This window comes from Pseudomonas sp. B12(2026) (genome assembly GCF_057767015.1).
The window spans coordinates 1,456,078-1,681,515 of the sequence record NZ_CM173430.1 but is presented as its reverse complement, the minus strand read 5'-3'; the positions used below and the strand labels follow the sequence as shown (position 1 = coordinate 1,681,515).

General features: G+C 67.5%; 195 protein-coding genes, 3 tRNA genes and 3 pseudogenes (2 of these 201 cut by a window edge). 91 read left to right on the top strand and 110 right to left on the bottom strand.

What is annotated here, in order from left to right; genetic code table 11:
* The 3 genes from AC3B6A_RS07825 to AC3B6A_RS07815 form a co-directional block, all read left to right on the top strand.
* Nucleotides 1-31 carry the final stretch of a Spy/CpxP family protein refolding chaperone gene (locus tag AC3B6A_RS07825; RefSeq protein WP_488401795.1) on the top strand. It extends 407 nt beyond the left edge of the window, so the window shows 31 of its 438 coding nt (coding positions 408-438); its start codon lies off the left edge, out of view; the stop codon is at nt 29-31.
* A 94-nt stretch (nt 32-125) separates the two neighbouring features.
* A complete protein-coding gene (locus AC3B6A_RS07820; RefSeq protein WP_488401793.1) occupies nt 126-1,460 on the top strand; it encodes a sensor histidine kinase in 1,335 nt (444 codons plus the stop codon).
* A gap of 27 nt (nt 1,461-1,487) precedes the next feature.
* Nucleotides 1,488-1,961: a hypothetical protein gene (locus tag AC3B6A_RS07815; RefSeq protein ID WP_488401791.1), complete on the top strand. Its 474-nt coding sequence runs from the start codon at nt 1,488-1,490 to the stop codon at nt 1,959-1,961.
* Here AC3B6A_RS07815 and AC3B6A_RS07810 read toward each other — a convergent pair.
* Nucleotides 1,942-2,502: a nitroreductase family protein gene (locus tag AC3B6A_RS07810; RefSeq protein ID WP_488401790.1), complete on the bottom strand. Its 561-nt coding sequence runs from the start codon at nt 2,500-2,502 to the stop codon at nt 1,942-1,944. The genes AC3B6A_RS07815 and AC3B6A_RS07810 overlap by 20 nt on opposite strands.
* A gap of 77 nt (nt 2,503-2,579) precedes the next feature.
* Nucleotides 2,580-2,951: a YkgJ family cysteine cluster protein gene (locus AC3B6A_RS07805; RefSeq protein ID WP_488401788.1), complete on the bottom strand. Its 372-nt coding sequence runs from the start codon at nt 2,949-2,951 to the stop codon at nt 2,580-2,582.
* A gap of 154 nt (nt 2,952-3,105) precedes the next feature.
* Between AC3B6A_RS07805 and AC3B6A_RS07800 the strand changes: the two genes are divergently transcribed.
* From AC3B6A_RS07800 to AC3B6A_RS07790, 3 genes are all read left to right on the top strand, one after another.
* Nucleotides 3,106-4,563, top strand: coding sequence for a TrkH family potassium uptake protein (locus AC3B6A_RS07800; protein ID WP_488401787.1), 1,458 nt, complete (start codon nt 3,106-3,108; stop codon nt 4,561-4,563).
* A gap of 858 nt (nt 4,564-5,421) precedes the next feature.
* Nucleotides 5,422-6,351 (top strand): IS110 family RNA-guided transposase, encoded by a 930-nt coding sequence (locus tag AC3B6A_RS07795; RefSeq protein WP_488398192.1) that lies wholly within the window; start codon nt 5,422-5,424, stop codon nt 6,349-6,351.
* 173 nt (nt 6,352-6,524) lie between these two features.
* Nucleotides 6,525-6,842 carry an Mpo1-like protein gene (locus AC3B6A_RS07790; protein WP_488401786.1) on the top strand — a complete coding sequence of 106 codons (318 nt, stop codon included), beginning with the start codon at nt 6,525-6,527 and terminating at the stop codon, nt 6,840-6,842.
* 24 nt (nt 6,843-6,866) lie between these two features.
* Here AC3B6A_RS07790 and AC3B6A_RS07785 read toward each other — a convergent pair whose 3' ends face one another.
* Together AC3B6A_RS07785 and AC3B6A_RS07780 are read right to left on the bottom strand one after the other, a co-directional pair.
* Nucleotides 6,867-8,387: a glycosyltransferase family 39 protein gene (locus AC3B6A_RS07785; RefSeq protein ID WP_488401784.1), complete on the bottom strand. Its 1,521-nt coding sequence runs from the start codon at nt 8,385-8,387 to the stop codon at nt 6,867-6,869.
* Nucleotides 8,388-8,441: 54 nt separating this feature from the next.
* A complete protein-coding gene (locus tag AC3B6A_RS07780; protein ID WP_488401783.1) occupies nt 8,442-12,749 on the bottom strand; it encodes an Lhr family helicase in 4,308 nt (1,435 codons plus the stop codon).
* Between the two features lie 110 nt (nt 12,750-12,859).
* On the opposite strand from AC3B6A_RS07780, the gene AC3B6A_RS07775 reads away from it, so the two are divergent.
* On the top strand, nt 12,860-13,231 hold the full coding sequence (locus tag AC3B6A_RS07775; protein WP_488401781.1) for a hypothetical protein: 372 nt from the start codon (nt 12,860-12,862) through the stop codon (nt 13,229-13,231).
* Nucleotides 13,232-14,339: 1,108 nt separating this feature from the next.
* Here the strand turns inward: AC3B6A_RS07775 and AC3B6A_RS07770 are convergent.
* Nucleotides 14,340-15,902, bottom strand: coding sequence for a sigma-54-dependent transcriptional regulator (locus tag AC3B6A_RS07770; protein ID WP_488401780.1), 1,563 nt, complete (start codon nt 15,900-15,902; stop codon nt 14,340-14,342).
* A 258-nt stretch (nt 15,903-16,160) separates the two neighbouring features.
* Between AC3B6A_RS07770 and phhA the strand changes: the two genes are divergently transcribed.
* From phhA to AC3B6A_RS07750, 4 genes are all read left to right on the top strand, one after another.
* A complete protein-coding gene (gene phhA / locus AC3B6A_RS07765) occupies nt 16,161-16,949 on the top strand; it encodes a phenylalanine 4-monooxygenase (protein ID WP_488401778.1) in 789 nt (262 codons plus the stop codon).
* Between the two features lie 99 nt (nt 16,950-17,048).
* Nucleotides 17,049-17,405: a 4a-hydroxytetrahydrobiopterin dehydratase gene (locus AC3B6A_RS07760; RefSeq protein ID WP_488401776.1), complete on the top strand. Its 357-nt coding sequence runs from the start codon at nt 17,049-17,051 to the stop codon at nt 17,403-17,405.
* A complete protein-coding gene (locus tag AC3B6A_RS07755) occupies nt 17,402-18,598 on the top strand; it encodes an amino acid aminotransferase (RefSeq protein ID WP_488401774.1) in 1,197 nt (398 codons plus the stop codon). Before AC3B6A_RS07760 ends, AC3B6A_RS07755 begins: the two co-directional genes overlap by 4 nt.
* A 769-nt stretch (nt 18,599-19,367) precedes the next feature.
* Nucleotides 19,368-20,261 carry a TauD/TfdA dioxygenase family protein gene (locus AC3B6A_RS07750; RefSeq protein ID WP_488401772.1) on the top strand — a complete coding sequence of 298 codons (894 nt, stop codon included), beginning with the start codon at nt 19,368-19,370 and terminating at the stop codon, nt 20,259-20,261.
* A gap of 134 nt (nt 20,262-20,395) precedes the next feature.
* On the opposite strand, the gene AC3B6A_RS07745 is transcribed toward AC3B6A_RS07750, so the two are convergent.
* Nucleotides 20,396-21,298, bottom strand: coding sequence for a LysR family transcriptional regulator (locus AC3B6A_RS07745; protein WP_488401770.1), 903 nt, complete (start codon nt 21,296-21,298; stop codon nt 20,396-20,398).
* A gap of 105 nt (nt 21,299-21,403) precedes the next feature.
* Between AC3B6A_RS07745 and AC3B6A_RS07740 the strand changes: the two genes are divergently transcribed.
* Complete coding sequence (locus AC3B6A_RS07740) at nt 21,404-22,474, top strand: AbrB family protein (protein ID WP_488401769.1); 1,071 nt, start codon at nt 21,404-21,406, stop codon at nt 22,472-22,474.
* A 24-nt stretch (nt 22,475-22,498) separates the two neighbouring features.
* Here the strand turns inward: AC3B6A_RS07740 and AC3B6A_RS07735 are convergent, their stop codons facing one another.
* A complete protein-coding gene (locus AC3B6A_RS07735) occupies nt 22,499-22,621 on the bottom strand; it encodes a TetR family transcriptional regulator C-terminal domain-containing protein (RefSeq protein ID WP_488401767.1) in 123 nt (40 codons plus the stop codon).
* A gap of 40 nt (nt 22,622-22,661) precedes the next feature.
* Between AC3B6A_RS07735 and AC3B6A_RS07730 the strand changes: the two genes are divergently transcribed.
* Nucleotides 22,662-22,880 (top strand): hypothetical protein, encoded by a 219-nt coding sequence (locus AC3B6A_RS07730; protein ID WP_488401765.1) that lies wholly within the window; start codon nt 22,662-22,664, stop codon nt 22,878-22,880.
* Between the two features lies 1 nt (nt 22,881).
* On the opposite strand, the gene AC3B6A_RS07725 is transcribed toward AC3B6A_RS07730, so the two are convergent.
* Nucleotides 22,882-23,676: a LysR family transcriptional regulator gene (locus AC3B6A_RS07725; protein ID WP_488401763.1), complete on the bottom strand. Its 795-nt coding sequence runs from the start codon at nt 23,674-23,676 to the stop codon at nt 22,882-22,884.
* Nucleotides 23,677-23,788: 112 nt separating this feature from the next.
* Between AC3B6A_RS07725 and AC3B6A_RS07720 the strand changes: the two genes are divergently transcribed.
* Nucleotides 23,789-24,514 carry an SDR family oxidoreductase gene (locus AC3B6A_RS07720; protein ID WP_488401762.1) on the top strand — a complete coding sequence of 242 codons (726 nt, stop codon included), beginning with the start codon at nt 23,789-23,791 and terminating at the stop codon, nt 24,512-24,514.
* Nucleotides 24,515-24,715: 201 nt separating this feature from the next.
* On the opposite strand, the gene AC3B6A_RS07715 is transcribed toward AC3B6A_RS07720, so the two are convergent.
* Nucleotides 24,716-25,948, bottom strand: a complete 1,233-nt coding sequence (locus AC3B6A_RS07715; RefSeq protein WP_488401760.1) for an NADH:flavin oxidoreductase/NADH oxidase family protein — start codon at nt 25,946-25,948, stop codon at nt 24,716-24,718.
* Between the two features lie 79 nt (nt 25,949-26,027).
* Between AC3B6A_RS07715 and AC3B6A_RS07710 the strand changes: the two genes are divergently transcribed.
* A complete protein-coding gene (locus AC3B6A_RS07710) occupies nt 26,028-26,462 on the top strand; it encodes a MerR family transcriptional regulator (RefSeq protein ID WP_488401758.1) in 435 nt (144 codons plus the stop codon).
* A gap of 150 nt (nt 26,463-26,612) precedes the next feature.
* Here the strand turns inward: AC3B6A_RS07710 and glcC are convergent, their stop codons facing one another.
* Nucleotides 26,613-27,383 carry a transcriptional regulator GlcC gene (gene glcC, locus AC3B6A_RS07705; protein ID WP_488401757.1) on the bottom strand — a complete coding sequence of 257 codons (771 nt, stop codon included), beginning with the start codon at nt 27,381-27,383 and terminating at the stop codon, nt 26,613-26,615.
* Between the two features lie 230 nt (nt 27,384-27,613).
* Between glcC and glcD the strand changes: the two genes are divergently transcribed.
* From glcD to AC3B6A_RS07680, 5 genes are all read left to right on the top strand, one after another.
* Complete coding sequence (glcD, locus tag AC3B6A_RS07700; RefSeq protein ID WP_488401755.1) at nt 27,614-29,113, top strand: glycolate oxidase subunit GlcD; 1,500 nt, start codon at nt 27,614-27,616, stop codon at nt 29,111-29,113.
* On the top strand, nt 29,113-30,153 hold the full coding sequence (gene glcE / locus AC3B6A_RS07695) for a glycolate oxidase subunit GlcE (protein WP_488401754.1): 1,041 nt from the start codon (nt 29,113-29,115) through the stop codon (nt 30,151-30,153). Before glcD ends, glcE begins: the two co-directional genes overlap by 1 nt.
* Nucleotides 30,153-31,445 (top strand): glycolate oxidase subunit GlcF, encoded by a 1,293-nt coding sequence (gene glcF, locus AC3B6A_RS07690; RefSeq protein ID WP_488401752.1) that lies wholly within the window; start codon nt 30,153-30,155, stop codon nt 31,443-31,445. The genes glcE and glcF overlap by 1 nt, the downstream gene beginning before the upstream one ends.
* On the top strand, nt 31,424-31,840 hold the full coding sequence (locus tag AC3B6A_RS07685; protein ID WP_488401751.1) for a heme-binding protein: 417 nt from the start codon (nt 31,424-31,426) through the stop codon (nt 31,838-31,840). The genes glcF and AC3B6A_RS07685 overlap by 22 nt, the downstream gene beginning before the upstream one ends.
* A 270-nt stretch (nt 31,841-32,110) precedes the next feature.
* Nucleotides 32,111-33,802: a lactate permease LctP family transporter gene (locus AC3B6A_RS07680; protein WP_488401749.1), complete on the top strand. Its 1,692-nt coding sequence runs from the start codon at nt 32,111-32,113 to the stop codon at nt 33,800-33,802.
* Nucleotides 33,803-33,979: 177 nt separating this feature from the next.
* Here the strand turns inward: AC3B6A_RS07680 and arfB are convergent, their stop codons facing one another.
* A complete protein-coding gene (gene arfB / locus AC3B6A_RS07675; protein WP_488401747.1) occupies nt 33,980-34,393 on the bottom strand; it encodes an alternative ribosome rescue aminoacyl-tRNA hydrolase ArfB in 414 nt (137 codons plus the stop codon).
* Between the two features lie 354 nt (nt 34,394-34,747).
* On the opposite strand from arfB, the gene AC3B6A_RS07670 reads away from it, so the two are divergent.
* Nucleotides 34,748-35,557, top strand: a complete 810-nt coding sequence (locus tag AC3B6A_RS07670; protein WP_488403541.1) for a nucleoside-binding protein — start codon at nt 34,748-34,750, stop codon at nt 35,555-35,557.
* 312 nt (nt 35,558-35,869) lie between these two features.
* On the opposite strand, the gene AC3B6A_RS07665 is transcribed toward AC3B6A_RS07670, so the two are convergent.
* The 3 genes from AC3B6A_RS07665 to hppD form a co-directional block, all read right to left on the bottom strand.
* Nucleotides 35,870-36,244 (bottom strand): MliC family protein, encoded by a 375-nt coding sequence (locus AC3B6A_RS07665; RefSeq protein ID WP_488401746.1) that lies wholly within the window; start codon nt 36,242-36,244, stop codon nt 35,870-35,872.
* Nucleotides 36,245-36,345: 101 nt separating this feature from the next.
* Nucleotides 36,346-36,987 carry a maleylacetoacetate isomerase gene (maiA, locus tag AC3B6A_RS07660; RefSeq protein ID WP_488401744.1) on the bottom strand — a complete coding sequence of 214 codons (642 nt, stop codon included), beginning with the start codon at nt 36,985-36,987 and terminating at the stop codon, nt 36,346-36,348.
* A gap of 52 nt (nt 36,988-37,039) precedes the next feature.
* Nucleotides 37,040-38,122: a 4-hydroxyphenylpyruvate dioxygenase gene (gene hppD, locus AC3B6A_RS07655; RefSeq protein ID WP_488401743.1), complete on the bottom strand. Its 1,083-nt coding sequence runs from the start codon at nt 38,120-38,122 to the stop codon at nt 37,040-37,042.
* A gap of 300 nt (nt 38,123-38,422) precedes the next feature.
* Between hppD and AC3B6A_RS07650 the strand changes: the two genes are divergently transcribed.
* Nucleotides 38,423-39,190, top strand: a complete 768-nt coding sequence (locus tag AC3B6A_RS07650) for an AraC family transcriptional regulator (protein ID WP_488401741.1) — start codon at nt 38,423-38,425, stop codon at nt 39,188-39,190.
* A gap of 256 nt (nt 39,191-39,446) precedes the next feature.
* Here the strand turns inward: AC3B6A_RS07650 and AC3B6A_RS07645 are convergent, their stop codons facing one another.
* Entirely contained in the window at nt 39,447-40,376 is a 930-nt protein-coding gene (locus tag AC3B6A_RS07645; protein ID WP_488399089.1) for an IS110 family RNA-guided transposase, read from the bottom strand.
* A gap of 450 nt (nt 40,377-40,826) precedes the next feature.
* On the opposite strand from AC3B6A_RS07645, the gene AC3B6A_RS07640 reads away from it, so the two are divergent.
* Nucleotides 40,827-41,968, top strand: a protein-coding gene (locus AC3B6A_RS07640) for an IS3 family transposase (protein ID WP_488397875.1) whose coding sequence is annotated in 2 segments (ribosomal slippage) — nt 40,827-41,079 and nt 41,079-41,968 — 1,143 coding nt in all. Because the reading frame shifts where the segments join, the coding sequence is not laid out codon by codon here.
* A gap of 625 nt (nt 41,969-42,593) precedes the next feature.
* Nucleotides 42,594-43,523 carry an IS110 family RNA-guided transposase gene (locus AC3B6A_RS07635; protein WP_488398192.1) on the top strand — a complete coding sequence of 310 codons (930 nt, stop codon included), beginning with the start codon at nt 42,594-42,596 and terminating at the stop codon, nt 43,521-43,523.
* Between the two features lie 129 nt (nt 43,524-43,652).
* Here the strand turns inward: AC3B6A_RS07635 and AC3B6A_RS07630 are convergent, their stop codons facing one another.
* The 5 genes from AC3B6A_RS07630 to recQ form a co-directional block, all read right to left on the bottom strand.
* Nucleotides 43,653-45,785 carry a FimV/HubP family polar landmark protein gene (locus tag AC3B6A_RS07630; protein WP_488401739.1) on the bottom strand — a complete coding sequence of 711 codons (2,133 nt, stop codon included), beginning with the start codon at nt 45,783-45,785 and terminating at the stop codon, nt 43,653-43,655.
* Nucleotides 45,786-46,081: 296 nt separating this feature from the next.
* Nucleotides 46,082-46,516 (bottom strand): transcriptional regulator SlyA, encoded by a 435-nt coding sequence (slyA, locus tag AC3B6A_RS07625; protein WP_488401737.1) that lies wholly within the window; start codon nt 46,514-46,516, stop codon nt 46,082-46,084.
* A 107-nt stretch (nt 46,517-46,623) separates the two neighbouring features.
* Nucleotides 46,624-47,640, bottom strand: coding sequence for a DUF2804 domain-containing protein (locus AC3B6A_RS07620; protein WP_488401736.1), 1,017 nt, complete (start codon nt 47,638-47,640; stop codon nt 46,624-46,626).
* Between the two features lie 156 nt (nt 47,641-47,796).
* Nucleotides 47,797-48,960, bottom strand: a complete 1,164-nt coding sequence (locus tag AC3B6A_RS07615; protein WP_488401734.1) for a GGDEF domain-containing protein — start codon at nt 48,958-48,960, stop codon at nt 47,797-47,799.
* A 318-nt stretch (nt 48,961-49,278) separates the two neighbouring features.
* Nucleotides 49,279-51,423 carry a DNA helicase RecQ gene (gene recQ / locus AC3B6A_RS07610; protein WP_488401732.1) on the bottom strand — a complete coding sequence of 715 codons (2,145 nt, stop codon included), beginning with the start codon at nt 51,421-51,423 and terminating at the stop codon, nt 49,279-49,281.
* 196 nt (nt 51,424-51,619) lie between these two features.
* On the opposite strand from recQ, the gene AC3B6A_RS07605 reads away from it, so the two are divergent.
* The 7 genes and pseudogenes from AC3B6A_RS07605 (at nt 51,620) to AC3B6A_RS07575 (ending at nt 59,110) form a co-directional block, all read left to right on the top strand.
* Nucleotides 51,620-52,207, top strand: a complete 588-nt coding sequence (locus AC3B6A_RS07605) for a UPF0149 family protein (protein ID WP_488401731.1) — start codon at nt 51,620-51,622, stop codon at nt 52,205-52,207.
* A gap of 149 nt (nt 52,208-52,356) precedes the next feature.
* Nucleotides 52,357-52,755, top strand: coding sequence for a YbaN family protein (locus tag AC3B6A_RS07600; RefSeq protein WP_488401729.1), 399 nt, complete (start codon nt 52,357-52,359; stop codon nt 52,753-52,755).
* Nucleotides 52,756-52,858: 103 nt separating this feature from the next.
* Entirely contained in the window at nt 52,859-53,560 is a 702-nt protein-coding gene (gene lapG / locus AC3B6A_RS07595; protein WP_488401727.1) for a cysteine protease LapG, read from the top strand.
* Between the two features lie 11 nt (nt 53,561-53,571).
* Nucleotides 53,572-55,527, top strand: a complete 1,956-nt coding sequence (lapD, locus tag AC3B6A_RS07590) for a cyclic di-GMP receptor LapD (RefSeq protein WP_488401725.1) — start codon at nt 53,572-53,574, stop codon at nt 55,525-55,527.
* 1,062 nt (nt 55,528-56,589) lie between these two features.
* Nucleotides 56,590-57,722, top strand: a pseudogene (locus AC3B6A_RS07585) (IS3 family transposase).
* A gap of 235 nt (nt 57,723-57,957) precedes the next feature.
* Complete coding sequence (locus tag AC3B6A_RS07580) at nt 57,958-58,119, top strand: DUF1427 family protein (RefSeq protein WP_488401723.1); 162 nt, start codon at nt 57,958-57,960, stop codon at nt 58,117-58,119.
* Nucleotides 58,120-58,153: 34 nt separating this feature from the next.
* The gene (locus tag AC3B6A_RS07575; RefSeq protein WP_488401721.1) at nt 58,154-59,110 is read left to right on the top strand and encodes a quinone oxidoreductase family protein; all 957 of its coding nucleotides are present in this window, start codon (nt 58,154-58,156) and stop codon (nt 59,108-59,110) included.
* Nucleotides 59,111-59,269: 159 nt separating this feature from the next.
* On the opposite strand, the gene AC3B6A_RS07570 is transcribed toward AC3B6A_RS07575, so the two are convergent.
* Nucleotides 59,270-60,058 (bottom strand): iron-containing redox enzyme family protein, encoded by a 789-nt coding sequence (locus tag AC3B6A_RS07570; protein WP_488401719.1) that lies wholly within the window; start codon nt 60,056-60,058, stop codon nt 59,270-59,272.
* A gap of 75 nt (nt 60,059-60,133) precedes the next feature.
* Nucleotides 60,134-62,527 (bottom strand): EAL domain-containing protein, encoded by a 2,394-nt coding sequence (locus tag AC3B6A_RS07565; protein ID WP_488401717.1) that lies wholly within the window; start codon nt 62,525-62,527, stop codon nt 60,134-60,136.
* Nucleotides 62,528-62,984: 457 nt separating this feature from the next.
* Here AC3B6A_RS07565 and AC3B6A_RS07560 point away from each other — a divergent pair, with 457 nt between their 5' ends.
* Nucleotides 62,985-63,827 carry a class I SAM-dependent methyltransferase gene (locus AC3B6A_RS07560; RefSeq protein ID WP_488401715.1) on the top strand — a complete coding sequence of 281 codons (843 nt, stop codon included), beginning with the start codon at nt 62,985-62,987 and terminating at the stop codon, nt 63,825-63,827.
* Here AC3B6A_RS07560 and AC3B6A_RS07555 read toward each other — a convergent pair whose 3' ends face one another.
* From AC3B6A_RS07555 to AC3B6A_RS07535, 5 genes and pseudogenes are all read right to left on the bottom strand, one after another.
* Nucleotides 63,828-65,621, bottom strand: a complete 1,794-nt coding sequence (locus AC3B6A_RS07555; RefSeq protein ID WP_488401713.1) for an ABC transporter ATP-binding protein — start codon at nt 65,619-65,621, stop codon at nt 63,828-63,830.
* Entirely contained in the window at nt 65,614-66,216 is a 603-nt protein-coding gene (locus tag AC3B6A_RS07550) for a DsbA family protein (protein WP_488403539.1), read from the bottom strand. The genes AC3B6A_RS07555 and AC3B6A_RS07550 overlap by 8 nt, the downstream gene beginning before the upstream one ends.
* Before the next feature lie 36 nt (nt 66,217-66,252).
* Entirely contained in the window at nt 66,253-67,188 is a 936-nt protein-coding gene (trhO, locus tag AC3B6A_RS07545) for an oxygen-dependent tRNA uridine(34) hydroxylase TrhO (protein ID WP_488401712.1), read from the bottom strand.
* Between the two features lie 146 nt (nt 67,189-67,334).
* Nucleotides 67,335-67,646, bottom strand: coding sequence for a BolA family protein (locus AC3B6A_RS07540; protein WP_488401711.1), 312 nt, complete (start codon nt 67,644-67,646; stop codon nt 67,335-67,337).
* 27 nt (nt 67,647-67,673) lie between these two features.
* Nucleotides 67,674-68,229 (bottom strand): annotated as a pseudogene (locus AC3B6A_RS07535) (DUF2059 domain-containing protein).
* 121 nt (nt 68,230-68,350) lie between these two features.
* Here AC3B6A_RS07535 and AC3B6A_RS07530 point away from each other — a divergent pair.
* From AC3B6A_RS07530 to AC3B6A_RS07520, 3 genes are all read left to right on the top strand, one after another.
* Complete coding sequence (locus AC3B6A_RS07530; RefSeq protein WP_488401709.1) at nt 68,351-69,364, top strand: DUF2804 domain-containing protein; 1,014 nt, start codon at nt 68,351-68,353, stop codon at nt 69,362-69,364.
* Between the two features lie 89 nt (nt 69,365-69,453).
* Nucleotides 69,454-70,848: a class II fumarate hydratase gene (locus AC3B6A_RS07525; RefSeq protein WP_488401707.1), complete on the top strand. Its 1,395-nt coding sequence runs from the start codon at nt 69,454-69,456 to the stop codon at nt 70,846-70,848.
* Nucleotides 70,841-71,464 (top strand): NAD(P)H-dependent oxidoreductase, encoded by a 624-nt coding sequence (locus AC3B6A_RS07520; protein WP_488401705.1) that lies wholly within the window; start codon nt 70,841-70,843, stop codon nt 71,462-71,464. Before AC3B6A_RS07525 ends, AC3B6A_RS07520 begins: the two co-directional genes overlap by 8 nt.
* Nucleotides 71,465-71,533: 69 nt before the next feature.
* Here AC3B6A_RS07520 and AC3B6A_RS07515 read toward each other — a convergent pair whose 3' ends face one another.
* The 11 genes from AC3B6A_RS07515 to AC3B6A_RS07465 form a co-directional block, all read right to left on the bottom strand.
* On the bottom strand, nt 71,534-71,953 hold the full coding sequence (locus tag AC3B6A_RS07515; RefSeq protein WP_488401703.1) for a DNA-binding protein: 420 nt from the start codon (nt 71,951-71,953) through the stop codon (nt 71,534-71,536).
* Entirely contained in the window at nt 71,925-72,542 is a 618-nt protein-coding gene (locus tag AC3B6A_RS07510) for a MarR family transcriptional regulator (protein WP_488401701.1), read from the bottom strand. Before AC3B6A_RS07510 ends, AC3B6A_RS07515 begins: the two co-directional genes overlap by 29 nt.
* Before the next feature lie 126 nt (nt 72,543-72,668).
* Nucleotides 72,669-73,625: a DMT family transporter gene (locus AC3B6A_RS07505; RefSeq protein ID WP_488401699.1), complete on the bottom strand. Its 957-nt coding sequence runs from the start codon at nt 73,623-73,625 to the stop codon at nt 72,669-72,671.
* A gap of 112 nt (nt 73,626-73,737) precedes the next feature.
* Nucleotides 73,738-74,157, bottom strand: coding sequence for an MAPEG family protein (locus AC3B6A_RS07500; protein WP_488401698.1), 420 nt, complete (start codon nt 74,155-74,157; stop codon nt 73,738-73,740).
* A 264-nt stretch (nt 74,158-74,421) separates the two neighbouring features.
* On the bottom strand, nt 74,422-74,637 hold the full coding sequence (locus AC3B6A_RS07495) for a TOBE domain-containing protein (protein WP_488401697.1): 216 nt from the start codon (nt 74,635-74,637) through the stop codon (nt 74,422-74,424).
* A 46-nt stretch (nt 74,638-74,683) separates the two neighbouring features.
* Entirely contained in the window at nt 74,684-75,496 is an 813-nt protein-coding gene (gene ssuB / locus AC3B6A_RS07490; RefSeq protein ID WP_488401695.1) for an aliphatic sulfonates ABC transporter ATP-binding protein, read from the bottom strand.
* Complete coding sequence (gene ssuC, locus AC3B6A_RS07485) at nt 75,493-76,287, bottom strand: aliphatic sulfonate ABC transporter permease SsuC (RefSeq protein ID WP_488401694.1); 795 nt, start codon at nt 76,285-76,287, stop codon at nt 75,493-75,495. Before ssuC ends, ssuB begins: the two co-directional genes overlap by 4 nt.
* A gap of 182 nt (nt 76,288-76,469) precedes the next feature.
* Entirely contained in the window at nt 76,470-77,618 is a 1,149-nt protein-coding gene (gene ssuD, locus AC3B6A_RS07480) for an FMNH2-dependent alkanesulfonate monooxygenase (protein WP_488401692.1), read from the bottom strand.
* A 156-nt stretch (nt 77,619-77,774) separates the two neighbouring features.
* Complete coding sequence (locus AC3B6A_RS07475) at nt 77,775-78,731, bottom strand: sulfonate ABC transporter substrate-binding protein (RefSeq protein WP_488401691.1); 957 nt, start codon at nt 78,729-78,731, stop codon at nt 77,775-77,777.
* Between the two features lie 154 nt (nt 78,732-78,885).
* Complete coding sequence (gene ssuE / locus AC3B6A_RS07470) at nt 78,886-79,479, bottom strand: NADPH-dependent FMN reductase (RefSeq protein ID WP_488401690.1); 594 nt, start codon at nt 79,477-79,479, stop codon at nt 78,886-78,888.
* A gap of 284 nt (nt 79,480-79,763) precedes the next feature.
* A complete protein-coding gene (locus AC3B6A_RS07465) occupies nt 79,764-80,402 on the bottom strand; it encodes a peroxiredoxin (RefSeq protein ID WP_488401688.1) in 639 nt (212 codons plus the stop codon).
* 279 nt (nt 80,403-80,681) lie between these two features.
* Between AC3B6A_RS07465 and AC3B6A_RS07460 the strand changes: the two genes are divergently transcribed.
* Entirely contained in the window at nt 80,682-80,891 is a 210-nt protein-coding gene (locus AC3B6A_RS07460; protein ID WP_488401687.1) for a DUF6316 family protein, read from the top strand.
* Between the two features lie 200 nt (nt 80,892-81,091).
* Here AC3B6A_RS07460 and AC3B6A_RS07455 read toward each other — a convergent pair whose 3' ends face one another.
* Both AC3B6A_RS07455 and AC3B6A_RS07450 read right to left on the bottom strand, forming a co-directional pair.
* Entirely contained in the window at nt 81,092-82,276 is a 1,185-nt protein-coding gene (locus AC3B6A_RS07455; RefSeq protein WP_488401685.1) for a thiolase family protein, read from the bottom strand.
* Nucleotides 82,277-82,455: 179 nt separating this feature from the next.
* Nucleotides 82,456-91,731: a retention module-containing protein gene (locus AC3B6A_RS07450; protein ID WP_488401684.1), complete on the bottom strand. Its 9,276-nt coding sequence runs from the start codon at nt 91,729-91,731 to the stop codon at nt 82,456-82,458.
* 536 nt (nt 91,732-92,267) lie between these two features.
* On the opposite strand from AC3B6A_RS07450, the gene AC3B6A_RS07445 reads away from it, so the two are divergent.
* The 3 genes from AC3B6A_RS07445 (at nt 92,268) to AC3B6A_RS07435 (ending at nt 97,257) form a co-directional block, all read left to right on the top strand.
* Nucleotides 92,268-93,557, top strand: a complete 1,290-nt coding sequence (locus tag AC3B6A_RS07445; protein WP_488401682.1) for a TolC family outer membrane protein — start codon at nt 92,268-92,270, stop codon at nt 93,555-93,557.
* Nucleotides 93,558-93,736: 179 nt separating this feature from the next.
* The gene (locus tag AC3B6A_RS07440; RefSeq protein WP_488403538.1) at nt 93,737-95,899 is read left to right on the top strand and encodes a type I secretion system permease/ATPase; all 2,163 of its coding nucleotides are present in this window, start codon (nt 93,737-93,739) and stop codon (nt 95,897-95,899) included.
* Between the two features lie 5 nt (nt 95,900-95,904).
* Entirely contained in the window at nt 95,905-97,257 is a 1,353-nt protein-coding gene (locus AC3B6A_RS07435; RefSeq protein WP_488401680.1) for an HlyD family type I secretion periplasmic adaptor subunit, read from the top strand.
* 417 nt (nt 97,258-97,674) lie between these two features.
* On the opposite strand, the pseudogene AC3B6A_RS07430 reads toward AC3B6A_RS07435, so the two are convergent.
* A pseudogene (locus AC3B6A_RS07430) lies at nt 97,675-98,807 on the bottom strand (IS3 family transposase).
* 332 nt (nt 98,808-99,139) lie between these two features.
* Nucleotides 99,140-99,601 carry a redox-sensitive transcriptional activator SoxR gene (gene soxR / locus AC3B6A_RS07425; RefSeq protein ID WP_488401679.1) on the bottom strand — a complete coding sequence of 154 codons (462 nt, stop codon included), beginning with the start codon at nt 99,599-99,601 and terminating at the stop codon, nt 99,140-99,142.
* 73 nt (nt 99,602-99,674) lie between these two features.
* On the opposite strand from soxR, the gene AC3B6A_RS07420 reads away from it, so the two are divergent.
* Entirely contained in the window at nt 99,675-100,037 is a 363-nt protein-coding gene (locus AC3B6A_RS07420; protein ID WP_488401677.1) for an antibiotic biosynthesis monooxygenase, read from the top strand.
* Nucleotides 100,038-100,244: 207 nt separating this feature from the next.
* Here the strand turns inward: AC3B6A_RS07420 and AC3B6A_RS07415 are convergent, their stop codons facing one another.
* Nucleotides 100,245-100,682, bottom strand: coding sequence for an acetyltransferase (locus tag AC3B6A_RS07415; RefSeq protein ID WP_488401675.1), 438 nt, complete (start codon nt 100,680-100,682; stop codon nt 100,245-100,247).
* Between the two features lie 175 nt (nt 100,683-100,857).
* A complete protein-coding gene (locus AC3B6A_RS07410) occupies nt 100,858-102,468 on the bottom strand; it encodes an ABC-F family ATP-binding cassette domain-containing protein (protein ID WP_488401674.1) in 1,611 nt (536 codons plus the stop codon).
* Nucleotides 102,469-102,721: 253 nt separating this feature from the next.
* Between AC3B6A_RS07410 and AC3B6A_RS07405 the strand changes: the two genes are divergently transcribed.
* Complete coding sequence (locus AC3B6A_RS07405; protein WP_488401672.1) at nt 102,722-103,084, top strand: hypothetical protein; 363 nt, start codon at nt 102,722-102,724, stop codon at nt 103,082-103,084.
* A gap of 93 nt (nt 103,085-103,177) precedes the next feature.
* Entirely contained in the window at nt 103,178-103,402 is a 225-nt protein-coding gene (locus AC3B6A_RS07400; RefSeq protein ID WP_488401670.1) for a hypothetical protein, read from the top strand.
* Between the two features lies 1 nt (nt 103,403).
* Here the strand turns inward: AC3B6A_RS07400 and AC3B6A_RS07395 are convergent, their stop codons facing one another.
* Both AC3B6A_RS07395 and AC3B6A_RS07390 read right to left on the bottom strand, forming a co-directional pair.
* On the bottom strand, nt 103,404-103,997 hold the full coding sequence (locus tag AC3B6A_RS07395) for a tRNA-uridine aminocarboxypropyltransferase (protein ID WP_488401668.1): 594 nt from the start codon (nt 103,995-103,997) through the stop codon (nt 103,404-103,406).
* A complete protein-coding gene (locus tag AC3B6A_RS07390) occupies nt 103,994-104,890 on the bottom strand; it encodes a LysR family transcriptional regulator (RefSeq protein ID WP_488401667.1) in 897 nt (298 codons plus the stop codon). The genes AC3B6A_RS07395 and AC3B6A_RS07390 overlap by 4 nt, the downstream gene beginning before the upstream one ends.
* A gap of 288 nt (nt 104,891-105,178) precedes the next feature.
* On the opposite strand from AC3B6A_RS07390, the gene speB reads away from it, so the two are divergent.
* The 6 genes from speB to AC3B6A_RS07360 all read left to right on the top strand — a co-directional run bounded on the left by speB (nt 105,179) and on the right by AC3B6A_RS07360 (nt 112,314).
* Nucleotides 105,179-106,138 (top strand): agmatinase, encoded by a 960-nt coding sequence (speB, locus tag AC3B6A_RS07385; RefSeq protein ID WP_488401666.1) that lies wholly within the window; start codon nt 105,179-105,181, stop codon nt 106,136-106,138.
* A 16-nt stretch (nt 106,139-106,154) separates the two neighbouring features.
* Nucleotides 106,155-106,559 carry a YybH family protein gene (locus AC3B6A_RS07380; protein WP_488401664.1) on the top strand — a complete coding sequence of 135 codons (405 nt, stop codon included), beginning with the start codon at nt 106,155-106,157 and terminating at the stop codon, nt 106,557-106,559.
* A 25-nt stretch (nt 106,560-106,584) separates the two neighbouring features.
* Nucleotides 106,585-108,099, top strand: a complete 1,515-nt coding sequence (locus AC3B6A_RS07375) for a purine-cytosine permease family protein (RefSeq protein WP_488401662.1) — start codon at nt 106,585-106,587, stop codon at nt 108,097-108,099.
* Between the two features lie 129 nt (nt 108,100-108,228).
* Nucleotides 108,229-109,608, top strand: a complete 1,380-nt coding sequence (locus tag AC3B6A_RS07370; RefSeq protein WP_488401661.1) for a sodium:solute symporter family protein — start codon at nt 108,229-108,231, stop codon at nt 109,606-109,608.
* Between the two features lie 84 nt (nt 109,609-109,692).
* Nucleotides 109,693-111,294: a 5-guanidino-2-oxopentanoate decarboxylase gene (locus AC3B6A_RS07365; protein ID WP_488401660.1), complete on the top strand. Its 1,602-nt coding sequence runs from the start codon at nt 109,693-109,695 to the stop codon at nt 111,292-111,294.
* A 294-nt stretch (nt 111,295-111,588) separates the two neighbouring features.
* A complete protein-coding gene (locus AC3B6A_RS07360) occupies nt 111,589-112,314 on the top strand; it encodes an MBL fold metallo-hydrolase (protein ID WP_488401658.1) in 726 nt (241 codons plus the stop codon).
* A 61-nt stretch (nt 112,315-112,375) separates the two neighbouring features.
* Here the strand turns inward: AC3B6A_RS07360 and AC3B6A_RS07355 are convergent, their stop codons facing one another.
* The 3 genes from AC3B6A_RS07355 to AC3B6A_RS07345 form a co-directional block, all read right to left on the bottom strand.
* Nucleotides 112,376-112,510 carry a PA1414 family protein gene (locus AC3B6A_RS07355; RefSeq protein ID WP_488401656.1) on the bottom strand — a complete coding sequence of 45 codons (135 nt, stop codon included), beginning with the start codon at nt 112,508-112,510 and terminating at the stop codon, nt 112,376-112,378.
* A gap of 169 nt (nt 112,511-112,679) precedes the next feature.
* The gene (locus AC3B6A_RS07350; RefSeq protein WP_488401655.1) at nt 112,680-113,624 is read right to left on the bottom strand and encodes a DMT family transporter; all 945 of its coding nucleotides are present in this window, start codon (nt 113,622-113,624) and stop codon (nt 112,680-112,682) included.
* A 170-nt stretch (nt 113,625-113,794) separates the two neighbouring features.
* Nucleotides 113,795-114,835 carry a histone deacetylase family protein gene (locus tag AC3B6A_RS07345; RefSeq protein ID WP_488401654.1) on the bottom strand — a complete coding sequence of 347 codons (1,041 nt, stop codon included), beginning with the start codon at nt 114,833-114,835 and terminating at the stop codon, nt 113,795-113,797.
* Between the two features lie 246 nt (nt 114,836-115,081).
* Here AC3B6A_RS07345 and AC3B6A_RS07340 point away from each other — a divergent pair, with 246 nt between their 5' ends.
* Both AC3B6A_RS07340 and AC3B6A_RS07335 read left to right on the top strand, forming a co-directional pair.
* Nucleotides 115,082-117,505, top strand: a complete 2,424-nt coding sequence (locus tag AC3B6A_RS07340) for a DUF3772 domain-containing protein (protein ID WP_488401652.1) — start codon at nt 115,082-115,084, stop codon at nt 117,503-117,505.
* Nucleotides 117,506-117,602: 97 nt separating this feature from the next.
* A complete protein-coding gene (locus AC3B6A_RS07335; RefSeq protein WP_488401651.1) occupies nt 117,603-117,998 on the top strand; it encodes a VOC family protein in 396 nt (131 codons plus the stop codon).
* A 4-nt stretch (nt 117,999-118,002) separates the two neighbouring features.
* Here the strand turns inward: AC3B6A_RS07335 and AC3B6A_RS07330 are convergent, their stop codons facing one another.
* The 4 genes from AC3B6A_RS07330 to AC3B6A_RS07315 form a co-directional block, all read right to left on the bottom strand.
* Complete coding sequence (locus AC3B6A_RS07330) at nt 118,003-118,215, bottom strand: DUF3079 domain-containing protein (protein ID WP_488401649.1); 213 nt, start codon at nt 118,213-118,215, stop codon at nt 118,003-118,005.
* Nucleotides 118,216-118,306: 91 nt separating this feature from the next.
* The gene (locus AC3B6A_RS07325; RefSeq protein WP_488401647.1) at nt 118,307-119,326 is read right to left on the bottom strand and encodes an AraC family transcriptional regulator; all 1,020 of its coding nucleotides are present in this window, start codon (nt 119,324-119,326) and stop codon (nt 118,307-118,309) included.
* Between the two features lie 410 nt (nt 119,327-119,736).
* Nucleotides 119,737-120,918, bottom strand: a complete 1,182-nt coding sequence (locus AC3B6A_RS07320; protein WP_488401645.1) for a vWA domain-containing protein — start codon at nt 120,916-120,918, stop codon at nt 119,737-119,739.
* 179 nt (nt 120,919-121,097) lie between these two features.
* The gene (locus AC3B6A_RS07315; RefSeq protein ID WP_151187902.1) at nt 121,098-121,943 is read right to left on the bottom strand and encodes an AAA family ATPase; all 846 of its coding nucleotides are present in this window, start codon (nt 121,941-121,943) and stop codon (nt 121,098-121,100) included.
* Nucleotides 121,944-122,238: 295 nt separating this feature from the next.
* On the opposite strand from AC3B6A_RS07315, the gene cysK reads away from it, so the two are divergent.
* The 4 genes from cysK to aceK all read left to right on the top strand — a co-directional run bounded on the left by cysK (nt 122,239) and on the right by aceK (nt 127,787).
* Complete coding sequence (gene cysK, locus AC3B6A_RS07310) at nt 122,239-123,213, top strand: cysteine synthase A (protein WP_488401644.1); 975 nt, start codon at nt 122,239-122,241, stop codon at nt 123,211-123,213.
* A 212-nt stretch (nt 123,214-123,425) separates the two neighbouring features.
* Nucleotides 123,426-124,532, top strand: coding sequence for a polyamine ABC transporter substrate-binding protein (locus tag AC3B6A_RS07305; protein WP_488401642.1), 1,107 nt, complete (start codon nt 123,426-123,428; stop codon nt 124,530-124,532).
* Nucleotides 124,533-124,974: 442 nt separating this feature from the next.
* Nucleotides 124,975-125,880, top strand: a complete 906-nt coding sequence (locus tag AC3B6A_RS07300; protein WP_488401641.1) for a DMT family transporter — start codon at nt 124,975-124,977, stop codon at nt 125,878-125,880.
* A 170-nt stretch (nt 125,881-126,050) separates the two neighbouring features.
* Nucleotides 126,051-127,787 (top strand): bifunctional isocitrate dehydrogenase kinase/phosphatase, encoded by a 1,737-nt coding sequence (gene aceK / locus AC3B6A_RS07295; protein WP_488401639.1) that lies wholly within the window; start codon nt 126,051-126,053, stop codon nt 127,785-127,787.
* A 444-nt stretch (nt 127,788-128,231) separates the two neighbouring features.
* Here the strand turns inward: aceK and AC3B6A_RS07290 are convergent, their stop codons facing one another.
* From AC3B6A_RS07290 to AC3B6A_RS07275, 4 genes are all read right to left on the bottom strand, one after another.
* Complete coding sequence (locus AC3B6A_RS07290; protein WP_488401637.1) at nt 128,232-128,756, bottom strand: DUF2937 family protein; 525 nt, start codon at nt 128,754-128,756, stop codon at nt 128,232-128,234.
* A gap of 112 nt (nt 128,757-128,868) precedes the next feature.
* Entirely contained in the window at nt 128,869-129,642 is a 774-nt protein-coding gene (locus AC3B6A_RS07285) for a class II glutamine amidotransferase (protein ID WP_488401635.1), read from the bottom strand.
* Nucleotides 129,643-129,645: 3 nt separating this feature from the next.
* The gene (locus tag AC3B6A_RS07280; protein WP_488401633.1) at nt 129,646-130,092 is read right to left on the bottom strand and encodes an HIT family protein; all 447 of its coding nucleotides are present in this window, start codon (nt 130,090-130,092) and stop codon (nt 129,646-129,648) included.
* 65 nt (nt 130,093-130,157) lie between these two features.
* Nucleotides 130,158-130,628 carry an MFS transporter gene (locus AC3B6A_RS07275; protein ID WP_488401632.1) on the bottom strand — a complete coding sequence of 157 codons (471 nt, stop codon included), beginning with the start codon at nt 130,626-130,628 and terminating at the stop codon, nt 130,158-130,160.
* 99 nt (nt 130,629-130,727) lie between these two features.
* On the opposite strand from AC3B6A_RS07275, the gene AC3B6A_RS07270 reads away from it, so the two are divergent.
* Nucleotides 130,728-132,788 carry a S9 family peptidase gene (locus tag AC3B6A_RS07270; protein ID WP_488401631.1) on the top strand — a complete coding sequence of 687 codons (2,061 nt, stop codon included), beginning with the start codon at nt 130,728-130,730 and terminating at the stop codon, nt 132,786-132,788.
* A complete protein-coding gene (locus tag AC3B6A_RS07265) occupies nt 132,788-133,129 on the top strand; it encodes a CPCC family cysteine-rich protein (protein WP_488401629.1) in 342 nt (113 codons plus the stop codon). The genes AC3B6A_RS07270 and AC3B6A_RS07265 overlap by 1 nt, the downstream gene beginning before the upstream one ends.
* A gap of 12 nt (nt 133,130-133,141) precedes the next feature.
* Here AC3B6A_RS07265 and AC3B6A_RS07260 read toward each other — a convergent pair whose 3' ends face one another.
* Nucleotides 133,142-133,591 carry a YcgN family cysteine cluster protein gene (locus AC3B6A_RS07260; RefSeq protein WP_488401628.1) on the bottom strand — a complete coding sequence of 150 codons (450 nt, stop codon included), beginning with the start codon at nt 133,589-133,591 and terminating at the stop codon, nt 133,142-133,144.
* Nucleotides 133,592-133,825: 234 nt separating this feature from the next.
* Between AC3B6A_RS07260 and AC3B6A_RS07255 the strand changes: the two genes are divergently transcribed.
* Nucleotides 133,826-134,419: a nitroreductase family protein gene (locus AC3B6A_RS07255; protein ID WP_488401626.1), complete on the top strand. Its 594-nt coding sequence runs from the start codon at nt 133,826-133,828 to the stop codon at nt 134,417-134,419.
* Between the two features lie 131 nt (nt 134,420-134,550).
* Here the strand turns inward: AC3B6A_RS07255 and AC3B6A_RS07250 are convergent, their stop codons facing one another.
* From AC3B6A_RS07250 to rnd, 3 genes are all read right to left on the bottom strand, one after another.
* Entirely contained in the window at nt 134,551-135,483 is a 933-nt protein-coding gene (locus AC3B6A_RS07250) for a D-2-hydroxyacid dehydrogenase (protein WP_488401624.1), read from the bottom strand.
* Nucleotides 135,484-135,730: 247 nt separating this feature from the next.
* Entirely contained in the window at nt 135,731-136,024 is a 294-nt protein-coding gene (locus tag AC3B6A_RS07245; RefSeq protein ID WP_488401622.1) for a YcgL domain-containing protein, read from the bottom strand.
* A 15-nt stretch (nt 136,025-136,039) separates the two neighbouring features.
* Complete coding sequence (gene rnd / locus AC3B6A_RS07240; RefSeq protein WP_488401620.1) at nt 136,040-137,173, bottom strand: ribonuclease D; 1,134 nt, start codon at nt 137,171-137,173, stop codon at nt 136,040-136,042.
* A gap of 136 nt (nt 137,174-137,309) precedes the next feature.
* Between rnd and AC3B6A_RS07235 the strand changes: the two genes are divergently transcribed.
* Entirely contained in the window at nt 137,310-138,371 is a 1,062-nt protein-coding gene (locus tag AC3B6A_RS07235; protein ID WP_488401618.1) for an SMP-30/gluconolactonase/LRE family protein, read from the top strand.
* 4 nt (nt 138,372-138,375) lie between these two features.
* On the opposite strand, the gene AC3B6A_RS07230 is transcribed toward AC3B6A_RS07235, so the two are convergent.
* The gene (locus tag AC3B6A_RS07230; protein ID WP_488401617.1) at nt 138,376-139,170 is read right to left on the bottom strand and encodes a lysophospholipid acyltransferase family protein; all 795 of its coding nucleotides are present in this window, start codon (nt 139,168-139,170) and stop codon (nt 138,376-138,378) included.
* Nucleotides 139,171-139,257: 87 nt separating this feature from the next.
* On the opposite strand from AC3B6A_RS07230, the gene AC3B6A_RS07225 reads away from it, so the two are divergent.
* The 4 genes from AC3B6A_RS07225 (at nt 139,258) to AC3B6A_RS07210 (ending at nt 143,066) form a co-directional block, all read left to right on the top strand.
* On the top strand, nt 139,258-140,112 hold the full coding sequence (locus tag AC3B6A_RS07225) for a sulfurtransferase (protein WP_488401615.1): 855 nt from the start codon (nt 139,258-139,260) through the stop codon (nt 140,110-140,112).
* Nucleotides 140,113-140,225: 113 nt separating this feature from the next.
* Nucleotides 140,226-140,879 carry a tetratricopeptide repeat protein gene (locus AC3B6A_RS07220; protein ID WP_488401613.1) on the top strand — a complete coding sequence of 218 codons (654 nt, stop codon included), beginning with the start codon at nt 140,226-140,228 and terminating at the stop codon, nt 140,877-140,879.
* 181 nt (nt 140,880-141,060) lie between these two features.
* Entirely contained in the window at nt 141,061-141,540 is a 480-nt protein-coding gene (locus AC3B6A_RS07215) for a hypothetical protein (RefSeq protein WP_488401611.1), read from the top strand.
* A 185-nt stretch (nt 141,541-141,725) separates the two neighbouring features.
* On the top strand, nt 141,726-143,066 hold the full coding sequence (locus tag AC3B6A_RS07210) for an outer membrane protein transport protein (RefSeq protein ID WP_488401609.1): 1,341 nt from the start codon (nt 141,726-141,728) through the stop codon (nt 143,064-143,066).
* A 125-nt stretch (nt 143,067-143,191) separates the two neighbouring features.
* Here AC3B6A_RS07210 and AC3B6A_RS07205 read toward each other — a convergent pair whose 3' ends face one another.
* On the bottom strand, nt 143,192-143,731 hold the full coding sequence (locus tag AC3B6A_RS07205) for a DUF2058 domain-containing protein (protein ID WP_488401607.1): 540 nt from the start codon (nt 143,729-143,731) through the stop codon (nt 143,192-143,194).
* 152 nt (nt 143,732-143,883) lie between these two features.
* Here AC3B6A_RS07205 and AC3B6A_RS07200 point away from each other — a divergent pair, with 152 nt between their 5' ends.
* Nucleotides 143,884-144,816, top strand: coding sequence for an aspartyl/asparaginyl beta-hydroxylase domain-containing protein (locus tag AC3B6A_RS07200; RefSeq protein ID WP_488401605.1), 933 nt, complete (start codon nt 143,884-143,886; stop codon nt 144,814-144,816).
* Between the two features lie 137 nt (nt 144,817-144,953).
* Here AC3B6A_RS07200 and mazG read toward each other — a convergent pair whose 3' ends face one another.
* The 6 genes from mazG to AC3B6A_RS07170 all read right to left on the bottom strand — a co-directional run bounded on the left by mazG (nt 144,954) and on the right by AC3B6A_RS07170 (nt 152,534).
* Nucleotides 144,954-145,787, bottom strand: coding sequence for a nucleoside triphosphate pyrophosphohydrolase (gene mazG, locus AC3B6A_RS07195; RefSeq protein WP_488401603.1), 834 nt, complete (start codon nt 145,785-145,787; stop codon nt 144,954-144,956).
* Entirely contained in the window at nt 145,780-148,038 is a 2,259-nt protein-coding gene (relA, locus tag AC3B6A_RS07190) for a GTP diphosphokinase (protein WP_488401602.1), read from the bottom strand. Before relA ends, mazG begins: the two co-directional genes overlap by 8 nt.
* Before the next feature lie 92 nt (nt 148,039-148,130).
* Nucleotides 148,131-149,483 (bottom strand): 23S rRNA (uracil(1939)-C(5))-methyltransferase RlmD, encoded by a 1,353-nt coding sequence (gene rlmD, locus AC3B6A_RS07185; protein WP_488401601.1) that lies wholly within the window; start codon nt 149,481-149,483, stop codon nt 148,131-148,133.
* 1 nt (nt 149,484) lies between these two features.
* Nucleotides 149,485-150,384: a cysteine synthase CysM gene (cysM, locus tag AC3B6A_RS07180; RefSeq protein ID WP_488401600.1), complete on the bottom strand. Its 900-nt coding sequence runs from the start codon at nt 150,382-150,384 to the stop codon at nt 149,485-149,487.
* 91 nt (nt 150,385-150,475) lie between these two features.
* A complete protein-coding gene (locus tag AC3B6A_RS07175) occupies nt 150,476-151,837 on the bottom strand; it encodes a HAMP domain-containing sensor histidine kinase (RefSeq protein ID WP_488401599.1) in 1,362 nt (453 codons plus the stop codon).
* Complete coding sequence (locus AC3B6A_RS07170; RefSeq protein ID WP_488401598.1) at nt 151,824-152,534, bottom strand: response regulator transcription factor; 711 nt, start codon at nt 152,532-152,534, stop codon at nt 151,824-151,826. Before AC3B6A_RS07170 ends, AC3B6A_RS07175 begins: the two co-directional genes overlap by 14 nt.
* A gap of 126 nt (nt 152,535-152,660) precedes the next feature.
* On the opposite strand from AC3B6A_RS07170, the gene AC3B6A_RS07165 reads away from it, so the two are divergent.
* The 4 genes from AC3B6A_RS07165 to AC3B6A_RS07150 are packed head-to-tail and all read left to right on the top strand — an operon-like array spanning nt 152,661 to nt 157,331.
* The gene (locus AC3B6A_RS07165) at nt 152,661-155,441 is read left to right on the top strand and encodes a response regulator (protein WP_488401597.1); all 2,781 of its coding nucleotides are present in this window, start codon (nt 152,661-152,663) and stop codon (nt 155,439-155,441) included.
* 12 nt (nt 155,442-155,453) lie between these two features.
* The gene (locus AC3B6A_RS07160) at nt 155,454-156,443 is read left to right on the top strand and encodes a 2-hydroxyacid dehydrogenase (protein ID WP_488401596.1); all 990 of its coding nucleotides are present in this window, start codon (nt 155,454-155,456) and stop codon (nt 156,441-156,443) included.
* A gap of 52 nt (nt 156,444-156,495) precedes the next feature.
* Nucleotides 156,496-156,936, top strand: a complete 441-nt coding sequence (locus tag AC3B6A_RS07155; RefSeq protein ID WP_488401595.1) for a hypothetical protein — start codon at nt 156,496-156,498, stop codon at nt 156,934-156,936.
* Nucleotides 156,933-157,331: an META domain-containing protein gene (locus AC3B6A_RS07150; protein WP_488401594.1), complete on the top strand. Its 399-nt coding sequence runs from the start codon at nt 156,933-156,935 to the stop codon at nt 157,329-157,331. Before AC3B6A_RS07155 ends, AC3B6A_RS07150 begins: the two co-directional genes overlap by 4 nt.
* 39 nt (nt 157,332-157,370) lie before the next feature.
* Here AC3B6A_RS07150 and dinB read toward each other — a convergent pair whose 3' ends face one another.
* Nucleotides 157,371-158,369: a DNA polymerase IV gene (gene dinB, locus AC3B6A_RS07145; RefSeq protein WP_488403537.1), complete on the bottom strand. Its 999-nt coding sequence runs from the start codon at nt 158,367-158,369 to the stop codon at nt 157,371-157,373.
* Between the two features lie 292 nt (nt 158,370-158,661).
* On the opposite strand from dinB, the gene AC3B6A_RS07140 reads away from it, so the two are divergent.
* The 3 genes from AC3B6A_RS07140 (at nt 158,662) to AC3B6A_RS07130 (ending at nt 159,125) form a co-directional block, all read left to right on the top strand.
* A tRNA-Met gene (locus tag AC3B6A_RS07140) sits at nt 158,662-158,738 on the top strand.
* Between the two features lie 116 nt (nt 158,739-158,854).
* Nucleotides 158,855-158,931, top strand: a tRNA-Met gene (locus AC3B6A_RS07135).
* Nucleotides 158,932-159,048: 117 nt separating this feature from the next.
* Nucleotides 159,049-159,125 (top strand) — tRNA-Met (locus AC3B6A_RS07130).
* A gap of 41 nt (nt 159,126-159,166) precedes the next feature.
* Here AC3B6A_RS07130 and AC3B6A_RS07125 read toward each other — a convergent pair.
* A complete protein-coding gene (locus AC3B6A_RS07125) occupies nt 159,167-160,117 on the bottom strand; it encodes a LysR family transcriptional regulator (RefSeq protein ID WP_488401593.1) in 951 nt (316 codons plus the stop codon).
* A gap of 136 nt (nt 160,118-160,253) precedes the next feature.
* Here AC3B6A_RS07125 and AC3B6A_RS07120 point away from each other — a divergent pair, with 136 nt between their 5' ends.
* The 6 genes from AC3B6A_RS07120 to AC3B6A_RS07095 all read left to right on the top strand — a co-directional run bounded on the left by AC3B6A_RS07120 (nt 160,254) and on the right by AC3B6A_RS07095 (nt 168,473).
* A complete protein-coding gene (locus AC3B6A_RS07120; protein WP_488401592.1) occupies nt 160,254-161,549 on the top strand; it encodes an MFS transporter in 1,296 nt (431 codons plus the stop codon).
* Nucleotides 161,550-161,566: 17 nt separating this feature from the next.
* Entirely contained in the window at nt 161,567-162,751 is a 1,185-nt protein-coding gene (gene rhmD, locus AC3B6A_RS07115) for an L-rhamnonate dehydratase (RefSeq protein WP_488401591.1), read from the top strand.
* 56 nt (nt 162,752-162,807) lie between these two features.
* Nucleotides 162,808-163,605, top strand: coding sequence for an HpcH/HpaI aldolase family protein (locus tag AC3B6A_RS07110; RefSeq protein ID WP_488401590.1), 798 nt, complete (start codon nt 162,808-162,810; stop codon nt 163,603-163,605).
* A 268-nt stretch (nt 163,606-163,873) separates the two neighbouring features.
* A complete protein-coding gene (gene mprF / locus AC3B6A_RS07105; RefSeq protein WP_488401589.1) occupies nt 163,874-166,498 on the top strand; it encodes a bifunctional lysylphosphatidylglycerol flippase/synthetase MprF in 2,625 nt (874 codons plus the stop codon).
* Between the two features lies 1 nt (nt 166,499).
* Entirely contained in the window at nt 166,500-167,774 is a 1,275-nt protein-coding gene (locus tag AC3B6A_RS07100) for a virulence factor family protein (protein ID WP_488401588.1), read from the top strand.
* Between the two features lie 135 nt (nt 167,775-167,909).
* Nucleotides 167,910-168,473 (top strand): cytochrome b, encoded by a 564-nt coding sequence (locus tag AC3B6A_RS07095; RefSeq protein ID WP_488401587.1) that lies wholly within the window; start codon nt 167,910-167,912, stop codon nt 168,471-168,473.
* Between the two features lie 133 nt (nt 168,474-168,606).
* Here AC3B6A_RS07095 and AC3B6A_RS07090 read toward each other — a convergent pair whose 3' ends face one another.
* Complete coding sequence (locus AC3B6A_RS07090) at nt 168,607-170,511, bottom strand: potassium transporter Kup (RefSeq protein WP_488401586.1); 1,905 nt, start codon at nt 170,509-170,511, stop codon at nt 168,607-168,609.
* Between the two features lie 244 nt (nt 170,512-170,755).
* On the opposite strand from AC3B6A_RS07090, the gene rimO reads away from it, so the two are divergent.
* From rimO to AC3B6A_RS07075, 3 genes are read left to right on the top strand one after another with little or no spacing between them, the layout of a single operon-like run.
* Nucleotides 170,756-172,078: a 30S ribosomal protein S12 methylthiotransferase RimO gene (rimO, locus tag AC3B6A_RS07085; RefSeq protein ID WP_488401585.1), complete on the top strand. Its 1,323-nt coding sequence runs from the start codon at nt 170,756-170,758 to the stop codon at nt 172,076-172,078.
* A 52-nt stretch (nt 172,079-172,130) separates the two neighbouring features.
* Complete coding sequence (locus AC3B6A_RS07080) at nt 172,131-172,592, top strand: YehS family protein (RefSeq protein WP_488401584.1); 462 nt, start codon at nt 172,131-172,133, stop codon at nt 172,590-172,592.
* Nucleotides 172,593-172,599: 7 nt separating this feature from the next.
* Complete coding sequence (locus AC3B6A_RS07075) at nt 172,600-172,968, top strand: DUF2784 domain-containing protein (protein WP_488401583.1); 369 nt, start codon at nt 172,600-172,602, stop codon at nt 172,966-172,968.
* Here the strand turns inward: AC3B6A_RS07075 and AC3B6A_RS07070 are convergent.
* Nucleotides 172,916-174,502: an ArnT family glycosyltransferase gene (locus AC3B6A_RS07070; protein ID WP_488401582.1), complete on the bottom strand. Its 1,587-nt coding sequence runs from the start codon at nt 174,500-174,502 to the stop codon at nt 172,916-172,918. The two genes, AC3B6A_RS07075 and AC3B6A_RS07070, sit on opposite strands and share 53 nt — an antisense overlap.
* Before the next feature lie 245 nt (nt 174,503-174,747).
* Here AC3B6A_RS07070 and tsaA point away from each other — a divergent pair, with 245 nt between their 5' ends.
* Nucleotides 174,748-175,461, top strand: coding sequence for a tRNA (N6-threonylcarbamoyladenosine(37)-N6)-methyltransferase TrmO (gene tsaA, locus AC3B6A_RS07065; protein WP_488401581.1), 714 nt, complete (start codon nt 174,748-174,750; stop codon nt 175,459-175,461).
* 70 nt (nt 175,462-175,531) lie between these two features.
* Here tsaA and fpr read toward each other — a convergent pair whose 3' ends face one another.
* Entirely contained in the window at nt 175,532-176,308 is a 777-nt protein-coding gene (fpr, locus tag AC3B6A_RS07060) for a ferredoxin-NADP reductase (RefSeq protein WP_488401580.1), read from the bottom strand.
* A 220-nt stretch (nt 176,309-176,528) separates the two neighbouring features.
* On the opposite strand from fpr, the gene AC3B6A_RS07055 reads away from it, so the two are divergent.
* Nucleotides 176,529-177,455, top strand: a complete 927-nt coding sequence (locus AC3B6A_RS07055; RefSeq protein WP_488401579.1) for a LysR family transcriptional regulator — start codon at nt 176,529-176,531, stop codon at nt 177,453-177,455.
* 166 nt (nt 177,456-177,621) lie between these two features.
* Here the strand turns inward: AC3B6A_RS07055 and AC3B6A_RS07050 are convergent, their stop codons facing one another.
* Together AC3B6A_RS07050 and erdR are read right to left on the bottom strand one after the other, a co-directional pair.
* Entirely contained in the window at nt 177,622-177,993 is a 372-nt protein-coding gene (locus AC3B6A_RS07050) for a diacylglycerol kinase (protein ID WP_488401578.1), read from the bottom strand.
* 86 nt (nt 177,994-178,079) lie between these two features.
* On the bottom strand, nt 178,080-178,730 hold the full coding sequence (gene erdR / locus AC3B6A_RS07045; protein ID WP_488401577.1) for a response regulator transcription factor ErdR: 651 nt from the start codon (nt 178,728-178,730) through the stop codon (nt 178,080-178,082).
* Nucleotides 178,731-178,970: 240 nt separating this feature from the next.
* Between erdR and AC3B6A_RS07040 the strand changes: the two genes are divergently transcribed.
* Nucleotides 178,971-179,855 (top strand): DMT family transporter, encoded by an 885-nt coding sequence (locus tag AC3B6A_RS07040; protein WP_488401576.1) that lies wholly within the window; start codon nt 178,971-178,973, stop codon nt 179,853-179,855.
* Between the two features lie 66 nt (nt 179,856-179,921).
* Here AC3B6A_RS07040 and AC3B6A_RS07035 read toward each other — a convergent pair whose 3' ends face one another.
* Entirely contained in the window at nt 179,922-180,647 is a 726-nt protein-coding gene (locus AC3B6A_RS07035) for a tRNA-uridine aminocarboxypropyltransferase (protein WP_488401575.1), read from the bottom strand.
* Nucleotides 180,648-180,893: 246 nt separating this feature from the next.
* On the opposite strand from AC3B6A_RS07035, the gene AC3B6A_RS07030 reads away from it, so the two are divergent.
* Nucleotides 180,894-181,301 carry a quorum-sensing-regulated virulence factor family protein gene (locus tag AC3B6A_RS07030; RefSeq protein WP_488401574.1) on the top strand — a complete coding sequence of 136 codons (408 nt, stop codon included), beginning with the start codon at nt 180,894-180,896 and terminating at the stop codon, nt 181,299-181,301.
* A gap of 9 nt (nt 181,302-181,310) precedes the next feature.
* A complete protein-coding gene (locus AC3B6A_RS07025; protein WP_017518005.1) occupies nt 181,311-181,526 on the top strand; it encodes a DUF3820 family protein in 216 nt (71 codons plus the stop codon).
* A 57-nt stretch (nt 181,527-181,583) separates the two neighbouring features.
* On the opposite strand, the gene xfp is transcribed toward AC3B6A_RS07025, so the two are convergent.
* A complete protein-coding gene (gene xfp, locus AC3B6A_RS07020; protein ID WP_488401573.1) occupies nt 181,584-183,989 on the bottom strand; it encodes a phosphoketolase Xfp in 2,406 nt (801 codons plus the stop codon).
* Between the two features lie 122 nt (nt 183,990-184,111).
* Between xfp and AC3B6A_RS07015 the strand changes: the two genes are divergently transcribed.
* On the top strand, nt 184,112-185,533 hold the full coding sequence (locus AC3B6A_RS07015; RefSeq protein ID WP_488401572.1) for an MBL fold metallo-hydrolase RNA specificity domain-containing protein: 1,422 nt from the start codon (nt 184,112-184,114) through the stop codon (nt 185,531-185,533).
* Nucleotides 185,534-185,696: 163 nt separating this feature from the next.
* Nucleotides 185,697-186,773: an LOG family protein gene (locus AC3B6A_RS07010; protein ID WP_488401571.1), complete on the top strand. Its 1,077-nt coding sequence runs from the start codon at nt 185,697-185,699 to the stop codon at nt 186,771-186,773.
* 66 nt (nt 186,774-186,839) lie between these two features.
* Here AC3B6A_RS07010 and recX read toward each other — a convergent pair whose 3' ends face one another.
* The 3 genes from recX to AC3B6A_RS06995 form a co-directional block, all read right to left on the bottom strand.
* Entirely contained in the window at nt 186,840-187,304 is a 465-nt protein-coding gene (gene recX, locus AC3B6A_RS07005) for a recombination regulator RecX (protein WP_488401570.1), read from the bottom strand.
* 5 nt (nt 187,305-187,309) lie between these two features.
* Nucleotides 187,310-188,365 (bottom strand): recombinase RecA, encoded by a 1,056-nt coding sequence (gene recA, locus AC3B6A_RS07000; RefSeq protein WP_488401569.1) that lies wholly within the window; start codon nt 188,363-188,365, stop codon nt 187,310-187,312.
* Nucleotides 188,366-188,450: 85 nt separating this feature from the next.
* Nucleotides 188,451-188,963: a CinA family protein gene (locus tag AC3B6A_RS06995; protein ID WP_488401568.1), complete on the bottom strand. Its 513-nt coding sequence runs from the start codon at nt 188,961-188,963 to the stop codon at nt 188,451-188,453.
* An 82-nt stretch (nt 188,964-189,045) separates the two neighbouring features.
* Between AC3B6A_RS06995 and mutS the strand changes: the two genes are divergently transcribed.
* Nucleotides 189,046-191,619 carry a DNA mismatch repair protein MutS gene (mutS, locus tag AC3B6A_RS06990; RefSeq protein WP_488401567.1) on the top strand — a complete coding sequence of 858 codons (2,574 nt, stop codon included), beginning with the start codon at nt 189,046-189,048 and terminating at the stop codon, nt 191,617-191,619.
* A gap of 67 nt (nt 191,620-191,686) precedes the next feature.
* Nucleotides 191,687-192,010 (top strand): ferredoxin FdxA, encoded by a 324-nt coding sequence (gene fdxA, locus AC3B6A_RS06985; RefSeq protein ID WP_488401566.1) that lies wholly within the window; start codon nt 191,687-191,689, stop codon nt 192,008-192,010.
* 417 nt (nt 192,011-192,427) lie between these two features.
* On the opposite strand, the gene rpoS is transcribed toward fdxA, so the two are convergent.
* The 8 genes from rpoS to AC3B6A_RS06945 form a co-directional block, all read right to left on the bottom strand.
* On the bottom strand, nt 192,428-193,432 hold the full coding sequence (gene rpoS / locus AC3B6A_RS06980) for an RNA polymerase sigma factor RpoS (protein ID WP_488401565.1): 1,005 nt from the start codon (nt 193,430-193,432) through the stop codon (nt 192,428-192,430).
* Nucleotides 193,433-193,527: 95 nt separating this feature from the next.
* Nucleotides 193,528-194,382 carry a peptidoglycan DD-metalloendopeptidase family protein gene (locus AC3B6A_RS06975; RefSeq protein WP_488401564.1) on the bottom strand — a complete coding sequence of 285 codons (855 nt, stop codon included), beginning with the start codon at nt 194,380-194,382 and terminating at the stop codon, nt 193,528-193,530.
* A 70-nt stretch (nt 194,383-194,452) separates the two neighbouring features.
* On the bottom strand, nt 194,453-195,088 hold the full coding sequence (locus tag AC3B6A_RS06970) for a protein-L-isoaspartate(D-aspartate) O-methyltransferase (protein WP_488403535.1): 636 nt from the start codon (nt 195,086-195,088) through the stop codon (nt 194,453-194,455).
* 22 nt (nt 195,089-195,110) lie between these two features.
* The gene (gene surE, locus AC3B6A_RS06965) at nt 195,111-195,869 is read right to left on the bottom strand and encodes a 5'/3'-nucleotidase SurE (RefSeq protein ID WP_488401563.1); all 759 of its coding nucleotides are present in this window, start codon (nt 195,867-195,869) and stop codon (nt 195,111-195,113) included.
* Nucleotides 195,857-196,915, bottom strand: a complete 1,059-nt coding sequence (truD, locus tag AC3B6A_RS06960) for a tRNA pseudouridine(13) synthase TruD (RefSeq protein ID WP_488401562.1) — start codon at nt 196,913-196,915, stop codon at nt 195,857-195,859. Before truD ends, surE begins: the two co-directional genes overlap by 13 nt.
* Nucleotides 196,912-197,385, bottom strand: coding sequence for a 2-C-methyl-D-erythritol 2,4-cyclodiphosphate synthase (ispF, locus tag AC3B6A_RS06955; protein WP_488401561.1), 474 nt, complete (start codon nt 197,383-197,385; stop codon nt 196,912-196,914). Before ispF ends, truD begins: the two co-directional genes overlap by 4 nt.
* 89 nt (nt 197,386-197,474) lie before the next feature.
* Nucleotides 197,475-198,326, bottom strand: coding sequence for an S-formylglutathione hydrolase (gene fghA / locus AC3B6A_RS06950; RefSeq protein ID WP_488401560.1), 852 nt, complete (start codon nt 198,324-198,326; stop codon nt 197,475-197,477).
* Between the two features lie 51 nt (nt 198,327-198,377).
* Nucleotides 198,378-199,490, bottom strand: a complete 1,113-nt coding sequence (locus AC3B6A_RS06945) for an S-(hydroxymethyl)glutathione dehydrogenase/class III alcohol dehydrogenase (protein ID WP_488401559.1) — start codon at nt 199,488-199,490, stop codon at nt 198,378-198,380.
* 213 nt (nt 199,491-199,703) lie between these two features.
* Between AC3B6A_RS06945 and AC3B6A_RS06940 the strand changes: the two genes are divergently transcribed.
* From AC3B6A_RS06940 to yedF, 3 genes are all read left to right on the top strand, one after another.
* Nucleotides 199,704-200,597, top strand: coding sequence for a LysR substrate-binding domain-containing protein (locus AC3B6A_RS06940; RefSeq protein WP_488401558.1), 894 nt, complete (start codon nt 199,704-199,706; stop codon nt 200,595-200,597).
* 69 nt (nt 200,598-200,666) lie between these two features.
* Nucleotides 200,667-201,893, top strand: a complete 1,227-nt coding sequence (yedE, locus tag AC3B6A_RS06935) for a selenium metabolism membrane protein YedE/FdhT (RefSeq protein ID WP_488401557.1) — start codon at nt 200,667-200,669, stop codon at nt 201,891-201,893.
* On the top strand, nt 201,859-202,107 hold the full coding sequence (gene yedF / locus AC3B6A_RS06930; protein ID WP_488401556.1) for a sulfurtransferase-like selenium metabolism protein YedF: 249 nt from the start codon (nt 201,859-201,861) through the stop codon (nt 202,105-202,107). Before yedE ends, yedF begins: the two co-directional genes overlap by 35 nt.
* Before the next feature lie 229 nt (nt 202,108-202,336).
* On the opposite strand, the gene ispD is transcribed toward yedF, so the two are convergent.
* The 21 genes from ispD to pyrH form a co-directional block, all read right to left on the bottom strand.
* Nucleotides 202,337-203,035 (bottom strand): 2-C-methyl-D-erythritol 4-phosphate cytidylyltransferase, encoded by a 699-nt coding sequence (gene ispD, locus AC3B6A_RS06925; protein WP_488401555.1) that lies wholly within the window; start codon nt 203,033-203,035, stop codon nt 202,337-202,339.
* Nucleotides 203,032-203,316, bottom strand: coding sequence for a cell division protein FtsB (ftsB, locus tag AC3B6A_RS06920; RefSeq protein WP_017521200.1), 285 nt, complete (start codon nt 203,314-203,316; stop codon nt 203,032-203,034). Before ftsB ends, ispD begins: the two co-directional genes overlap by 4 nt.
* A gap of 63 nt (nt 203,317-203,379) precedes the next feature.
* Complete coding sequence (gene eno, locus AC3B6A_RS06915) at nt 203,380-204,669, bottom strand: phosphopyruvate hydratase (RefSeq protein ID WP_488401554.1); 1,290 nt, start codon at nt 204,667-204,669, stop codon at nt 203,380-203,382.
* A 105-nt stretch (nt 204,670-204,774) separates the two neighbouring features.
* Nucleotides 204,775-205,620, bottom strand: coding sequence for a 3-deoxy-8-phosphooctulonate synthase (kdsA, locus tag AC3B6A_RS06910; RefSeq protein WP_488401553.1), 846 nt, complete (start codon nt 205,618-205,620; stop codon nt 204,775-204,777).
* A gap of 2 nt (nt 205,621-205,622) precedes the next feature.
* Nucleotides 205,623-207,251 carry a CTP synthase gene (pyrG, locus tag AC3B6A_RS06905; protein WP_488401552.1) on the bottom strand — a complete coding sequence of 543 codons (1,629 nt, stop codon included), beginning with the start codon at nt 207,249-207,251 and terminating at the stop codon, nt 205,623-205,625.
* A gap of 170 nt (nt 207,252-207,421) precedes the next feature.
* The gene (tilS, locus tag AC3B6A_RS06900) at nt 207,422-208,750 is read right to left on the bottom strand and encodes a tRNA lysidine(34) synthetase TilS (protein WP_488401551.1); all 1,329 of its coding nucleotides are present in this window, start codon (nt 208,748-208,750) and stop codon (nt 207,422-207,424) included.
* A 69-nt stretch (nt 208,751-208,819) separates the two neighbouring features.
* Nucleotides 208,820-209,770 carry an acetyl-CoA carboxylase carboxyl transferase subunit alpha gene (accA, locus tag AC3B6A_RS06895; RefSeq protein ID WP_488401550.1) on the bottom strand — a complete coding sequence of 317 codons (951 nt, stop codon included), beginning with the start codon at nt 209,768-209,770 and terminating at the stop codon, nt 208,820-208,822.
* A 114-nt stretch (nt 209,771-209,884) separates the two neighbouring features.
* Nucleotides 209,885-213,415: a DNA polymerase III subunit alpha gene (gene dnaE, locus AC3B6A_RS06890; RefSeq protein ID WP_488401549.1), complete on the bottom strand. Its 3,531-nt coding sequence runs from the start codon at nt 213,413-213,415 to the stop codon at nt 209,885-209,887.
* Between the two features lie 155 nt (nt 213,416-213,570).
* Entirely contained in the window at nt 213,571-214,182 is a 612-nt protein-coding gene (gene rnhB / locus AC3B6A_RS06885; protein ID WP_488401548.1) for a ribonuclease HII, read from the bottom strand.
* Nucleotides 214,182-215,324 (bottom strand): lipid-A-disaccharide synthase, encoded by a 1,143-nt coding sequence (gene lpxB / locus AC3B6A_RS06880; RefSeq protein ID WP_488401547.1) that lies wholly within the window; start codon nt 215,322-215,324, stop codon nt 214,182-214,184. Before lpxB ends, rnhB begins: the two co-directional genes overlap by 1 nt.
* A gap of 2 nt (nt 215,325-215,326) precedes the next feature.
* On the bottom strand, nt 215,327-216,103 hold the full coding sequence (gene lpxA, locus AC3B6A_RS06875) for an acyl-ACP--UDP-N-acetylglucosamine O-acyltransferase (protein WP_488401546.1): 777 nt from the start codon (nt 216,101-216,103) through the stop codon (nt 215,327-215,329).
* Nucleotides 216,100-216,540, bottom strand: coding sequence for a 3-hydroxyacyl-ACP dehydratase FabZ (gene fabZ, locus AC3B6A_RS06870; protein ID WP_488401545.1), 441 nt, complete (start codon nt 216,538-216,540; stop codon nt 216,100-216,102). The genes lpxA and fabZ overlap by 4 nt, the downstream gene beginning before the upstream one ends.
* A gap of 48 nt (nt 216,541-216,588) precedes the next feature.
* Nucleotides 216,589-217,650, bottom strand: a complete 1,062-nt coding sequence (gene lpxD, locus AC3B6A_RS06865) for a UDP-3-O-(3-hydroxymyristoyl)glucosamine N-acyltransferase (RefSeq protein ID WP_488401544.1) — start codon at nt 217,648-217,650, stop codon at nt 216,589-216,591.
* On the bottom strand, nt 217,650-218,153 hold the full coding sequence (locus tag AC3B6A_RS06860; protein ID WP_488401543.1) for an OmpH/Skp family outer membrane protein: 504 nt from the start codon (nt 218,151-218,153) through the stop codon (nt 217,650-217,652). Before AC3B6A_RS06860 ends, lpxD begins: the two co-directional genes overlap by 1 nt.
* Before the next feature lie 48 nt (nt 218,154-218,201).
* Complete coding sequence (bamA, locus tag AC3B6A_RS06855; RefSeq protein WP_488401542.1) at nt 218,202-220,556, bottom strand: outer membrane protein assembly factor BamA; 2,355 nt, start codon at nt 220,554-220,556, stop codon at nt 218,202-218,204.
* 73 nt (nt 220,557-220,629) lie between these two features.
* The gene (gene rseP / locus AC3B6A_RS06850; RefSeq protein WP_488401541.1) at nt 220,630-221,982 is read right to left on the bottom strand and encodes a sigma E protease regulator RseP; all 1,353 of its coding nucleotides are present in this window, start codon (nt 221,980-221,982) and stop codon (nt 220,630-220,632) included.
* Between the two features lie 16 nt (nt 221,983-221,998).
* A complete protein-coding gene (ispC, locus tag AC3B6A_RS06845; RefSeq protein ID WP_488401540.1) occupies nt 221,999-223,189 on the bottom strand; it encodes a 1-deoxy-D-xylulose-5-phosphate reductoisomerase in 1,191 nt (396 codons plus the stop codon).
* A complete protein-coding gene (locus tag AC3B6A_RS06840) occupies nt 223,186-224,001 on the bottom strand; it encodes a phosphatidate cytidylyltransferase (protein ID WP_488401539.1) in 816 nt (271 codons plus the stop codon). The genes ispC and AC3B6A_RS06840 overlap by 4 nt, the downstream gene beginning before the upstream one ends.
* On the bottom strand, nt 223,995-224,750 hold the full coding sequence (uppS, locus tag AC3B6A_RS06835; RefSeq protein WP_488401538.1) for a polyprenyl diphosphate synthase: 756 nt from the start codon (nt 224,748-224,750) through the stop codon (nt 223,995-223,997). Before uppS ends, AC3B6A_RS06840 begins: the two co-directional genes overlap by 7 nt.
* A gap of 16 nt (nt 224,751-224,766) precedes the next feature.
* The gene (gene frr / locus AC3B6A_RS06830; protein WP_488401537.1) at nt 224,767-225,324 is read right to left on the bottom strand and encodes a ribosome recycling factor; all 558 of its coding nucleotides are present in this window, start codon (nt 225,322-225,324) and stop codon (nt 224,767-224,769) included.
* Between the two features lies 1 nt (nt 225,325).
* Nucleotides 225,326-225,438, bottom strand: the 3' end of a protein-coding gene (gene pyrH / locus AC3B6A_RS06825) for a UMP kinase (RefSeq protein ID WP_488401536.1). Its footprint extends 625 nt past the window's final position; only the last 113 of its 738 coding nucleotides appear in the window; the start codon falls outside the window, past its right edge; the stop codon is at nt 225,326-225,328.

The following is a 225,438-nucleotide window of genomic DNA, read 5'->3' as shown; positions in this document are numbered from 1 at the left end:
GGCCCAGAAGGACGGCGCCAAGACCAACTGATCATCCGCTGACAGGCAGGCGCCGGGGTTCTCCCGGCGTCCTGCCGTAAGCGGCGCACCGACACGGACACCCCATGCGGCTGAACAGGAAGACCATGCGTTCACTCTTCTGGCGGATCCTCGCCGCCTTCTGGCTCGCCCTGCTGCTGGTGGCCGGACTGTCGATCCTGCTGGGCCGCGCGCTGAACCAGGACACCTGGGTCATCGCCCGCTATCCCGGGCTGCACGACATCGCCAGGCAATGGACCCAGCTCTACGAAACCAAGGGCCCGGAGGCCGCGCAACAGCTGCTGGAAAGCCGCCGGCAGCAGTACGAACTCTCGGTGCAGGTGCTTGACGAAAGCGGCCAGCGCCTGGTCAACGGCACCTACCTGCCGCGCCCGCCCCGGCCACGGGGCGCCTTCGACCGGGAAAACCTGCCACGCTTCCCCTGGCGCCAGCTGAGCCAGGAATACACCAGCCCGCGCACCGACGAGACCTACCTGTTCATCTACCGAATTCCCCACCCGGCGCTGCAGGCCTGGCACCGCGGCAGCCTGCTCTGGCCGCTCAGCGCGCTGGGCATCGCCCTGGTGGTGCTGACCGTGTTCAGCCTGCTGCTGACGCTCTCCATCACCCGCCCGCTGAACCGCCTGCGCCGCGCCGTGCACGACCTCGGCCAGACCGCCTACCAGCAGGACAGCCTGGCGCGCCTGTCACGCCGCGGCGACGAGCTGGGCGTGCTGGCCCGCGACTTCAACCGCATGGGCGCGCGCCTGCAGACCCTGATCAGCAGCCAGCGCCAGCTGCTGCGCGACGTATCCCACGAGCTGCGCTCACCGCTCGCGCGGCTGCGCATCGCCCTGGCCCTGGCCGAACGGGCCGACCCCGCGCAGCGCGCCGCCATGTGGCCGCGCCTGGAGCAGGAGTGCGATCGCCTGGAAGCGCTGATCGGCGAAATCCTCGCCCTCGCCCGCCTCGACGCCGACCCCGGCCCCGCCAGCCGGATCGAGCTGCTGCCGCTGCTCGAACGCCTGCGCAACGACGCCCAGCTGCTCGACCCGGAGCAGCGGATCGAGCTGGACGTCGCCCCGGAACTCGCCCTCGACGGCTGGCCGGACATGCTCGAACGCGCCCTCGACAACCTGCTGCGCAACGCCCTGCGCTTCAATCCGCCGGAGCAGCCGCTGGAAGTGCGCGCCCGGGCCGACGACGAGCGCCTGCACATCAGCGTGCGCGACCACGGCCCCGGCGCCAGCGAAGAGCACCTGGCGCAACTCGGCGAACCCTTCTTCCGCGCGCCCAACCAGAGCAGCCCCGGCCACGGCCTGGGCCTGGCCATCGCCCGCCGCGCCATCGAGCGCCACGGCGGCCGACTGCGCCTCGGCAACCATCCCGAGGGCGGCTTCCTGGCCAGCATCGACCTGCCGCTGCAGCGGCGGGCCGGTTGAGCGACGCCCCGTTTCCGGAGACCCCGCATGAGCCTTCCCGCCCTGGTCACGCCGTTCCCGCGAGCCCCGGTGCCACCCGCCGCCCGGCCATTCGGCGCGCCGCCGGACGATCCGCAAAGCCTGGTGCTGGCGGTGGAACTGGCGCGCCTGGCCGCGCAATGGCGCGAGCGCTGGCCCGGCCTGCGCCTGGACCTGCCGCAGTCGGGCACCTGGCCGCTGGAAAGCTGGCCCGAAGCCCTGCGCACCGCACTGGATACGTTGTTGCAGGCCGCGCTACAACGACAGCCGGACGCCGCGCTGGGACTGGCGCTCAGCTCGGCACGCGGACACCTGGGAGTGGATCTGCAAGGCCAGGACCCGCAGGCGCGGGCCTGGCTGCCAGACGCCCTGCGCCCGGCCCAGCGCCTCGCCGCCTGGCAGGGCGGGCGCCTGTTCTGGCGCGCCCACGGCGAGCGCTGGAAGATTCGCCTGGAGTTGCCGCTCAGCCCCGCCAGGCGCTGACGAAGGCCGCCGGATCGAGCGGCGCCGGGCGGCGCAGCTCGCCAACCGGCGTGCCCAGGTAGATGAAGCCGACGATGCGCTCGTTGGCCGCCAGCCCGAGCCCCTCGCGCACCCGCGGATCGAGCGCCATGGCGCCGGTCCGCCACATCGCCCCCAGCCCCTGCGCATAGGCGGCCTGGACGATGCCGTGGGCGGCGCAGCCGGCGGCCAGCCACTGCTCGCTCTCCGGCACCTTGGGATGTTCCTGCAGGCACGCCACGGCGACGACCAGCGTCGGCGCGCGCAGCGGCATGGCACGGGCCTTGTCCAGCACCTCGGGGCGGGCGTCGGGCTGCTCCGCCTGCAACGCGCGGGCGAACAGCTCACCCAGCGCCTTGCGCGCCTCCCCTTCCACCGTCAGGAACCGCCAGGGCCGCAGTTGGCCGTGATCCGGCGCGCGCAGGGCGGCGCGGAACAGGCCGTCCAGCTGCTCGGCGGACGGCGCCGGCTCCCCCAGGCGGGCGTGGGACACACGGTTGTGCAACGCGTCGAGAGCCTCCATGGGCTACCTCCAGACAGACTCGAAAGCCGCCATTGTAGACGCAAAGACTTCGCATTTGCCCAGCGCCGGCGGTGCCGTCAGGCCACCCGGTCCGGCGACAGGGTCGGCATCACCGGCGGCGTCAGCGGCGGCAGGCCATAGGCGGCGCGGGCCGCATCGCAGTTGGGGTTGTGCTGGCCATCGACCCAGGACGCCTCGAACTCCCGGCAGGTCGAGGAGCGCTGCTCGTACATCGTGCAGCGCACGCCGCAGCCGACCTCGCCGAGCAGGCCGACGCAGCGCACCGGGCGGACGTCGGTGCCGCGCATGGCGACCCTGTGCGGGCTGACCTGGACGACCTGCTCATCCGGCACTACACCTCCGGAAGAGCGGCACTCGCCGAAATAGAAGGACACACGGAAATGCGCGCAACAGGCGCCACAATTCAGACACGGATTGTTGTTGGACATGGATGCGGATGCACCAGAGAAACCGGCGAGCGCCGGCGGGCGAAGGCAGATTCTATCCATCCCGTTGCGCTTGTGAAGGGGGCGGATTCACGCGGTTTACACTTGCCCGACGGCAGGTAGAATGGCCGGTTCACCGACACCCGAGCCCCGCCGCATGGCCCTGCCGACCCTACGCACCCTTGGATTCATCATCGGCATCTTCGTGATCACCCTGGCGGTCGCGATGCTGGTTCCCATGGCCACCCTGCTCTACTACGGCCGCGGCAGCGAGCTGCATCCCTACATCTGGTCGGCGATCATCACCTTCACCTGCGGGCTGGGCATGGTCCTGCCCGGCCGCCCGGAACAGGTGCACCTGCGCCCGCGGGACATGTACATGCTCACCGTGTCGAGCTGGGTGATCGTCTGCTTCTTCTCCGCCCTGCCGTTCATGTTCGCCCGGCAGATCAGCTTCACCGACGCGATCTTCGAGAGCATGTCCGGCATCACCGCCACCGGCTCGACCGTGCTCAGCGGGCTGGACGGCATGTCGCCGGGCATCCTGATCTGGCGCTCGCTGCTGCACTGGCTGGGCGGCATCGGCTTCATCGGCATGGCGGTGGCGATCCTGCCGATGCTGCGCATCGGCGGCATGCGCCTGTTCCAGACCGAATCCTCGGACCGTTCCGCCAAGGTCATGCCGCGCTCGCACATGGTCGCCAAGTACATCGTCGGGGTGTACGTCGGCATCACCATCCTCGGCGCGCTGGGTCTGTGGTGGGCCGGCATGGGCCTGTTCGACGCGGTGAACCACGCCATGTCGGCGATCTCCACCGGCGGCTTCTCCACCTCCGACCAGTCGCTGGCCAAGTGGCACCAGCAGCCGGCCGTGCACTGGGTCGCGGTGGTGGTGATGATCCTCGGCAGCCTCCCCTTCGTGCTCTACGTGGCCACCCTGCGCGGCAACCGCAAGGCGCTGCTCAAGGACCACCAGGTCCACGGCTTCCTCGGCCTGCTGCTGTTCACCTGGGTGGTGATGGGCACCTGGTACTCGGTGAACGCCGACCTCCCCTGGCCGGACGCCTTCCGCATCGTCGCGGTGAACGTGACCTCGGTGATGACCACCACCGGCTTCGCCCTGGGCGACTACAGCCTGTGGGGGCACTTCTCGATCATGCTGTTCTTCTACCTGGGCTTCATCGGCGGCTGCTCCGGCTCCACCGCCGGCGGCATCAAGATCTTCCGCTTCCAGGTCGCCTACACCCTGCTGCGCGCCAGCCTCTACCAGCTGATCCACCCGCGCGCAGTGATCCGCCAGAGCTACAACGGCCACCGCCTGGACGAAGAGATCGTCCGCTCGATCCTGACCTTCTCGTTCTTCTTCGGCGCCACCGTCGGCGGCCTCGCGCTGGGCCTGTCGTTCCTCGGCCTGGACTGGATGACCGCGCTGACCGGCGCGGCCAGCACCGTGGCCGGCGTGGGGCCGGGCATGGGGCCGATCATCGGCCCCTCGGGCAACTTCGCCCCGCTGCCGGACGCCGCCAAATGGCTGCTCAGCGCCGGAATGCTGTTCGGCCGCCTGGAGATCATCACCGTGCTGGTGCTGTTCACCCCGGCGTTCTGGCGGCACTGAAAGCCGGCTTTACTGCAGCAGCGGCTTCCAGAGGAGTCTCCGCGCGCACCGGAGGTTTCTCTGGCAGTCTCCAAGAACCAAAGCCCAAAGCCCAAAGCCCAAAACACAGTGCTTAGGATCTGCTCTCGCAGGAGAGACGGGGGCGCCTGGCTCTTGTCCGCGATGCTCTTGAGCGGGGCCGATCGCGGACAAGGTCCGCTCCTACGAAAAGCACCTCGGCGCAGATCATCAATCACTCCCGTCGGGTGGATAACGCGCAGCGTTATCCACCGTGATGGGTATCGCTTCGCTCCACGCCATCCTACGAAGTGCAAATCCTGCAGCTCTGGCTCTGTCTGTCACACCGAAATATCCGGCGCGCGCAGGGTCCCGTCAGGAGGCCGAGTGGAGGTATTGCGCAGAGGGGCGAGCGGCATGGATGCCGCGAGAGGCTTGAAGGGCCATGGATGGCCCTTGCAAGCCGACCCTCGGAGCAATGCCGGAGCGAGGGCAGTCTGAGCGAAGCGAAGACCCGGATGCCGGGACGAGCCCTTTTGGTTCCTTTTGGGGCCCCAAAAGGGACTCGCCCGGGGGGCGAAACAAAAAGTCCCAGCACACGCCGAAGCGGCGCATGAACACCGTACGAAGAACAAGAGCATCGCGGACAAGGTCCGCTTGTGTCTGCTGACTTCGATAGGATCGAAGGTGAGAGCGGCGGGAAGCAAGCTGCAGGTCCGCAGTGTTAGTAGCACGAGTAGGAGCCCAAGCTGCCTCCCGCCGTCCTCTGACCAAAGCCCGAACAGTTGAACGAGCACAACCTCGAACCACAAGCGTGGGCAGTCAGAGCGCTCTCGCCATGCAGTTTACGAGGGTTGAAGCATGACGTGTTGGATCGGTATCGATGTTGCCAAGGACTCACTGGCCGTATGGTTCCGCCCACAGGGCAGGAGCTTGAGCGTTTCCAATGACGAAGCGGGACATCAGCAGTTAGTGACGCTCTTCGCCGAGGAGAAGCCCGGCCGCATTGTGCTGGAGGCTACCGGTGGATATGAGCGAGGCGTCCTGCATGCCTTGTCCCGAGCCGGCCACGCAGTCTCTCGCTTGAATCCCACACGGGTTCGGGCGTTTGCTACCGCCATGGGCAAGTTGGCCAAGACCGACCCCATCGATGCGGCCGTCCTGGCGCATCTGGCCCAAACGCTGGAGGAAGCCCCCAGTACGGTTCTTTCGCCGGAGCGCCAGCGGCTGCGAGAGCTGGTGCAACGTCGCGAGCAACTGGTTGGGCAGCGCGATGATGAGCGCCGGCGCCTGCAACAGGCCAACGACCCCTTTGTCCGCCAATGCCTGGAGGACGCCATCAAGGCCTTGAAGGCCAGAATTTGCAGCTATGACGAGCAAATCGCCGAGGCCATGGCTGCGGTGGACTCCGAGCAGGTCCAGCAACTCAGTCAGGTCAAGGGTGTAGGCCCGGTAACCGTCGCAGGATTACTGGCTTACCTGCCAGAACTGGGACAACTCAACCGTCGCCAGATCGCCGCCCTGGTCGGCTTGGCCCCTTACAACAGCGACAGCGGCCAGAAGTCGGGGCAACGCCGTATCCGCGGAGGGCGCGGCATGATTCGACGCATCCTCTACATGGCAACCTGGTCGGTCATTCGTTACCAGAAGAGCTTCGCTCTTCGTTATCACGGCCTACGCGAAAACGGCCGATGCGCCAAAGTCGCGTTGGTGGCCTGCATGCGAGTTCTGATCGTACGGCTCAATGCGATGGTCCGGGACGGCACTTGCTGGAGAACTGACTTCGAGTAAAAGACAGTTGCTCCTACGAAAGCGGGGCACCCCGCAGGGAGTAGGAGCGAACCTTGTCCACGCCCCGCTACACGTTGCCCTACCAGAAGAGACACCCGGCTGGCACCTTATGCCATCCACAAGGCCGAAAGGTCATGCCTACACTGAACCACCACAACAACAGGAGGTGCACCATGAGCACCCGGACCGCCGACCGATTCCAGAGCTTCGCCGAGTTCTACCCCTACTACCTGCAGGAACACAGCAACCCGGTGTGCCGCCGCCTGCACTACGTCGGCAGCCTGCTGGTGCTCGCCCTGCTCGGCTACGCCCTCACCAGCGGGCAATGGCTGTGGCTGCTGGCCCTGCCGTTCGCCGGCTACGGCTTCGCCTGGGTCGGGCATTTCGTGTTCGAGAAGAACCGCCCGGCCACCTTCAAGTACCCGCTGTGGTCGTTCATGGGCGACTGGGTGATGCTCCGGGACGCCTTCACCGGGCGCATCCGCTTCTAGACCCGCCGCGCGGACCATCAGCCCTCAGCGCGCGGCATTGCGCTGCGCCGGGCGCTCGAAGAGCATCGCCTGCACTTCCCCGCCGGCATGCCGCGCCACCCGGTGCCAGTTGGCCGGCACGTCGGGAATCTCGCTGTCGTTGTAGCGGCTCATCACCAACCAGACCCGCCCCTCGCCCTGCGGCAGGTCGGCCAGACGGTCGACGAAGCTGTGCTGGCGGTCGTCGATCAGCGAGCCGAAGCCATAGCCGGTCGGCCGCCCGGACGAGCCGTCCGCCGCCGGCGCGGTGTAGAGCAGCGGCTGGTTGCCGGTGTGGTTGTAATAGCGGAAGGCCAGGTACCAGAGGATATCGTCCACCACGATGCGGTCGCCGGCGTGGTAGTGCGCGTTGACGTAGGCGACCATGCCGTCGAACTGCTCGTCCGGGTCGATCGCGTAGGCCCGTTCCAGGCCGGTGGATTCCAGGCCCAGCAGGGTCGCCAGCAGCACCGCGCCCAGCGCGCGGCGCGACGCCAGCAGCCGGTCCAGCGCCAGCGCCAGGAGCAGCGGCAGGCCGAGGGCGAAGGCGGTCAGGTAACGCTCGATGAACACCGGCGAGACGAACGACACGCCATACAGCACCAGCAGCGGCACCCCGCAGTAGAGCGCCGCCAGCACCCCGCCGCGCAGGCGGCTGCGGTCCTGGCGCAGCACCAGCAGCAGCGCCGCCACCAGCAGCGCGGGCACGCCCAGCAGCAGCGGCCAGGGCAGCTCGTTGCCGTCCGACTGCGCCAGCCACTGCCAGAGCATCGACGGCAGCGACAGCGCATCCACCGGCGGCTCCCAGCCGACGTCGCCGCCGGCCACCAGGTCGGCCATGTGCCGGGCCAGGTCGAGCATTCCCGGCAGCCAGGGCAGGAACAGCGCAGCCACGGCCAGATTGGCCAGCCACCATGCACGTCGGCGCAACGGGCTGTCCGCCAGCGACGCCAGCCAGAGCCAGTGCACCAGCAGCCCGAACACGCTGAAGTAATGGGTATAGAACGCCGCCGTCATCAGCAGCGCATAGGCGACCAGATGGCGCCGCCGCCCGGAGTCCAGCCAGTAGAGCAGCGCCAGGGTCGCCGCCAGTAGCCAGCACCCCAGCAGCGAATACATGCGCACTTCCTGGCTGTAGCGCACCGCCGTGGGCAGCAGGGCCAGCAACAGGGTGGCGAGAAAGGCCACGCGGCGATTGGCCAGACGCCAGGCCAGCCAGCCGCCGAGGAACACCGCGAGCACGCCGAACACCGCGCTCAGCAGGCGCAGCGCGAGGACGCTTTCCCCGAATAGCCACACCCAGCCGTGCAGCAGCAGGAAGTACAGCGGCGGATGCACGTCGTGGGCGGCGTGGCGCCAGAGTTCCTGCGGCGAATAGAGGGCCAGCAGCAGGCTGGAACTCTCGTCGCCCCAGATCGCCAGCCCGGTCAGCTCGTGCAGGCGCAGCACGGCGGCGAGCGCCAGCAGCGGCAGGAACCACCATTGGCGCAGCAGTGCGGGCAGATTCGGCGGCTCGCGGGACGGCATCGCAGCCTCGCAGAAAAAGGTCGTGTCGCTGAGTGTAAGCCAGCCCGGGCGGGGTTACCGGCGGATCAGCAACTCCCGCGCGCGGGCCTGGTCCTCGGCGGCCAGTTCCGCCAGCAGCTCCACCTCGCCGGCGATCAGCGCACCCACCGGCACGCCGTCGCGGTAGAGCACCCGGTTGCCGGCCAGCGCCGGCACCCTGCGCCCCGGCAGCAGGGTGCCGGAGAGGTTCAGCGGGTCCACCGCCGAGACCACCAGCCACTCCCCGCCCGCCTCGCGGCGGCGCACCTCGCGCAGCAGGCCGACCGCTTCCGGCAGGGCGAACTGCTCGCCGGTGAGCCCGGCGACGAAGCGCCCGCCACGGATTTCCCCGCGCGCTTCCAGGCGGTGATAGACCCGCAGCAGGTCGCGCCACGGCGGCAGCCAGTCGGCCTCGCGGTCGAGCAGGCGCCAGCAGACCACGCCATAGCGGCGCAGCAGGGTCATGGCGACATGTTCCAGGGTTTCCGCCGGCAGCCGCGCGCCCGGCTCCAGCGTGGTCCGCCGCAGCAGCGCCCAGCGCCCGGCGTCGGCCATGCCGAACAGCGGCGTGCGCGCGCGCCGTTGCGGGTGACGACGGGCCGCCGGCATCAGCAGCGCGCGCAGGCCGGCGAAGCTGTCGGCGTTCACCCGCCCGGCCGCCACCAGCTCGCCCAGCACCGTTTCCAGCTCGGTGCGCAGCAGGTGGCTGTCGCTGGCCAGTTCGTCGAAGAAGGACGCGCCATGCTCCTTCAGCACCTCCAGCACCTTGCCCGCCTTGGCGGACAGCTCGGCCTCCGGCTGCGCCGCGCCCAGCGTGCTCCACAGCGCCATCTGCGCGCGCGGCAGGAGGACGATCGGCGTGCTCTTCAGCGGCCCACCCCGGCCGCGCGCCGAACCCCGGCTGGGCAGCCGCGCCCAGACCAGCCGGCCGGCGCGGCACAGGTCGTCCAGCCAGTTGATCCCGTAGTCGGCCACCCGCGCCGGCAGGATGTCGCTCTCCCACGCCGCGGCGGCGGCCTGGAAGCCTTCCAACTGGCTGAGCACGCCGGCCAGGGATTCCGCGCCGCGCACCCGCGATGCGCTGGAAACCCGCTGCCAGTCGAACAGGAAGCGCATGAAATCGGCGCGCGGCACCGGCTCGATCTCCCGGCGCAGGCGCTTGACCGTGTAGCGGTGGATGCGCGCCAGCAGGTGGCGCTCGCACCACTCCTCCTCGCTCGCCCCCGGGGTGAAGCGCCCGCGCAGCACATAGCCCTCGCGCTCCAGGCTGGCCAGGGCGAAGCCGGCGTCGCCGGTGGAAATGCCCAGGTCGTCGGCCAGTTCAAGTGGCAGGCGCGGGCCGAAGCCGGTCAGCCGCGCACGCACCAGTTCGACCTGCGCTTCATCCACCGCGCATGCCTCGCGCAACGCGGGCGGCAGGTCGAGCGGCGGTGTCATCGTCGCCTGCGGATGCAGCGCCAGCCACTGGCTGAGCCGCTCGGCCGCCACCCAGACGGCGCCAGCCGGCAGTTCCAGGCGCGTCGCCCGCCCCGCCCGGGCCAGCGACTTGAGCAGGAAGGGCCAGCCGTCGCTGGCCTGCGCCTCGCTGTCGCGGAGGCCGCCGAGGCCGGTCAGCGCCTCGTGCATCTCGTCGGCGTCGCGCGCCTCCGGCCAGGCTTCGGCGCGCACCGCGGCGATGGCCTCGGCATCCAGCGCGCCGAGGTCGTCGGCGCTTTCCGGGTCGGTCCAGCGGCGGTTCTGCACCGCCTGGGTGCGCCGCTCCTCCAGCGGCGCGTCGTCGAGGAAGGCGTAGGGGCTGGCCGTCAGCACTTCCGCCGCCAGCGGCGACGGCGCCGGCAGGTCGCGCGCCAGCAGGCTCACCTCGCCGCGTTCCATGCGCCGCAGCAGGGCCAGCCAGCCGTCGCAGTCCATCGCCTCGTGCAGGCAGTCGTCGAGGGTCTGCGCCACCAGCGGGTGATCGGGAATCTCGCGCTCGCCGACGATGTTCTCCAGGCACGCCACCTGGTCGGGGAACACCGAGGCCAACAGGTCCTCGCTGCGCATCCGTTGCAGCTGCGGCGCGACCTTGCGCCCGCCGGCGTAGCGCGGCAGGGCCAGCGCGGTGGTGGCGTTCCAGCGCCAGCGCACGCCGAACAGCGGCGCGTCGAGCAGCGCCTGGACCAGCACCTGCTCGGCGCTGTTGGCGTGCAGGTAGCGCCACACCTCGTCCAGCGGGAAGCTGTGGCTGGTGGACAGCGACAGGATGATGGCGTTTTCGGTGGCGGCGGCCTGCAGCTCGAAGTTGAAGGTGCGGCAGAAGCGCTTGCGCAGCGCCAGGCCCCAGGCGCGGTTGAGGCGGCTGCCGAAGGGCGAATGGATGACCAGCTGCATGCCGCCGGATTCGTCGAAGAAGCGTTCGAGGATCAGCGTCTGCTGGGTCGGCAGCGCGCCCAGCGCGTGGCGGGCGCGGGCCAGATACTCCACCAGCTGGCGCGCGGCGCCGTCGTCCAGCTCCAGCTCGTCCCGCAGCCAGCCGATGGCCCGGGCCAGGGGCTCGGCATCGCCCTCGCCCTGCGCCAGCAGTTCGTCCAGGCGGACGCGCAGGCGCGCGACGCTGAACGACAGCTCGTCGGTGCGCCCCGGCGCCTCGCCGATCCAGAAGGGAATGTTCGGCGGCCGGCCCTGGGCGTCCTCGACGCGCACCCGCCCCGGCTCGATGCGCAGGATGCGGTAGGAAATGTTGCCCAGCTGGAACACGTCGCCGGCGAGGCTTTCCACCGCGAAATCCTCGTGCACCGTGCCCACGGTCAGGCCCTGGGGCTCCAGCAGCACGCTGTAGTCGCCGGTGTCGGGAATGGTCCCGCCGGAGGTCACCGCCGTCAGCCGGGCCCCGCGCCGGCCGCGCAGGCGCTGGTGCACGGCGTCGCGGTGGAGGTAGGCGCCGCGCTGGCCGTTGCGGCTGGTATAGCCCTCGGCGAGGGTGCGCAGCAGCGCGTCGAAGCTGGCGCGGGTCAGCTCCGCGTAAGGCTCTGCGGCGCGGAATAGCTCGAACAGCGCGTCCTCGCCCCATTCCCGGCAGGCCACTTCGGCGACGATCTGCTGCGCCAGCACATCCAGCGGCGCGCGCGGAATCGTCAGCGCATCCAGCTCGTCGCGGCGCACGCTGTCGAGCAGCGCCACGCACTCGGCCAGGTCGTCCCGCGAGGTGGGGAACAGCCGCCCCTTGGGCGTGCCGCCGACGCTGTGCCCGGAGCGCCCGACGCGCTGCAGGAAGGCGGCGATGGAGCGCGGCGAGCCGAGCTGGCAGACCAGCTCGACGTCGCCGATATCGATGCCCAGCTCCAGCGACGCGGTGGCCACCAGCACCCGCAGCTGACCGGCCTTGAGCCGCCGCTCGGCGCCCAGGCGCAGCTCCTTGGACAGGCTGCCGTGGTGCGCCGCCACCCAGCCGGCGCCGATGCGCTCGGCCAGGTGCCGGGTGACCCGCTCGGCCTGGCGCCGGGTGTTGACGAAGACCAGGGTGGTGCGGTGTTCGTTGGCCAGCTCGGCGAGGCGGTCGTAGACCTTGTCCCAGACGTCGTGGGACATCACCGCCTCCAGCGGCGCCGGCGGTACTTCCAGGTTCAGGTCGCGGCGGCGGCTGTAGCCGATGTCGATGATCCGGCAGGCCGCGTGGCGCCCCACCAGGAAACCGGCGACCGCGTCGATGGGCTTCTGCGTGGCGGACAGGCCGATGCGCACCAGCGGCGCCTCGCACAGCGCCTGCAGGCGCTCCAGCGACAGCGCCAGGTGGCTGCCGCGCTTGCTCGCCGCCAGCGCGTGGATCTCGTCGACGATCACGCTGCGCGCCCCGGCCAGCATGGCGCGGCCGGAGTCGGAGCCGAGCAGCACGTAGAGCGATTCGGGGGTGGTGACGAGGATGTGCGGCACCCGCCGGCGCATCGCCTCGCGCTCGCTGGAGGTGGTGTCGCCGGTGCGCACGGCGGTGCGGATGTCCACCTCCGGCAGGCCCATCCCGACCAGCGCGGCGCGGATGCCGGCCAGCGGTTCTTCGAGGTTGATGCGAATGTCGTTGGACAGCGCCTTGAGCGGCGAGACGTAGACCACCGTGGTGCGCTCCGGCAGCGCGCCGCCGTTGGCCAGCCCCTCGCGCACCAGCGCGTCGATGGCGGCGAGGAAGGCGGTCAGGGTCTTGCCCGAACCGGTGGGCGCGGCCACCAGGGTCGAGTCGCCGGCCTGGATCGCCGGCCACGCCAGGACCTGCGCCTGGGTCGGCGCGGCGAAATGGGCGCGGAACCAGGCGGCCACCGCCGGATGGAAGGCGGCCAGCACGTCGGCCCGCTTGGCGCGGGAGGAAAGGGTCATGCGCATCAATATGGTGGTGCGCGAAGCCCGTCACAAGGACCGCCGATCGTGCCTCGCCGCCGCCTGTGCTTCCCGCTACGCTGCGTAGAACGGCATCCGGACACACCGACATGAGCGAAAAAGACCGCGACTGGTACTGGCAGCAGGTCAAGCAACAGAACCAGAAGCAGGCGGAGCAGGAGGCGGCGCCCCGGCGCAACTGGCGCCTGTGGATCAGGGCGTCGCTCTGGCTGCTCGTTCCGCTGCTGCTGATCGCCGCCTCGGCCCTCTGGCGCGATCCGGCCAGCCAGCGCTGGCTGCAGGAGCGCTGGGTGCTGCTGGAGAGCCGCCTGGGCCTGGCCAGCGAGGCGGACACCGCCGCTCCGATCCCGTCGCGCTACAGCGACAGCCCGCGCACGCTGTCCGAGTGCATCAAGCCGGGCAACGTGATCGACGACGAGGTGCGGGGGTGCGTGAAGGGGTATCGGCCGAAGACCTGGTGAGTCGCTTCGGCGCGCGTCCCCTGTAGGAGCGGAGCTTCTCCGCGATGCTTTTACTCTTCGTAGGGTGGATGACGCTAAGCGTTATCCACCGTCTTGTTCGGTGTGTATGTGCCGCTTCGGCGTGTGTTGGGAGATTTGGTTTCGCCCTCCCGGGCAAGTCCCTTTTGGGGCCCCAAAAGGAACCAAAAGGGCCCGTCCCGGCATCCGGGTCTTCGCTACGCTCAGACTGCCCTCCTTCCGGCATTGCTCCGAGGGTCGGCTTGCAAGGGCCGTCCCTGGCCCTTTACGCCTCTCGCGGCATCCATGCCGCTCGCCCCTCTGCGCAATACCTCCACTCGGCCTCCTGACGGGACTCTGCGCGCGCCTGCGATTTCGGTGTGACAGACAGAGCCAGGGTTGAAGGATCTCTCTTCGTAGGATGGCGTGGAGCGAAGCGATACCCATCGACAATCTGCGCCGAGATGCTTTTCGTAGGAGCGGACCTTGTCCGCGATCAGCCCCGCTCAAGAGCTTCGCGGACAAGGTCCGCTCCTACACGAGCAAATCCCGGGCGCGCTGTGCTTTGGGCTTTGGGCTTTGGTTCTTGAAGACTTCCAGAAAAACATCCGCGCGCACCGGAGCGCCCCTTCAGGAGGCCGAGTGGAATCGGAGTTTCAGGGGTCGAGCGGCATGGATGCCGCGAGAGCGTTGTCGGGCCAGGGATGGCCCGTCAACGCGGGCCCCTGAAACTTCGATGGAGCGAGGGAATTTTTCGCCTAAGCGAAAAACCGGATGCAGGGGCACAGACCTTTGCCTCCTTTGGGTCGTTTGCCAAAGGAGGTCGCCCGAGGGGGCGAAACAAAATATCCCAGCACACGCCGAAGCGGCGCAGAAACACCGAACAAGACGGTGGATAACGGAAGAACCAGAGCATCGCGGACGGAGTCCGCTCCTACGAAAGCCGCTCCGCCATAGAAGCGGTCCTTGTCCGCGATCCGCCGGCAAGGCCGACGTCAGGCGGGTTCGCGAGCAAGCTCGCTCCTACAGGCGTTCATCCGGCAGCATGGGTGCAATGGCGAGCCTTCGCGGACAAGGTCCGCTCCTACGATCGATCAGCCGCCGAGCCTGGTCATGGCTCCTCGTTATGCCCCAACCCATGCTGGCGCAACTTGTTGGCGATGGTGGTGTGCGACACCCCCAGCCGCTTGCCCAACTGCCGGCTGCTCGGGTGCTCCCGGTAAAGCCGCTCCAGCACCGCCTTCTCGAACCGCCCGACGATGGCGTCCAGCCCGCCCTCCAGGGAGAAGTCGCCCAGCGGATGCGCCGCGCCATAGTCCGGCAGGCGGATGTGCTCGGGCTTGATGGTGCCGCCCTCGCACAGCGACACCGCCTGGAACAGCACGTTCTCCAGCTGCCGCACGTTGCCCGGCCAGTGGTAGCGGCCGAGGCGGTCCAGCGCCTGCGGCGCGAGCCTGGGCAGGGCGCAGCCGATCTGCCGGCTGGCCTGGTCGAGGAAGTGCTCCGCCAGCGGCTCCAGGCCGTCCAGGCATTCGCGCAGCGGCGGGATGTGCAGCGACAGCACGTTGAGGCGGTGGTAGAGGTCCTGGCGGAATTCGCCCTTGGCGCAGAGTTCGGACAGGTCGACCTGGGTCGCGCAGATCACCCGCACGTCGAGGTACACCTCCTCGTCGCTGCCCACCCGGCGGAAGCAGCCGTCCTGCAGGAAGCGCAGCAGCTTGGCCTGCAGGCGCGGGCTCATCTCGCCGACGCCGTCGAGGAACAGCGTGCCGCCGGCGGTCAGTTCCAGCAGGCCGAGCTTGCCTTCCGGGCGCGCGCCCTCGAAGGCGCCGGGGCCGTAGCCGAACAGCTCGGTCTCGGCCATGGATTCGGGCAGGCCGGCGCAGTTCAGCGCCATGAACGGCGACTGCCCGCGCGGGCTGGCCAGGTGGCAGGCGCGGGCCAGCAGTTCCTTGCCGGTGCCGGTCTCGCCCTCGATCAGCAGCGGCGCGTCCAGCGGCGCCATGCGGCGCGCCTCGCGGACCACGGCGGCCATCACCCGCGAGCTCTGGAAGATGCTGTCGAAGCCGCGCAGCTCCAGGCGCCGCACGTTGTAGATGCGCTCGCCGACGCGGTCGGCGCGGTGCAGGGTGAGCACGGCGCCGGCCAGCGCCTCGCTCTCGTCATGCTCGGTCTGCAGCGGCGCGATGTCGGCGAGGAACACGTCGCCCTTCACCTTCACCCGCAGGCCGTTGATCCGCGCCTTGTTGGCCCGCACCAGCTCCGGCAGGTCGAGGTCCTCGACGTAGCGCGACAGCGGGATGCCCGGCACCTCGTCGACGCGCACGCCCAGCAATTGCGCAGCCGCTCGATTGCCCGCGACGATCTGCCCGGCCATGTCGATCGACAGCACCGGGAAGTCCAGCGCCGCCAGCAGCGCGTTCAGCTCCAGGTGGCGGCGCTCGCTGGGCATCAGGCCGACGCGCTTGACGCCGAACACGCCGGGCACCGCTTCGAGCTTGGGCTTGAGCGACTGGAACTGCAGGTTGATGAGGTTCGGGCAGAGCAGGTAGATGGCGTTGCCCTGCTCGCCGCCGACTTCGCCGCGATTGACGTTGATGCCGTAGTCGACCAGCAGGTTGAGGATGTCGCGCAGGATGCCGACGCGGTTCTGGCAGTGCACTTTGATACGCATGGCGCGGCCCGTGATTGTGGTTCTGATGGGCGTTCCGACGCGTATTTCGCAAGGCGCGCGGAAATTTTCGTAAAGAATATGTGACATTCGGCCGCACCTTCAAGCCGCGAGCGGATGACCGTGGCGCATGGCGTAATCTTTTCGTTACGGATTACCGGCCCGCCCGCCTCGCCGGGCCGCCGCCGGGGGGCTGTCCGGCGGCACGCATCGCGCTATCTGTTGGCTCATCACAACAACAATCTCGATGCCGGAGGACCCATGAAAGCAACGCAGTACGTGGCCCGCCAACCTGACGAGAACGGTTTCATCCACTACCCGGAAACCGAGCACCAGGTCTGGAACACCCTGATCACCCGCCAGTTGAAGGTGGTCGAAGGCCGCGCGTGCCAGGAGTACCTGGACGGCATCGAACAGCTCGGCCTGCCCCATGAGCGCATCCCGCAGCTGGACGAGATCAACCGGGTGCTGCAAGCGGCCACCGGCTGGCGCGTGGCGCGGGTGCCGGCGCTGATCCCCTTCCAGACCTTCTTCGAACTGCTGGCCAGCCAGCAATTCCCGGTGGCCACCTTCATCCGCAGCCCGGAAGAGCTGGACTACCTGCAGGAGCCGGACATCTTCCACGAGATCTTCGGCCACTGCCCGCTGCTGACCAACCCCTGGTTCGCCGAATTCACCCACACCTACGGCAAGCTCGGCCTGGCCGCCAGCAAGGAGGAACGGGTGTTCCTCGCCCGCCTGTACTGGATGACCATCGAGTTCGGCCTGCTCGACACCGCCCAGGGCCTGCGCATCTACGGCGGCGGCATCCTCTCCTCGCCGAAGGAGACGGTCTACAGCCTCTCCGATGTGCCCGAGCACCAGGCCTTCGACCCGCTGGAATGCATGCGCACGCCGTACCGCATCGACATCCTGCAGCCGCTGTACTTCGTCCTGCCGGAGCTCAAGCACCTGTTCGAACTGGCCCACCAGGACATCATGGCGCTGGTCCACGAAGCCATGCGCCTGGGCCTGCACGCGCCGAAATTTCCGCCGAAGCAGGCCGCCTGATCCGCTGCAATCACCCCCATCTGTGCCTAGGATGAGACGTGCCCGCGGGCCTAAGATGGTCCGCGAGCCCCTCCTCTGCCCACCGACAAGGAGAACCCCATGACCGCACTCACCCAAGCCCATTGCGAAGCCTGCCGCGCCGACGCCCCGAAGGTGTCCGACGAGGAACTGGCGGTGCTCATCAAGCAGATTCCGGACTGGAACATCGAAGTCCGCGACGGCCACATGGAGCTGGAGCGCGCCTTCCTGTTCAAGAACTTCAAGCATGCCCTGGCCTTCACCAACGCCGTGGGCGAGATCGCCGAGGCCGAGGGCCATCATCCGGGCCTGCTCACCGAGTGGGGCAAGGTCACCGTCACCTGGTGGAGCCACTCGATCAAGGGCCTGCACCGCAACGACTTCATCATGGCCGCCCGCACCGACGAGGTGGCGGCGAAGGCCGAGGGACGCAAATGAGCCATTTCGCCAAGGTCACCCGCGTGCCGGGCGACCCGATCCTCGGCCTGCTCGACGCCTACCGGGCGGACCCGAACCCGGCGCGGCTGGACCTTGGCGTGGGCGTCTACAAGGACGCCCAGGGCCTGACCCCGATCCCCCGCGCGGTGAAGCTCGCCGAGCGCCGCCTGGTGGAGACCGAGACCACCAAGGGCTACGTCGGCGGCCACGGCGACGCGCTGTTCGCCGCGCGCCTGTGCGAACTGGTGCTGGGCACCGATTCGCGCCTGCTGGCCACCCAGCGCGCCGACGCCACCCAGACCCCGGGCGGCACCGGCGCCCTGCGCCTGGCGGCGGACTTCATCGCCCGCTGCCTGCCCGGCAGGAGCATCTGGCTGAGCGACCCGACCTGGCCGATCCACGAAAGCCTGTTCGCCGCCGCCGGCGTGCGCGTGTCGCACTACCCCTACGTCGACGCCGACAACCGCCTCGACGTCGAGGCCATGCTCGCCGCCCTGGAGCGCGTGCCCCACGGCGACGTGGTGCTGCTGCACGCCTGCTGCCACAACCCCACCGGCTTCGACCTGGCCTGCAACGACTGGCAGCGCGTGCTCGACGTGGTGCGCCGCCGCGAGCTGCTGCCGCTGCTGGACTTCGCCTACCAGGGCCTGGGCGACGGCCTGGAGGAAGACGCCCGCGCCGTGCGGCTGTTCGCCGACAGCCTGTCGGAAGTGCTGATCACCAGTTCCTGCTCGAAGAACTTCGGCCTCTACCGCGACCGCACCGGCGCGCTGATCGTCTGCGCCGGCAGCGCCGCCAAGCTCACCGACGTGCGCAGCCAGCTGGCGCTGATGGCCCGCAACCTCTGGTCCACCCCGCCCGCCCACGGCGCCGAGGTGGTCGCCACCATCCTCGGCGACCCGGAGCTCAAGGCGCTCTGGCTGGAGGAACTGGACGGCATGCGCGCGCGCATCGCCGACCTGCGCCAGGGGCTGGTCGAGGCGCTGCGTCCGCACGGCCTGGCCGAGCGCTTCGCGCACATCGCCATCCAGCGCGGCATGTTCTCCTACACCGGCCTGACCCCGGAGCAGGTGCGCCGCCTGCGCGAAGACCACAGCGTGTACATGGTCGGCAGCGGCCGCGCCAACATCGCCGGGCTCGACGCCAAACGCCTGGACGACCTCGCGGAGGCCATCGCCAGCGTCTGCCGCTGACGGCTTGTCTACCCCTGGGCCGGCCTTCGGGCCGGTCTTTTTTTGCCCGGGCGGAAAGGTTCCCTCTCCCGCCTGCGGAAGGGGCCAGGCTTTGGCTCGCGTAGGAGCGGACCTTGTCCGCGATGCTTTTGTCTTGTTCGGTATTTCTGCGCCGCTTCGGCGTGTGCTGAGAGATTTTGTTTCGCCCCCTCGGGCAAGTTACTTCTTCCAAACGCCGGATGGCCGCCCCCAAAGAAGTAACCAAGAAGGCTTGCCCCTGCATCCGGTTTTTCGCCTAGGCGAAAAATTCCCTCGCTCCATCGAAGTTTCAGGGGCCCGCGTTGACGGGCCATCCCTGGCCCGACAACGCTCTCGCGGCATCCATGCCGCTCGACCCCTGAAGCTCCGATTCCACTCGGCCTCCTGAAGGGGCGCTCGGAGTGTGCGGATGTTTCTCTGGAAGTCTTCAAGAGCCAGAGCCAGTACAGCGCGCTCGGGATCGGCTCTCGTAGGAGCGGATCTTATCCGCGAAGGGGGCCACTTTCTGCCGGGCCGTCCCGGGCGCGCCGGTCGGGATTTCGCGGACAAGGTCCGCTCCTACGGGAGCCCCACCTCCCAGGCGCTTACAATCACCACGACGGCTGTTCGGTCCTGCGCTGTAAGGGCGCGGGGGCTCCTTGGCGGGCTCTCTTTGGCGGAGAAGGTCAATTTTTGGCGGACTTCACCATGGAAGAAAGCCCGCGCGCTGGCCATCCTTGAAGGGCCGACAACACCCACAAGAGGCTTCCCCATGTTCGAGTTCTTCTACGCCCTGCCGAGCCAGAACCGCGCCGCCGAGTACCGCCACTTCAGCATCGTCCCCGCCACCGGCGCCATCGGCGCGGACGTCACCGGCGTCGATCTCCGGCAACTGGGCGCGGACGGTTTCGCCGAGCTGCGCCAGGTCCTGCTGGCGCACAAGGTGCTGTTCATCCGCGGCCAGTCGCTCGGCGTGGAAGACCTCGAAGCCGTCACCCTGCGCTTCGGCGAATTCGGCCGCGAGCCCTACGTGGTCGGCATGGACGACCATCCCCACGTGGTGCGGGTGGTCAAGGAAGCCAACGAGAAGACCCCGGTGGTGTTCGGCGGCGCCTGGCACAGCGACTGGTCGTTCCAGGAGCGCCCGCCGGCCTTCACCCTGCTCTACGGCCACGACATCCCGCCGTTCGGCGGCGACACCCTCTACGCCAACCTGGCGCTGGCCTACGAGTGGCTGTCGCCCAAGCTGCGCGCCCAGCTGGAAACCCTCGACGCCATCCACAGCCCGGAACGCGCCTACGGCGCCGAGGCCAGGCACAACGACCTGATGGAAAACATGGCGGTGCGCTACGGCAGCCACGACGGCGAGGTGCGCTCCCATCCGCTGGTGACCCGCCACCCGGAAACCGGCAAGAAGGTCCTCTACGTCAACCCCGCCTACACCAGCGGCATCAAGGGCATGCGCCCGGCGGAATCGCAGCCGCTGCTGGACTACCTGTTCGGCATCGCCACCCAGCCCGCCTTCACCTGCCGCATGCGCTGGACCCAGGGCACCCTGGCGATCTGGGACAACCGCAGCACCTGGCACTACCCGGTGTCGGACTACCACGGCATGCGCCGGGAGATGTACCGCACCACGGTGGTGGGCGAGGTGCCCAGCCGCTGAGGGCGGCTGTTCTTCGTAGGAGCGAGCTTGCTCGCGAACCTCTCGGCACCAGCGCTGCCTGGAAATTCGTTCGCGGCGGATAACGCTGCGCGGTATCCCATGCAGAGCAAAAGCATCGCGGACGGAGTCCGCTCCTACGGGTCCGCGCCGAAGCGCTGCGCATGCTCGCGCAACATGCCGCGCAGCAGCTGCGCGGCGGGGGACAGGTAAGCGCCCTCCCGCACCGCCAGGCCGATGGTCCGGGTCAGCGTCGTTTCGCTCAGCTCCACCTCGCGCAGCTGGTCCATCCCGTGCCCGCCGGCCAGCGCCTCGCGGGTGACGAAGCTGAGCAGGCGGGTGCGGGCGATGAGGTTGGACAGCATGAGAATCGCATTGGTCTCGATCTGCACCCGCGGCGGCGGCAGTTGGTGGGCCTGGAAGGTGGCGTCCATCCAGCGCCGCGACGACACGCCGGTGGCCGGCAGCACCCAGCGGTAACGGCACAGGTCGGCCATGCCGATGGGGCCGTCGAACAGCGGATGGTCGCGGCTGGCGACCACCACCACCTGGTCCTGCAGCAACGGCTCGCTGCTCAGCTGCGGGTCGTCGACGATGCGCGAGCAGATCGCCATGTCCAGCCGTCCGCTGCGCAGCGCCTCGCGCAGCACGTCGTCCTGCCCCAGCACCAGGCTCATGGTGACGTCCGGCGCCCGCGCCAGCAGGTCCGCGGTCAGGCGCGGCAGCAGGTAGTCGGCCATGATCGCCGCGCAGCCCAGGCGGATATTGCCCACCACGCCACTGGCGAAATCGCGCACCTCGCGGCGGGTTTCCTCGATGTCCTGGCGCAATTGCCGGGCCCGCTGCAGCATCAACTCGCCCGCCGGTGTCAGGCGGATGCGCCGGCCGTCGCGCTGGAACAACCGCGCGCCGAGGGATTCCTCCAGGCGCTGGATGCTCTTGGTCAGCGCCGGCTGGCTGCGCCCCAGGCGCTCGGCGGCGCGACCCAGGTGGCCGAGTTCGGCGATGGTTTCGAAATAGGCGAGATCACGCAGGTCCATGGTGGCAACCGATAAATCTGGGGAATGGATTCATGACCATTAGAAAATAGACTTGATCGATCCGGCTGCCGATAATTTCCGCGTCTTCCCCGCCCGGAACCGTCCGTGTCCAGTCGTCCTGCCCTGTCCGTCGCCCGCATCCCCGCCAGTCTGCAATGGCTGGCCCTGGCGCTCGGAGCCGGCGGCGCCGGACAGATGCTGACCTGGCTCGGCATCCCCGCCGCCCTGTTCCTCGGGCCCATGCTGGTGGCCATCGCCTTCGGCGTCGGCGGCGCCCGGATCCGCCTGCCGCGCCCGGCCTTCCTCCTCAGCCAGGGCTGCGTCGGCCTGCTGGTCGCCCATGCCATGAGCGGGTCGGTGCTGCAGGCGATGGTCGCGTCCTGGCCGCTGATGCTCAGCGCCCCCCTGCTCACCCTGCTGCTTTCGGCCGCGGTCAGCTACGCCATGGTGCGCTTCGGCGGCATCCCCGGCAGTACCGCCGCCTGGGGCACCGCGCCGGGTGGCGCGGCGGCCATGGTGTCGATGGCCGAAGCCAACGGCGCCGACCCGCGCGTGGTCGCCACCATGCAGTACGTGCGGGTGGTCTGCGTGGTCATGGCCGGCGCGCTGGTGGGCCGCCTGCTGGGCATCGAAGGCGGCGGCTCGGCGGCGCACAGCACGCCGATCGTCGACACCGCCACCCTGCCCGACCTGATCGAGTGCCTGCTGCTGATCCTCGTCTGCACCACCGCCGGCGCGCGCCTGCCGGCCGGCCCGCTGCTGGTGCCGCTGGTGGCCGGCGCCGTGCTGCAGCTCAGCGGCGTGCTGCACATCACCCTGCCGCACTGGCTGCTGGCGACCGCCTACGGGGTGATCGGCTGCTACATCGGCCTGCGCTTCGACCGCGAAAGCCTCGCCTACGTCGGCCGCCACCTGCCGGCCATGCTGGTCAGCGCACTGGTCCTGATCGCCAGTTGCGCGGCATTCGCCTGGGCGCTGGCGGCCATCACCGGGATGGATTTCCTCTCCCTCTACCTCGCCACCAGCCCCGGCGGCCTGGACGCCATGGCGATCATCGCGGTGGACACCCACTCCGACCTCGGCCTGGTGCTGGCGATGCAGACGCTGCGGCTGTTCGCGGTGCTGCTCACCGGGGGGTCCGTGGCGCGCACGGTGATCCGCCTGAGCCGGGCCTGACGGCCTCGCGGACGGAGTCCGCTCCTACGACAACCCGTCCAGCGTCAGGTCGACCAGGCGCGCGACATACCCCGCCTCCAGCTCCTCGCCGGAAAACAGAATCCGGTACACCGGCGGCGCCATCAGCCGGTCGACGATCCGGTCCACCGCCGGCAGCTTCTCGCCGCGTCCCCTGGCGCGCAGCAGGATGCTGCGCTCGGTGCTGCCGCTGGCCCACGCCCGCGAACGCGGGGCGCTGATGGCGAGCTTCTACGTGCTCAGCTACCTGGCCTTCAGCGTGCCGGCGATCCAGCGTTACGGCCTGATCGCCACCACCAACGGCTATGCCAGCCTGCAGATTCTCGCGGCCTCGCTGGTCCTGCTGCTGTCCTTGCGCGCGCCCGCCGCGCAGAAGGCGCAGGCCTGAGTCAGGCCGCCTCGCGGGCTCGCAGGAAATCGTAGAGCCCGCGCACCGCCGGGTGCTCCAGCGCCTGGGCGGAATGGCAGAGGCCGATGCGACGGATCGGCAGCGGCAGGTTCAGCGTGCCGCTGCGCACCGCCGGCGCGCCGCTCAGCAGCGAAGCCGGCAGGATCGCCGCACCGACGCCCGCGCTGACCAGCCGCAGCGCCAGGTTCAGGGTGCTGGCCTGTGCGACGACCGGCGCGCTGCCGTAGGCGGTCATCAGCCGCTGGTGGGACGGATGCGTCGGGCAGGTGATCCAGCCGCCGCTCTGCGCATCCTCCACGCCCGGCGGCAACGCCAGCACGTACGGATCCTCCCAGACCGGCACGAAGAGTTCGTCCTCGCAGCAGAATTCCTCCGCCGCCAGACGTGCATCGCCCACGCAGCCCTCTTCCAGGTGCAGCAGCAGATTGGGCACGGCCTGCTGCGCCAGGGTGACGAAGCCTTCGACCTGTTCGGCGCTGACGTCGCCTTCCACGCCCAGGTGCAACGGCTGGCGCGCCGAGGCCTGGCGGAACATGTTGCGCAGGCCGTCGGCCTCGGCCAGCAATGCGCGGGCGCGCGGATACAGGGCACGCGCCGCTTCGCTGACCTCCACCCCGCGCGCCCGGCGCAGAAACAGCTCGGTGCCCAGCGCCTCTTCCAGCTGGCGGATGGTCACCGACAGCGTTGGCTGGCTGACGAACAGGCGCTGGGCGGCGGCGGTGATGTTGCGTTCTTCGAAGACCGCGACGAAGGCGGCGAGCTGTCGGATGTCCATAGGCAAACCCGATACCAGGCACAGGAATAAGCCATTTTTCAGGCGGAATAGCGCTCAATATACTTCACGGCATCGTTCAGCCATCCAGTTTTCCGATAGCAGGAGAATCTCCATGAGCAAGCCCCTGATCATCGTCACCGGCGCCAGTTCCGGTATCGGCGAAGCCACCGCCCGCCTCTTCTCCCAGCAGGGCCACCCGCTGCTGCTGCTCGCCCGCCGCATCGAGCGCCTGGAGGCGCTGCAACTGCCCAACGTACTGTGCCGCGCGGTGGACGTGACCGACCGCGAGGCTCTGCTGACCGCCGTGGACGAAGCCGAGAAACGCTTCGGCCCGACCGACGCGCTGGTGAACAACGCCGGCGTGATGCTGCTGGGCAACATGGTCGAGCAGGACCCGGCCGAGTGGGAGCGCATGCTCGACGTCAACGTGAAGGGCCTGCTCAACGGCGTGCACGCCGTGCTCAAGGGCATGGTGGAACGCAACCAGGGCACGCTGATCAACGTCAGCTCGGTGGCCGGGCGCAAGACCTTCCCCAACCACGTTGCCTACGTCGGCACCAAGTTCGCTGTGCACGCGATCTCCGAGAACCTGCGCGAGGAAGTCGCGGCGCACAACGTCCGCGTCGTCACCATCGCTCCTGGCGCGGTTGAGACCGAACTGCTCAGCCACACCACCGACGAGGCGATCAAGAGCGGCTACCAGGACTGGAAGCGCGAGATGGGCGGCAAGGTGCTCAGCGCCGAGGACGTGGCCAACGCCATCCGCTTTGCCTACGACCAACCGCAGGGCGTGTGCATCCGCGAGATCGTGCTGGCGGCGACTCGACAGCAGGCGTGATGGGTAAGCTCCAACGAGAGCAAGAGCCCCTCACCCTAACCCTCTCCCGCAAGCGGGAGAGGGGACCGTTCGGTGCAGGATGAAACCACTGCGTCAGCCGGTACGGACGGCTCCCTCTCCCTCTGGAGCGGGGCGCGCAGCCAGGGCTGGAGTGAGGAAAATCCCAGGAACGGGCTTTCAGGAATGGCAGAACCGGCTCGATCACCCCGCCTGCCGCGCCGCCCAGCGGCGGTACTGCCTGGCCCGGTGCAGCGTGCGCCATTGCTCCATGAGCAGCGCGCGCAATGGCGAAGCCTGCGGATCGGGCGCGCGGCGGGTGCCGATGCGCAGCAGTTGCAGCTTCACCAGCGCCATGTAGGCCAGCGCCGCCAGCGGCTTGGAACGCCAGCGGATCGGCGGCAGCTGCGGCTGGATCTGGCTGCCGCGCCGCCAGTGCAGCACCAGCTGCGGCTCCAGCGCCAGGGCGGTGCCGATGCCGACCATGTCCAGCCCGCTGTCCAGCACCTGTTCCGCCACCGGCAGACGGCGGATGCCGCCGGTGACCATCAGCGGCATCCGCGCTACCTCGCGCATCTCGCGGGCGAATTCGAGGAAATAGGCCTCCCGCGCCAGGGTGCGGCCGTCGCGGGCATCGCCCTGCATGGCCGGCGCCTCGTAGCTGCCGCCGGAGAGCTCCACCAGATCGACCTGCTCGGCGTTCAGCCACTCGATCACCTGGCGCGCGTCGCTGGCATCGAAGCCACCGCGCTGGAAGTCGGCGGAGTTGATCTTCACGCCCACGCAGAAGCCCGCCGACACCTCGGCGCGCACCGCCCGCACGACTTCCAGCAGCAGCCGCGCGCGGTTCTCCAGCGCGCCGCCCCAGCGATCCTGGCGCTTGTTGGCCAGGGGCGAGAGGAACTGGCTGAGCAGGTAGCCGTGGGCCGCGTGGATCTGCACGCCGCTGAAGCCGGCCTGCTCGGCGAGCTTCGCGGCGCGGACGAAGCGCCGGATCACCTCGGCGATATCGGCCTCGGTCATCTCCCGGGCGACGGCGAACAGCCTGGAGAACCTGCCCATCTGCAGCGGCACCACCGACGGCGCAATGGCGCCCTGGCCGAGGTTGGTCTGCACCTGGCGGCCGGGGTGGTTCAACTGCAGCCAGAACTGCGCGCCGCCAGAACGGCCGATGCGCGCCCATTCGCGGAAACGCTCCAGATGGCGCTCATTCTCCAGCACCACGCCACCGGGGCCGGTCATGGCGCGGCCGTCGATCATCACGTTGCCGCTGAGGATCAGGCCGGCGCCGCCGTCCGCCCAGGCCTGGTACAGGCGCAGCAGTTTGTCCGAGGGCGCCTGGTCGGCATCGGCCATGTTCTCTTCCATGGCGGCCTTGGCGATGCGGTTGGGGACTTGGCTGCCGTTGGGCAGGCGCAGGGGCTGGAAGGGCGACATGGCGCGGCTCCGTGGTTGTGGTGCCGGCGAGGGTAAGTTTAAAGTTCACTTCAAGGTCAAGCCCCCTTCGGAGCCCTCCATGAAAATCGGTGAACTGGCCAGCCTCAGCGGCCTCGCCCCCTCGCGCATCCGCTTCTACGAAGCCAGCGGGCTGATCGCCCCGGCGCACCGCCTGGCCAATGGCTACCGCGAATACCCGGCGCAGACGCTGGACCTGCTGGAGATCATCCGCAGCGCGCAGCAGACCGGTTTCAGCCTGGAGGAAATCCGCAACCTGCTGCCGCATTCCAATCCGCAGAAAGGCGGCCACGACGAGCTGCTCGCCAGCCTGCGCCGCAAGGTCGCGGAAATCGAGGCGATGGAGAAGCAACTGCGGCAGAACCGCAAGCACCTGCTGGCGGTGATCGACGACATCGAGAACAGGCCCGAAGGCATGGACTGCCAGGCCAACGCCGAGCGGATGGCGGCCGAGATGCGCGAGCGCAAGGCGCGCGCTGAAGAGCCGTCCCCGTAGGAGCGGATTCATCCGCGATCCGGCCGGCAGGCCGGCCTGTTCCGCCATCGCGGACAAGGTCCGCTCCTGCAAGAGCAGTGCCTCCCGGCAGGTCGGGAGGCATGCGCTTCGCGAGCTGGCTCGCGCCTGCGAAGAGCCGTCCGGGCGCGATTACTTCCAGCCTTCCAGGCGCAGCGTCGCGCGCACCAGGCGCTGCTCTTCCTGTTCGATTTCCCAGAGGTTGTCGCGCACGCTGTGGATGTGCTCGCGGGCGGCGCGCTGGGCCTGCTCGGGCTGGCGCTCGGTGATGGCGCGGTAGAGCCGCGCGTGCTGGCGGTCGATCTGGCGTTTCTGCGCCGGGCGGTTGTAGAGGTTGTTCACTGAGGCGAACACGGTGCTGAGCATCAGCTCGTTGAGCGATTGCAGGGTGTGCACCAGCACCGGGTTGTGCGAGGCCTCGCTGATCGCCTGGTGGAAGGCGTGGTCGCGCCGGGCGTGCTCGCGCGGGTCCAGCGGTTGCGGCTCGTCGAAGGCGGCGTGCATTTCCTCGAAGCGCCGGCCGATCAGCACCAGGTCGGCCTCAGTGGCGCGCAGGGCGGCCAGGCGGGCGGACTCCCCTTCCAGCAGCGCGCGCACCTCCAGCAGGTCGTAGAGCGTGCGCGGCTGCGAGCGGAACAGGTGCAGCAGCGGCGACACGTCCTCCGCGCCGGTCAGGTCGGCGACGAAGGAGCCGCGCCCCTGCTCGGTGTCGACGATGCCGCGCCCACGCAGCACGCGCAGCCCTTCGCGCAGGGCCGAGCGCGAGCAGCCGAGCTTCTCCACCAGGCGCCGCTCCGAGGGCAGCGCCTGGCCGACCTTGAGCACGCCGTCGACGATCAGCCGCTCGATCTTCTCCGCCACCTGGTCGGCGACGCGCTGCTTTCCCGGTTGGGAACCGTTCATGGACCTTCTCCGCAACTGGTAGGACCAGCAGGTCTTCACCTGCCCCGCAGCCGTCAACCCTAGCCGCTTGGGCACGGTCTTTCCAGGCGCCGGCCGGAGAAGAACTGGTAGGACCAGTGCCAATCGCGGTGGACGCCGGCCGGGCGCCGGCCGCATGTTCGGGGACGCTGTGGCTCCGGGAGCCCGCCCGCCGGGCTCGAACAAAAACAAGATCAGAGCACCGTCAGCCCATGAATATCCTCTACGACGAGCGCGTCGATGGCGCGCTGCCGGCCGTCGACAAGTCCGCCCTGCTGGCCGACCTGCGCGCGGCCCTGCCCGACCTCGAACTCCTGCACGCCGCCGAAGACCTCAAGCCCTACGAATGCGACGGCCTCTCCGCCTATCGCACCGTGCCGATGCTGGTGGCGCTGCCCGAGCGCATGGAGCAGGTGCAGGCGCTGCTCCGGCTCTGCCACGCGCGCAAGGTGCCGGTGGTGGCGCGCGGCTCGGGGACCGGCCTTTCCGGCGGCGCGCTGCCGCTGGAGAAAGGCATCCTGCTGGTGATGGCGCGCTTCAACCGGATCCTCGAAGTGAACCCGCAGGGCCGCTTCGCCCGCGTGCAGCCCGGCGTGCGCAACCTGGCGATCTCCCAGGCGGCGGCGCCCCACGGCCTCTACTACGCGCCCGATCCGTCCTCGCAGATCGCCTGCTCCATCGGCGGCAACGTCGCCGAGAACGCCGGCGGCGTGCACTGCCTCAAGTACGGCCTGACCGTGCACAACCTGCTCAGGGTGGACATCCTCACCGTCGAGGGCGAGCACCTCACCCTCGGCAGCGATGCCCTCGACAGCCCCGGCTTCGACCTGCTGGCGCTGTTCACCGGCTCCGAAGGGATGCTCGGCATCGTCACCGAAGTCACCGTCAAGCTGCTGCCCCGGCCGCAGGTGGCGCGGGTGCTGCTGGCCAGCTTCGATTCGGTGGAAAAGGCCGGCCGCGCGGTGGCCGAGATCATCGCCGCCGGCATCATCCCCGGCGGGCTGGAGATGATGGACAACCTGTCGATCCGCGCCGCCGAGGACTTCATCCACGCCGGCTACCCGGTGGACGCGGCGGCCATCCTGCTGTGCGAGCTGGACGGCGTGGAAGCCGACGTGCAGGACGACTGCGAGCGCGTCGACGGCGTGCTGCGCGCGGCCGGCGCCACCGACGTGCGCCTGGCCTGCGACGAGGCCGAGCGCGTGCGCTTCTGGGCCGGGCGCAAGAACGCCTTCCCGGCCGTGGGGCGCATCTCGCCGGACTATTACTGCATGGACGGCACCATCCCGCGCCGCGAGCTGCCGCGCGTGCTGCACGGCATCGCCGAGCTGTCGGAGGAATTCGGCCTGCGGGTGGCCAACGTGTTCCATGCCGGCGACGGCAACATGCACCCGCTGATCCTCTTCGACGCCAACGTGCCGGGCGAGCTGGAGCGCGCCGAGGCCATCGGCGGCAGGATCCTCGAACTCTGCGTGGCGGTGGGCGGCAGCATCACCGGCGAGCACGGCGTGGGGCGCGAGAAGATCAACCAGATGTGCGCGCAGTTCAACAGCGACGAGCTGACCCTGTTCCATGCGGTGAAGGCGGCCTTCGACCCGGACCGCCTGCTCAACCCCGGCAAGAACATCCCGACCCTGCACCGCTGCGCCGAGTTCGGCGCCATGCACGTGCACCACGGCCAGCTGCCCTTCCCCGACCTGGAGCGTTTCTGATGCACGACGCCAGCGCCGCCCTGCTCGACCAGGTGAACCACGCGCTCAACGCGAAGCTGCCGCTGCGCATCCGCGGCGGCGACAGCAAGGCCTTCCTCGGCCGCCCGGTGAACGGCGAGGAACTGGACACCCGCGCCCATTGCGGCATCGTCAGCTACGACCCGACCGAGCTGGTGCTGACCGCCCGCGCCGGCACCCCGCTGGCGGAGATCGAAGCGGCGCTGGACGCCGCCGGGCAGATGCTGCCCTGCGAACCGCCGGGGTTTTCCGCCGCGACCTTCGGCGGCATGGTCGCCGCCGGGCTCTCCGGCCCGCGCCGGCCCTGGTCGGGCGCGGTGCGCGACTACGTGCTGGGCACGCGGGTGATCACCGGCCACGGCAAGCTGCTGCGTTTCGGCGGCGAGGTGATGAAGAACGTCGCCGGCTATGACCTGTCGCGCCTGCTGGCCGGTAGCTTCGGCTGCCTGGGGCTGATCACCGAGGTCTCGATGAAGGTGCTGCCCAAGCCGCGCATGTGCGCCAGCCTGCGCCTGGAGATGGACGTCCACCAGGCCCTCGGCGAGCTGGCCGAATGGGGCAGCCAGCCGATCCCGATCACCGCCGCCTGTTACGACGGCGAGGCGCTGCGCCTGCGCCTGGAAGGCGGCGAAGGCTCGGTCTGTTCGGCGCGCCTGCGCCTGGGCGGCGAGGAGATCGACAGCGGTTACTGGCAGGACCTGCGCGAGCAGCGCCTGGACTTCTTCGCCGGCCCCGGCACGCTCTGGCGCCTGTCGCTGCCCAACGCCACGCCGGCCCTCGCGCTGCCGGGCGAACAGCTGATCGACTGGGGCGGCGCGCAGCGCTGGCTGAAGTCCGACGCGGACGCCGGGCTGATCCGCCACAGCGCCGCCGAGGCCGGCGGCCACGCCACCCGCTACGCTCCTGGCGACGACAGCTTCCACCCGCTGCCCGTGCCCCTGCTGGTCTATCACCGCCGCCTCAAGGAGCAGCTCGATCCCCAGGGCATCTTCAACCCCGGCCGGATGTACGCGGAGGTCTGATGCAAACCAACCTGAGCGAACACGCCAAGCAGCTGCCCCGCGCCGAGGAGGCCGAGCGCATCCTGCGCTCCTGCGTGCACTGCGGCTTCTGCACCGCCACCTGCCCCACCTACCAGCTGCTGGGCGACGAGCTGGACGGCCCGCGCGGGCGCATCTACCTGATCAAGCAGGTGCTCGAAGGCCACGAGGCCAGCGCGAAGACGCAACTGCACCTGGACCGCTGCCTGACCTGCCGCAATTGCGAGACCACCTGCCCCTCCGGGGTGGACTACCACAACCTGCTGGACATCGGCCGCGAGGTGGTCGAGCAGCAGGTGCCGCGCACCCTGGGCGAGCGCGTGATGCGCCGGGGGCTGCGCGCCGTGGTGCCGAATCCCGTGCTGTTCGGCGCCCTGGCCAAGGCCGGCCGGGCGCTGCATCCGCTGCTGCCGGAGAGCCTGCAGAACAAGCTGCCGCGCCATCCGCGCCCGCCGGTCGAGCGCCCGCAGCCGCGCCACGCGCGGCGCATGCTGATGCTCGAAGGCTGCGTGCAGCCGGCGCTTTCGCCCAACACCAACGCTGCCGCCGCGCGGGTGCTGGATCGCCTCGGCATCAGCGTGATCCCGGCGCCGGACGCCGGCTGCTGCGGCGCCGTGGACTACCACCTGAACGCCCAGGCACAGGGCCTGGACCGCGCGCGGCGCAACATCGACGCCTGGTGGCCGTCCATCGACGCCGGCGCCGAAGCCATCGTGCAGACCGCCAGCGGCTGCGGCGCCTTCGTCCGCGACTACGGCCACCTGCTGGAGCGCGACCCGCAGTATGCGGCCAAGGCCAGGCGGGTCAGCGAACTGTCCCGCGACCTGTCCGAGGTGCTGCGCGACGAGCCGCTGGAAGAGCTGCAGCTGCACGGCGACCGCCGCCTGGCCTTCCACTGCCCCTGCACGCTGCAGCACGCGCTGAAGCTCGGCGGCACGGTGGAAGGCGTGCTCGCGCGCCTGGGCTTCAGCCTCACCGGCGTGCCGGACGGCCACCTGTGCTGCGGCTCCGCCGGCACCTATTCGCTGACCCAGCCGGCCCTCTCGCGCCAGTTGCGCGACAACCGCCTGAAGGCGCTGGAGAGCGGCAATCCCGAAGTGATAGTCACCGCCAACATCGGCTGCCAGACGCACCTCGACGGTGCCGGGCGCACGCCGGTGCGGCACTGGATCGAACTGGTGGAGGAAGCGCTGGCCGATGCGCCGTCGCCCTCCCTCGGCACGACGAAAAACCCCAAGGGCGAGGTGGAAACATGCAGCACAAAGTCGTTCTGACCCAGCACGAAGTCGGCCGCATCCTTGCCGCCGCGCGTGACGAGGCGCAGCGCAACCAATGGGCGGTGACCATCGCCATCGTCGACGACGGCGGCCATCCGCTGGCCCTGGAGCGCCTCGACGGCTGCGCCGCGGCCAGCGCCTACATCGCCACCGAGAAGGCCCGCAGCGCGGCGCTCGGCCGGCGCGAGACCAAGGGCTACGAGGAGATGGTCAACGGCGGCCGCACTGCCTTCGTCACCGCGCCGCTGCTCACCTCGCTGGAGGGCGGCGTGCCGGTGCGGGTGGAGGGCGAGGTGGTCGGCGCGGTGGGCGTTTCCGGGGTCAAGGCCGACCAGGACGCCCAGGTGGCCAGCGCCGGCGCCACGGCCCTGGCCCGGGACGCCACGCCGTGACCCCGTACGCCGGCCGACACGGACGACAGGTGCCCCGCGCAGGCCGGGGCCCGGTCGTCGTCGCCCCCGGGCGAGCCGCCGGCAAAATCCTCCGACGCGCGCCCGCACCCGTGTTCAGAAGCCCCGCCACGCACCGTGTTCCGGGGCTTTTTCAATGGACGCCGGCGCGCCGCCGCCCGTCCTTCCGCCACCCGGCGAACGCACCGCCGGCCGCCCTCATCCACCGCTGACGCTTTGCCTCTGCATCCACAACAACAAGGGACAATCCCCATGCAAACCTGGCAGCAGCTCTACACCCCGCTTGGCAGCCTCGGCCTCTCGGCCCTGGCCGCCCTCGTGCCGATCGTGTTCTTCTTCCTCGCCCTGGCGGTGTTCCGCCTCAAGGGCCATGTCGCCGGCGCCATCACCCTGGCGCTGTCGCTGGCGGTGGCGATCCTCGTCTACGGGATGCCGGTCGGCATGGCCTTCGCGTCCGCCGTCTACGGCTTCTTCTACGGTCTCTGGCCGATCGCCTGGATCATCGTCGCGGCGGTATTCCTCTACAAGCTGACGGTCAAGAGCGGGCAGTTCGAGATCATCCGCAGCTCGGTGCTGTCGATCACCACCGACCAGCGCCTGCAGGTGGTGCTGATCGGCTTCTCCTTTGGCGCCTTCCTCGAAGGCGCGGCGGGCTTCGGCGCGCCGGTGGCGATCACCGCGGCGCTGCTGGTCGGGCTGGGCTTCAACCCGCTGTACGCGGCGGGCCTGTGCCTGATCGCCAACACCGCGCCGGTGGCCTTCGGCGCCCTGGGCATCCCGATCATCGTCGCCGGCCAGGTGTCGGGCGTGGACGCCTTCAAGATCGGCGCCATGGCCGGGCGCCAGTTGCCGATCCTGTCGGTGATCGTGCCGTTCTGGCTGGTGGCGATGATGGACGGCTGGCGCGGCGTGCGCGAGACCTGGCCGGCGCTGCTGGTGGCCGGCGGCGTGTTCGCCGTCAGCCAGTTCTTCACCTCCAACTTCATCGGCCCGGAGCTGCCGGACATCACCTCCGCGCTGCTGAGCATGGTCTGCCTGACGCTGTTCCTGCGCGTGTGGCAGCCCAAGGCCGTGCGCGAGCAGGAGGTTTCCGCGATCAACGCCGACGGCAGCGCGGTGCTCGGTGGCTTCGGCGGCAGCGCCGGCAATGGCGGCGAGTCGCGGTACAGCCTCGGGCAGATCCTCAAGGCCTGGTCGCCCTTCCTGATCCTCACCGTGCTGGTCACCATCTGGACCATGAAGCCGTTCAAGGCGATGTTCCTGCCCGGCGCCGCGCTGGAGAGCTGGGTGGCGGTGATCAACGTGCCCTGGCTCGACCAGCTGGTGCTCAAGGCGGCGCCCATCGTCGCCAACCCGACGCCGATGCCGGCCATCTACAAGTTCGACCTGGTCTCGGCCAGCGGCACGGCGATCTTCCTCTCGGCGCTGATTTCGATGGTGATCCTGCGCATCGACTTCAAGAGCGGCGCGGCGACCTTCCGCGACACGCTGGTGGAGCTGAAGTGGCCGGTGCTGACCATCGGCATGGTGCTGGCCTTCGCCTTCGTCACCAACTACTCGGGCATGTCCACCACCCTGGCGCTGGTGCTGGCCGGCACGGGCGCGGCCTTCCCGTTCTTCTCGCCGTTCCTCGGCTGGCTGGGGGTGTTCCTGACCGGCTCGGACACCTCGTCCAACGCCCTGTTCGGCTCGCTGCAGGCGACCACCGCGCACCAGCTGGGGGTCAGCGACACGCTGCTGGTGGCGGCCAACACCACCGGCGGGGTGACCGGCAAGATGATCTCGCCGCAGTCCATCGCCGTGGCCTGCGCGGCCACCGGGATGGTCGGGCGCGAGTCGGACCTGTTCCGCTTCACGGTCAAGCACAGCCTGATTTTCGCCGCGTTCATCGGCTTGATCACGCTGGCGCAGGCGTATGTGTTCACGGGGGTGTTGGTGCACTGACGCGGGTTTGGGGTTGCACCTGCCGGCACGCGTCCCCGTGTAGGAGCGAGCTTGCTCGCGAACTGATTCCGCGGCGGGGGTTGTTCGCGAGCAAGCTCGCTCCTACGAAAAGCGGATGCCCTCTCCCGGAAGGGAGAGGGCATCGTTCAAGCGGCGCTGTCCCACTCGGGCAGCACCTCAGAAATCCACCTTCCCCCGTCCCGCCTTGATCGCCCCGCGCTTGCTCTTGCCGTCGAGGCGGCGGGTCTTCGAGCCCAGCGTCGGCTTGGTCGGGCGGCGCTTCTTCTCCACTTTCGCCACGCTGCGGATCAGCTCCGCCAGGCGGTTCAGCGCGTCCTCGCGGTTCTGCTCCTGGGTGCGGAACTGCTGGGCCTTGATCACCACCACGCCATCGCCGCTGATGCGCTGGTCGCTCAGCGCCAGCAGGCGTTCCTTGTAGAACGCCGGCAAGGACGATGCGCGGATGTCGAAGCGCAGGTGCACGGCGCTGGACACCTTGTTGACGTTCTGCCCGCCGGCGCCCTGGGCGCGGATGGCGTTCAGCTCGATCTCGGCGTCGGGGATCTGCACGGCGTTGGAAATCTGCAGCATGGGGAAGATTCAGGAAGGAAATGATCGTCAGGATAGCGCGCACCGCCGAGCCTGTCGCGAAGCCATCCAGCCCGCCCCGGAGCGCCCGTTCCTGACTCTTGCGTCAATTTTTGTATACGTATTTGTGTACAAATTTTTCTTGCAATGTCTTCAATTCACCATTAGAACCCAGCCTGTCACCGACCGCAGTTCACCCTGCGGGACGCCGGCCCCTTGGCAGAAAAAACAAAAACAAGACAGAGGTGCAGCATGGTTTCATCCGCGATGACGGCCCTTGGCGCCGCCCGCCCCCAACCGCGTTCCCGCCGCCGCCCGAGCACCGGCCGCTGGATCGCCCTCGGTACCGCGCTGGTCATGGCCCCGCTGGGCATGGCGCAGGCCGAGGAAGATCGCTTGTTCGAGTGGACCAGCAACACCCTGGGTTTCCGCTACGGCACGGGCTTCACCAACCCGAACAACCCGCACGACATCAGCAAGCGCATCTTCAGCTTCAGCCACGCGAACGGTTACCGCTACGGCAGCAACTTCTTCCACCTCGACGTGCTGCAGTCCGACAGCGACGACCCGCGCAAGGGCACCGACCACGGCAGCAGCGAGGTCTACGGGGTGTTCCGCAGCCAGCTGTTCGCCTCGCGGGTGTTCGACCTGCCGCAGGGCAAGGGGCTGGTGAAGGATCACGCCTTCACCTTCGGCTTCGATGCCAGCCGCAACAACAACCTCGCCTCGGCGAAGAAGCGCGCCCTGGTGTTCGGCCCCACCCTCAAGTTCAACGGCCCCGGCGTGCTGGACCTCTCGCTGTTCTACTACCGCGAGAAGAACCACTCGGGCATCCCCAACGTGCGCCACCCGGACCACACCTTCGACACCACCTACATGGTCAACCTGACCTGGCTGCGGCCGCTCCAGCTGGGCGACCACGGGGCGAAGTTCCAGGGCTTCCTGAACTACACCGGGGAAAAGGGCGAGGACTACAACGACCAGGACACCGCGCCGGAAACCCTGCTGCGCACCTCGCTGATGTTCGCCACCCTGCCGGGCACCAAACGCCTGCCGAACCTGTGGCTGGGCGTGGGCTACGAGTACTGGCACAACAAGTTCGGCGTGGACGGCGGCCGCGGCAGCCGCACCTCGACACCGACGGTGAATGTGGAGTTCACCTTCTGACGCGGTGCGCACCCTGCGCGCGATCGCGGGCATGGCTCTCTCCCACGGAGGCAGCCCCACGCACGGGGCTGCTTTCGTAGGAGCGGATCTTATCCGCGATCCGGCCGCCAGGCCGGTCCCAGGCCATCGCGGACAAGGTCCGCTCCTACGAAAAGCTGTGCACCTGCAGGAGCGGACTCCGTCCGCGATATCTCGGCACAAGGGCTGATCGCGGACGGAGTCCGCTCCTGCGGGGTGTCAGACCTCGGTGTGAATCCCTCCATGAAAAAGCCCGGCATCAGCCGGGCTTTTTCGATCATGGCGCGGGAGAAATCACTTTTCCTTGCACGCCACGCCATCCGCCGGTTCGCCGCCCTTCCAGCCCTTGTACAGGGTGGCCTCCGGGCCCTTGGTCCACCACACGTACTGGCCGGCGACGTACTTGGCGCCGGAGGCGGAGATGACGTTGGCGAACACCAGGGTCGAGGCGTCGGTGACCGGCACCACGGCCAGGCTGTTGTCGCCCTTGTTCAGGTACTGGACGCCGAACGCGCGGCCGTCCTCGCAGGTGTACGAGACGCTGCGCGAGTCCAGCTTGGCGTCGCCGGGCAGGACCAGCGCGTCGACCTGCGGCGCCTTCTTCTCTTCGCCGCCACAGGCGACGAGCAGGACCGGCACGGCGGCGAGCAGCCAAAGTGCTTTTTTCATGAATATCCCTCTGACGAAAAATGGCCCGGTCACTCTAGGAAGGATCGGGCCGCGCGGTCAATCGAGCGCGGCCCGTCCCAAGGCCGGGCAACGCCGGGGGCTCACTGGGCGTCGGGCTGCACTTCCGGCGCGGCCTGCTGGAAGGCTTCGAGGGCCTCGCAGCGGGCGGCGATGGCGAGCAGGCGCGGGCAGCCGGACAGGTCGCAGCCGAAGCGCCGCGCGTTGTACAGCTGGGGAATCAGGCAGGCCTCGAAGTAGCCGGGACGCTCGCCGAGGGACAGCGGGCCGGGCCAGGCGGCGAGGCCCTCTTCCACCGCGCGCAGGCCGGTCTCGACCCAGTGGCGGATCCAGGCGTTCTTCGCGTCGTCCGCCACGCCCAGCGGGCCGCTGAGGTATTGCAGCACGCGCAGGTTGTTCAGCGGATGGATGTCGCAGGCGATGTGCAGGGAAAGCGCGCGCACCTGGGCGCGCTGCAGCGGGTCGCGCGGCAGCAGGCCGGGTTGCGGATGGGTTTCGTCGAGGTATTCGAGGATCGCCAGGGACTGGGCGATGCGCGCCTCGCCGTCGACCAGCAGCGGCACCAGTTCCTGCGGGTTGAGCGCCTTGTAGCCGGCGGCGTGCTGCTGGCCGCCGTCCTTGACCAGGTGCACCGGCACCTGGCGGTAGGCCAGGCCCTTCAGGCCCAGGGCGATGCGCACGCGGTAGGCGGCGCTGGAGCGCCAGTAGGAATACAGGGTGAGCATGGCGGTTCTCCGGGGGCGGCCGCGCCTCATGCGCAGCCGTCCCGCACGTGGGTCACTTCTCGGAGATCACGCCACGGCGAATCTGGTCTTCCTCGATGGATTCGAACAGGGCCTTGAAGTTGCCCTCGCCGAAGCCCTGGTTGCCCTTGCGCTGGATGATCTCGAAGAAGATCGGGCCGATCACCGTGTTGGTGAAGATCTGCAGCAGGATGCCGTCGTCGCCCGGCGCGCCGTCGATCAGGATGCTCAGCTCGCGCAGCTGGTCGAGCGGCTCGCCGTGGCCGGCGACGCGGCTGTCGACCTTCTCGTAGTAGGTGTCCGGGGTGGTCATGAAGTCCACGCCGTTGGCGCGCAGCTTGCGCACGGTGGCGTAGATGTCGTCGGTGGTCAGGGCGATGTGCTGGATGCCCTCGCCGTGGTATTCGCGGATGAATTCCTCGATCTGCGAGGTATCGTCGGCCGACTCGTTGATCGGGATGCGGATCTTGCCGCAGGGCGCGGTCATCGCGCGGGAGAACAGGCCGGTGAGCTTGCCTTCGATGTCGAAGTAGCGGATCTCGCGGAAGTTGGCGATGCGCTCGTAGAAGCCGGACCAGACGTCCATCTGGCCGCGCTTGACGTTGTGGGTCAGGTGGTCGATGGCCATCAGGCCGACGGCGTTGTCGGTGGCGCTGCGGCCCTCGATGAACTCGAAGTCGACGTCATAGATGCTGTGGCTGCCGTAGCGGTCCACCAGGTACAGCAGCGAACCGCCGATGCCTTCGACGCAGGGGATGTTCAGCTCGCCGAAGTTGGCGTGGCTGCCCACCAGTTTCGCGCCCTTGGACTCGACGTAGGCGGCGGCCTGGGCGGCATTCTTCACCCGGAAGGCCATGGCGCAGGCGCTCGGGCCGTGCTTCCTGGCGAACTCGTGGACGTGGCCGGTGGGGCTGCCGTTGAGCACGATGTTGATGTCGTTCTGCTGGAACAGGAAGACTTCCTTGGAGCGGTGCCTGGCCGTCTCGGTGAAGCCCATGCTGGTGAACAGCTGGCGCAGCTGCTCGATGCCCGTGGCGTCGGGGGCGGTGAATTCGACGAACTCGAAGCCGTCGGTACCGATGGGGTTGTGCTGGTCGATCTTGGACACGGCGTTCATCCGGCCTCCTCATTGTCGTTATCGGCTGGAGCGGCACGGGGCCTTCCAGGCTCTGGAATACCTCCATCTCATCCGTCCGCGCGGCCACGGACAAGCCACCCCGACGCCCCGGCGCCCGGCCTCGCCAGGGCCGCGCGGCAAGAAAACCTTACGCCGGCCGAAGCCCCCTGCGGCACGCCGCCGCACCGTAAAGGATTCGTGACAGGATGGTGCGCCGGCGTGCCAGCGCATGCGTCCCGGCTCGCCAGCGGGCGCGGCCAGCGGCTACCATGCGGCGCATCCCCACCGCCGAATCCCGCCATGGCCCGCGCCGCTCCCCCCGACTTCGACGCCACCCCCGCGTCCCTCCGCGCCCTGGCCCGCAGCTACCCGCGCGGCCTGCACATCGAGCCGCACGCCCACGACTGGGGGCAGGTGCTCTATGCGATGTCCGGGGTGATGTGGGTGGAGACGCCGCAGGAAGCGCTGCTGGTGCCGCCCAACCGCGCCGTCTGGCTGCCGCCGCAGGTGTCCCACGGCATCCGGGTGGTCAGCGAGCTGCAGATGCGCAACATCTACCTGCGGCCGGGCACGGCGGACGCGCTGGGCGAGCAGGTGCAGGCCTTCGAGGTCGGCGGCCTGTTGCGCGAGCTGATCGTGCACCTGGTCGAACATGAGGGCGAGCCGGACACCGATTACTACCAGGCGCTGTCGCACCTGGCCGTGCTGGAGCTGCAGCGCGCCCGCAGCCTGCTGCTGCGCGTGCCGCTGCCGGACGAGTCCGACCGCCGCCTGCTGAACCTGTGCCTGGCGGTGATGGCCGAGCCATCCCAGGAAATCCCCTTCGAGCGGCACGCCGCCGACGCCGGCGCCAGCGTGCGCACCCTCGCCCGGTTGTTCCAGCGCAGCCTGGGCATGGGCTTCGCCCAGTGGCGCCGGCAGGTGCAGCTGGCCACCGCCGTGGCGCGGCTTGGCGAGGGCGTCCCGGTGAACCGGATCGCCCATGCGCTGGGCTACCAGCCGGGGAGCTTCAGCGAGATGTTCCGCCGCGAGCTGGGGGTTTCGCCATCGGAGTATGGCGCCAGGTAGCCCGTGCTTCGCAGGAGCGAGCCTGCTCGCTGACCGGGGCTGATCGCGGACGAAGGCCGGGCGCCCCGTCGCTCCTGCAAGAGCCGCACGTTCCGTAGGAGCGGACCTTGTCCGCGAAGGCCCACCACCGTCCCCACGTTGCCGGATGAACACCTGTAGGAGCGAGCTTGCTCGCGAACCACGGCTGATCGCGGACAGAGGCTGGGCGCCCCGTCTCTCCTGCAAAAGCCACACGTTCCGTAGGAGCAACTGTCTTTTACTCGAAGTCAGTTCTCCAGCAAGTGCCGTCCCGGACCATCGCATTGAGCCGTACGATCAGAACTCGCATGCAGGCCACCAACGCGACTTTGGCGCATCGGCCGTTTTCGCGTAGGCCGTGATAACGAAGAGCGAAGCTCTTCTGGTAACGAATGACCGACCAGGTTGCCATGTAGAGGATGCGTCGAATCATGCCGCGCCCTCCGCGGATACGGCGTTGCCCCGATTTCTGGCCGCTGTCGCTGTTGTAAGGGGCCAAGCCGACCAGGGCGGCGATCTGGCGACGGTTGAGTTGTCCCAGTTCTGGCAGGTAAGCCAGTAATCCTGCGACGGTTACCGGGCCTACGCCCTTGACCTGACTGAGTTGCTGGACCTGCTCGGAGTCCACCGTAGCCATGGCCTCGGCGATTTGCTCGTCATAGCTGCAAATTCTGGCCTTCAAGGCCTTGATGGCGTCCTCCAGGCATTGGCGAACGAAGGGGTCGTTGGCCTGCTGCAGGCGCCGGCGCTCATCATCGCGCTGCCCAACCAGTTGCTCGCGACGTTGCACCAGCTCTCGCAGCCGCCGGCGCTCCGGCGAAAGAACCGTACTGGGGGCTTCCTCCAGCGTTTGGGCCAGATGCGCCAGGACGGCCGCATCGATGGGGTCGGTCTTGGCCAACTTGCCCATGGCGGTAGCAAACGCCCGAACCCGTGTGGGATTCAAGCGAGAGACTGCGTGGCCGGCTCGGGACAAGGCATGCAGGACGCCTCGCTCATATCCACCGGTAGCCTCCAGCACAATGCGGCCGGGCTTCTCCTCGGCGAAGAGCGTCACTAACTGCTGATGTCCCGCTTCGTCATTGGAAACGCTCAAGCTCCTGCCCTGTGGGCGGAACCATACGGCCAGCGAGTCCTTGGCAACATCGATACCGATCCAACACGTCATGCTTCAACCCTCGTAAACTACATGGCGAGAGCGCTCTGACTGCCCACGCTTGTGGTTCGAGGTTGTACTCGTTCAACTGTTCGGGCTTTGGTCAGAGGACGGCGGGAGGCAGCTTGGGCTCCTACTCGTGCTGCTAACACTGCGGACCTGCAGCTTGCTTCCCGCCGCTCTCACCTTCGATCCTACCGAAGTCAGCAGACACAAGCGGACCTTGTCCGCGAAGGCCCACCACCGTCCCCACGTTGCCGGATGAACACCTGTAGGAGCGAGCTTGCTCGCGAACCACGGCTGATCGCGGACAGAGGCTAGGCGCCCCGTCTCCCCTGCAAAAGCCGATCCCACCGTAGGAGCGGACTCCGTCCGCGATGCTTTTGTTTCGGTGTTTGAAGTGGCCTAATGATTCTGGACACCCCGATAGGGCGTTAAGCTTCGCCCACAGCAGAGGTGTTCATGAGCAGAAGATCATTCAGTCCGGATTTCAAACTGGAAGCCGCCCGCCTGGTGGTGGATCAAGGCTATTCGGTACCGGCCGCCTGCAAGGCGATGGGGGTAGGGCCCACGGCGATGCGTCGTTGGGTGGCGCAGTTGCAGCTGGAGCGTGGCGGTCAGACGCCGGCGCATAGCAAGGCGCTGACGGCGGAACAGCGGCGTATTCAGGAGCTGGAGGCGCAAGTCCGCCGTTTGGAGCGGGAGAAAGAGATTCTAAAAAAGGCTACCGCTCTCTTGATGTCGGACGCTCTCGATTAATCAGACTGGTCGAGGCATTGGGCGAGCAGCATTCGCGTACAGAACTGTGTCGGTTATTCCGCGTGAATCGCAGCAGTGTCTACGCGGCCCACCAGCGCCAGGCCCTTGTCTGCAGACGACGGGAAGTGCTGCGTCGACGCGTAATGGAGTTGCATGCCCAGAGCCGGTGCGCAGCTGGCGCCCGAACCCTGTCGGCCGCCTTGCGCAACGAGGGTCATACCGTGGGCCGTTACCTGGCTGCCCGGCTGATGAAAGAGATCGGGCTGGTCAGTACGCAGCGCCGTAAACATCGCTACCGGGTCGCCAAGGAACAAAGCGTCATCGCGCCCAACGAACTGGAGCGTCGCTTCAATGTGGACCGCCCCAACCAGGTGTGGTGTGGGGATGTGACATACCTCTGGGCTGGTGGTCGCTGGATCTACCTGGCGGCGGTGATGGACCTGTATGCGCGCCGGATCGTCGGCTGGGCCGTGTCCAACCGTCCAGACTCACAACTCACCGGGCGTGCCTTGCGGGTGGCTTACGAAGCCAGGGGCAAACCACAGCAACTGATGTTTCACTCCGACCAGGGCTGTCATTACACCAGCCTCGAATTCCGCCAATTGCTCTGGCGCTACCACATCCGGCAAAGCATGAGTCGTCGAGGAAACTGCTGGGATAACGCCCCGATGGAGCGTTTCTTTAGAAGCCTCAAGTCGGAGTGGGTGCCGTCTTCCGGCTACGTCGATCAGACTCAAGCAGAGGCCGATGTGCTGCGTTACCTGACCGATTACTACAACCATCAACGGCCACATCGCCACAACGATTACCAGACCCCGGCACAGCGCGAAGAGCTGACCGGATAGACCTAAACCGGTGTCCAGTTTTACTTGACCACTTCAGTTTCTGCGCCGCTTCGGCGTGTGCTGGAAGATTTTGTTTCGCCCCCTCGGGCGACCTACTTTGTCAAACGCCACAAAGTAGGCAAAGGTCTCTGCCCCTGCATCCGGGTCCCGCTTCGCGGGACTTCCCTCGCTCCATCGAAGTTTCAGGGGCCCGCGTTGACGGGCCATCCCTGGCCCGACAACGCTCTCGCGGCATCCATGCCGCTCGACCCCTGAAACTCCGATTCCGCTCGGCCTCCTGAAGGGGCGCTCAGGTGCGCGCGGAGGTTTCTCTGGAAGTCTTCAAAAGCCAAAGCCCAGCGCGCTTGGGGGGGACTGCTCTTGTAGGAGCGGACCTTGTCCGCGATCAGCCCCACTCAAGAGCTTCGCGGACAAGGTCCGCTTGTGTCTGCTGACTTCGATAGGATCGAAGGTGAGAGCGGCGGGAAGCAAGCTGCAGGTCCGCAGTGTTAGTAGCACGAGTAGGAGCCCAAGCTGCCTCCCGCCGTCCTCTGACCAAAGCCCGAACAGTTGAACGAGCACAACCTCGAACCACAAGCGTGGGCAGTCAGAGCGCTCTCGCCATGCAGTTTACGAGGGTTGAAGCATGACGTGTTGGATCGGTATCGATGTTGCCAAGGACTCACTGGCCGTATGGTTCCGCCCACAGGGCAGGAGCTTGAGCGTTTCCAATGACGAAGCGGGACATCAGCAGTTAGTGACGCTCTTCGCCGAGGAGAAGCCCGGCCGCATTGTGCTGGAGGCTACCGGTGGATATGAGCGAGGCGTCCTGCATGCCTTGTCCCGAGCCGGCCACGCAGTCTCTCGCTTGAATCCCACACGGGTTCGGGCGTTTGCTACCGCCATGGGCAAGTTGGCCAAGACCGACCCCATCGATGCGGCCGTCCTGGCGCATCTGGCCCAAACGCTGGAGGAAGCCCCCAGTACGGTTCTTTCGCCGGAGCGCCAGCGGCTGCGAGAGCTGGTGCAACGTCGCGAGCAACTGGTTGGGCAGCGCGATGATGAGCGCCGGCGCCTGCAACAGGCCAACGACCCCTTTGTCCGCCAATGCCTGGAGGACGCCATCAAGGCCTTGAAGGCCAGAATTTGCAGCTATGACGAGCAAATCGCCGAGGCCATGGCTGCGGTGGACTCCGAGCAGGTCCAGCAACTCAGTCAGGTCAAGGGCGTAGGCCCGGTAACCGTCGCAGGATTACTGGCTTACCTGCCAGAACTGGGACAACTCAACCGTCGCCAGATCGCCGCCCTGGTCGGCTTGGCCCCTTACAACAGCGACAGCGGCCAGAAGTCGGGGCAACGCCGTATCCGCGGAGGGCGCGGCATGATTCGACGCATCCTCTACATGGCAACCTGGTCGGTCATTCGTTACCAGAAGAGCTTCGCTCTTCGTTATCACGGCCTACGCGAAAACGGCCGATGCGCCAAAGTCGCGTTGGTGGCCTGCATGCGAGTTCTGATCGTACGGCTCAATGCGATGGTCCGGGACGGCACTTGCTGGAGAACTGACTTCGAGTAAAAGACAGTTGCTCCTACGAAAAGCGTCGCCCCCTACGAAGTATCACTTTGCTCCACACAGTCCGGCCTCCTTCGCAACACCCACAAAAAAGCCCGGCACAAGGCCGGGCTTCTTCTGTCGCCGCGCGGATCAGGCAATCAGCGCCAACAGCTCGCGGGCTTCGGCCTTGGCCTTGGAGTCGCCGTTCTCGATCACCTGCTTGAGGATGCGATAGGCCTCATCCAGGTTGCCGCGGTCGATGCAGGCACGGGCCTCGTCGAGGTTGGCCAGCAGCTCGTCATGCTCGTGCACGGCGCTCTCGGGCAGTTCGAACAGCAGGTCGACCTCCTTGGCCTGGCCGAACAGGCTGGCGTGCTCGCCATCCAGTTCCAGCTCGGTGATTTCCGGCAGCTCGCGCAGGTTGCTGTGGAAATTGGCGGGAGCGATCGGCTCGGCTGCCGGGGTGCTCTTGTCGCGCTGCGGGGTCTCGAACGGGTCGAGGGAGTCCCAGTCCAGGTCCAGCGACATGTCGCTGAGGTTCAGCGCGAAGTCCTGCTGCACCTCCTCGGCGGCGGGCTGTTCGGCCGCTGCGGAGGTCTCGCCCAGCTCCAGGTCATCCCAGTCGGTCAGGGTCTCGCCGGTCGCCGCGGACGGGACGTCCTCCGGGCGTTCGAGCATCGCCGGATAGCGCGACTTGATCTGGTCGATCTGCTTCTGCTCTCCGCCCAGCGCCACCAGCTCGCGTTCCTGCTCGTGGAAGCCGGGTAGATCGCCCAGTTCGGCGAGCACCAGCAGTAGCTTCATGCGCAGTTCGCGGCGCTCGGGCTCCTGGGCGACGGCCTTGCGCAGCATGTCGCGCGCCTGGTTGAAGCGGCCGTAGGCGATGTAGATGTCCGCGCCTTCCAGGCTGTCCGCGCTGGCTGCCGGCAGGCGCACCACGCCGGCATCCGCGATCGCCGGCTGCGGGCGCTGGGCCGGCGCCGGAACGGGCGGCGGCACGGAAGCCGCCAGGGGCTTGGCCGGCGGGATGGGTTTGGCTTGCATCTGCCGGACGCCGGTGTCCGGGGCCGGCTGCGCCTCACGCTTGCGGCGCATCAACAGCAACCCGGCCAGGAGTGCGCCGAGAGCGCCCACGCCCAGCCACGGCCAGATGCTGAACGGCCCGCTCGCGGCATCGCTGGCAGGCGTCGCCGGAGCGGCAACGGCCGGCTGCTGGGCCTTGGGCGCCGCCGGGGTGGCGGGCGCCTCGCGGCGGGCCAGTTCGGCCTGCAGGCTCTGCACCTGCTGGTCGCGGCTTTCCAGGGCTTTCTGCAGCGCCTCCAGCTGCTTCTGCATGGCGTCCATGCGCTGGTTCAACTGGTCGCGCTGGGCGTTGCTCAGGGCAAGGTCGGCTTCGGCCTTGGCCAGCTCGCCATCGACTGCCGGCGAGGCGGATGCGACCGGGGTGGCCGCCGCGTCACCGGCTGAAGTCGCGGCGGGGACGGCCGCAGCGGCAACCGGTGCGGGCTGCGCGGCACTGTTCGACGCAGGCGCGGCGGCGGGCTGCGGCGCGGGTGCGCCGCCCTGCCCGGCGAACTGCTGGCCCTGCGGCAGGACCAGCGTCTGGCCGACCTTCAGGCGATGCGGATCGCCATTGACGAAGGCCTGCGGATTCAGCGCCAGCAGGCTGTCCATCAGCTGGCTGCGCGAGGCGCCGGTGCCGCCCAGGCGCGAGGCGATGCTCCACAGCGTATCGTTGCGCACGGTGGTGTAGCGCCCCTCGCCCGCCGGGATGGGCGGCGCCGCGGGCGCGCTGCGGACCGGCTCGGCGCGCCCGCCGGAGGACGGCGCGGCACCGCGCTCGGGCTGCGGGATGCTGGCGGCGACGGAGGTGCGCGCGCTGTTGTAGCTCGGCGGATCGAGCAGCACGGTGTACTCGCGCAGCATGCGCCCGTTGGGCCGCTCCACTTCCACCAGGAAGTTGAGGTAAGGCTCGTGCACCGGCTGGGTGGACACCACCCGGATGTAGCTGCGTCCGCCGCGGATCACCGGGGTGAAGCGCAGGTTCTGCAGGAACATGAAGCGCTCGACGCCGGCCTGCTCGAAGGCGTCCGGGCTCGCGAGGCGGGCGATGAGTTCGTCGGAGGTCATGTCGCCCACCTGCAGCAGGGCGATCTCCGCGTCCAGCGGCTGGTTCAGCGACGAGTGCAGTGTGATCTCGCCCAGACCAAGGGCATTCGCGTGAGCGGAAACAAACACCGAAAGCGCAGCAAGCGTCAGCGGAATCCTGTTTATTCGAGCCATAACCCTATCCCATTGTCCGGGTCTGCTAGCCGATCCCTGACCACCCGAAAGCGGTAGGCTTTGACCTGTCCACACACTGAACCGCCATGCCGGACGACAGACCGCACGCGCCCCATCACTGCACCTGAAAGGTACAGGCCGATTGATATCAGGGATTAGGTGGTGCGACGGGTTTGGTCAAGACGAAACGCCGAAAAACCGGCGAATGGTCCAGGGCAATCCAGTGTGCAACTGGCGGCCGCAGAGGAAGCCGCCAGAAAAATGGCTATCTTACCGGATTTAATGTGACGAGTTGCTCAGTTTCGCTCCAGATTCCCCAGGATCCGGCTGAGGACACGTTGACAAAGCGCAATCTCGTCCTCGGTGATGCCGTTGAGCACTTCGTTGCGCACTGCGGCGGCGATGCTCTCGATATCGGCGATCAGGACGTCGGCCTTGGGTGTCAGGGCGATGCGCTTGGCGCGGCGGTCTTCCGCCACGGCCTGGCGGCGCACCAGGCCCTGGGCTTCGAGGCCGTCGAGCAGGCGGGCCAGGGTCGGCCCTTCGACGCCGACCGATTGCGCGAGCTCGCGCTGGGTGGGGGCGGCGGAGTGGCGGGCAAGGTGCAGCAGCACCAGCCAGCGCGCTTGCGACAGGCCGAGGTGGCTGAGACGGCGGTCGAGCTCGGCCCGCCATGCGCGCGAGGCCTGGGCCAGTTGGGTACCGAAGTAGTGCTTATCGTTGTCTGCCATTGCGTCGCGAGGTTCGGAGTGGGATTCGGTCAAGTTGATTTGGCTAATTATTAGCCAGCTAATCAAGCCGCGCAATGTCAGATTGTCGCAGGGTATGACGCACCGCCTCACCACTTGGCGTACTGGTCTTCGACGAAGCCCCACAGGTTGTCGATGCGTATCTCCGGCTGGCCCGCCGGCCGCAGCACGCCGCTGAAGCGGCCGAAGATCTGCTTGAAGTTGCTCGCCAGCAGGCCGAGGTTGAGGCGCTCCTGATGCAGGCCGTGGGCCTCGAAGCGCAGTTCGACCTGGCCGTCGAAGGAATGGATGGTCCAGGGTTGCAGCGGATGGTCGCGGTCGAATTCGAAGCGCACCGTGTCGACCTTCACCAGCCGGCCGTCCAGCCAGTAGCAGTTCTCGGTGAAGCTGGTCTCGTTCACCCCGCACGACAGGTTCAGCCCGACCCGCCGTCCCTGCGCCTCGCCGGACAGGCAGGCCCAGTTCCAGAACGTCTCGCGGCGCATGTAGCCGGCGGACCAGTCGTGGTGCGCGTAGGCGTCCAGCGCGCGCAGGTCGTAGTCGCCCAGGGCGCTGCGCACTTCGCCGTGGCAGTGCACGCCGGCCACCTTGCGCGCGTAGACCCAGCCGTTCACCGCCGCCGGCGTGCACAGGCTCATCGGTTCGAAGGCCGGCTGCGCCTCGCTGAAGCGCGCATCGATGCGGGTGCCGTCGTCCAGTTCCACCAGCAGGCGCTTCTCAAGCGGTGACGAGCCGTTCTCCAGGCGCAGCCGGTTGCGTCCCTGGCGCAGCTCGCAGACGCCGTCGTCGGGGCTCTGGGAGAAACGCGATCCCCTGCCCAGCGGGCATTTGAACTGGCGTTCGAGCATCCGCCCGCTCGCGGGGTGGTAGAGGTAGACGAAGCCGACCGAGAGCAGGCTCAGATCGGCCAGGGCGCAGCCGCCGATCAGGGTCGGGCTGATCAGGCCGAAGTACTGGAACTGGTGGAAGCTGCGCCACTTGCTCAGCGCGCCGAGGCGGCGGCCCATGGGCGAGCGGAAGTCGAAGTCGCGGTGGTTGATCGTCGCCGGGGTGCCGGCAAAGATGCCGTAGTGCGGTTGGCCGTTGGGCTGGATCAGCTGCTGCATGGGCGCGGGCTCGATGGCGGGGGCCGGCGCATCCTAGCACCGGGCCCGCGGGCGCCGCAGTCACCCACGGCGCCAGCCCGGGGGACCGAATCGGCCATCGGAGAGCGGGGGACGGACCGTGACGATGCGCTGTCCATCCGTCCCCGCCGGCGCCTGTCAGGCCACGACCTGGTTGCGCCCGAACGCCTTGGCCGCGTACAGCGCCCGGTCGGCATGTTCGTAGATGCTGCGCAGCGGGTGCCCGGTCTCCGGCCACAGGCAGGAAACGCCGATGGACAGCGTCACCTCGTCCGCCGTCTGCGAGCCTTCGTGGAGGATGCCCAGTTCCTGCACGGCCTGGCGCAGCACCTCGGCGCGCTCCTTGGCCTCGCGCTCGCTGGCGCCGTAGAGCAGCACGGCGAACTCCTCGCCGCCCAGGCGCACGGCCATGTCCAGCGGACGCCGGGCGCTGGCCGCGAGCACTTCGCCGATACGCTGCAGCACCCCGTCGCCGGCCTGGTGGCCGTAGCGGTCGTTGTAGGCCTTGAAGTGGTCGACGTCGCAGAGCACCAGCGCCAGCCCCACGCTCTCGCGCTGCGCCTGGCGCCACAGGCGTTCCAGCTGGCGGTTGAAGCTGCGCCGGTTGTGCAGGCCGGTGAGGGCGTCGTGCTCGGCCATCACCTTCAGCAGGCGGCTGATCAGGAAGTGCTGGCGGGACTTGTACTCCAGCAGGTAGCAGCCCACCGCGCCGACCAGGTTGCCGAGCAGCAGGAACACCACGTTGCTGACCAGCTTGGGCAACGGCAGCCCGGCGTACAGCTCGAAGCCCACATAGGCCAGCAGGATGACCAGGGCGCAGCCCACCGCCTCGGAAAAGCGCAGGCCGATCAGGAAGTAGGCGGCCATGCTCACCAGCAGCAGGCCCTCGTAGGGGTAGCCCTGGTCCATCCGGTGGGCGATGCCCACCACCGCGGCCGCACCGATGCCGACGCTGAGGATGCAGGCCAGGCTCAGCGGCACCAGCAGGTGAATGTGGCGGCGCTGCAGGATCAGCGCGCCGCAGACGCTCAGCAGCACCAGCACGCCGACGCGCACGGCGAGCATCTGCCAGTGCAGCGGGCCGCTGATGAGGAGGAAGTCGATGGCCGCCAGCGCCAGCCAGATCAGCACGCCGATGGTCAGCGCAGTGCGCTTGAGATCGAAGCTGTCTTCGCGCAGGTAGTGGCGGTAGCGGGATTCCAGGCCGGGTTCGAAGCGCAGGCGGCGAAAGCCCCGGGAGAGCTGTTCGGCGTAGGCATTGGTGCGGACGTCGTCCAGCCAGCTTTGTTGTGTCACGTTCACCTCTTCTCGTGGAGGTCTAAGTGCCACCATAGCCGTTTGGAATGCGCGTCACAAGTTTGTCGTTTTACGCGTCATTAAACTGACGGATCACGTGCGCGCCGGTCCCTCCCCGTGTTGTAGGAGCGGACCTTGTCCGCGAAAGATCGGCGCACGGGCCTTCGCGGATAAGATCCGCTCCTACGGGAGCATGTAGCCGCGACGCCTCACGCCGAGGTCGCGCTTGATCTTGTAGGAGCGGAGCTTCTCCGCGATGCTCTGTCGCCAGGCGAAACATTTCGCGGACAAGGTCCGCTCCTACGAGAAAGACAACAGCAGCGATCAGGCTTCCAGCTCGGCCTGCAGCGCGGCGCGCACGCAGTGCAGCACGCCCAGCGGCACGCGGCCTTCGAAGCGTTCGGCGACGGCGCTGGCCGGCGGCAGCTCGCCGTCCTCGTCGAGGAAGGCGTCCTGCACTTCGCCGAGCAGCTCCTCGGGCAGGTCCAGCGCCTGCTCCAGGCTCAGCTGCTGGCGGCCGATGGCCTCGGCCAGCAGGCTGTAGACGTTCTTCTCGCTGCAATCGAGCTGGCGGGCGATCTGCGCGGGGGTCATGCCGGCGCGGGCCAGGGTCACCAGTTCATGGCGCAGGTCGGTGACCGGTGCGGGCGCTTCCGGCGCGGCCTCGGATTCGGTGAGCACGTCGAGGAAGGCCTGGCCGTAGCGCTCCAGCTTGCGCGCGCCGACGCCGCTGACCTGGGCCATGGCCGCGAGCGTGGTCGGCTGGCTGCGGAGCATTTCCAGCAGCGTCGCGTCGGGGAAGATGACGTAGGGCGGCACCGAATGTTCCTGCGCCAGCTTGCGCCGCAGGGTGCGCAGGGCTTCCCACATCTCGCGCTCCTCCTGGCGCACCAGCTGGCTGGCCGGGCTGGCGCCGCCGGAGGACGAGGACTTGCTGCGCTGCGGCTTGGGATCGCGGCGCAGGGCCAGGGTCTGTTCGCCGCGCAGCAGCGGGCGGCAGGCCTCGGTGAGGCGCAGGCCGTTGAAGCCGTCGACGTCCACATCGGCGAAACCACGGGCGACCAGTTGGCGGAACAGCGTGCGCCACTCGTCCTCGCCACGGGACTTGCCGATGCCGAACACCGCCAGGTGCTGGTGCCCGACGCTGCGCACCTTTTCGGTGTCCTTGCCCAGCAACACGTCCACCAGATGGCCGACGCCGTAGCGCTGGCCGCTGCGGTAGATGGCCGACAGCGCCTGGCGTGCCGGTTCGGTGGCGTCCCAGGTTTCCACGCCGTCGACGCAGATGTCGCAGTGGCCGCAGGGGTTGGGCATCACCTCGTCGAAGTAGGCCAGCAGCGCCTGGCGGCGGCAGCGGGTCTCCTCGCACAGCGCCAGCATGGCTTCGAGCTTGTGCCGCTCGACGCGCTTGTGGCGCTCGTCGCCCTCGGAGTTCTGCATCATCTGCCGCAGCAGCAGGACGTCCTGCAGGCCGTAGGCCATCCAGGCATCGGCGGGCAGGCCGTCGCGGCCGGCGCGGCCGGTTTCCTGGTAGTACGCCTCCAGGCTCTTGGGCAGGTCCAGGTGCGCGACGAAGCGCACGTTGGGTTTGTCGATGCCCATGCCGAAGGCGATGGTGGCGACCATGATCAGCCCTTCCTCGTTGAGGAAGCGCTTCTGGTGATAGGCGCGCAGGTCGTTGGACAGCCCGGCGTGGTACGGCAGCGCCGGGAAGCCCTGGCTGGAGAGGAACCCGGCGACCTCCTCGACCTTCTTGCGCGACATGCAGTAGACGATGCCGGCGTCGCCGCGCCGCTCGGCGAGGAAGCCCAGCAGCTGCTTGCGCGGCTGCTCCTTGGGCACGATGCGGTAGAAGATGTTCGGCCGGTCGAAGCTGGAGAGGAACTGCTCGGCGTCCTGCAGGTGCAGGCGCTGGATCATCTCCTCGCGGGTGCGCATGTCCGCCGTGGCGGTCAGGGCGATGCGCGGCACGTGCGGGAACAGCTCGGCGAGCTGGCCCAGCTGCAGGTATTCAGGACGGAAGTCGTGGCCCCATTGCGACACGCAGTGCGCCTCGTCGATGGCGAACAGGCCGATCTCCAGGCGCTGCAGGAAGGCCAGCATGCGCGGCTGCACCAGGCGCTCCGGGGCGAGGTAGAGCAGCTTGATCTCGCCGCGCTGCAAGCGGTCGGCGATCTCGCGCTGCGCGTCCGGGCTCAGCGAGGAGTTCAGCGCCGCCACCGGCACGCCCAGTTCGTCGAGGGTGGCGACCTGGTCTTCCATCAGCGCGATCAGCGGCGAGACCACCACGGTCAGACCCTCGCGCAGCAGCGCCGGGACCTGGAAGCACAGCGACTTGCCGCCGCCGGTGGGCATCAGCACCAGGGCATCGCCGCCGCTGGCCACGCGCTCGATGATCCGCGCCTGGTTGCCGCGGAAGGCGTCGTAACCGAAAACGTCTTTGAGGATGCGCTGGGCCTGATCGAGCATGGGGGACTCCGAATGAAGCCGGGCATTATACGCAAGCCGTCCGCCGGCGCCCGGCACCTTGTCCGGGAAACTTCGGAAAAATCCGCCACATGCGTCCGAACCCCGCGTCAGTGCGGGCTGCGCGGGCATTTCGCTTTTGCCGCGGGGCCCCGGACCGACTACAATCTGGGGCCGATCACCTCCGAGGTAGTACCCGATGTCCTTCGCCGACCAGCTGTCCCGCCTGCAAGCCTTTCTCGATGCCGATGACCTGCACGAGGAAGCCTTGGACTACGTGGCGGCACACGGCTACCTGACCGCCCTGGCGATCTGCCCGGAGGAAGTGGCGGACCGCGAGTGGATCGACGCCCTGTTCGCCGAGCCGCCGCACTACCGCAGCGACGACGAGCGCGCCGAAATCGAGGACACCCTGGTGCAGCTCAAGGCGCACATCACCCGCCTGCTGGCCAGCGACGAAGAGCTGGAACTGCCGTGCGAACCCTACCTGGGCGACGAGCCGGACGACTCCGACATCCGCGGCTGGTGCATCGGCTTCATGGAAGGCGTGTTCCTGCGCGAGGCGGTGTGGTTCGAGCAGGCCGAGGAAGAAGTCAGCGAGCTGCTGCTGCCGATCATGGTCGGTTCCGGCCTGTTCGACGAACAGCCCGAGTTCGACGAGATCGCCCGCGACCGCCAGCTGGTCGACGACATGGTCGCGCAGATTCCGGAGCTGCTGACCAACCTGTTCCTGCTGTGCCAGGCCCCGGAAGAGAAGCCAGCCCTGCTCAAACCCCGCACCCACTGAAACCTGACCAGTCGCTGCTGCGCGTCGGCGATACTGCGTTGAAAACGGCCGAAGACTGCTCATTTACTGCGTGTAAACTCCGCGTCCTCGGCCATTTTCCGCCTTGTCTCGCTCCAGCTCGCGAGCTCCTGATTCAGGTTTGAATGTCTATGTCACGGCAAATCCAACAGAGCCGCTACGCCTGGGTCCGCTACTGCCTGCTGGGCGTGGGCTGGCTCAGCGTGGTGCTGGGGGTGATCGGCATCTTCCTGCCGGTCCTGCCCACCACGCCCTTCCTGCTGCTTGCCGCCGCCTGCTTCATGCGCAGTTCCCAGCGCTTCTACGAGTGGCTGGTGAACCACCCCAGGCTCGGCCCGTGGATCCGCGACTACCTGGACGGCGAAGGCATCCCGCTCAAGGGCAAGGTCTACGCCATCGGCCTGATGTGGTGCAGCATCGCCCTCTCCTGCTACCTGGTGCAGCGCCCCTGGGCCTGGGCCTTCATGCTGACCAGCGCGACGCTGGTGACCCTCTACCTGCTGCGGGTCAAGACCCGGCGGCTGGACTAGCCGCCCTCGCCAGCGCATCCGCGCACGGCGGCCGCTGGCGATACGCCAGCGCAACTTTCCATGCAGCGCCTAGACTCCAGTCATCCCACATGGAGCGCTGGCGATGCAGCCACCCCGAGGAGCCCTCTGGCTGTTCGCCAGCCCCCTGCGTCTGCGGGCCGGCGGCCTGCTGCTCGCGCTCCTCGCGCTGTCCGCCGGCGGCGCCTGGAACTTCGACGCCATCCTGAAGAACGCCGAGCAGCGCTACGGTGACCTGGGCAGCGCGAAAACCCGCATCCAGTCCTGGGCGCGGCTGATCGACGACAGCGAGAACCTCGACGAAACCGCCAAGCTCAAGGCGGTCAACGCCTTCTTCAATGGCGCCCTGGTGTTCACCGACGACCGCACCGTCTGGCACCAGGAGGATTACTGGGCGACGCCCGTCGAATCCCTCTACCGGGGCGCTGGCGATTGCGAGGACTACTCCATCGCCAAGTTCATCACCCTGCGCCGCCTGGGGGTCGCCAGCGACAAGCTGCGCATCACCTACGTCAAGGCGCTGCAGCAGAACCAGGCGCACATGGTGCTCACCTATTACACCTCCCCCACTGCCGACCCGCTGGTGCTGGACAACCTGATCCCGCAGATCAGGCCGGCCTCCCAGCGCAAGGACCTCCTGCCCGTCTACGCCTTCAACGCCGAGGGGCTGTGGCTGCCCGGCCCCGGCGGCGGCAGGCGCACCGGCGACAGCAAGAAGCTGTCGCGCTGGCAGGACCTGTTGACCAAGATGCGCGCCGAGGGCCTGGACCTCGACGAGACGCGATAGGAGAACCCGGCATGTCATTGCTCAAGCAACTGTTCCTGGCGATCTGCCTGTTCCTCGTGGTGGCCTTCGCCGGCAGCTTCGCCGCCAGCCTGGAAAGCTCCCGCGAGCAGTTGATCAGCCAGTTGCGCTCCCACGCCCAGGACGCCGCCACCGCGCTGGGCCTGTCGCTGACGCCGCACGTGGACGACCCGGCGATGATCGAGCTGATGGTCAGCTCGATCTTCGACTCCGGCTACTTCGCCACCATCCGCGTGGTCAACATCGCCGACGGCAAGGTCATCGTCGAACGCGACAGCGACACCACCGCCCGGCAGGTGCCGGCCTGGTTCGCCCGGCTGGTCAACCTCAAGGCCCAGGGCGGCGACGCGCTGATCATGCGCGGCTGGGAACAGGCCGCGCGGGTCGAGGTGGTCAGCCATCCGCAGTTCGCCCTGGCCAAGCTGTGGGACGGCGCGCTGGGCAGCCTGGCCTGGCTGCTGCTCTGCGGCCTGGTCAGCGCCATCCTCGGCGGCGGGCTGCTGCGCACCCAGTTGAAGCCGCTGGACCAGATGGTGCAGCAGGCCCAGGCCATCACCCGCCGCGAATTCCTCACCCTGCCCAGGGAACCGCGCACCCCGGAACTCAAGCGCGTGGTGCAGGCGATGAACCAGATGGTCGACAAGCTCAAGGCGCTGTTCGCCGAGGAAGCCTCACGCAGCGAGAAGCTGCGCGAGGAGGCCTACCAGGACAGCCTCTCGGGCCTGGCCAACCGCCGCCTGTTCGACGCGCGCCTGGACGCGCAGCTCTCGCCCAGCGAACAGCACGCCGCCGGCTACCTGCTGCTGCTGCGCCTGAACGACCTGGCCGGCCTCAACCAGCGCCTGGGCGGGCAGCGCACCGACGCGCTGATCCGCGACGTCGCCGAACTGCTGGAGCGCGCGCGCCAGCAGCACGGCACCCCGGACTGGCTGGCCGCGCGCAGCCGTGGCGGCGAATTCACCCTGCTCGCCCCGGGCCTGGACAGCAGCAGCGCCGAGCACCTGGCCGACGAACTCAGCGCCGCCCTGGAAAACCTCCGCGGCACCGGCGCCAGCGACTGCACGCCGGTGGCCCACCTGGGCCTGTCGGCCTTCCGCCCCGGCGAATCCCCGGCCAGCGTGCTGTCCCGCGCCGACCAGGCGCTGGCGCAGTCGCAGGCCTCGCCGGATCGTCCCTGGCAGCGCCTGGACAGCTCCGGCAGCCAGCCGGCGCAGGACTCCCACGCCTGGCGCGACTGGCTCGACGACGCGCTGCAGAAAGGCAAGCTGCAACTGTGGTTCCAGCCGGTGCGCGCCTGTGCCGAGGACGGCGAACTGCTGCACCGCAAGGTCCTCGCGCGCCTGCTCGATCCCAAGGGCGAGGCCGTGGCCGCCGGGCAGTTCCTGCCCTGGATCGAGCGCTTCGGCTGGTCCGCGCGCTTCGACCTGGCGATGCTCGAACACGCCCTCGCCCACCTCGCCCAGCAGCCGGCGCCGCTGGCCTTGTCGCTGTCGGCGGAAACCGTGCGCAGCGCCGAGCCGCTGCGCCAGCTGTTCGAGGCGCTGCGCAACCATCCGCAGGAGGCCCGGCTGATGACCCTGGAAGTGGACGAACGCTACCTGCCGCCGCCGGCGGAACTGGAGAAGCTCGCCCAGTCCGTGCAGGCAGTCGGCGCCCGGCTCGGCCTGCAGCACTTCGGCGGGCGCTTCAGCCTGATCGGCAACCTCACCCGCCTGGGCCTGGCGTACCTGAAGATCGACGGCAGCTACATCCGCGCCATCGACCAGGACAACGACAAGCGGCTGTTCATCGAGGCGGTGTTCCGCGCGGCCAACAGCATCGACCTGCCGCTGATTGCGGAGATGGTGGAGAGCGAGGGTGAGCTGAAGGTGCTGCGGGAGATGGGGATCGCCGGGGCGATGGGCCGGCTCATCGGTGCGCCGCGGCCGTCGCAGAGGAATGGGGGGTAGTTGGGGGACTTTTTTGCTGTTCGTAGGGGGATAACGCCTTGGGCGCTATTCGCCGTTGTGGTGTTGGTGTTTCTGCGCTGCTTTGGTGTGCTGAGAAGAGGTGTGATCCACCGTCTTGCCCGGTGTTCACGCGCCGCTTCGGCGTGTGCTGGGAGATTTGGTTTCGCCCCCTCGGGCGACCTACTTTGCCAAACGACGCAAAGTAGGCAAAGGTCTGTGCCCCTGCATCCGGTTTTTCGCTTAGGCGAAAAATTCCCTCGTTCCATCGAAGTTTCAGGGGCCCGCGTTGACGGGCCATCCCTGGCCCGACAACGCTCTCGCGGCATCCATGCCGCTCAACCCCTGAAACTCCGATTCCACTCGGCCTCCTGAAGGGGCGCTCCGGTGCGCGCGGACATTTTTCTGGAAGTCTTCAAGAACCAAAGCCCAAAGCACAGCGCGCCTGGGATTTGCTCGTGTAGGAGCGGACCTTGTCCGCGAAGCTCTTGAGCGGGGCTGATCGCGGACAAGGTCCGCTCCTACGAAAAGCATCTCGGCGCAGATTGTCGATGGGTATCGCTTCGCTCCACGCCATCCTACGACGCGCAAATCCTTCAGCCGCTGCTCTGCCTGTCACACCGAAATCGCAGGCGCGCGCAGAGTCCCGTCAGGAGGCCGAGTGGAGGTATTGCGCAGAGGGGCGAGCGGCATGGATGCCGCGAGAGGCTTGAAGGGCCATGGATGGCCCTTGCAAGCCGACCCTCGGAGCAATACCGGAAGGAGGGAAGTCTGAGCGAAGCGAAGACCCGGATGTCGGGACGAGTCCTTTTGGTTCCTTTTGGGACGCCAAAAGGGACTCGCCCGGGAGGGCGAAACCCAATCGCTCAGCGCACGCCGAAGCGGCGCAGAAACACCCAACCCCGAAAGACAAAAAGCATCGCGGAGAAGCTCCGCTCCTACGAAAGCGGTGCACCTCGCAGGCGTAGGAGCGGACCTTGTCCGCGATCCGCCGTGTAGTGGTCCGGAAATTCTGGACACCGAGATAGGAGCGAGTTAACTAACGCGACTATTGAGGTGATTTACATGGGTCATAGAAAACTATCGGACGCGCTCAAGCGCGAAGCAGTGCAACTGGTGGTAGCGCAGGGCTACTCGGTGCCGCAGGCAGCACAGGCCATGGGGGTGGGACCGACGGCGTTGCGGCGCTGGGTCTCGCAATGGCGGGCTGAGCAACCGGGTTCGGTCATCGATGATGCCCAGCGCATCCGTGCACTGGAGAGCCAGTTGGCGCAGGTGCAGCGCGCACTGGCAGAGGCGCAGGAAGAGCGTGACACGCTAAAAAAATCCACGGCCTTCTTCGTTCGGGAAATGCTGCGAGCTGGCAAATGATCGACCGAGTGAAGGGGGCCATGAGCGTCACGCGCTGCTGTCGCCTGCTTGGACTGGCGCGCAGCAGTTACTACGCGGCGCGTCATAAGCGCCCGAAACCACCCAGCCCGCTACTCTCGGCCGTCACGGACCTGCATGAAAGCAGCCGGCACACCTATGGCTCACGCCGGATGTCGGCGGCCTTGCGTCAGCAGGGGCATGCGGTGGGTCGGCAACGGGCTCGCCGCCTAATGCGTCAGGCTGGCCTGGCGGTGGCTCGACGGCGCAATCAGCACTATCGGCGGCACACCAAGCCGGCAGCGGCGGCCCCCAACCACCTCAATCGCCAATTCCAGCCGGCAGCCCCGAATCAGGTCTGGGCCGGCGACATCACCTATCTGCGTACGGCGCGTGGCTGGCTGTACCTGGCTATCGTGGTCGATCTGTATGCCCGGCGAATCGTGGGCTGGGCATTCTCGTCCGTGGCTGATACGGATTTGGTGATCCAGGCCCTGGAGCTCGCCGTGTCGATGCGACACCCGGGCAACGGCCTGATGTTCCACTCCGATCAGGGGTGCCAGTACAGCAGCGAGCGCTTTGTGGACATGCTGCGACGTTTGCAGATCGTGCAGAGCATGAGTCGGCGCGGCAATTGCTGGGACAATGCAGTGGTGGAGCGAGTCTTTGCCAGCTTGAAGCGTGAGTGGATAGGCGAGCGGCGCTATCGAGACCAGCACGAAGCCAAAGCCGATGTGACACGATTCGTCGCCACCTACTACAACCATCAGCGTCTTCATTCGACAACGAAGCAGTTGCCGCCAGCCGTGTTCGAGGCGCGGGCGGCTTGATGCTCCTATAGCGGTGTCTAGAAAAACCGGACCACTACACCGGCAGGGCCGGCGTCAGGCGGGTTCGCGAGCAAGCTCGCTCCTATAAGAGCCACCCGCTCTCCAGCAGCACGCCCATCCAATCCCCCTGCCACATCTGTCCGATATTCCGAAGGCGATGGCCGGCGCCGGTCGGCCCACCGCTCTAGACTTCAATCATCCCACCCAGCCGCCGGCCCATGCCGCGGAGTACCCCATGAACTACCTGATTTCCCTGGCCATCGGCATCACAGTCGGCCTGGCCTACCACCTGCTGGATTTCCGCTCGCCGGCGCCGCCGCTGGTGGCGCTGATCGGCCTGCTCGGCATGCAGATCGGCGAAAGCGCCGTGCCGCTGCTCAGCCGCTGGCTGCACTGATTCGACCTTCCACCCTCTGCCACGGACACGCGCCATGAAAGCCCTGCAATTCGACCGTACCGGCGACCTCGCCGCGCTGAGCTTCACCGAACTGCCCGATCCGCTGCCCGCCGCCGACGAGGTGCTGGTGGAAGTCCATGCCGCCGGCCTCAACCCCAGCGACGTGAAGAACGTGCTCGGGCGCTTCCCCTACACCACCCTGCCGCGCGTGCCGGGCCGCGATTTCGCCGGCACCGTGGTCAAGGGGCCGGCCGAGCTGCTCGGCAAGTCCGTCTGGGGTACCGGCAAGGCGCTGGGCTTCACCCGCAACGGCAGCCACGCCCAGTTGATGAGCGTGCCGGCCGGCGGCGTGGCGCCGATGCCCGAGCGCATGAGCTTCGCCCAGGCCGCCAGTTGCGGCGTGCCCTACACCACCGCCTGGGACGCCCTGGAGCGTAGCCAGGTGGGCACCGGCACGCGCCTGCTGGTGATCGGTTCCGGTGCCGTCGGCGCCGCTGCCATCGCCCTGGCCAAGGCCCGTGGCGCCGAGGTGCTGGGCGCGGTACGCCGCGCCGAGTCGCAGGCGGAGCTGCAGGCGCAGGGCGTCCGGAGCATCCTCCTGGGCTCCGCCGAAGCGCTGCCCGCGCAGGTGGAGGAACACTTCCCCGGCGGCGCCGAGGTGATCTTCGATACCACCGGTTTCTGGCTGCCCGCCGCCGTCACCGCGCTGGCCACCTTCGGCCGCATCGCCATCATCGCCGCGCCGGTGGACGGCCACGTGCACCTGCCGGCCCTGGCGCTGTACCGCCGTGGCGGCTCGGTGGTCGGGGTCAATTCGCTGCTCTACGACACCGTGGCCTGCGCCAGCATGCTGCGCCAGTTCGGCCAGTGGTTCGATGACGGCAGGCTGCCGTTGCCCTCCGGCCTGCGCGAGGTGCCGTTGAGCGAGGGGGTACAGCGTTACCGGGAAATCAACGAGGGGAGCAGCGAGAAGATCATTCTCGTGCCCTGAGGCCGCTGCCGGAGCGGTGAAAGCATCGTCATCCTGAATCCACTGGCGGGATTCTCCGACGATCGCCGAAATTGCTCCAATCCACCGATCCGTCCCTCTCCCTCCGGGAGAGGGCAGATCCCGCGCCTGTCCAGACCGCCACGCGAAAGCCGCTGCCCCCTACCCCGCGACCTGCATCGATCCGCGCCGCGAACCGCCTTGGGCCTGTTCCAGCGCCAGGCAATGGTCGAGGAACATGCGCATGTAGCCATAGCTCCTGCAGATCGCCTCGCGCAGCGCCAGGCAGCGCGGCGCGGGGAGTTGCGGGCCGCAGAGGGTGCAGATGATCTCCAGCGCCTCCCACGGATGATCGTCGTCGTAGCGCGCGTGTACCTTCAGCCAGCGCATGGCGTCCTTGCGCTGGCCCGCCGGCAGGGTGCGTTCGTAGGTGTCGGTGGAGCAGACCAGCGCCGACCATTCGCCGGTGGCGCCTTCGATGGCGTAGTTGGTCGCCGCCATGGCCAGCGCCAGTTCATCGGTGGCGCTGGTGTGCCAGCACCAGTGGCCGAGGGCGTGCAGCTCGCCCGGCACCCGCTGGGCCTTGAGCTCGGCCAGGGTCACGCCGCAGGTCTCGGCCCAGCGCAGCCAGTAGTCGGCGTGGTTGAGTTCGATGCGGATGTTGCGCATCAGCCAGCGCCGCGCCATGTCCTCGCCAGGGCTGCGGCCGAAGCGGGTCTTGAGCAGGTTCTGCGACATGTACAGGGGGAACTGTTCCACCACCGGCCAGCCGCCGATGAGGAAGGCACGCTGGGCCTGGCGGCCGAGCTGGCCGTCGCGCATGCGCGCATAGAGGGGGTGGCCGACCACCACCTGGCAGCTGGCCTCGCAGTCCTGCACCAGACGCTGCGCCCAGAGGGGGTAGCTGGAAAGCTCCTTGAGCGGCCCGCTGCGAACAAAGGTTTCGTTCATCAAGGCTCCGTCTCCGGTCGGCCCGTGCAGGCGCCGGTCAACCTGGCCTCAGGTTAGTCCGCCCTGCGCCGGGCGTCACCGTCCGGAGGTTGTGTTCGACCCAGCGGTCGCCGCGGCCGACTCGCGCAGGAAGCTCCGGTTGAAGGGTTGCGGCCGCGCCAGGCCGTAGCCCTGGGCGTAGTCGACGCCGATTTCGCGCAGCACTTCGAGGATTTCCGGCGACTCGACGAACTCGGCCACCGTGCGCTTGCCCATGACGTGGCCGATCTGGTTGATCACCTGGACCATGGCCCGGTCGATGGGGTCGTCGAGCATGTCCTTGATGAAGCTGCCGTCGATCTTCAGGTAGTCCACCGGCAGGTGCTTGAGGTAGACGAAGGAGGACATGCCGGCGCAGAAGTCGTCGAGGGAGAAGCGGTAGCCCAGGGCCTTGAGCTCCTGGATGAAGCGCGTCGCGTTGACCAGGTTGGCGATCGCGCTGGTCTCGGTGACCTCGAAGCAGATGGTCGCCGGGGCGATGCCGTAGCGCGGCTGCAATTCGCGCAGGAAGTCGAGGAAGGTGTCGTCGCCGATGGTCGCCCCGGAGAGGTTGATCGCGCAGGTCTGGATCGGCTCGTAGTCGCCCTCCGCCGCGCGGGCGGCCAGGGTCTTGAAGGCGCTCTCGACCACCCAGCGGTCGATGTCCGGCATCAGCCCGTAGCGCTCCGCGGCGGGGATGAAGTTGATCGGCGCCACCAGCCGCCCGCACTCGTCGTTCAGGCGCAGCAGCAGCTCGACGTGGGCGCCCTCCTCCGCGTGCGGATCGACCGGGAATATCTGCTGCGCGTAGAGGCAGAAGCGCTCCTCGTCCAGCGCCAGGCGGATGCGCTGGACCCAGGCCATCTCGCCGACCCGGGTCGACAGCTCGGTGTCGTCCGGGCGGAACACCTGGGCGCGGTTGCGGCCCTTCTCCTTGGCCATGTAGCAGGCCATGTCGGCGCAGCGCAGCGCCTCCTCCACCGACACCAGCAGCGACGACACATGCACCACGCCGATGCTGACGGTGATGTTGAAGGGCCGGGTTTCCCAGATGAAATGCAGGCCCTGGACGGTCAGGCGGATGCGCTCGCCGATCTGCTCCGCCATCTCCGGCGGGCAGTTCTCCAGGAGGATGCCGAACTCGTCGCCGCCCAGCCGAGCCAGCACGTCGCCCTCGCGCAGGCACTGCTGCAGCACCGAGCAGACCTGGCGCAGCAGCTCGTCGCCGGCGGCGTGGCCGCAGGTGTCGTTGACCAGCTTGAACTGGTCCAGGTCCATGTACATCAGCGCATGGCGGTCATCCATGTGCACCGAGCTCTCCAGCGCCTGCTTGAGGCGGAACTCGAACTCGCGGCGGTTGGTCAGGCCGGTCAGCGCGTCGTGGGTCGCCTGCCACGACAGGCTGGCCATGTACTGGCGCTCGCGGGTCATGTCGTGCAGCACCAGCACCACGCCGGCCACGCGCCCGTCGGCATGGATCGGCGTGGCCACCAGCGTCACCGCCACGCAGGTGCCGTCCAGGCGCTGGATCAGCTTGCTCGACTCGCTGCCGCCGTCCACCTCGCCGCGCAGGATCTGCCCCACCAGCGGCAGGCCCTCCTCCTGGGTGGTCTCGTCGAACACCCGCAGCAGCGAACGCAGCGACAGGCCGACGGCCATGGCGCTGTCCCAGCCGACCAGGCGTTCGGCGGCGGAATTGAAGTAGGCGATGCGCTCCTGGACATCGAGGGTGACCACGCCGTCGCCGATCGCCGCCAGGGTGGTCTGGGCGCGCTCCTTCTCGGTGTCCAGGGCGCTCTCGAAGGCCCGTTGCTGGCTCAGCAGCTTGCGCGTGCGCCAGACCGCCAGGACGATCAGCGCCAGCCCCGCCAGGCAGTTGACCACCAGCAGCACCCACATCAGCATCCGCGAGCCCTTGCCCAGGGCGGCGGAGAAGGCCATGGCGGCGGGCGTCACGCCCTCGTTGACGCTCTGGATGCGGCCGGTCCAGTAGCTCAGGTCGCCGGCGCCGACGGTGCCGGCCTGGATGCGCTCGTGCATCTCGTCGGCCACCTGCTGGATCTGGTCGAGGTAGGCGTCGCCGACGATCCACAGCTTCACCGCCTCGTCGAAGAAGCCGTATTGGTGGAAGTAGCGGTAGAGCCAGATCAGGCTGTCGACGTCGTCCGGGTGGTTGCCGCCGTCCAGCGCACCGCGCCGCGCCCGCTCGATGTCGGGAGGAACCTGGTCGAGGGCCGCGCGGAAGGCGCGGTCGCCCAGCGGGATGGCGATGGCCTCCTGGTAGCGGCGGTAGTCCTGCGGATCGTGGGTCTGGCCGTAGCGCTGCAGGTAGTGGATGGCGTCCTTCTGCCCCTTCGACCAGAGACTCTCGCCGCCCACGTAGGCGCGCACGCCGGAAAGTATGAACAGGCTGCCGCCGGCGATCAGCGCCTGCAGCAGCACCACGGCCATGAACGGCCATACCAGCCGCAGCAGCCGGGTTGTTCGACGGATCGGCAAAAGTCCCGAGGCATCCATCACGCGCTTCGACTTCCTTCATCTGGTCCCTGGCAAGCCGCACAGGGCGGTACAGGCTCGCTCCGCCGCGGGGACTTTCTGTCTCATTACCTTTACTCATAGCCGATCAGGGAAAATCCTCAAACCGCGCGGCAGGGCCCTTGGTCGGCCGACGAAATGCCTGCCCGGCGAAACAGCGGCGGCACCCCGCCTCGCCCCGCCCTCCGCAGCCATTCGTCGGGAGCCGCGCACCCGACCGGCGGCCAGGCACGGCAAGGCTTTGCGGCGCCTTGCGCGAACAAGGGCGATGGGCCATACCTCAACCCATCGTGCAATCTGCAAGGGTGGAGACAGCCCATGCCGCGCCGGGACACGGAGGCGCGGCCAGGCAATCGGCCCCAGGTGGACGCCAATGGACAATCGAGCCCGGCAGAACCCGGAATCGCTCAGACAGGCCATCGAACAGCTCGAACAGCAACTGCGCCGCATCAACCACAGCCATTCCGAGCCGATGGCGCTGGCCACCGGCCGCGCGGCGCCCGGGGAAACCTCCCGGGTGCTGCCCTTCCCGCAGCGGCGGGAGCATCCGCTGGGCAAAGGTGCCGGCGATGCCGGGCGGATGGACGACCTCGACGGGCCCACCGAGGAGGCGTTCCGCTCCGCCGCTGCCTCGCGCGCGCTGCGCTCGCGCCGCCAGTTGCTGGCGCGGGAGATCGACCGCACCTGCGGGTCGCTCGGCGGCCAGGCGCGCATCCTCCGCGTGGGCTGCGGCCACCCGCGCGAGGCGGACCTTTGCCGCTCCCTGCGCGACGGCCACTTCCGCGAGTTCGTCGCCCTCGACACGCAGCTCCAGCTGCCGCGAACCGTGGATTCCTGCCACGCCGCGCAGGGCATCCGCGCCGTGCAGTGCAGCCTCGACGAGCTGTTCCACGGCCGCACCGACCTGTGCCATTTCGACCTGATCTACTGCGCCGGGCTCTACGAAGCCCTCGACGACCAGGACGCCCGCGACCTCACCCGCAACCTGTTCGTCCGCCTGCTGCCGGGCGGGCGCCTGCTGCTGAGCAGCTTCCTGCCGGGCATGCCGGACACCGCCTGCCCGGCAGGGCCGCCGGACTGGCGGCCGCACCAGCGCGGCGACGCGGCGCTGCTCGACCTGCTGCTGGGCATCGCCTACAACGACATCGGCGGCGCGCGGGTCTTCCACGACCTGGACAACTGCGTGGCCTTCCTCGAAGTCACGCGCTACGGCTGATCAGTTCTGCTGCAGGTGGCCGTACAGGCGGGCGTAGAGCCCGCCTTCGGCGATCAGCTGCTGGTGGTCGCCGTCCTCGGCGATGCGGCCGCCGTCGAACACCAGCACCCGGTCGGCCTGCTTAACCGCCGACAGGCGGTGGGCGATGATCAGTGTGGTGCGCCCGTCGAGGAAGCGCCCCAGGGCCTGGTGCAGGGCGTACTCGGTGGCGGCGTCCAGCGCCGAGGTCGCCTCGTCGAGGATCACCACCTTCGGCTCGGCCAGCACCATGCGGGCGATGGCCAGGCGCTGCCGCTGGCCGCCGGAAAGGCGCACGCCGGAACGGCCGACCACGCTGTCCAGCCCCTGCGGCAGGCTACGGATAGTCTCCGCCAGCTGCGCCACCTCCAGCGCGCGCCAGCAGGCTTCGTCGCTGCGCTCGCGGCCCATGGTCAGGTTGGCGCGCACGGTGTCGTTGAACAGCGCCGGGTGCTGCAGGACCACGGCGACATGCTCGCGCACGCAGTCCAGGCCGATCTCCTCCAGCGCCGCGCCGCCGTAGCGGATGCTGCCGGACTGCGGCTGGTAGAGGCCCAGCAGCAGCTGCACCAGGGTGCTCTTGCCGCCGCCGCTGGCGCCGACGATGGCGACCTTCTCGCCGGGGGCGATGTCCAGGTCGAGGCCGTCGAGCACCAACTCGTCGCGGTAGGCGAAGCTCAGGTCGCGCACCTGGATGCCGACGTTGTCCTGCCCGGCGAAGGGATCGCGGCGCGGCGGGTACTGCGGCTCGTCGGCGCGCGCCAGCAGCTCGTTGATCCGCGCCAGCGCGCCGCCGGCGGCGTAGAAGGCGTATTGCAGGCTGAGCAGTTGCTCCACCGGGCCGATCATGAACCAGAGGTAGCTGAACACCGCGAGCATCTGGCCGATGGACAGGTCGGAGAACAGCACGGTGAGCATCGCCGCGGCGCGGAACAGGTCGATGCCGAACTGGAACAGCAGCCCGCTGGCGCGCCCGGCGGCGTCGCTCTTCCACTGCGAGGCCACCGCGTAGTCGCGCACCTCGCGGGCACGCACGCCGAGGCGGCCGAGGAAGAAGCCCTGGCGGTTGCCGGCGCGCACTTCCTGGATCGCTTCGAGGGTTTCGGTGAGCGCCTGGGTGAAGCGCGCGGTGCTGTCGTTCTCCAGCTTCTTCAGGTGCTTGACGCGCTTGCCCAGCTGCACCGTGGCGAAGATCACCAGCGGGTTGAACAGCAGGATCAGCAGCGCCAGCTGCCAGTGCATCCAGATCAGGATGGCGGCGGTGCCGCAGAGGGTCAGCAGCGCCACCAGGAAGCGGCTCAGGGTGTCGCCGACGAACCGGTCGAGGGTGTCGAGATCGGTCACCAGGTGCGCGCTGACGGTGCCGCCGCCGAGGGTCTCGTACTCGCCCAGGGCGATGCGCTTGAGGCGTTCGATCAGGCGCAGGCGGATGCGGTACACCACGTCCTTGGACAGCCGCGCGAACAGCCGCGCCTGCAGCACGTTGAAGACCAACGCGCTGCTGCGCAGCAGCAGGGACACCAGCAGCATCAGGCCGATGTAGCCGACCGGCTTGTGCCAGCCAGCGGGCAGCCAGTGGTTCATCACCTGCAAGGCGGCGTCGCCCTTGCCCAGCAGCATTTCGTCCACCAGCAGCGGCAGCAGCAGCGGGATCGGCACGCTGCAGGCGGTGGCCAGCACGGCGACCAGGTTGGCGAGGATCAGGGCCTTGCGGTGGCGGAACGCGAGCCGGCGTATTTCCGCCCAGCTCAGGCGGTCGGCGGACGGCTCAGGCATGCCGCCCGCGCTCCAGCCAGCGTTCCAGCAGCGGCGCGAGTTCGCCGAGCGGCTGGTAGCCGTTGGTCAGCAGGGCCAGCTGGCCATCGCGCTCGGCCAGCAGCGTGGGGAAGCCGGCGATGCCCAGGTCGCGCGCCCAGGAGAAATCGGCGAGGGTCGCCAGGCGGCTGTCCTGGCTGTCGAAGGCCGTGGCGAATTCGATGCGCGGCAGGCCCACGCGCTCGGCCAGCTCGGTAAGCACGCTGGCCTGGGTGACGTCGCGGCCTTCGGCGTAGAAGGCCTGCTGGATCTCGCCGACCAGCGCCCAGGCGCAGTCTTCGTCCAGGCGCCGGGCGCTGACCACCGCGCGGCAGGCCGGCTCGGTGTCGTAGACGAAACCGTCGGGCAGCGCGCCCTCGAAGCGGAACGGCTGGCCGGTGGCGGCCTGCACCGCCTGCCAGTGTTCGAGGATGTAGCGCTTGGTGCTCGGCTCCAGGGCCGCGCCCTGCCCCGTGCGCAGCCCGCCCATCACCAGCGCCAGCGGCACGCCGGCGGCGCGCGCCTGCTCAACCAGCTCCCGCGCCACCGGGGCGAAGCCCCAGCACCAGGAGCACATCGGGTCCATCACATAGAGCAGGCGGCTGGTCACGGGTCAGTTCTCCGCGCGGGGGTCACGGCCAATGGGGTGCGGCTGGTTGCGCTGGCGCGCCAGCTCGATCTGCTTCTGCCGCTCGCGGGCGCTGGCGCGGGTCTTCTCCGGCAGCGAATCCCAGCAGTGCGGGCAGCTGATGCCCGGCGCGTAGTGCTCGGAGGCGCGCTCCTCGGCGGAGATCGGGTTGCGGCAGGCATGGCACTGATCGTAGTCGCCTTCGGTCAGGTCGTGGCGCACGGTGACGCGGTTGTCGAAGACGAAGCAGTCGCCGCGCCAGAGGGTTTCGCTCTCGGGCACTTCCTCCAGGTACTTGAGGATGCCGCCCTTGAGGTGGAACACCTCTTCGAAGCCTTCGCCGAGCATGTAGCTCGACGCCTTCTCGCAGCGGATGCCGCCGGTGCAGAACATCGCGACCTTCTTGTGCTTCGCCGGGTCGTAGTGCTCGCGGATGTACTCGGGGAACTCGCGGAACGACCGGGTCTTCGGATCGACGGCGCCCTCGAAGGTGCCGATGGCCACTTCGTAGTCGTTGCGGGTGTCGATCAGCAGCACTTGCGGATCGGAAATCAGCGCGTTCCAGTCCTTGGGCTCGACGTAGGTGCCGACCTTGGCGTTCGGGTCCACGCCCGGCACGCCGAGGGTAACGATTTCCTTCTTCAGCTTGACCTTGGTGCGGTAGAAGGGTTGATCGATGCAGTAGGACTCCTTGTGGTCCACGTCGGCCAGGCGCGGGTCGCCGCGCAGCCAGGCGAGCAGGCCGTCGATGCCGGCGCGGGTGCCGGAGACGGTGCCGTTGATGCCTTCCTCGGCGAGCAGCAGGGTGCCCTTCACGCCGTTGTCGAGCAGGGTTTGCAGCAGGGGTTCGCGCAGCGCGACGTAGTCCGGCAGGGAGACGAACTTGTACAGCGCCGCGACGACGATACGGTCGGTGGTCATGCATCACTCCAGTGGTCGCCCGCGTAAAGGGCGGACCGGGGGCTTGGGAACAGCTGAAAATGACAGCGCCGGCAGAAGCCGGCGCTGGGTGTCGCATTCTACCGGAGCGGGGCGAACCCCGCACGCGGTTGGTCAGGTCGAGGCGCTCAGTGCGGCATATCGTGTTTGCTGCCGCCTCGGCAGGTCGGCGAATCCGGCGCCCCGCCCTGCTGCGCCCACTCGTCGGGGGTGTAGGTGTGCAGGGCCAGGGCGTGGAACTGGCCCATCAGCTCGCCCAGCGCGCCGTAGACCTTCTGGTGCCGCTTCACCGCGTTCAGCCCGGCGAACAGCGGGCTGACGATCACGGCCTTGTAGTGCGTCTCCTGCCCGCGGCTGTGCATGTGGCTCTCGTCGAACACCTCCAGGTGCTGCGGTTCGAGGGCGCCCAGGGCGGTGTGGATACGGTCACGCATGCTCATCTCGGGTCTCGGTCACTGTCAGGGGAATCAGGGCTTCTTGGCCGGAGCCGGGGCCTTCACGCCCAGTTCCTTGTCCATGTCGGCCATCAGCTTGTTCACCGGGTCGACCGCGGTCTGCAGCTTGGCCTGGGTCAGCTGGGCGGATTCGGCGGTCAGGCGCGGCATCTTCTCCAGCATCTTCTGGCCCACCGACGAGGCATAGAACTCGTTGATCTGCTTCAGCTCGGCCTCGCTGAAGTTGCTGGTGTAGAGCTTGACCAGCTCGGGCTTGAGCTTGTCCCAGCCGACCGCGCGATCGAGCTCGGCATTGGCCTTGGCCTGGTAGCGCTCCAGCACCGGCTTCTTGCTCTCGGGCGCCTTGGCCTCGGCGAAACGCTGGGCGAGCATCTGTTGGACCTGGGCATAGACCGGCACGGTGAGCTTGTCGGCGTGAACCTGCTTGAGGAATTTCTCCGCCTCGGTGTTGGCGTCGGCCAGCGCGATAGAGCTGAAGCCCACCAGTAGAGCTGCGGTGCAGAGCGAACGAAGAACGGTCATGGGGCGGTCCTTGAGTCTGAAGGTATGTCCGTGTGGGACCCGCCATTCTGCGCCTAAGTTCGGAAGCGGCTCAAGAGACCGCCGAACTGCATGGAAGTGACCCACTTCTCTTGTCGACCTATCGCCAAACCGGCATGCTGCGTCGCGTTGCCACAGGGACGTGTCCAATGAATACCTTTACCTACGTGCCGCCGTACGCCAACGCGCCGCCCTTGTGCGACCCGCGGGGCCGCCTCAACGACGACGCCATCGGCTGGTCGAGCCGGCCGCAGACGGTCTGCCGCCTGCCGGGCAACCCGGGCCGGCGCAAACGCTGGAACCACTGGTGCATCAACGCACCGGGCTGGATGCTCTCGCTGACCATCGCCGACCTCGACTACCTGGGCTACGGCGCCATCTACTTCCTCGACCTGGAAACCGGCCGCTCGGTGCACCGCACCCAGATCACCCCGCTGGGCCGGGGCTGCGAGCTGCCCGACGTGCCCAACCAGAGCCACGCCTTCGCGCACGGCGGCCTGAGCCTGAACTTCGCCGAACAGCCCGGCCAGCTGCGCATCACCGCCAGCGCCCCCGACCTCGGCGGCCAGCCGCTGGACCTGGCGCTGGAAGTCCAGCGCCCCGCGCACCTGGAGTCGGTCAACCTGGTCGTGCCGATGGCCGGCCACTGCTTCCACGCCTGCAGCCGGCAGATGGGCCTGCCGGTGCGCGGCAGCCTGCAGCTGGGCCGCAGACGCTACCAGTGCAGCGCCGGGGCAAGCTTCGCCGCGCTGGACTTCGGCCGTGGCGTGTGGCCCTTCCGCAGCCACTGGACGCGCGCCGCCTTCGCCGCGCCCGGCGGCATCGCCGGCAACTTCGGCAGCGGCTGGACGGATCACTCCCCGCTCAAGGAAAACGCCCTGTGGTTCGGCGGCGAACTGCAGCGCCTGGAGCACGACGTCGAAATCCTCCAGGCGCCCCACGATCCGCTGGCGCCGTGGCGCCTGCGCAGCCCCTGCGAGCGGGTCGACCTCACCTTCACCCCGCGCAAGCTGCACCGCGCCTGCCCGCGGCTGGGGCCGCTGTTCGCCGAGACCAACCAGTGGTTCGGCCACTTCGACGGCGCCCTGCGCAGCCTCGACGGCGAGCACGTCCCGGTGCGCGAAGCGCTGGGCTGGGTCGGCGCCACCCGGGCGCTCTGGTGAAATCGCTCTATCACGGCCATTGAGCCACTGCGGAACCCGGAATGCCGACAACGGCCTAAACTGCCCGAGTCATTCCAGGAGATCGCATCATGAGCCGCACCGAAACCGACAGCCTCGGCCCCATCGAAGTCCCCGACGACGCCTATTGGGGGGCGCAGACCCAGCGCTCGCTGGAGAACTTCGCCATCGGCGGGCAGCGCATGCCGCTGGCCGTGGTGCATGCCCTGGCGCTGGTGAAGAAGGCCGCGGCGCGGGTGAACGCGCAGCTGGGCGAGCTGCCGGAAAGCATCACCAGCCTGATCGAGGAGGCCGCCGATGAAGTCCTCGCCGGCGAGCACGACGACCAGTTCCCGCTGGTGGTCTGGCAGACCGGCAGCGGCACCCAGAGCAACATGAACGTCAACGAGGTGATCGCCGGCCGCGCCAACGAGATCGCCGGCAACCCGCGCGGCGGCAAGTCGCCGGTGCATCCCAACGACCACGTGAACCGCGCGCAGAGCTCCAACGACAGCTTCCCCACCGCCATGCACGTCGCCGCCGCCCGCGCCGTGCACGACGACCTGCTGCCGGCCATCGCCGAGCTCAGCGGCGGCCTGGCCGAGCAGGCCGCCCGCCACGCCAGCCTGGTGAAGACCGGCCGCACGCACATGATGGACGCCACGCCGATCACCTTCGGCCAGGAGCTCTCCGCCTTCGTCGCCCAGCTGGACTATGCCGACCGCGCCATCCGCATGGCCCTGCCGGCCGTCTACGAGCTGGCCCAGGGCGGCACCGCCGTCGGCACCGGGCTGAACGCGCCGAAGGAATTCGCCGAGGCCATCGCCGCCGAGCTGTCCGAGCTGTCCGGCCTGCCCTTCGTCTCCGCCCCCAACAAGTTCGCCGCCCTGGCCGGCCACGAGCCGCTGGTGATCCTCTCCGGCGCCATGAAAGCCCTGGCCACCGCGCTGATGAAAATCGCCAACGACCTGCGCCTGCTCGGTTCAGGCCCCCGCGCGGGCTTCGCCGAGGTGAAGCTGCCGGCCAACGAACCGGGCTCCTCGATCATGCCCGGCAAGGTCAACCCGACCCAGTGCGAGGCCCTGTCGATGCTCGCCTGCCAGGTGTTCGGCAACGACGCCACCATCACCTTCGCCGCCAGCCAGGGCCACCTGCAGCTGAACGTGTTCAAGCCGGTGATCATCCACAACCTGCTCGAATCGGTGCGCCTGCTCGCCGACGGCTGCCGCAACTTCAACAGCCACTGCGTGGACGGCATGCAGCCGGACGCGGCGAAGATGCGCGAGCACCTGGAGCGCGGCCTGATGCTGGTGACCGCGCTGAACCCGCACATCGGCTACGACAAGTCTGCCGAGATCGCCAAGAAGGCCTACGCCGAGGGCAAGACCCTGCGCGAGGCGGCGCTGGAGCTGGGTTACCTGAGCGACGCCGAGTTCGACCAGTGGGTGCGTCCGGAAACCATGCTGGAGGCGGGCCAGAATGGTTGAAGCGGCCAAATCCGGCGCCACGCCCATCGAGGGCGACGGCAAGCGCGTGCTGCTGGTGCTCGGCTCGCCCAAGCCCGGCGGCTTCTGCCACGCACTGGCCGAGGCCTACGCCCGCGGCGCGCACAACCAGGGCCACGTGGTGCACAGCCTGAGGCTCGGCGAGTTGAACTTCGACCCGGTGCTGCGCGGCGGCTACGAACAGAGCCAGAGCCTGGAGGCGGACGTGCTGGAGGCGCAGCGGCAGATCCACTGGGCGCAGCACCTGGCGTTCATCTACCCGATCTGGTGGGGCGGCCTGCCGGCGCTGCTGCAGGGCTTCTTCGACCGCGTGCTGCAACCGGGCTTCGCCTTCCGCTACCGCTCGGCCGAATCCCGCGAGTTCGAACCGCTGCTCGGCGGGCGCAGCGCCGACCTGCTGGTCAGCCACGACCAGACCCACTGGCGCTACCGCCTGCGCCAGGGCGCCCCGGCGCACCGGCAGATGACCCGTTGCATCCTCGCGCCGTGCGGCATCGAACTGCACCACCTGGAGGAATTCAGCCCGGTCCGCGGCTCCAGCGAGGAACAGCGACAGGGCTGGCTGCGCCGGGCGGAGCAGTTGGGCGCGCAGGTGTGACAGCGGCCTGGAGGAAATCGACGCAGGTATTCATCGGCACACCCTGCTCAGGTCCAGGCAGGTGCGCGTTCAGTCCAGGAGTTCCGGGTGCTGCTCGCGCAGCCAATCCCGGGTGTGCTGCAGCAGGGCGGCGGCCTCTTCGAGGCAGGTGGACAGCGTTGCCGCGGTCACTGGCTCTCCGTCGTAATCGTTGAGGTTGCGCTTGCGACGCAGGGTATCGAGCACCACCACGCGGTCCGCCGTCACGCCCATGCTCTTGGGCAGGGCTTGCAGCGCGGTTTGATGATGGCCGGGCTGGCTGGTGGAGGTGCGGTAACCGTTGGCCAGCAGGCCGAGCATGGCGCACTGCAGGATGGTCTTGTAGGCGGCGTCGAAGCGGTTGTCCGCGCTCAGGGCCTCCAGGCCGGCGTCCTGCAGGTTGCGACTGGCGGCGCGCAGCAGCCTGCCGACCGCCGCCTTGTCAGGCGTGATGCTGAGCAGTCGTTGCAAGGCCAGCAAATTTTCCAAAGTCATCTTCCACTCCCTGAATGAACAGCCTTGGCTGGGCCATGACTTCGCGGAGGAAGCCATCGCCGTCGGCCAGCTTGGCGCGGAATTCCTCCGCGCCATAGAGCACCGGGTTCACCTCCCGGCCAAGCTTTTCCTGGCTGGGATGCAGCGCACGCACCAGATCGGTGAAGCCTGCCGTGCCGATCACCATCACGTCCACATCGCTGTGGGCCCGCTCCGCGCCACGGGCCACGGAGCCGAAGACGAAGGCGAACTCGATCTGCTGCGCCAGTGGCGCCAGCACCTCCCGCAGCACATCCACAATGCCCGAGGTCTTGCGGAACAGCCCGGCCAGTTCCTCGAACACCGGGCATTGCCGGTTGGCCTGGTAAAGCACCTGGTTGCCTTGCCTGCTGCGCAGCAACAGCCCAGCCTCGGCCAGCCGCGCCAGTTCGCGGTGCAGGGAGCCGGCGTGGGTGCCGGTGAGGCGCGCCAGCTCGCGCACATGCAGCGCTTGCTCCGGATGCAGCAGCAGCCAGCTCAACACGCGCTGGCGTTGCAGGCCGAACAGGGTATCCAGCAGATTCATGTTGTAGCCAAGTTAGCTTCGTTCGCAGCCGATTTCGCTACATTAGTCGCCACTGCCGCTACTGGCAAGGCACGGCGGATAACGCCACAGGGCGCAAGGCCAAGACCGCCCGGTAGCCGCCCGCGCTCAATCCGCCAGGCGCTGGCGGCGGGCGCGGTAGGTGCGCAGCAGCGAAGGCGCCAGGGCGGTCAGCGCCGAGCCGCTGACCACCAGCAGCGCGCCGGCGTAGGCCAGGCCGTTGAGGTTTTCCGGGTGCACATAGTCGGGCCACAGCGCGGCGGCCAGCGCCACCGTGGCGAAGGTCACCAGCGGCGTGATGGCGAGCGTGGCGCTGACGCGCGAGGCCTCCCAGTGCGCCAGCGCTTCGGCGAAGGCGCCGTAGGCGACCAGGGTGTTCAGGCAGCAGGCCAGCAGCAGCCAGCCCTGCAGCGGGCTCAGTTGCAGCGCCTGCAGCGGATGCGCCCAGGGCGTGAGCAGCGCGGCGCAGCCGAGGTAGATCACCATCATCACCTGCACCGAGGTCCAGCGCGTCAGCAGTTGCTTCTGCGCCAGGCCATAGGCGGTCCAGATGAAGGCGGCGAAGACCACAATCAGCACGCCGGTGGTGTAGTCGCCCAGGGAGCCGAAGAGTTCCGCCAGGCGCTGGTTGAAGAACAGCCCGAAGCCGAGCAGCAGCACCGCCAGCCCGATGCCCTGGCCAACGCTGAAGCTTTCCTTGAATACCGCGAGGCTGCCCAGCAGCAGGAGGATCGGCGCGATCTGGATCACCAGCTGAGTGGTGCCCGGGCTGAGCATGCGCAGGCCGATCAGGTAGAACACGTAGTTGCCGGTCAGACCGAGCACCGCCGCCAGCACCAGCGCCGCACCGCGCCGGCCGATGGGGCGCAGTGCCGGCAGCTGGCGGGTCAGCGTCAGGTAGACGAGCAGCAGGCCGCCGGAGACCACCAGGCGAAACCAGGTCACGGTGACCGGGTCCATGGTCTTCAGGACTTCCTTGAGCTTGATCGGCAGGATGCCCCAGAGCACGGCGGTGATCAGGGCGAGAATCAGGCCGAATTGCCAGCGGCCGGACGTAACGTGCATGGGAGCCTCGACGCGTGTGCGGTTGGCCATGCTAAGTCATGGCGTGATACCGCCATAGGAACAGTTGCGTGACGCAACTGTTCCGGTCGCCCGGCGACAGGTGCGCGTCGCTCTAGACCAGGCCGCCCAGGCGCAGCAACCACCAGACCAGGATCAGCAGCTGGACGAGGAACGCGGCGAAGCGCAGCCAGACGAACAGCGCCGAGGTGCTGATCAGGTGCAGCACCGACTGCGCGATGCGCGCGGCCAGCAGGGTCGGTGCCAGCGGGTCGGTCGCCAGGGTCTGGCCGCTGGCCATGGCGTAGAGCAGCACGGCGGCGAACAGCGGCACGTTCTCCACGCAGTTGGCGTGGGCCCGCGCCAGGCGCTGGGCGAACGGCCACGGTGTGTTGCTGCCGTCGGCGGCGAAGGCGTTGACCGCCATGCGCCCGGACATCACCAGCAGGCCGCGCTGGTTGACCAGCAGCAGGACCAGCAGCACGGTCCAGGCGACCAGGCCGAGCAGGGTGAAGGCGGAGGGACTGAGGGACATGCGGGACTCCTTTCTCTTGTTGTTGGTAGGGGCGGAGTCTAGGGGAGCTAGAGCAATTGCTCTAGCCGACAAGCACCGGCCAAAGGTGGGGGCTTTTCGTAGGAGCGAGCTTGCTCGCGAACCGCATAACGCCGCGGCGCCCGGAGGCATGTTCGCGAGCAAGCTCGCTCCTACAAGAGCCAGTCCGTGCACCCTGAGGCCCGCAGCCAGAAAAGAAAACGGGCAGCCCGTCGCCGGACTGCCCGCCCTCCTCCGCCGGCCGGATCACAGCTTGGCGATGGACACCTCGGTGGATTTCACGAAGGCGATCACTTCGCTGCCGATGGAAAGTTCCAGCTCGCGCACGGAACGGGTGGTGATCACCGAGGTGACGATGCCGGCGGCGGTCTGCACGTCGATTTCCGAAAGCACCGGGCCTTCGATGATTTCCTTGATGGTGCCCTTGAACTGGTTGCGGACGTTGATGGCTTTGATGGTCATGGCGTAGCTCCTTGGGAGAATGGGGGTGTCACGGATGAACGTTGGATCAAAGCGCCCAGCGCAGTTGCGTGGGCAGTGGGGATACGGGTTCCGGCTCTGGCGGCTGGGCCGGCAGCGACAGCACGCGGTCGAGCACTTCGGCCTCCAGCGCGGCCAGGCGCGCCGAGCCACGGGCGCGCGGCCGGGGCAGTTCGACGGGCAGGTCCAGGCCGATCTCGCCGTCCTCGATGAGGATCACCCGGTCGGCGATGGCCACCGCCTCGCTGACGTCGTGGGTGACCAGCAGCACGGTGAAGCCATGCTGCCGCCAGAGGCGCTCGATCAGCTGCTGCATCTCGATGCGGGTCAGGGCGTCGAGCGCGCCGAGCGGTTCGTCGAGCAGCAGCAGGCGCGGCCGGTGGATCAGCGCGCGGGCCAGGGCCACGCGCTGCTTCTGGCCGCCGGACAGCCCCGCCGGCCACTCGTTGGCGCGATCGGCCAGGCCGACCGCCTCCAGGGCGTCCAGCGCCTGGCCGCGCCAGTCGCCTTTCAGGCCCAGGCCGACGTTGTCGATCACCCGCTTCCAGGGCAGCAGGCGCGAGTCCTGGAACATCAGGCGGGTGTCTTCGCGGGCGCTCGAAAGCGGCGCCCGGCCGGCCAGCAGGCGGCCTTCGCTGGCCGTGTCGAGCCCGGCCAGCAGGCGCAGCAGGGTGCTCTTGCCGCAACCGCTGCGGCCGACGATAGCGACGAACTGGCCGGCGACGACGCGCAGGTCGATGCCCTTGAGCACCTCGCGCTCGCCGAAGCGCCTGACCACGCCCTCCAGCACCAGGGGAATGCCCCGGCTGACCGGTTGCGGCAAGGAATTCACGGCATTCATGCGGCACCTGCCTTGGCCTGGTAGGCCGGGTGCCAGCGCAGCCAGAGGCGTTCCAGGCCGCGGGCGGCGAGGTCGGCCAGCTTGCCGAGCACGGCGTACAGAATGATCGCCAGCACCACCACGTCGGTCTGCAGGAACTCCCGGGCGTTCATCGCCAGGTAGCCGATGCCGGCGTTGGCGGAGATGGTCTCGGCGACGATCAGGGTCAGCCACATCAGGCCCAGGGCGAAGCGCACGCCGACCAGGATCGACGGCAGCGCGCCGGGCAGGATCACCTGGCGGAACAGGGCGAAGCCGGACAGCCCGTAGCTGCGCGCCATTTCCAGCAGCCCCGGGTCGATGTTGCGGATGCCGTGGTAGGTGTTGAGGTAGATCGGGAACAGGGTGCCGAGGGCGACCAGGAAGATCTTCGCCGACTCGTCGATGCCGAACCACAGGATCACCAGCGGGATCAGCGCCAGGTGCGGCACGTTGCGGATCATCTGCACCGAGCTGTCGAGGAAGCGCTCGCCCCACGTCGACAGGCCGGTGATCAGGCCCAGCACCAGGCCGATGGCACCGCCGATGAGGAAGCCGACGGCGGCGCGCCAGGTGCTGATCGCCAGGTGCTGCCAGAGCTCGCCGTTGCGCACCAGGTGGTAGCCGGCCTCGACCACCGCGCTGGGCGCCGGCAGGATGCGGCTGGATAGCCAGCCGGTCTCGACCGCCAGCTGCCAGACGGCCAGCAGCGCCACCGGCAGGGCCCAGGGCGCGAGGCGCCGGGCGATTGAGTTCAGGTGTCTGTTGCTCATTTTCAATTCTCCGGTAGGAGCATCTGTCTGTGGCGGCGCCGCAGGATGGGTGGAGCTTGCGATACCCATCCGCGGTGCCCGCACGTCATCGATGGGTATCGCTTCGCTCCACGCCATCCTGCGAACGGGGTCATGCCTCCCGCCGGGGCGGTTCGCGGGCGCGCCCGCGCCTGTGGGGCGACTCAGCTCGCGGCGGCCGCCTTGGGCAGGATGTCGTTGGCCACCATCTCGCCGAACGGGCTGACGTAGCCGCGCGCCTGCGGGGCCTGCGGGCGGGCGACGTCCAGGTGCGGGAAGAGCAGTTCGGCGACCCGGTAGGACTCTTCCAGGTGCGGGTAGCCGGAGAGGACGAAGGTGTCGATGCCGAGGTCCGCGTATTCCTTCACCCGCGCCGCCACGGTCGGGCCGTCGCCCACCAGCGCGGTGCCGGCGCCGCCGCGCACCAGGCCGACGCCGGCCCAGAGGTTGGGGCTGACTTCCAGGTTGTCCTTGCTGCCGCCGTGCAGGGCGGCCATGCGCTGCTGGCCGACCGAGTCGAAGCGCGCCAGGGACGCCTGGGCGCGGGCGATGGTGTCGTCGTCGAGGTGGGAGATCAGGCGCTCGGCGGCCTGCCAGGCTTCGGCGTTGGTCTCGCGGACGATCACGTGCAGGCGGATGCCGAAGCGCACGGTGCGGCCCTGCTTCGCCGCCTTCTCGCGCACCTGCGCGATCTTTTCGGCGACGGCGGCCGGCGGCTCGCCCCAGGTCAGGTACAGCTCGACCTGCTCGGCGGCCAGGTCCTGCGCGGCGTCGGAGGAGCCGCCGAAGTACAGCGGCGGGCGCGGTTGCTGGATCGGCGGGTAGAACAGCTTGGCGCCCTTCACCTGCAGGTGCTTGCCGTCGTAGTCGACGGTCTCGCCTTCCAGCACGCGGCGCCAGATGCGGGTGAATTCGACCGAGGCTTCGTAGCGCTCGGCGTGGCTCAGGTGCAGGCCGTCGCCGGCCAGTTCCTCCGGATCGCCGCCGGTGACCAGGTTGAACAGCGCGCGCCCGCCGGAGAGGCGGTCGAGGGTCGCGGCCTGGCGTGCGGCCACGGTCGGCGAAATGATCCCCGGGCGCAGCGCGACGAGGAATTTCAGGCGCTGGGTCACCGGGATCAGCGAGGCGGCGACCAGCCAGGAGTCCTCGCAGGAGCGCCCGGTGGGGATCAGCACGCCGCCGAAGCCGAGGCGGTCGGCGGCCTGGGCGACCTGTTGCAGGTAGCCGTGGTCCACGGCGCGGGCGCCTTCGGCGGTGCCCAGGTAGTGGCCGTCGCCGTGGGTGGGGAGGAACCAGAAGATGTCGAGGCTCATCGCAATAACTCCGGGGTATGCGCGGGCATGGCGTAACCGCGCGATGAAGGGATTCGTGTGTGTGGCTTTTCGTGGGAGCGAGCTTGCTCGCGAACGGATCCACCGGTGGCTCTGGAGCCGGGCGGGTTCGCGAGCAAGCTCGCTCCTACAAGGGCGTTACCGGGCGGTGGCGAGCTTGGCCGGCGGCGTCCACACCGCGTCCTTGATGCTCAGCGTCCGGGGGATGAGCTTCAGGCGGGTGAAGGTGTCGGCGATCTTCTGCTGCGCGGCGGTGACCTCCGGGGTGATCGGCTGGGCGCCGTAGCCCTGGCGCTTCACCGCGGTGAGGGTGATGTCCGCCGGCAGGCCGAGCAGCGGCGCGACCTGTTCGGTGACCTGCTGCGGGTTCTGCTGCGACCACTCGCCCACCGAACGCACTTCGTCGATCAGGGTGGTGATCACCTGCGGGTGCTGCTCGGCGTACGGGCGGGTGGCGAGGTAGAACTGGTGGTTGTCCACCAGGCCGGTGCCATCCGCCAGGGTGCGCGCGGAGAGCTGCTTCTCGGCGGCGGCCTGGTACGGGTCCCAGATCACCCAGGCGTCGACGCTGCCGCGCTCGAAGGCGGCGCGGGCGTCGGCCGGCGGCAGGTAGACGGGCTGGATGTCGGTGTACTTCAGGCCGGCTTTCTCCAGGGCGCGCACCAGCAGGTAGTGCACGTTGGAGCCCTTGTTCAGGGCGACCTTCCTGCCCTTGAGGTCGGCGACGGATCTGATCGGCGAATCCTTGGGCAGGAGGATCGCCTCGCTGGTCGGCGCCGGCGGCTCGTGGGCGACGTAGACCAGGTCGGCGCCGGCGGCCTGGGCGAACACCGGCGGGGTCTCGCCGGTGACGCCGAAGTCGATGCTGCCGACGTTCAGGCCCTCCAGCAGCTGCGGGCCGCCGGGGAATTCGGTCCATTGCACCTTGACGCCCTGCTCCGCCAGGCGCTTCTCCAGCGTGCCACGGGCCTTGAGCAGCACCAGGGTGCCGTATTTCTGGTAGCCGATACGCAGTTGTTCTTCTGCTTGCGCGTTGTAGGACAGGGCTGCGATCAGCAGGGCCGCCAGTCCACTACGCAACGTGAGGGTCCGCATGGGAATGCTCCTTCGTCGAGTGTGCTTGCCGGACCTGCGCTCCCGTTGACGGGGCGGTGAGGGCCTTTTCTTGTCTGACTCGGTGGTCGCCTGCCGGGTCGGGGCTTGGCGTTCGCGCCTGGCTTTTTCCTGCAGCCTGGCGCCGGTTTCTTTCTCAGATGCTCCAGCGGGCGTTGATCAACCGTTCGTTGAGCAGGTTCGGGTCGATGACGCCGGGGCGGCGCGCCAGGGCGCCGAGGAAGCGTTCCAGGGAGTCCAGCAGGCGCTGTTCGAGGGTGGACTCCAGGCGTGCCGGGGTGTCGCCCTCGGGGTATTGCACCTGGCGATCCTCGGCGAACACGCCATGCAGGGTTTCCTCGGCCTTGAGCGCGGCGAGCACCGGCTTGAGCGCGTAGTCCACCGCCAGCATGTGCGCGTTGCTGCCGCCGGTGGCCAGGGGCAGCACCACCTTGTGCGCCAGCGCGCGCTCCGGCAGCAGGTCCAGCAGGACCTTCAGCGCGCCGGCGATGGAGGCCTTGTAGACGGGCGTGGCGATCACCAGGCCATCGGCGCGGGCGACCTGTTCGATCAGCTCGATCACCCGCGGGCTGTCGAAGCGCGCATGCAGCAGGTCCTCGGCCGGGAAATCACGCACGGCATAGGCGCGCACCTCGACGCCGTGGGCGTGCAGCCAGTTCCGCGCGACGTCCAGCAGGACTGCGGAACGGGAACGCTGGCTGGGGCTGCCGGCAAGGGTGAGCACGTACATCTGCGGGATTCCTTATAACGGTGACAACGGTTTAGCCGCCGTCTTTCTAACCAATGTGCATAGACCTTAGCAGGCGGCCTCATATTCCAATAAATGTTATTTATTCATTTAGTTATTCTTTTTTGTTTTACAGGGAGGATACGCTGGACGTTGCGCCGGCGGGGCGGATGAGCGGGGCATGACGGCGTGATGCGCGCGAGGAAGACAAAAAAATGGGCCGGCGGACCGGCCCGATTCCCCTGCTCGAGGTTGCAAATCCGCGGCCCGGATGTGGCCGCCGTGGATCACTTGTTCGGTTGCGGGGTCAGCCTCAGGTAGGGTCTGACGGCGCGGTAGCCCTTGGGGAAGCGCTGCCTGATCTCGTCCTCGTCCTTGAGCGAGGGCACGATCACCACGTCGTCGCCGTCCTGCCAGTTGCCCGGCGTGGCCACCTTGTGGTTGTCGGTCAGCTGCAGCGAGTCGATGACCCGCAGGATCTCGTTGAAGTTGCGCCCGGTGCTCGCCGGGTAGGTGATGGTGAGGCGCACCTTCTTGTTCGGGTCGATGACGAACAGCGAGCGCACGGTCAGGGTGTCGCTGGCGTTCGGGTGGATCAGGTCGTACAGCTCCGACACCTTGCGGTCGGCGTCGGCGATGATGGGGAAATTGACCACGGTGTTCTGGGTCTCGTTGATGTCGTCGATCCACTTCACGTGCGAGTCCACCGGGTCGACCGACAGGGCGATCACCTTGACGCCGCGTTCGGCGAACTTGTCCTTCAGCTTGGCGGTGAGGCCAAGCTCGGTGGTGCAGACCGGGGTGAAGTCGGCCGGGTGCGAGAACAGCACGCCCCAGTTGCTGCCCAGCCATTCATGGAAGCGGATACGGCCTTCGCTGGATTCCTGTTCGAAGTCGGGGGCGATGTCGCCAAGTCGCAAGCTCATGGGTCTCTCCTTGTTCGTGTTGGGGTCAACTATGCACAAGGTCTTTTCGAGCTGAAAAGAATATGTTTTTACTTTGTTATAACCAAAAACAACTCTCTCGACCCTGGCCGGGCGATGTTCGTCGCCGGCACTTCAGCATAGCCAAGGCTGCCCGAATCCTCCCCGTCAGCCTGTTTCGCCCCTGGAACGACGCCCTGCCGTTCGTCGAAAGACAGGTGGCGCGCGGGTTTGCCACATAAACTCGAAAGTAATCGATCCTTTTGTACAGGAGGTGACTCCATGTTCGGGCAACGGTCCAACGATCCCCAGGCGACCACCCACTATCGCAGCGATCGGATCAGCGCGGTCAACGGCCAGTATTTCTTCTCGACGCGGGAAGGAACGCTGGAAGGACCGTACTTCACCCGCTTCGATGCCGAGCGCGAGGTGGCGAAATACATCGACCGCATGAGGCTGGCGTCCGGCATCTTCTCGCGCACGGGACGTTGAGCCGGGAGGCGGTCCCGGGCTTCGCGGCGGGATCCATCCTGTAGGTTGTCGCTGCGCCGGGAAATGCGCTTCGCGGGCAGGCTCGCTCCTACGAATGTACGCACGCCATCGTGCAGAAATGAAAAGCCCCCGGTGCCGGCACCGGGGGCTTTTTCGTTGCCACCGGCCCGCGTGCGTGGCGCGGGCCGGTCGGGCGGGGCTCAGCGCACGGCTTCGAACAGGCCGGTTGCACCCATGCCGCCGCCCACGCACATGGTGACGATGCCGTAGCGCAGGTTGCGCCGCTGCAGTTCGCGCACCAGGTGGCCGACCTGGCGCGAGCCGGTCATGCCGAAGGGGTGACCGATGGAGATGGAGCCGCCGTTGACGTTGTACTTCTGGTTGTCGATGCCCAGGCGATCACGGGCGTACAGGCACTGGGAGGCGAAGGCCTCGTTGAGCTCCCAGAGATCAATGTCGGCGACCTGCAGGCCCCTGGCCTTGAGCAGCCTGGGCACCGAGAACACCGGGCCGATGCCCATTTCGTCCGGCTCGCAACCGGCGACGGTGAAGCCGCGGAAGAAGGCCTTGGGCTTGAGGCCCAGTTCCAGCGCCTTTTCCAGGCTCATCACCAGGGTCATGGAAGCGCCGTCGGAGAGCTGCGAGGCGTTGCCGGCGGTGACCGAACCGTCCTCGGCGAACACCGGCTTGAGGGAGTTCAGCCCTTCGAGGGTGGTATCCGGACGGTTGCAGTCGTCGCGGTCGACCACGGCGTCGAGCATTTTCTTCTCGCCGGTGGCCTTGTCCTCCACCAGGTACTTCACGCTCATCGGCACGATTTCGTCGTCGAACAGGCCTTCGGCCTGGGCGCGGGCGGTGCGCTGCTGGCTCTGCAGGGCATAGAGGTCCTGCTGCTCGCGGGTGACGTTGTAGCGACGGGCGACGATCTCGGCGGTCTGCCCCATGGGGTAGTAGATGCCGGGGAATTCGGCCTGCAGGCGCGGGTTCACGAAGTTGTCGCGGTTCTGCTTGCCCATGGTCATGCTGATGGACTCGACGCCGCCGGCCACCAGGATCTCGCTGCAACCCGAGGCGATCTGGTTGGCGGCGATGGCGATGGATTGCAGGCCGGAGGAGCAGTAGCGGTTCAGGGTCATGCCGGCGACGTGGATGCCGAGCCTGGACAACACCGCCGCGTTGCGGCCGATGTTGTGGCCCTGGGCGCCCTCGGGCGAGCCGGTGCCGACCACGCAGTCGTCCACCAGCAGCGGGTCGAGGTCGTTGCGCGTGAGCAGCGCGTCGATGCAATGGGCGACCATGTCGTCCGGACGGGTCATGTTGAATTTGCCGCGGATGGATTTGGCCAGGCCGGTGCGGACGCTGTCGACGATCACCACTTCACGCATGGGAAACCTCGTTGCTTGTTGTTCGATGGGGAGGATGCAGTGGCCCGAGCATAGGCGGCAGTGAGGATCCGCCGCGACGATCATTCACCAGCCGTATAGTCCTGCCCCCGGCCCCGTTGGGCGGGCGCAAACGAAACCGCCGCCCGGAGGCGGCGGTTTCGCGGGCTCGGCGACGGCGATCAGACGGTATCGGTCTTGATCACATGGTCGCCGAGCAGGCCGTTGAGCACCTGCTGGGTATCCCCCGCCGAGAGCACGCCATTGCCCGCATGGCCGGCGTACCTGGCGGCGAGGTCGACGTTGGCCAGGTCGATGGTCTGGGTCACCGGGCCGCTGCCGGTGGGCATGACGCCGATGCTGGTGGTGCCGGAGGTCACCGAGAAGTTCAGGTAATGCGCCAGGGACGACGCATCGGCGGCCTCGCCTTGCAGCAGGTCGGTGAGGTTCAGCGTGTCACCTTCGGCGATGTTGAAGTCCCTGATCACATCGTGGCCGGTGTCGCCCGCCTTCCAGACGAACTCGTCCGCGCCGGTGCCGCCGAACATGAGGTCGTCGCCGGTGCCGCCGATCAGCTTGTCGTTGCCGCCCTGGCCGAACATCAGGTCATTGCCGGCGCCGCCTTCGAGGGTGTCGTTGCCGCCACGGGGATCGCCGGCGACGTTGAGCTCCTGGGCGTGCGCGGCGATGTAGTTGAGCAACTGCCCGGTGGAAGGCGCCGTTCCGCCGTTGCTGGCGGTCAGGTAGTCCACCAGGGCCTGGAAGCCCTGGCCGTTGTGCGTACCCGCGGCATGGCCGGTCCAGGCCAGGTTGTCGGTGTTGATGACGTCGCCGAAGAGGATGTCGTTGCCGGCGGCCCCCACCAGGTGGTCATTCCCGACTGTCTGCCCGGCGCCGCCCTTGTCCCCCACCAGCACATCGCTGCCAGTGCCGCCGGCGATATCGCCGCTCTTGTCGGCATCGGTCGGGTTCGGAACGGTGTGCTGGGTCGTCGAGGAGCCACCGTCGTCGGCGTTGCTCCCCACCACCAGCAAGGTCGGGGTGTTCATCTCCAGGCCGAGGTTCAGGCTGGCATGGTCGCCATCGCTGTCAGTGACGCCAACGCCGAAGTTGAGCGCCATGTCCGGCGGCAGCACGGCGCGGTCGGCGGAAACGGTCTGGACCCGGTAATCGCCATCGCTGCTGCCCAGCACCACGGTGCTGAAGCCGCTCTCCGCCAGCTGGGCAGCCGAGCCGGTGATGAAGTGCCCGTCGGCCAACAGGTTCCAGGTCGTGGTGTCGCTCTCGCCGGTACCGGCCGGAGGCACGAAGGTGCCGCTGGCCAGCAGCGCACCAGCCGCACTCAGCACGACCCAGGTGAGCGTGTCCTTGGCGGCGAGCTTCTGCACCTGGAAGCTGGCGTTGTAGACGGTATCGCTGAAGGCGATGTTGAGGTGTTCACCGGCATCGATCGTGTTGTTGCCCCCGACCCCCATGCCGTTGGTTGACGGGTTCACCAGGCCATCGGGACTGGTGAAGACTGCGTCGAGTCCGGACGACGTCAGGGTGAACGAGGGCTCCGGCCCGCTGGCGGAGATCTGGGTCAGGTCGTACCCCACCTCGGCAGTCGGCCGCGAGTTGACCACGTCGAAGCTGTAGCTGCCGTCGCCGTTGATCTGCAGCGTGAAGAACGGCTGGTTGTCAGCGTCCAGGGCGGTCAGCAGCGAGCCGCCGCCCGCCAGGCTGGTGACCACGTAATGCAGGCCGCTGGGCGCGGTGTTGCCGCTCAGGTCGAAGCCGCCGGGGCCGTCGGCGCCGAAGTTGACGTCCAGGGTGCCCTCCAGGTGGAAGCCCTTGGCATCGAAGGCGTTCTGGGCGAGCGGCTGGACATTCACCACGGGGCCGTCGTCAAGGAAGGTCAGCTTGCCGCCCAGGTCGAGGGCGGTGCTCGAGGTGTCGTGGTCGCCGTCGGTCACGGTGGCGGTCAGCGAGAGCACGTTGCCGGCCAGGCTGACCGGGTCGTTCGGGTCAGTGCTGTCGCCATGCTGCAGCGCCATTTTCTGGTCGAGCGTCAAGCTGCCCGTCGCGGCGTCGAGCGTGACGATGAAGGCGACCGCCCCGCTGGCGTTGCCGACCCGGCCTTCGACCTGGGTGTCGCTGACCTTGACCAGCACGATGGCGGTGCCGTTGGTGATCGCCAGGCCGCTGGGGGCGCCATTGGCGACGCTCAGGCTGTAGCTGACGCTGCCGCCGTCGGCGCCGGTGCTGGCGCTGAAGGCGCTGCTGAAGTTGGCCGTGGCATTGGTCGCGAGCACGGTTTCATCCACGCTCAGTTGGCCGTCGAAGCCGGCGGCCAGGTTGATGCTCGGACCATCGTCGAGGAAGGTCACCTTGCTGCCCAGGTCGAGGCTGACACTCTTCGCGTCGAGGTCGCCGTCGGTCACGGTGGCGGTCAGCGAGAGCACGCCGTTGCCCAGGTGCACCGGATCATTCGGGTCGCTGGCATTGCCGTGCTTGAGCGCCATCTGCTGGTCGAGCTTCAGCTCGCCGGTGGCGGCGTTCAGCGTCAGGGTGAAGGCGGTTGCCCCACCGGTGCCGCCAACCCGGCCTTCGACCAGGGTGGCGCTGACCCGCACCAGCACGATATCGGTGCCGTCGGTGGTCTGTACCCCGCTGAGGCTGCCGGTGGTCGCGCTCAGGCTGTAGCTGACGCTGCCGCCGTCGGCACCGGTCGCGGCATTGAACGCACCGCTGAAGTTGACCGTGGCATCGGTCGCGAGCGCGGTTTCGTCCACGGTCAGCTGGCCGTTGAAGCCGCCCGCCAGGCTGATGCTCGGGCCATCGTCATGGAAGACCAGCTTGTCGCCCAGGTCGAGGCTGACGCTCTTCGCATCGAGGTCGCCGTCGGTCACGGTGGCGGTCAGCGAGAGCTTGCCGGCATCGAGGTGCACGCTGTCGTTCGGGTCATTGGCATCACCGTGCCACAGGGCCATCTGCTGGTCGAGCTTCAACTCGCCGGTGGCGGCGTTGAGCGTCAGGGTGAAGGCGGTTGCCCCGCTGGCGTTGCCCACCCGGCCTTCGACCTGGGTCGCGCTGATACGCACCAGCACGATGTCGGTGCCGTCGGTGGTCTGCACTCCGCTGAGGGTGCCGGTGGTCGCGCTCAGGCTGTAGCTGACGCTACCGCCGTCGGCGCCGGTCTCGGCATTGAACGCGCCGCTGAAGTTGGCGGTGGCGTCGGTCGCGAGCGAGGTTTCATCCACCACCAGCTGGCCGTGGAAGCCGCCCGCCAGGGCGATGGACGGGCCGTCGTCGTGGAAGGTCAGCTTGTCGCCCAGGTCGAGGCTGATGCTCTTCGCATCGAGGTCGCCATCGGTCACGGTGGCGGTCAGCGACAGCTTGCCACCGTCCAGGTGCACGCTGTCGTTCGGGTCATTGGCATCGCCATGCCGCAGGGCCATCTGCTGGTCGAGCTTCAGCTCGCCGGTGGCGGCGTTCAGCGTCAGGGTGAAGGCGGTTGCCCCACCGGTGCCGCCAACCCGGCCTTCGACCTGGGTGGCGCTGATCCGCACCAGCACGATGTCGGTGCCATCGGTGGTCTGTACCCCGCTGAGGGTGCCGGTGGTGGCGGTCAGGCTGTAGCTGACGCTGCCGCCATCGGCGCCGGTGGTGGCGCTGAAGGCGCTGCCGAAGTTGGCCGTGGCGTCGGTGCCGAGCGCGGTTTCATCCACCACCAGCTGGCCGTTGAAGCCGCCCGCCAGGGCGATGGACGGGCCGTCGTCGTGGAAGACCAGCTTGTCGCCCAGGTCGAGGCTGGCACTCGTCGTATCGAGGTCGCCGTCGGTCACGGTGGCGGTCAGCGAGAGCTTGCCGGCATCGAGATGCACGCTGTCGTTCGGGTCATTGGCATCGCCGTGCCGCAGGGCCATCTGCTGGTCGAGCTTCAGCTCGCCGGTAGCGGCGTTCAGCGTCAGGGTGAAGGCGGTTGCCCCACCGGTGCCGCCAACCCGGCCTTCGACCTGGGTGGCGCTGACCCGCACCAGCACGATGTTGGTGCCGTCGGTGGTCTGCACCCCGCTGAGGCTGCCGGTGGTCGCCGTCAGGCTGTAGCTGACGCTGCCGCCGTCGGCACCGGTGGTGGCGCTGAAGGCGCTGCTGAAGTTGGCCGTGGCATCGGTCGCGAGCGCGGTTTCATCCACCACCAGCTGGCCGTTGAAGCCGCCCGCCAGCACGATGGACGGACCGTCGTCGTAGAAGACCATCTTGCCGCCCAGGTCGACCTGGGCACTGCTCGAATCACCGTCCTGGTCGGTGATGGTGGCGACCAGGTTGATCTTGCCGGGGTCGAGGCTGATCGGTTCGTCCGGATTCGGATTGTCCGGATGCACGAGCGCCAGGCGCTGGTCCAGTTCGAGCGCGCCGCCATTGGGGCGGACGACGAAGGCAATCGCGTTGCTGCCTTCGACCCGGCCTTCTACCCCGCCATTGCCGTCGTTGAACAGCAGGATGCGGTTACCGCTGGCAGTCTCGCGCAGGCCGCTGTCGGTGCCGTCGAGGGTGGTGACCTGATAGGTGATCTGGCCCGGACCGTCAGCGCCGAAGCTGGCGGTGAACAGCTGGGACACCAGGCTGGCCTCCACCCGGGCGTCGTTGTAGAGGATGGTTTCATCCACGACCAGGCGGATATCCGCATCGGTGCAGGGCACGATGCTCGGGCCATCGTCGAGGAAGGTCAGTTTGCCGCCCAGGTCGAGGCTGACGCTCTTCGCGTCGAGGTCGCCGTCGGTCACGGTGGCGGTCAGCGAGAGCACGCCGCTGCCCAGGTGTACCGGGTCATTCGGGTCGTTGGCGTCGCCATGTTTGAGCGCCATCTGCTGGTCGAGCTTCAGCTCGCCGGTGGCGGCGTTCAGCGTCAGGGTGAAGGCGGTTGCCCCACCGGTGCCGCCAACCCGGCCTTCGACCTGGGTCGCGCTGACCCGCACCAGCACGATGTCGGTGCCGTCGCTGGTCTGCACCCCGCTGGAGGTGCCGTCGGTGGCATTCAGGCTGTAGCTCACGCTGCCGCCGTCGGCGCCGGTCACGGCGTTGAAGGCGCCGCTGAAGTTGGCCGTGGCGTCGGTCGCGAGCGTGGTTTCATCCACCACCAGTTGGCCGTTGAAGCCGCCGGCCAGGGCGATGGACGGGCCATCGTCATGGAAGGTCAGCTTGTCACCCAGGTCGAGGCTGACGCTCTGGCTGTCGAGGTCGCCGTCGGTCACGGTGGCGGTCAGCGAGAGCTTGCCGCCATCGAGGTGCACGCTGTCGTTCGGGTCATTGGCATCGCCGTGCCGCAGGGCCATCTGCTGGTCGAGCTTCAGCTCGCCAGTGGCGGCGTTGAGCGTCAGGGTGAAGGCGGTCGCCCCGCTGGCGTTACCCACCCGGCCTTCGACCTGGGTCGCGCTGACCCGCACCAGCACGATATCGGTGCCGTCGGTGGTCTGTACCCCGCTGAGGGTGCCGGTGGTGGCGCTCAGGCTGTAGCTGACGCTGCCGCCATCCGCGCCGGTGCTGGCGCTGAAGGCACTGCCGAAGTTGGCGGTGGCGTCGGTGCCGAGGGTGGTTTCGTCCACCACCAGTTCACCGCTGAAGCCGCCCGTCAGGCTGATGCTCGGGCCGTCGTCGCGGAACACCAGCTTGTCGCCCAGGTCGAGGCTGATGCTCTTCGCATCGAGGTCGCCATCGGTCACGGTGGCGGTCAGCGAGAGCTTGCCGGCATCGAGGTGCACGCTGTCGTTCGGATCGTTGGCGTCGCCGTGCCGCAGCGCCATCTGCTGGTCGAGCTTCAGCTCGCCGGTGGCGGCGTTCAGGGTCAGGGTGAAGGCGGTTGCCCCGCCGATACCGCCGACCCGGCCTTCGACCTGGGTCGCGCTGATCCGCACCAGCACGATATCGGTGCCGTCGGTGGTCTGCAGGCCGCTGGAGGCGCCATTGGTGGCATTCAGGCTGTAGCTGACGCTACCGCCGTCGGCGCCGGTCGCGGCATTGAACGCGCCGCTGAAGTTGGCCGTGGCGTCGGTACCGAGCGCGGTTTCATCCACCACCAACTGGCCGTCGAATTCACCGGTCAGGCCGATGGACGGGCCGTCGTCGTGGAAGGTCAGCTTGTCGCCCAGGTCGAGGCTGACGCTCTTCGCATCGAGGTCACCGTCGGTCACGGTGGCGGTCAGCGAGAGCTTGCCGGCATCGAGGTGCACGCTGTCGTTCGGATCGTTGGCGTCGCCATGCTTGAGCGCCATCTGCTGGTCAAGCTTCAGCTCGCCGGTGGCGGCGTTCAGCGTCAGGGTGAAGGCAACCGGGCCGCCCGTACCACCAACCCGGCCTTCGACCTGGGTGGCACTGACCCGCACCAGCACGATATCGGTGCCGTCGGTGGTCTGCACCCCGCTGAGGGTGCCGGTGGTCGCGGTCAGGCTGTAGCTGACGTTGCCGCCGTCGGCGCCGGTGGTGGCGCTGAAGGCGCTGCTGAAGTTGGCGGTGGCGTCGGTGCCGAGGGTGGTCTCGTCCACCACCAGCCCGCCGTTGAAGCCGCCGGTCAGGCCGATGGCCGGGCCATCGTCATGGAAGACCAGCCGGCCCCCCAGGTCGAGGCTGGCGCTCTCGCTGAAGAAGAAGCCATCGCTCACCGTGGCGGTCAGCGAGATCTTGCTGCCGGCCAGTTGCACGCTGTCGTCCGGATTGCTGGCGTCGCCATGCCGCAGGGCCATCTGCTGGTCGAGCTTCAGCTCGCCGGTGGCGGCGTCCAGGGTCAGGGTGAAGGCGACCGGCCCGCCAGTCCCGCCAACCCGGCCCTGGACCTCGGTGGCACTGACGCGCAGCAGCACGATGTCGGTGCCGTCGGTGGTCTGCAACCCGCTGGAGGTGCCGTCGGTGGCGGTCAGGCTGTAGGTCAGGGTGATGCTGCCGGAGCCGTTGGTGGTGCTGAAGGCGCCGCCGAAGTTGAGGGTGTCGTCGGTGCCCAGGGTGGTTTCATCCACCACCAGCTGACCGTTGAAGTCGTTCAGGGTGATGGTCGGGTTGTCGTGGTGGAAGCTCAGCTTGCCGCCCAGGTCGAGGCTGACGCTCCTGCTGTCGAGGTCGCCGTCGGTGATGGTGGCGGTCAGCGAGAGTTTGCCGCTGCCCAGGTGCACGGTGTTGTCCGGGTCGTCCGGGCTATGCCGCAGGGCGATCCGCTGGTCGAGGGTCAATTCGCCGGTGGCCGCGTTCAGCGTCACGGTGAAGACGATCGGACCACCGGTGCTGCCGACCCGGCCTTCGACCAGGGTGGCGCTGACCCGCACCAGCACGATGTCGGTGCCGTTCCCGGTCTGCAATCCGCTGAGGTCGCCGGTATTCGCCGTCAGGCTGTAGTTCACGGTGGCGCCGTCAGCGTCGATCCTGGAGGCGAAGGCCCCGCTGAAGTCGGCCGAGGCATCGCTGCCGAGGGTGGATTCATCCACCAGCAGGTGGCCGTCGAAGCCGCCCACCAGGTTGATGTCCGGCCCGTCGTCACGGAACACCAGCCGGTCGCCCAGGTCGATCCGGGCGCTGTTCGAGTCGCCGTCCCGGTCGGTGATGGTGGCGATCAGGCTGATCTTGCCGGAGTCGATGTTGAGCACGTCGTGCGGATCGGTCTGCAGCGGATGCACCAGCGCGCGCTGCTGATCCAGGGTGATCGAGCCATTGCTCAGGGTGACGCTGAAGGCCACCAGGTTGGTACCCTCGACACGCCCGACCACCCCGCCGTTACCGTCGTTGAACAGCAGGATGCGGTTGCCCGTCTCGGTGTCCCGCAGGCCGCTGTCGGTGCCATCGGTGGTGCCGACGCGGTAGCTGATCGCACCCGCGCCGTCGCCGCCGAAGCTCGACTCGAACAGCCCCGCCACGTTGCCGAAGGTGGCGTTCTGGCCGAGGTCGGATTCATCCACCGCGAGGACCGGGCCGGCGGTGTCGCTCAGCGAGATGCTCGGGCCGTCATCGGCGAAGCTGACGCGGCCGCCCAGGTCCAGCGAACTGGTGGCGGTCACGCTGTCGCCGTCGCGGTCGGTGACCACCACGCTGCCCTGCAACTGCACCAGGCCCGAATCGAGCACGGCCTGCTGGCCGGCGAAGTTCGACTCGCTGCCCGGCAGCGCATGGTCGATCGCGCTGAACTGGGTCAGGGTGACCACGCCGGTGCTGCCGTTCACCGACAGCGAGAAGACGGTGTTCTGCGCAGTGATGCCAGCCGCGCTGGCGGAGGTGGAGGCAACGATGACGCCGCCCACGCTGTGCAGGTAGATGGCCGCGCCGCCGCTGGTCAATCCGGAGTTGCCGCCGTCGGCGCCGACCAGCTTGAGGCTGTAGGTCAGCGCGGTGCTGCCGGCGCCGTCCGCGCCGTAGCCGGTGCTGACCTGGAAGGCGCCGCTGAAGTCGGTGCTGGCGGTATCGGAGGCCGCGCCCAGGGTGTCGGCGTCCTGGGTCTGCAGCTGCACGTCCACGCCCGTGTTGGCGGACAGGCTGGCATTGGGCATGGCGTCGACGATGCCGACCGCCAGGTTGCTGGTGCTGGTCGTGCCCGTGCCGTCAGTGACGGTGTAGGGCACGTTGACGGTCAGGGTGTCCTGCTGGCCCGCGCCCGGATGGTCCACCGGCTGCAGCAGGTGGAGTTCGTAGGCGCCGGTGTTGATGTCGGTCAGCGTCAGGGTGAACACCGGGACGCCATTGGCGCTGGCGGTGAGCACATGGCCGTCGGGGCTGACGCTGTAGGTCAGCGGCACGCCGCCGGAGGTCAGGTCGGGCAGGCCGGCGGTGCCCCAGGTGAAGCCACCGACGCCGTTGCTGCCGAAGTCGTAGTTAAGGCTGCCGCCCAGCGTCGCGCCGGGCCCGCCCAGGGCGCTCTCGGCGATGCTGATGGCGCCGGGGCCGGCGCTGATCTGCTCCTCGACCGGCGCGGCGGTGCGCTGTTCCGGGAACAGCGGGGCCCAGCTCAGCGGGCCGGTGGGGAAGCCGATTTCCGGACCGACCCGGCCGGCGACCTCGCTCAGCAGGACGAAGGAGTGCCCGCCACCGGGCCTGCCGTTGGCGGCGGCGCCGGCGGCACTCGGGCCGGCGGCGGTGGCTTCGGCGGCCTGGGTCGGGTCCACGCCCGCGGCGATGGCTGCCTGCAGGGCCTTCACGTCGGTGACGTCCTGGCTGGTCGGCGTTGCCGGCTGCTGGGCGACGGCCTGCTGGTCAGCGTCCCCGCCTTGCGCCTGGTGGGCGGCAGACAGCATCTGCGCGGTCATCGGCAGGGAGCTGTCGCGTCCGAGCGTGATTTCGCCGCCGCCGGCGACTTTCAGCGCCACCGCGCCATTGGCGCCGGTGACCAGCTGTTCGCCGACGAACACCTTGTCTCCCTGGCCCAAAGGACGACGCGATCCATCGGCGGCTACCGCAAACACCTCGCCGACCACTTTACTGACGACACCCATCAACGTAGCCATGAGTCCTTCCTCCGCTCCACTGCCAACACCGGTTCCACCGGCACACAGCTATCCGAAACAGGCCAGGCCACGCTTGTATTCGGATGTTGCGAAGAAAGTTGCGAAGGAGGCGAAAGGACTGGTAGCGCTTCAGCATCAAAAAGCCAGCGACATTTTTTTGTCACTCTGACGACGCTTTTTCTTGTCCTTCTGCTGTAGTCCCCGCCCTAACTGCTACAAACCGTACCTGGCTTCGTTTGCAAGCGCACACCGGGGAATACCGGGGCTTGCAGGCTTAAACAATGTGCTGCTTTTCAGATGAGTCATAAGACTTTTTCCGAATAACCCTTGTGAAAAATCCTTCTGAGCTCTCCGAAAAGTTGTTCTTAGCTGTGATGTTACAGGCGTGAAACGCTTGATAAGAGAAAAGAGCCAATAAATTGGCGATCAAAGAGCATCGAAGGCTGGAGAACACCAGGAGCAAAGCCATGCGCAGTCGTAATGCGGCACTATGGAGCGGTGTATTTATGGCGGCGTCGTGCGCACATGGGCAGGCCATGACGCTGACCGAAGCTATACAAAGCACACTGCAGTACCACCCGGAAATCAGTCAGAGCGTGAACAGCCGCCTGACCGCGGATGAGGAGCTCAAGTTCGCCAGGGGCGGCTACCTGCCAACGGTCGACCTGCTGCTCGGCTACGGCCGGGAGAACACCGACAGCCCCTCCACCCGGGCCCTGGGCGACCACAACGAGGAAACCCTGAGCCGCGGCGACGCCGAGATACGCCTGCGGCAGATGCTGTTCGACGGTTTCGGCACGCCCAACGAAGTCAAGCGCAACGAGTCCAACGTCAACGCCAAGGCCTATCGCATCCTCGGCACCTCGGAATCCGCCGCCCTGCGCACCGTGGAGGTCTACCTCGACGTGCTCAAGCGCCGCGAGATGGTGGTTCTGGCGAAGAACAACCTGCAGGCCCACGAACGCATCGGCGACCAGATCCGCCTGCGCAGCGAGCGCGGCGTCGGCAGCACCGCCGACAACGACCAGGCCATCGCCCGCCTGGCCCTGGCGCAGAACAACCTCTACACCGAAGAGGTGAACCTGGCCGACGCCGAGGCCAACTTCTACAGCGCCACGGGCAGGATGCCCGACCAGCTGGAAGCCCCCTCCACCGTCAAGGCCGAGGTGCCGCCGGACCTGCTGGCGGCGCGCCAGAACATGGTCAGCGAGAACCCGCTGCTCAAGTCCGCGCAGGCCGACGTCAACGCCGCGGAAAGCCAGTACGAGGCCGCCAAGGCTCCCTTCTACCCGCGCTTCGACCTGGAACTGGCCAAGGGCGCCAACAACAACGTCGACGGCGAGGAAGGCCACTACAACTCCTGGGAAGCCCAGGTGGTGATGCGCTACAACCTGTTCAACGGGATGCGCGACAAGGCCCACCTGAACGCCACCACGCACCAGATCGACGAGTCCAAGGACATCCGCAACAACGCCCTGCGCCTGCTCAACGAGAACCTCTCGCTGGCCTGGGACGCCATGGAAAACGCGCGCAAGCAGACCCAGCCGGCCCGCGAATACGCCGACTACACCCGCAAGGTGCGCGAGGCCTACCAGCAGCAGTTCACCCTGGGCCAGCGCACCCTGCTCGACCTGCTCGACAGCGAGAACGAACTGTTCACCGCCAACCGCCGCTACACCGAGGTGCGCTACACCGAGGAGTTCTCGATGTACCGCGTGCTCTCCAGCATGGGCGCGCTGCTCAAGTCGCAGCGGGTGGTCGCACCGCACGAGTCGGTGGCCCTCTCGGATGTGAAGAACGAGGCACGCCTGCCTGATCTGAAATAAGAAAGTCGCTCACGACCGACCTCCGTGCCCCGTGCCTTGCGGCAACGGGGCGGCGGTCGCAAGGCGATACGACAGGGCACGGAGCCGTGGTGCGGCGACATGCCGGAGCGCCCGTGGGGTGGCGGCCGGCGCGCAGCGGCGTCAGGCGGCGATCCGGCCCGGGAGGAAGTAGCGTGACCATGATCATCCAGGAGCGCAGCGCACCTGCGCCGGGCGATCCGCGCCTGAGCCATGACGATCCCCTGCTCGACGGCCTGCTGATCCTCTGCCGCCTGCACGGCTGCGCGGTCAGCCGCAACAGCCTGTCGGCCGGCCTGCCGCTGCCCGACCAGCGCCTGTCCGCCAGCCTGCTGCCCCGCGCGGCGGCCCGCGCCGGCCTGCAGGGGCGCCTGCTGCGGCGCGAGCTGAAGAGCATCTCCAACCTCAACCTGCCGGTCCTGCTGCTGCTCAACGACGGGCGCAGCGCGGTGCTGCGCCAGTGGCGCGACGACGGCCAGGCGCTGATCCTGCCCTGCGAGACCGAGGGCGGCGAGCAGCTCGTCGGCGCCGACGAACTGGCCGCCCAGTACAGCGGCCAGGCCCTGTTCGCCCGCCCGCGCCACGAACTGGAGGCGGCGCGCCAACCGCTGGTGCCGCGCATCGAGGCCTGGTTCCGCGACACCCTCAAGCTGTCGCGCTGGCTCTACACCGACGCGCTGGTGGCCAGCCTGCTGATCAACCTGCTGGGCATGCTGGTGCCGCTGTTCGTCATGCAGACCTACGACCGCGTGGTGCCCAACCAGGCCCTCTCGACCCTCTGGGTGCTGGCCGCCGGCCTGCTGCTGGGCACGCTGTTCGAGCTGCTGCTGCGGGTGCTGCGCTCCAACCTGCTGGACATGGCCGGCAAGAAGACCGACGTGGTGCTCTCGGCGACCCTGTTCGAACGCATCACCGGCATGTCCATGGTCGCCAGGCCCGAGACGGTCGGCGGCTTCGCCCAGAGCATCCACGACTTCCAGGGCCTGCGCGAATTCCTCACCGCGCTGACCCTGACCAGCCTGATCGACCTGCCCTTCTCCATCCTGATGATCCTGGTCATCGGCCTGCTCGGCGGCTGGCTCATCGCGATCCCGCTGCTGGCCTTCCCGATCACCATCGCCTTCGCCCTCATCATCCAGAGCCGCCTGCGCGACACGGTGCAGAAGAGCCTGACCCTGGGCGCCGAGCGCCAGGCCCTGCTGATCGAGACCCTCGGCGGCCTGGAAACCCTCAAGGCCTGCGGCGCCGAGAGCGAGCGCCAGTACCGCTGGGAAAGCACCCACGGCGCCCTCGCCCGCCTGGACAACCACGCCCGCTTCCTCTCCGCGATGGCCACCAACGGCACCCTGTTCCTCCAGCAGTTCGCCGGCATGGCGATGATCTGCGCCGGGGTCTACAGCATCCTCGACGGCAACCTCAGCGTCGGCGCGCTGGTCGCCAGCTACATGCTCAACAGCCGCGTGCTCGCCCCGCTCGGGCAGATCGCCGGGCTGATCACCCGCTACCAGCAGGCGCGCCTGACCATGACCAGCACCGACGCGCTGATGGCCCTGCCGCAGGAGCGCCAGCCGCGCCAGCGCCCGCTGGAGCGCACGCAGCTGCACGGCGCCCTGGAAGTGCGCCAGCTCAGCTTCAGCTACCCGGGGCAGAGCGCCCCCGCGCTGCAGCACATCAGCCTGCGCCTGGCCCCCGGCGAGAAGGTCGGCATCATCGGCAAGAGCGGCTCCGGCAAGAGCACCTTCGGCCGCCTGCTGATGGGCTTCTACCCGCCGGACGAAGGGCAGATCCTGCTCGACGGCCTGGACCTGCGGCAGCTCGACGTCGCCGACCTGCGCCAGCAGATCGGCTACGTCGCCCACGACCTGCCGCTGCTGGCCGGCAGCCTGCGCGACAACCTGACCCTCGGCGCGCGCTACATCAGCGACGCGCGGATGCTCGAAGTGGCCGAGCTGACCGGCGTCAGCGAGCTGGCCCGGCAGCACCCGCTGGGCTTCGACCGCCCGGTGGGCGAGCGCGGCCAGCTGCTCTCCGGCGGCCAGCGCCAGGCCGTGCTGATGGCCCGTGCCATGCTTCTCGACCCGCCGATCCTGCTGCTCGACGAACCCACCAGCGCCATGGACAACAGCAGCGAGGAGATCCTGCGCAAGCGCCTGCACGAAGCCTGCCGCGACAAGACCCTGCTGCTGGTCACCCACCGCACCTCGATGCTCAGCCTGGTCGACCGCCTGCTGGTGCTCGACAGCGGCCGCATCGTCGCCGACGGCCCGAAAGACGCGGTCATCGAAGCATTGCGCAAGGGCCACGTCGGCCCGGCAGCGGGGTAATCGCCATGCAGATGTCCCAATCGATCCGCGACTACCTGGGCGGCAACGGCGCCCGCGACACCGAGTTCATGCCCGAAGTCCAGGGCACCTTGCTGGAAGACTCGCCCAACGCCACCCGCATCACCCTCTGGGCCGCGCTCGCCCTGCTCGTGGTGGCGATCGTCTGGGCCTACTTCGCCGACATCGAGGAAGTGACCAAGGGCGAAGGCAAGGCCATCCCCTCCTCCAAGGTGCAGACCATCCAGAACCTGGAAGGCGGCATCGTCTCGGAAATCTTCGTCCGCGAAGGCCAGGTGGTGGACAAGGGCCAGCCGCTGCTGCGCCTGGACGACACCCGCTTCACCTCCAACAAGGGCGAGACCGAAGCCGACCGCAACTCCCTGGAAGCCCGCGTCGAACGCCTGAGCGCGGAGGCCGAAGGCCGCGAACCGGCGTTCACCGACGACCTGAAGCAAGCCGCGCCGCAGGTGGTGGAAGACCAGTTGGCGCTCTACCAGACCCGCATGCAGCGGCAGAACAGCGAACTGAACATCCTCCAGGAACAGCTGCGGCAGAAAGGCCAGGAACTGCAGGAATTCCGCGCCAAGTCGCAGCAGTACCGCTCGAGCCTGGGGCTGGTGCAGCAGGAGATCAACATGTCCGAGCCGCTGGTGAAGGCCGGCGCGGTGTCCCCGGTGGAACTGCTGCGCCTGCGCCGCAGCGCGGTGGAGATCAGCGGCGACCTCAACGCCACCAACCTCGCCATTCCCCGCGCGGAAGCGGCGGTGAGCGAGATCCAGCGCAAGGTCGAGGAATCCACCCTGGGCTTTCGCAGCGATGCGCTGAAGGAGCTCAACGAGGCGCGCACCGAGCTCAACAAGCTGACCGCCACCAGCCGCGCCATCGACGACAAGGTCAACCGCACCCTGGTGGTCGCGCCGATGCGCGGCATCGTCAAGCAGCTCAAGGTCAACACCATCGGCGGCGTGGTGCAGCCGGGCAGCGACATGGTGGAAATCGTCCCGCTGGAGGACAACCTGCTGGTGGAAGCGCGGGTGCGCCCGCAGGACATCGCCTTCCTCCATCCGGGCCAGAGCGCGACCGTGAAGTTCACCGCCTACGACTACACCATCTACGGCGGGCTCAAGGCCAAGCTGGAACTGATCAGCGCCGACACCATCACCGACGACAAGGGCAACAGCTTCTATCTGATCCAGGTGCGCACCGACAGGAACCACCTGGGCACCGACGCCAAGCCGCTGCTGATCATCCCCGGCATGGTGGCGACGGTGGACATCATCACCGGCGAGAAGAGCGTGCTGGACTACATCCTCAAGCCGGTGCTCAAAGCGCGCTGGGAAGCATTGCGGGAGCGCTGAGCTTCATCGCCCCGGCGCCCGCCCGCGTAGGAGCGGACCTTGTCCGCGAAGGCCCCGCCAGCGCGCCGATGCTGCCGGCTGAACACCTGTAGGAGCGAGCTTGCTCGCGAACCGCGGCTGATCGCGGACGGAGGCTAGGCGCCCCCGCCTCTCCTACGAAACCGATCCCATCGTAGGAGCGGACCCCGTCCGCGATGCTTTTGTTTGGGTGTTTCTGCGCCGCTTCGGCGTGTGCTGGGAGATTTTGTTTCGCCCTCCCGGGCGACCTACTTTGTCAAACGCCACAAAGTAGGCAAAGGTCTGTGCCCCTGCATCCGGTTTTTCGCCTAGGCGAAAAATTCCCTCGCTCCATCGAAGTTTCAGGGGCCCGCGCTGACGTGTAGTGGTCCGGTTTTTCTAGACACCGCTATAGGAGCATCAAGCCGCCCGCGCCTCGAACACGGCTGGCGGCAACTGCTTCGTTGTCGAATGAAGACGCTGATGGTTGTAGTAGGTGGCGACGAATCGTGTCACATCGGCTTTGGCTTCGTGCTGGTCTCGATAGCGCCGCTCGCCTATCCACTCACGCTTCAAGCTGGCAAAGACTCGCTCCACCACTGCATTGTCCCAGCAATTGCCGCGCCGACTCATGCTCTGCACGATCTGCAAACGTCGCAGCATGTCCACAAAGCGCTCGCTGCTGTACTGGCACCCCTGATCGGAGTGGAACATCAGGCCGTTGTCCGGGTGTCGCATCGACACGGCGAGCTCCAGGGCCTGGATCACCAAATCCGTATCAGCCACGGACGAGAATGCCCAGCCCACGATTCGCCGGGCATACAGATCGACCACGATAGCCAGGTACAGCCAGCCACGCGCCGTACGCAGATAGGTGATGTCGCCGGCCCAGACCTGATTCGGGGCTGCCGGCTGGAATTGGCGATTGAGGTGGTTGGGGGCCGCCGCTGCCGGCTTGGTGTGCCGCCGATAGTGCTGATTGCGCCGTCGAGCCACCGCCAGGCCAGCCTGACGCATTAGGCGGCGAGCCCGTTGCCGACCCACCGCATGCCCCTGCTGACGCAAGGCCGCCGACATCCGGCGTGAGCCATAGGTGTGCCGGCTGCTTTCATGCAGGTCCGTGACGGCCGAGAGTAGCGGGCTGGGTGGTTTCGGGCGCTTATGACGCGCCGCGTAGTAACTGCTGCGCGCCAGTCCAAGCAGGCGACAGCAGCGCGTGACGCTCATGGCCCCCTTCACTCGGTCGATCATTTGCCAGCTCGCAGCATTTCCCGAACGAAGAAGGCCGTGGATTTTTTTAGCGTGTCACGCTCTTCCTGCGCCTCTGCCAGTGCGCGCTGCACCTGCGCCAACTGGCTCTCCAGTGCACGGATGCGCTGGGCATCATCGATGACCGAACCCGGTTGCTCAGCCCGCCATTGCGAGACCCAACGCCGCAACGCCGTCGGTCCCACCCCCATGGCCTGTGCTGCCTGCGGCACCGAGTAGCCCTGCGCTACCACCAGTTGCACTGCTTCGCGCTTGAGCGCGTCCGATAGTTTTCTATGACCCATGTAAATCACCTCAATAGTCGCGTTAGTTAACTCGCTCCTATCTCGGTGTCCAGAATTTCCGGACCACTACAACGGGCCATCCATGGCCCGACAGCGCTCTCGCGGCATCCATGCCGCTCAACCCCTGAAACTCCGATTCCACTCGGCCTCCTGAAGGGGCGCTCCGGTGCGCGCGGAGGTTTCTCTGGAAGTCTTCAAAAGCCAAAGCAGAGCGTATCGCTCCGATTCGGTTCTGCTCTCGTAGGAGCGGACCTTGTCCGCGAAGCCCCCGCCAGCGCGCCGATGCCGCCGGATGAACACCTGCAGGAGCGAGCCTGCTCGCGAACCATCCATCACTCGTCGCCCCGCCAATGCGCCCCCGGCCCCTCCTCCGCCAGTCGATCCCCCGGATTGCGCAGCGGACAGGCCTCGATCGACAGGCAACCGCAGCCAATGCAGCCATCCAGCTGATCCCGCAGCAACAGCAGCTTCTCGATCCGCTCGTTCAGGTCATCCCGCCAGCGCGCCGACAATCGCGCCCAGTCCGCCGCCGTCGGGCTGTGGCCGCTGGGCAGCGAGTCCAGCGCCTCGGCGATCTCACCCAGGGGAATGCCGACCCGCTGTGCAACCTTGATCACCGCCACCCGCCGCAGCGTGTCGCGTGAATAACGGCGCTGGTTGCCGGCATTGCGGCGGCTGCTGATCAGCCCCTTGGCCTCGTAGAAATGCAGAGCCGACACCGCCACGCCAGCGCGTTTCGCCAGCTCGCCGACGCTCAGTTCCCGGTGGACCGAACAGGAAGGTGTTTTTTTCATTGGCTATTGACCTCAACTTAGGTTGAGGTTTTACCCTCGCCAGGCATTCGGTTCAAGACAGGAGCCAAGAGCCATGACGCAGCCCAGCCCGACCCACGCCCATGCCTGCGTGGACAATCCGCACTTCGTCCTGCAGATCGAGATCGGCGTGACGCCACAGCAGCGCCCGCAGATCGCCGCGAAACTGGGTGATTACCTGGAACACATCCAGCAACTGTTCCACCTGCACCCCGGCTACCTCGCCAGCGAACTGCACGCCGAAGGCGAACCGCAGCGCCTGGTCGGCCGCCTGCACTGGCGCCGCAAGGAAGACTGGGAAGCCGCCTGGGACTGCCGCACGACCTGCACAGAGCTGTTCGCCGACAGCCTGCTCAAGCTGGGCGCGCGGAGCCTTCGGTTTGGTAGCGGGGAGACCGATGTCGAATTCGCCTTGTAACCAGGCGGGACATGAACAACGCCGCGCAGATAGCGCTCGCACGCCGGAACAGCCTGGTCTCGCGATGCTGGATGAAGCACAGGCACAACAGGCAATAAACGATCGGATTCGCGTACAAGCAGCCCGAGCTCCTGCGGCTCTCGTAGGAGCGGAGCTTCTCCGCGATGCCCTTGCGCGAGGCAGGCATTTCGCGGATGAGATCCGCTCCTACGCTGGCAGGCTCATGTGCAGCAGCGGGAAAGGCCGCCCCTGGCCGTCGGTGGGCGAGCGCCCGGTCTGGACGAAGCCGTAGTGCCGATAGAACCCCACCGCCTGCGGGTTCTGTTCGTTGACATCGACGTCCAGCCTGCCGCGCGCTTCCCGCGCGAAATCGAGCAGCGCGCGGCCGATGCCCTGGCCACGTCGTTCCGGGTCGATGAAGAGCATTTCCACATGGGTGTCGTTAAGCCCGATGAAGCCCAGCGGGCGATCCTCGGCATCCACCGCCACCCAGACTTCGACGGCGGGCAGGTAGAGGTCGCGGACCTGGGGCAGCAGGTCGTCGATGTCCGACGCCTGGAGGAAGTGGTGGGTGGCGCGCACGGCGCCCAGCCAGATGTCGAGCAGCCGCGGATTGTCCGCGGCGATGCGTTGGCGAATGAGCATGAAACCATCCTGATTCAGCGAATCACATAGGGATAGCACGCCACGCAGGTGACGGTCATCGGAGCGGCGGCGGCGTGAGTGCCCGCTTCGCGAATCAGCGCCCGGGCGGGCGCAGCGGAGGCAGCCGGAAAGCGGGGGCGCCGATGCCAGCCAGCCCTCCCCGCCCGGCAAGACCTCACTCGCGCCGCCAGCGCCAGCCGTCCTGCGCGCAATCCAGCCGTCCGTCCAGCTCCAGCCGGTCGAGAAACGCCCCGTCGTGGGACACCACCAGCAGCGCCCCCCTGTACTGCCGCAGCAGGTTTTCCAGTGCCTCGCGGGACGGCAGGTCGAGGTGATTGTCCGGTTCGTCCAGCAACAGCAGCCGGGCCGGGTGCTCGGCGTAGAGCTCGCAGGCCAGCGCCGCCTTCAGGCGTTCGCCGCCGCTGAGCAGGCCGCAGGGCAGATCGACCCGCGCCGCCGGCAGCCCCAGCTGCGCCAGCCGCGTGCGCAGCACGGACTGCTCCGCCGTCGGATTACGCGCCTGCAACAGCTCCAGCACCGAGCGCTCAGGCAACAGCGCGGCGAGGTGCTGATCCAGGCAGGCGCAGCGCACCTTCACTTCGCACGAACCGCCAGCGGGGCTCAGCGTGCCGGCGACCACCTTGAGCAAGGTCGACTTGCCGCTGCCGTTGCGCCCGGTGACCGCCACCCGGCGCGGACCGTTCAGTTGCAGGTCCAGCGGCGCAGCATTGCCGAACGGCAGGCGCAGCCCCTCCAGCCGCAACACGCCGCGGGACTCGGGCAACTCGCAATCCGGCGCGTTCAGGACCACCGCGCTGTCTTCGCGCAACTGCCCGAAGGCCTCCTGCACCTCCCGCGCCAGCTGCTCGCGGCGCTCGCCGTGTTGCGTGGCCAGGCGCGCGATGCTGGTCTGGCTGCGCTCCTTCTGCCGGTCGACGAGGATCTTCGCCTGGTTGGCCGCCTTCGCATCCTTGCGCCCCTTCGCCTGCCGGTGCTCCTGGCGCTCGCGCTGTTCCTGCATGGTGTGCTGCTGACGGTCACGCTCCAGCTTGCGCCGCTGCAACTCGCGCTGGGCATTGTCCTGCTCCTGCCGACGCATCTCGCGGTAGCAGGCATAGCCGCCGGAGTAGCTGCGCAGGCCGGCGGAAGACAGCTCGACGATGCGCTGCATGTCGTCCAGCAGCAGGCGGTCATGACTGATCAGGACCAGCCCGCCGCGCCAGCGTTGCAGTTGATCGCGCAGGGCTTCTCGGCCGGCGTGGTCGAGGTGGTTGCTCGGCTCGTCGAGGATCAGCCAGTCCGCGTCGCTCAGCCACGCACCGAGCAATGCCACCCGCGTGCACTCGCCGCCGCTCAGGCGCGAGGCGGGCGTATCCGGCGTGAGATGAGCGAGCCCGGCGGCCGCCAGCCCGGCCTCCAGGCGTGCGCGGATGTCCCAGTGGCCGTCGAGGCGCTCGAAGTCGACGGGATCGACGCCGCCCACCTCGACACGCCCCAGCGCATCCAGCAGCGGCTGCACGCCGGCCAGGTCCGCCACGCTGCGGAACGCCTGCGGTTCGATGCGCTGCGGCAGGTAATGCACCGGCCCTGACGCCAGGCAGCGGCCGGCGCTGGCGGCCAGCTTGCCCGCCATGATCCGCGCCAGCACGGATTTGCCCGCGCCATTGCGCCCGACCAGCGCGGTGCGGCGGTCGTCGAAGGTTTCGTTGAGGTCGCTCAGCAGCGGCTCGCCGCTGGGCAATTGGAAAGTGACGCCTTGCAGCGCCAGGGTGAACGGGCTCGTCATGCGCAGTACCAGATTGATGCCGGAAATCCCCCAGGTGAAAACCCGGGATGGAAACGGGCCGTGAAACCACGGCGGCATCAATTGCGCATCGGACGAACACCTCGCGAAGGGGAATGAGCGGCGCAGTATAACGGCATCCGCAATGACGATTGCTCCTCATGGGCGAAAATCCAAGGGGCCGCCCCTAGCCCAGCCTTCACAGCGCGTCGCGGTCCAGGCGACACTGCACTTTCACGCCTCCTGGAGAACTGGCATGGAATGCTTCAACCACTCTGGCAACAACGCCGTCGCCCTGTGCCGAGGATGCGGCAAGGGCATCTGCCGCAGTTGCGCACTCCCCGTCAGCCGCGGACTGGTGTGCTCGGAAGACTGCCGCACCTTCACCGAGGCGCTGCACCAGTTGCAGGTCGCCTCGATCCGCAGCAACGGCATGATCTCCTCCGTGCGCCTGGTGCAGCCGCTGCTGGCGCTCATCCTCATCGTCGGCGGCTGGTACACCCAGCACACGGTGCCCCGAGACGTCCAGTTCATGGGCTGGATCCTGCTGCTGATGGGGAGCGCGATAGGCCTGTCGGCCCTCCTCGCCCAACTCAAGCGACTGCGCACAAAAGTCTGAGGCCCTTCTTCCATGCCCCTTTCACTACCCGACCTGTTCCGCTAAGAACCCATCCAGTGGGGCCTGCGCGGCGATCCGTACCTGTGGCGGGAAATGGCCGAGCACCTCACCGACACACCCAGGCCCGCCAGTGAGGTGGAGCTGACGCAACTGCTCACGCGGCTTTTCGAGCAGTTGGCCGGCATATCTCTGGATGATCCCAAACCCGCGCATCTGCCGTGCCATGCCCATGGCGGTATGTCCAGCGGGATGGTTTCCAGCGAGTTATGGCGCAAACGGGCCATTCCGCTGCCGATGAAGCACTACCGGGCGAGCTGATTCAGCGGCGCGGCCCGTGGTTGCGCTGGAAGGTTTCCTCGCCCATCGCGGCGATCTGCCCTTCGATCAGCGCATCGAACGGCCGCAGCAGCTCGGTGTGGGAGCGTGGCGCATCCAGCGCGTCGAGGGCATGCACCACCGCCTCGATGGTCGACAGCGCGCCCTCGGCCGGCGCCTTGCGCAGGCGGTAGCGCGAGGTCAGCCCGTCGGGCAGCACCACCCGCGGCAACGCGGCGAGGTTGGGATTGAGGTGCAGCAGCTTGCGCGCCTTGCGCCAGGTGCCGTCGGGGACGACCAGCAGGCGCGGTTTATCCGCCGGGCGCGCCGCCAGTTCGGCCAGCGCGACGGCGGTCTCGCCGGGGAACAGCAGCCAGGCATCCCAGGCGGACAGGTCGAGACCGCTGAAATCCTCGCCCACGCGCAACTCCGCGTTGGCCAGCCCGAGCGCCGCCAGCCGCGCGGTGTTCAGCGCGTGGCCGGTCTCGCTCGGGTGCTGCAGCAGGAGCACGCGGGTGCGGTTGTCCAGGCGCGGGACCAGTGCGCACAGGCAGTGCTTCAGCGGGCGCTCGCAGCGCGGGCAGCGGGCGCGGCTCATGGCTGGCTCGGCTGGGTGCGCAGCAGGTCGCGGAAGTTCTGGATCAGCGGCTCGCGGGAGCGCCCGCGGCGCAGGATCAGCGAGAACGGAGCCTGGTAGCCGAAGGTCGCCGGCAGCAGCGCGCGCAGGCGGCCCTGCTCCACCCAGGGATGGGCGTAGTGCTCGGGCAGGTAGCCGATGTAGCCGCCGGAAAGGATCAGGATCAGCTGCGCCTCCATGCTCTCCACGGTGCCGGCGCTGTGCTTGAAGCCGTGCCGCGCCAGTTCCGCCTGGCTCCAGTAGCCGCGGCCGACCATGCGTTGCTGGGTGATCAGCTCGGCGGGAATGCGCCGGCCGTCGAACAGCGGGTGGCGGTCGCTGCAGTACAGCCAGTGCTGCTCTCTATATAGAGGCTGGTAGACCAGCCCGTTCATCCGGCTGAAGAAGGAGCCGATGGCCAGGTCCAGGCGGTTGTCCAGCACCGCCAGTTGCAGCTCGTACGGGCTCTGCACCTGCAGGTGCAGGTGCACCGCCGGGTGCAGGCTGCTGAAGGCGCCGATCACATCGGCCAGCGGCAGCGCCGGGTCGCTCACCGTGGAGTCGAGCACGCCCAGGTTGAGGGTGCCGCGCAGCTCGCCCTTCAGGGTCGCCGCATAGCGCTCGAAGCCTTCCAGTTCGCCGAGGATGCGCAGGGTTTCCTGGTGGAACAGCTCGCCCTTGCTGGTCAGGCCGAAGCCGCCGCGCCCCCGGTGGCAGAGCACGATGCCCAGGTGGTTCTCCAACTGGCTCATGTAGGTGCTGATGGCCGAGGTCGACAGGTTCAGCTCCTGCTGGGCGGCGGCGAACCCCTGGTTGCGCACGACACAGGCGAAAATCCGCAGAAGCTTGATGTCGGGCAACGCACTGGCGCTCATGGCGACTCCGCAAATCGGGTGGAAAACCGCTCTGGTTCAGCCGTCTCTGGACTGGTGCAGATGAAACGAATGCTCCTTGCGACGACCTCCAGGTCATACGCCGCGGGCCCGTCGGGCCGTGGCCTGCGACGGGATGGCGCAGTCTAGCGCCCGGATAAAGTTTAGAAAACTCTGAACTGATTATTTGTAGCCAGCGATTTTTCCCACTACCGGTCCTGATGAGAATCCGCTCCCAGTATCAACAAGCCTGTTTCCACGAAAACAGCGAACCAGCGTGAGGCCTACCCCATGGACAAGAAACTCCACCAGCCCCTGGGCGGAAACGAGATGCCGCGTTTTGGCGGCATCGCCACCATGATGCGCCTGCCGCACATCCAGTCCCCCGAAGCGCTCAACGAGCTGGACGCCGCCTTCGTCGGCGTGCCTCTGGACATCGGCACCTCCCTGCGCTCCGGCACCCGTTTCGGGCCGCGCGAGATCCGCGCCGAGTCGGTGATGATCCGTCCGTACAACATGGCCACCGGCGCCGCGCCCTTCGATTCGCTGAACATCGCCGACATCGGCGACGTGGCGATCAACACCTTCAACCTGCTGGAAGCCGTGCGCATCATCGAGGAGGCCTACGACAGGATCCTCGACCACGGCATCGTCCCGCTGACCCTGGGCGGCGACCACACCATCACCCTGCCGATCCTGCGTGCCATCCACAAGAAGCACGGCAAGGTCGGCCTGGTGCACATCGACGCCCACGCGGACGTCAACGACCACATGTTCGGCGAGAAGATCGCCCACGGCACCACCTTCCGCCGCGCGGTGGAGGAAGGCCTGCTGGACTGCGACCGCGTGGTGCAGATCGGCCTGCGCGCCCAGGGCTACACCGCCGAGGACTTCAACTGGAGCCGCAAGCAGGGCTTCCGCGTGGTGCAGGCCGAAGAGTGCTGGCACAAGTCGCTGGCGCCGCTGATGGCCGAAGTGCGCGAGAAGGTCGGCGGCGGCCCGGTGTACCTGTCCTTCGACATCGACGGCATCGACCCGGCCTGGGCGCCCGGCACCGGCACCCCGGAAATCGGCGGCCTGACCACCATCCAGGCGATGGAAATCGTGCGTGGCTGCCAGGGCCTGGACATCATCGGCTGCGACCTGGTCGAGGTCTCCCCGCCCTACGACACCACCGGCAACACCTCGCTGCTCGGTGCCAACCTGCTGTACGAAATGCTCTGCATCCTCCCGGGCGTGGAGCGCCGCTGAGCGCACGAGAGCACAGATGAACAACGATGCCTGCGTAGCACAGGTGCTGGAGGCTGCCCGCGAGCTGGTGGCCGCCTTCGCCCGCACCGACACCGAGGCCTACTTCGCGGCCTTCAGCGAAGACGCCAGCTTCATCTTCCACACCTGGCCGCAGCCGCTGCTGTCGCGCGCGGCGTACCGCGAGGTGTGGGAAGGCTGGCTGCGTGACGACGGCTTCGAGGTCCTCGAATGCCAGTCCGGCAATACCTTTGTCAGCCTCCAGGGCGAGGACGTGGCGCTGTTCTGCCACGATGTCGCCACGCGGCTGCGCATCCAGGGAGAGGAGAGCCTGAACCACGAACGGGAGACCATCGTCTTCCGCCGTGATCCACAACAGGGCCGCTGGCTGGCCACGCACGAGCACCTGTCGCCGACGCCATAAAGACAGGGCACCCCGGGAGTAAGTCATGGATAACAAGAACAACGCACACGCCATCACCACGATCGAGACATTCGGGGTCGAACAGATCCCGGATCACGAGCGCAACGCCACACCGACCGACCTGTTCCGCATGATCTTCGGTGGCGCCAACACCTTCGCCACCGCCGTGCTCGGCAGCTTCCCGGTGCTCTTCGGGCTGTCGTTCCAGGCCGGCGTCTGGGCCATCGTCCTCGGCGTGCTGGTCGGCTCGCTGATCCTTGCGCCGATGGGCCTGTTCGGCCCGCTCAACGGCACCAACAACGCGGTCTCCTCGGGCGCCCACTTCGGCGTGCACGGGCGGATCGTCGGTTCGTTCCTGTCGCTGCTCACCGCCGTGGCGTTCTTCTCCCTCTCGGTGTGGAGCTCGGGCGACGCGCTGATCGGCGGCGCCAAGCGCCTGTTCGACCTGCCGGAAACCGACCTGACCCTGGGCCTGGCCTACGGCCTGTTCGCCGTGCTGGTGCTGATCGTCTGCATCTATGGCTTCCGCTTCATGCTGCTGGTCAACAAGATCGCCGTGTGGGCCGCCAGCCTGCTGTTCCTGCTCGGCCTGTTCGCCTTCGCCGGCCCGTTCGACGCCGGCTACGCCGGCACCGTGCAGATGGGCGGCGAGGGCTTCTGGGCCGCCTTCATCGGCGCCGCCCTGCTGGCCATGAGCAACCCGGTGTCGTTCGGCGCCTTCCTCGGCGACTGGGCGCGCTACATCCCGCGCCAAGCCTCGCAGAAGCGCATCATGCTGGCGGTGATCTGCGCCCAGCTGGCGACCCTGATTCCGTTCCTGTTCGGCCTGGCCACCGCCACCATCGTCGCGGTCAGCGCCCCGGACTACATCGCCCAGAACAACTACGTCGGCGGCCTGCTGGCGGTGTCGCCGAGCTGGTTCTTCCTGCCGGTGTGCCTGATCGCGGTGATCGGCGGCATGTCCACCGGCACCACCTCGCTGTACGGCACCGGCCTGGACATGTCCAGCGTGTTCCCGCGCCTGCTCAACCGCGTGCAGGCCACCCTGCTGATCGGCGTGCTGTCCATCGCCTTCATCTTCATCGGCCGCTTCGCCGCCAACCTGGTGCAGAGCGTGTCCACCTTCGCCGTGCTGATCATCACCTGCACCAGCCCCTGGATGGTGATCATGATCCTCGGCCTGGTGGTCCGCCGCGGCTTCTACCACGCCGACGACCTGCAGGTGTTCACCCGTGGCCAGCAGGGCGGCGCCTACTGGTTCCACAACGGCTGGAACTGGCGCGGCATGGGCGCATGGATTCCCAGCGCGGCGCTGGGCCTGTGCTTCGTCAACCTGCCGGGCCAGTTCGTCGGCCCGCTGGGCAACCTCGCCGGCGGCATCGACATCAGCCTGCCGATCACCCTCGGCACCGCCGCCCTGCTCTACGTCGCCCTGCTGCTGGCCTTCCCGGAACCCGCCGGCGTGTACGGCCCCAAAGGCCCGCGCTGGGTCGGCAGCCATGATCGCCCGGTGCCGGGCATCAGCGAGCCGGCAGCCTGATCCACCGCTCGCCAGCCCGGCGAGCCGCAACACCCGGAAGACCCCATCGGACCGGCCCCCGCCGGTCCGCTGCCCCACTGCGCACCACGAGCGCGACAACAATGACAATGCAAGCGTGAGGATCCCGCCATGGCCCTGGATATATTCGTCGTTCTGATCTACGCCGCCGGCATGTTGGTGCTGGGCTGGTACGGCATGCGCCGCGCCAAGACCCATGAAGACTTCCTGGTCGCCGGCCGCAACCTCGGCCCGTCCTTCTACATGGGCACCATGGCCGCCACCGTGCTCGGCGGCGCCTCCACCGTCGGCACCGTGCGCCTGGGCTACGTCCACGGCATCTCCGGCTTCTGGCTGTGCGCGGCCCTCGGCGCCGGCATCATCGCGCTGAACCTGTTCCTCGCCAAACCGCTGCTCAAGCTGCGCATCTTCACCGTGACGCAGGTCCTAGAGCGCCGCTACAACCCGATGGCCCGCCAGGCCAGCGCGGTGATCATGTTCGCCTACGCGCTGATGATCGGCACCGTGTCCACCCTGGCCATCGGCACCGTGATGCAGGTGCTGTTCGGCCTGCCGTTCTTGGTCTCGATCCTGCTCGGCGGCGGCGTCGTGGTGGTCTACTCGACCATCGGCGGCATGTGGTCGCTGACCCTGACCGACATCGTGCAGTTCATCATCAAGACCGTCGGCCTGATGTTCCTGCTGCTGCCGATCTGCCTGTACCGCGTGGGCGGCTGGGACGAGCTGGTGGCGAAGCTGCCGGCCAGCGCCTTCAGCTTCCACACCATCGGCTACGACACCATCATCACCTACTTCCTGATCTACTTCTTCGGCATCCTGATCGGCCAGGACATCTGGCAGCGCGTGTTCACCGCGCGCAACGAGAACGTGGCCAAATACGCCGGCACCGCCGCCGGCGTGTACTGCGTGATCTACGGCCTGGTCGGCGCGCTGATCGGCATGTGCGCCAAGGTCCTGCTGCCCGACCTGGACAACGTCAACAACGCCTTCGCCGCCATCGTCCAGGCCTCGCTGCCGGACGGTATCCGCGGCCTGGTGATCGCCGCCGCCCTGGCCGCGATGATGTCCACCGCCAGCGCCGGCCTGCTCGCCGCCTCCACCACCCTGACCGAGGACCTGCTGCCGAAACTGCGCGGCGGCAAGACCTCCAGCCTGGGCGTCAACCGCCTGTTCACCGCCCTCACCGGCATCGTCGTGCTGGCCATCGCCCTGGTGGTGAACGACGTGATCAGCGCCCTGACCCTGGCCTACAACCTGCTGGTGGGCGGCATGCTGATCCCGCTGATCGGCGCCATCTACTGGAAGCGCGCCAGCACCGCCGGCGCCATCACCAGCATGGCCCTGGGCTTCGTCACCGCGCTGGTGTTCATGCTCAAGGACGGCTTCGACGCCAACACCCCGATCTACTACAGCCTGGCCGTCGGCCTGGTCAGCTTCGTCGTCGTCAGCCTGCTGTCGCGCCGCCCGGCGGCGGTCGCCAGCGCCGTCTGACCGCGGCTTGCGCAAGGCCGGAGGGCGCGGCGAGATGATCCCCGCGCCCTTCTGCCTGTCACCCACGAACACCAAGGAGCTGCCATGACCACCTGCGGCGAATTCCTCGTCAAGCAACTCGAAGCCTGGGGCGTCGACACCGTCTTCGGCATCCCCGGCGTGCACACCGTCGAGCTCTACCGCGGCCTGCCGCACAGCGGCATCCGCCACGTCACCCCGCGCCACGAACAGGGCGCCGGCTTCATGGCCGACGGTTACGCGCGCGTCACCGGCAAGCCGGGCGTGTGCTTCATCATCACCGGCCCGGGCATGACCAACATCCTCACCGCCATGGGCCAGGCCTACGCCGACTCCATCCCCATGCTGGTGATCAGCAGCGTCAACGAGCGCTCGCGCCTGGCTCACGGCAACGGCTACCTGCACGAACTGCCCGACCAGCGCGCCATGACCGCCGGCGTGACCGCCTTCAGCCACACCCTGATGAGCGTCGAGGAACTGCCGGCCGTGCTGGCCCGCGCCTTCGCCGTGTTCGACAGCGAGCGCCCGCGCCCGGTGCACATCGAACTGCCGCTGGACATCATCACCGCCCCGGCCGGGCACATGCGGGTGCTGCCGCGCGTGCAACTGGCGCGCCCGGCTCCGGCGCGCTCGCCGCTGCACGAGGCGGCGGCGAAGCTGGCCAAGGCGCAGAAGCCGCTGCTGCTGCTCGGCGGCGGCTGCGTCGCCGCCCAGGCCGAAGCCCGCGCCCTGGCGCTGGCCCTGGACGCGCCGACCGCGCTGACCATCAACGCCAAGGGCCTGCTGCAGCCGGACCACCCGCTGCTGATCGGCAGCAACCAGTCGCTGCCGCCGGTGCGCGAACTGGCGCAGGAGGCCGACGTGGTGCTGGCCATCGGCACCGAGCTGGGCGAGACCGACTACGACGTGGTGTTCGACGGCAACTTCCGGATCGGCGGCGAGCTGATCCGCATCGACATCGACCCGCAGCAGCTGATGCGCAACCACGCACCGAAGATCGCCATCCACGCCGACGCCCGCACCGCCATGCGCGCCCTGCTGGAGCTGCTGCCGGCCCGCGCGGCCGACGCCGCCAGCCCCGGCGCCCAGCGCGCGGCCAGGGTGCGCGCGCAGCTGGCCGAGGACTTCAGCGGCTGGGCGCACTACCGCACGCTGTTCGACACCATCCTCGAGGTGCTGCCCGATGCGCGCTTCGTCGGCGACTCGACCCAGACCGTCTACAGCGGCAACCACCTGGTTGAACTGGACGGCGGCCGCCGCTGGTTCAACGCCTCCACCGGCTACGGCACCCTCGGCTACGGCCTGCCGGCGGCCATCGGCGCCAGGCTCGGCGATCCGGGCCGCCCGGTGATCAGCCTGATGGGCGACGGCGGCCTGCAGTTCACCCTGCCGGAACTGGCCAGCGCAGTGGAAGCCAGGGTCGGCATCATCGTGCTGCTGTGGAACAACCACGGCTACGGCGAGATCAAGCGCTACATGGAACGCCGCGACATCACCCCGCTGGGCGTGGACATCCATACCCCGGACTTCCTCGCCATCGCCCGGGGCTTCGGCTGCGCCGCCGAGCGCGCCCGCGACCACGCACACCTGCGGGAACTGCTGCGCAGCGCGCCGGCGGATCGCCCGCTGATCATCGAAGTGATGGAAGCGGCGCCCTTCGCACCGTAACGCCGAGATACGGGTGTGCCACCCTGTAGGAGCGAGCTTGCTCGCGAACCCTCCAGACGCCGGAGCCGCCTGGAAACACCGTTCGCGAGCAAGCTCGCTCCTGCGAAGATCGCCTGGCCCTGGCGCCAGCGGTCCACCGCGAACGGTTGTCCGCCCCACGATTCTGCGAGAGGTTAGTGTGTCGGAACCCCGGCAAGACATTTCCGCAGGAGCGGACGCCGTCTGCGATCATCGCCGCACCCGGGCCATCGCGGACAAGGTCCGCTCCTGCGATCAGCTTTCAAGGCGCACAGCATGAAAATCGTCACCCGCGACCGCTGGTTCGAAGTCCGCCACTGCTACGACGGCGTCAGCCTGATCCACGAGCCCTACGTCCGCCCCTTCTACCGCTGCAACATGTGGCACATCCAGGGCCGCGCGCGCGATGTGCTGGTGGACAGCGGCTCCGGCCTGGTCAGCCTGCGCGAGCAGTTGCCCTGGCTCACCGACCGCCCGCTGCTGGCGGTGGCCAGCCACACCCACTTCGACCATATCGCCGGCCACCACGAGTTCGATGAGCGCCTGGTGCACCCGGCCGAGGCCGACATCCTCGCCAGCCCCGACGGCGAACGCACCCTGGCCAGCGCCTTCGTCGGCGACGAGATGTTCGAGGCGCACCCGGACTGCCCGCTGTGCTACGCCGAATACCGGGTCAAGGCGGCGCCGGCGACCCGCACCATCGACGAAGGCGACGTGCTCGACCTGGGCGACCGCACCCTGCAGGTGCTGCACACCCCCGGCCATTCGCCGGGCGGCATCAGCCTGTGGGAAGAGCGGACGCGGACGCTGTTCTCCGGCGACATCATCTACGACGGCCCGCTGATCGAGGACGCCTACCACTCCAACCTCGACGACTACGCCACGAGCCTGGCGCGCCTGCGCGAGCTGCCGGTGCGCACCGTGCACGGCGGGCACTTCCCGAGCTTCTCCGGGGAACGGCTGAAGGCGATGATCGACGACTGGTTCAAGGCCCACGAATGACGGGCAATAAAAAACCCGCCGATAACGGCGGGTTTTTCGTCCTGCGCGGGCCGGGGCGCGATCAGCGGCGCCGGCGCTGCTCCATCAGGCGACGCTGCTCGTCGCTGCGGATGGGGATAGGTTGCAGACGTGGAGGCTCGATCAGGCCGAGCGTGACACCGAGTTTCCACGCAATGCTTTGCAGCCAGACTTTCATGGAATGCCTCCTCGTTCTAATTCGGGTCGGGCGGCCCGTTACCACCATGAGCCGCCCTAGGAAAGAATAGCCCGGCGTCCCACTCTCCGCCCGTGCCATTCGCTCCTTGGAAACAAGCCTATCGGTTTCCCCCGCCGCGGCGCCTGATTTGAATCAAGAGCGCGACATTTCACCGACGCAGCATCCGCCGCAGCCACTGCTCGCTGCTTACCAGGGTGATGCCCGCCAGCACCAGCGCCGCGCCGCCGACGAAGTTCAGCGTCAGCGGCTCGCCGAGGATCGCCACGCCGAAGGCGATGCCGAACAGCGGCGTCATGAAGGAGAACACCGCGAGGTTCGACGCCAGGTAGCGGCGCAGCAGCCAGAACCAGGTGAAGTAGCTGAAGAAGGACACCACCAGCCCCTGGAACAGCACGCTGCCCACGCCGATGGCGGTGAAGCTGACCTCGTGGGTCTTGCCCAGCGCCAGGGCAGCGATGGGCAGCAGCAGCGCGGCGGTGAACAGCTGGTAGAACAGCGTCAGGCTCGGCGGCGCCTCGGACAGCCGGGTGGTGCGCACCGCCACCGTGGTCATGCCCCAGGACAGCCCGGCAAGCACGCCGAAGGCGTCGCCCAGCAGCATGCGGCGGTCCATCCCGGCGAAGTCGAGACCGCCGCCGAAGCACAGGGCGATACCGCCGAAGCACACCGCGATCCCCAGCCACTGCAGCGGCCGCAGGCGCTCGCTGGGCAGCAGGAAGTGCAGCCCCAGCGCGGAGAAGATCGGCGCCGTATAGATGAACACCGCCATGTGCGAGGCCGAGGTGTACACCAGCCCCTGGGCGATGAAGAAGAATTCGGAGGCGAACAGCAGGCCGGCCAGCGCCCCGCCCTTCAGCGTGCCCTGGCGCAGCCCTTCCCAGCCGCCGCGCCAGCACATCATCAGGCCCACCACCACGGCGGCGATCAGGTTGCGCCCGAAGGCCTGCATGATTGGCGCGATGTCCGGCGCGGCCAGCTTCACCGCCACCTGCTGGATACCCCAGATCAGGCACAGGCCGGTCATCACCTGGATGGCGAAGGCATCGGCGCTCCTGCGCTCGGCAATCACGGGTGCCTCCTGACGGAGGCGCATTCGAGGTTCAGACGGGGCATGGCAAGGCTCGGCAGGAAAAGGGAATGTCCAAAGGAAAACCGGCGGACATGAAAGTCCGCCGATTATTCCAGTTCGCAGCAGTGGGCCGCCAACGGAAATCCGCTGTCCAGCCCGCCGCGGGCGACATTATCGGCCGGACTTCCCCCGGATCAGCGCACCGCGCCTTCGTAGCCTTGCAGCACGTTCACGGCGTTGACCCCGATGGCCTCCACCGCGTAACCGCCTTCCATGATGAACAGGGTCGGGATGCCCAGGGCGGCGATGCGCTCGCCCATGCGCAGGTAATCCGGGCTGTCCAGCTTGAACTTGGAGATCGGGTCGTCCTTGAAGGTGTCCACGCCCAGCGAGACCACCACCGCGTCCGGCGCGTAGGCGGCGATCTTGCGGCAGGCGTCCTCGAGGGCGGCGGACCAGCCGGCCCAGCCGGTGCCGTGGGCCAGCGGGTAGTTGTGGTTGTAGCCTTCGCCGGCGCCTTCACCGTGCTCGTCGGCGTGGCCGAGGAAGTACGGGTACTCCACCAGCGGGTCGCCGTGGATGGAGGTGAACAGCACGTCGTTGCGGCGGTAGAAGATGTCCTGGGTGCCGTTGCCGTGGTGGTAGTCGACGTCGAGGATGGCCACGCGCCGGGCGCCCTGGTCGAGGAAGGCCTGGCTGACGATGGCGGCGTTGTTGAGGAAGCAGTAGCCGCCCATGAAGTCGCTGCCGGCGTGGTGGCCCGGCGGACGGCACAGGCCGAAGGCCATGTTGGCGCCCTGGCGCATGTGCTCCTGGGCGGTCAGCGCGACCTGCGCCGAGCTGTAGATGGCCTGCCAGGTGCCGGCGGTGATCGGCGCCTCGGTGTCGAAGCTGTAGTGGCCCAGCTCGCCCATCAGCGCGGTGGGGACCGGACCGTCACGGAGCAGGCGGCGCCCCGGGAAGGTGGTGGAGACCAGGTCGCCGCTGTTGCCCTCGGCGGCCCAGCGGGCCCAGGCGCCCTTGAGGAATTCGACGTAGCGGGTGTTGTGGGTGCGCAGGATCGGTTCGAGACCGAAGTCCTTCGGCGCGATGATGTCCCCCAGGTTCTGCGACTTCACCCGGGCCAGCACGGTGTCCGCGCGGCTGGGCATTTCGAAGCAGGGCTGGAGTTTGCCGTTGACCAGTTCGGACTGGCCGAAGTGCAGGCGGTGATCGTCGCTGTAGACCGTAAGCATGGGAGAAGACCTCTGGCGGATTCTTGTTATCGGGTCACAGGATTCTGCCCAGCCGGGGCACGGCGCAGAACGGCGTGGGCGGCCAAAAGGGGATGGATATGGCCATAGTTCATGACCCTTAACCATCCGTATCCAACAACAGCCTACTCCCCCCGGTACGCCCTGCCTCGCTATGCTTCAGGGAATTGCCACGGCGCGGGCCGGTCCAACCCCGGTATCACGCCATGACCCTCGGATGGGGAGAAGATGCGCGAAACCCTCGCACGCTCATGCGGCCATGCCCTGCTGGTCCTGCTCTCGGCCCTGATGTTGTCGCTGGCCGGCGCCGCGCTGGCCGACGAGCCGAACACGGCGCAGTCCACCACCCTCGAACTGCCGGACCTGCCCGACGGCGCCAGCCTGGACCAGCAGGGCGACCGCCTGGAGCTGATTCGCCAGCGCGTCTCCGCCGACAGCGACGACAGCCTGCTGTCCACCCTGCGCCAGGCCGCGCTGCAGGTCCAGCTGCACGCCGAGCAGAGCGCGACCGACCTCGGCGGGCAACTGGCCCGCGCGGAAGACCAGCTCAAGGTCCTCGGCCCGGAGGTGCCCGGCGAAGCGGACAACCTCACCCGCCAGCGCAATGACCTGCAGGCGCAGCAGAAGCAGCTGGCGAAACAGGTGCAGCGCGCCAACCAGCTGGAAAACGCCGCCCAGGACCTGGCCGCGCAGATCGTCAACCTGCGCCGCAGCCAGTTCAACTCGCAGATCGCCACGCGCGCCACCACGCCGTTCAGCCCGCGTTTCTGGTCCAGCCTGATCCGTCCCACCGACGACGACCTGGCGCGCCTGAACGCCATCCACGGGCAGGTCGGCGGCGGCATCGCCCAGGCCTGGCAACCCGGCAGCCGCGCGCCGTTCCTCGCCTGCCTGATCGCCGCCGTGCTGCTCTGGGTGCCCGGACGGCGCCTGCTGGAACGCCTGCTGACCAAGGCGATGATCCGCTGGATTCCCGTCGGCCGCCTGCGCCGCAGCGCCCTGGCGCTGTCGGTGAGCCTGGCGACCATCGTCACCCTGGGCGGCGGCGCCGGCCTGATCCGCGCAGGGCTGGACTGGCAGGAGCAGCTCAACGGCAACCTGTCCAACCTGGCGGACCAGTTGCTCGCCCTGGTGGTCTTCTGCACCTTCACCGCCGGCCTCGGCCGCGGCCTGCTGGCGGTGCAGCGCCCGTCCTGGCGCCTGCCCGACCTGCCCGATCCGGTGGCCAAGGCCCTGTCGCCCTTCCCCTGGCTGATGGCCTGGCTGCTCCTGCTGCTCGGCACCCAGGAGCGCCTGAACAGCGCCAGCGGCGCCAGCCTCGCCCTGACCGTCGCGGTCAACGGCCTCACCGCCCTGGCCACCGCCTTGCTCTACGCCGCCGCGCTGTACCGCTACCGCCGCAGCCGGCGCAAGGCGGACGGCCACGAAGCCGCCCCGCTCACCGGCGTGATCGTCCTGGCGATCCTGCTGACGGTGCTGCTGATCCTGCTCGCGCTGGTCACCGGCTACCTGTCGCTGGCCTATTTCCTCGCCGGCAAGCTGCTCTGGGCCAGCGTGATCTGCGCCAGCGGCTACCTGCTGACCGCCCTGTTCGGCGACCTCTGCGAAGCCCTGCTGTCGCCCCGGCACCCGATCGGCGAGCGCCTGGCGCAGAACCTCGGGGTCAATCCGCAGCACCAGGCGCAGTTCACCACGCTGCTGACCGGCGCGGGCCGCACCCTGCTGGTGCTGTCGACCCTGCTGCTGGCCTTCTCCACCTCCGGCGCCAACCCCGGCGAGCTGCTGCAGGGCATGGCCCGGCTGGTGGAAAGCGGCCAGTCGCTGGGCCGCCTGAACATCGTCCCGCAGGACATCCTGCTGGCCCTGGCCACGCTCGCCGCCGGCCTGTTCGGCCTGCGCCTGCTCAAGCGCTGGCTGGCCGACGAACTGCTGCCGGAAACCAGCATGGACGTCGGCATGCGCGCCTCGCTGGTGACCCTGGTGGGCTACATCGGCATGGTCATCCTGGTGCTGCTGGTGCTGTCGGCCCTGCGCATCAACCTCACCAGCCTGACCTGGGTGGTCAGCGCCCTCTCGGTGGGCATCGGCTTCGGCCTGCAGGCCATCGTGCAGAACTTCATTTCCGGCCTGATCCTGCTCACCGAGCGCCCGGTGAAGGTCGGCGACTGGGTCAGCCTGACCGGCGGGGTGGAAGGCGACATCCGGCGGATCAACGTGCGCGCCACGGAAATCCAGATGGCCGACCAGTCCACGGTGATCGTCCCCAACTCGCAGTTCATTTCGCAGAACGTGCGCAACGTGACCATGAGCAACGCGCTGGGGGTGGTCAGCATCAGCCTGACGCTGCCGCTGGACACCGATGTTCTGAAGGTCCGCGAAGTGCTGCTGGGCGCCTTCGACGAGCATGAGTCGATCACCGCCACGCCGGCGCCGTCGGTGACCTTCAAGGAACTCGACGCCACCGGGCTGACCCTCGGCGTGTCGGGCTACGTGAACAGCCCGCGCGCCGTGGGAACCGCGCGCAGCGACCTGCTGTTCACCATCCTCGGCCGCCTGCGCGAGCTGGGCATCCCGCTGTCCTCGCCGCAGCGTCTGGTGCTGCAGCAGCCGCTGCCGGCCCCGGAGCAGCCCGCGCCGGACGCTGGCAAATGAGTCGACCGCAGGTCGGCCGCCGCGCCGGTCTCGCGGGCGATCCGCGCGCCCCTGGCGCCCGGAGCTTGAGCCGTGCATTGCCCAAACGGAGGCGAACATGAGCGTCGAACTGGATCATCTGCTGGTGCCCTCGGCCAACGCGCGGGCCGCCGCCGAGCAACTGGCCGGCCTGCTGGGCGTCGGCTGGGCCGAACAGGGCGTCGGGCCATTCGTGCCGGTGTTCGTCAATGCCGGCCTGACCCTCGACTTCGACCAGTGGGACCCGCCCCTTCCCCGCCTGCATTTCTGCTTCCGGGTCAGCGAGGCGCAGTTCGACGCCATCCTCCAGCGCCTGGGCGACGCCGGCATCGCCTGGCGCAGCCGGGTGCACGGGCCGGTGGACCATCAGATCGATACGCAGCACGGCGGACGCATCCTCTACTGGAACGAGCCGGACGGCCACCAGTGGGAAATCCTCACCGTCAGTTACGCGCGCCGGGACGGCGCGGCGTGAGGCGTCAGCTGGTGGGTTCCAGCTTGGCGATGATCCGCTCCGGCACCTCGATGTTCCAGTCGCCGAACTGGTACCAGTCGTCGCCGAGCATCTCGGCCGGGTGCATGGTGCGGTCCGCGCCATTGCCACAAGCCAGGTTGGTGGACGGGCAGTAGCGGTCGCAGCCCCAGCAGATACGCTCGGGGTGCGGCGGATTGAGGGGGAATTTCTTGGCCATGGTCAGGCCCTCGGTTTCCTTGTGGGACGCCTGAAGGCTAAGCCCGTGCGACTCGCCGACTCCTTGATCCGCGACAATTTTTCGCAGTTTTTCAGGCGCGGAAATGGCTTGGCGGTTGTCCGCTCCAGCGCTGGAAGGCGTGGCGCAGGCTGGCGGTCTCGCTGAAACCGAGCTCCTCGGCGATACGGTAGATCGGCATGTCGCCGCCCTGCAGCAGCTCCTTGGCGCGGGCGAAGCGCAGTTCGTCGAGCAGTTGCTGGTAGCTGGTCTGCTGTTGCTGCAGGTGGCGGCGCAGGCTGCGCGAGGAGCAGTTCAGGCGCCGCGCCAGTTCCTCCAGGCCCGGCGGTTCCTGCAGGCGTTCGCCGAGGATCGCGCGGACCTTGTCCAGCCAGGCGCGGCGGGCGGCCAGGTCGATGTTCTGGCGGCGGCACTGTTCCAGCATCTCGCGGTGGGTCACGGCGTCGGCCAGCGGCAGGCGCATGTCCAGCCAGGAGGCCGGGAAGCCGATGGCGCTGCGCTGGCAGCCGAACTCCAGCTGGCAGCCGAACAGGGTGGCGTAGGCGGCGCGGCGGTCTTCCGGGCCGTCGTAGTCGAACTCGGCGCGCACCAGCGGCAGCGGCTGGCCGAGCAGGTCGGCGCAGGCCACCTTCAGCGAGCCCAGGCACAGTTCGGTGTTGAACGGGCGCATCGCCTCCGCCTCGCCGTAGCCGCCGGTGCTCAGCCAGGCCATGTCGCCCTCCACGTCCAGCGCCAGGTGGAAGTAGGTGCCCAGCAGCACCGGGTAGCTCAGGCCGATGCTCAACGCCTTGCCCAGGGTCGGCGCGGAGAGCAGCGCGTAGCCGAGCAGGCCGTAGGCGGAAATCCGCGTGCGCACGCCCAGGCGCAGGCCCAGGGCGGCCTCGCCGGCGAGGTTCTGCACGTTGGCGAAGACCTGCTGCTCCTGCCAGGGGCTGACCAGCCGGCGCAGGTCGAGCAGGTCGTCGCTGGTGATGCCGCTGCCTTCGAGGATCGACTCGCGGTCATGCCCCTCCGACTCCATCAGCGCGACGGTCAGCGAGGTCATGTGCAGGGAGTTGAGCCAGGTGGAGCGGGAGAAGGTCAGTGGATTCATGGCGTGCCCGGGGTAGACGCTGGGGTGCGCCCGGCACGTGTTACCGCGAAGGGCGCAGCTCAGGGGCAGGCAAGTTGCGTGCCGGCCACCCGGGGTGGCCGGATCGATCCCCGATGCGCGGGGGCTTCGACGCGCGGCGGGGATTCCGGCCTTGCGCCGCAGGGTTACCTTTGCGGACACCGGGACGCTGCGCGTGCACCGTCCTGGCGCTCAGAACCTGTTTACGATCTCGCGAGCCAGAGCAGAACAAGGCGCAATGACCAACGGGAGTAACAGCCTTTAGGCTGGCCCGAAGGGCGAGCGCAGCGAGTCAATCGGGGTCGGGAGCGGAGTTTACACGCAGTAAATGAGCACCCCGAGACCGATTTCAACGCAGTCATGCCGACGCGCAGCAGATCGTAAATGGGTTCTCAACCGCGGGAGAGGAAGCGCATGCCCTCTTCCAGGCCGCTCAGGGTCAGCGGGTACATCTGTTCCTTCACCAGCTCGCGCACCAGGCCCGTGGAGGCGGTGTAGTTCCAGGTGTCCTTCGGGTAGGGGTTGATCCAGATGAGCTTCTTGTACTTCTCCATGAAGCGCTGCATCCAGACGTAGCCGGCCTCCTCGTTCCAGTGCTCGACGCTGCCGCCGGCCTGGGTGATCTCGTAGGGCGCCATGGCGGCGTCGCCGACGAACACCACCTTGTAGTCCGGCCCATATTTATGCAGCAGGTCGAAGGTGGCGGTGCGCTCGTTGCCGCGGCGCAGGTTGTTCTTCCACACCGACTCGTAGATGAAGTTGTGGAAGTAGAAGTATTCGAGATGTTTGAACTCGGTCTTGCAGGCCGAGAACAGTTCCTCGCAGACCTTCACGTGGGCGTCCATGGAGCCGCCGATGTCGAGCAGCAGCAGGAGCTTCACGGTGTTGCGGCGTTCCGGGCGCATCTGGATGTTGAGCAGGCCGGCGTCCTTGGCGGTGTGGTCGATGGTGCCGTCGATGTCCAGCTCATCCGCCGCGCCCTCGCGGGCGAACTTGCGCAGGCGGCGCAGGGCGATCTTGATGTTGCGCGTGCCCAGCTCGACCTGGTCGTCGAGGTTCTTGTACTCGCGCTGGTCCCAGACCTTGGCGGCCTTGCCCTGGCGCTTGCCGGCGTCGCCGACGCGGATGCCCTCGGGGTTGAAGCCGCCGGAGCCGAACGGGCTGGTGCCGCCGGTGCCGATCCACTTGTTGCCGCCGGCGTGGCGTTCCTTCTGCTCCTCCAGGCGTTTCTTGAACTCCTCGATGAGCTTGTCCAGGCCGCCGAGGGACTGGATCTGCGCGCGTTCCTCGTCGGTCAGCAGGCGCTCGAACTCCTTGCGCAGCCACTCTTCGGGGATCAGCGCCTTGAGGTGGTCGTCGAGCTTTTCCAGGCCCTTGAAGTAGGCGCCGAAAGCGCGGTCGAACTTATCGAAATGGCGCTCGTCCTTCACCATGATGGTGCGGGCGAGGTAGTAGAACTCGTCCATGTCGGCGAACACGACGCGGTGCTTGAGCGCATCGATCAGGTCGAGCAGCTCGCGCACCGACACCGGCACCTTGGCCGCGCGCATTTCGTTGAACAGGTTGAGCAGCATGGCTGCACCCTCGTTTATTCATTGATGCAGGAGCGACGCTCCTTTTGCACTCGGTGCAAGGGCTTGCGAGCTAGAGCCAGGCAAGGCGGAATCAGACGAGGAAGCGGAGTTTACGATTGTAAATGAGCATTCCGAGTCTGATTCCAACGCAGCATGGCCGACGCGCAGCAGCCCGATAGTTAACGACTGGCGCGGCGGCTCATGAAGGCGAGGCGTTCAAGGAGCTGAACGTCCTGCTCGTTCTTCACCAAGGCGCCGGCCAGCGGCGGGATGGCCTTGGTCGGGTCGCGCTCGCGCAGCACGGCTTCGCCGATGTTGTCGGCCATCAGGAGCTTCAGCCAGTCCACCAGCTCGGAGGTGGAGGGCTTCTTCTTCAGGCCCGGCACCTTGCGCACGTCGAAGAAGATGTCCAGCGCCTCGCTGACCAGCGTGCCGCTGATCTTCGGATAGTGCACGTCGACGATCTTCTGCAGGGTCTCGCGGTCGGGGAAGGCGATGTAGTGGAAGAAGCAGCGGCGCAGGAAGGCGTCCGGCAGTTCCTTCTCGTTGTTGGAGGTGATGATGATGATCGGGCGCTGTTTGGCCTTGATGGTCTCGTTGGTCTCGTAGACGTAGAACTCCATCTTGTCGAGTTCCTGCAACAGGTCGTTGGGAAACTCGATGTCGGCCTTGTCGATCTCGTCGATCAGCAGGATCACCCGCTCCTCGGCCTCGAAGGCCTCCCAGAGCTTGCCCTTCTTGATGTAGTTGCGCACGTCGTGGACCTTGTCCACGCCCAGCTGCGAGTCGCGCAGGCGGCTGACCGCGTCGTACTCGTAGAGGCCCTGGTGGGCCTTGGTGGTGGACTTGATGTGCCAGGTGATCAGCTTGGCGCCGAAGGACTCCGCCAGCTGCTCGGCGAGCATGGTCTTGCCGGTGCCCGGCTCGCCTTTCACCAGCAGCGGGCGCTGCAGGGTGATGGCGGCGTTGACCGCCAGCTTGAGGTCGTCGGTGGCGACGTAGGACTGGGTGCCTTCGAACTTCATCGGTGAATCCTCGAACGATAGCGGCCGGGACGGACCCGGGCATGAATGAGCGTAAGGGAGACCGCGACTATAACGCGCATGGCGCCCGAGTGTGAACGCAGGCCGGGCATTCAGTCACTGAATGCCCGGTCACCCCGCATCCAGACATTTCCCGCCGCCACCGGCCTCCCGCAGGTCCATTGAGGCCCGTTCCAGGCGCCGCGGCGACCGATCTTTCCGCCGGTTCTGCGTCTGGACGCAGAGGCGGGCTGGGAATAGGCTTTCTGGTCTTCCACGAGCGACAAGGACTCCCACCATGAGCCGCATTTACGCAGACAACGCGCAGTCCATCGGCAACACGCCGCTGGTCCAGATCAATCGCATCGCCCCGCGCGGCGTCACCATCCTGGCCAAGATCGAAGGGCGCAACCCCGGCTACTCGGTGAAGTGCCGGATCGGCGCCAACATGATCTGGGATGCCGAGTCGAGCGGCCGCCTCAAGTCGGGCATGACCATCGTCGAGCCGACCTCCGGCAACACCGGCATCGGCCTGGCCTTCGTCGCCGCCGCCCGTGGCTACAGGATGATCCTGACCATGCCCTCCTCCATGAGCCTGGAACGCCGCAAGGTGCTCAAGGCCCTGGGCGCCGAGCTGGTGCTGACCGAGCCGGCCAAGGGCATGAAGGGCGCCATCGCCAGGGCCGAGGAAATCGTCGCCAGCGATCCGTCGCGCTACTTCATGCCGGCGCAGTTCGACAACCCGGCCAACCCGGCGATCCACGAGAAGACCACCGGCCCGGAAATCTGGAACGACACCGACGGCGCGGTGGACGTGCTGGTCGCCGGCGTCGGCACCGGCGGCACCCTCACCGGCGTGGCGCGCTACATCAAGAACACCCGGGGCAAGCCGATCCTCGCGGTGGCAGTGGAACCGGTCAGCTCGCCGGTGATCAGCCAGACCCTCGCCGGCGAGGAGGTCAAGCCCAGCCCGCACAAGATCCAGGGCATCGGCGCCGGCTTCGTGCCGAAGAACCTCGACCTGTCGCTGGTCGACCGCGTCGCCACCGTCACCGACGACGACGCCAAGACCATGGCCCTGCGCCTGATGCAGGAAGAAGGCATCCTCTGCGGCATCTCCAGCGGCGCCGCCATGGCCGCCGCGGTGAAGCTGGCCGAGGAGCCGAACATGCAGGGCAAGACCATCGTGGTGATCCTCCCCGACTCCGGCGAGCGCTACCTGTCGAGCATGCTCTTCGACGGCCTGTTCGACGAGCAGGACCTGGTCCAGTAAGCCTCCCGCGCCCCGTTCCGGGGCGCTCTCCCGGTCGCCGCTGCGAAAGCGATATCCCCCTGACCACGCGTGGCTGTCTGCGGACCCGCAAGCAGCCATGGCCGCTGGCCATGCTCCGCAAAACCGGGTCATTCTTGCCCTGCCCGCGCACCTTGCAGCCCATCCCGAACGGGCGGCGCCGGGCATCCCGCACCGTAGTCAGGAACACAAGAATGAAAATTTCCGCCCCGTTGCTCTCCACCCTCGCGCTTTCCCTTGCGCTCTCTATCACGATGCCCGCAGGCGCCGCCCAGGCCGACACCGTGAAGATCTACAACTGGTCCGACTACATCGCCCCGGACACCGTGCCGAGCTTCACCAAGGAAACCGGCATCCAGGCGACCTACGACGTCTACGACAGCAACGAGACCCTCGACGGCAAGCTGATGACCGGCAAATCCGGTTACGACATCGTCGGGCCGTCCAACCACTTCATGGCCAAGCAGATCCAGGCCGGCGCGCTGAAGAAGCTGGACAAGAGCCAGCTGCCGAACTGGAAGAACCTCAACCCGGTGCTGATGAAGGCGCTGGAAGTGAACGACCCGGGCAACGAGCACGGCTTCCCCTACCTGTGGGGCACCACCGGCATCGGCTACAACCCGGCGAAGATCAAGGAAGTCCTCGGCGACAACGCGCCGGTCGACTCCTGGGACCTGTTCTTCAAGCCCGAGTACATGGAAAAGCTGGCCAAGTGCGGCGTGGCGGTGCTGGACAACGGTCCGGAACTGCTGCCGATCACCCTCAACTACCTCGGTCTGCCGCACCACAGCCAGAAGCAGGATGACTACGCCAAGGCCGAGCAGGCGCTGCTGAAGGTGCGTCCGTACATCCGCTACTTCCACTCCTCGAAGTACGTCAGCGACCTGGCCAACGGCGAGATCTGCGTGGCCATCGGCTTCTCCGGCGACATCCTGCAGGCCGCCACCCGCGCCAAGGAAGCCAAGAACGGCGTGAACATCCAGTACTCCACGCCGAAGGAAGGCTCGCCGCTGTGGTTCGACATGGTCGCCATGCCGGTCGACGCCCCCGACGAGAAGGCCGCCTACGCCTACATGAACTACCTGCTGCGCCCGGACGTGATGGCCAACATCAGCAACTACGTGCACTATGCCAACGGCAACCTGGCCGCCGACCCGCAGGTGGACGCGGCGATCAAGGCCGACCCGGCGATCTACCCGCCGCAGGAGAAGATGGCCAAGCTGTTCGCCCTCGAATCCATGCCGCTGAAGATCGACCGCGTGCGCACCCGCGTGTGGAACACCGTGAAGACCGGCAAGTAAGCGCAAGCCTTGCCCGGCAGCGCGCGGCTTCGGCCGCGCGTTGTCGTTTCTGTCGCAGGAGTCGTGCTTTGCCGCGCGACTCGCGCGGGGCTCGCCGCGGCGCGCAGCGCCCGCTATAGTCACCCCACGCAGCGCAGTCGCTGCCCCCACTGAACAGGTTCGCCTCCCATGTCCCGATACCCATTGCCCGATCCGGCAATCATCGCTGCAGCCTCCCCGGCGCGCGGCGCGGGTGCGGGCGCCGCCTGCCCTCCTCCCCCGCCTGTCGTCGCCGTCGCGTCGCCTCCGCCTCCCGGTGCGGCCTACCCGCCACCCGGCGTGAGCTTCTGACGCCACACGCGTTTTCCACCGCCTGGTTTGCCGCGCTGATCTGACGCGGCTCCCGGCTTGTGGCCGGCCCTTCGAAGGCCGGTCGTGATCTGCCTGACGACAGGTGCATTGCATGATTTCGTTCAACCGCTCGTCCCTGGCCACCCTGGCCAGTACCTCGCTCTTCGTGCTGCTGTGGAGCAGCGCGGCGATCATCAGCAAGTGGGGCCTGGCCCACGCCTCGCCGATGGTCTTCCTCATCGCCCGCTTCGGCACCGCGCTGGTGGCGCTGCTGCTGCTCTCGCCGCTGATCGGCCTGCGCTGGCCGCGCGAGCGCCGGCAGGTGCGCCACGCCATCCTCACCGGGCTGGTGATGCTCGGCATCTACCCGATCTTCTACCTGCTGGCGCTGGACCTGCGCGTCACCCCCGGCGTCATCGCCACGGTGCTGGGCGTGCAGCCGATGCTCACCAGCTTCCTGCTCGAACGCCGGCATTCGGCCCCGCGCCTGGGCGGCCTGGCGCTGGGGCTGATCGGACTGGTGATGGTGGTCTACCAGAGCATCGGGCTTTCGGGCCTGACCTTCGCCGGGCTGGCCTGCTGCCTGCTGGCGCTGCTGTCGATCACCGGCGGCTCGATCCTGCAGAAGAACATCCGCGAGAATCCGCTGGGCACCCTGCCCCTGCAGTACATCGCCGGACTGCTGCTCTGCCTCGCCGTGGCGCCCTTCCAGCCGCTGCGCGTGGAGTGGAACGCCGCCTTCATCCTCAGCGCGCTGTGGATGGGACTGATGGTCTCGGTGCTGGCCACCGTGCTGCTCTACCGGATGATCGCGGCGGGCAACCTGGTCAACGTCACCAGCCTGTTCTACCTGGTGCCGGCGGTGACCGCGCTGATGGACTACGGAGTGTTCGGCAACCGCCTGTCCGCGCTGGGGCTGCTGGGCATGGGCCTGATCGTGGCCGGGTTGATGCTGGTGTTCCGCAAGCCGGCGGCGGCTCGGGCTACGGAAGCTGCGCAGGCGGCGGATAACGCCTAGCCCGTCGTGGAGCCTGTGCCGCGGCGGTGCCTGCGGCACAGGCGCGGACGCCGGGAGAAAGGGCCATCGGCATACGCGGCCCGCCCTGCACGGGCCGTACGAATTGTCCCTTTCCCTGGCCGATCCCCGTGGCTAAGCTCGCAGCACAAAAGACGCAAAGAGGCGCTCCCATGGCTCAGCACTGGCCGGCGACCGAGATCGCGACCCTGATCCTCGAAGGCTTCGACGACTATCGCGCGCGCTTCCACGAGATCACCGACGGCGCCCCGGCGCGCTTCGAGCAGGCGCTCTGGCAGGAGGCGCAGCGGGCCTCGGCCGAGCGGATCGACCTGTACGAGGAAAAGGTCGCCGAAACCGTCGAGCGGCTGGTCCGCGCCATGGCCCATATCGACCTGGTGGACGTGGAGCGCTGGCCGATCGCCAAGAGCGCCTACATCACCCTGATCGACCCGCGCCTGGACGACGAGCTGGCGGAAACCTGGTTCAACTCGATCTTCTGCGGCCTGTTCAGCCACGACAACATCAGCGACGGCACCATGTTCGTGCACACCACCCGGCCGTCCCTGCGCGCCCACGCCCGCGATCCGCACACCCGCCTGTACCGCCCCCGGGGCCTCCTGCGCCAGAGCCTGGAACAGATCTTCGACGACTACCGCTTCGCCGTGGACTACGACGACCGCGAACGCGACCTGGAGCGCATGGACAGCCTGCTGCGCGCCAGCCTGCCGGACTGGGTCTGCAAGGACCCGGCGCTGTCCATCGAACTGATCGGCTCGGTGTTCTACCGCAACAAGGGCGCCTACCTGGTGGGCCGCCTGTTCACCCCGGACGAGCAGTGGCCGCTGGTGTTCCCGCTGGTGCACCACGAGGGCCGCGGCATCCAGTTCGACACGGTGATCACCGACGAGGCGGAAGTCTCGATCATCTTCTCCTTCACCCGCTCCTACTTCATGGTCGACGCGCCGGTGCCGGCGGAGCTGGTGGCCTTCCTCAAGCGCCTGCTGCCGGGCAAGCACATCGCCGAGCTGTACACCTCCATCGGCTTCTACAAGCAGGGCAAGAGCGAGTTCTACCGCGCGCTGATCAACCACCTGGCGAGCACCGACGACCTCTTCGTCATGGCGCCGGGGGTGCGCGGCATGGTGATGAGCGTGTTCACCCTGCCCGGCTTCAACGTGGTGTTCAAGATCATCAAGGACAACTTCAACCCGGCCAAGACCGTGGACCACGCCACGGTGATCCAGAAGTACCAGCTGGTGAAGAACCACGACCGCGTCGGCCGCCTGGCCGACACCCAGCAGTTCGCCGACTTCCGCTTCCCGGTGCGCAAGTTCGACCCCGACTGCCTCGCCGAACTGCTGGACGTGGCGCCCTCCACCGTGAAGCTGGAGGGCGACGTGGTGCTGATCCGCCACTGCTGGACCGAGCGCCGCATGACCCCGCTGAACATCTACCTGGAGCACGCCAGCGAGGCGCAGGTGGAGGAGGCGCTGAACGACTACGGCCTGGCGATCAAGCAGCTGGCGGCGGCGAACATCTTCCCCGGCGACATGCTGCTGAAGAACTTCGGCGTCACCCGCCACGGCCGCGTGGTGTTCTACGACTACGACGAGATCAGCTACCTGACCGAGGTGAACTTCCGCCACATCCCGCCGCCGCGCTACGAGGAAGACGAGATGTCCTCCGAGCCCTGGTATTCGGTGGGGCCGATGGACGTGTTCCCGGAGGAGTTCCCGCGCTTCCTGTTCGTCGACCTGAAGCAGCGCCGGCTGTTCGCCCGGCTGCACGGCAACCTGTTCGACGCCGATTACTGGAAGGGTCTGCAGGAGCAGATTCGCGCGGGGAAGGTGATCGACGTGTTCCCCTACCGCCGGCATGAGTCGCCGGAAGCGGCGCTGGCGCGCTGATCCACCTGCCGGAACGCCCGGCTTTTGCGCTGGCTCTTGAAGACTTCCAGAGAAACACCCAGGCACTCCGAACGCCCCTTTCAGGAGGCCTCGTTGGATCGGAGTTTCAGGGGTTGAGCGACATGGATGTCGCGAGAGCTGCGATGGGCCAGGGATGGCCCTTCGCAGCGTGCCCCTGAAACTTCGATTCAGCGAGGGAATTTTTCGCCTAAGCGAAAAACCGGATGGAGGGGCAAGACCTTTGCCTACTTTGGGGCGTTTGCCAAAGTAGGTCGCCCGAGGGGGCGAAACCCGATACATCTGCACACGCCGAAGCGGCGCAGAAAACCCCATCCCGAGCAAAGAGCATCGCGGACAAGGTCCGCTCCTACGCAGAGCCGTCAGGGGTGGATAACGTTCGGCGTTATCTCCCGTTTGACCTTGCCCCCAAACGCCCCGCCGGCCTCAGTTCCAATGCCGCCGCGACATCCGGCGGTTGTCGCCCAGGCCGACCAGCGCCGCCAGGGAAGCCATCAGCACCTCGGCGATCCACGCCAGCACCAGGCCGCCGGCCAGGCCCCAGCCGATCGCCTCGGGCGCCAGCACCACCTGGTAGCTGTAGTTCTGGTAAGTCTCCTGCAGCAGCTCGGCGTTCGGCGCGCTGACCATGTGCCAGGCGCGCTGCAACCAGCCGCCCTGCAGGGCCCGCCACTCGTTCTCGAACAGCTGGGCGCGGCGCAGCAGGCGCTCGATATTGTCGGCGTCACGCTGGAACACCGGATCGCCACTGCCGCGATAATGCGCCACCAGGGCATTCAGATCGCCCTTGAAGTACTCCCCCGAGGTGTCCTTGAAGCCTTGCAGCGCCTGGCCCGCCTCGATGCGATGGGCGTCTACGCGCTGGGTGTAATCCTTGATGAAACCCGGCACCTGTATCGCCACCATCAGGCCCAGTGCGAACAACACCATGCGAATGTAGCTGCGCAGCATCCTCTCCCCCTTCGTTCTTGTCGTATTGGAATCGCCCGCGAGGCGCCGCCGATTGTCCTCGAAGGCACCCGCCGGGTCCGGGCCTGCGTCGCACGGGTGCGCGCAGGCCGAGTCAGATCCGCCCCTGGTCGACGATCTCGCCGCGCCACCAGAGCATCCACTCGCCGCCCTGCATCAGGGTCCAGTTCTCGTTGTCGGTCAGCGGCTCGGTGGCGATCACCGTGACCACATCGTCGGGCGTGGTCTCGGACTGGAAGTCCACGGTCAGGTCGGCATCCTTCAGGCGCGCCGGGCCGAACGGCGCGCGGCGGGTGATCCAGGCCAGCTTGCTGCTGCAGAAGGTGAACAGCCAGTCGCCGTCGCTGAGCAGGCAGTTGAACACGCCCTTCTCGCGGTAGGCAGCGCAGGCGCTGACCAGCGTGGGCAGCAGCACTTCCACCGGCACCGGCTCGGGGAAGGCGCGGCGCACGCGGTTGAGCAGGTCGCAGAAGGCCGCCTCGCTGTCGGTGTCGCCCACCGCGCGGTACAACCCCGGCGCGGGGTTGAAGTCGGCGAGCTGGCCGTTGTGCGCGAAGGTCCAGTAGCGCCCGCCCATCTCGCGGACGAAGGGGTGGGTGTTGGCCAGGCAGACCTTGCCGACGTTGGCCTGACGGATGTGGCCGATCACCGTTTCGCTCTTGATCGGGTAGCGCTGCACCAGGCGCGCCACTTCCGAGTCGATGCTCGCCGCCGGGTCCTGGAACAGCCGCACCCCGCGTCCTTCGTAGAAGGCGATGCCCCAGCCGTCGCGGTGCGGGCCGGTGCCGCCGCCGCGCTGCATCAGCCCGGTGAAGCTGAACAGGATGTCCGTCGGGACGTTGGTACTCATGCCGAGCAGCTCGCACATGAATCAGTTCTCCTCCATCAGTGCCTCGCGCAGCTCATGCAGCTCGCGGTCCAGGCGTTGCTGCAGCCTCCGCCGTCCCAGCGGCAGGAACCGCGTGAGCGCGCGCAGCAGCAGGGCCGGCAGGTCGTTCAGCTCACGCGGGATCAGGTGCAGGTGAAAATGTTCCAGGTGCTGGTTGGCCGCGGGGCCATCGTTGACCAGCAGGTTGATGCCGATCCGGCCATAGCCGGCCCGGCGCAGCACGCGCTGCATGCGTTCGGTCAGCGGGATCAGGTCCTGCTGCGCCGCATCGGGAAGCTGGTGCAGGAAGGTCGCGTGCTCCCGCGCCACCACCAGCAGATGCGCGGGGCGCAGCGGATAGATGTCCAGCAGCACGATGAAATGCTCGTCTTCGCAGAGGGTACGGGCCGGCACGCGACCGGCCGCGATGGCGCAGAACACGCAGTCCATGGGAACTCCTCGAAAGGCCGTTCAGTTCATGCTGGACGCGTGCCGGTCAGGACGCAAGGCGCGAATCAGAGGCGCGGCTCGATGCGCATGCGGCGGTCGCCGCGTTCGTCGGTGCGGGAGTCCACGTCGGGCATCAGCTCCGGCTGCATCAACTGGCGCAGGGTCGGCTCGTCCTCCGGCTCCGGCGCCTTGCGGCGCTTCTTCAGCGCCCGCTCGACGGGCCAGCGGATCAGCACGAACAGCAGGTACACGCCGAACGCCGCCAGCAGCACCAGCGCCAGGTCCGAGACCGAGCGCCAGGCGTTGTTGCCGACCTTGAACAGCACGTCCAGCGCGGTGATGGCGATGGCCGGGGCGTACAGGTTGTTCTCCGGGTTCACCGGGGTCGGGGTGAACAGCAGGACGATGACGATCACCCGCAGGGGTTCGCGCAGCCAGCGCCACATCCAGCCGGTCATCAGGAACCAGACCAGCGTCAGGCCAAGGCCGGCGACGATGTAGGCGCCCCAGGCAAGGGTGTAATCGTGTTCGTTCATGCGCGTGCGTGCGGTGGCGGCAGAGGGGTGCGTATGATAGCCGCTTTTACCCATGGGTGCGCGGCCGGGCGTCATCCACGCCGCCGCCGAGGAACCGCCATGACCGACCGTCAGCCCCCCATCGCCCGCCGCGAGGCCGCCGCCGATCCCTATGCCTGGCTGGAGAACCGCGATGCCGGGGACGTCCTCGACTACCTGAAGGCGGAGAATGCCTACCTCGAGGAGCAGCTCCTGCCGCAGACGAAACTGCGCGAAACGCTGTTCCAGGAGATCAAGGGCCGCATCCGCGAGACCGACCTGTCGCTGCCCACGCCCTGGGGCCCCTGGCTGTACTACCAGCGCACCACCGCCGGCGACGAATACCCGCGCCACTACCGCTGCCCGCGCCCGGCCGACGGCTCGCTGAAGGTCGACGAAAGCGCCGAGCAGCTGCTGCTGGACCCCAATGCCCTGGCCGGCGACGACTTCCTCGCGGTGGGCGCCTTCAGCATCAGCCCGGACCACTCGAAGCTGGCCTACAGCCTGGATACCAGCGGCGACGAGATCTACACCCTGTACGTCAAGGAACTGGCCGACGGCAGCGTCACCACCCTGCCCTTCGAGGACTGCGACGGCAGCCTGGTCTGGGCCAACGACAACCGCACCCTGTTCTTCGGCGAGCTGGACGACACCCACCGCCCGCACAGGCTGTACCGCCACCGCCTGGGCGAAAGCGGCGCCGAGCGGGTCTTCGAGGAGTCCGACGGGCGCTTCTTCCTGCACTGCTACCGCGCCAGCTCCGAGCGCCAGCTGATCCTGCTGCTGGGCAGCAAGACCACCAGCGAGGCCTGGGTGCTCGACGCCGGCACGCCCGACGGCGAGTTCACCTGCCTGGCCCCGCGCGAGGAAGGCCACGAGTACTACCCCGACCACGGCCGCCTCGACGGCGACTGGGCCTGGCTGATCCGCAGCAACCAGACCGGCATCAACTTCGCCCTCTACCACGCCAGCGAGGCGCAGCCGACCCGCGCGCACTGGCAGACGCTGATCGCGCACCGCGACGAGGTGATGCTCGAAGGCCTGACCCTGAGCGCCGGCGCCCTGACCCTGAGCCTGCGCGAAGGCGGGCTGCCGATCGTCGAGGTACGCCCGCAGGGCCAGCCGGCGCATCGCGTGGACCTGCCGGACGCCGCCTACAACCTCTACGTGCAGGACAGCCTGGAGTTCGACAGCCCGGTGATCCGCCTGCGCTACGAGGCGCTCAACCGCCCGGCGCAGATCCGCCAGCTGGACCTCGCCAGCGGCGAACAGCAGGTGCTGAAGGAAACCCCGGTGGAAGGCCCGTTCGACGCCGACGCCTACGAAAGCCGGCGGCTCTGGGCCTGCGCCAATGACGGCGTGCGGGTGCCGATCAGCCTGGTCGGCCGCCGCGAGGTGCTGGCCGGCATCGCCCGCGGCGAGCCGGCGCCGCTCTATCTCTATGGCTACGGCGCCTACGGCGAGAGCCTCGACCCCTGGTTCTCCCACGCCCGCCTGAGCCTGCTGGAGCGCGGCTTCGTCTTCGCCATCGCCCACGTGCGCGGCGGCGGCGAACTGGGCGAGGCCTGGTACCGCGCCGGCAAGCTGGAACACAAGCAGAACACCTTCAGCGACTTCATCGCCTGTGCCGAACACCTGCTCGCCGCGGGCTACAGCACCCCGGCGCAGCTCGCCATCAGCGGCGGCAGCGCCGGCGGCCTGCTGATCGGCGCGGTGCTCAACCAGCGCCCGCAGCTGTTCGCCGCGGCCATCGCCGAGGTGCCCTTCGTCGACGTGCTCAACAGCATGCTCAACCCCGACCTGCCGCTGACCGTCACCGAGTACGACGAGTGGGGCAACCCGCAGGAGCCGGAGGTCTACGCGCGCATCCGCGCCTACGCGCCCTACGAGAACGTCAGCGCCCAGGACTACCCGGCCCTGCTGGCGGTGGCCGGCTACAACGACAGCCGCGTGCAGTACTGGGAAGCCGCCAAGTGGGTGGCCAAGCTGCGGGTGAACAAGACCGACGACAACCTGCTGCTGCTCAAGACCGACCTGGGCGCCGGCCACGGCGGCATGAGCGGCCGCTACCAGGGCCTGAAGGACGTGGCGCTGGAATACGCCTTCCTGTTCAAGGTGCTGGGCATCGAAGGCAACCGCTGATGCTCTACACCTGCCCGTGCTGCGGCCATTTCAGCTTCGGCGACCCGCCGGGGTCGTACGAAATCTGCGAAATCTGCCGCTGGGAGGACGACCAGCTGCAGCTGTGCTTCCCCGACGCGCGCGGCGGCGCCAATGCGGTGAGTCTGATCGAGGCGCAGGTCAACTACGTGCAATGGGGCGCCTGCGAACGGCGCCTGCGCACCCGGGCGCGCCCGCCGACCATCGACGATGAGAAGGACGAACGCTGGTTCCCGCTCTGGGAAAAACGCGTGGAGCTGCCCGACGGCGCAGCCCCGCTGCGCGGCGAGGAAGCCTGCTACTGGTTGCGGGCGCCGCGCTGACGCCGGCAGGGATCAGCCGGCGCGGAAGATCAGGTGCTCTTCCCAGTCGTCCTCGGCCACCGAGTTCTCGCTGAGCATGCGCCCGGACTGGGAGATGCGCTCGTGGTGCACGGCATCGGGATCGCCGCAGACCAGGTGGTGCCACAGCGGCAGGTCCTTGCCCTCGGCCACCAGGCGGTAGCCGCAGGTCGGCGGCAGCCAGCGGAACTCGTCGGCCTGGGACGGCGTGAGCTGGATGCAGTCGGGCACGCTGGCGCGGCGCTTGGCATAGTCGGTGCAGCGGCAGCTCTTCAGGTCCAGCAGCTTGCAGGCGATGCGCGTGTAGTAGACGGTGCCGTCGTCCTCGTCTTCCAGCTTCTGCAGGCAGCACAGGCCGCACCCGTCGCACAGCGATTCCCACTCGTCCTGATCGAGCTGGTCGAGGGTCTTGCGTTTCCAGAAGGGTTCGACTTTGGCGGCCATTTTTTGTACAGGGGCGGTTTCACGGGGCGCAAAGTCTAAGCCCGCAGCGCCGGAAGGCCAAGCGCAGGCGACCATTGACCGCGAGTCGCTTGCCAGCGCGCGCGGCGCTGGTTAGCTTGACCGCCCCACGGGCACGGCCCGCCAGTCCCGCACTGGCCGCGCCGCCCGCCCCATCCGCGATGCCCGGCCGTCCACGGCACCATCGGCATGTCCCAAGCAGTCACAGGAGCCACCATGAGCGCCAATCCCCGCGTTGCCGAGCACCCCATCGACCCGCAGTTCATCAATCGCTGGTCGCCCCGCGCCTTCAACGGCGAAACCATCGCCGAAGCCACCCTGCTGAGCTTCATCGAAGCGGCGCGCTGGGCGCCCTCCTCGTTCAACTCGCAGCCCTGGCGCTTCCTCTATGCGCGCCGCGACACGCCGAACTGGCAGCGCTACCTGAACCTGCTGGGCGAATTCAACCGGAGCTGGGCGCAGCACGCCTCGGCGCTGGTGGTGGTGCTGTCCAGGACCACCTTCGCCCCGCCCGGCTCGACCGAGGAGAAGCCGGCGCTCTGGCACAGCTTCGACACCGGCTCGGCCTGGGGCTTCCTGGCGCTGCAGGCGAGCCTGGCCGGCTGGCACACCCACGGCATGGCCGGCTTCGACCGCGAACTGGCGCGCAGCGAGCTGAAGGTCCCGGCGGACCATGAAATCCATGCGGTGATCGCCGTCGGCAAGCTCGGCGACAAGTCGATCCTCCCGGAAAGCCTGCAGGCCCGCGAAGCGCCCAATGCCCGCCGCCCGCTGGCGGAAATCGCCGCCGAGGGCGATTTCTCGCTCTGAAGGGACTTTTGTAGGAGCGAGCTTGCTCGCGAACGGAATTACACCGTGCCTTGCAGGTTCGCGAGCAAGCTCGCTCCTACAGAAAAACGAAAAAGGCCCCATCCGGGGCCTTTTTCGTTGTCAGTCGGCAATCAGTAACCGCGCGTGAAGTCCACTTCGCCGCGCATTTCCTGGCCGGCCCAGTAGCGCGTGAGGTTGTCGCGGAACAGCTCGACCAGCGCCCCCGGCAGCGTCGGCGCGGCGGTGTGCCCGGTGAGCAGCAGGCGCGGCGTGTGCCAGAACGGATGCTGCGGCGGCAGCGGCTCCTCGCGGCAGACGTCGATCACCGCGCCGGCGATCTTGTTGGACTCCAGCGTCGTCACCAGGTCGGCGTCGACCACCGAGGTGCCGCGCCCGGCGTTGATGAACAGCGCCGTCGGCTTCATCCGGTTGAACAGCGCGAGGTTGTAGATATCGCGGGTATGCTCGGTATCGGGCAGCAGGTTGACCACGTAGTCGGCGGTCTGCACCAGGCGCGACAGGTCGTCCAGCGCGCCGACGCGGCTGAACGGCAGCAACGGCCGCGGGTTCTTCGCCACGCCGATCAGTTCCACGCCGAACGGCGCCAGCATGTGCGCCACCGCCTGGCCGATCTCGCCGGTACCGACGATCAGCACCCGGCGGCCATTCAGGGTGCCGGGCAGGCGGTCATCCCACTGCACGCCGACCTGGCTGGCCAGGCGGCCGAGCATCTGCCGTTCATGGGCGAGCAGGTAGGTGAGCAGGTATTCGCTCATGACCTGGCCGAAGATGCCCACGGCGCGGGTCAGCGCGTAGTCCTTGGGCAGGTCGTCCGCCAGCAGCGGGGTGATGCCGGCCCAGCTGGACTGGATCCACACCGGATGGATGCCCCGGCGCAGCAGTTGCGCGGCGAGGTCGGGCTGGGCGAGCCAGATCGGGCATTCGGCGGCGGCGTCGAGGAGGCTGTCCGGCTTGTCGCCGGAGACCACTGTAATCTGGGGCTCCGCCGCCATGATCAGGGCGGCGTAGAGGGCATGGTCGCGATCGAGAACGAGCAGGCGCATGATTCAGGACCTTCGCTTCGATCGGTGGAACGTTTTCGGCTGGCGCATCTGGACTCGCATCAGGAGAGCTTCCCGTGGATATCGGCTAGTTCGAGGGAAGACAGGCGGCTATAGACACAGCCGGAGACCAAGCGTTCCGCTCCGTTGAACCCTTTTCTCCGCGCATAATGCGCTCAAGCCGCGAACTTGCACAGTGCCAGCACTGTACCCGTCCGCGGCCCCGGAAACCTTGTGCGACTGCAAGGAATCAGAGCGGATCGTTCATCCGCAGCAGCTCCTCCGGCAGGTGCTCGATGTACTCCTCTTCGGCCGGTGGCATCTGCAGGTGGAAGCCCTGCTTCTCGATGTGGTCCAGGACCTTGTGGATGTCCTCGCGGGCCAGTTGACGCTCGGGGCTGAGCACCAGGTCGAAGGCGTGCTGCGGCGGGCCGAACGCGGCGATCAGCGCCTCGGGCACGCGGCTGAGCGCCTCGCGCTTGTCGACGTAGAGGTACATCTCGTTCTTGCGCGGGCTCTTGTAGATGGAGCAGATGCGTTTCATGGTGTGTCTTCCGCGTTATTCGGTGGTCTGGCCGGCGAGGCGGTCCAGCAGGGCCTGGCCCATCAGCTCGCGGCGCCAGCCCTGCAGCGATTCGGGCAGTTGGTAGGGGCCGTTCGGCCAGCCGGTCTTGAGCAGCGCCTCGAGGACCTTCTTGCGCAGCATCAGTTCGGGCGCCATGCCCTGGCGCTCGGCTTCTTCCTGGCCGACTTCGCGCAGCATCTTCAGCACCGGGGTGACTTCCCGCGGCAGCGGCTCGGGCAGTACGTCGGGGCAAACGGCCTCCGGCAGCTTCGCCGCGTGGGCGATCAGCGCGATCAGGGTGTCGCCGTCCTGACGCACGGTGCGCGGGTGCATGTCGTCGATACGCGCCAAGGCCACCTTGTCGGCGGGCTGGAAGCGCGCCAGCGGCCATAGGGTGTGCTCGCGCAGCACGCGGTTGCGCGGCTGGTTGCGCAGGCGGGCCTGTTCTTCGCGCCAGGCGCAGAGCTCGCGGAGCACCTCCAGTTGCTGGCGGTTGAGCTTCCACGCCAGCTTCACGTCGAGGTAGGCCTCCTGCGGGTCGCTGATACGGGCCTGGTTGGCCGCGAGGTCCGCGCCGTCGGCCAGCAGCCAGTCCAGCTTCTTCTCGCTCAGGCGCGGCGCCAGCTTCACGTAGACCTCGGCCAGGTGCAGCACGTCCTCGGCGGCATAGCGCACCTGCATGTCGGTCAGCGGGCGCTGCAGCCAGTCGGAGCGGGTCTCGTCCTTGGGCAGGTCGATGCCGAGGATCTCCAGCACCAGCTTCGAGTAGCCCATCGAGTGCGGCAGGCCCAGGTAGGCGGCGGCCAGCTGGGTGTCGAACAGCGGCTGCGGCAGGCTGCCGGTCAGGCGCAGGAAGACTTCCAGGTCCTCGCCGCAGGCGTGGAATACCTTGACCACCAGCGGCGACTCCAGCACCGCGGCGAACGGCGACCAGTCGCGGATCAGCAGCGGGTCGATCAGCCACACGCCGCTGCCATCGCCGACCTGCACCAGGGCAGCTTCGGGATAGAAGGTATCGACACGCATGAACTCGGTATCGAGCGCGAGGTACGGTAGTTCTTTCCAGTCCTGGCACTTGCGCGCCAGGCTGGCATCGTCGCGAATCCACTGAATATCGAGAGCGGTCACGAACATCTCCTTCGTTTCGGTGCCGCGCATTATATCGAGATGCATGATGTGCGAGCATTCCACTCGGCCATTGGCTATGTCCCGCCTTGCGCAGCGGCTAGGCTAGGCCCGCCCCATAACAACAAGGCAGCTCCCCATGAAGAAGCTCTTCGGGCTGGTCGTCCTGCTGGCCGCCGCCCTGGCCGTCTACCTGGCGTTCACCCCCAGCCCCATCGATCCGCTGGCCTGGACGCCGCCCGAGGCTCCGCCGATGACCGGCGTGATGGAGCCCAACGACACCCTGATGAAGGCCGAACTGCTCGCCCAGGGCCAGATCCACGGGCCCGAGGACACCGCGGTGGATGCCCAGGGCCGCGTCTTCGCCGGCCTGGCGGACGGCCGCATCGTCAGCATCGGCGCCGACGGCAAGGCGCAGACTTTCGTCGAGACCGGTGGCCGGCCGCTGGGACTGGCCTTCGACAAGGCCGGCAACCTGATCGTCGCCGACGCCTGGAAGGGCCTGCTGCAGATCGACCCGCAGGGCACGATCCGCGTGCTGACCGACTCGGCCGACGGCGTGCCCTTCGCCTTCACCGACGACCTCGACATCGCCAGCGACGGACGCATCTATTTCAGCGACGCATCCAGTCGTTTCCACCAGCCGGACTACCTCCTGGACCTGCTCGAAGCCCGCCCCCACGGCCGCCTGCTGCGCTACGACCCGGCCAGCGGCAGGACCGAGGTGCTGCTCAAGGACCTGTACTTCGCCAACGGCGTGGCGCTGTCGCAGCAGGAAGACTTCGTGCTGGTCAACGAGACCTACCGCTACCGCATCACCCGCTACTGGCTCAAGGGCGAGAAGGCCGGGCAGCATGACGTCTTCATCGACAACCTGCCGGGGCTGCCGGACAACCTCGCCAGCGACCGCAAGGGCACCTTCTGGGTCGCCCTGCCCACGCCGCGCAAGGCCGATGCCGACCTGATCCAGCAGCTCCCCTGGCTCAAGCGCCAGCTGACCAAGCTGCCGCGCGCCTTCCTGCCCAAGCCGGTGCCTTACGGCCTGGCGATCGCGCTGAACGAGCAGGGCCGGATCGTGCGCAGCCTGCACGACACCAGCGGCGAGCACCTGCGCATGATCACCTCGGTGAAACCGGTGGGCGATGCGCTCTACCTCGGCAGCCTGGAGAACGACCGCATTGGCCGGCTGATACTGCGCTGACGGCTCACGCCGGCGACTGCGCCTCGCGGGCAGTCGCCCGGGCGGGCGCGGCGGAGGGCTCCAGCAGCGCCTGCATGCGTTCGCGCACCTCGGCCATCAGCGCGTCCACACCCTCGCCGGCGAACGCGGTGGAGTCGATGGGCTCGCCGACGTGCACTTCCACCGGCATGCCGAGATTCAGCTTCAGGCCGCCGGCCGGCAGCAATTGCTGGATGCCGCGGATCGCCACCGGGACGATGACCGCGTCGGTCTGCTGCGCCAGGCGGAAGCAGCCTTTCTTGAACGGCTGCAACTTGCCGTCCCGGGAGCGAGTGCCCTCGGGCGCCGCCCAGAGGACGATGCCGCTTTCCATCATCTCCCGCGCCCTGGCCAGGTCGGCCATGGCCTGGTGGCGATGGTGCCGGTCGATGGACGGGAACTCCGCCGCGCGCATGGCCGCGCCCCAGATCGGCACCGCGAACAGCTCCTTCTTCGCCAGCATGCGGATCGAGCCGGGCATGGTCACGAAGATCGCCGGGATGTCGTAGAAGCTGGAGTGGGTGCAGAGGATCATGTAGCGGCGGCCGTCGCCGAAGTCCGGTACCTCGCCGTGGCGGCTCAGGCGCGCGCCGGTCAGGCGCAGCAGGCTGCCCGACCAGTCGCGGGTGAAGCCGTCGACCCGGCTGCGGCGCAACCGGCCGACGGCGCCGAGCGCCAGCACGCGGACGCTGTAGCCCAGGGTGATCAGGACGGTCGCCAGGCCCACCAGGGCGACGCGCAGCGGGCCGGCCTTGCGCGGCTCCGATTGCAGGTTGAGCATGTTCGCCAATTCCCTACCGACAGTAACTTGTTCGCGATACAAGTCTTATGATGCGTCCAAGCCCCGTCACGACACAGGAATGCGCCCATGACCTACGCCCGCCTGCTCACCCCCGAGCAACTGGCCGCCCGCCTCGATGACCCGAACCTGGTCCTGCTCGACTGCCGCTTTTCCCTCGACGATCCCGCCTACGGTGCGCGCAGCTACCAGGAAAACCACATCCCCGGCGCCCACTTCGCCGACCTCAACAAGGACCTTTCCGCGCCCGTCATCCCCGGCGTGACCGGCCGTCACCCGCTGCCCGATCCGCAGCGGCTGCTGGAACGCCTGCGCACCTGGGGACTGAACGCGGAAAGCGAAGTGGTGCTCTATGACGACGGCCCCGGCGCCTTCGCCGCCCGCGCCTGGTGGCTGCTGCTGTGGCTGGGCAAGCGCGAGGGCGTCTACCTGCTCGACGGCGGCCTCGCCGCCTGGCGCGCCGCCGGCCTGCGCCTGACCACCGCCGAGACGCCGCTGCACCCCGGCGACTTCCGGGGCAAGCCGGACAACAGCCTGCTGATCGACGCCAACGCCCTCGGCGCGCGCCTGGGCGAGTCCGACCTGCCGCTGATCGACGCCCGCGGGCTGCCGCGCTTCCGTGGCGAGGTGGAGCCCATCGACCCGGTCGCCGGCCATATCCCCGGCGCGCAATGCGCGGCCTTCACCGACAACCTCGGCAGCGACGGCCGCTTCCTGCGCCCGGAACACCTGCACCAGCGCTTCGCCAGCCTGCTGCGCGGGCGCCCGGCGCAGGACCTGGTGGCCTACTGCGGCTCCGGCGTCACCGCCTGCCACAACCTGTTCGCCATGAGCCTGGCCGGCTATCCGCTGGGACGCCTGTATGCCGGCTCCTGGAGCGAATGGATCACCGACTCGAAACGTCCGGTGGCCAAGGGCGACTGACCGGCCGTCCCACAGCGAAAACGGAAGACGGACCCTGCCAGGCGCCTGTGTTCCGATGGATAGGTACCTGGGCATGCGCCAGACTCATGCCCACTTTTCAAAGGAGTGAACCCATGCCCACCCGCCTCCACCACACCCTGCTCGCCGCCGCCCTGCTGTGCCTGTGGGTCGCCACGCCGGCCCGGGCCGCCACCCTGGAGGCCACGCCCTGCGCCATCGAGGACCGCTGGTCCGACCTCTATGGCGACGAACTGGTGGCGGCGGCCAACGCCGGCCACGCCACCGCCCAGTACAGCCTCGGCCTGGAATACGACGCCGGCAGCGACGAGCTGGAGCAGAACTACGAGAAGGCCGCGTACTGGTACCGCAAGGCCGCCGAACAGGGCCACGCCTGCGCCCAGTACAACCTGGGCAATGCCTACGACAGCGGCGACGGCGTGGAACGCAATGCGGAGAAGGCCGTGTACTGGTACCAGAAGGCGGTCGACCAGGGCGACAAGGACGCCGAGTACAACCTGGCGATCATGTACGAGAACGGCACCGGGGTGACCCGCAGCGACAAGAAGGCTTTCGCGCTGTACCGCAAGTCGGCCGAGCAGGGCGACGTGGATGCCCAGTTCGCCGTGGCCGAGCGCTACGCCAAGGGCCGCGGGGTGGCCAGGAACCCCGCGCAGGCCCGTCTCTGGTACCAGCGCGCGGCGGACCAGGGGCACGAGGAGGCCGAGGAAATACTCGAGGAAATGCCCGAACTGCCGCCCAGCATCTAATTGCCTGAGGGAATATGGATTATAGCTGCGCCATCAAAACAATTTAAAAACAGGCCTTTACAGCACAATTATCGCACTACACTTCAAATCGAGCGGCTAAGTCCGCTTCCGGCGGGGCCAGGAAAATCACTAGAAGCTGCCAAGTCGCCCAGCCCCGCCGGTCACCGAGAACGAGGATGTCATGGGAATTGCCGCCAACGACCTGTGCCATTTTGTGATCCGCCCCACCCTGCTGTATCTGGAGCGGCATAGCGTCGCAGCGGAAGCCCTGCTGCTGGGGGCAGCAGCCTGTCAGTCGGCGCTGGGGAGTGCGCTGGGTGACAGCCATGGCCATGGCCTGTACCGCATCGGTGAAAGCCGTCACCAGAACCTCTGGGACTGCTATCTGGCCTGCGACCCGGATCTGGCCAGCCGGGTTCGCGGGCTGGCCAGCCAGCACGCCTTCCTCGACGCCCCTCACCTGGAGCTCACGGTGAACCTGCGCTACAGCACCGCCATCGCCTGGATGATGGTCGAGGCCGAGCGCATCCCCCTGCCCCACGCCAACGATCCCCTGGGCCTGGCCCGGGTCTGGCGGCGGGTATTCCACCCCCACGGACGCCTGCACGACTTCGTCGACGCCTGGCACAGTTACGTCGGAAATCTCGATAAGGTGGCCTGAGTGGAGGCAGGAGTTCCCGAATGACCGATCGGTCAGATTTTTTACATACGGTAACGAACGGAAAAGGCGCCGATAGAACGCTTGTTTGAGCGGTAAGGCCCAATTTAGAGCACTTTCCGGACACTACCCAAGACCTGGGAATCTTGGTAGCGTGCGTGCCGTTTAACACAGGAGTTGCTCTAACAATGAAAACAACATGGCTCAAGACCACGCTCGCACTGACCATTAGCGCTGCCTCTGCCCAGGCATTTGCCAACGGCATCGCCATCAACGAACAAAGTGCCAGCGGTGCCGGTACCGCTTACGCCGGCCGCGCCTCCTCCGCGCTCGACGCCAGCACCGTGTACGGCAACCCGGCCGGTCTGTCCAAGCTCAAGCGCACCGAAATCAGTGGCGGTCTCGCGATTGTCGACGCCAAGGACGACATCAGCCAGGCCAAGGGCGGCTCGCCGAACGGCACCAACAAGGGCGACTCCGTACCCCTGGCCGCCGTTCCCTTCGGCTACATTTCCACGCCGATCAACGAGGACTTCACCTTCGGCTTCGGCGTCTACGTGCCCTACGGCATCATCAACGACTACGAAAGCAGCTTCGCCGGCCGCGCCCTGGGCTCCTACAGCAAGGTCCAGGTAATCACCCTGCAGCCGACCATCGCCTACAAGATCAACGATCGCGTGTCCGTCGGCTTCGGCCCGACCATCAACCGCATCGACGGCAAGCTGGAGAACGAGCTGAACACCGCTGGCATCAACCAGCTAGTGGGCGGCAGCGGCGATGCCAGCATCAGCATCAAGGGCGACGACACCGCGCTGGGCTACAACCTCGGCGTCATGGTCGACCTGACCGATGACACCACCTGGGGCCTGACCTACCACTCCAAGGTCGACTACCACCTCAAGGGCCACACCAAGTTCGGCAACGTGCCGAACGTACCGCTGGGCCTGCTGGGCGTGCCGCTCCCGGGCACCCTGGGCGGCCAGGTCAACGGCAAGTACGACGCCAAGCTGGACATCACCCTGCCGGAATCGGTGGATACCTCCATCACCCACAAGTTCGACGACCAGTGGACCGTCTACGCCGGTACCACCTGGACCCGCTGGAGCCGCCTGGACACCCTCGACGTGCGCAACAGCGGCATGACCCCGGTGGGTGACGCCATCTTCGGCACCATCAGCGAAGACCTGAAGTGGAAGGACACCTGGTCCTTCTCCGTGGGCACCTCCTACCAGCTGAACCAGCAGTGGGTGCTGCGTACCGGCCTGGCCTACGACCCGTCGCCGACCGACAACGAGAACCGCAACGTGCGTATCCCGGTGGGCGATCGCAAGATCTTCACCCTGGGCGCCGGCTACTCGCCCACCGCCGACATGACCATCGACGTGGCCTACGCCTACCTGTGGGAAAACACCGCCGGTGTGAACCAGAAAGGCGAGTCCATCTCGGGCGTTCCGGTCCAGCCGGCCTACAGCGCCAAGTACGACAACAGCGCCCACGGCCTGACCGCCCAGCTGACCTATCGCTTCTGATAGCCGCGCGGCGAGAAACGAAAAAGCCGGGCAGATGCCCGGCTTTTTCTTGCCCGCGATTCAGGCCGCCACGTCGGCGGCCCCGCGCATGCGGCAGATCGGCCTGCCAGGAGGCAGGAGCGGCCTCACCACATGAGGTCGTCGGGCACCACGTAATCCTTGTACGGATCGTCGTCGTCCGGCTCGCCGCTGGGCTCGTTGAGCAGCACGATGCGCCGCTCGTCGCGCTCCTTGATGCGCAACGCGGCATCGCGCGGGACGATCTCGTAGCGGCCGTCGTAGCTGACGATGGCCAGGCTGCCGCGGCTGAGCTTGTCGCGGATCAGGTCGTTCACCGCGATGCGCTTGACCTTCTTCGCGTCGACGAAGTTGTAGTAGTCCTCGGTATCCAGCTTCGGCAGGCGGGTGCCTTCGATCAGTTGCTTGATCTGCGCGGTCCTGGCCTTCTTGTCGGCCTTTTCCTGCTGCTGGCGATTCAGCTCGGCATCGCGGGCCTGCTTCTCGGCCTGCGCCTGCTGGGCGGCCTGACGCTGGCTGTCGTCCTTCTGCGCCTGGTTCTTGTGCTCCAGGCGCTGCTGCTTCTGCTTCTGCTTGCCGGCCTGCTTGGCCTGCTTCTCGCTGACCAGCCCGGCTTTCAGCAGCTGGTCACGTAACGACATGCTCATTGGGTAAGGCTCTCCAACAGCCCAGGGTGATGCAGGACAACGACCCGACCAACGCATAGCTGCGGCGAGCCGTTCCACAGGGGGTATAATCCTCGGGCCTGTGCGTGCGCCGCGCAAGTGCCCAGCTCGATTTCACTCAATCCAGGGCCCCCATGATCAAGCTCATCGTCTTCGCGATCCTTGCCCTCTTCCTCGTCGCCATCCTCTACGTGCACCTGCGCGGCAAGGTACGGTTGCCCTTCCTGCGCCAGGTGGTGAACCACTCCGCCTGGTTCGCCCCGTACAACTCGCTGATGTACCTGAACTCCAGCGTGCCGTCCAAGCCGTACCTGGACCGCGAGCGCTTCCCCGAGCTGGATAAGCTGCGCGACAACTGGCAGATGATCCGCGAGGAAGCCGAGAGGCTGTTCGACGAGGGCTACATCCGCGACGCCCTGAACAACAACGAGGCCGGCTTCGGCTCCTTCTTCAAGAAGGGCTGGACGCGCTTCTACCTGACCTGGTACGACGGCCCGCTGCCCTCGGCCCAGCAACTCTGCCCGAAGACCGTGGAGCTGGTCAGCAGCATCCCCAACGTCAAGGGCGCCATGTTCACCCGCCTGCCGCCGCGCAGCCACCTGAACAAGCACCGCGATCCCTACGGCGGCTCGCTGCGCTATCACCTGGGCCTGGCCACGCCGAACTCCGACGACTGCCGCATCTTCGTCGACGGCGAGCCCTACGCCTGGCGCGACGGCCAGGACGTGATGTTCGACGAGACCTTCGTGCACTGGGTGAAGAACGAGACCGACGAATCGCGCCTGATCCTCTTCTGCGACGTCGAACGCCCGCTCAAGTCGCCGCTGCTGACCCGCATCAACCGCCACGTCAGCGCCTTCCTCGGGCGCGCCACCGCGCCGCAGAACGTCGAGGGCGAGCGCGTCGGCGGGATCAACCAGGCCTATTCGGTGCTGATCCGCTTCGGCAATGCCATCGGCAGCCAGGTGAAGGTGTTCAAGCGCCGCTATCCCAAGGCCTACCGCATCGGCCGGCCGGTCCTGGCGGCGGTGCTGCTGGTCGAGCTGCTGCGCTGGATGCTCGGCTGATCCGCTTTTCGTAGGAGCTTGCTCGCGAACCGCTTTATGCCGGCGCTGCCGGAAACTCTGTTCGCGAGCAAGCTCGCTCCTACGAAGAGCCATGAAAAAGCCCCGCGACTGCGGGGCTTTTTCATGGGCGGGACGACTCATCCGCAGCTGAGCGGATTCTTTTCGTCGCGCTTGGCCGCGCCCCAGAGCTCGTCCATCTCTTCCAGGTTGCTGTCTTCCAGCGTGCGGCCCTGGTCGCGCAGGGCGGTCTCGATGTAGCGGAAGCGCCGTTCGAACTTGGCGTTGGCCGCGCGCAGGGCGGTTTCCGGGTCGACCTTGAGCTTGCGCGCCAGGTTGACCACCACGAACAGCAGGTCGCCCACTTCCTCGGCCTGGGCCTCGGTGTCGCCGCCGGCCATGGCTTCGAGCACCTCGTCCAGCTCCTCGCGGACCTTGTCCACCACCGGCAGGGCGTCGGCCCAGTCGAAGCCGACCTGGGCGGCGCGCTTCTGCAGCTTGTTGGCGCGGCTCAGCGCCGGCAGGGCGTGGGGCACGTCGTCCAGCAGGGACAGCTGCACCGGCTCGGCGGCCTTGGCGGCGCGCTCCTCGGCCTTGAGCTCTTCCCAGCGTTGCTTGACCGCGGCTTCCGCCAGCTTCACCGGGTCCGGCGTGCCGTACAGGTCGCCATCGGGGAACACGTGGGGATGGCGGCGGATCAGCTTGGTGGTGATGCCATCGACCACCGCGTCGAACTCGAAACGCCCCTCCTCCCGCGCCAGCTGCGCGTAGTAGACGACCTGGAAGAGCAGGTCGCCCAGTTCCTCGCGCAGGTGGCCGAAGTCGCCGCGCTCGATGGCGTCGGCGACTTCGTAGGCCTCTTCGAGGGTGTAGGGGACGATGCTCGCGTAGCTCTGCTTCAGGTCCCACGGGCAGCCGTGCTGCGGGTCGCGCAGGCGGGCCATCAGGTGCAGCAGGTCGTCGAGCTTATACATCCTTGCCACTCGCGCGGTCGCGGCGCGCCTCGATGATGTTGGGCAGCTGGGAAACCCGCGCCAGCAGGCGCCCCAGCGCGTCGAGACCGGGGATCTCGATGGTCAGGCGCATCACCGCGGTGTTGTCTTCCTTGTCCGAGCGGGTGTTCACCGCCAGCACGTTGATGCGCTCGTTGAGCAGCACCTGGGACACGTCACGCAGCAGGCCGGAGCGGTCGTAGGCGCGGATGACGATGTCCACCGGGTAGGTGCTGACCGGCACCGGGCCCCAGCTGACCTGGATGATCCGCTCCGGCTCGCGGCCGGCCAGTTGCAGCGCGGTGGCGCAGTCCTGGCGGTGGATGGTCACGCCGCGGCCGAGGGTGATGTAGCCGACGATCGGGTCGCCCGGCAGCGGCTGGCAGCAGCCGGCCATCTGCGTGAGCAGGTTGCCGACGCCCTGGATCTGGATGTCGCCGCGCTTGCCGTGGCCGATCTTGCTCGGCTTGCGCGGGATCAGTTCGAGCTGCTCGCTGCCGCGCTCCGGCTCCACCAGCTGCTGCGCGTAGCTGACCACGTGGGCCAGGCGCAGGTCGCCGGCGCCGAGGGCGGCGAACAGGTCTTCGCCGGTCTTGTAGTTGGCCTTCTCGGCGAGCTTCTCGAAGTCCACCGGCGGCAGCGCCAGGCGGCCCAGCTCGCGTTCGAGCATGGCCTTGCCGGCGGCGACGTTCTGGTCGCGCGCCTGCAGCTTGAACCAGTGGACGATCTTCGCCCGCGCCCGCGAAGTGGTGACGTAGCCCAGGTTCTGGTTCAGCCAGTCGCGGCTCGGCCCGCTCTGCTTGCCGGTGATGATTTCCACCTGCTCGCCGGTCTGCAGGCTGTAGTTCAGCGGCACGATGCGGCCGTTGATCTTGGCGCCACGGCAGTTGTGGCCGACCTCGGTGTGCACGCGGTAGGCGAAGTCCAGCGGGGTGGCGCCCTTGGGCAGGTCGATGGCGTGGCCGTCGGGGGTGAAGACGTAGACCCGGTCGGGCTCGATATCCACCCGCAGCTGCTCGGCCAGGCCGCCGATGTCGCCCAGTTCCTCGTGCCACTCAAGCACCTGGCGCAGCCAGGAAATCTTCTCTTCGTAGTGGTTGGAGCTGGCCTTGACGTCGGTGCCCTTGTAGCGCCAGTGCGCGCACACGCCCAGCTCGGCTTCCTCGTGCATGGAATGGGTGCGGATCTGCACTTCCAGCACCTTGCCCTCGGGGCCGATCACCGCGGTGTGCAGCGAGCGGTAGCCGTTTTCCTTGGGGTTGGCGATGTAGTCGTCGAATTCCTTGGGAATGTGCCGCCACAGGGTGTGCACGATGCCCAGCGCGGTGTAGCAGTCGCGCATTTCCGGCACCAGCACGCGCACGGCGCGCACATCGTAGATCTGGCTGAAGTCCAGGCCCTTGCGCTGCATCTTCCGCCAGATGGAATAGATGTGCTTGGCGCGGCCGGAGAGGTCGGCCTTGATGCCGGTCGCGGCCAGGGCGTCCTTGAGCTGCTGCATCACGGTGGCGATGTACTGCTCGCGGTCCAGCCGGCGCTCGTGCAGCAGCTTGGCGATCTGCTTGTACTGGTCGGGTTCGAGGTAGCGGAAGGACAGGTCCTCCAGCTCCCACTTGATGTGGCCGATGCCCAGGCGGTGGGCCAGCGGCGCGTAGATGTCGAACACCTCGCGGGCCACGCGGTGGCGTTTTTCCTCGTCGGCGTTCTTCACCGCGCGGATCGCGCAGGTGCGCTCGGCCAGCTTGATCAGCGCGACGCGCACGTCGTCGACCATGGCCACCAGCATCTTGCGCAGGTTCTCGACCTGCGTCTGGGTGCCGAGCACCATCGACTGCCGGGGGTTGAGGCTGGCGCTGATCGCCGCCATGCGCAGCACGCCCTCGATCAGCTTGGCCACCACCGGACCGAAGCGCTGCTGCACCTCCTCCAGCTTGACCTTGCCCTCGCGCACGCCACGGTAGATCACCGCGGCGACCAGGGATTCCTGGTCGAGCTTGAGGTCGGCCAGGATCTCGGCGATCTCCAGGCCCGTCTGGAAGCTGGAGGTGCCGTCCGCCCAGCCGTTGGCGACGTTGCTGACCGCCTTGTCCTCCGCCTCGCGGGCGAATTCGCAGGCTTCCAGCAGGACCTTGCGATCCAGTACCGGGACCAGGGTCTGGACATGGTCCAGCCAGGCCTCGAGGTTGATGCTGCCGTCGGTGTTGACCGGCTGGTGCGCTCTCACCTGTACCATCGTGTCTACCCTTCCCCACGGTGCCCCACGGTGCACCGCTCACAGCGCCGGCCTTTATTTTCACTCGGGCCGGTCGGATTGCGCAGGCCGTCCTAGCCTGCCTCGAACAAAGCCATGGCCTCGACATGCGCCGTCTGCGGGAACATATCGAGGATGCCGGCGCGCTTGAGGCGATAGCCCTGCCGGGCCAGTTCGCCTGCGTCGCGCGCCAGGGTCGCCGGGTTGCAGGACACATAAAGTACCCGCTCGGCGCCCAGTGAACGCATTTCCCGCGCCGCCTCGAAGGCTCCGTCTCGCGGAGGATCGAGCAGCACGGCGGTGAAATCCTCCGCCGCCCAGGGGGCGCCGGCAAGCGGTTTCGACAGGTCCGCCTGGTGGAACCGGACATTCGCCAGTCCGTTGACCCGGGCGTTGGCGGCGGCGCGTTCGACCATCGCCGGCACGCCCTCCACCCCGACCACTTCGCGGACCTGGCGCGCCAGCGGCAGGGCGAAGTTGCCCAGGCCGCAGAACAGGTCCAGCACCCGCTCGTCCGCCCGCGGCGCCAGCCACTCCAGCGCCTGCACGACCATCGCCAGGTTGACCGGCGCGTTCACCTGGACGAAGTCGCCGGGGCGGTAGGCCAGGGTCAGGTCCCAGGTTTCCAGCCGGTAGCCCAGCTCCGGGTCGCCGGAGTGCGGTGCCGGTTCCCCGTCGCCCTGCAGCCACAACTGCACATCGCGTGCCGAGCAGAACTCCTGCAGTCGCGCCAGGTCGCCAGCGGCCAGCGGTTCGATGTGCCGCAGCAGCAGCGCGCTGGCGCTGCCGTGGAACAGTTCGACGTGGCCGAGGGCCTGCGGACGGGCGAAGCCGCGCAGCAGTTCCGGCAGTTCACGGGCGAGGGATTGCAGCTCGGGCACCAGCACCAGGCAGTCGTCGAAGGCGACGATGGCCTGGCTCGCGGCGGCGCGGAAGCCGACTTCCAGGCGCTTGGCCTTGACGTCCCAGCGCACGGCGAGGCGCGCGCGGCGGCGGTAGCCGAATTCCGGACCGACCAACGGCGCGGCCCATTCCTCCGGGGTCAGCCCGGAGAAGCGTTCCAGCTGTTCGGCGAGGGTGCGCTGCTTGAGCGCCAGTTGATCGGCATGCGGCAGGTGCTGCAGGCTGCAGCCGCCACAGGTGCCGGCCACCGGGCAGGGTTCGGCGCGGCGGTTGGCGGCGGCGCTCAAGACGCGCTCACAGCGCGCCTCGGCCACCTGGCTGCGGGCGGACAGCACGCGGGCCTCCACCGCCTCGCCGGGCAAGGCGCCGGCGACGAACCAGGTGCGCCCGTCGGCGTGGGCGATGCCGCGGCCGTCGTGGGCCAGGCGCTCGATGTCCAGGCGCTGCTTCTTGCCCACCGGCACCGCTGGGCTCCGCGCTCCGCCGCTGGGCTGGAAGCGCAGGCCGGATCTCTGCTTGGCCATATCAGTGCGGGTCGAACACGCCCGAGGACAGGTAGCGGTCGCCGCGGTCGCAGATGATCGCCACCAGGGTGGCATTTTCCAGTTCCCGGGACAGGCGCAGCATGGCCGCCACCGCACCACCGGAGGACACGCCGCAGAAGATGCCCTCTTCGCGGGCCAGGCGACGCATCACGTCCTCGGCTTCGCTCTGCTGCATGTCGACCACGCGGTCGACGCGGGCGGCGTCGAAGATCTTCGGCAGGTATTCCTGCGGCCAGCGGCGGATGCCGGGGATGGACGAGCCTTCCATCGGCTGCAGGCCGACGATCTGCACGGCCGGGTTCTGCTCCTTGAGGTAGCGCGACACGCCCATGATGGTGCCGGTGGTGCCCATGGAGCTGACGAAATGGGTGATCTCGCCGCCGGTCTGCTGCCAGATTTCCGGGCCGGTGGAATAGTAGTGGGCCTCGGGGTTGTCGCCGTTGGCGAACTGGTCGAGCACCTTGCCCTTGCCTTCGCGCTGCATCTGGTCGGCGAGGTCGCGGGCGCCTTCCATGCCCTGCTCCTTCGTCACCAGGATCAGCTCGGCGCCGTAGGCGGTCATGGCGGCCTTGCGCTCGGCGGTGGAGTTGTCCGGCATGATCAGGATCATGCGGTAGCCCTTGATCGCCGCCGCCATCGCCAGGGCGATGCCGGTGTTGCCGGAGGTGGCTTCGATCAGCGTGTCGCCGGGCTGGATGTCGCCGCGCAGTTCGGCCCGGGTGATCATCGACAGCGCCGGGCGATCCTTCACCGAACCCGCGGGGTTGTTGCCCTCGAGCTTCACCAGCAGAGTGTTGGAAGTATTCCCGGGCAAGCGTTGCAGGCGCACCAGCGGGGTATTGCCGACGCAATCGGCGATAGTCGGATACTGCACGGTCATGGAAGTACTCGGATCTGAAACCAGGCCACCTATGATACCGGCAAACCGCGGCGCGCCATACGAAAGTTCCTCACAAGCCATGCGCGAACGCTCAGGGCCCAGCGGCGGCGGGCAACCGCACATGCACGCGCAGGCCCGCCCCGGCGTGGTCCGCCCAGAGCTCGCCGCCCTGCAGGCGCACCGAGCTGCGGGCGATGCTCAGGCCCAGGCCGAAACCCGCCTCGCCGCGCGCGGCTGAGAGCCGGGTGAAGGGCTGGAAGATGCGTTCGAGATCAGCCTCGGGCACGCCGGGGCCGTCATCTTCCAGCCAGAGGTGCCAGTCCTGCCCTTCTCGGCAGCCGTCCAGGCGGATGCAGCCATTCTCCGGCGAGTGCCGGATGGCATTGCGCAGCAGGTTCTCCAGCGCCTGCGCCAGGCCATTGAGGTCGCCCCGGACGCGGCAGCCAGCCGGCAGCCGATAAAGGAAGCGCTGCGGCGCCCAGCCCGCTTCGAAGCGGGCGTCGTCCACCAGCAGCTCCCAGAGCGAGCGCAGCTCGATGTCCTCCTGGGCCAGGCGCGGCCGCTCGGTATCCAGCCAAGCCAGTTCCAGGGTGTCGGCGACCAGGCGCTGCATCACCTCCACCTCGCGCTCGACCCGCCGGCGCAGCGCCGCCTCGCTGATCGGACTGTCGCCCGCCACCCGCAGGCGGCTGAGCGGGGTGCGCAGCTCGTGGGACAGGTCGCGCAGCAACTGGCGCTGGAAGCCCACGTAGCCGCGCAGGCGCTCGGCCATGTGGTCCAGCGCGCGGCCGAGCTCGCCCAGTTCGTCGCGGCGCCTGCCGAGCTCGGGGCCGGCCACCGATCCCAGGTCGTCGGCCGAGAGGGCATTGGCGTGCTCGCGCAGCCGCGCCAGCGGGCGCACCAGATGCCGGTAGAGCAAGGCGCACAGCAGCAGCGCCAGCACGGCGGGCAGCAGGCCGTGGCTCACCGACTGGCGGACCAGCGTGAAACCGCCGGGCTGGAAGCGCGCCGGCAGTTGCAGCACCAGGCGGCCCGCGCCCGGCTCGCCGGGGAACGGGATGCCGATGTAGGGCAGCCGCGCCGAGCGCGAGCTCACCGGCCAGTCCAGGCCGCGCTGGAAGGTCAGGCGGGTGACCTCCTCCGCGCTCAGCGGCACGCTGCCCAGGGTCTGCAGGCGGGCGTCGACCACCGTCACCCAGCTCGCTTCGCGCCGGCGCATCCGCGCCAGCCAGGCGTCGACGCCGGCGCCGCCGCCGGAACGCCAGGCCTGCTCCGCCTCGCGGGCGTAGCCGCCGAGGACTTCCCGCGCCTCGGCGGACAGGTAGTAGCTCTGCCGTTCCATCTGCTTGCCCCAGGACCAGGACAGCCAGATCAGCAGCAGGCAGAACGCCACCAGCGCGACCGCCAGCCGCCAGAACAGCGAGTGCCGCCCGGGAACCTCAGCCATCGCCATCGCGCAGCACGTAGCCCTTGCCCCACACCGTGTGCAGCTGGTGACGCAGGTAGCCGATGGCCTGCAGCTTGCGGCGCAGGTGGCTGACGTGCATGTCCAGGGCGCGGTCGTGGGCGGTGTAGGCGCGGTGCAGGACGTGCTGGTAAAGGAAGGCCTTGCTCAGGGTCTCGCCCTGGCTGGCGAGGAAGGTCTCGAGCAGGCGGAACTCGCTGGCGGTCAGCCCCGCCCAGCGGCCGTCGAGGCTGGCGTCGGCCTTGTCGCCGTCCAGCCGCAGGCCGTCGCCGCCATCCCGCGGCGCTTGCACGCCGCGCTCCAGCGCCACGCGGCGCAGCACGGCGTCGACCCGCACGCTCAGCTCGGCGAGGCTGAAGGGTTTGGGCAGGTAATCGTCGGCGCCCTGGGAGAAGCCGGCGATGCGGTCCTGCTCGGCGCCCAGGGCGGACATCAGAATCACCGGCACCGACCGCTCGCGCCGCAGGGTGCGGAGGATGTCCAGGCCGCCGACGCCCGGCAGCATGATGTCCATCAGCACCAGGTCGTAACCGCCGCCGCGCGCCTCGGCCAGCCCCGCGTCGCCATTCCGGCACCAGGTCACGGCGAAACCGCGCCCGCGCAGGTGGGCGGCGAGATGCGCGCCGAGGGTCGGATCGTCCTCGATGGCCAGCAGGCGCTGCCCCGGGGAGGAAAATGCATTCATATCAAATAAGAGTGATTAGCAATTGCACGGAGTATTCCCGATTCCGCGCAATCTCGGCAAGGCAAAGACTCCCCCCGGGAGCCCGAACCGCTACACTGCCGGGGAAAATCACAGCGGAGGAATCGCGTGTTCAAGGATCTCGGCATCAAGGGACGGGTACTGCTGCTCACCCTGCTGCCCACCAGCCTGCTGGCGCTGGTTTTGGGCGGCTATTTCACCTGGGTGCAGTTGGCGGACATGCGTGCCCAGCTGATCGAGCGCGGCCAGCTGATCGCCGAGCAACTGGCGCCGCTGTCGGCCTCGGCGCTGGCGCAGAACAACACCGCGCTGCTGTCGCGCATCGCCACCGAGGCGCTGGACCAGCCCGACGTGCGCGCCGTCACCTTCCTCGACGCCGGGCGCGAACGCCTGGTCCACGCCGGGCCGAGCATCCTCACCCCGCTGCCCAGCGGCGATGGCGCGCACCTCGCCATGGCCAGCAACCTCGACACCACCCACTTCCTCCTCCCGGTGCTGGGCAAGCACCGCAGCCTGTCGGGCAACCCGGACAACGACGGCGACAAGCTGCTCGGCTGGGTCGAGCTGGAGCTGTCGCACCACGGCACCCTGCTGCGCGGCTACCGCAGCCTGTTCACCAGCCTGCTGCTGATCGTCACCGGCCTGGTGGTCACCGCCCTCCTCGCCCTGCGCATGAGCCGCGCGATCAACGCGCCGCTGGCGCAGATCGCCCAGGGCGTGGCGCAGCTCAAGGAAGGCCGCCTGGAAACCCGCCTGCCGGCGCTGGGCAGCCACGAACTGGACGAGCTGGCCGGCGGCATCAACCGCATGGCCGAAGCCCTGCAGAGCGCCCAGGAGGAGATGCAGCACAACATCGACCAGGCCACCGAGGACGTGCGGCAGAACCTGGAGACCATCGAGATCCAGAACATCGAGCTGGACCTGGCGCGCAAGGAGGCCCTGGAGGCCAGCCGGATCAAGTCCGAGTTCCTCGCCAACATGAGCCATGAGATCCGCACCCCGCTCAACGGCATCCTCGGCTTCACCAACCTGCTGCAGAAGAGCGAACTGACCTCGCGCCAGCAGGACTACCTCGGCACCATCCACAAGTCCGCCGAGAGCCTGCTGGGGATCATCAACGAAATCCTCGACTTCTCGAAGATCGAGGCCGGCAAGCTGGTGCTGGAGAACATCCCCTTCAACCTGCGCGAACTGATCCAGGACACCCTGACCATCCTCGCCCCCGCCGCCCACGAAAAGCAGCTGGAACTGGTCAGCCTGATCTACCGCGACACCCCGCTGCAGCTGGTCGGCGACCCGCAGCGCCTGAAGCAGGTGCTGACCAACCTGGTGAGCAACGCCATCAAGTTCACCCACGAAGGCAGCATCGCCGTGCGCGCCATGCTCGAAGACGAGAGCGACGACCGCGCGCAGCTGCGCATCAGCGTGCGCGACACCGGCGTCGGCCTCACCGACGACGACCTGCGCGCGCTGTTCCAGGCCTTCAGCCAGGCCGACAACTCGCTGTCGCGCCAGGCCGGCGGCACCGGGCTGGGACTGGTCATCTCCAAGCGCCTGATCGAGCAGATGGGCGGCGAGATCGGCGTCGACAGCAACGCCGGCGACGGCTCGGAATTCTGGATCAGCCTCAACCTGCCCAAGGCCCGCGACGACGGCGACGACCTGCTGCCGGCCCTGGCGGGCGGGCAGCGCGTGGCGCTCTACGAGCCCCATGAGCTGACCCGCACCGCGCTGCATCACCAGTTGGAGGACTGCGGCCTGGAAGTCAGCGAGTTCCAGGACCTCGCGGCCCTGGAGCGGGCGCTGGCCGCCGACCCGCAAGGCCAGCCGCCGATCGGCCTGGCCCTGCTCGGCGTGACCTCCGCCACCCATTCGGCGGAAACGCTGCGGCAGTCCATCCGCGAACTCGAACAGCACGGCTGCAAGAGCCTGGTGCTCTGCCCGACCATCGAGCAGGCGCACTACAACGCGGTGCTGCCGGAATCCCAGGTGCAGAGCAAGCCGGCCTGCACCCGCAAGCTGCAGCAGGCGCTGAACGAGCTGCTGCACCTGCGCCCGACGCGCAAGGAAAAGACCGCCAACGGCACGCTGGAGCGCGTACCGCACCTGCTCTGCGTCGACGACAACCCGGCCAACCTGCTGCTGGTGAAGACCCTGCTCGGCGACATGGGCGCCCAGGTGGTCGCCGTCGACAGCGGCCAGGCCGCCGTCGAAGCGGTGCAGCGCGAGCGCTTCGACCTGGTCTTCATGGACGTGCAGATGCCCGGCATGGACGGCCGCCAGGCCACCGACGCGATCCGCCACTGGGAGGCCGAGCGCGAAGTCAGCCCGGTGCCGATCATCGCCCTCACCGCCCACGCCCTGGCCAACGAGAAGCGCGCCCTGCTGCAGGGCGGCATGGACGATTACCTGACCAAGCCCATCGACGAACGCCAGCTGGCCCAGGTGCTGCTGAAGTGGACCGGCATGCGCCTGGGCGCGCCGCGCACCGAACCGGCGGGCGCCGAGCCCGGCCTGGGCGCGCTGAGCGTGCTCGACCCCGCCGAGGGCCTGCGCCTGGCCGCCGGCAAGGCGGAACTGGCCGCCGACATGCTCGGCATGCTGCTCGCCTCACTCTCCGCCGACCGCCAGGTGATCGGCCAGGCCCGCGAGCGCAACGACCGCAACACCCTGCTCGAACGCATCCACCGCCTGCACGGCGCCACCCGCTACTGCGGCGTGCCGATGCTGCGCGCCGCCTGCCAGCGCGCGGAGACGCTGCTCAAGCAGAACGACCCGGACGCCGCCACGGCGCTGGACGAACTCGACAGGGCCATGGCCGAACTGGCCAGGGCCACGGAAAACCGCGAGGCCGAGGCCGCCGCGGAGCTTCCGCAAGGCACGCACTGAGACCGCGAAACGATGCGCATCATCCTGTTCAGCAACCAGACCTACGACCGCGACAGCTTCCTCGCGGCCAACCACGGCCACGGCTTCGAGCTGCACTTCCAGCAGGCGCAGCTGCGCCCGGACACCGTGGCCCTGGCCCGGGGTTTCGACGTGGTCTGCGCCTTCGTCAACGACGACCTGTCGCGCCCGGTGCTGGAGCAACTGGCCGCCGGCGGAACCCGCCTGATCGCCCTGCGCTCGGCCGGCTACAACCATGTCGACCTCAAGGCCGCCCACGCCCTCGGGCTGGCCGTGGTACGGGTGCCGGCCTATTCGCCGCACGCGGTGGCCGAACATGCCGTGGGCCTGGTCCTGGCGCTCTGCCGGCACCTGCACCGGGCCTACAACCGCACCCGCGACGGCGACTTCTCGCTGCACGGGCTGACCGGCTTCGACCTGCACGGGCGCACGGTCGGCATCGTCGGCAGCGGCCAGATCGGCGAAGTCTTCGCCCGCATCATGGCCGGCTTCGGCTGCCACATCCTCGCCCACGACCCTTATCCCAACCGCGCCATCGAGGCCCTGGGCGGGCGCTTCGTCGAACTGGACGAACTGCTCGCCGGGTCCGACATCCTCAGCCTGCACTGCCCGCTCAACGACGCCACCCGGCACCTGATCAACCCGCGCAGCCTGCAGCGGATGAAGCGCGGCGCGATGCTGATCAACACCGGGCGCGGCGCGCTGGTGGACACCCCGGCGCTGATCGACGCGCTGAAAAGCGGCCAGCTCGGCTACCTCGGCCTGGACGTCTATGAAGAAGAGGCCGACATCTTCTTCGCCGACCGCTCCGACCTGCCGCTGCAGGACGACGTGCTGGCGCGCCTGCTGACCTTCCCCAACGTCATCATCACCGCCCACCAGGCGTTCCTCACCCGCGAGGCGCTGGCCGCCATCGCCGAGACCACCCTGGCCAACATCGGCGCCTGGCAGGCGGGGAATCCGACCAACCGGGTCGACGACTGACTCGCATCGCCGCCCCCAGGCCCCTAAAATGCCGCGCTTTCCCGGAGGACCCATGGCCCAGCATGATTTCCGCTACACCCTGCTCAACCCGCAGTTCACCCTCAACGAATGCCGCGCGCTGTCCCTGGGCCGCTACCAGGTCACCGGCATCGGCGGCTCGATCCAGGTGGGCGACACCCTGCTGGTCAGCCTCAAGGGCAGCCGCAGCCTGAGCATGACGCTGGCGGTGGAAAAGGTCCGCCACCTGATCAATCCGCCCGGCCAGTGGACGGCGGTCGCGCGCGGCCCCGAGTTCCGCGAGCTGGCGATCCACGAGTGGACGGTCAACTGCGACGGTTGCGCGGCTACACTGGAATTCGAATTCGCCGTCGACGCCACCCTCGGCAAGGCCGCCCAGCAGCCTGCCGCCGAAGCGCGGATCGGCGAACTGGGTTGGGCGAAAGCCGGCCCCCGCCACCTCTGCCCGGACTGCCAGAGCAAGGAGACCGCATGAAAGCCCCGATCGCCAGCGCCTGCATGGCGCTGGCCCTGGCCGGCTGCGCCAGCAAGCCGGTACCTGAAGCCGACCAGACCTACCGCATCGAATGGATCGGCGAGCGTCCCCTGATCGACTACAGCCACATCACCCTGACCCTCGACGGCAAGGGCCGCGCCTACGGCAGCGCCGGCTGCAACCACTGGTTCGCCAGCTACACCCTGGAGGGCGACAGGCTGACCTTCGGCCAGCCCGGCGCCACCCGGAAGATGTGCGCCGAGGCGCTGATGGAGCAGGAAGGGCGCTTCCTGCAGATGCTCGGCGAAGTGCAGCGCTGGGACCTCACCGAGCAGGGCGAACTGCGCCTGTGGCCGGCCGCGGGCCGCGCCATGCGCATGTGGCCGGAAGGCTGAGCGCCCTTTCCGCGCGGGCCGCGCCGGAGCGGCAACGCCCTAGAACAGGCTGAGCTGCTCGTGCGCGCCGCGCAGGTCGACCAGGCGCACGCCCACGCCGATCAGCCGCACCGCCTTGTTGCCGCGCTGGAACGCCTGCCCCAGCAACAGCCGGTAGCTTTCCAGGTCGCGCGCGGCGCCGGCCTGCTCCAGGGTGGTCTGGGTGAAGTCGTGGAACTTCAGCTTGATGAACGGCTTGCCCGGCCGGTAGCTGGCATCCAGGCGGGTCATGCGCCGCTCCAACTCGCCCAGCAGTGACGGCAGTTCTTCCTGGCAGGCGGCCAAGTCGGGCAGGTCCTGGTCGAAGGTGTTCTCCACGCTGATCGACTGGCGCCGGCTGTCCACCTGCACCGGGCGCTCGTCGATGCCCCGCGCCAGCCCCCAGAGGCGCTCGCCGAAACTGCCGAACTCCTTGGCCAGCTGGACCCGCGACCAGTCGCGCAGGTCCGCGCAGGTGCGGATGCCCAGGCGCGCCAGCTTCTCCCCGGTGACCTTGCCGACGCCGTGCAGCTTCTTCACCGGCAGTTCGGCGACGAAGCCGTCCACCTCGTCCGGGGTCACCACGAACAGGCCGTTGGGCTTGCGCCAGTCGCTGGCGATCTTGGCGATGAACTTGTTCGGCGCGACGCCGGCCGACACGGTGATATGCAGGGTTTCCCACACCCGCCGGCGAATCTCCTGGGCGATCCGCGTGGCGCTGCCGCCGCAGCGCTCGGTGTCGCTGACGTCGAGGTAGGCCTCGTCCAGCGACAGCGGCTCGATCTGCTCGGTGTAGTCGCGGAAGATCGCGTGGATCTCGCGGGAGACCTCGCGGTACACGTCCATGCGCGGGCGGACGATGGTCAGGTCGGGGCACAGCTTCACCGCGGTGCGCATCGCCATCGCCGAATGCAGGCCGTAGGCACGCGCCTCGTAGTTGCAGGTGGCGACCACCCCGCGCTTGTCCGGCGAACCGCCCACGGCCAGCGGCTTGCCCACCAGGCTGGGGTCGTCGCGCATTTCGATGGCGGCATAGAAGCAGTCGCAATCGATGTGGATGATCTTTCGTTGCCGAGTCACGAAGAAGGCGCCTGCATCACCATCGGAAGCCGCCCGGGAAGGCAGCGGAAAACACGTCCATGGTAATGCAAAAATCCGCCGCTCCGGTTATCCACAGCCGGGAAAATCCCCGCCGGAAAACGCCCCTCCGCAAGCCTCCCCGGCGTTTTTTGGGCGCAGCTAAATATTTGATAGAAAATCACTTTTCCCGATTTTCCATTGACACTCAGGCTTACCGGCGTAGAATGACCGGCGCGGGATGGAGCAGTCTGGTAGCTCGTCGGGCTCATAACCCGAAGGTCGTAGGTTCAAATCCTGCTCCCGCAACCAGACACTGTGAAAAGGCCACTCTTCGGAGTGGCCTTTTTCGTTTGCACACGATTTAAATTATTGATCGAGAACGAAATATCGATTGACAAGACCTTTCACCTGCGTAGAATGGCCGCCGCGGGATGGAGCAGTCTGGTAGCTCGTCGGGCTCATAACCCGAAGGTCGTAGGTTCAAATCCTGCTCCCGCAACCAGACACCGTGAAAAGGCCACTCTTCGGAGTGGCCTTTTTCGTTTGCGCGTGAATTTAAATTATTGATCGAGAACGAAATATCGATTGACACGGGCTTTCATCTCCGTAGAATGGCCGCCGCGGGATGGAGCAGTCTGGTAGCTCGTCGGGCTCATAACCCGAAGGTCGTAGGTTCAAATCCTGCTCCCGCAACCAGACATCGAAAAAGCCCTGACGGTTCGCCGTCAGGGCTTTTTTCATTGCTCGGAGAAAAGTGCCGCACGCTTGCGCAGCAGGCTCACGAACAACGCCAGTTCCTGGCTGATCGGCTCGTCACGACGGCGCAACAAGCCAAAGGGCTCCATCTGCTCCGTCAACTCGAGGGGCAGCGCCTTGACCACGCCAAGGCGCAGGTAGTCCCGCAGCGCCGACTCCGACAGCAGCATGACCGCCGGCACCACCTGCACCAACTGCTGCATCGAATACACCGAGCTGCACTCGATGATGTCCGGCGGCACGGGCAGGCCCAGGCGGTGCAACGCCTGATTGAAGGCGATCCGCGCCGGACTGGACTCCGGTTGCAGGATCCACGGCCAGTCCCGGACCAGTTCCCGCCATTCCAGGCGACGACGCCTCACCAGGGGATGGCCCTTGCGCACCACCACCAGCAGCTTCTCGTTGCCCAGTTGCTCGAAATGGAACTGGCTCTGGTCGGTCACGGCGTTGCGCCGGGCGATTCCCACATCGATCCTTCCTTGCTCGAGCAACTGGATGACCTGATCGCTGGTATCACCCATCAGGCGAATGCGCATCTGCGGCTTCAACTCCTTGAGCTCCGCCACCGCGCCCATCACCAGGTCCGGCATCGCGCCCATGATGGAACCGATGGCCAGGTGCCCAAACCCACCCTCCTTGCGTGCCTGCAGGTCGGCCGCTACGCGCTCCAGGCCACTGACCGCGAACTCGGCGAAGCGCAGCAGCTCCTGCCCCAGCGCTGTCGGCCGCATGCCGCGCGGCAAGCGCTCGAAGAGTTCGCAGCCGAACATGTCTTCGATCTCCCGCAGCATCCGCGTCGCTGCGGGCTGCGAGATATTCATGCTTTGCGCCGCCCGGTGCAGGTTCAGGCTGGCGCCCAGGGTCACCAGCATTTGCAGATGCTTGTAGCGCAGGCGCCCGAAAAGCTGCTGGGGATGGCTTCGGCCGGACATGTGCGTGCTCCGCTTATCGATAACATCAAGGTATCGGAGTTAAACAAAATACGATTAGTCGCGCATAGCTCACAGCTCTAGAGTCGGATCACAACAACCTCGCTTCACCGACCAATACCAATAAAAGGTGACTGCTGTGACTCGACTCCCTGCCCCTCTGCTGGCCAAGGTTTCCTGGCGGCTACTGCCCTTCCTGCTGCTGATGTACATCATGGCGTTCCTCGATCGCGCCAATGTCGGCTTCGCCCGCCAGGCGTTCCAGGCCGACACCGGCATCAGCGATGCGGCCTTCGCCTTCGGCGCGGGGGTGTTCTTCGCCGGCTATGCCCTGCTGGAAGTGCCGAGCAACCTGATCCTGCACCGGGTCGGCGCCCGCCTGTGGATGTGCCGGATCATGGTGACCTGGGGGCTGGTGTCCGCCGCCATGATGTTCGCCCACGACGAAACCACCTTCTATGTCCTGCGCTTCCTGCTGGGCGTGGCCGAGGCCGGCTTCTTCCCCGGCGTGATCCTCTACCTGACTTACTGGTTCCCGGCCAGCACCCGCGCCAGGGCGATGGGCTTCTTCTATTTCGGCGCACCGCTGGCCTTCATCTTCGGCAGCCCGCTGTCGGGGCTGCTGCTGGAACTCGATGGCGCCTCCGGCCTGCATGGCTGGCAGTGGCTGTTCCTGGTGGAAGGCCTGCTGGCCACCGCCGTAGGAATCTGGGCCTACCTGTACCTGGACAACCGCCCGCAGGATGCGCGCTGGCTGACCGCCGATGAGCGCCTGCAGCTGCAAGCCGCGCTGGACCGCGAAGACAGCGGCAAGCAGAGCCATGGCAAGCTCTGGGAAGTGCTCTGCCAACCGGCAGTCCTGTACCTCGCGCTGATCTACCTGCTGATCCAGATGAGCGTCTACGGCGTGGTCTTCTATCTGCCCAGCCAGGTCGCCGCCCTGCTGGGCAGCAAGGTCGGCCTGCTGGTCGGCGTCGTCAGCGCCCTGCCCTGGGTCTGCGCGTTGCTGGCGGCCTGGTGGCTTCCCGATTTCGCCGAACGGCACAACCGCCGACGCCTGATGGCCGCGCTGGCGCTGGTTGTCTCGGCGCTGGGCATCGCCACCTCGGTCACCTTCCAGTCCCCGCTGCTGGGCATCCTCGCCCTGAGCTTCGCCGCCTCCGGCTTCATCGCCGTGCAGCCGGTGTTCTGGACCTTCCCTTCCAGCTTCCTCAGCGGCCCAGCGGCGGCCGGCGCGATCGCCCTGATCAACTCCCTCGGCGCGGTCGGCGGCTTCCTTGCGCCCAACCTGAAGAACTGGGCCGAAGGCGCCCTGCACTCGCCCGCCGCCGGCCTCTACACCCTGAGCTTCACCACCCTCCTCGCCGCCGTCCTGATCCTGGGCATCCAGCCCTTCGGCCATAAAGGCCCGGCGCGGCGCGTCACCACCCACTGATTCGACGGAGCCCCAGCATGAGCATCCCCACCATCAAACACGTCCGCGCCTTCGTCCTGCGTGGCGGCGGTGCCGACTATCACGACCAGTCCGACGGGCACTGGATCGACGATCACATCGCCACGCCCATGAGCAAGTATCCGCAGTACCGCCAGAGTCGCCGCAGCTTCGGTATCAACGTGCTGGGCACATTGGTCGTGGAAATCGAGGACAGCGCGGGCAACGTCGGCTTTGCCGTGACCACTGGTGGCGAACCGGCCGCCTTCATCGTCGAAAAGCACCTGGCGCGCTTCCTCGAGGGTGCAAAGGTCACCGATATCGAGCGCATCTGGGACCAGATGTACCACTCCACCCTCTATTACGGTCGCAAGGGCCTGGTGATCAACACCCTGTCGGGGGTCGACCTGGCGCTCTGGGACCTGCTCGGCAAGGTGCGCCAGGAACCGGTGCACCAGTTGCTCGGCGGCGCCGTGCGCGACGAGCTGCAGTTCTATGCCACCGGCGCGCGTCCGGACCTGGCGCAGAAAATGGGCTTCATCGGCGGCAAGATGCCCCTGCATCACGGCCCGGCCGAGGGTGAGGAAGGGCTGCGCAAGAACATCGAAATGATCGCCGAGATGCGCGACAGGGTCGGTCCGGACTTCTGGCTGATGCTCGATTGCTGGATGAGCCTGGACCTCAACTACGCCACGCGCCTGGCCCATGCCGCACAGCCCTACGGGCTGAAGTGGATCGAGGAGGCGCTGCCGCCTGACGACTACTGGGGCTACCAGGCCCTCAAACGCCAGGCGCCGACCGGCATGCTGGTCACCACCGGCGAGCACGAAGCCACCCGCTGGGGCTTCCGCATGCTGCTGGAGATGGGCTGCTGCGACATCATCCAACCCGATGTCGGCTGGTGCGGCGGCCTCACCGAGCTGCTGAAGATCAGCGCACTGGCCGATGCCCATGGCGCGCTGGTGATCCCTCACGGCTCCTCGGTCTACAGCTACCACTTTGTCGCCACGCGCACCAACAGCCCGTTCGCCGAGTTCCTGATGATGGCGCCCAAGGCGGACGAAGTGCTGCCGATGTTCCACCCGCAACTGCTCGGCGAGCCCGTCCCGGAGCAGGGCCGCCTGCGCCTCTCGCGCCTGGACCGGCCGGGATTCGGCGTCGACCTCAACCCCGAGTGCCAGTTGCATCGCCCCTATACCCACTGACCCCGCCGCCACGCCCGCCCGTGGCGTGCGTGGCGCCAGCCCTGGATACCCCTGCCATGCAAATGCCCCGCAACACCTTCAAGGATGCCCTGTCCGGGACCGCTCCCCAGTTCGGCGTCTGGGCCGGATTCGCCAACGCCTACGCGGCCGAGATAGTCGCCGGCATCGGCTACGACTGGATGCTGATCGACGGTGAGCACGCACCCAATACCCTGCCCAGCATCCTCGGCCAGTTGCAGGCGCTCCGCCCTTACCCGACCGCGCCCATCGTGCGTGCCGTGAATGGCGACGCCGCACTGATCAAGCAACTGCTCGATCTGGGCGCCCAGACCCTGATGGTGCCTCAGGTGGAAACCGCCGAGCAGGCGCGAGCCCTGGTTCGTGCCATGCGCTACGCGCCGGCGGGCATCCGCGGCGTCGGCGGCGGTCTTACCCGCGCGACCCGCTGGGACGCCATCCCGGACTACCTTGCCACCGCCCACGAACAGCTTTGCCTGATCGTGCAGATCGAATCCGCCCTGGGCGTGGAAAACGCGCGGGAGATCGCCGAAGTCGAGGGCGTCGATGCGATCTTCATCGGCCCCGCCGACCTCTCCAGCAGCCTTGGACATGCCGGCAACCCAGGCCACCCATCGGTGCAGGAGCAGATTCGCGCCACCATCCAGGCCACCCTCGGTGCCGGCAAAAGCTGCGGCATCCTCGCCCCCGTTGAGGAGGACGCCCGCCGCTATCTCGCCTGGGGGTGCCAGTTCATCGCCGTCGGCATCGACATCAGCCTGCTGCGGCAGGCCGCCCGGCAGAACCTTGCAACCTATCGCCACACCGATGCCGCGAGCATCTCGGCGACCTACTGACCCCCTGCTCAATCCCCCCGATCAACGGCTACCCGCGCCAGGCTCGACCGAGCCCTGGCGTCGGCCCTTCCGCCTGATTTCCCGGCGCACCTTCACCCTCCGTTAAGCATCGGCCTGCTACCCTCCTAGCACCTGCCACTTCCAGATAGCTGCCCCACCCTTTGCTGTCAGACAAATCCTTTTACATAACGAAATAATTCCGTGACTGGGGCTTGGGAATTCACCCCGGTGCCCCTACTCTGTCGCGCTAAATCGATTGAGGTGCCCGATGAGCGCCAACCCTGCCACTCCCGATACCCCTGCCGGCGAAGACGCTCCGACACGAGCGACCTGGATCAACGCCAATCGCCAGGCGCTCGGCCTGGGCGTCACCCTGCTGCTGTTCAGCCTCGCGCTGATCGCCTGCTACCACCTGCTGCGCGACATCGACGCCTATTCCCTGCACGACGCCATCCTCGACGTCCCCAGCGCCTCGCTGGCGGGCGCCTTCGCCGCCACCGTCGCCGGCTTCATCACGCTGCTGGGCTACGAATGGTCGGCCACCCGCTTCGCCGGGGTGAAGCTGTCGCCCTCGGCGCTGCTCACCGGCGGCTTCTCGGCCTTCGCCATCGGCAATGCCGTGGGGCTGTCGATGCTCTCCGGCGGCTCGGTGCGCTACCGCCTGTACGCCCGCCAGGGCCTGGGCGCCGCCGAAGTCGCGCGGATGACGCTGTTCGCCAGCCTGTCCCTGGGCTGCGCGCTGCCGGTGCTGGCGGCGCTGGCCGCGCTGAGCGACCTGGCCGACGCCTCCCTGGCCCTGCACCTGCCGAGCGCCCTGGTGGCGGTGCTCGCCCTGGGCATCATCGCCTTCTGCATCCTGCTGGTGGTCGGCATCGGTCGTCGCCGTCTGCCGGAACAGCCGTCTCCCGACAGCCATCTGGTGCGCATCGGCCGCCGCACCCTGCGCCTGCCCGGTCTGCGCCTGTCGCTGCTGCAGTTGCTGATCACCGCGCTGGACGTCGCCTGCGCCGCCACCGTGCTCTATCTGCTGCTGCCCGAGGCCCCACCCTTCGGCGCCTTCCTGCTGGTCTACCTGATCGCCCTGGCGGCCGGCGTGCTCAGCCACGTTCCCGGCGGAGTGGGCGTCTTCGAGGCGGTGCTGCTGGCGGCCTTCGCCGGGCAACTGGGCGCCGCGCCGCTGGCCGCCGCGCTGCTGCTGTACCGCCTGATCTATGTGGTGCTGCCGCTGATCGCCGCCTGCCTGCTGCTGCTGTTCCTCGAAGCCCGCCGGGCCCAGGTGACCCGGCAGGCGGTGCGCATGGCCTCCGGCTTCGCCGCGCCGATCCTGTCGCTGCTGGTGTTCATCTCCGGCGTGGTGCTGCTGTTCTCCGGCGCCACGCCGTCCATCGACACCCGCCTGGAGGAAATCGGCTTCCTGGTGCCGCATCGCCTGATCGACGCCTCGCACCTGGCCGCCAGCCTGATCGGCGTGCTCTGCCTGCTGCTCGCCTACGGCCTGCGCCGGCGCCTGTCCGCCGCCTGGGCGCTGACCCTCGGCCTGCTGGTGGCCGGCGCGCTGCTCTCGCTGCTCAAGGGCTTCGACTGGGAAGAGGCGCTGATCCTCAGCGTCACCGCCGCCCTGCTGGTGATCTTCCGCAGCGCCTTCTACCGCCGCAGCCGCCTGATGGAGCTGCCCTTCTCGCCGCTCTACCTGGGCGCCGCGGCCTGCGTCATCGGCGCGTCGATCTGGCTGCTGCTGTTCGCCTACCAGGACGTGCCCTACAGCCACGAACTCTGGTGGCAGTTCGCCCTGGACGCCGACGCCCCGCGCGGCCTGCGCGCCGCCCTGGGCAGTTGCCTGCTGCTGGCCGCGCTGGCGCTGTACTGGCTGCTGCGCACCGAGCCGCCGGCGATCCTCGAACCCAGCCGCGAGGAACTGGACACCGCCGCCGGCATCCTCGCCAGCTCCTCGCAGCCGGACGGCGGCCTGGCCCTGTCCGGCGACAAGGCACTGCTGTTCCACGAAGGCAAGGACGCCTTCCTGATGTACGCCCGCCGCGGCCGCAGCCTGGTGGCGCTGTTCGACCCGGTGGGCCCGACGCAGTCCCGCGCCGAGCTGATCTGGCAGTTCCGCGACCTCTGCGACCTGCACCACGCGCGCCCGGTGTTCTACCAGGTGCGGGCGGAGAACCTGCCGCTGTACATGGACATCGGCCTGACCGCCCTCAAGCTCGGCGAGGAGGCGCGGGTCGACCTGCGCCGCTTCGACCTGGAGAACAAGGGCAAGGAAATGAAGGACCTGCGCTACACCTGGAACCGCGGCCAGCGCGACGGCCTGAGCCTGGAGTTCCACGAGGCCGGGCAGGCGCCGATGGACGAGCTGCGGACGATCTCCGACGCCTGGCTGGGCGGCAAGAACGTCCGCGAGAAGGGCTTCTCCCTGGGCCGCTTCACTCCCGAGTACCTGCACTACTTCCGCATCGTGGTGGTGCGCTTCCAGGGCCGCGCCGTGGCCTTCGCCAACCTGCTGGAAACCGCCAGCAAGGAGCTGGCGAGCATCGACCTGATGCGCGTCGTACCCGACGCACCCAAGCTGACCATGGAGTTCCTCATGCTCGGCCTGATCCTGCATTACAAGGAGAGCGGGCACACCCGCTTCAGTCTCGGCATGGTGCCGCTGGCCGGCTTGCAGCCGCGCCGTGGCGCCCCGCTGACCCAACGTCTCGGCGCGCTGGTTTTTCGCCGGGGTGAGCAGTTCTACAATTTCCAGGGGCTGCGGCGCTTCAAGGACAAGTTCCAGCCCGACTGGGAACCCCGTTACCTGGCCGTGCCCGCCGGACTGGATCCGCTGGTGGCGCTGGCCGATACGGCCGCCCTGATCGCGGGCGGCCTGAGTGGATTGGTAAAACGCTGATATGTTGAAACGTCGCTGGCGACACCTGCTCGCCCTTCTCCTGCTCATCATCATCGCCGCCGGCCTGCTGCTGTGGAGCCGCCCGGCTTCCCAGGCCGTCCTCGAACACCGCCAGTTGCCCGACGGCAGCGCCGTCGGCCTGGCCATCCCGGCCAAACAAGCCAATGCCCGCGTCCTGCTCGCCGTGCAGCCGGAGCAGAAACTCGACGACGGCCAGCTGCTGGCCCTGGCCCACGACAGCGGCGCCCGCGTGGTGCAGTTCGTCTTCCCGGACCAGGACTGCGCCGCCCAGCAGGCGCGCATCAAGGCCGCCGGCGAGCTGCTGGACGGCCAGCCGACGCTGGTCGCCGGCATCGGCCAGGGCGGCGCCTGGGCCTTCCGCTGGCTCGCTGGGCAGAACGACGACAAGGCCCGCGCCCTGTCGGTCGGCTTCTCCCTGGAAAAACCCGACTGCGCCGCCACGCCGCTGCCGCAGAATGCCGCCCACGGCCACTGGCTGGCCGCCTGGAACGACAACCCGGACGACGCCAGCGCGCGCTTCGCCCGGGGCCTGCAGAACGCCGAAACGGTGATCGCCGACTACGACACCCCGCTGCCCAAGGTCCTCGCCGACCAGCTGCGCCACCTGCTGCAGGGCGGCGGCGACAACGTGCCGGTGGTGGAAGTCCCGGCCGCCAAGCCGTCGGAAACCGTCACCCTGTTCTATTCCGGCGACGGCGGCTGGCGCGACCTGGACCGCGACGTCGCGGCGCAGATGGCCGAGCTGGGCTATCCGGTGGTGGGCGTCGATGCCCTGCGCTACTTCTGGGAGCACAAGAGCCCCGAGCAGAGCGCCGCCGACCTCGCCGCGCTGATGCAGCACTACCGCGAGAAATGGGGCGCCAGACACTTCGTGCTGGCGGGCTACTCCTTCGGCGCCGATGTCCTGCCGGCGATCTACAACCGCCTGCCGGCCGACGCCAGGAAGGATGTCAGCGCGGTGATCCTGCTGGCCTTCGCGCGCAGCGGCAGCTTCGAGATCGAGGTGGAAGGCTGGCTGGGCAAGGCCGGCCAGGAAGCCGCCACCGGCCCGGAAATGGCCCGTCTGCCGGGGCCCAAGGTGCTCTGCGTGTACGGCATCGAGGAGAAGGACGAAAGCGGTTGCACCCAGCCGCAGTCGGTCGGCGAGGATCTCCAGCTGCCCGGCGGCCACCACTTCGACGAGAACTACCCGGCCCTCGCCAAGCGTCTGGTCGACGCCATCCGCTCCCGCCAGGCGGCCGACAACGAAGGTTGACTTTCATCAAAGGGCCGCGCAATGCGGCCCTTTCTCCAGGCATCCGTGCTGCTTCAGGCTGGCTTAAGGCTTTATGCTGACACTGTCAGCCCCGTCGCAGGACACGGGGACCGCAAAGCCACACAAGGAACCGCCATGAGCCTGACTCAAAGAAATTCCCGTTACGGAAGCCTGTCGATCGCCATGCACTGGCTCATGCTGCTGCTGATTGCGGCGGTGTACGCCAGCATGGAACTGCGCGGCAACTTCCCCAAGGGCAGCGAAGCCCGCGAGCTGCTCAAGAACTGGCACTTCATGCTCGGCCTCTCGGTCTTCGTACTGGTCTGGCTGCGCCTGATCGGCCGCCTCATCTATCCGGTCCCGGCCATCCTCCCGGCGCCGCCGAGCTGGCAGATGGCGCTGGCCAAGCTGATGCACCTGGCGCTCTACGGCCTGATGATCGGCCTGCCGCTGGCCGGTTGGGTGATCCTCAGCGCCGCCGACAAGCCCATCCCCTTCTGGGGCGTGGAGCTGCCGCCCATCGTGGGCAAGAACCCCGACCTGGCCAAGCAGGTCAAGGAATGGCACGAAACCATCGCCGTGCTCGGCTACTGGCTGATCGGCCTGCACGCCGCCGCCGCGCTGTTCCACCACTACATCAGCCGCGACAACACCCTGGTGCGCATGCTGCCGGGTCGGGGCGTGACGAAGGCGGAGTAACGCGCTGGCGCCTGTTCGCGAGCCTGCTCGCGAACCCAGCCAACGCCGGCCCCCGCCAGCGGATCGCGGATCAATCCGCTCCCACAAAGAAAAAGCGCGCCAATTGGCGCGCTTTTTTTCATGCGGCGGAAACTCAGATTTCCACCTGCGTCCCCAGCTCGATCACCCGGTTCAACGGCAGGTTGAAGTAGCGCAGGTTGCCGTTGGCGTTCTTCAGCAGGAAGGCGAACAACCCCTCGCGCCAGCGCGCCATGCCGATCAGCTTGGACGGGATCACCGTCTCGCGGCTGAGGAAGTAGGTGGTGCGCATCGGGCTGAAGTCCAGCTCGTTGAGGTGGCAGAGCTTGAGCGCCTGGGGAATGTCCGGGTCCTCCATGAAGCCGAAGTGCAGCACCACGCGGAAGAAGCCCTCGCCGTAGGCATCCACCTCGAAGCGGCGGTCCTGGCTGACGCGCGGGTTGTCTTCGTTGACCACGGTGAGCAGCACCACCTGCTCGTGCAGCACCTGGTTGTGCAGCAGGTTGTGCAACAGCGCGTGGGGCACGGCATCGGTGCGGGCGGTGAGGAACACGGCGGTGCCCTGCACGCGGTGCGGCGGCTGCGAACGGATGCTGGAGATGAACAGCGGCAGCGGCAGCGAGCCTTCGTCCAGGCGGTCCACCAGCAGTTGGCGGCCGCGCTTCCAGGTGCTCATCAGGATGAACAGAGCGATACCGGCGACCACCGGGAAGGCGCCGCCCTGGATGACCTTGGGCAGGTTGGCGGCGAAGAACAGGCTGTCCACCAGCAGCATCATCAGGAAGAACGGAATGGCCAGCCACAGCGGCCACTTCCACAGCAGCCAGATCACCACGCCCATCAGCAGGGTGGTCATCAGCATGGTGCCGGTCACCGCCACGCCGTAGGCCGAGGCCAGGGCGGCGGAGGACTCGAAGCCGAGCACCAGCAGCACCACGCCGACCATCAGCGCCCAGTTGACCATGCCGATGTAGATCTGCCCCTGCTCGTGGCTGGAAGTGTGCTGGATCAGCATGCGCGGCACGTAGCCGAGCTGGATGGCCTGGCGGGTCAGGGAGAAGGCGCCGGAGATCACCGCCTGCGAGGCGATCACCGTGGCCACGGTGGACAGCGCCACCATCGGCAGCAGCGCCCACTCCGGGGCGGTCAGGTAGAAGGGGTTACGCGCGGCATCGGCGTTGACCAGGATGGTCGCGCCCTGGCCGAAGTAGTTCAGCACCAGCGCCGGCAGCACCAGGGCGAACCAGGCGCGGGCGATCGGCTTGCGGCCGAAGTGGCCCATGTCCGCGTACAGCGCCTCGGCGCCGGTCAGCGCCAGCACGGTGGCGCCGAGGATGGCCACGCCGATGCCAGGGTGGGAAATGAAGAAGTTCAGCGCCCAGCCCGGGCTCAACGCCTTGAGCACCTCCGGCTGCTGCGACACGCCGTAGATGCCCAGCGCCGCCAGGGCGGCGAACCAGGCCACCATCACCGGCCCGAACAGGATGCCGATGCGCGCGGTGCCGTGCTTCTGGATCAGGAACAGGCCGACCAGCACGATCAGCGATATCGGCACCACCCAATGCTGCAGGCCGTCGAAGGCGATCTCCAGGCCCTCGATGGCCGAGAGCACCGAGATCGCCGGGGTGATCATGCTGTCGCCATAGAACAGCGCGGCGCCGATCAGGCCGGCGACCACCACGGTCGCCTGCATCCGGCGGCGCCCGACGGCGGCGCGGCGGGCCAGGGCCGACAGCGCCATCACCCCGCCCTCGCCCTGGTTGTCGGCGCGCAGCACGAAGATCACGTACTTGATCGACACCACCCAGACCAGCGACCAGAAGATCAGCGACAGCACACCGAGCACGCCGTCATGGTTGGCCTGCACGCCATAGCCGCCGATGAAGACCTCCTTGAGGGTGTACAGCGGGCTGGTGCCGATATCGCCATAGCAGACACCCACGGCGCCGACCATCAGGCCGATCGCGGAGCTGGAATGGGGTTGTTCATGTTCAACGGTGCCGGCGCTTGCATCGGACATGTAACAAAATTCCTCTGAAAAAATTCGGCGCATCCTGCTCCGACCCATCCATCGATGCAAGAGCAGGGTGCGTTCGTTCTGAATGACTATAGAGCCTGTCGCCCACAATTACCGGACGGCCGGCGTTCCCGGGGATCTGCGACAGCTTGTCCCAGGGAGGCTGGTCAAGCGCGCGGGCTGCCGCTAGAATTGCGCACTTTTTGATCAGAGGCGCCGCCAGCGCGCCCTTCGAGGTTAGCCGCACATGTCCACCGCCACGCCCAAAGTCGGATTCGTCTCGCTCGGATGCCCGAAAGCGACCGTCGACTCCGAACGCATCCTCACCCAGCTGCGCATGGAAGGGTACGAGATCGTCCCCACCTATGAAGACGCGGACGTGGTGGTGGTGAACACCTGCGGCTTCATCGACAGCGCCAAGGCCGAGTCCCTGGACGCCATCGGCGAGGCCCTCGCCGAGAACGGCAAGGTGATCGTCACCGGCTGCATGGGCGTGGCCGAAGACAGCATCCGCGACGTGCACCCCAGCGTGCTGGCCGTGACCGGCCCGCAGCAGTACGAGCAGGTGGTCAGCGCCGTCCACGAAGTGATCCCGCCCAAGGCCGAGCACAACCCGCTGATCGACCTGGTGCCGCCGCAGGGCATCAAGCTCACCCCGCGCCACTACGCCTACCTGAAGATTTCCGAAGGCTGCAACCACAGCTGCAGCTTCTGCATCATCCCGTCGATGCGCGGCAAGCTGGTCAGCCGCCCGGTGGGCGACGTGCTCAGCGAGGCCCAGCGCCTGGTGAAGGCCGGGGTGAAGGAGCTGCTGGTGATCTCCCAGGACACCAGCGCCTACGGCGTCGACCTCAAGTACAAGCTGGACTTCTGGGACGGCCAGCCGGTGAAGACCCGCATGCTGGAGCTGTGCCAGGCGCTTTCCGCCATGGGCGTGTGGGTGCGCCTGCACTACGTCTACCCGTACCCCAACGTCGACGACGTGATCCCGCTGATGGCCGAGGGCAAGCTGCTGCCCTACCTGGACATCCCCTTCCAGCACGCCAGCCCGAAAGTGCTCAAGGCCATGAAACGCCCCGCCTTCGAGGACAAGACCCTGGCGCGCATCAAGAACTGGCGCGAGATCTGCCCGGAGCTGACCATCCGCTCCACCTTCATCGTCGGCTTCCCCGGCGAGACCGAGGAAGACTTCCAGTACCTGCTGGACTGGCTGACCGAAGCTCAGCTCGACCGCGTCGGCTGCTTCCAGTACTCCCCGGTGGACGGCGCCCCGGCCAATGACCTGGGCCTGGAGCCGGTGCCGGACGACGTCAAGCAGGACCGTTGGGAGCGCTTCATGGCGCACCAGCAGGCGATCTCCGCCGCGCGCCTGCAGCTGAAGATCGGCAAGGAAATCGACGTGCTGATCGACGAAGTGGACGATGAAGGCGCGGTCGGCCGCTCCTTCGCCGACGCCCCGGAGATCGACGGCGCGGTGTACGTCGACACCTTCGACGTGAAGCCGGGCGACAAGGTGCGCGTGCGCATCACCGACGCCGACGAGTACGACCTCTGGGCCGAGCTGGTCTGATCCGCAAAAGCCCCGCCTCGCGGGGCTTTTCATTTCTGCCGATGGAAAGCACATGACCAACAACGACGTACTGCGCAGCCTGCGCTACCTGCTGGACATCCGCGACGCCCAGGTCGCCGAGATCACCGCGCTGGCCGGCTTCGGCATCAGCGCCGAGGACATCGGCGCCTTCCTCGCCCGCGACGACGAGCCGGACTTCAAGCCGTGCAGCGACCGCGTGCTGGCGCACTTCCTCGACGGCCTGATCGTCCATCGACGCGGCCGCGACGAATCGCGCCCGCTGCCGCCGGTGGAGCTGCCGCTGACCAACAACATCACCCTGAAGAAGCTGCGCGTGGCCTTCGAACTGCGCGACGACGACATCCTCGCGATTCTGGACAGCGTCGGCTTCATCGTCACCAAGACCGAACTGGGCGCGCTGTTCCGCAAGCCCGGCCACAGCAACTACCGGCCCTGCGGCGACCAGCTGCTGCGCAACTTCCTCAAGGGCCTGACCCAGCGCCAGCAGCGCTGAGGCGACCATGCTCCAGCGCCTTGCCGCCGATGCCGTGGTGCTGCTGCACCTGGGCTTCATCCTCTTCGTCGTGCTCGGCGGCCTGCTGGTGCTGCGCCGGCCGCGCCTGGCCTGGCTGCACCTGCCGGCGGCGGCCTGGGGCATGGCGGTGGAGCTCTTCCACCTCTATTGCCCGCTGACGCCGCTGGAGAACCACTTCCGCCAGGCGGCGGGCGAGCGGGGCTACAGCGGCGGCTTCATCGAGCACTACCTGATCCCGCTGATCTACCCCGCCGGCCTGAGCGAATCCATCCAGGTCGTCCTCGGCCTGCTGGTGCTGGCGATCAATCTGCCGCCCTACCTGCTGCTGGCCCGGCGGCTACTGCGCCCGCGCTGAGCGGCGGCGGCATTCTCCCCGGCAGATAGGCCAGGCTAACCTCCCCGCTCTTGTGCGCCAGCCGCTGGCCGTTGTTCGGCGCGGACTCGATGATGCGGTAATCCCGCGCCAGCCACGCCAGCGGACGCCCAGCGTGGGCCGGTGCCTGGGTGACGATCAGGGTCCGCGCCGGGTCCCACTCCTCGCCGGTACGCCGGCGCAGCCAGGCGAACAGCGCGGCGCTGTCGTCCTGCGGATATCCCGAGCGCACATAGAGGAAAGGCCGGGCCTGGCGCGCGCCGCGCTTTTCCAGGTACATCGGCAACCGCGCATCGTGGTTGCCGAGGATCAGCACCCGCCACTGCGACCAGGGCGCCGTGCGCTCGGCCTGGCTGCGCACCTCGCCGGCAAAGGCCGGAATTCCGCCGCCGGCGTTGCTCCACGGATAGACCACGCCCAGCACCAGCAGCATCGCCACCGCCGCGCCGCCGAGCGCCCGCGGCCAGCCGCGCCCCAGCCCGGCGAGGCCGCGCTGATGACGGGACTCCACCACCCACCAGGCCGCCAGCAACTGGGCGAACGGCACCAGCGGCAGCACGTAGTAGCTGCGCCGGCTGCCGCTGGCAGTGAAGAACAGGAACAGCAGCCCCAGCGCCCAGACCAGCCAGCGCGCATTGGGCTCCAGCTGCTTCCAGCGGCGCGCGGCGAACCACAGGCCGAGCATCCACAACGGCGCCCAGGGCAGCGTGTAGGCCGGCAGGTAAAGCAGGTAGGTGTAGATCGGCCCCACATGGTCGAAGGGCCGGAAGAAGCGCACCACGTTCTCGCGGAACACCAGCGCCAGCCCGCTCTCGCCATAGCTGGGCTGGCCGTACAGGTGCGACAGCAGGAACGGAATCGCATAGACCCCGCCCGCCACCAGCAGCGCCGCCACCAGCCGCAGGTTGAGATGCCGGCGCCAGCGCCCTTCGCCGAACAGGTGCGGCAGCAGCATCAGCACCGGCAGGACGAAGCCGATCAGGCCCTTGCACAGCGAGGTCAGCGTCAGGATCAGGCAGAACCCCAGGTAGCGCGGGAAGCGCGTATCCTCCGGCCCGCGCCAGTACCAGGCCAGCGCCGCCAGCACGCCGAACACGGTGAGCATGTCCGCCGTCGCCACCCGCGCCCAGAACAGGAAATAGAACGTCGTCGCCAGCAGCCAGCCGGCCAGCAGGCCGGTGCCCTTGCGCAGCAGCCGCTCGCCCAGCCAGCAGACCAGCCAGACGCTGCCCAGCCCGGCGAGCACGCTGCTGGCGCGCAGCGTCCAGGGATCGAGGCCGAACAGGCCGGCCGGGGCGGCGATCAGCCAGTAGGACAACAGCGGCTTGTCGTAGTACGGCGAGCCGCTCAGGTAGGGATCGAGATAGTCCCCCGACTGCAGCATCTGCAGCACGATGTCCGCCCAGCGCACCTCCGGCCCCCAGAGCTCGCGCCCGCCCAGGCCGAACACCAGCAGCAGGAACGACACGCCCAGCAGCAGCGCCAGCGCCTTCCGTTCTTCCGTCCATTTCCGCATCGCCATGCCCCGGCAGCCACCGCGCCCGATTCGCGCCAGCCGACACTAGGCCGGCGATGGTTAAGCCGCCGTCAAGGATTTGCCGGAATCCTGTGATGCACCGCCATTTGCCCTCTGGATGGTGCTCCGAGCGCGCCGGCGCCTGCATGAGCGACCTGCATCATCGCCATCGGCGGCGCTTTCCACCTCTGATCCCCGCTCCGGATCAAGTAACATGGCGGCCCCTGCTTCATGCGTCTGCCGCCATGTCCCACAGCATCTCGCCCATCGGCCACGTCCGCTCCTGCTTCAAGGAGAAGTTCGCCATCCCGCGCCAGCCGCAACTGGCCCCGGCCGCGACCGGCGTGCTGGAACTGCTGCCGCCGTTCGACAGCGGCGATGCGGTGGAGGGCCTGGAGCAGGTCAGCCATGTCTGGCTGCTGTTCCTCTTCCACCAGGCGCTGGAAGACAAGCCGCGGCTGAAGGTGCGGCCGCCGCGCCTGGGCGGCAACCGCTCCCTCGGCGTGTTCGCCACCCGCGCCACCCACCGTCCCAACGGCATCGGCCAGTCGGTGGTGAAGCTGGACAAGGTCGAACCCGGCCGCCTCTGGCTGTCCGGCATCGACCTGCTGGACGGCACCCCGGTCATCGACATCAAGCCCTACGTGCCCTACGCGGACATAGTCGGCGACGCGCGCAACGCCATCGCCGATACCCCGCCCGCCCCCATCGCCGTGCACTGGAGCGACGAGGCCCTGCGCCAGGCCCATGAGCACGGCCTGCGCCTCGGCCAGCCGGTGCGCGAGCTGATCGAACAGTGCCTCGCCCAGGACCCGCGCCCGGCCTACCAGAAGCCGCCGCCCGAGCGCCGCTACGGCGTGCGCCTGTGGGACCTGGACGTGCACTGGCACTACCCCGCCGACGGCGAAATCCGCGTGCTGGACCTGCAGCCGGCGGCCTCCGGGCAATCCCCGGGCTGATCCCTCCCGGGAAAAAATCCCAGGCAACAAAAAGCCCGCCAGATGGCGGGCTTTTCGCAGGCAGCGCGGGTTACTTCTCGACGAAGGCGCGCTCGATCAGGTAGTCGCCCGGCTCGCCCATGCGCGGGGAAATCTGCAGGCCGAAGCCGTTGAGCACTTCGCTGGTCTCGTCCAGCATGCTCGGGCTGCCACAGATCATGGCGCGGTCGTCCTGCGGGTTGATCGGCGGCAGGCCGATGTCGGCGAACAGCTTGCCGCTGCGCATCAGGTCGGTCTGGCGGCCCATGTTGCGGAACTCTTCGCGGGTGACCAGGGGGTAGTAGATCAGCTTCTCTTTCACCATGTCGCCGAAGTACTCGTGCTCCGGCAGGACCTTGGTGATGAAGTCCGAGTAAGCCAGCTCGCTGACCCAGCGCACGCCATGGACCAGGATGACCTTGTCGAATTTCTCGTAGACTTCCGGGTCCTGGATGACCGAGAGGAACGGCGCCATGCCGGTGCCGGTGCTCAGCAGGTAGAGGTGCTTGCCGGGCTTGAGGTCGTCCAGCACCAGGGTGCCGGTGGGCTTGCGGCTGACCATCAGCTCGTCGCCTTCCTTCAGGTGCTGCAGACGCGAGGTCAGCGGACCGTCCGGTACCTTGATGCTGAAGAACTCCAGGTGCTCTTCGTAGTTCGGGCTGGCAATGCTGTACGCGCGCATCAGCGGACGACCGTTGACTTCCAGGCCGATCATCACGAACTGACCGGTCTTGAAGCGCAGGCCCGGGTTACGGGTGGTCTTGAAGCTGAAGAGGGTGTCGTTCCAGTGGTGCACGCTGAGAACGCGTTCGGTGTACAGGTTGCTCATCAAGGACTCCTAGGAAAATCGCGGCGCACCCCAGCAGATCCCGGACGTAGCGCAATTGCGCGACATTTTATAGGCGGCCACAATATCCGCAAAATAAATTATCTGGATATTGCTAATCCAAAACGCAGATAAGGCCGCCATGTCGCCGCGAAAGGATACCGCCAGGTCTTTCCTACACCGGGGTGACGAAATGTCGCGCTGCCTTTTCCGGAGCCCCTGAATGAAATTCACCCTGCGCCAGCTGGAAGTCTTCGTCGCCGTGGCCCAGCAGGAAAGCGTCTCCCGCGCCGCCGAAGCCCTGGCCATGTCGCAGTCGGCCACCAGCACCGCCCTGGGCGAGCTGGAGCGGCAGTTCGACTGCAAGCTGTTCGACCGCTCCGGCAAGCGCCTGACCCTCAACGCCCTCGGCCGCCAGTTGCTGCCCCAGGCGGTGGCGCTGCTCGACCGCGGCAGCGAGATCGAGAACATGCTCAACGGCAAGAGCGCCTTCGGCTCCCTGGACCTGGGCGCCACCCTGACCATCGGCAACTACCTGGCGACCCTGCTGATCGGCCGCTTCATGCAGCGCCAGCCGGACTGCCGGGTGCGCCTGCACGTGCACAACACCGCTCACGTGGTGCAGCGCATCGCCCACTACGAGCTGGACCTGGGCCTGATCGAGGGCGACTGCCAGCACCCGGACATCGAGGTGCAGCCGTGGATGGAGGACGAACTGGTGGTGTTCTGCGCGCCGCAGCACCCGCTGGCGCGCGAAGGCCGCGCGGACCTGGCGCGGTTGATCGAAGAGGCGTGGATCCTGCGTGAACAGGGCTCGGGCACACGCCTGACCTTCGACCAGGCCATGCGGCACCACGTCGAACCGCTGAACGTGAGGCTGGAGCTGGAGCACACCGAGGCGATCAAGCGCGCGGTGGAGTCGGGGCTGGGGATCGGCTGCATCTCGCGCCTGGCCCTGCGCGACGCCTTCCGCCGCGGCAGCCTGGTGCCGGTGGAAACCCCGGACCTGGACCTGCGCCGGCAGTTCTACTTCATCTGGCACCGGCAGAAGTACCAGACCGCGACCATGCGCGAGTTTCTCGACCTGTGCCGCAGCGAAACGGCCGGGGTGACGCGCAGCGACGAGATCGTGCTGCCGATGATTCCGTGATGAGGTGCTTTTCGTAGGAGCGGATCTTATCCGCGATCACCGCGATAGCGGTGCAATCCCCGGTACCGGCCTGCCGGCCGGATCGCGGAGAAGCTCCGCTCCTACGAAAGAAGGTTCGGCGCGCAGGCATATGAGCGTGCGCCTCGCGATATCAACCCAGCGCCTTTCAGCCCAGCAGGATGCCCGCCCAGGTCACGGTGATGATGGTCAGCGCCACGAACTGCGCGGCGCTGCCCATGTCCTTGGCGTTCTTCGACAGCGGGTGGCGCTCCAGGGAAACCCGGTCGACCACCGCCTCGATGGCCGAGTTGAGCAGTTCGACGATCAGCGCCAGCAGGCACACCGCGATCATCAGCGCGCGCTCGCCGCGGGTGACGTCGCAGAAGAACGACAGCGGGATCAGGATGACGTTGATCAGCACCAGCTGGCGGAAGGCAGCCTCGCCCTTGAAGGCGGCGGCGAAGCCGGCCAGGGAATAGCCGGCGGCGTTGAGGATGCGTTTCAGGCCGGTCTGGCCTTTGAAGGGGGAAGCGGACACGTACGGTTCTCACAGATAAAAGTCGCGGCACTCTATACCAGCGCGCGTCAAAAAGGGGTCATGCGGTTTGACAGGATATGACGGGCTCAGGCCGCCGGCACCGACTCCATCTGCTGCAGCAGCAGCGCCGCCTGGGTGCGGGTGCGCACGTTGAGCTTGCGGAAGATCGCGGTGACGTGGGCCTTCACCGTGGCTTCGGAGACGTTCAGCTCGAAGGCGATCTGCTTGTTCAGCAGGCCTTCGCAGACCATGGTCAGCACGCGGAACTGCTGCGGCGTGAGGCTGGCGAGGCCGGCGCTGGCGGCGCGCACTTCCTCGCTCAGCTCGGTTACCGCGTCCACCTGCGGCGGCCACCAGACGTCGCCGTCGAGCACCGCGCGCACGGCCTGCTGCAGGACGCTCAGCTCGCTGGACTTGGGAATGAAGCCGCTGGCGCCGAACTCGCGGGAGCGCTGCACCACGGCGGCGTCCTCCTGGGCCGAGACCATCACCACCGGAATCTGCGGGTACTGCCCGCGCAGCAGCACCAGGCCGGAGAAGCCGTAGGCCCCGGGCATGTTCAGGTCCAGCAGGACCAGGTCCCAGTCCGCCTTTTCGTTCAACCTGGCTTCCAGTTCCGCGATGCTCGCCGCCTCCACCAATCGCGCATCGGGCCCCAGGCCGATGGACAAGGCCTGGTGCAGGGCACTGCGGAACAGCGGGTGATCGTCAGCGATCAGGATCTCGTAGGAAGCCATGGATAGTCCTTGAAGGCCGCGTCGAAGTCTTGCCACGGATAACGGCCGGACCTGCGCAGGAAAGATCGGAGCACGGATAGAGCACTGCCCGTGCATTGTACGCAAAGACGGTGCCCGGTGTCCGCGCCATTGCATTGCCAGCGGCACTGTCACTGCACCCGCGGGCAGGACGCGCCTCTTTCCAACGGCCCTGGCTTGCGGCAGAGTTCCGCTTTTTTCCCGCCGTTCGAGAACAACAAGATGAAAAGCCACGCGCTGCGCGCCGATATCCTGATGCTGATTACCGCGATGATCTGGGGGGTGTCCTTCGTTGCGCAGCGCCTGGGGATGGACGCCATCGGCCCGTTCCTCTACACCGGCCTGCGCTTCGCCCTTGGCGCGCTGGCGCTGGTGCCGCTGCTGGTCTGGTCGGGCAAGCGCGGCGCCCAGCCGCTCAACCGCGGCCTCCTGCTGGCGGGCCTGGCCATCGGCGCCGCGCTGACCCTGGGGATCAACCTGCAGCAGGTCGGCCTGCTGTTCACCAGCGTCACCAACTCCGGCTTCATCACCGGCCTGTACGTGATCATCGTGCCGCTGCTGGGGCTGCTGCTCGGCCACCGCACCGGCATGGGCACCTGGCTGGCCGCGGCGCTGGCGGTGGTCGGCATGGCCATGCTGAGCATCGGCCCGGATTTCCACGTTGCCTCCGGCGACTGGCTGCAGCTCACCGGCGCCTTCGTCTGGGGCGGGCACATGCTGCTGGTGGGCGCGTTCGCCAGCCGCTACGACCCGATCCGCCTGGCCTTCCTGCAGTTCGTCACCTGCTCGGTGGTGAGCCTGCTCCTGGCGCTGGTCTTCGAGGAGATCCACTGGGCCGCCATCGTCCAGGCCGGCCCCGCGCTGCTCTACGGCGGCCTGTTCGGCGTCGCCACCGGCTTCACCCTGCAGGTCGTGGCGCAGAAGCACGCCATCGCCTCCCACGCGGCGATCATCCTGTCGCTGGAAGCGGTGTTCGCCGCCATCGCCGGCGCCCTGTTCCTCGACGAGAGCCTGCACCTGCGCGGCTATATCGGCTGCGCGCTGATGCTCGCCGGCATGCTGGTGGCGCAGCTGTGGCCGACCAAGCCGCGGGTGCAGCCGGCCTGAGCCTGCAAGGGCGCCCTGCGGGCGCCATTCGCGGACAAGGTCCGCTCCTACAGGGGCAAGCCGCTCCTACGAATCCTGGCCCTGGGTGAACGGTATCAATGCCTGGTGCGCCGGGCTCTGCTCGTCCAGCGGCTGCTGGCACTTGGAGCCCAGGTAGCGTTCGCTGAACACATCCAGGTAGGCGTCCAGCGCATCCCCGGCGCGGCGGTCGCCGGCCAGCCCGAGGCACAGCGCGGCCACCTCCGCGGTGCACAGGTGCTCGTCGAACTTGGAGCGGCGCAGGCGGTAGCGCGACAGGGCGTCGGGGGTGATGCTCAGTACCGGGAAACGGTCCAGGTAGGGGCTCTTGCGGAACATCTTGCGCGCCTCGTTCCAGGTCGCGTCGAGCAGGATGAACAGCGGGCGCCTGCCGTCCTGCGGCTCCACCGTGGTGACCACGCGCTCCGCCTGGACGAACTCGCCGGGAAACACCACGTAAGGCTGCCACTGCGGATCGTCCAGCAGCGCCAGCAAGGCCGGATCGACCTCGATGCGCGACCAGCCGAAGGCCCAGGTGTCGGGCACGGTCTCGGCGATCAGCCAGCCGGTGTTGCTGGGCTTGAGCGGTTCGGTATCGAACATCACCAGGCACATCGCCGCGTTGGACTCGACCTGCGGGCGCAGGCCGCACATGCAGTAGTTCGGCCGCAGGCGGCACCCCGGGCAGCGCGGCGAACGCGAGCCTCGGGCCACGAACGGCTTGACGCAGCGGGCCAGGCGCTGGTCGCGAAGACGGGCGACGGCGTGGCTCATGAATGCGCCACCGGGACGGGGGAAAACGATCGGAACATCGGTTGCTCGGACAGGACGATAGGTGCGGACCGGCGATTGTAACAGAGCCGCCCCCTCGCCCCGCCGCCGGGCGACTGGCGCGCAATGCCGCTGCGACAAGTGTTCCTCGGCAGGGACGCGCTTTTCAGGGACAATGGCGGCCTGGAATGGCCGGCGAACCCGGAGGGGGCCGCACGGTCGAATCGGCACCATTGTCAGGAGATGCCCATGCTGCGCCTCACCGCCCTCGCCCTCTGTCTCGTTCTTCCGGCCGCCCATGCCGCGTCGCTGAAGAACTACGAACTGACCCAGACCCTGGAAAAGGTCGCCAAGGAAAGCAGCGAAGGCACCCCGCGCGCGATCAACGAGGACATCCTCGACCAGGGCTACACCGTCGAGGGTTCCCAGCTGATCAACCACCTGAGCGTGCGCGCCAGCCACGCCGAGCGCATGCGCCAGAACCCCGAGAGCGTGCGCAGCCAGCTGGGCGACAGCGTCTGCAGCAACACCGCCTACCGCCAGCTGCTGGCCAAGGGCGCGATCCTCACCTACAGCTTCACCGAGTACAAGACCAACGCGCCGGTCACCACCGAGCGCTTCGACGCCGGTAGCTGCAAGATCAAGCTGCAGAAGTAAGCGCCGCGCATGCTCGACAAGGAACAGTTGCTGAAGATCGCGCGCACGCCGATGCCCTTCGGCAAGTACCAGGGCCGCATGCTGGTGGACCTGCCGGACGAGTACCTGCTGTGGTTCTACAAGAAGGGACAGTTCCCGCCCGGCGAGTTGGGCCGGCTGATGCAACTGACCCTGGAGCTGAAGATCGACGGCCTCGACGGCCTGATCAAACCGCTGAAACGCTGAACCCCGCGCAACCGCCCACCGGCGGTTGCGCGCGGCGCTTCGCCCCTCCCCGCGGCCTCAACGCAACACTGCCGGATCGCCCTTGCCCGCCACCGCCGCCGCCTCGTCGGGCGTCAGCAGCGCGCTGCGCGGTACGTCCAGCAGGCGCGCGCAGGCGGCCAGCACATGGGCCCAGCAGGCGTGGTTGGCGAACAGCATGCCCGCCTCGTCCAGCGTGCCGCCCTGGTTGCGATAGCCCAGCACCGAGGTTTTCAGCGCGTCCGGCAGGATCGGCCAGAGATGTCCACGCGCCACTTCCGGGCGCATGTGCGTCAGCAACACCCGGCGCTGGCAATGGTCGGGGAACAGCCGGGCGGTCAGCGCCTCGTCGGCGACCGCCTGCAGCTCCCAGTTGTCGCGCGGCGCGCGGAAGCGGCCGGGCTCCTGCAGGTACACCAGCCGGTAGGGGTAGCCGGCCTCCTCCAGACGCGACGCGGCACGGCGCATCTCCGTCAGTTGATAGCTGCCGTTGGCGATCAGCAGCAGCGGATCGCTGCCCGGACGCTCCTCCAGCACCAGCGCGCCGTCACGGGCCAGCTGCTCGGCCTGGGCCTGGCTGAATTCCGAGGGCCGCTCGCGCTTGGCAATCACCATGCAGGTCAGTTGCCCGCGGCTGCGGTAGATCTCCGGCAGCAGCGCCAACGCGCTGTTGTGGTCGGCGGGGAAGACCACCCGCACCATGTCGCTCATCTCGCCGAGCAGCGCTTCGCAGAAGGTGGTGTCCTGGTGCGATTGCTGGTTCTTGCCGTTCTCCCAGGTGTGCGAGGTCGCCACCAGGGGCCAGCCGAGCCAGCCGGCGGGGCGGCCGGCTTCCTTCTGCTGGCGGGCGAAGATGATCGTCTGGCGCACCGCGCCGAGCATCTTCACGCAGAAGGCCTCGTAGCTCGCCACCAGGTTGAGACCGCCCTGGTTGGCCAGGCAGGCGGAGACCACCGCCTCCTCGTTGAGGGCGGTGATCACCCGCCCGTCGACCGCCTCCAGATCGCTTTCCGGCTCGCAGACCCGGTGTCTGAGCGTCTTGAGGACGCCGCCCAGGCGGTTGCTCGCCAGCTCGTCCGGGTTGCCGACGCGGGCCCGCAGCCCGGGGTTCGCCGCGCACAGGTCGACGTAGAAGCGATCCAGCGCCGCCATCGGCGAGCAGAAGTCGCTGCGGTAATGCAGTTCGGGGATCGACGGCTCCGTGGGACGGCGCACGGCCAGCGGGTTGTCGCGCTCCAGCTCGCGACCCTGGCGGGATGCGCTGAACAGCGCGCAGGCAGCGGCCAGCGCCTGCGGCTCGACCCAGAGCGGCGCCACATGCTGGTTGAAGAGGTCGCGCGCCTGCTCATCCTTGCTCGGATTGCCCGGCAGCGGCAGGTTGTGCGCGGCGTTGCTGCCGGCGCCGTAGAAGCCGAAGCCCTTGACCGTCTCGGCGATGCCGTAGGGAATCGGCAACGGGTAGTGGAGGATGCCGCGGGCCATTTCCTCCACCCGATGCCCCAGCCGCAGTTCCATCTCCCACAGGGCGCAGACGAAGGCGGCGGGGTCGCGTCCGTCGAAGCTCACCGGGTCGAACCCGCAGCGGCGCAGGTGCTGCTTGAAGCCCTCCAGCCCTTCGTGAGTGCCGAGGTCGGTGCGCTGCTCGATACGCCGGCCGTTGGCGATCATCACCGGCAGGGCCGCCCCGCAGTCCTCGGCCCGCCACCAGCGCGGAATCCAGTCGCTGCCACGCTGCTCCTCGGCGGCGCCGTCGGAGAGAAACGCCACCAGCGTCTCGCCCGGCAGCGGCATGTGCGCGTACTGCAGTTCGGCGAAGCCCAGGTAGCCCCCTTCGGCGATGCCGCCCGCGGTGTGCGGGTTGACGTGGCTGCCCAATGGCGCGGCGACCCGGCCGTCCGGCGCCTGGACGTAGCTGTAGAAATCCCCCACCAGCCGGTTCAGCCCGGCCTCGCCCTGCCCGTAGGCGGCGGCCTGTTCCGGGTGCAGGTTGCCGGTCAGCACGTTCAGCGCCTCGATCGCCGCCACGCAGTGCCCCTGCCCCATCAACCAGCCGCGCGTCTTGCCGCTCAAGGCGTTGAGCGCCAGGTAGCCGGCGTAGGCCGGCACCATGTTCAGCGCGCCGCCGGTGTGTCCCTCGGGCTGCGCCTTGAAGTCCTCGGCCTGCAGCGGCGCGCCGTCCAGGCGCACGCGCCGGGCGTAGGTCATGTGCGCCACCAGCCAGAGGCCGGCGCAGGTCAGTTGGTCCAGCGCGCTGAACATCCGGTAGACGCTGGCAAGGTCCGGCTGCAGGTGGAACTGGACCAATTGATGAGCCATGCGGAAGACCGCTGCCCGGGTCTGCGCGCTATGCTGAAGCGGACCTCGGCCAAGCAGCCACTGGGCATAGGCTGGTTCGGCGGCCGCATGGGCGGCGAGTTCTTCCGGACTGGGCAGGATCTGGGACATATCGACTCTCCTTGGGCATGACTGGAAGTCTAGGTCGACAGATCGGACAGGCGCTGACGTGCATCAACGCCCGTCCCGCCCAATCAGGCAAGGCTGAAGGTGGATCAAGACAAGGAGACGACATGGCGCTACTCACTTTCATCGGCGCGATCCAGGAAGTCACCGGCTCCTGCTACCTGCTGGAAACCCGTGATGGCGTGCGCGTGCTGCTCGAATGCGGCATGCGCCAGGGGCGCAGTGCAAGCAAGGGCACCCGCGACAACGAAGCGGGCAATCGCAATCCCTTCCCGTTCGACCCCAAGGCACTCGATGCGGTGGTGCTGTCGCACGCCCACCTCGACCACAGCGGCCTGCTGCCGCGCCTGGTGAAGGAAGGCTACAAGGGGCCGATCTACGCCACCGAGTCCTGCTGCGACCTGCTGGAGCTGATGCTGATGGACTCGGCGAATATCCAGGAAAAGGACGCCGAGTGGGAGAGCCGGTGGCGTGCAAGGCTCGGCAGGCCTCCGGTGGCGCCGCTGTATAGCCTGGAAGACACCTCCCGCGCGCTGAACCTGCGCCGGCGCGTCAGCTATGGCAGCACGGTCGAAGTGGCGCGGGGCATTCGCGTGACCTTCCACAACGCCGGCCACATCCTCGGCTCGGCCATCGTCGAGATCGAGATCCACGAGTTCGGCGTGACCCGCCGCCTGGTGTTCTCCGGCGACCTGGGCAACACCTGCTCGCCGCTGATGCGCACGCCGACGCCCCTGACCCGCGCCGACGTGGTGCTGCTGGAGTCCACCTACGGCGACCGCGACCACCGTGATTCCAACGAGACGCTGGAGGAACTGGCCGGCATCCTCGCCCAGGCCCAGCGCGACGGCGGCAACGTGCTGATTCCCGCCTTCGCCGTCGGCCGCACCCAGGACCTGATCTACTACCTCGGCCGCTTCTACCAGGAAGGCCGCCTGCCGCAGCAGGTGGTCTACCTCGACAGCCCGATGGCCGCCCAGGCCAACCGCATCTACCTGCAGCACATCAACGAGTTCGCCGACACCGACCGCGAGTACATGCGCGGCACCGGCACCGCCAAGGTCGGCGAATGGCTGCCGATCCTGCGCACCACCCAGAGCGTGGAGGAATCCATGGCGCTGAACCGCATCCAGAGTGGCGCGATCATCATCGCCGGCGCCGGCATGTGCACCGGCGGGCGGATCGTCCACCACCTCAAGCACAACCTCTGGCGCGAGGAATGCCATATCGTCTTCCCCGGCTTCCAGGCCCGGGGCACACTGGGACGGGCCATCGTCGACGGTGCCAGTACGGTGCGCATCCTGCGCCAGCGCATCGGCGTCCGCGCGCAGATCCACACCCTGGGCGGATTCTCCGCTCACGCGGGACAATCGCAATTGATTCAGTGGGTTGGCAACTTCGAGCACAAACCCGAGCTATACCTGATACATGGCGAACGAGAAAAGATGGATGTGCTGCAGAAAGCGCTCCACGAGCGCCTGAAGTGGAACGCGAACATACCGGAACCGGGGGACCGGATAGCGATCTGAAGTGGAGGTCTCACGGACTGTCACATCCCGCGTGCCAGACTGCACGGCCTCCCGCATCGGACTTGTGCATGACGCGACGCGATGCCCGTCCCGGCGACACCCTGGGGTGAACGCCGTCGCGCATGGGCAGGCCAACAGGGGTTGATGAACAAGGAGTATCAACATGCCCTTTGAGCCCGACGACTATCTTTCCAGACACTTCCAGACCAGCGGCACGGAGCTGGCGCAGAAAGTCGATGAACTGGCGGCCCTGGCCGCCCCCGGCGGCAGCCAGAACCTGCCGCTCTACCGCGAGATGCTCACCACCGTCGCCCGCATGGCCCAGGCCGACCGCAACCGCTGGGACGCCAAGATCATGCTGCAGACCCTGCGCGAGATGGAGCACGCCTTCAGCACCCTGGAGCAGTTCAAGCGCCGCCGCAAGGTCACGGTGTTCGGCTCCGCGCGCACACCGGCCGGCCATCCCGTCTACGCCCTGGCCCGGGAACTGGGCGAGACCCTGGCCCGCTACGACATGATGGTCATCACTGGCGCCGGTGGCGGCATCATGGCCGCCGCCCATGAAGGCGCGGGCCTGGAAAACAGCCTCGGCTTCAATATCACCCTGCCTTTCGAGCAGCACGCCAACAGCACCGTGGACGGCACCAGCAACCTGCTGTCATTCCACTTCTTCTTCCTGCGCAAGCTGTTCTTCGTCAAGGAAGCCGACGCCCTGGTGCTCTGCCCCGGCGGCTTCGGCACCCTCGACGAAGCCCTGGAAGTGCTCACCCTGATCCAGACCGGGAAAAGCCCGCTGGTGCCCGTGGTGCTGCTCGATCAGCCGGGCGGACATTACTGGGACCACGCCCTGCAGTTCATCAAGGAGCAACTCGAAGACAACGGCTACATCCTGCCCAGCGACATGAACCTGGTGAAACTGGTGCATTCGGCCGAAGAAGCGGTCGAGGAAATCGCCCAGTTCTACAGCAACTTCCACTCCAGCCGCTGGCTCAGGGATCGCTTCGTGATCCGCCTGAACCATGCGCTGAACAAGCACGCACTGGGACTGCTGGAGCGGGAGTTCGGCCATCTCTGCGTGACGGATGGCTTCCATCAGCAGCCCTACAGCGAATCGGAGCTGGACGAACCGGAATTCTCCCAACTGACCCGCCTCGCCTTCGCCTTCAACGGCCGCGACCAGGGCCGCCTGCGCGAACTGGTCAACTTCATCAACCAGCCGGAAAACTGGGAACGCAAATAGCGAAAGTACCGGGCCCTGAAACGAGCAAGGCACCCTTCCGGGTGCCTTGTTCAATTGATCAAGCACTCAATCGTCCGACCGTCGACCACTCAGGAGTCGACCGATGGCGTCCATCGAATAGCCTCGATAGCTCAGGAAGCGCCCCTGCTGGGCTCGCTCGCGGGCATCCTGCGGCTGGCAGCCGAACTTGCGCCGCCATACCTCCCTGAGGTTCTCGCCCCAATCGATACCCGACTCGTTCAAGGCGCTGTCGATCTCGCCCCGGGGCAGGCCCCGCTGGGACAGCTCCTCGCGAATCCGCAGCGGACCGTAACCGGCCCGTGCGCGGCTGGCGATGTAGCTTTCCAGGTAACGGCTTTCGTTGAGCAACCCCTCCTCGGCCAAGCGGTCGAGGGCGGGGTCGATCAGTTCCTGCGCGGCGCCGCGTTGCCGCAGCTTGCGCGAGAGCTCCGCCCGGCCATGCTCGCGTCGCGCCAGCAGGTCCATGGCGACCCGCCGCACAGCGACGGGGTTATCGAGCTCGACGGTCATGGCGATCAGTAGTCGGCTTCAGCTTCCGCTTCGGCTTCCGCCGCAGCGAGTTCGGCCTTGGTCGGCGCCGGCTGGTTGGTCAGCAACTGCTCGCGGATAGCCTTGTCGAGGGTGTTGCAGATCTCGCTGTTGTCTTCCAGGAACTTGGCGGCGTTGGCCTTGCCCTGGCCGATCTTGCTGCCCTGGTAGCTGTACCAGGCGCCGGACTTTTCGATCATGCCCAGTTGCACGCCCAGGTCGATGATCTCGCCGGTGCGGTAGATGCCGCGGCCGTACATGATCTGGAATTCAGCCTGACGGAACGGCGGTGCGACCTTGTTCTTCACGACCTTGACGCGGGTCTCGCTGCCAACCACCTCGTCGCCTTCCTTCACCGCGCCGGTACGACGTATGTCCAGGCGGACGGAGGAGTAGAACTTCAGCGCGTTACCGCCGGTGGTGGTTTCCGGGTTGCCGAACATTACGCCGATCTTCATGCGGATCTGGTTGATGAAGATGACCAGGCAGTTGGCGTTCTTGATGTTGCCGGTGATCTTGCGCAGGGCCTGGGACATCAGGCGCGCCTGCAGGCCGACGTGCTGGTCGCCCATCTCGCCTTCGATTTCGGCCTTCGGCACCAGGGCCGCCACGGAGTCGACGATGATCACGTCGACGGCATTGGAGCGCACCAGCATGTCGGTGATTTCCAGGGCCTGTTCGCCGGTGTCCGGCTGGGAGACCAGCAGGTCGTCGACATTGACGCCCAGCTTGCCGGCGTAGTCCGGGTCCAGCGCGTGTTCGGCGTCGACGAAGGCGCAGGTGGCGCCGGCCTTCTGGGCCTGGGCGATGACCGACAGGGTCAGGGTGGTCTTACCCGAGGATTCCGGACCGTAGATCTCGACGATACGGCCTTTCGGCAGGCCGCCGATGCCCAGGGCGATGTCCAGGCCCAGCGAGCCGGTGGAGATGGCCGGAATGGCCTGACGCTCATGGTCGCCCATGCGCATGACCGCGCCTTTGCCGAATTGGCGTTCGATCTGTCCCAGGGCCGCGGCCAGGGCGCGCTTCTTGTTCTCGTCCATTGAAGTCCTCGCGAAGTCAGGGGGCCGGACGGCCACGAACAACTGTATAAGTAGACAGTATTATTCCACAGGGCAAGCCGCTCGCCTACCCCTGGATCGGATTTTCCCCGTCCGCCAGGCGCAACAGCCCGGCCAGAGCGGTTGCCACAGTTTGCCGGCGCACCGCCTCCCGATCGCCGGCATACAGACGGCGTTCGCTGAAGACCTGTCCGCCCTTTTTCCAGGCCAGCCAGACGGTGCCTACCGGCTTCTCGGCGGAACCGCCGTCCGGCCCGGCAACGCCGCTGACCGCCACGGCGATATCCGCGCCACTGCGCGGCAGCGCGCCGGCGACCATCGCCTCCACCACCTCGCGGCTGACCGCGCCGACCTTCGCGAAGAGCTCGGCGGGCACCTCCAGCTGACGGGTCTTCTGCTCATTGGAATAGGTGACGTAGCCGGCCTCGAACCAGGCCGAGCTGCCGGGAATGCGCGTGATCGCCTCGGCGATCCCGCCGCCGGTGCAGGATTCGGCGGTGGTCACGCGCAACCCATTGGCGGCGAGCCGGCTGCCGAGCAGTGCGGAGAGTTCGGTGATCGAGGAATCGGTGACGGACACGGTGCGCTCCGGGGTTAAAGAAGGCCAGGCGGATACCGTACACTAGGCGCTTTTGCATGTTGAAGCCGGACAGCCAGAAGCCATGAGCCAGAGCGACCTCTCCGCCCACACTCCCATGATGCAGCAGTACTGGAAGCTGAAGAACCAGCACCCGGATCAGCTGATGTTCTACCGCATGGGTGACTTCTACGAGCTGTTCTACGAGGATGCCAAGAAGGCCGCCAAGCTGCTCGACATCACCCTGACCGCGCGCGGGCAGTCCGCCGGCAACGCCATTCCCATGGCCGGCATTCCCTTCCATTCCGCCGAAGGCTACCTGGCCAAGCTGGTGAAACTCGGCGAATCGGTGGTGATCTGCGAGCAGATCGGCGACCCGGCCACCAGCAAGGGGCCGGTCGAGCGCCAGGTGGTGCGCATCATCACCCCGGGCACCGTCAGTGACGAGGCCCTGCTCGACGAGCGCCGCGACAACCTGCTGGCCGCCGTACTCGGCGACGAACGGCTGTTCGGCCTCGCCGTGCTGGACATCACCAGCGGCCGTTTCAGCGTCCAGGAAATAAAAGGCTGGGAAACCCTGCTGGCCGAACTGGAACGCATGAACCCCGCCGAACTGCTGATCCCCGACGACTGGCCGCAGGGCCTACCGGCGGAGAAGCGCCGTGGCGTGCGCCGCCGCGCACCCTGGGACTTCGACCGCGACTCCGCGCACAAGAGCCTGTGCCAGCAGTTCGGCGTACAGGACCTGAAAGGCTTCGGCTGCCAGGAACTGACCCTGGCCATCGGTGCCGCCGGCTGCCTGCTCGCCTACGCCAAGGAAACCCAGCGCACCGCCCTGCCGCATCTGCGCAGCCTGCGTCACGAACGCATCGATGACACGGTGATCCTCGACGGCGCCAGCCGCCGCAACCTGGAGCTGGACACCAACCTCGCCGGCGGCCGCGACAACACCCTGCAATCGGTGGTCGACCGCTGCCAGACCGCCATGGGCAGCCGCCTGCTGACCCGCTGGCTGAACCGTCCGCTGCGCGACCGCGCGGTCCTCGAAGCCCGCCAGGAATCCATCGCCTGCCTGCTGGAGCGCTACCGCTTCGAAATCCTCCAGCCACAACTGAAGGAAATCGGCGACGTCGAGCGCATCCTCGCCCGTATCGGCCTGCGCAACGCCCGTCCGCGCGACCTCGCCCGCCTGCGCGACGCCCTCGCCGCCCTGCCCGAGCTGCAGAACGGCATGGCCGAACTGGAAGCGCCGCACCTCGGCCAACTGGCCGGCAACATCCGCACCTACCCGGAACTGGCCGACCTGCTGGCCCGCGCGGTGATCGAGAACCCGCCGGCGGTGATCCGCGACGGCGGCGTGATCGCGCGCGGCTACGATGCCGAGCTGGACGAGCTGCAGATGCTCAGCGAGAACGCCGGCCAATACCTGATGGACCTGGAAACCCGGGAAAAGGCGCGCACCGGCCTGCCGAACCTGAAGGTCGGCTACAACCGCATCCACGGCTACTACATCGAACTGCCCCGCGTGCAGGCCGAACAGGCACCCGCCGATTACATCCGCCGGCAGACGCTGAAAGGCGCCGAACGCTTCATCACCCCGGAACTGAAGGCGTTCGAAGACAAGGCCCTGTCTGCCCAGAGCCGTGCCCTGGCGCGGGAGAAGCAACTCTATGAAGAGCTGCTGGAACTGCTGATCGCCCAACTGGCGCCACTGCAGGACACCGCAGCCGCCCTGGCCGAACTGGACGTGCTGGCCAACCTCGCCGAACGCGCGCTGAACCTCGACCTGAACCGTCCGCGCTTCGTCGAGGAGTCGGGCATCCTGATCGAGCAAGGCCGCCACCCGGTGGTCGAGCAGGTGCTCGACACTCCGTTCGTCGCCAACGACCTGAACCTCGACCAGGACACCCGCATGCTGGTGATTACCGGCCCGAACATGGGCGGTAAATCGACCTATATGCGGCAAACGGCGCTGATCGTGCTGCTGGCTCATATCGGCAGCTTCGTCCCGGCGGCGCGCTGCGAACTGTCGCTGGTGGACCGTATCTTCACCCGCATCGGCTCCTCTGACGACCTCGCCGGCGGCCGCTCCACCTTCATGGTGGAGATGAGCGAAACCGCCAACATCCTGCACAACGCCAGCGACCGCAGCCTGGTGCTGATGGATGAAGTGGGCCGCGGCACCAGCACCTTCGACGGCCTGTCACTAGCCTGGTCCGCTGCCGAGCATCTGGCCAAGCTGCGCGCCTTCACGCTGTTCGCCACCCACTATTTCGAGCTGACCGTCCTGCCGGAAAGCGAGCCGGCGGTGGCCAACGTGCACCTCAACGCTACCGAGCACAACGAGCGCATCGTCTTCCTGCACCACGTACTGCCCGGCCCGGCCAGCCAGAGTTACGGCCTGGCGGTGGCACAACTGGCCGGCGTGCCGGGTGCGGTAATTCACCGCGCCCGCGAACACCTGGCACGCCTGGAAACCACCAGCCTGCCCCACGAAGCTCCGCGCTCGAACGACTCGAAAGGCCCGGCGCCACTGCAAAGCGACCTGTTTGCCAGCCTCCCGCACTCGGTTGTCGACGAGTTGATGCGCGTCAGTCCCGACGACCTGACACCGCGCCAGGCTCTCGAATTGTTATATGCATGGAAGATGCGAGTCTGACGGACCGCGGAACAAGCTGTTAGAATCCGCGCGCGCTTAGCCGCCTGCATGAGGAGAGAATTAGAAAATGACCTTCGTCGTCACCGACAACTGCATCAAGTGCAAATACACCGACTGCGTGGAAGTCTGCCCGGTGGACTGCTTCTACGAAGGCCCGAACTTCCTGGTCATTCACCCGGACGAGTGTATTGACTGCGCCCTGTGCGAACCGGAATGCCCGGCACAGGCGATCTTCTCCGAGGACGAAGTCCCGGACGATATGCAGGAGTTCATCGAGCTGAACAAAGATCTGGCTGATGTGTGGCCGAACATCACCGAGAAGAAGGCTTCTCTGCCGGACGCTGAAGAGTGGGACGGCAAGCCGAACAAGATGCAGTACCTGGAGCGCTGATCTCCAAGAAGGCCCGCCTCGAGCGGGCCTTTTCGCATCTGCGGGAACACTTTTTCGCAGGCAAAAAAAAGGGGCGGGATAACCCGCCCACTCTTTCGTCCCTAGTTCATCGTCCTGATGAATCGCATCCCGCGATGTCCTGACCAGCGTCCTTACCGGCCTGCGTCTTTCCGTGTACGCAGGAGTGATATTACTCACCTCCGGCATCGCGGCAAGGTAGGCAATTTTGCCGCAGCATCGTCTCTGCATCTGAATACATCATAGAAAACTCATACAAAACAATGAGATAGATAACACAGCAGTTTAAGCGACCGATACTTGAAGCTGAACGCTCACACACCATGTAAGTGAATGCTTACATCACGGCACATAAAAAAGCCCGGAATCATCCGGGCTTTCTTGTGGTCCAGCTAGCCGCTACTGAAACAGGGCGTCGCTGGACAGACCGTTCTTCTCGAGAATCTCGCGCAGACGCTTGAGTGCCTCGACCTGAATCTGCCGGACCCGCTCGCGGGTCAGGCCGATTTCCTGGCCGACTTCCTCCAAGGTGCTGCTTTCATGCCCCCGCAGGCCGAAGCGCCGAATCACCACTTCCCGCTGCTTGTCGGTCAACTCCGACAGCCACTGGTCGATGCTCTCGCTCAGGTCATCGTCCTGCAGCAGCTCGCAGGGATCGGTCGGTCGATCATCCGTGAGCGTGTCGAGCAGGGTCTTGTCGGAATCCGGGCCGAGCGAGACATCCACGGAGGTTACCCGCTCGTTGAGGCCGAGCATGCGCTTGACCTCTTCCACCGGTTTCTCGAGCAGGTTGGCGATTTCCTCGGGCGAAGGCTCGTGGTCCAGCTTGTGGGTCAGCTCGCGAGCGGCCCGCAGGTAGACGTTGAGTTCCTTGACCACATGGATCGGCAGGCGGATGGTGCGGGTCTGGTTCATGATGGCCCGTTCGATGGTCTGTCGAATCCACCAAGTGGCGTAGGTGGAGAAGCGGAAGCCGCGCTCCGGATCGAACTTTTCCACCGCCCGGATCAACCCCAGGTTGCCCTCTTCGATCAGGTCGAGCAGCGAGAGACCGCGATTGACGTAGCGCCGCGCGATCTTCACCACCAGCCGCAGGTTGCTCTCGATCATTCTCCGCCGGCCAGCCGGATCGCCCTTCTGCGCAAGGCGCGCGAAGTGCACTTCTTCTTCCGGGGTCAGCAGCGGCGAAAAGCCGATTTCATTCAGATACAGCTGGGTAGCGTCGAGCGCCCGACTGTAGTCGATGTGCTTGTGTTGCTTGAGAGAGGAGAGAGGGGAGGCCTTGGGAGTGACTTGAAGCGATACCTGCTCTTCGGCAAGCGACTCTTCGAAAATGATGCCGGGCTCCAGAAGGAGCACTTCATCATCGACGTCAAACTCCGGCCCTTCTTTTTTAAGTGCCATGTCGTTATCCCTTGCTGAGTTCGACAACAAGCCCAGGTGCGTCCTTATCCTTAGGACACCGGGGCCCGCTCACCCACGCAGGGGAACAGCAATCGTCAACGATTTGGCAGGTATTGCAGCGGATCTACAGGTTTACCTTGGCGGCGAATCTCGAAGTGCAGCTTCACCCGGTCAGTCCCTGTGGAGCCCATCTCGGCAATGTTCTGCCCGACTTTGACCTGTTGCCCTTCCCGCACCAGCAACCTGCGGTTGTGACCGTAGGCGCTTACGTAGGTATCGCTGTGCTTGATGATCACGAGTTCGCCGTAGCCCCGCAAACCACTACCGGCGTACACCACCGTGCCATTCGACGCAGCCAGGACAGGCTGGCCCAATTGCCCGGCTATATCAATCCCTTTATTCAAACTGCCGTTTGATGCAAAACGCCCGATCAGGGTGCCATTGGTTGGCCATATCCAGCCACTGACTCCACCGCCCGACGGAGCCGGAGTTGCCGCGCCGGCGCTGGCCTGCGGCGAAGGCGTCGCAGCCGAAGAGGTCGAATTATTGGCACCAGAAGCAGATGGAGCCGGTTTATTGACAGCAACCGGAGCGACAGGCGTTGCATTTTTTCCGACGGACGGCTGCACCGAGGATGGACCGCCATCGAAGCGGATCGATTGCCCCGGGCGGATGGTGTAGGGCGCGGAAATGTTGTTGCGTGCGGCCAGGGCTTTCCAATCCCAGCCGTAGCGGAAGGCGATGGAATACAGGGTGTCGCCGCGACGTACCACGTACTGACCGCTGGTAGCCGCCGACTTGCGCGCGGAGGCGCTGCCGTCGACCACGGTGGTGCTGCTACGTGACGAGGAAGTACAGGCCGCCAGCAGAGAGCAAACGGCAACGGCCAGCACAGCGTGGCCCAGGCCCTTGATCCAGTTCCGTTGTCGCAGGGTCGCTGTCAAGCTCACCCATCCCCCTTATCCATGAATTACGTCCAGCCCATTGGCCGGCATTGTACCCGTAGGCGCTGTGTCTGCTTCAGCCCAGCGGGCCGTTGAGCAGCGGAACGAAGCGCACGGAGTCCAGCACCTGGCGCTGGAAGCCTTCCTCGGTGCGGACGATCAGCAGCAACTGCTGGACCTCGCCGCCCCCCACCGGAATCACCAGCCGCCCACCGGGCGTCAGCTGATCCAGCAAGGCCTGCGGGACCTCCGCCGCCGCCGCGGTGACGATAATCCCGTTGTACGGCGCCAGGGCCGGCCAGCCTTCCCAGCCATCGCCCCAACGAAAGACAACATTTCGCAGGTTTAGCTCCGCAAGTCGCTCTTTCGCACGGTCCTGCAGCGCCTGGATGCGCTCGACCGAGAAGACCCGCTCGACCAGCTGCGACAGCACGGCGGTCTGGTAACCGGAGCCGGTGCCGATCTCCAGCACCTTGTCCAGGGGCCCCGCCGCCAGCAGCAGCTCGGTCATCCGCGCCACCATGAAAGGCTGCGAGATGGTCTGGTTGTGCCCGATGGGCAGCGCGGTGTCCTCGTAGGCGCGATGCGCCAGCGCCTCGTCGACGAACAGGTGGCGCGGCGTGCGGCGAATCACTTCGAGCACGCGGGCGTTGGACAGACCTTCCTCGTACAGGCGCTGGATCAACCGCTCGCGCGTACGCTGGGAGGTCATGCCGATGCCGTGGCGGGACAATTCATTGGCCATGGTCGAGCCCTCCGATCCAATCGCCAAGGATATTGAACGCCTCGCGGAAGGTCCGGTCCATCTGCAGCGGCGTAATGGACACGTAGCCTTGCATCAGCGCGTGGAAATCCGTGCCCTCCCCACCATCCTCGGCATCGCCGGCAGCGGCGATCCAGTAGCCTTCCTTGCCGCGCGGGTTGACCACCTTGACCGGCGCCGCAGCGCGGGCGCGATGGCCCAGGCGGGTCAGCTGGATGCCACGCACGCGCTCCAGCGGCAGATTGGGAATGTTCACATTGAGTACGGTGCGCGGCGGCAGATCGAGCTTCTCGTGGGACTCCACCAGCAGGCGGGCGAAATGCATCGCCGTGGGCAGGTTGTCCGGCTGGCGCGAGACCAGCGAGAAGGCGAAGGCCGGGCGAGCCAGGAAACGCCCTTCCAAAGCCGCCGCCACGGTGCCCGAGTAGAGCACGTCGTCGCCCAGGTTCGCCCCCAGGTTGATACCCGACACCACCATGTCCGGCAGTTCGTCCAGCAGGCCGTTGAGGCCCAGGTGCACGCAGTCGGTCGGCGTACCGTTGAGGCTGATGAAGCCATTGCCCAGGCGATGGGGATGCAGCGGCCGGTCCAGCGTGAGCGAACTGCTCGCGCCGCTGCGGTCGGCTTCCGGGGCGATCACGACGCACTCGGCATGATCGGACAGCGCGTCGTAAAGCGCGGCGATACCGGGTGCAGTAACCCCGTCGTCGTTGGCAATCAATATGCGCATGGGTTTTCCGTCTGCCCTGCCGGCACGAGTTCGATCAGCTCGCGCACGACCGCGGTGGCGAAGCAGCCAGCCGGCAGGACGAATTCCAGTTGCAGAATGTCAGAGGCGGGATAATGCCATGCCAGACCCGGGATGGGGAGGCGCAGAATGCGCCGTTCGTGCGCCAGGTCCGCACCGCCAAGCCACTGGCAAAGCGCCAGCTCCGCCTGCTGCACGCTGCGCTCGATGTCGCCGGGTGCGCCGCCGGCCGGCGAGTCGCCCTCGCCCCACATCGGCCCGGTGGGGTGCAGGTCCAGCGCCGCCAGGCGCGGATCGGCGCATTCCGCCTCTCCCGCCGGGAAGAAGCTGCGGCTGTCGGTGAAGGCCAGCAGATCGCCGACCAGGGCCTGGTTCCAGGTTCCTTGCGCCACACGCTGCGCCAGCACCTGGTTGAACAGGTAGCTGCGCGCCGCCGACAGCAGGCGCGAGCGCATGTTGCGCTGTTCCGGCAATTTGCCGCGCTCGGCAAAGCCCCGCGCGTCGAAGACGTTGCCGCCGTCATGGCCGAAGCGCTGGGTGCCGAAGTAGTTGGGCACGCCGATGGCCGCGACGGCCTTCAGGCGCGCGTCCAACTGGTCCCGGTCGGCCTGCAGTTCGGTCAGGCGCAGGGTGAAGCCGTTGGCCGAATGCGCGCCGCGTTGCAGCTTGCGGCGATGGCGGTTGCGCTCGAGGATGCGCAGGCTGTCGTCCTCGGCGGCGGACAGGTCCGGATCGGTCTTGCCCGGCAGGTGCAGGCTGAACCACTGGCGGGTCAGCGCCTGGCGGTCCTTGAGGCCGGCGTAGCTGATCATCTTCACCGGCACGCCGGCGGCGCGGGCCAGGCGGCGCGCCGCCTCTTCGGTATTCAACCCGCGCTTTTCCACCCACAGCCAGAGGTGTTCGCCGTCCCCCGACAGCGGGATGTCCAGCACTTCGTCGACCTGGAAATCCTCGGCCACGGCCTTCAGCACGCCACGCCCGCAAGGCTCTCCGTGGGCACGCAGCCCCAGCAGCTCCAGCTCGGTCATGCGCGGCTCAACAGGGCGACGGCGTGCACCGCGATGCCCTCTTCGCGGCCGGTGAAGCCGAGTTTTTCGGTGGTGGTCGCCTTGACGTTGACCTGGTCCAGCTCGACCTTCAGGTCGGCGGCGATGGTCTCGCGCATGGCCTGGATGTGCGGCGCCATCTTCGGCGCCTGGGCGACGATGGTGGTGTCGACGTTTTCCACCTTCCAGCCCTTGGCCTCCACCAGCGACAGCACATGGCGCAGCAGCGCGCGGCTGTCGGCGCCCTTGAACTGCGGGTCGGTGTCGGGAAAGTGCTTGCCGATGTCGCCCAGCGCGCAGGCGCCCAGCAGCGCATCGGAAAGGGCATGCAGCAGCACGTCGCCGTCGGAATGGGCGATCAGCCCGAACTTGTGGGGAATGCGCACGCCGCCGAGGGTGATGAAGTCGCCCTCGCCGAAGCGATGCACGTCGTAGCCATGTCCGATTCGCATGAAAAAACGCCCTGTTGGAGTCAGGGCGTCGATTCTACCGGATCGTGCACGCCAGGGTCTGTTGCCGTGCGGCAACACCCCGGGCTTTCTCAGCCACGGAGCACCTTGGCGTGATGCCGCAGGTGGTCCTCGATGAAGCTGGCGATGAAGTAGTAGCTGTGGTCGTAGCCCGGCTGCAGGCGCAGCTCCAGCGGGTGGCCGACTGCCGCTGCCGCCTCACGCAGGGCTTCGGGCTTGAGCTGGACGGCGAGGAAATCGTCGCGGTCGCCCTGGTCCACCAGGATCGGCAGGCGCTCGCTGGCGTTGGCCAGCAGTTCCACCGCATCCCACTCGCGCCAGGCGGCCGGGTTTTCGCCGAGGAAACGCCCCAGGGCCTTCTGCCCCCACGGGCAGTCGCTCGGGTGGGTGATCGGCGCGAACGCCGACAGCGACAGGTAGCGCCCCGGATTGCGCAGGGCGCAGATCAGCGCGCCGTGGCCGCCCATGGAATGGCCGCTGATGCCGCGCCGTTCGGACACCGGGAAATTCGCCTCGATCAGCGCCGGCAGCTCCCGCACCACGTAGTCGTGCATGCGGTAGTGGCGCGCCCAGGGCTCCTGGGTGGCGTTGACGTAGAAGCCGGCGCCGAGGCCGAAGTCCCAGGCGCCATCCGGATCGCCCGGCACGTCGGGGCCGCGCGGACTGGTGTCCGGCGCAACGATCACCAGCCCCAGTTCGGCGGCCATGCGCTGGGCGCCGGCCTTCTGCATGAAGTTCTCGTCGGTGCAGGTCAGCCCGGACAGCCAGTACAGCACCGGCAGGCCCGCCTCGGGCTCGGCCTGGGGCGGCAGGTAGACCGCGAAGACCATGTCGCAGCCGAGGGTTTCGGAACGGTGGCGGTAGCGCTGGTGCCAGCCGCCGAAGCTCTTCTGGCTGCTGATGAGTTCGATGGAATCCGTCATGGAAATCTCCTTCCTGCAAGGCCGGAGCGCGTGCACGCCCCGGCATGTTTATCAGTAATGGATGACGGAGCGGATGCTCTTGCCTTCGTGCATCAGGTCGAAGGCCTCGTTGATCTTCTCCAGGCCCATGGTGTGGGTGATGAAGGTATCCAGCGGGATTTCGCCCTTCTGCGCCTTTTCCACGTAGCTCGGCAGCTCGGTGCGGCCCTTCACGCCACCGAAGGCGGAACCGCGCCAGACGCGGCCGGTGACCAGTTGGAACGGACGGGTACTGATTTCCTGGCCGGCACCGGCGACGCCGATGATGGTGGATTCGCCCCAGCCCTTGTGGCAGCACTCCAGCGCCGCGCGCATCAGTTGCACGTTGCCGACGCACTCGAAGGAATAGTCCACGCCGCCGTCGGTCATCTCGACGATGACATCCTGGATCGGCTTCTGGTGGTCCTTCGGATTGACGAAGTCGGTGGCGCCCAGTTGCCTGGCGATATCGAACTTGGCCGGGTTGATGTCGACGGCGATGATGCGCGAGGCCTTGGCCATCTTCGCGCCGATGATCGCCGCCAGGCCGATGCCGCCCAGGCCGAAGATGGCGACGGTGGCGCCCTCTTCCACCTTGGCGGTGTTCAGCACGGCGCCGATGCCGGTGGTGACGCCGCAGCCGAGCAGGCAGACCTTCTCCAGCGGCGCATCCTCGGGGATCTTGGCCAGGGAGATTTCCGGCAGCACGGTGTACTCGGAGAAGGTCGAGCAGCCCATGTAGTGGTAGATCGGCTCGCCCTTGTAGGAGAAGCGGCTGGTGCCGTCGGGCATCAGGCCCTTGCCCTGGGTGGCGCGCACGGCCTGGCAGAGGTTGGTCTTGCCGGACTTGCAGAATTTGCACTCGCGGCATTCGGCGGTGTACAGCGGGATCACATGGTCGCCGACCTTCAGCGAGGTGACGCCCTCGCCCACCGCCTCGACGATGCCGCCGCCTTCGTGGCCGAGGATGCACGGGAACACGCCCTCGGAATCCTGGCCGGACAGGGTGTAGGCGTCGGTATGGCAGACGCCGGTGGCGACGATGCGGACCAGCACCTCGCCTTTCTTCGGCGGCGCCACATCGACCTCGACGATTTCCAACGGCTGGTTGGGAGCGAAGGCGACGGCGGCACGGGACTTGATCATCTGGAGACTCCTGAACGAGGGAAAACGACAACGCCCGCAACGGCGGACGGGTTCGGCGCTGTGCCGGGAAACCGGGACGGGACTGGCCACGTCGGGGGAGCATGGGGCCACTGGCGAAAAGCGCGCCCCAAAGCCTTGGAAGTGTAGAAAACCGCGTTTCAGGGAATAATCAGTCAACAATCAAAACATTATTGCCATACAGGGATAATCCAGATGCACCGCTGGGAAGGACTGGACGAATTCGTCGCCGTCGCCGAAACCGGTCAATTCACCGCCGCCGCCGAACGCCTGGGAGTGTCGTCGTCCCACGTCAGCCGCCAGATCGCCCGCCTGGAGGAACGCCTGCAGACCCGCCTGCTCTACCGCAGCACCCGGCGGGTGTCGCTGAGCGAGGCCGGGCAGACTTTCCTGCAGCACTGCCAGCGCCTGCAGGATGCCCGTGAAGAGGCGCTGCGAGCGGTCAGCGATCTGTCCGCCGAACCCAAGGGCCTGCTCCGCATGACCTGCGCGGTGGCCTATGGCGAACGCTTCGTGGTGCCGCTGGTGAACGAGTTCATGGCGCAGTTCCCGCAGCTGCGGGTGGAGATCGAACTGTCCAACCGGCAGCTGGACCTGCTGCACGAAGGCTTCGACCTGGCCATCCGCCTCGGCCGCCTCAGCGATTCACGGCTGGTGGCGACCCGCTTGGCACCGCGGGTGATGTACCTGTGCGCCACGCCGGAATACCTCGCCCGCCACGGCGCGCCGCAAAGCCCGATGGAGCTGGCGCAGCACAATTGCCTGGTGGGCAGCAGCGACCAGTGGAGCTTCCTCGAGAACGGCCGGGAAACCCAGCACCGGGTACAGGGCAACTGGCGCTGCAACAGCGGCCAGGCGGTACTCGATGCCGCACTGCGCGGCTTCGGGCTGTGCCAGTTGCCGGACTATTACGTGCTGGAACACCTGCGCAGCGGCCGCCTGGTCTCCCTGCTGGAAGTGCATCAACCGCCGAACACCGGGGTCTGGGCGCTGTACCCGCAGCAGCGGCACCTGTCGCCCAAGGTGCGGCAACTGGTGGATCATCTGAAGGACGGCCTGCAGCATCTGCAACCGACGCCCTTGCCGTAGGGCGGGCACGGGCGTACCGGTTTGGGTAGAATGGCGGGCTTTTCCGCTACACAGGTTCAAGGACGACAGATGTCAGCCCTCTCTTCTTTCCGTGAGCGCTTCCTCCTGCGCTTCTGGTCGCCACTGCCGACGCTGATCGCCCTCGGCGTCGCCTCGGCCTACTACTTCGCCCTGACCGGCACCTTCTGGGCGGTCACCGGCGAGTTCACCCGCTGGGGCGGCCACGTGCTGTCCTGGTTCGGCCTGCAGCCGCAGGAGTGGAGCTACTTCAAGATCATCGGCCTGCAAGGCACGCCGCTGGACCGCATCGACGGCGTGATGATCATCGGCATGTTCCTCGGCGCGCTGGCCTGCGCGCTCTGGGCCGGCAACGTCAGCCTGCGCTGGCCGACCAGCAAGCGCCGCCTGCTGCAGGGCCTGATCGGCGGCGTGATCGCCGGCTTCGGCGCGCGCCTGGCCATGGGCTGCAACCTCGCGGCCTTCTTCACCGGCATCCCGATGTTCTCGGTGCACGCCTGGGCCTTCATGTTCTCCACGGTGATCGGCGCCTGGTTCGGGGTGAAGATCTGCCTGCTGCCCTTCCTGCGCATCCCGCTGAAGGTCGGCGGCAAGGCCGCGGCACTGCCGAGCGCCGAGACCCTGGCGCGCCGCGCGAAGCTGCAATGGCGGCTGGGCATGGGCGTGCTGGCCATCGCCGCGCTGTTCGCCGCCTGGCGCTTCGAAGTCTCGCTGGTGCTGGGCCTGGCCTGCCTCTTCGGCCTGGCGTTCGGCGGCCTGATCGAGCGCGCGCAGATCTGCTTCACCAGCGCCGCCCGCGATATCTGGACCACCGGCCGGACCCAGGCCGCGCTGGGCATCCTGCTGGGCATGGCGGTCGCCAGCGTCGGCACCTTCGCCGCGATCCACAACGGCCTGCCGCCGAAGATCTTCTGGATGGGCCCGAACGCGGTGATCGGCGGCGTGCTGTTCGGCCTCGGCATCGTCCTGGCCGGCGGCTGCGAGACCGGCTGGATGTACCGCTCGATGGAAGGCCAGGTGCATTTCTGGGTGGTCGGCATCGGCAACGTGGTCGGCGGCACCCTGGTCGCGGTGTTCTGGGACCAACTCGGCACCAGCCTCGCCCTGCCCTATCCCAAGCTCAATCTGCTGCAGGAATTCGGCCCCGGCGGCGGCCTGCTGGTCACCTTCGCCGGCCTCGCGCTGTGCATGCTGCTGGTGCAACTGAACGCGCAACGATTCACCCGTAAACGGAAAGCCTCCAATGACCGACACCAAGACGCCGACGCTGTCGCTTGATCTGCGCGGCGAACACTGCCCGTACAACGCCATCGCCACCCTGGAAACCCTGGAGACGCTCAAGCCGGGCGATCTGCTGGAGGTGGTCACCGATTGCTCGCAGTCGGTGCATGGCATTCCGGAAGATACCCAGCGCCACGGCTACAACTGCCTGGCGGTGGAACAGCATGGGGCGCTGTTCCGCTTCCTGATCGAAGTGCCGCTGCTCGGTTGAGAGCGCTTTCCTGGGAAAGGGCCTTAACCGTGCTCCTGTTGGGGATTTCGCGGACAAGGTCCGCTCCTACGGGGGCTTAGCCGATAGGAACAGCGCAAGGCTTGATGGGAAGCGCTTTCGTAGGAGCGGACCTTGTCCGCGAATCGCCCCATGAGGCACGCGGATTCTCAGCATCCGGAAGGCATTCGCGAGCAAGCTCGCTCCTACGAAGACGGGAGCGGCGCCAGCGTCAGTGCCTGGCGAAACTGCGCTGCAGGCGCTGCAGGTCTTCCGGGGTGGTGACCTTTATGTTGTCGACCCGCCCTTCCACCATGCGCGGCGCGTAACCCGCCCACTCCATGGCCGAGGCTTCGTCGGTGATGGCCGCGTCGGCCACCAGCGCATCGGCGAGCGCGCGGTGCAGTGCGCCGAGGCGGAACATCTGCGGGGTGTAGGCCAGCCAGACCACGTTGCGGTCGATGGTTTCCTGCACCCGTCCGTCGGCGCCGACACGCTTCAAGGTGTCCCGCGCGGGTACGCCGAGCAGGCCGCCCACCGGGTCATTGGCCAGCTCTTCCAGCAGGCGATCAAGATCGACGCGGGCCAGATTCGGCCGGGCGGCGTCATGCACCAGCACCCAGTCGTCGGCGGCGGCGCCCAGCTCGCTCAGGCGCAGCAGGCCGTTGAGCACCGAGTCCGCTCGCTCGCGGCCACCTTCGGCGCGCTGGATCAGTTCGTTACCGGCGCTGGGCAGGGTCGGCCACCAGGGATCGTCGGTGGCCAGGCACACGACCAGGCCCTTGAGCCGGGGATGGCCGAGGAAACAGTCGAGGGTGCGTTCGAGAATGCTGCGACCGGCGAGGTCGAGGTATTGCTTGGGGCGGTCGGCGCGCATCCGCGAACCGATGCCGGCGGCCGGGATCACGGCCCAGAAGGCGGGAGTGGTCATTGCGCGAGCTGGTAGAGGGTTTCCTTGTCCTTGACCATGCCGAGTTCGTGACGGGCACGCTCCTCGACCGTCTCGGTGCCTTTCTTGAGCTCGGCCACTTCGGCCTCGAGGATGCGGTTACGTTCGAGCAGGCGCTCGTTCTCGCCCTGCTGGTCGGCGATCTGCTTCTGCAGGTCGCGTACCTGCGCCAGGCTGCCATCGCCGACCCACAGGCGATACTGCAGGCCGGCCAGCGCCAGGATCAGCACGACGAACAGCCAGTAAGGGCTACGTAACCTCAAACCATCAGCTCCATATATGCAAAGGGGTGGCTCCTGCCACCCCTTCACCGTACCAGACTAGCGTCAGCCGCGGAATTCCGCGCGACCACGGTACGGCGCCTTGGCGCCCAGCTGCTCTTCGATGCGCAGCAGCTGGTTGTACTTGGAGACGCGGTCGGAGCGGCACAGCGAGCCGGTCTTGATCTGACCGGCGGCGGTGCCGACGGCCAGGTCGGCGATGGTGCTGTCCTCGGTTTCGCCCGAACGGTGCGAGATCACCGCGGTGAAGCCGGCGGCCTTGGCCATCTGGATGGCTTCCAGGGTCTCGGTCAGCGAGCCGATCTGGTTGAACTTGATCAGGATCGAGTTGCCGATCTTCTCTTCGATGCCGCGCTTGAGGATCTTGGTGTTGGTCACGAACAGGTCGTCACCGACCAGTTGCACCTTCTCGCCGATCTTGTCGGTCAGGACTTTCCAGCCAGCCCAGTCGGACTCGTCCATGCCGTCTTCGATGGAGATGATCGGGTAGCGCTGGGTCAGGCCGGCCAGGTAGTCGGCGAAACCTTCGGCGCTGAACGCCTTGCCTTCACCCGACAGGTCGTACTGGCCGTCCTTGAAGAACTCGGAGGAAGCGCAGTCCAGGGCCAGGGTCACGTCCTCGCCCAGCTTGTAGCCGGCGTTGGCGACGGCTTCGGCGATGGCGGCCAGGGCGTCTTCGTTGGAAGCCAGGTTCGGCGCGAAGCCACCTTCGTCACCCACGGCGGTGTTCAGGCCACGGGCCTTCAGCACGGCTTTCAGGTGATGGAAGATTTCGGCGCCCATGCGCAGCGCGTCGGCGAAGTTCTTGGCGCCAACCGGCTGGACCATGAACTCCTGGATGTCGACGTTGTTATCGGCGTGCTCGCCGCCGTTGATGATGTTCATCATCGGGACCGGCATGGAGTACTGGCCCGGGGTGCCGTTCAGGTCGGCGATGTGCGCGTAGAGCGGCACGCCCTTGGCCTGGGCGGCGGCCTTGGCGGCGGCCAGGGACACGGCCAGGATGGCGTTGGCGCCCAGCTTGCCCTTGTTCTCGGTGCCGTCGAGCTCGATCATCGCGCGGTCCAGAGCCTTCTGGTCAGCCGCGTCCTTGCCCAGCAGCAGGTCGCGGATCGGGCCGTTGACGTTGGCCACGGCCTTCAGCACGCCCTTGCCAAGGTAACGGCTCTTGTCGCCATCGCGCAGTTCGAGAGCCTCGCGGGAACCGGTGGAAGCACCGGACGGGGCACAGGCGCTGCCGACGATGCCGTTGTCCAGGATCACGTCCGCTTCAACGGTCGGGTTGCCGCGGGAGTCCAGGACCTCACGGCCCTTGATGTCGACGATCTTTGCCATTCTTGATAACACTCCGAAGATAGAGATAAACGGGGCGGCTGGTGAGACGTCAGAACCTGCCCAATGCCTTGCCGGGCCTAGCGCGGCGAAGCATTGAGCGGATTCTCAGGCAGTCTCGATGGTGGGGAAATTCTTTACCAGGTCGTCCAGCTGCTTGAGCTGGGACAGGAAAGGCTCGAGCTTGTTCAGGCGCAGGGCGCACGGTCCGTCGCATTTTGCCTGCTCGGGTTCCGGATGGGCCTCCAGGAACAGGCCGGCTAGGCCCTGGCTCATGCCGGCCTTGGCCAGGTCGGTGACCTGGGCGCGGCGGCCGCCGGCGGAATCGGCGCGACCGCCCGGCATCTGCAGGGCGTGGGTCACGTCGAAGAACACCGGGTACTCGAACTGCTTCATGATGCCGAAGCCGAGCATGTCCACCACCAGGTTGTTGTACCCGAAGGAGGAGCCACGCTCGCAGAGGATCAGCTGGTCGTTACCGGCCTCCTCGCACTTGCGCAGGATGTGCTTCATCTCCTGCGGCGCGAGGAACTGGGCCTTCTTGATGTTGATCACCGCGTTGGTCCTGGCCATGGCCACGACCAGGTCGGTCTGCCGGGACAGGAACGCCGGCAGCTGGATGATGTCGCAGACCTCGGCCACCGGAGCGGCCTGGTAGGGCTCGTGCACGTCGGTGATGACCGGCACCTTGAAGGTCTTCTTGATCTCCTCGAAGATCTTCAGCCCCTCTTCCATGCCCGGACCACGGAACGAGGTGACCGAGGAACGGTTGGCCTTGTCGAAGCTGGCCTTGAACACGTAGGGGATGCCGAGCCTCTCGGTGACCTTGACGTACTCTTCGCAGACCTGCAGCGCCAGGTCGCGCGACTCCAGCACGTTCATGCCGCCAAAGAGCACGAACGGCAGGTCGTTGCCGATCTGGATATCGCCGACGCGGATGATCTTCTGGGTCATGCTCAGGCCTTCCCGGCTTGCTTCAGCGCGGCATTGACGAAGCCGCTGAACAGCGGGTGACCATCACGCGGGGTGGAGGTGAACTCCGGGTGGAACTGGCAGGCCACGAACCACGGATGATCCGGCGCCTCCACCACTTCCACCAGCGCGCCGTCGCCGGAGCGGCCGGAGATCTTCAGGCCGGCAGCTTCCAGTTGCGGACGCAGGTTGTTGTTCACTTCGTAACGGTGGCGGTGACGCTCGACGATCACGTCCTTGCCATAGCAGCCGTGTACCAGGGTGCCGGCTTCGAGCAGGCACTCCTGGGCGCCCAGGCGCATGGTGCCGCCCAGGTCGGAAGTCTCGGTGCGCACTTCGGTGGCGCCGGTGGCGTCCTGCCATTCGGTGATCAGGCCGACGACCGGGTGGCCGCTGGACTTGTCGAACTCGGTGGAGTTGGCGTCGGTCCAGCCCAGCACGTTGCGGGCGAACTCGATGACAGCCACCTGCATGCCCAGGCAGATGCCCAGGTAGGGAACCTTGTTCTCGCGGGCGTACTGCACGGCGGTGATCTTGCCTTCCACGCCGCGCAGGCCGAAGCCGCCCGGAACCAGGATGGCGTCGGCGCCTTCGAGCAGGCCGGTGCCCTGCTGCTCGATGTCCTCGGAGTCGATGTAGCGCAGATTGACCTTGGTGCGGCTCTGGATGCCGGCGTGGGTCATGGCCTCGATCAGCGACTTGTAGGCATCGAGCAGTTCCATGTACTTGCCGACCATGGCGATGGTGACTTCACGCTCGGGGTTGAGCTTGGCGTCGACCACCCGGTCCCATTCGGACAGGTCGGCCGGGCCGCACTCCAGGCCGAAGCGCTCGACGACCAGGTCGTCGACGCCCTGGGCGTGCAGTACGGACGGGATGCGGTAGATGGTGTCGACATCTTCCAGCGAGATGACCGCACGCTCTTCCACGTTGGTGAACAGGGCGATCTTGCGGCGGGAGGAGACGTCCACCGGATGGTCGGAGCGGCAGATCAGGATGTCCGGCTGCAGGCCGATGGAGCGCAGCTCCTTGACCGAGTGCTGGGTCGGCTTGGTCTTGGTCTCGCCGGCGGTGGCGATGTACGGCACCAGGGTCAGGTGCATCAGCATCGCGCGGCGCGAACCGATTTCCACGCGCAGCTGGCGGATCGCCTCGAGGAACGGCTGCGACTCGATGTCGCCGACGGTGCCGCCGACTTCCACCAGGGCCACGTCGGCATCGCCGGCGCCCTTGATGATGCGACGCTTGATCTCGTCGGTGATGTGCGGGATCACCTGCACGGTGGCGCCCAGGTAGTCGCCGCGGCGCTCCTTGCGCAGCACGTCCATGTAGACGCGGCCGGTGGTGAAGTTGTTGTTCTGGGTCATCGTGGTGCGCACGAAGCGCTCGTAGTGGCCCAGGTCGAGGTCGGTCTCGGCGCCGTCGTGGGTGACGAACACCTCACCGTGCTGGAACGGGCTCATGGTGCCCGGATCGACGTTGATGTAGGGGTCCAGCTTGAGCATCGTGATCTTCAAGCCACGCGCTTCCAGAATGGCAGCCAAGGAAGCCGAGGCGATGCCTTTCCCCAATGAAGAAACAACACCACCCGTGACGAAGATGTAGCGCGTCATGAAAAGCCCTGAATGTCAGCGTTTAGGCGGCTCGGCCGCCGGGGAAGCGAAGGTGTCGGGCCGTAGCCCGGCTCACGACTTCGTCGTGATCAATAGCGAACTCCCGCTGATTCCAGGGGAATCGGCGGGAGCGATATAAGACGGGAGCGTAGTCTACCGGAAAGCGGCTATCAGCTCAAACCCGAGTCATTCGTCGGAGGTGTCCAGCGCAGCGTCCAACCCTGCTCCGGCTCCACGCGCAGATCCGGCAGCAGCGCCACGCCCAGCAGTTCGTCGGCTCGCCAGAGCAGCGGCAGGCGGCCGCGCAGGAACGCCGGCACGCCGGCCTCGTTGAGCAGGCGCTTGAGGTCGCGATGACCGCGGCCGGGCAGTGCCATGACCTCCCCGCCCTGCCGGTAACGGACCTCCAGCGGCCCGCGCGGCGGCTCGCCGTCAAAATGCAACGAACCATTTCCGGGCAACGCCAGCGATCGGGCGGCATCCGCCCAGGGCTGCGCCCGCGGCACGACCGCCAGCCAGGCATTCGCCAGCCACCAGAGCCGGCCATTGGCGCGGCGCAACTCGCCGTCGGCAAGGCGCCAGACCGGTTCGGCATCCGCCCGGGCATCGCGCAGGTCCTGCCAGCCGGCCCAGTGCGCGCTGTCGGGCAGGCGCGCCAGGGGCGCGAGCCAATGGCGCAGGGCGTTGCGCTGGCGCGAGTCGCTCAGAGAAACCAGCGGCCCGAGGGCCAGGGAAGGCAGCGGCATCTCCCGGTAATGCGCCTGGCGGTCCGCCGCCGCCAGATCGGCCTGCGCCAGCTCCGCCAGCAGGCCCTCGGCCTCGGCCAGGTGCTCGGCGCTGCGGGCAATGCTTTCGCCCGCCGCCGGCCAGCGCCGGGCGACGAGCGGCAGCAGCTGGTTGCGCAGGTAATTGCGGTCATAGTCGTCACTGGCGTTGGAGGGGTCCTCCACCCAGTCCAGGCCATGGCTGCGGGCATAACGCTCCAGCTCGGCGCGGCAGATGCCCAGCAGCGGGCGCAGCAGAAGCCCGGCACCCAGCGGACGGCAGACGGACATCCCCGCCAGCCCGCGCGCACCGGCGCCACGGAACAGGCGGAACAGCACGGTCTCGGCCTGATCGTCGCGGTGCTGCCCGGTCAGCAGGCACTCGCCCTGCCCCAGCGCCGCCGCCAGCGCGGCGTAGCGCGCCTCCCGGGCAGCGCGCTCCAGGCTTGCACCGCCCGCCACCCGCACGCGTTCGACGCGCAACGGCACGCCGAGCGCATCGCAGAAGCGCTGGCAGTGTTCCGGCCAGGCGTCGGCGATGGCCTGCAGGCCGTGATGCACATGAAGGGCGGAAAGCGGCGGCAGCGCCTCGCGACGGGCAAGCCGCGCCAGCAGATGCAGGAGAACGCTGGAGTCCAGCCCACCGGACAGCGCCACGCGCCACGCCGGCGCGCTACGCCAGGGAGCGAGGGTGGCTAGAAGCCGGTTTTCCAGAGACGAAGAGTCAAGGGACATGGCGCAGGTCGGCAGGGTCGGTGACGAGGCAAGGATACCTCGTCACCCGCGCTGCGCCGAAGGCATCGATCAGGCGATGCCGTAGCTCATCAGGCGCTCGTAGCGGCGCGCCAGCAGCTCTTCGGTGCTCAGCTGCTTAAGGACGTCGAGCTGGCCGACCAGGGACTTGTGGATGGTCTCGGCCATGGTCGCCGGGTCGCGGTGGGCGCTGCCCAGCGGCTCGGGGATGACGTTGTCGACGATGCCCAGGTCCTTCAGGCGGTTGGCGGTGATGCCCATGGCCTCGGCGGCTTCCGGGGCCTTCTCGGCGGTACGCCAGAGGATCGAGGCGCAGCCTTCGGGCGAAATCACCGCGTAGGTGGAGTACTGCAGCATGTTCAGCTGGTCGCAGACGCCGATGGCCAGCGCGCCGCCGGAACCGCCTTCGCCGATCACGGTGGCGATGATCGGGGTCTTCAGGCGCGCCATGACGCGCAGGTTCCAGGCGATGGCCTCGCTCTGGCCGCGCTCTTCGGCGTCGATGCCCGGGTAGGCGCCGGGGGTGTCGATGAAGGTCAGGATCGGCATCTTGAAGCGTTCGGCCATTTCCATCAGGCGGCAGGCCTTGCGGTAGCCTTCCGGACGCGGCATGCCGAAGTTGCGGCGGACCTTCTCGCGCACTTCGCGGCCCTTCTGGTGGCCGATGATCATCACCGGCTGCTCGTCCAGGCGCGCGACGCCGCCGACGATGGCCGCGTCGTCGGCGAAGTGACGGTCGCCGTGCAGTTCTTCGAACTCGCTGAAGATGTGCCCGATGTAGTCGAGGGTGTAGGGGCGACGCGGATGGCGAGCGAGCTGGGCGATCTGCCAGCTGGACAGGTTGCCGAAGATGTTCTCGGTCAGCGCCTTGCTCTTCTCCTGCAGACGGGAGATTTCGTCGGTGATGTTCAGGGCGTTGTCGTTACCGACCAGGCGCAGCTCTTCGATCTTGGCGTGCAGGTCGGCAATGGGCTGTTCGAAATCGAGAAAATTCGGGTTCATGGGCTATCCGTCGTTCTGTTGGCGCCTGGGCCTGGTCCGTAGGCGCCCTACCTTACGGTATCGGGCGCCGAGGGTCGAGACTGGCGGGCGGGCGGCTTTTCGCCGCCGGCCGCGCTAGCGGTAGTTGAGGAAGACGTTGTCGCGGCCGAACTGGTCACGCAATGCCTGAATCAGGTTGTCCGCGGGGTCGATCCGCCACTGTTCGCCGAACTGCAGCAAGGCGCGCGCCTGCTCGCCACTGTAGTCGACGGTGACCGGGCAACTGCCGCGGTGGCGGCTGCAGAGGTCGGCCAGCCAGCGCAGGCGGTCGCCCTTGAGCGCATCGGCATGCACCTTCACCCGCAGGCTCTCGGCCAGCGAGGTGCGCGCCTCTTCCAGGCCCATCACGCGCTTGGCGCGCAGGCGCAGGCCGCCGGAGAAATCGTCCTGGCTGACTTCGCCCTCGATCACCACCAGCGCGTCGGTCTGCAGCAGCGCCTGGTTGGCGGCGAAGGCTTCGGCGAACAGCGAGGCTTCGATGCGCCCGGAGCGGTCGTCGAGGGTCACGAAGCCCATCTTGTCGCCGCGCTTGTTCTTCATCACCCGCAGGTTGACGATCAGGCCGGCGACGGTCTGGGTATCGCGCGCGGGCTTGAGCTCGACGATGCGCTGGCGGGCGAAACGCCGCACCTCGCCTTCGTACTCGTCGATCGGGTGGCCGGTCAGGTACAGGCCGAGGGTGTCCTTCTCGCCCTTCAGGCGCTCCTTGAGGTTGAGCTCCTTGACCTTGCGGTGGTTGGCGTAGACGTCCGCCTCGGGCTCGGCGAACACCCCGCCGAACAGGTCCATGTGGCCGCTGTCGTGGCTGCGCGCGGTCTGCTCGGCGGCCTGGATGGCTTCTTCCATGGAGGCCAGCAGCACGGCGCGGTTGATGTCGACGTGGGCCTGGTAGGCCTTGGGTTCGGCATGGAAGTGCGGGCCGAGGCGGTCCAGCGCGCCGGCGCGGATCAGCGCTTCCAGGGTGCGCTTGTTGATGCGTTTGAGGTCAACGCGGTCGCAGAAGTCGAACAGGGTCTTGAACGGCCCGCCCTCGGCGCGGCACTCGGTGATGGCTTCCACCGGGCCTTCGCCGACGCCCTTGATCGCGCCCAGGCCGTAGACGATCTGGTTGTCGTCATCCACGGTGAAGCGGAACTCGGAGTTGTTCACGTCCGGCGCGACGATGCGCAGCTTCATGTGGCGGCACTCTTCGATCAGCGTCACTACCTTGTCGGTGTTCTGCATATCGGCGGTGAGCACCGCGGCCATGAAGGGCGCCGCCCAGTGGGTCTTCAGCCAGGCGGTCTGGTAGGACACCAGGCCGTAGGCGGCCGAGTGCGACTTGTTGAAGCCGTAACCGGCGAACTTCTCCACCAGGTCGAAGATGTTGCCCGCGAGGAGCCCGTCGATGCCGTTGTTGGCGCAGCCTTCGATGAAGCCGCCGCGCTGCTTGGCCATTTCCTCCGGCTTCTTCTTGCCCATGGCGCGGCGCAGCATGTCCGCGCCGCCGAGGGTGTAGCCCGCCATCACCTGGGCGATCTGCATCACCTGTTCCTGGTACAGGATGATGCCGTAGGTGGGCTTGAGCACCGGTTCGAGGCCGGCGTACTGGTAATCCGGGTGCGGGTAGGAGATCTCTTCGCGGCCGTGCTTGCGGTTGATGAAGTCGTCCACCATGCCCGACTGCAAGGGGCCGGGGCGGAACAGCGCCACCAGTGCGATGAGGTCTTCCAGGCAGTCCGGCTTGAGCTTCTTGATCAGCTCCTTCATGCCACGCGATTCGAGCTGGAAGACCGCGGTGGTCTCCGCCTTCTGCAGCAGGTCGTAGGTCTTCTTGTCGTCCAGCGGGATGCGGTCGATGTCGACCAGATCGGGGTCGCCGGCCTTCTGCTGCTTGCGATGGATGATCTCCATCGCCCACTTGATGATGGTCAGGGTACGCAGGCCGAGGAAGTCGAACTTCACCAGGCCGGCGGCTTCCACGTCGTCCTTGTCGAACTGGGTCACCAGGCCGGCGCCCTCTTCGTCACAGGCGACGGGGGCGAAGTCGGTCAGCTTGGTCGGCGCGATCACCACGCCGCCGGCATGCTTGCCGGTACCGCGGGTGACACCTTCCAGCTTGAGCGCCATGTCCCAGATTTCCTGGGCTTCCTCGTCGGACTTGAGGAAGTCGCGGAGCATCTCTTCCTGCTCGAAGGCCTTGTCCAGGGTCATGCCCACTTCGAAGGGGATCATCTTCGACAGCTTGTCGGCCAGGCCGTAGGACTTGCCCTGCACCCGCGCCACGTCGCGCACCACCGCCTTGGCCGCCATCGAGCCGAAGGTGATGATCTGGCTCACCGCGTTGCGGCCGTAGGCGCCGGCCACGTAGTCGATCACCCGGTCGCGGCCTTCCATGCAGAAGTCGACGTCGAAGTCGGGCATGGAAATACGTTCGGGGTTGAGGAAGCGCTCGAACAGCAGGTCATAGGCCAGCGGGTCGAGGTCGGTGATCTTCAGCGCGTAGGCGACCAGCGAGCCGGCGCCCGAGCCCCGGCCGGGGCCTACCGGCACGCCGTTGTTCTTCGCCCACTTGATGAAGTCCATCACGATCAGGAAGTAGCCGGGGAAGCCCATCTGGATGATGGTGCCCAGCTCGAACTCCAGACGGTCGACGTAGAGCTGCCGCTTCTCTTCGTAGTTGGGCGTGGTGTCCTTCGGCCAGAGCACCGCCAGGCGCTCCTCCAGGCCCTCGTAGGAGACATGGCGCAGGTAATCGTTGATGTCCATGTCGTCGTAGGGGATCGGGAAGTTGGGCAGGAAGTACTTGCCCAGCTGCACCTCGATGTTGCAGCGCTTGGCGATCTCGACGGTGTTTTCCAGCGCCTCGGGAATGTCGCTGAACAGCTCGGCCATTTCCGCCGGGCTCTTGAGGTACTGCTGATCCGAATAGGCGCGCGAACGGCGCGGATCGTCCAGCGCGCGGCCCTCGCCGATGCAGACACGGGTCTCGTGGGCCTCGAAGTCGTCCTGCTTGATGAAGCGCACGTCGTTGGTGGCCACCAGCGGCGCGCCGCTGCGCTCGGACAGCGCCACCGCCGCGTGAACGTGTTCCTCGTCGTTGACCCGGTTGGTGCGCTGGATGTCCAGGTAGAAGCGCTCCGGGAACACCTCCAGCCACTCGGCCAGCAGGGAGTCGGCCAGGGCGTCGTCGCCTTCCAGCAGCGCCATGCCGATCTCGCCTTCCTTGGAGCCGGACAGCGCGATCAGGCCTTCGGCGGCGGCCTTGACCCACTCGCGCTCGATGATGATCTCGCCGTTGCGCTGGCCTTCCTGCCAGCCGCGGGAGACCAGCTCGGTGAGGTTGCGGTAGCCCTTGGCGTTCATCGCCAGCAGGGTCAGGCGGGTCAGCGGGCCGTCCTCGTCGCGGTTGGCCAGCCAGACGTCGGCGCCGCAGATCGGCTTGATGCCGCCGCCCATGGCGGTCTTGTAGAACTTGACCAGCGAGCACATGTTGCTCAGGTCGGTCACCGCCACCGCCGGCATCCCCGAACCCGCCACCGCCTTGACCAGCGGCTTGACCCGCACCAGGCCGTCGACCAGGGAGAATTCGGTGTGCAGACGCAGGTGAACGAAGGTGGCGGTCATGGTGGTCCTTGGTCGAACGCGAAAAACGGCAAGCCCCGGATTGTACCGGGGCTGTCCGCAAAGCTACAGGGATCGATGGGCCAGCCGTCGCAGCGGGCGCTTCAGGTCGCCGGCAAGCCGCTGGCCGAGAGGAATCTCAGGGTAATGACAGGCTGTTACAGAATGCCGCGGGCGTTTTCCAGCAGCGCGCGAACCGGCCCGAACGAGCGGCGGTGGATCGGCGTCGGCCCCAGGCGCTTGAGCGCCTCCAGATGCACCGGCGTCGGGTAGCCCTTGTGGCCGCCAATGCCGTAGCCCGGGTAAAGCGCCTCCATTTCCTGCATCTCGCGGTCGCGGCTGACCTTGGCCAGGATCGAGGCGGCGGCGATGGCCGGGACCTTGGCGTCGCCCTGCACCACCGGCGCGGACGGCACCGCAAGCTTCGGGCAGCGGTTGCCATCGATCAGCGCCAGTTTCGGCGTCACGTCCAGGCCCGCCACCGCCCGCTGCATCGCCAGCATGGTGGCGTGGAGGATGTTGAGCTGGTCGATCTCTTCCACTTCCGCGCGGGCGATGCACCAGGCCAGGGCCTTCTCGCGGATCTCGTCGAACAGCGCCTCGCGGCGCGCTTCGCTGAGCTTCTTGGAATCGTTGAGTCCCTTGATCGGCCGCGCCGGATCGAGGATGACCGCGGCGGTGACCACGGGACCACAGAGCGGGCCGCGGCCGACTTCGTCGACGCCGGCGACCAGCTCTTCCACCAGGGCGAAATCCAGGCCCATCTGCATCAGTGTTTCTCCACCAGGGCGAGGACGGCCTCGGCCGCCTGCGCGGACGCATCCTGGCGCAGGGCGCGGTGGATGGCGTCGAAGGATTCGGTCTGCACGCTGCCGTCATCCAGCAGCGGCAGCAGCGTTGTGGCCAGCGCCTCGGGGGTCGCCGCATCCTGGATCAGCTCGGGCACCAGCAGGCGGCCGGCCAACAGGTTCGGCAGCGAAATGTACGGGCTCTTCACCAGGCGCTTGAGGATGCGGTAGGTCATCGGCGCGACCTTGTAGGCAACGACCATCGGCCGCTTGTACAGCAGCGCCTCCAGCGTGGCGGTGCCGGAGGCGATCAGCACGGTGTCGCAGGCGGCCAGGGCCTCATGGGAAGCACCGTCGAGCAACCGCACCGGCAGCTCGCGGCCGGCCAGCATCTGCTCGATCTGGACACGGCGTTCCGGGCTCGCACAGGGCAGCACGAAGCGCAGCTGCGGGCGCGCCGCCAGCAGGCGTTCGGCGGTATCGAGGAACAGCGCGCCGAGCTTGCCGACCTCCCCTCCCCGGCTCCCCGGCAGCAGCGCAACGACGCTGGCGTCCTGCGGCAGCCCGAGACGCTCGCGCGCACCGGCGCGATCGGCTTGCAGGGGAATGGTGTTGGCCAGCGGATGGCCGACGAAGCGCACCGGCACCGCGTGCTCCTCGTAGAAGCGCGCCTCGAAGGGGAACAGCGCGAGCATCAGGTCGCAGGCTTGCTTGATCTTCAGCACGCGCTTCTGCCGCCAAGCCCAGACCGACGGGCTGACGTAATGCACCGTGCGGATACCCGCGCGGCGCAGCTTCAATTCGATGTCGAGGTTGAAATCCGGCGCATCGATGCCGATGAACACATCCGGCTTCGCCGCAATCAGCATGCGCACCAGGTCCTTGCGCCGGCGCAGCAGCTCGCGCAGGCGGCCGAGCACCTCGACCAGGCCCATGACCGCGAGGCGCTCCATCGGAAAGTGCGATTGCAGCCCTTCGGCCTGCATGCGCGGGCCGCCGACACCGATGAACTCGATCTCGGGGTGGCGCTGCCTGAGCGCCTGCATCAGGCCGGAGCCGAGGATATCGCCGGACGCCTCGCCCGCGACCAGGGCGACGCGCAGCTTGCGTTCGGTCGGCTGCATGGTCAGCGGGTGATGCCGCGGGTGGAGCTCTGGATGGAGTCGCGGAATACCGCGACTTCCGGGAACTGCTGCGAAGCCTCGGCAAGCTCGGCCAGGGCCTCGTCCACCGTCAGCCCCTGGCGATAGACCACCTTGTAGGCGCGCCGCAACGCATGGATGGCCTCGGCGCTGAAGCCGCGTCGGCGCAGCCCCTCGAAGTTCATGCTGCGGGCCTCGGCGGGGTTGCCGAAGACGGTCACGTAGGCCGGGACGTCCTTGCCGATCGCGCTGCCCATGCCGGAAAAGCTGTGCGCGCCGATCCGGCAGAACTGGTGCACCAGGGTGTAGCCGGACAGGATCGCCCAGTCATCCACGTGGACATGGCCGGCCAGCGCCGTGTTGTTCACCAGGATGCAGTTGTTGCCGATCACGCTGTCATGGCCGATGTGCACGTAGGCCATGAACAGGTTGTGGTCGCCGATGGTGGTCTCCGAGCGATCCTGGATGGTGCCGCGATGGATGGTCACACCCTCGCGGATCACGTTGTGGTCGCCGATCACCAGGCGGGTCGGCTCGCCCTTGTACTTCAGGTCGGGAGTGTCCTCGCCGACGCTGGAGAACTGGAAAATGCGATTGTGCCTGCCGATCTTCGTGGGGCCCTTGAGCACCACGTGCGGACCGATCACCGTACCTTCGCCGATCTCCACATCCGGCCCGACGATGGACCAGGGGCCCACCTCTACGTCGTCAGCCAGCTTTGCGCGAGGGTCGATGATGGCGCGAGGATCGATCAAACTCATAGTTTGCGTTCCGCACAGATGATTTCGGCCGAGCACACCGGCTTGTCATCGACGGTGGCGTGGCAGTCGAACTTCCAGATGCCGCGCTTGACGCTGATGAACTGCGCGTGCAGATGCAGCTGGTCGCCCGGCAGCACCGGCTGACGGAAACGCAGCTTGTCGGAGCCGACGAAGTAGTACAGGGTGCCGTCGGCCGGCTTCACGTCGAGCATCTTGAAGCCGAGGATACCGGCCGCCTGGGCCATGGCTTCGATGATCAGCACGCCCGGCATGATCGGATGCTGCGGGAAATGGCCATTGAAGAACGGCTCGTTGATGCTGACATTCTTGTAGGCGCGAATGCGCTTGCCCTCGATGTCCAGCTCCACCACCCGATCCACCAGCAGGAAGGGGTAGCGATGAGGCAGGTATTCGCGAATCTCGTTGATGTCCATCATGTTCAGGGGAGCCTGTTCAGAAAAGGGAAACGCCAAAAAATGCGTGGATCACGCATCTGATGGAGCGTCTCCGCTCGGGGTCACGGCGGCCAGGCGCTTTTCCAGCTGCTGCAGACGACGAGCCATGTCGTCCAACTGGCGAATGCGCGCGGCGCTCTTCTTCCATTCAGCGGCCGGCTGCATGGCGGTACCGGACGAATAAGAGCCCGGTTCGGTAATCGAGCGGGTCACCATGGTCATCCCGGTGACGAAGACGTTGTCGCAGATCTCGATGTGACCGACCAGGCCGACGCCGCCGGCGAGCATGCAATGCTTGCCGATCTTGGCGCTGCCGGAAATCCCGCAGCAGCCCGCCATCGCCGTGTGGTCACCGATCTGCACGTTGTGGGCGATCATGATCTGGTTGTCCAGCTTCACGCCATTACCCACCAGGGTATCGGACAGCGCACCGCGGTCGATCGTGGTATTGGCGCCGATCTCGACGTCATCCCCCACGGTCACGCCGCCAATCTGCGCGATCTTCTGCCAGACGCCTTTCTGGTTGGCGAAGCCGAAGCCCTCGCCCCCGAGCACGGCGCCGGACTGGATCACCACGCGCTTGCCGATGCGCACGTCGTGGTAAAGGGTCACTCTCGGGGCCAGCCAGCCACCTTCGCCGATCACGCTGCGCGCACCGACGAAGCAGTGGGCGCCAACGGTGACGCCCGCGCCAACCTGGGCGCCGGCCTCGATCACCGCATAGGGGCCGATGCTGGCGGTCGGATCGACCTGCGCGCCTTCATCGACCACGGCGGTGGGATGAATGCCGGCCGGAGCCTTGGGCTTGCGGTCGAACTGATGGGAAAGGCCGGCATACGCCAGATAAGGGTTGGCCACCACCAGCGCATTGCCGGTGAAACCTTCGGCATCGGCCGCCGTCAGCAACACCGCGCCCGCCTTGCTTTCGGGCAGGAACTTGCGGTACTGCGGGTTGGCCAGGAAGCTCAGTTGATCCGCGCCGGCTTCCTGGAGGGTAGCCAGGCCGCGAATGACTTGAGCGGGATCGCCACGCAGCTCGGCATCGAGCTGCGCAGCCAGTTCAGCGAGGGTAAAGGACAGCTCGGTCATCATCAGCGCAGCTGGTTCATGCGCTCGATGACCTGGCGGGTGATGTCGAACTGCGGCTTCACGTCAACCACGGCACCACGTTCGACCACGAGGTCATAGCCACCCTTCTTGATGGTTTCCTCGACGGCCTGGTCCAGCTTCGGCTTGAGCTTCTTCAGCATGTCGCGGTCGGCGACGGCCTTGGCTTCGTTCAGCTCCTTGGACTGGAACTGGAAGTCGCGGGCCTTCTGCTTGAAGTCGCTCTCGGCCTTTTCACGATCGGCCTGGGACATCTTGCTGCCGCTGTTGACGAGCTTGTCCTGCAGCGCCTTGGCATCGCTTTCCAGCGCCTTCAGCTTGTTCAACTGGGGGCCGAATTTCTTCTCCGCATCCACGGCGTACTGCTTGGCCGCGTCCGACTCGAGGAGTGCCATCTGATAGTTGAGCACCGCGATCTTCATGTCAGCGAATGCAGGACTCGCCATGAGGGCTGCGGTGATCAGGACGAACTGGGTCAACTTACGCACGATGCACTCCTGCACAAAGCATGGTTGTCATTACAACGATACGGCCAATTAGAAGGTCTGTCCCAGGGAGAACTGGAAGATCTGGGTTTCGGCGTTGTCCGGCTTCTTGATCGGGGTCGCCAGGCTGAAACTCAGCGGGCCCAGCGCGGTGATCCAGGTCAGGCCCACACCCGCGGACATGGCCATGTCATTGAACTTGACGCCATCGCAGCCCTGGGTGGTGTCGGTCGGGCAGTCGGTATCGAAGACGTTACCGACATCCCAGAACACCACGCTGCGCAGCTGACGCTGGTCTTTCACGAACGGCAGCGGGAACAGGACTTCGGCGCCGCCGGTGATCAGGATGCTACCACCAAAGGCTTGCGGGTCCTGGTCCGGGTCGTATGCGGTGCCCGGATTGGTGCCCTGGCTCGGCGTACTGCGCGGACCGAGGGTGCTGTCCTTGAAGCCACGCACCGAGTTGAAGCCGCCCGCGTAGTAGTTCTCGTAGAACGGCAGGCGGTCGGTGGAACCATAGCCGTCACCGTAGCCGAGCTCGGTGTGGAAGCGCATGGTGTAGTTTTCGGTGAGCGGGGTGAAGAGCTGGCCACGGTAGTCGAGCTTGTAGAACGACAGGTCGCTACCGGGGACGGTGGACTCCAGCACCAGGCTCTGCGAGTGGCCACGGTTGGCCAGCACGCCCTTGTTCAGGGTCGACTCGGACCAGCCGACGGAGGCCTTGTAGTTGGTGAAGCTGTCGCCTTCCTGCTGGATGAAGTCGAAAATCTCGTCGACGGTGTAGACGCCGGTATCGATCTCGTCCTTCTGCGCGGTCAGGCCGTAGGTCAGGCGCGAGGTTTCGCTGATCGGATAGCCGATGCTGACGCCGGCACCATAGCTGTTGACGGAGTAGCTGGAAACGTCGACATCCAGATCGCTGTAGTCGGTCTTGCGGTAGAAGGCGTTGTAGCCCAGGCTCACGCCGTCGACGGTCCAGTAGGGGTCGACGAAGCCGAAGTTGTAGCGGGTCTGGTAGTCGCTCTTGGTCAGGCCGATGCTGACCTTGTTACCGGTACCCAGGAAGTTGTTCTGGCTGATCGAGCCGCCGAGGATCAGACCGGCGCTCTGGGCAAAGCCGACGCTCGCGGTGATGGAGCCGGACGGCTGCTCTTCCACGCTGTAGTTGACGTCGACCTGGTCGTCGGTGCCGGGCACGGCCGGGGTCTCGACGTTGACTTCCTTGAAGTAGCCCAGGCGCTCGAGGCGCTGCTTGGACTGGTCGATCAGGTAGGTCGAAGCCCAGCCGCCTTCCATCTGGCGCATCTCGCGACGGAGCACTTCGTCCTCGGTCTTGGTGTTGCCACGGAAGTTGATGCGGTTGACGTAGGCCCGCTTGCCCGGATCGACCGCGTAGGTGATCGTGACGGTCTTGTCGTCGTCATGGGGCTCAGGCACGCCGCTGACGTTGGCGAAGGTGTAACCCTCGTTGCCCAGGCGGCGGGTGATCAGGTCGGAGGTGGTGGTCATCACCTTGCGCGAGAAGACCTGGCCCGGCTTCACCAGCAGCAGCTTCTTGATCTCGTCTTCCGGCACTTTCAGGTCGCCGGAGAGCTTCACGTCACGGACGGTGTACTTCTCGCCCTCGTTGACGTTGACGGTAATGTAGACGTGTTTCTTGTCCGGCGTGATGGAAACCTGGGTCGAGGCGATATCCATGTGGATGTAGCCGCGGTCGAGGTAGTAGGAGCGCAGGCGCTCGAGGTCACCGGAGAGTTTTTCGCGGGAATACTTGTCGTCGTTCTTGAAGAAGGACAGCCAGTTGGTGGTCTTCAGCTCGAACAGGTCGGTCAGTTCTTCCTCGGAGAAGACGGTGTTGCCCACCACGTTGACATGGGCGATGGCCGCCACGGTGCCTTCGTTGATGGTGATCTTCAGGGCGACCCGGTTGCGCGGCTGCGGCACCACCTCGGTCTCGATCTCGGCGGAGTAGCGGCCCTGGGCCACGTACTGGCGCTGCAGTTCGTTACGCACGCCTTCGAGGGTTGCGCGCTGGAAGATTTCGCCTTCGGCCAGGCCGGACTGCTTCAGGCCCTTCATCAGGTCTTCGGTGGTGATGGCCTTGTTGCCCTCGATCTCGATGCTGGAAATCGACGGGCGCTCGACCACGTTGACGATCAGCACGTTGCCATCACGGCTGAGCTGGATGTCCTGGAAGAAACCGGTCTTGAACAGCGAGCGGGTCGCCTCGACCAGGCGATGGTCGTCGATCTGCTCCCCCACGTTCAGCGGCAGTGCGGCGAACACGCTGCCGGCGGAGACGCGCTGAAGGCCATTGACCCGGATGTCGGAGACGGTGAAGGACTCGGCGTGAACCTGGGCGATCATCAGCGCGGAAAGGGCCGCGGGTAGCAGAAAGCGTTTCATGGAGTCCTTTTATTCCAACTGACAAATAAAGAATCTGCCGCATGAGGCGGCAGATCCGAAATTCAACGGCGCGTTACAGTCGACTCAGATCGTTGACCAGGGCCAGCAACATGACCCCGACGACCAGGCTGATGCCGATCTGCATCCCCCAAGCCTGGACCCGCTCAGACAGCGGGCGCCCTCGCACCCACTCGACCAGGTAGAACAGCAGATGCCCGCCATCTAGCACGGGAATCGGCAACAGGTTGAGAACCCCCAAACTAATACTCAGATAGGCGAGGAAATGTAGAAAGTCCCCCACGCCGGACTGGGCCGAAGCGCCCGCCACTTTAGCAATGGTTATCGGCCCGCTCAAGTTTTTTACCGAGAGCTGCCCGAGCACCATTTTCTTTAGAGAATCCAGAGTTAGCAGGCTCATCGACCAGGTTCTGGAGAGTGCCTGGCCGACCGCATCCACCGGTCCGTAGCTGATTTCGCGGAGCATTTCCGCCGGCCACTGACCAGCGGCGCCCCCCGCTCCGAGGTAACCGGCACGGGCCTTGCCCTCCCCTTTCGACGACAGGGTCAGCGCGACGTCCTGTCGCTGGCCGTCACGCTCGACGCCCAGCACCACGCGCCCCTCGGGACGGGCGCGGACCTTGTCCACCACCTGCTGCCAATCGTCCACCGGCTGCCCATCGACGCTCAGCAGGCGATCCCCGACCTTGAGCCCGGCAGCCTTGGCCGGCCCCGCCTTGTCCAGCTCCGCCAGGACCGGCGCGATGACCGGACGCCACGGCCGGATCCCCAGCCCTGCAATGGGATCGGGATTATCGGCGCTCTTCAGCCACGCCTTGAGCTGCAGCTGATGCACCATCGGGACGGAGGAGCCCGGCTCGATCACGGAAACGCTCAGCTCGCCGGTTTCCCCGAGACGGCGCACCAGTTGCAGATTGACGCCACCCCAGCCATCCACGGGCTCGCCGTCGACGGCTACCACTTCCTGGCCGGCAGCCAGGCCACCCGCTGCCGCGGGGGTGTCGGCGATGATCGAGCCGATCACCGGCTTGATCTGCTGGCTGCCCAGCATGGCCAGCACCCAGAAGAACAGGATCGCCAGGAGGAAGTTCGCCACCGGGCCGGCGGCGACGATGGCAATGCGCTGGAAGACCGGCTTGCGATTGAAGGCCTGCTCGAGCAGTTCCGGCGGGACATCGCCCTCGCGCTCGTCGAGCATCTTGACGTAGCCGCCCAGCGGAATGGCGGCGACGACGAACTCGGTGCCCCGGCGATCGTGCCAGCGCACCAGCGGCGTACCGAAGCCCACGGAGAAGCGCAGCACCTTCACGCCACAGCGGCGCGCCACCCAGAAGTGCCCGAATTCGTGGAAGGTGACCAGCACGCCCAGTGCGACCACCAGGCCGACGATCATGTAAAGGGCACTCATCGCTACCTCCTGGGCATCAACGCCCGCGTTCCTGCAACCACGCCTGCGCGGCATCGCGCGCGCGCTGGTCGGCCGCCAGCACCGCATCGAGGGATTCGACCGGAGCAGGCGCCTCGCGGTTCAGCACGTCCTCGATGATAACCGCGATCTCGATGAAGCGGATGCGTCGCTCGAGGAAGGCCGCCACCGCGACTTCGTTGGCCGCATTGAGCATGGCCGGTACGCTGCCGCCGACTTCGGCGGCCTGCCGGGCCAGGCGCAGGCAGGGGAAACGCCGCTCGTCCGGCGGACAGAAATCCAGACGGGCGATGCTGAAAAGATCCAGCGGCGACACCCCGGAGTCGATCCGTTCCGGCCACGCCAGCGCATGGGCGATGGGCGTGCGCATGTCCGGATTGCCCAGCTGCGCGAGCACCGAGCCATCCACATAGTCCACCAGGGAATGGATGACGCTCTGGGGATGGATCACCACCTCGATCTTCGACGGCGGCGCATCGAACAGCCAGCAGGCCTCGATCAACTCCAACCCCTTGTTCATCATGCTCGCCGAATCGACGGAAATCTTCCGGCCCATGGACCAGTTGGGGTGGGCGCACGCCTGCTCCGGCGAAACGTCCGCCAGGGCCTCCAGGGGCGTCTCGCGGAACGGGCCGCCCGAGGCCGTCAGCAGAATCCGCCGCACCCCGACCTCGCCGAGACCGCGCGAGTAATCCGCCGGCATGCACTGGAAGATCGCGTTGTGCTCGCTGTCGATGGGCAGCAGCACCGCGTTACTGGCGCGCACGGCCTCCATGAACAGCGCGCCGGACATCACCAGCGCTTCCTTGTTGGCCAGCAACACCCGCTTGCCGGCGCGCACCGCCGCCAGGGTGGGCTTGAGCCCCGCCGCGCCGACGATGGCCGCCATGACCGCATCCACCTCGGGATGCGCGGCGATCTCGCAGAGTCCCGCCTCCCCGGCCAGCACACGGGTATCCAGCCCCGCCGCCAGCAAACCGCCTTGCAGATGCCGGGCCTGATCGGCCTGCGGCACCACGGCGAATCGCGGGCGATGCCGCAGGCACAGTGCTTCCAACTCGGCGAGCCGGGAGAATCCGCTGAGCGCGAAGACGCGATAGCGATCCGGATGCCGGGCCACTACATCCAGGGTGCTGAGACCGATGGAGCCGGTCGCCCCCAGTACGCTGATCTGCTGCACGGCGTTCACGGCGCACCCCAGCCCACGGCCCACAACAGCGCGGTGAACACCGGGATCGCCGCGGTCAGGCTGTCGATCCGGTCGAGCACGCCGCCGTGCCCCGGCAGCAGGTTGCTGCTGTCCTTGAGGCCCGACTGGCGCTTGAACATGCTCTCGGTCAGGTCACCCACCACCGACAGCGCAACCACGATGGCGGCGCACGGCAGCGCCAGCAGCAGCTCGCGCACGCTCCAGTCGCGGTAGATGGACACGGCGACGGTGATCGCCAGGCTCAGCGCCAGGCCGCCATAGAAGCCTTCCCAGCTCTTGCCGGGACTGACTCGCGGGGCCAGCTTGCGCTTGCCGAAGGCCTTGCCGGAAAAATAGGCGCCGATATCGGCGGCCCAGACCAGCACCATCACGGCGACGATCAGCCAGTTGTCCAGCGGCCACTGCTTGAGCAGCACCAGCCCCTGCCAGGCCGGCACCAGGATCAGCAGGCCGATCAGCAGGCGGCGCCAGCGGCCACCCCAGCTCGATGCGCTGTCCGGGTAGGTCAGCACCATGACAGTCGCCAGCAGCCACCAGAGCAGCGCCAACACCAGCACCGCCCCGGCCAGTTGCGGCAACCAGGAGAGGATGAACATCAGCGCGGCCGTCCCGGCGGCATAGCCGATGCGGGCGGGCTGCTCGTTGTAACCGGCCAGGTGCGCCCATTCCCAGGCGCCCAGGCTGACCACCAGACCGATGAACAGCGAGAACGCCGCACCATCGAGAAGGAAGAAACCACCCAGCGCGATCGGCAACAGGATCAGCGCTGTGATGATTCGTTGTTTCAGCATGTCGGCGGTGCCTCGGCCTCGACCTGCTCGCCGGTCTTGCCGAAACGGCGCTGGCGAGAGGCGTAGTCGACCAGCGCGGCGCGCATGGCGTCGTGCTTGAAGTCGGGCCAGTAGAGATCGGAGAAATACAGCTCGGCATACGCCAGCTGCCAGAGAAGGAAGTTGCTGATGCGGTGCTCGCCGCCGGTACGGATGCACAGGTCCGGCAATGGCTGGTCGCCGGTGGACAGGCAGCCCTGGATCAGCTCCGGGGTGATCTCGTTCGGCGCCAGGTGGCCGGCCTGTACTTCGCGGGCCAGACGCTGCGCAGCCTGGGTGATGTCCCACTGGCCGCCGTAGTTGGCCGCCACCTGCAGCAGCATGGTGGTGCCGTTGGCGGTCAGGCTTTCCGCCTCCTGCATCGCCACCTGCAACTCGGGGGCGAAACGGCTGCGATCGCCGATGATGCGCAGGCGGATACCGTTGGCGCTGAGCTTGCGTACCTCACGGCGCAAGGCCATGAGGAACAGTTCCATCAGCGCCCCGACCTCGTCGGCCGGGCGCTGCCAGTTCTCGCTGGAGAAGGCGAACAGCGTCAGCACCTCGACGCCCGCCTCGGCGCAGGTCTTGATCACCGCGCGAACGGCATCCACGCCGGCCTTGTGTCCGGCGACACCGGGCATCAGGCGCTTCTTCGCCCAGCGATTGTTGCCGTCCATGATGATCGCCACGTGCCGGGGCACGGGCGTCACCTGCTTGGTCTTTTCCATGACGAGAGCCCGGCCGTCAGACGGCCATCAGATCCGCTTCCTTGGCCTCGAGGGCCTTTTCGATGTCGGCGACGAACTTGTCGGTGATCTTCTGTACATCGTCACCAGCGCGACGCTCGTCGTCCTCGCTGATTTCCTTCTCTTTCTGCAGGTCCTTGAGCTGGGCCAGGGCATCGCGGCGGATGTTGCGCACGGATACGCGGGCCTGCTCGGCCTCGGCACGGGCCTGCTTGGTGAAGCCCTTGCGGGTTTCCTCGGTCAGGGCCGGCATCGGCACGCGGATGGTGGTGCCGGCGGTGGCCGGGTTCAGGCCCAGGTCGGAGGTCATGATGGCCTTCTCGACCGCCTGGATCATGCTCTTGTCGAACACGCTCAGGGCCAGGGTGCGGGAGTCTTCCACGGTGATGTTGGCCACCTGGCGCAGCGGGGTGTCGGAACCGTAGTAGGACACCATGACGCTGTCCAGGATGCTCGGATGCGCACGGCCGGTGCGAATCTTGGCGAAGGCGTGACCCAGCGCTTCCAGCGTCTTGCCCATGCGATCCTGTGCTTCTTTCTTGATCTCGTTGATCATTTCAATCCTCCTCGATCAGGGTGCCTTCAGCACCACCTACGACAATATTCAGCAACGCGCCCGGCTTGTTCATGTTGAACACCCGCAGCGGCATTTTCTGGTCCCGGCACAGGC

Excerpts from the sequence above, each read along its gene's own strand:
- AC3B6A_RS07820 (WP_488401793.1), top strand. The coding sequence starts at position 126 with ATGCGTTCACTCTTCTGGCGGATCCTCGCCGCCTTCTGGCTCGCCCTG.
- AC3B6A_RS07815 (WP_488401791.1), top strand. The coding sequence starts at position 1,488 with ATGAGCCTTCCCGCCCTGGTCACGCCGTTCCCGCGAGCCCCGGTGCCA.
- AC3B6A_RS07810 (WP_488401790.1), bottom strand. The coding sequence starts at position 2,502 with ATGGAGGCTCTCGACGCGTTGCACAACCGTGTGTCCCACGCCCGCCTG.
- AC3B6A_RS07805 (WP_488401788.1), bottom strand. The coding sequence starts at position 2,951 with ATGTCCAACAACAATCCGTGTCTGAATTGTGGCGCCTGTTGCGCGCAT.
- AC3B6A_RS07800 (WP_488401787.1), top strand. The coding sequence starts at position 3,106 with ATGGCCCTGCCGACCCTACGCACCCTTGGATTCATCATCGGCATCTTC.
- AC3B6A_RS07795 (WP_488398192.1), top strand. The coding sequence starts at position 5,422 with ATGACGTGTTGGATCGGTATCGATGTTGCCAAGGACTCACTGGCCGTA.
- AC3B6A_RS07790 (WP_488401786.1), top strand. The coding sequence starts at position 6,525 with ATGAGCACCCGGACCGCCGACCGATTCCAGAGCTTCGCCGAGTTCTAC.
- AC3B6A_RS07785 (WP_488401784.1), bottom strand. The coding sequence starts at position 8,387 with ATGCCGTCCCGCGAGCCGCCGAATCTGCCCGCACTGCTGCGCCAATGG.
- AC3B6A_RS07780 (WP_488401783.1), bottom strand. The coding sequence starts at position 12,749 with ATGACCCTTTCCTCCCGCGCCAAGCGGGCCGACGTGCTGGCCGCCTTC.
- AC3B6A_RS07775 (WP_488401781.1), top strand. The coding sequence starts at position 12,860 with ATGAGCGAAAAAGACCGCGACTGGTACTGGCAGCAGGTCAAGCAACAG.
- AC3B6A_RS07770 (WP_488401780.1), bottom strand. The coding sequence starts at position 15,902 with ATGCGTATCAAAGTGCACTGCCAGAACCGCGTCGGCATCCTGCGCGAC.
- phhA (WP_488401778.1), top strand. The coding sequence starts at position 16,161 with ATGAAAGCAACGCAGTACGTGGCCCGCCAACCTGACGAGAACGGTTTC.
- AC3B6A_RS07760 (WP_488401776.1), top strand. The coding sequence starts at position 17,049 with ATGACCGCACTCACCCAAGCCCATTGCGAAGCCTGCCGCGCCGACGCC.
- AC3B6A_RS07755 (WP_488401774.1), top strand. The coding sequence starts at position 17,402 with ATGAGCCATTTCGCCAAGGTCACCCGCGTGCCGGGCGACCCGATCCTC.
- AC3B6A_RS07750 (WP_488401772.1), top strand. The coding sequence starts at position 19,368 with ATGTTCGAGTTCTTCTACGCCCTGCCGAGCCAGAACCGCGCCGCCGAG.
- AC3B6A_RS07745 (WP_488401770.1), bottom strand. The coding sequence starts at position 21,298 with ATGGACCTGCGTGATCTCGCCTATTTCGAAACCATCGCCGAACTCGGC.
- AC3B6A_RS07730 (WP_488401765.1), top strand. The coding sequence starts at position 22,662 with ATGCTGCGCTCGGTGCTGCCGCTGGCCCACGCCCGCGAACGCGGGGCG.
- AC3B6A_RS07725 (WP_488401763.1), bottom strand. The coding sequence starts at position 23,676 with ATGGACATCCGACAGCTCGCCGCCTTCGTCGCGGTCTTCGAAGAACGC.
- AC3B6A_RS07720 (WP_488401762.1), top strand. The coding sequence starts at position 23,789 with ATGAGCAAGCCCCTGATCATCGTCACCGGCGCCAGTTCCGGTATCGGC.
- AC3B6A_RS07715 (WP_488401760.1), bottom strand. The coding sequence starts at position 25,948 with ATGTCGCCCTTCCAGCCCCTGCGCCTGCCCAACGGCAGCCAAGTCCCC.
- AC3B6A_RS07710 (WP_488401758.1), top strand. The coding sequence starts at position 26,028 with ATGAAAATCGGTGAACTGGCCAGCCTCAGCGGCCTCGCCCCCTCGCGC.
- glcC (WP_488401757.1), bottom strand. The coding sequence starts at position 27,383 with ATGAACGGTTCCCAACCGGGAAAGCAGCGCGTCGCCGACCAGGTGGCG.
- glcD (WP_488401755.1), top strand. The coding sequence starts at position 27,614 with ATGAATATCCTCTACGACGAGCGCGTCGATGGCGCGCTGCCGGCCGTC.
- glcE (WP_488401754.1), top strand. The coding sequence starts at position 29,113 with ATGCACGACGCCAGCGCCGCCCTGCTCGACCAGGTGAACCACGCGCTC.
- glcF (WP_488401752.1), top strand. The coding sequence starts at position 30,153 with ATGCAAACCAACCTGAGCGAACACGCCAAGCAGCTGCCCCGCGCCGAG.
- AC3B6A_RS07685 (WP_488401751.1), top strand. The coding sequence starts at position 31,424 with ATGCAGCACAAAGTCGTTCTGACCCAGCACGAAGTCGGCCGCATCCTT.
- AC3B6A_RS07680 (WP_488401749.1), top strand. The coding sequence starts at position 32,111 with ATGCAAACCTGGCAGCAGCTCTACACCCCGCTTGGCAGCCTCGGCCTC.
- arfB (WP_488401747.1), bottom strand. The coding sequence starts at position 34,393 with ATGCTGCAGATTTCCAACGCCGTGCAGATCCCCGACGCCGAGATCGAG.
- AC3B6A_RS07670 (WP_488403541.1), top strand. The coding sequence starts at position 34,748 with ATGGCCCCGCTGGGCATGGCGCAGGCCGAGGAAGATCGCTTGTTCGAG.
- AC3B6A_RS07665 (WP_488401746.1), bottom strand. The coding sequence starts at position 36,244 with ATGAAAAAAGCACTTTGGCTGCTCGCCGCCGTGCCGGTCCTGCTCGTC.
- maiA (WP_488401744.1), bottom strand. The coding sequence starts at position 36,987 with ATGCTCACCCTGTATTCCTACTGGCGCTCCAGCGCCGCCTACCGCGTG.
- hppD (WP_488401743.1), bottom strand. The coding sequence starts at position 38,122 with ATGAACGCCGTGTCCAAGATCGACCAGCACAACCCCATCGGTACCGAC.
- AC3B6A_RS07650 (WP_488401741.1), top strand. The coding sequence starts at position 38,423 with ATGGCCCGCGCCGCTCCCCCCGACTTCGACGCCACCCCCGCGTCCCTC.
- AC3B6A_RS07645 (WP_488399089.1), bottom strand. The coding sequence starts at position 40,376 with ATGACGTGTTGGATCGGTATCGATGTTGCCAAGGACTCGCTGGCCGTA.
- AC3B6A_RS07635 (WP_488398192.1), top strand. The coding sequence starts at position 42,594 with ATGACGTGTTGGATCGGTATCGATGTTGCCAAGGACTCACTGGCCGTA.
- AC3B6A_RS07630 (WP_488401739.1), bottom strand. The coding sequence starts at position 45,785 with ATGGCTCGAATAAACAGGATTCCGCTGACGCTTGCTGCGCTTTCGGTG.
- slyA (WP_488401737.1), bottom strand. The coding sequence starts at position 46,516 with ATGGCAGACAACGATAAGCACTACTTCGGTACCCAACTGGCCCAGGCC.
- AC3B6A_RS07620 (WP_488401736.1), bottom strand. The coding sequence starts at position 47,640 with ATGCAGCAGCTGATCCAGCCCAACGGCCAACCGCACTACGGCATCTTT.
- recQ (WP_488401732.1), bottom strand. The coding sequence starts at position 51,423 with ATGCTCGATCAGGCCCAGCGCATCCTCAAAGACGTTTTCGGTTACGAC.
- AC3B6A_RS07605 (WP_488401731.1), top strand. The coding sequence starts at position 51,620 with ATGTCCTTCGCCGACCAGCTGTCCCGCCTGCAAGCCTTTCTCGATGCC.
- AC3B6A_RS07600 (WP_488401729.1), top strand. The coding sequence starts at position 52,357 with ATGTCACGGCAAATCCAACAGAGCCGCTACGCCTGGGTCCGCTACTGC.
- lapG (WP_488401727.1), top strand. The coding sequence starts at position 52,859 with ATGCAGCCACCCCGAGGAGCCCTCTGGCTGTTCGCCAGCCCCCTGCGT.
- lapD (WP_488401725.1), top strand. The coding sequence starts at position 53,572 with ATGTCATTGCTCAAGCAACTGTTCCTGGCGATCTGCCTGTTCCTCGTG.
- AC3B6A_RS07580 (WP_488401723.1), top strand. The coding sequence starts at position 57,958 with ATGAACTACCTGATTTCCCTGGCCATCGGCATCACAGTCGGCCTGGCC.
- AC3B6A_RS07575 (WP_488401721.1), top strand. The coding sequence starts at position 58,154 with ATGAAAGCCCTGCAATTCGACCGTACCGGCGACCTCGCCGCGCTGAGC.
- AC3B6A_RS07570 (WP_488401719.1), bottom strand. The coding sequence starts at position 60,058 with ATGAACGAAACCTTTGTTCGCAGCGGGCCGCTCAAGGAGCTTTCCAGC.
- AC3B6A_RS07565 (WP_488401717.1), bottom strand. The coding sequence starts at position 62,527 with ATGGCCGTGGTGCTGCTGCAGGCGCTGATCGCCGGCGGCAGCCTGTTC.
- AC3B6A_RS07560 (WP_488401715.1), top strand. The coding sequence starts at position 62,985 with ATGGACAATCGAGCCCGGCAGAACCCGGAATCGCTCAGACAGGCCATC.
- AC3B6A_RS07555 (WP_488401713.1), bottom strand. The coding sequence starts at position 65,621 with ATGCCTGAGCCGTCCGCCGACCGCCTGAGCTGGGCGGAAATACGCCGG.
- AC3B6A_RS07550 (WP_488403539.1), bottom strand. The coding sequence starts at position 66,216 with ATGTGCTCCTGGTGCTGGGGCTTCGCCCCGGTGGCGCGGGAGCTGGTT.
- trhO (WP_488401712.1), bottom strand. The coding sequence starts at position 67,188 with ATGACCACCGACCGTATCGTCGTCGCGGCGCTGTACAAGTTCGTCTCC.
- AC3B6A_RS07540 (WP_488401711.1), bottom strand. The coding sequence starts at position 67,646 with ATGAGCATGCGTGACCGTATCCACACCGCCCTGGGCGCCCTCGAACCG.
- AC3B6A_RS07530 (WP_488401709.1), top strand. The coding sequence starts at position 68,351 with ATGAATACCTTTACCTACGTGCCGCCGTACGCCAACGCGCCGCCCTTG.
- AC3B6A_RS07525 (WP_488401707.1), top strand. The coding sequence starts at position 69,454 with ATGAGCCGCACCGAAACCGACAGCCTCGGCCCCATCGAAGTCCCCGAC.
- AC3B6A_RS07520 (WP_488401705.1), top strand. The coding sequence starts at position 70,841 with ATGGTTGAAGCGGCCAAATCCGGCGCCACGCCCATCGAGGGCGACGGC.
- AC3B6A_RS07510 (WP_488401701.1), bottom strand. The coding sequence starts at position 72,542 with ATGAATCTGCTGGATACCCTGTTCGGCCTGCAACGCCAGCGCGTGTTG.
- AC3B6A_RS07505 (WP_488401699.1), bottom strand. The coding sequence starts at position 73,625 with ATGCACGTTACGTCCGGCCGCTGGCAATTCGGCCTGATTCTCGCCCTG.
- AC3B6A_RS07500 (WP_488401698.1), bottom strand. The coding sequence starts at position 74,157 with ATGTCCCTCAGTCCCTCCGCCTTCACCCTGCTCGGCCTGGTCGCCTGG.
- AC3B6A_RS07495 (WP_488401697.1), bottom strand. The coding sequence starts at position 74,637 with ATGACCATCAAAGCCATCAACGTCCGCAACCAGTTCAAGGGCACCATC.
- ssuB (WP_488401695.1), bottom strand. The coding sequence starts at position 75,496 with ATGAATGCCGTGAATTCCTTGCCGCAACCGGTCAGCCGGGGCATTCCC.
- ssuC (WP_488401694.1), bottom strand. The coding sequence starts at position 76,287 with ATGAGCAACAGACACCTGAACTCAATCGCCCGGCGCCTCGCGCCCTGG.
- ssuD (WP_488401692.1), bottom strand. The coding sequence starts at position 77,618 with ATGAGCCTCGACATCTTCTGGTTCCTCCCCACCCACGGCGACGGCCAC.
- AC3B6A_RS07475 (WP_488401691.1), bottom strand. The coding sequence starts at position 78,731 with ATGCGGACCCTCACGTTGCGTAGTGGACTGGCGGCCCTGCTGATCGCA.
- ssuE (WP_488401690.1), bottom strand. The coding sequence starts at position 79,479 with ATGTACGTGCTCACCCTTGCCGGCAGCCCCAGCCAGCGTTCCCGTTCC.
- AC3B6A_RS07465 (WP_488401688.1), bottom strand. The coding sequence starts at position 80,402 with ATGAGCTTGCGACTTGGCGACATCGCCCCCGACTTCGAACAGGAATCC.
- AC3B6A_RS07460 (WP_488401687.1), top strand. The coding sequence starts at position 80,682 with ATGTTCGGGCAACGGTCCAACGATCCCCAGGCGACCACCCACTATCGC.
- AC3B6A_RS07455 (WP_488401685.1), bottom strand. The coding sequence starts at position 82,276 with ATGCGTGAAGTGGTGATCGTCGACAGCGTCCGCACCGGCCTGGCCAAA.
- AC3B6A_RS07450 (WP_488401684.1), bottom strand. The coding sequence starts at position 91,731 with ATGGCTACGTTGATGGGTGTCGTCAGTAAAGTGGTCGGCGAGGTGTTT.
- AC3B6A_RS07445 (WP_488401682.1), top strand. The coding sequence starts at position 92,268 with ATGACGCTGACCGAAGCTATACAAAGCACACTGCAGTACCACCCGGAA.
- AC3B6A_RS07440 (WP_488403538.1), top strand. The coding sequence starts at position 93,737 with ATGATCATCCAGGAGCGCAGCGCACCTGCGCCGGGCGATCCGCGCCTG.
- AC3B6A_RS07435 (WP_488401680.1), top strand. The coding sequence starts at position 95,905 with ATGCAGATGTCCCAATCGATCCGCGACTACCTGGGCGGCAACGGCGCC.
- soxR (WP_488401679.1), bottom strand. The coding sequence starts at position 99,601 with ATGAAAAAAACACCTTCCTGTTCGGTCCACCGGGAACTGAGCGTCGGC.
- AC3B6A_RS07420 (WP_488401677.1), top strand. The coding sequence starts at position 99,675 with ATGACGCAGCCCAGCCCGACCCACGCCCATGCCTGCGTGGACAATCCG.
- AC3B6A_RS07415 (WP_488401675.1), bottom strand. The coding sequence starts at position 100,682 with ATGCTCATTCGCCAACGCATCGCCGCGGACAATCCGCGGCTGCTCGAC.
- AC3B6A_RS07410 (WP_488401674.1), bottom strand. The coding sequence starts at position 102,468 with ATGACGAGCCCGTTCACCCTGGCGCTGCAAGGCGTCACTTTCCAATTG.
- AC3B6A_RS07405 (WP_488401672.1), top strand. The coding sequence starts at position 102,722 with ATGGAATGCTTCAACCACTCTGGCAACAACGCCGTCGCCCTGTGCCGA.
- AC3B6A_RS07400 (WP_488401670.1), top strand. The coding sequence starts at position 103,178 with ATGGCCGAGCACCTCACCGACACACCCAGGCCCGCCAGTGAGGTGGAG.
- AC3B6A_RS07395 (WP_488401668.1), bottom strand. The coding sequence starts at position 103,997 with ATGAGCCGCGCCCGCTGCCCGCGCTGCGAGCGCCCGCTGAAGCACTGC.
- AC3B6A_RS07390 (WP_488401667.1), bottom strand. The coding sequence starts at position 104,890 with ATGAGCGCCAGTGCGTTGCCCGACATCAAGCTTCTGCGGATTTTCGCC.
- speB (WP_488401666.1), top strand. The coding sequence starts at position 105,179 with ATGGACAAGAAACTCCACCAGCCCCTGGGCGGAAACGAGATGCCGCGT.
- AC3B6A_RS07380 (WP_488401664.1), top strand. The coding sequence starts at position 106,155 with ATGAACAACGATGCCTGCGTAGCACAGGTGCTGGAGGCTGCCCGCGAG.
- AC3B6A_RS07375 (WP_488401662.1), top strand. The coding sequence starts at position 106,585 with ATGGATAACAAGAACAACGCACACGCCATCACCACGATCGAGACATTC.
- AC3B6A_RS07370 (WP_488401661.1), top strand. The coding sequence starts at position 108,229 with ATGGCCCTGGATATATTCGTCGTTCTGATCTACGCCGCCGGCATGTTG.
- AC3B6A_RS07365 (WP_488401660.1), top strand. The coding sequence starts at position 109,693 with ATGACCACCTGCGGCGAATTCCTCGTCAAGCAACTCGAAGCCTGGGGC.
- AC3B6A_RS07360 (WP_488401658.1), top strand. The coding sequence starts at position 111,589 with ATGAAAATCGTCACCCGCGACCGCTGGTTCGAAGTCCGCCACTGCTAC.
- AC3B6A_RS07355 (WP_488401656.1), bottom strand. The coding sequence starts at position 112,510 with ATGAAAGTCTGGCTGCAAAGCATTGCGTGGAAACTCGGTGTCACGCTC.
- AC3B6A_RS07350 (WP_488401655.1), bottom strand. The coding sequence starts at position 113,624 with ATGCGCCTCCGTCAGGAGGCACCCGTGATTGCCGAGCGCAGGAGCGCC.
- AC3B6A_RS07345 (WP_488401654.1), bottom strand. The coding sequence starts at position 114,835 with ATGCTTACGGTCTACAGCGACGATCACCGCCTGCACTTCGGCCAGTCC.
- AC3B6A_RS07340 (WP_488401652.1), top strand. The coding sequence starts at position 115,082 with ATGCGCGAAACCCTCGCACGCTCATGCGGCCATGCCCTGCTGGTCCTG.
- AC3B6A_RS07335 (WP_488401651.1), top strand. The coding sequence starts at position 117,603 with ATGAGCGTCGAACTGGATCATCTGCTGGTGCCCTCGGCCAACGCGCGG.
- AC3B6A_RS07330 (WP_488401649.1), bottom strand. The coding sequence starts at position 118,215 with ATGGCCAAGAAATTCCCCCTCAATCCGCCGCACCCCGAGCGTATCTGC.
- AC3B6A_RS07325 (WP_488401647.1), bottom strand. The coding sequence starts at position 119,326 with ATGAATCCACTGACCTTCTCCCGCTCCACCTGGCTCAACTCCCTGCAC.
- AC3B6A_RS07320 (WP_488401645.1), bottom strand. The coding sequence starts at position 120,918 with ATGCTGCTCAACCTGTTCAACGAAATGCGCGCGGCCAAGGTGCCGGTG.
- AC3B6A_RS07315 (WP_151187902.1), bottom strand. The coding sequence starts at position 121,943 with ATGAAGTTCGAAGGCACCCAGTCCTACGTCGCCACCGACGACCTCAAG.
- cysK (WP_488401644.1), top strand. The coding sequence starts at position 122,239 with ATGAGCCGCATTTACGCAGACAACGCGCAGTCCATCGGCAACACGCCG.
- AC3B6A_RS07305 (WP_488401642.1), top strand. The coding sequence starts at position 123,426 with ATGAAAATTTCCGCCCCGTTGCTCTCCACCCTCGCGCTTTCCCTTGCG.
- AC3B6A_RS07300 (WP_488401641.1), top strand. The coding sequence starts at position 124,975 with ATGATTTCGTTCAACCGCTCGTCCCTGGCCACCCTGGCCAGTACCTCG.
- aceK (WP_488401639.1), top strand. The coding sequence starts at position 126,051 with ATGGCTCAGCACTGGCCGGCGACCGAGATCGCGACCCTGATCCTCGAA.
- AC3B6A_RS07290 (WP_488401637.1), bottom strand. The coding sequence starts at position 128,756 with ATGCTGCGCAGCTACATTCGCATGGTGTTGTTCGCACTGGGCCTGATG.
- AC3B6A_RS07285 (WP_488401635.1), bottom strand. The coding sequence starts at position 129,642 with ATGTGCGAGCTGCTCGGCATGAGTACCAACGTCCCGACGGACATCCTG.
- AC3B6A_RS07280 (WP_488401633.1), bottom strand. The coding sequence starts at position 130,092 with ATGGACTGCGTGTTCTGCGCCATCGCGGCCGGTCGCGTGCCGGCCCGT.
- AC3B6A_RS07275 (WP_488401632.1), bottom strand. The coding sequence starts at position 130,628 with ATGAACGAACACGATTACACCCTTGCCTGGGGCGCCTACATCGTCGCC.
- AC3B6A_RS07270 (WP_488401631.1), top strand. The coding sequence starts at position 130,728 with ATGACCGACCGTCAGCCCCCCATCGCCCGCCGCGAGGCCGCCGCCGAT.
- AC3B6A_RS07265 (WP_488401629.1), top strand. The coding sequence starts at position 132,788 with ATGCTCTACACCTGCCCGTGCTGCGGCCATTTCAGCTTCGGCGACCCG.
- AC3B6A_RS07260 (WP_488401628.1), bottom strand. The coding sequence starts at position 133,591 with ATGGCCGCCAAAGTCGAACCCTTCTGGAAACGCAAGACCCTCGACCAG.
- AC3B6A_RS07255 (WP_488401626.1), top strand. The coding sequence starts at position 133,826 with ATGAGCGCCAATCCCCGCGTTGCCGAGCACCCCATCGACCCGCAGTTC.
- AC3B6A_RS07250 (WP_488401624.1), bottom strand. The coding sequence starts at position 135,483 with ATGCGCCTGCTCGTTCTCGATCGCGACCATGCCCTCTACGCCGCCCTG.
- AC3B6A_RS07245 (WP_488401622.1), bottom strand. The coding sequence starts at position 136,024 with ATGAAACGCATCTGCTCCATCTACAAGAGCCCGCGCAAGAACGAGATG.
- AC3B6A_RS07235 (WP_488401618.1), top strand. The coding sequence starts at position 137,310 with ATGAAGAAGCTCTTCGGGCTGGTCGTCCTGCTGGCCGCCGCCCTGGCC.
- AC3B6A_RS07230 (WP_488401617.1), bottom strand. The coding sequence starts at position 139,170 with ATGCTCAACCTGCAATCGGAGCCGCGCAAGGCCGGCCCGCTGCGCGTC.
- AC3B6A_RS07225 (WP_488401615.1), top strand. The coding sequence starts at position 139,258 with ATGACCTACGCCCGCCTGCTCACCCCCGAGCAACTGGCCGCCCGCCTC.
- AC3B6A_RS07220 (WP_488401613.1), top strand. The coding sequence starts at position 140,226 with ATGCCCACCCGCCTCCACCACACCCTGCTCGCCGCCGCCCTGCTGTGC.
- AC3B6A_RS07215 (WP_488401611.1), top strand. The coding sequence starts at position 141,061 with ATGGGAATTGCCGCCAACGACCTGTGCCATTTTGTGATCCGCCCCACC.
- AC3B6A_RS07210 (WP_488401609.1), top strand. The coding sequence starts at position 141,726 with ATGAAAACAACATGGCTCAAGACCACGCTCGCACTGACCATTAGCGCT.
- AC3B6A_RS07205 (WP_488401607.1), bottom strand. The coding sequence starts at position 143,731 with ATGAGCATGTCGTTACGTGACCAGCTGCTGAAAGCCGGGCTGGTCAGC.
- AC3B6A_RS07200 (WP_488401605.1), top strand. The coding sequence starts at position 143,884 with ATGATCAAGCTCATCGTCTTCGCGATCCTTGCCCTCTTCCTCGTCGCC.
- mazG (WP_488401603.1), bottom strand. The coding sequence starts at position 145,787 with ATGTATAAGCTCGACGACCTGCTGCACCTGATGGCCCGCCTGCGCGAC.
- relA (WP_488401602.1), bottom strand. The coding sequence starts at position 148,038 with ATGGTACAGGTGAGAGCGCACCAGCCGGTCAACACCGACGGCAGCATC.
- rlmD (WP_488401601.1), bottom strand. The coding sequence starts at position 149,483 with ATGGCCAAGCAGAGATCCGGCCTGCGCTTCCAGCCCAGCGGCGGAGCG.
- cysM (WP_488401600.1), bottom strand. The coding sequence starts at position 150,384 with ATGACCGTGCAGTATCCGACTATCGCCGATTGCGTCGGCAATACCCCG.
- AC3B6A_RS07175 (WP_488401599.1), bottom strand. The coding sequence starts at position 151,837 with ATGGCGATGGCTGAGGTTCCCGGGCGGCACTCGCTGTTCTGGCGGCTG.
- AC3B6A_RS07170 (WP_488401598.1), bottom strand. The coding sequence starts at position 152,534 with ATGAATGCATTTTCCTCCCCGGGGCAGCGCCTGCTGGCCATCGAGGAC.
- AC3B6A_RS07160 (WP_488401596.1), top strand. The coding sequence starts at position 155,454 with ATGCGCATCATCCTGTTCAGCAACCAGACCTACGACCGCGACAGCTTC.
- AC3B6A_RS07155 (WP_488401595.1), top strand. The coding sequence starts at position 156,496 with ATGGCCCAGCATGATTTCCGCTACACCCTGCTCAACCCGCAGTTCACC.
- AC3B6A_RS07150 (WP_488401594.1), top strand. The coding sequence starts at position 156,933 with ATGAAAGCCCCGATCGCCAGCGCCTGCATGGCGCTGGCCCTGGCCGGC.
- dinB (WP_488403537.1), bottom strand. The coding sequence starts at position 158,369 with ATGCGCGACGACCCCAGCCTGGTGGGCAAGCCGCTGGCCGTGGGCGGT.
- AC3B6A_RS07125 (WP_488401593.1), bottom strand. The coding sequence starts at position 160,117 with ATGTCCGGCCGAAGCCATCCCCAGCAGCTTTTCGGGCGCCTGCGCTAC.
- rhmD (WP_488401591.1), top strand. The coding sequence starts at position 161,567 with ATGAGCATCCCCACCATCAAACACGTCCGCGCCTTCGTCCTGCGTGGC.
- AC3B6A_RS07110 (WP_488401590.1), top strand. The coding sequence starts at position 162,808 with ATGCAAATGCCCCGCAACACCTTCAAGGATGCCCTGTCCGGGACCGCT.
- mprF (WP_488401589.1), top strand. The coding sequence starts at position 163,874 with ATGAGCGCCAACCCTGCCACTCCCGATACCCCTGCCGGCGAAGACGCT.
- AC3B6A_RS07100 (WP_488401588.1), top strand. The coding sequence starts at position 166,500 with ATGTTGAAACGTCGCTGGCGACACCTGCTCGCCCTTCTCCTGCTCATC.
- AC3B6A_RS07095 (WP_488401587.1), top strand. The coding sequence starts at position 167,910 with ATGAGCCTGACTCAAAGAAATTCCCGTTACGGAAGCCTGTCGATCGCC.
- AC3B6A_RS07090 (WP_488401586.1), bottom strand. The coding sequence starts at position 170,511 with ATGTCCGATGCAAGCGCCGGCACCGTTGAACATGAACAACCCCATTCC.
- rimO (WP_488401585.1), top strand. The coding sequence starts at position 170,756 with ATGTCCACCGCCACGCCCAAAGTCGGATTCGTCTCGCTCGGATGCCCG.
- AC3B6A_RS07080 (WP_488401584.1), top strand. The coding sequence starts at position 172,131 with ATGACCAACAACGACGTACTGCGCAGCCTGCGCTACCTGCTGGACATC.
- AC3B6A_RS07075 (WP_488401583.1), top strand. The coding sequence starts at position 172,600 with ATGCTCCAGCGCCTTGCCGCCGATGCCGTGGTGCTGCTGCACCTGGGC.
- AC3B6A_RS07070 (WP_488401582.1), bottom strand. The coding sequence starts at position 174,502 with ATGCGGAAATGGACGGAAGAACGGAAGGCGCTGGCGCTGCTGCTGGGC.
- tsaA (WP_488401581.1), top strand. The coding sequence starts at position 174,748 with ATGTCCCACAGCATCTCGCCCATCGGCCACGTCCGCTCCTGCTTCAAG.
- fpr (WP_488401580.1), bottom strand. The coding sequence starts at position 176,308 with ATGAGCAACCTGTACACCGAACGCGTTCTCAGCGTGCACCACTGGAAC.
- AC3B6A_RS07055 (WP_488401579.1), top strand. The coding sequence starts at position 176,529 with ATGAAATTCACCCTGCGCCAGCTGGAAGTCTTCGTCGCCGTGGCCCAG.
- erdR (WP_488401577.1), bottom strand. The coding sequence starts at position 178,730 with ATGGCTTCCTACGAGATCCTGATCGCTGACGATCACCCGCTGTTCCGC.
- AC3B6A_RS07040 (WP_488401576.1), top strand. The coding sequence starts at position 178,971 with ATGAAAAGCCACGCGCTGCGCGCCGATATCCTGATGCTGATTACCGCG.
- AC3B6A_RS07035 (WP_488401575.1), bottom strand. The coding sequence starts at position 180,647 with ATGAGCCACGCCGTCGCCCGTCTTCGCGACCAGCGCCTGGCCCGCTGC.
- AC3B6A_RS07030 (WP_488401574.1), top strand. The coding sequence starts at position 180,894 with ATGCTGCGCCTCACCGCCCTCGCCCTCTGTCTCGTTCTTCCGGCCGCC.
- AC3B6A_RS07025 (WP_017518005.1), top strand. The coding sequence starts at position 181,311 with ATGCTCGACAAGGAACAGTTGCTGAAGATCGCGCGCACGCCGATGCCC.
- xfp (WP_488401573.1), bottom strand. The coding sequence starts at position 183,989 with ATGTCCCAGATCCTGCCCAGTCCGGAAGAACTCGCCGCCCATGCGGCC.
- AC3B6A_RS07015 (WP_488401572.1), top strand. The coding sequence starts at position 184,112 with ATGGCGCTACTCACTTTCATCGGCGCGATCCAGGAAGTCACCGGCTCC.
- AC3B6A_RS07010 (WP_488401571.1), top strand. The coding sequence starts at position 185,697 with ATGCCCTTTGAGCCCGACGACTATCTTTCCAGACACTTCCAGACCAGC.
- recX (WP_488401570.1), bottom strand. The coding sequence starts at position 187,304 with ATGACCGTCGAGCTCGATAACCCCGTCGCTGTGCGGCGGGTCGCCATG.
- recA (WP_488401569.1), bottom strand. The coding sequence starts at position 188,365 with ATGGACGAGAACAAGAAGCGCGCCCTGGCCGCGGCCCTGGGACAGATC.
- mutS (WP_488401567.1), top strand. The coding sequence starts at position 189,046 with ATGAGCCAGAGCGACCTCTCCGCCCACACTCCCATGATGCAGCAGTAC.
- fdxA (WP_488401566.1), top strand. The coding sequence starts at position 191,687 with ATGACCTTCGTCGTCACCGACAACTGCATCAAGTGCAAATACACCGAC.
- rpoS (WP_488401565.1), bottom strand. The coding sequence starts at position 193,432 with ATGGCACTTAAAAAAGAAGGGCCGGAGTTTGACGTCGATGATGAAGTG.
- AC3B6A_RS06970 (WP_488403535.1), bottom strand. The coding sequence starts at position 195,088 with ATGACCTCCCAGCGTACGCGCGAGCGGTTGATCCAGCGCCTGTACGAG.
- surE (WP_488401563.1), bottom strand. The coding sequence starts at position 195,869 with ATGCGCATATTGATTGCCAACGACGACGGGGTTACTGCACCCGGTATC.
- truD (WP_488401562.1), bottom strand. The coding sequence starts at position 196,915 with ATGACCGAGCTGGAGCTGCTGGGGCTGCGTGCCCACGGAGAGCCTTGC.
- ispF (WP_488401561.1), bottom strand. The coding sequence starts at position 197,385 with ATGCGAATCGGACATGGCTACGACGTGCATCGCTTCGGCGAGGGCGAC.
- fghA (WP_488401560.1), bottom strand. The coding sequence starts at position 198,326 with ATGACGGATTCCATCGAACTCATCAGCAGCCAGAAGAGCTTCGGCGGC.
- AC3B6A_RS06945 (WP_488401559.1), bottom strand. The coding sequence starts at position 199,490 with ATGATCAAGTCCCGTGCCGCCGTCGCCTTCGCTCCCAACCAGCCGTTG.
- AC3B6A_RS06940 (WP_488401558.1), top strand. The coding sequence starts at position 199,704 with ATGCACCGCTGGGAAGGACTGGACGAATTCGTCGCCGTCGCCGAAACC.
- yedE (WP_488401557.1), top strand. The coding sequence starts at position 200,667 with ATGTCAGCCCTCTCTTCTTTCCGTGAGCGCTTCCTCCTGCGCTTCTGG.
- yedF (WP_488401556.1), top strand. The coding sequence starts at position 201,859 with ATGACCGACACCAAGACGCCGACGCTGTCGCTTGATCTGCGCGGCGAA.
- ispD (WP_488401555.1), bottom strand. The coding sequence starts at position 203,035 with ATGACCACTCCCGCCTTCTGGGCCGTGATCCCGGCCGCCGGCATCGGT.
- eno (WP_488401554.1), bottom strand. The coding sequence starts at position 204,669 with ATGGCAAAGATCGTCGACATCAAGGGCCGTGAGGTCCTGGACTCCCGC.
- kdsA (WP_488401553.1), bottom strand. The coding sequence starts at position 205,620 with ATGACCCAGAAGATCATCCGCGTCGGCGATATCCAGATCGGCAACGAC.
- pyrG (WP_488401552.1), bottom strand. The coding sequence starts at position 207,251 with ATGACGCGCTACATCTTCGTCACGGGTGGTGTTGTTTCTTCATTGGGG.
- tilS (WP_488401551.1), bottom strand. The coding sequence starts at position 208,750 with ATGTCCCTTGACTCTTCGTCTCTGGAAAACCGGCTTCTAGCCACCCTC.
- accA (WP_488401550.1), bottom strand. The coding sequence starts at position 209,770 with ATGAACCCGAATTTTCTCGATTTCGAACAGCCCATTGCCGACCTGCAC.
- dnaE (WP_488401549.1), bottom strand. The coding sequence starts at position 213,415 with ATGACCGCCACCTTCGTTCACCTGCGTCTGCACACCGAATTCTCCCTG.
- rnhB (WP_488401548.1), bottom strand. The coding sequence starts at position 214,182 with ATGCAGATGGGCCTGGATTTCGCCCTGGTGGAAGAGCTGGTCGCCGGC.
- lpxB (WP_488401547.1), bottom strand. The coding sequence starts at position 215,324 with ATGCAGCCGACCGAACGCAAGCTGCGCGTCGCCCTGGTCGCGGGCGAG.
- lpxA (WP_488401546.1), bottom strand. The coding sequence starts at position 216,103 with ATGAGTTTGATCGATCCTCGCGCCATCATCGACCCTCGCGCAAAGCTG.
- fabZ (WP_488401545.1), bottom strand. The coding sequence starts at position 216,540 with ATGATGGACATCAACGAGATTCGCGAATACCTGCCTCATCGCTACCCC.
- lpxD (WP_488401544.1), bottom strand. The coding sequence starts at position 217,650 with ATGATGACCGAGCTGTCCTTTACCCTCGCTGAACTGGCTGCGCAGCTC.
- bamA (WP_488401542.1), bottom strand. The coding sequence starts at position 220,556 with ATGAAACGCTTTCTGCTACCCGCGGCCCTTTCCGCGCTGATGATCGCC.
- rseP (WP_488401541.1), bottom strand. The coding sequence starts at position 221,982 with ATGAGTGCCCTTTACATGATCGTCGGCCTGGTGGTCGCACTGGGCGTG.
- AC3B6A_RS06840 (WP_488401539.1), bottom strand. The coding sequence starts at position 224,001 with ATGCTGAAACAACGAATCATCACAGCGCTGATCCTGTTGCCGATCGCG.
- uppS (WP_488401538.1), bottom strand. The coding sequence starts at position 224,750 with ATGGAAAAGACCAAGCAGGTGACGCCCGTGCCCCGGCACGTGGCGATC.
- frr (WP_488401537.1), bottom strand. The coding sequence starts at position 225,324 with ATGATCAACGAGATCAAGAAAGAAGCACAGGATCGCATGGGCAAGACG.